Annotated in this window: 217 protein-coding genes and 5 tRNA genes (1 of these 222 running past the window's edge); 90 read left to right on the top strand and 132 right to left on the bottom strand. The window is 72.0% G+C overall.

What is annotated here, in order from left to right:
* The 4 genes from tatC to NI26_RS08175 all read left to right on the top strand — a co-directional run.
* Window positions 1-22, top strand: the 3' portion of a protein-coding gene (gene tatC, locus NI26_RS08190; protein ID WP_066654351.1) for a twin-arginine translocase subunit TatC. 731 nt of this gene lie to the left of the window's left edge; 22 of the gene's 753 nt are visible here — the last part of the coding sequence; its start codon lies off the left edge, out of view; it ends in the stop codon at window positions 20-22.
* On the top strand, window positions 22-2463 hold the full coding sequence (locus NI26_RS08185) for a DEAD/DEAH box helicase (RefSeq protein WP_066654346.1): 2442 nt from the start codon (window positions 22-24) through the stop codon (window positions 2461-2463). The genes tatC and NI26_RS08185 overlap by 1 nt, the downstream gene beginning before the upstream one ends.
* A gap of 11 nt (window positions 2464-2474) precedes the next feature.
* Window positions 2475-4151 (top strand): apolipoprotein N-acyltransferase, encoded by a 1677-nt coding sequence (lnt, locus tag NI26_RS08180; protein ID WP_235426330.1) that lies wholly within the window; start codon window positions 2475-2477, stop codon window positions 4149-4151.
* Window positions 4152-4255: 104 nt separating this feature from the next.
* The gene (locus NI26_RS08175) at window positions 4256-4606 is read left to right on the top strand and encodes an RNA polymerase-binding protein RbpA (RefSeq protein ID WP_058727838.1); all 351 of its coding nucleotides are present in this window, start codon (window positions 4256-4258) and stop codon (window positions 4604-4606) included.
* Window positions 4607-4675: 69 nt separating this feature from the next.
* On the opposite strand, the gene NI26_RS08170 is transcribed toward NI26_RS08175, so the two are convergent.
* Window positions 4676-5830, bottom strand: a complete 1155-nt coding sequence (locus tag NI26_RS08170; protein ID WP_066654344.1) for an SPFH domain-containing protein — start codon at window positions 5828-5830, stop codon at window positions 4676-4678.
* Window positions 5827-6297: an NfeD family protein gene (locus NI26_RS08165; RefSeq protein ID WP_066654342.1), complete on the bottom strand. Its 471-nt coding sequence runs from the start codon at window positions 6295-6297 to the stop codon at window positions 5827-5829. Before NI26_RS08165 ends, NI26_RS08170 begins: the two co-directional genes overlap by 4 nt.
* 188 nt (window positions 6298-6485) lie before the next feature.
* Here NI26_RS08165 and NI26_RS08160 point away from each other — a divergent pair, with 188 nt between their 5' ends.
* The 4 genes from NI26_RS08160 to NI26_RS16890 all read left to right on the top strand — a co-directional run bounded on the left by NI26_RS08160 (window position 6486) and on the right by NI26_RS16890 (window position 8453).
* Window positions 6486-7247 (top strand): SDR family oxidoreductase, encoded by a 762-nt coding sequence (locus NI26_RS08160; protein ID WP_066654340.1) that lies wholly within the window; start codon window positions 6486-6488, stop codon window positions 7245-7247.
* A gap of 39 nt (window positions 7248-7286) precedes the next feature.
* A complete protein-coding gene (locus NI26_RS08155; protein ID WP_066654338.1) occupies window positions 7287-7742 on the top strand; it encodes an NUDIX hydrolase in 456 nt (151 codons plus the stop codon).
* 115 nt (window positions 7743-7857) lie between these two features.
* Window positions 7858-8169, top strand: a complete 312-nt coding sequence (locus tag NI26_RS08150) for a DUF4190 domain-containing protein (RefSeq protein ID WP_066654336.1) — start codon at window positions 7858-7860, stop codon at window positions 8167-8169.
* A 119-nt stretch (window positions 8170-8288) separates the two neighbouring features.
* Window positions 8289-8453: a hypothetical protein gene (locus NI26_RS16890; protein ID WP_158407754.1), complete on the top strand. Its 165-nt coding sequence runs from the start codon at window positions 8289-8291 to the stop codon at window positions 8451-8453.
* Window positions 8454-8767: 314 nt separating this feature from the next.
* Here the strand turns inward: NI26_RS16890 and NI26_RS08145 are convergent, their stop codons facing one another.
* The 3 genes from NI26_RS08145 to NI26_RS08135 all read right to left on the bottom strand — a co-directional run bounded on the left by NI26_RS08145 (window position 8768) and on the right by NI26_RS08135 (window position 10987).
* Window positions 8768-9136, bottom strand: a complete 369-nt coding sequence (locus NI26_RS08145; RefSeq protein WP_066654334.1) for a cupin domain-containing protein — start codon at window positions 9134-9136, stop codon at window positions 8768-8770.
* Between the two features lie 65 nt (window positions 9137-9201).
* A complete protein-coding gene (locus NI26_RS08140) occupies window positions 9202-10233 on the bottom strand; it encodes an alcohol dehydrogenase catalytic domain-containing protein (RefSeq protein WP_066654332.1) in 1032 nt (343 codons plus the stop codon).
* A gap of 73 nt (window positions 10234-10306) precedes the next feature.
* A complete protein-coding gene (locus NI26_RS08135) occupies window positions 10307-10987 on the bottom strand; it encodes an SDR family NAD(P)-dependent oxidoreductase (RefSeq protein ID WP_066658234.1) in 681 nt (226 codons plus the stop codon).
* A gap of 320 nt (window positions 10988-11307) precedes the next feature.
* On the opposite strand from NI26_RS08135, the gene NI26_RS08130 reads away from it, so the two are divergent.
* Window positions 11308-11829 (top strand): MmyB family transcriptional regulator, encoded by a 522-nt coding sequence (locus NI26_RS08130; protein ID WP_235426329.1) that lies wholly within the window; start codon window positions 11308-11310, stop codon window positions 11827-11829.
* Between the two features lie 45 nt (window positions 11830-11874).
* Here NI26_RS08130 and dhaM read toward each other — a convergent pair whose 3' ends face one another.
* The 3 genes from dhaM to dhaK are packed head-to-tail and all read right to left on the bottom strand — an operon-like array spanning window position 11875 to window position 14250.
* Window positions 11875-12594 carry a dihydroxyacetone kinase phosphoryl donor subunit DhaM gene (gene dhaM / locus NI26_RS08125; RefSeq protein ID WP_066654328.1) on the bottom strand — a complete coding sequence of 240 codons (720 nt, stop codon included), beginning with the start codon at window positions 12592-12594 and terminating at the stop codon, window positions 11875-11877.
* The gene (gene dhaL, locus NI26_RS08120) at window positions 12591-13217 is read right to left on the bottom strand and encodes a dihydroxyacetone kinase subunit DhaL (RefSeq protein ID WP_066654325.1); all 627 of its coding nucleotides are present in this window, start codon (window positions 13215-13217) and stop codon (window positions 12591-12593) included. Before dhaL ends, dhaM begins: the two co-directional genes overlap by 4 nt.
* Before the next feature lie 31 nt (window positions 13218-13248).
* Window positions 13249-14250 (bottom strand): dihydroxyacetone kinase subunit DhaK, encoded by a 1002-nt coding sequence (dhaK, locus tag NI26_RS08115; RefSeq protein WP_066654323.1) that lies wholly within the window; start codon window positions 14248-14250, stop codon window positions 13249-13251.
* Between the two features lie 312 nt (window positions 14251-14562).
* Between dhaK and NI26_RS08110 the strand changes: the two genes are divergently transcribed.
* Window positions 14563-15288, top strand: coding sequence for an MIP/aquaporin family protein (locus NI26_RS08110; protein ID WP_066654321.1), 726 nt, complete (start codon window positions 14563-14565; stop codon window positions 15286-15288).
* 43 nt (window positions 15289-15331) lie between these two features.
* Window positions 15332-16843: a glycerol kinase GlpK gene (gene glpK, locus NI26_RS08105; RefSeq protein ID WP_066654319.1), complete on the top strand. Its 1512-nt coding sequence runs from the start codon at window positions 15332-15334 to the stop codon at window positions 16841-16843.
* A gap of 215 nt (window positions 16844-17058) precedes the next feature.
* Here the strand turns inward: glpK and trpD are convergent, their stop codons facing one another.
* The gene (trpD, locus tag NI26_RS08100; protein WP_066654317.1) at window positions 17059-18114 is read right to left on the bottom strand and encodes an anthranilate phosphoribosyltransferase; all 1056 of its coding nucleotides are present in this window, start codon (window positions 18112-18114) and stop codon (window positions 17059-17061) included.
* 70 nt (window positions 18115-18184) lie between these two features.
* Here trpD and ctaE point away from each other — a divergent pair, with 70 nt between their 5' ends.
* The 5 genes from ctaE to NI26_RS08075 all read left to right on the top strand — a co-directional run bounded on the left by ctaE (window position 18185) and on the right by NI26_RS08075 (window position 23586).
* Window positions 18185-18823: an aa3-type cytochrome oxidase subunit III gene (gene ctaE / locus NI26_RS08095; protein ID WP_058727853.1), complete on the top strand. Its 639-nt coding sequence runs from the start codon at window positions 18185-18187 to the stop codon at window positions 18821-18823.
* Between the two features lie 21 nt (window positions 18824-18844).
* Complete coding sequence (qcrC, locus tag NI26_RS08090; RefSeq protein WP_066654316.1) at window positions 18845-19648, top strand: cytochrome bc1 complex diheme cytochrome c subunit; 804 nt, start codon at window positions 18845-18847, stop codon at window positions 19646-19648.
* Window positions 19649-19681: 33 nt separating this feature from the next.
* Window positions 19682-20749 carry a cytochrome bc1 complex Rieske iron-sulfur subunit gene (qcrA, locus tag NI26_RS08085; protein WP_066654314.1) on the top strand — a complete coding sequence of 356 codons (1068 nt, stop codon included), beginning with the start codon at window positions 19682-19684 and terminating at the stop codon, window positions 20747-20749.
* Window positions 20749-22443, top strand: coding sequence for a cytochrome bc1 complex cytochrome b subunit (gene qcrB / locus NI26_RS08080; RefSeq protein ID WP_066654312.1), 1695 nt, complete (start codon window positions 20749-20751; stop codon window positions 22441-22443). The genes qcrA and qcrB overlap by 1 nt, the downstream gene beginning before the upstream one ends.
* A 183-nt stretch (window positions 22444-22626) precedes the next feature.
* On the top strand, window positions 22627-23586 hold the full coding sequence (locus tag NI26_RS08075) for a phosphodiesterase (protein WP_066654311.1): 960 nt from the start codon (window positions 22627-22629) through the stop codon (window positions 23584-23586).
* Window positions 23587-23790: 204 nt separating this feature from the next.
* Here NI26_RS08075 and NI26_RS08070 read toward each other — a convergent pair whose 3' ends face one another.
* From NI26_RS08070 to NI26_RS08055, 4 genes are all read right to left on the bottom strand, one after another.
* The gene (locus NI26_RS08070; RefSeq protein ID WP_081984855.1) at window positions 23791-25344 is read right to left on the bottom strand and encodes a stealth conserved region 3 domain-containing protein; all 1554 of its coding nucleotides are present in this window, start codon (window positions 25342-25344) and stop codon (window positions 23791-23793) included.
* A gap of 86 nt (window positions 25345-25430) precedes the next feature.
* Window positions 25431-25874, bottom strand: a complete 444-nt coding sequence (locus tag NI26_RS08065; RefSeq protein ID WP_235426328.1) for a DUF6804 family protein — start codon at window positions 25872-25874, stop codon at window positions 25431-25433.
* On the bottom strand, window positions 25874-26458 hold the full coding sequence (locus tag NI26_RS08060) for a GDSL-type esterase/lipase family protein (RefSeq protein ID WP_066654309.1): 585 nt from the start codon (window positions 26456-26458) through the stop codon (window positions 25874-25876). The genes NI26_RS08065 and NI26_RS08060 overlap by 1 nt, the downstream gene beginning before the upstream one ends.
* The gene (locus tag NI26_RS08055) at window positions 26455-27987 is read right to left on the bottom strand and encodes an SDR family oxidoreductase (RefSeq protein ID WP_066654308.1); all 1533 of its coding nucleotides are present in this window, start codon (window positions 27985-27987) and stop codon (window positions 26455-26457) included. The genes NI26_RS08060 and NI26_RS08055 overlap by 4 nt, the downstream gene beginning before the upstream one ends.
* Window positions 27988-28029: 42 nt before the next feature.
* Here NI26_RS08055 and deoC point away from each other — a divergent pair, with 42 nt between their 5' ends.
* From deoC to NI26_RS08040, 3 genes are all read left to right on the top strand, one after another.
* The gene (gene deoC / locus NI26_RS08050) at window positions 28030-28791 is read left to right on the top strand and encodes a deoxyribose-phosphate aldolase (RefSeq protein ID WP_400338111.1); all 762 of its coding nucleotides are present in this window, start codon (window positions 28030-28032) and stop codon (window positions 28789-28791) included.
* A gap of 218 nt (window positions 28792-29009) precedes the next feature.
* Entirely contained in the window at window positions 29010-29969 is a 960-nt protein-coding gene (locus NI26_RS08045; RefSeq protein WP_066654306.1) for an ROK family protein, read from the top strand.
* Window positions 29970-30141: 172 nt separating this feature from the next.
* Entirely contained in the window at window positions 30142-30720 is a 579-nt protein-coding gene (locus NI26_RS08040; protein ID WP_066654304.1) for a type IV toxin-antitoxin system AbiEi family antitoxin, read from the top strand.
* Here NI26_RS08040 and NI26_RS08035 read toward each other — a convergent pair.
* The 14 genes from NI26_RS08035 to NI26_RS07970 form a co-directional block, all read right to left on the bottom strand.
* Entirely contained in the window at window positions 30707-33049 is a 2343-nt protein-coding gene (locus NI26_RS08035; protein WP_235426327.1) for a RelA/SpoT family protein, read from the bottom strand. The two genes, NI26_RS08040 and NI26_RS08035, sit on opposite strands and share 14 nt — an antisense overlap.
* Before the next feature lie 57 nt (window positions 33050-33106).
* A complete protein-coding gene (locus tag NI26_RS08030; RefSeq protein ID WP_081984848.1) occupies window positions 33107-33469 on the bottom strand; it encodes a rhodanese-like domain-containing protein in 363 nt (120 codons plus the stop codon).
* Window positions 33469-34473 carry a protein translocase subunit SecF gene (gene secF / locus NI26_RS08025; protein ID WP_066654302.1) on the bottom strand — a complete coding sequence of 335 codons (1005 nt, stop codon included), beginning with the start codon at window positions 34471-34473 and terminating at the stop codon, window positions 33469-33471. Before secF ends, NI26_RS08030 begins: the two co-directional genes overlap by 1 nt.
* Window positions 34473-36224: a protein translocase subunit SecD gene (secD, locus tag NI26_RS08020; protein ID WP_066654296.1), complete on the bottom strand. Its 1752-nt coding sequence runs from the start codon at window positions 36222-36224 to the stop codon at window positions 34473-34475. The genes secF and secD overlap by 1 nt, the downstream gene beginning before the upstream one ends.
* A 92-nt stretch (window positions 36225-36316) precedes the next feature.
* Window positions 36317-36712 (bottom strand): preprotein translocase subunit YajC, encoded by a 396-nt coding sequence (locus NI26_RS08015; RefSeq protein WP_066654294.1) that lies wholly within the window; start codon window positions 36710-36712, stop codon window positions 36317-36319.
* 168 nt (window positions 36713-36880) lie between these two features.
* On the bottom strand, window positions 36881-37909 hold the full coding sequence (gene ruvB / locus NI26_RS08010) for a Holliday junction branch migration DNA helicase RuvB (RefSeq protein ID WP_066654292.1): 1029 nt from the start codon (window positions 37907-37909) through the stop codon (window positions 36881-36883).
* The gene (ruvA, locus tag NI26_RS08005) at window positions 37906-38526 is read right to left on the bottom strand and encodes a Holliday junction branch migration protein RuvA (protein ID WP_066654290.1); all 621 of its coding nucleotides are present in this window, start codon (window positions 38524-38526) and stop codon (window positions 37906-37908) included. Before ruvA ends, ruvB begins: the two co-directional genes overlap by 4 nt.
* 10 nt (window positions 38527-38536) lie before the next feature.
* Window positions 38537-39178 (bottom strand): crossover junction endodeoxyribonuclease RuvC, encoded by a 642-nt coding sequence (gene ruvC, locus NI26_RS08000; RefSeq protein ID WP_235426326.1) that lies wholly within the window; start codon window positions 39176-39178, stop codon window positions 38537-38539.
* Window positions 39179-39182: 4 nt separating this feature from the next.
* Window positions 39183-39947, bottom strand: a complete 765-nt coding sequence (locus NI26_RS07995; RefSeq protein ID WP_066654289.1) for a YebC/PmpR family DNA-binding transcriptional regulator — start codon at window positions 39945-39947, stop codon at window positions 39183-39185.
* A 163-nt stretch (window positions 39948-40110) separates the two neighbouring features.
* Window positions 40111-40704, bottom strand: a complete 594-nt coding sequence (gene pdxT, locus NI26_RS07990) for a pyridoxal 5'-phosphate synthase glutaminase subunit PdxT (protein ID WP_081984845.1) — start codon at window positions 40702-40704, stop codon at window positions 40111-40113.
* Window positions 40701-41621: a pyridoxal 5'-phosphate synthase lyase subunit PdxS gene (gene pdxS / locus NI26_RS07985; protein ID WP_066654286.1), complete on the bottom strand. Its 921-nt coding sequence runs from the start codon at window positions 41619-41621 to the stop codon at window positions 40701-40703. The genes pdxT and pdxS overlap by 4 nt, the downstream gene beginning before the upstream one ends.
* Before the next feature lie 12 nt (window positions 41622-41633).
* The gene (locus NI26_RS07980; RefSeq protein ID WP_066658213.1) at window positions 41634-42182 is read right to left on the bottom strand and encodes an HIT family protein; all 549 of its coding nucleotides are present in this window, start codon (window positions 42180-42182) and stop codon (window positions 41634-41636) included.
* A 176-nt stretch (window positions 42183-42358) separates the two neighbouring features.
* Window positions 42359-44347, bottom strand: a complete 1989-nt coding sequence (gene thrS / locus NI26_RS07975) for a threonine--tRNA ligase (protein ID WP_066658210.1) — start codon at window positions 44345-44347, stop codon at window positions 42359-42361.
* Between the two features lie 153 nt (window positions 44348-44500).
* Window positions 44501-45043 (bottom strand): adenine phosphoribosyltransferase, encoded by a 543-nt coding sequence (locus NI26_RS07970; protein ID WP_066654284.1) that lies wholly within the window; start codon window positions 45041-45043, stop codon window positions 44501-44503.
* A 166-nt stretch (window positions 45044-45209) separates the two neighbouring features.
* Between NI26_RS07970 and NI26_RS07965 the strand changes: the two genes are divergently transcribed.
* A complete protein-coding gene (locus tag NI26_RS07965) occupies window positions 45210-46220 on the top strand; it encodes a glycoside hydrolase family 6 protein (protein WP_158407753.1) in 1011 nt (336 codons plus the stop codon).
* A gap of 267 nt (window positions 46221-46487) precedes the next feature.
* On the opposite strand, the gene NI26_RS07960 is transcribed toward NI26_RS07965, so the two are convergent.
* The 3 genes from NI26_RS07960 to ybaK form a co-directional block, all read right to left on the bottom strand.
* Entirely contained in the window at window positions 46488-46721 is a 234-nt protein-coding gene (locus NI26_RS07960; RefSeq protein WP_066654281.1) for a hypothetical protein, read from the bottom strand.
* Window positions 46722-47418: 697 nt separating this feature from the next.
* Window positions 47419-50022 (bottom strand): ATP-dependent Clp protease ATP-binding subunit, encoded by a 2604-nt coding sequence (locus NI26_RS07955; RefSeq protein WP_066654279.1) that lies wholly within the window; start codon window positions 50020-50022, stop codon window positions 47419-47421.
* A gap of 95 nt (window positions 50023-50117) precedes the next feature.
* Window positions 50118-50603, bottom strand: a complete 486-nt coding sequence (gene ybaK, locus NI26_RS07950; RefSeq protein WP_066654277.1) for a Cys-tRNA(Pro) deacylase — start codon at window positions 50601-50603, stop codon at window positions 50118-50120.
* Window positions 50604-50670: 67 nt separating this feature from the next.
* On the opposite strand from ybaK, the gene NI26_RS07945 reads away from it, so the two are divergent.
* Both NI26_RS07945 and NI26_RS07940 read left to right on the top strand, forming a co-directional pair.
* Entirely contained in the window at window positions 50671-50973 is a 303-nt protein-coding gene (locus NI26_RS07945; RefSeq protein ID WP_066654275.1) for a hypothetical protein, read from the top strand.
* A 57-nt stretch (window positions 50974-51030) separates the two neighbouring features.
* Window positions 51031-51768, top strand: a complete 738-nt coding sequence (locus tag NI26_RS07940; RefSeq protein WP_066654272.1) for a YidC/Oxa1 family membrane protein insertase — start codon at window positions 51031-51033, stop codon at window positions 51766-51768.
* Between the two features lie 30 nt (window positions 51769-51798).
* On the opposite strand, the gene NI26_RS07935 is transcribed toward NI26_RS07940, so the two are convergent.
* Window positions 51799-52044, bottom strand: coding sequence for a hypothetical protein (locus NI26_RS07935; protein ID WP_066654269.1), 246 nt, complete (start codon window positions 52042-52044; stop codon window positions 51799-51801).
* A 109-nt stretch (window positions 52045-52153) separates the two neighbouring features.
* On the opposite strand from NI26_RS07935, the gene NI26_RS16885 reads away from it, so the two are divergent.
* Window positions 52154-53062: a hypothetical protein gene (locus tag NI26_RS16885; protein ID WP_066654267.1), complete on the top strand. Its 909-nt coding sequence runs from the start codon at window positions 52154-52156 to the stop codon at window positions 53060-53062.
* A 233-nt stretch (window positions 53063-53295) separates the two neighbouring features.
* On the top strand, window positions 53296-54678 hold the full coding sequence (locus tag NI26_RS07925) for an MFS transporter (protein ID WP_066654264.1): 1383 nt from the start codon (window positions 53296-53298) through the stop codon (window positions 54676-54678).
* Between the two features lie 112 nt (window positions 54679-54790).
* Here NI26_RS07925 and NI26_RS07920 read toward each other — a convergent pair whose 3' ends face one another.
* From NI26_RS07920 to NI26_RS07905, 4 genes are all read right to left on the bottom strand, one after another.
* Entirely contained in the window at window positions 54791-57079 is a 2289-nt protein-coding gene (locus NI26_RS07920) for a carboxypeptidase-like regulatory domain-containing protein (protein ID WP_066654260.1), read from the bottom strand.
* A 95-nt stretch (window positions 57080-57174) separates the two neighbouring features.
* Window positions 57175-57645: an NUDIX domain-containing protein gene (locus tag NI26_RS07915; RefSeq protein ID WP_066654258.1), complete on the bottom strand. Its 471-nt coding sequence runs from the start codon at window positions 57643-57645 to the stop codon at window positions 57175-57177.
* A 33-nt stretch (window positions 57646-57678) separates the two neighbouring features.
* Window positions 57679-58716, bottom strand: a complete 1038-nt coding sequence (locus NI26_RS07910) for an SGNH/GDSL hydrolase family protein (RefSeq protein WP_066654256.1) — start codon at window positions 58714-58716, stop codon at window positions 57679-57681.
* Between the two features lie 110 nt (window positions 58717-58826).
* Window positions 58827-60212 (bottom strand): glycosyltransferase family 9 protein, encoded by a 1386-nt coding sequence (locus NI26_RS07905; protein WP_158407752.1) that lies wholly within the window; start codon window positions 60210-60212, stop codon window positions 58827-58829.
* 61 nt (window positions 60213-60273) lie between these two features.
* Here NI26_RS07905 and NI26_RS07900 point away from each other — a divergent pair, with 61 nt between their 5' ends.
* From NI26_RS07900 to NI26_RS07870, 7 genes are all read left to right on the top strand, one after another.
* A complete protein-coding gene (locus NI26_RS07900; RefSeq protein WP_066654254.1) occupies window positions 60274-60825 on the top strand; it encodes a D-glycero-alpha-D-manno-heptose-1,7-bisphosphate 7-phosphatase in 552 nt (183 codons plus the stop codon).
* Window positions 60826-60896: 71 nt separating this feature from the next.
* Window positions 60897-61949: a glycosyltransferase family 9 protein gene (locus tag NI26_RS07895; protein WP_066658207.1), complete on the top strand. Its 1053-nt coding sequence runs from the start codon at window positions 60897-60899 to the stop codon at window positions 61947-61949.
* Between the two features lie 147 nt (window positions 61950-62096).
* Entirely contained in the window at window positions 62097-63098 is a 1002-nt protein-coding gene (locus tag NI26_RS07890) for a glycosyltransferase (protein ID WP_066654252.1), read from the top strand.
* Window positions 63095-64501 carry a glycosyltransferase gene (locus NI26_RS07885; protein WP_081984840.1) on the top strand — a complete coding sequence of 469 codons (1407 nt, stop codon included), beginning with the start codon at window positions 63095-63097 and terminating at the stop codon, window positions 64499-64501. Before NI26_RS07890 ends, NI26_RS07885 begins: the two co-directional genes overlap by 4 nt.
* Window positions 64498-65124: a D-sedoheptulose-7-phosphate isomerase gene (locus tag NI26_RS07880; protein ID WP_066654250.1), complete on the top strand. Its 627-nt coding sequence runs from the start codon at window positions 64498-64500 to the stop codon at window positions 65122-65124. Before NI26_RS07885 ends, NI26_RS07880 begins: the two co-directional genes overlap by 4 nt.
* Window positions 65121-66572 carry a PfkB family carbohydrate kinase gene (locus NI26_RS07875; RefSeq protein WP_066654248.1) on the top strand — a complete coding sequence of 484 codons (1452 nt, stop codon included), beginning with the start codon at window positions 65121-65123 and terminating at the stop codon, window positions 66570-66572. The genes NI26_RS07880 and NI26_RS07875 overlap by 4 nt, the downstream gene beginning before the upstream one ends.
* Window positions 66573-66709: 137 nt before the next feature.
* Window positions 66710-67414, top strand: coding sequence for an SDR family oxidoreductase (locus NI26_RS07870; RefSeq protein ID WP_066654246.1), 705 nt, complete (start codon window positions 66710-66712; stop codon window positions 67412-67414).
* 384 nt (window positions 67415-67798) lie between these two features.
* Here NI26_RS07870 and NI26_RS07865 read toward each other — a convergent pair whose 3' ends face one another.
* On the bottom strand, window positions 67799-68920 hold the full coding sequence (locus NI26_RS07865; protein WP_066658202.1) for a glycosyltransferase family 9 protein: 1122 nt from the start codon (window positions 68918-68920) through the stop codon (window positions 67799-67801).
* 156 nt (window positions 68921-69076) lie between these two features.
* Between NI26_RS07865 and NI26_RS07860 the strand changes: the two genes are divergently transcribed.
* From NI26_RS07860 to NI26_RS07850, 3 genes are read left to right on the top strand one after another with little or no spacing between them, the layout of a single operon-like run.
* Window positions 69077-70498 carry an aldehyde dehydrogenase family protein gene (locus NI26_RS07860; RefSeq protein WP_066658201.1) on the top strand — a complete coding sequence of 474 codons (1422 nt, stop codon included), beginning with the start codon at window positions 69077-69079 and terminating at the stop codon, window positions 70496-70498.
* Window positions 70495-72048 (top strand): D-glycero-beta-D-manno-heptose 1-phosphate adenylyltransferase, encoded by a 1554-nt coding sequence (rfaE2, locus tag NI26_RS07855; RefSeq protein WP_066654244.1) that lies wholly within the window; start codon window positions 70495-70497, stop codon window positions 72046-72048. Before NI26_RS07860 ends, rfaE2 begins: the two co-directional genes overlap by 4 nt.
* Window positions 72045-72935, top strand: coding sequence for a glycosyltransferase family 2 protein (locus tag NI26_RS07850; RefSeq protein ID WP_066654242.1), 891 nt, complete (start codon window positions 72045-72047; stop codon window positions 72933-72935). Before rfaE2 ends, NI26_RS07850 begins: the two co-directional genes overlap by 4 nt.
* 46 nt (window positions 72936-72981) lie before the next feature.
* Here NI26_RS07850 and NI26_RS07845 read toward each other — a convergent pair whose 3' ends face one another.
* Genes NI26_RS07845 through NI26_RS07820 form a run of 6 tightly spaced genes read right to left on the bottom strand, consistent with a single transcriptional unit; the run spans window position 72982 to window position 80980 of the window.
* Complete coding sequence (locus tag NI26_RS07845) at window positions 72982-73638, bottom strand: TetR/AcrR family transcriptional regulator (protein ID WP_066654237.1); 657 nt, start codon at window positions 73636-73638, stop codon at window positions 72982-72984.
* Window positions 73635-75680, bottom strand: a complete 2046-nt coding sequence (locus NI26_RS07840; RefSeq protein ID WP_066654235.1) for a CocE/NonD family hydrolase — start codon at window positions 75678-75680, stop codon at window positions 73635-73637. The genes NI26_RS07845 and NI26_RS07840 overlap by 4 nt, the downstream gene beginning before the upstream one ends.
* The gene (locus tag NI26_RS07835; RefSeq protein ID WP_066654233.1) at window positions 75677-77509 is read right to left on the bottom strand and encodes a dipeptide ABC transporter ATP-binding protein; all 1833 of its coding nucleotides are present in this window, start codon (window positions 77507-77509) and stop codon (window positions 75677-75679) included. Before NI26_RS07835 ends, NI26_RS07840 begins: the two co-directional genes overlap by 4 nt.
* Window positions 77506-78384 carry an ABC transporter permease gene (locus tag NI26_RS07830; protein ID WP_066654231.1) on the bottom strand — a complete coding sequence of 293 codons (879 nt, stop codon included), beginning with the start codon at window positions 78382-78384 and terminating at the stop codon, window positions 77506-77508. The genes NI26_RS07835 and NI26_RS07830 overlap by 4 nt, the downstream gene beginning before the upstream one ends.
* A complete protein-coding gene (locus NI26_RS07825; RefSeq protein WP_066654229.1) occupies window positions 78381-79382 on the bottom strand; it encodes an ABC transporter permease in 1002 nt (333 codons plus the stop codon). Before NI26_RS07825 ends, NI26_RS07830 begins: the two co-directional genes overlap by 4 nt.
* Window positions 79379-80980: an ABC transporter substrate-binding protein gene (locus NI26_RS07820; protein WP_066654227.1), complete on the bottom strand. Its 1602-nt coding sequence runs from the start codon at window positions 80978-80980 to the stop codon at window positions 79379-79381. Before NI26_RS07820 ends, NI26_RS07825 begins: the two co-directional genes overlap by 4 nt.
* Before the next feature lie 249 nt (window positions 80981-81229).
* Between NI26_RS07820 and NI26_RS07815 the strand changes: the two genes are divergently transcribed.
* Together NI26_RS07815 and NI26_RS07810 are read left to right on the top strand one after the other, a co-directional pair.
* Window positions 81230-81823 (top strand): molybdopterin-dependent oxidoreductase, encoded by a 594-nt coding sequence (locus tag NI26_RS07815; protein ID WP_066654225.1) that lies wholly within the window; start codon window positions 81230-81232, stop codon window positions 81821-81823.
* On the top strand, window positions 81820-82617 hold the full coding sequence (locus NI26_RS07810) for an FAD-binding oxidoreductase (RefSeq protein ID WP_235426589.1): 798 nt from the start codon (window positions 81820-81822) through the stop codon (window positions 82615-82617). The genes NI26_RS07815 and NI26_RS07810 overlap by 4 nt, the downstream gene beginning before the upstream one ends.
* Before the next feature lie 84 nt (window positions 82618-82701).
* On the opposite strand, the gene NI26_RS07805 is transcribed toward NI26_RS07810, so the two are convergent.
* Window positions 82702-82773, bottom strand: a tRNA-Gly gene (locus tag NI26_RS07805).
* Between the two features lie 290 nt (window positions 82774-83063).
* Here NI26_RS07805 and NI26_RS07800 point away from each other — a divergent pair.
* Window positions 83064-83270: a hypothetical protein gene (locus NI26_RS07800; protein ID WP_066654223.1), complete on the top strand. Its 207-nt coding sequence runs from the start codon at window positions 83064-83066 to the stop codon at window positions 83268-83270.
* Between the two features lie 58 nt (window positions 83271-83328).
* Here NI26_RS07800 and NI26_RS07795 read toward each other — a convergent pair whose 3' ends face one another.
* The 4 genes from NI26_RS07795 to NI26_RS07780 all read right to left on the bottom strand — a co-directional run bounded on the left by NI26_RS07795 (window position 83329) and on the right by NI26_RS07780 (window position 85253).
* Window positions 83329-83664 carry a hypothetical protein gene (locus NI26_RS07795; RefSeq protein WP_066654221.1) on the bottom strand — a complete coding sequence of 112 codons (336 nt, stop codon included), beginning with the start codon at window positions 83662-83664 and terminating at the stop codon, window positions 83329-83331.
* Complete coding sequence (locus tag NI26_RS07790; RefSeq protein WP_066654219.1) at window positions 83661-84152, bottom strand: hypothetical protein; 492 nt, start codon at window positions 84150-84152, stop codon at window positions 83661-83663. The genes NI26_RS07795 and NI26_RS07790 overlap by 4 nt, the downstream gene beginning before the upstream one ends.
* Window positions 84149-84706, bottom strand: a complete 558-nt coding sequence (locus NI26_RS07785) for a hypothetical protein (RefSeq protein ID WP_066654217.1) — start codon at window positions 84704-84706, stop codon at window positions 84149-84151. Before NI26_RS07785 ends, NI26_RS07790 begins: the two co-directional genes overlap by 4 nt.
* Window positions 84707-84824: 118 nt before the next feature.
* Window positions 84825-85253 carry a winged helix-turn-helix transcriptional regulator gene (locus tag NI26_RS07780; RefSeq protein ID WP_066658199.1) on the bottom strand — a complete coding sequence of 143 codons (429 nt, stop codon included), beginning with the start codon at window positions 85251-85253 and terminating at the stop codon, window positions 84825-84827.
* A gap of 48 nt (window positions 85254-85301) precedes the next feature.
* On the opposite strand from NI26_RS07780, the gene NI26_RS07775 reads away from it, so the two are divergent.
* A complete protein-coding gene (locus NI26_RS07775) occupies window positions 85302-85625 on the top strand; it encodes a hypothetical protein (protein WP_066654215.1) in 324 nt (107 codons plus the stop codon).
* 128 nt (window positions 85626-85753) lie between these two features.
* Here NI26_RS07775 and NI26_RS07770 read toward each other — a convergent pair.
* From NI26_RS07770 to NI26_RS07760, 3 genes are all read right to left on the bottom strand, one after another.
* Window positions 85754-85828, bottom strand: a tRNA-Val gene (locus NI26_RS07770).
* Between the two features lie 45 nt (window positions 85829-85873).
* Window positions 85874-85947 (bottom strand) — tRNA-Cys (locus NI26_RS07765).
* Window positions 85948-86029: 82 nt separating this feature from the next.
* A tRNA-Gly gene (locus NI26_RS07760) sits at window positions 86030-86101 on the bottom strand.
* Window positions 86102-86564: 463 nt separating this feature from the next.
* On the opposite strand from NI26_RS07760, the gene NI26_RS07755 reads away from it, so the two are divergent.
* From NI26_RS07755 to NI26_RS07735, 5 genes are all read left to right on the top strand, one after another.
* Window positions 86565-86637, top strand: a tRNA-Val gene (locus tag NI26_RS07755).
* 110 nt (window positions 86638-86747) lie between these two features.
* Complete coding sequence (locus NI26_RS07750; RefSeq protein WP_066654214.1) at window positions 86748-88262, top strand: DUF3375 family protein; 1515 nt, start codon at window positions 86748-86750, stop codon at window positions 88260-88262.
* Window positions 88259-89029: a DUF4194 domain-containing protein gene (locus tag NI26_RS07745; protein WP_066654213.1), complete on the top strand. Its 771-nt coding sequence runs from the start codon at window positions 88259-88261 to the stop codon at window positions 89027-89029. Before NI26_RS07750 ends, NI26_RS07745 begins: the two co-directional genes overlap by 4 nt.
* Window positions 89026-92391 (top strand): ATP-binding protein, encoded by a 3366-nt coding sequence (locus NI26_RS07740; protein ID WP_066654212.1) that lies wholly within the window; start codon window positions 89026-89028, stop codon window positions 92389-92391. Before NI26_RS07745 ends, NI26_RS07740 begins: the two co-directional genes overlap by 4 nt.
* A 626-nt stretch (window positions 92392-93017) precedes the next feature.
* Window positions 93018-93332, top strand: a complete 315-nt coding sequence (locus NI26_RS07735) for a hypothetical protein (RefSeq protein ID WP_066654210.1) — start codon at window positions 93018-93020, stop codon at window positions 93330-93332.
* Window positions 93333-93514: 182 nt separating this feature from the next.
* On the opposite strand, the gene NI26_RS07730 is transcribed toward NI26_RS07735, so the two are convergent.
* Entirely contained in the window at window positions 93515-94978 is a 1464-nt protein-coding gene (locus NI26_RS07730) for a peptide MFS transporter (RefSeq protein WP_066654209.1), read from the bottom strand.
* Window positions 94979-95187: 209 nt separating this feature from the next.
* Between NI26_RS07730 and NI26_RS07725 the strand changes: the two genes are divergently transcribed.
* The 3 genes from NI26_RS07725 (at window position 95188) to NI26_RS07715 (ending at window position 98510) form a co-directional block, all read left to right on the top strand.
* Complete coding sequence (locus NI26_RS07725; protein WP_066654207.1) at window positions 95188-97287, top strand: acyl-CoA dehydrogenase family protein; 2100 nt, start codon at window positions 95188-95190, stop codon at window positions 97285-97287.
* 84 nt (window positions 97288-97371) lie between these two features.
* The gene (locus NI26_RS07720; protein WP_144411299.1) at window positions 97372-97950 is read left to right on the top strand and encodes a DNA-binding protein; all 579 of its coding nucleotides are present in this window, start codon (window positions 97372-97374) and stop codon (window positions 97948-97950) included.
* The gene (locus tag NI26_RS07715; protein ID WP_066654204.1) at window positions 97947-98510 is read left to right on the top strand and encodes a hypothetical protein; all 564 of its coding nucleotides are present in this window, start codon (window positions 97947-97949) and stop codon (window positions 98508-98510) included. Before NI26_RS07720 ends, NI26_RS07715 begins: the two co-directional genes overlap by 4 nt.
* A 130-nt stretch (window positions 98511-98640) precedes the next feature.
* On the opposite strand, the gene csrA is transcribed toward NI26_RS07715, so the two are convergent.
* From csrA to NI26_RS07650, 13 genes are all read right to left on the bottom strand, one after another.
* Window positions 98641-98916, bottom strand: coding sequence for a carbon storage regulator CsrA (csrA, locus tag NI26_RS07710; RefSeq protein WP_066654202.1), 276 nt, complete (start codon window positions 98914-98916; stop codon window positions 98641-98643).
* 4 nt (window positions 98917-98920) lie between these two features.
* On the bottom strand, window positions 98921-99895 hold the full coding sequence (locus NI26_RS07705; RefSeq protein ID WP_066654200.1) for a hypothetical protein: 975 nt from the start codon (window positions 99893-99895) through the stop codon (window positions 98921-98923).
* Window positions 99870-101924, bottom strand: coding sequence for a flagellar biosynthesis protein FlhA (locus NI26_RS07700; protein WP_066654198.1), 2055 nt, complete (start codon window positions 101922-101924; stop codon window positions 99870-99872). Before NI26_RS07700 ends, NI26_RS07705 begins: the two co-directional genes overlap by 26 nt.
* The gene (locus tag NI26_RS07695) at window positions 101921-103111 is read right to left on the bottom strand and encodes an EscU/YscU/HrcU family type III secretion system export apparatus switch protein (protein WP_066654196.1); all 1191 of its coding nucleotides are present in this window, start codon (window positions 103109-103111) and stop codon (window positions 101921-101923) included. Before NI26_RS07695 ends, NI26_RS07700 begins: the two co-directional genes overlap by 4 nt.
* Window positions 103112-103117: 6 nt before the next feature.
* Window positions 103118-103894: a flagellar biosynthetic protein FliR gene (locus NI26_RS07690; protein WP_066654193.1), complete on the bottom strand. Its 777-nt coding sequence runs from the start codon at window positions 103892-103894 to the stop codon at window positions 103118-103120.
* Window positions 103895-103896: 2 nt separating this feature from the next.
* Window positions 103897-104169: a flagellar biosynthetic protein FliQ gene (locus NI26_RS07685; RefSeq protein ID WP_066654192.1), complete on the bottom strand. Its 273-nt coding sequence runs from the start codon at window positions 104167-104169 to the stop codon at window positions 103897-103899.
* Complete coding sequence (fliP, locus tag NI26_RS07680) at window positions 104169-104993, bottom strand: flagellar type III secretion system pore protein FliP (RefSeq protein ID WP_066658197.1); 825 nt, start codon at window positions 104991-104993, stop codon at window positions 104169-104171. Before fliP ends, NI26_RS07685 begins: the two co-directional genes overlap by 1 nt.
* Complete coding sequence (locus NI26_RS07675) at window positions 104990-105595, bottom strand: FliO/MopB family protein (RefSeq protein ID WP_066654191.1); 606 nt, start codon at window positions 105593-105595, stop codon at window positions 104990-104992. Before NI26_RS07675 ends, fliP begins: the two co-directional genes overlap by 4 nt.
* Before the next feature lie 3 nt (window positions 105596-105598).
* Complete coding sequence (fliN, locus tag NI26_RS07670) at window positions 105599-106306, bottom strand: flagellar motor switch protein FliN (RefSeq protein ID WP_066654190.1); 708 nt, start codon at window positions 106304-106306, stop codon at window positions 105599-105601.
* Window positions 106303-107184, bottom strand: coding sequence for a flagellar motor switch protein FliM (locus NI26_RS07665; protein ID WP_066654188.1), 882 nt, complete (start codon window positions 107182-107184; stop codon window positions 106303-106305). The genes fliN and NI26_RS07665 overlap by 4 nt, the downstream gene beginning before the upstream one ends.
* A gap of 153 nt (window positions 107185-107337) precedes the next feature.
* On the bottom strand, window positions 107338-108270 hold the full coding sequence (locus NI26_RS07660; protein WP_066654186.1) for an OmpA/MotB family protein: 933 nt from the start codon (window positions 108268-108270) through the stop codon (window positions 107338-107340).
* A gap of 2 nt (window positions 108271-108272) precedes the next feature.
* Window positions 108273-109088 (bottom strand): motility protein A, encoded by an 816-nt coding sequence (locus NI26_RS07655; RefSeq protein WP_066654185.1) that lies wholly within the window; start codon window positions 109086-109088, stop codon window positions 108273-108275.
* Window positions 109089-109090: 2 nt separating this feature from the next.
* Window positions 109091-109393 carry a flagellar FlbD family protein gene (locus NI26_RS07650; protein WP_066654183.1) on the bottom strand — a complete coding sequence of 101 codons (303 nt, stop codon included), beginning with the start codon at window positions 109391-109393 and terminating at the stop codon, window positions 109091-109093.
* A gap of 115 nt (window positions 109394-109508) precedes the next feature.
* On the opposite strand from NI26_RS07650, the gene NI26_RS07645 reads away from it, so the two are divergent.
* From NI26_RS07645 to NI26_RS07635, 3 genes are all read left to right on the top strand, one after another.
* The gene (locus NI26_RS07645; RefSeq protein ID WP_144411298.1) at window positions 109509-110738 is read left to right on the top strand and encodes a hypothetical protein; all 1230 of its coding nucleotides are present in this window, start codon (window positions 109509-109511) and stop codon (window positions 110736-110738) included.
* Between the two features lie 92 nt (window positions 110739-110830).
* Window positions 110831-112408, top strand: coding sequence for a helix-turn-helix domain-containing protein (locus NI26_RS07640; RefSeq protein ID WP_235426588.1), 1578 nt, complete (start codon window positions 110831-110833; stop codon window positions 112406-112408).
* 163 nt (window positions 112409-112571) lie between these two features.
* The gene (locus NI26_RS07635) at window positions 112572-113693 is read left to right on the top strand and encodes a DUF475 domain-containing protein (RefSeq protein WP_066654180.1); all 1122 of its coding nucleotides are present in this window, start codon (window positions 112572-112574) and stop codon (window positions 113691-113693) included.
* 31 nt (window positions 113694-113724) lie between these two features.
* Here NI26_RS07635 and NI26_RS07630 read toward each other — a convergent pair whose 3' ends face one another.
* A complete protein-coding gene (locus NI26_RS07630) occupies window positions 113725-114459 on the bottom strand; it encodes a hypothetical protein (protein ID WP_066654178.1) in 735 nt (244 codons plus the stop codon).
* A complete protein-coding gene (locus NI26_RS07625; RefSeq protein ID WP_144411297.1) occupies window positions 114450-116402 on the bottom strand; it encodes a hypothetical protein in 1953 nt (650 codons plus the stop codon). Before NI26_RS07625 ends, NI26_RS07630 begins: the two co-directional genes overlap by 10 nt.
* 107 nt (window positions 116403-116509) lie before the next feature.
* On the opposite strand from NI26_RS07625, the gene NI26_RS07620 reads away from it, so the two are divergent.
* A complete protein-coding gene (locus tag NI26_RS07620) occupies window positions 116510-118090 on the top strand; it encodes a Na+/H+ antiporter (RefSeq protein WP_066654174.1) in 1581 nt (526 codons plus the stop codon).
* Here NI26_RS07620 and NI26_RS07615 read toward each other — a convergent pair.
* The 6 genes from NI26_RS07615 to NI26_RS07590 all read right to left on the bottom strand — a co-directional run bounded on the left by NI26_RS07615 (window position 118045) and on the right by NI26_RS07590 (window position 123758).
* Window positions 118045-118875, bottom strand: coding sequence for an FAD:protein FMN transferase (locus NI26_RS07615; RefSeq protein ID WP_066654172.1), 831 nt, complete (start codon window positions 118873-118875; stop codon window positions 118045-118047). The genes NI26_RS07620 and NI26_RS07615 overlap by 46 nt on opposite strands.
* Window positions 118872-119372 (bottom strand): FMN-binding protein, encoded by a 501-nt coding sequence (locus NI26_RS07610; protein WP_066654170.1) that lies wholly within the window; start codon window positions 119370-119372, stop codon window positions 118872-118874. The genes NI26_RS07615 and NI26_RS07610 overlap by 4 nt, the downstream gene beginning before the upstream one ends.
* Window positions 119369-120823 (bottom strand): ferredoxin reductase family protein, encoded by a 1455-nt coding sequence (locus NI26_RS07605; RefSeq protein ID WP_066654168.1) that lies wholly within the window; start codon window positions 120821-120823, stop codon window positions 119369-119371. The genes NI26_RS07610 and NI26_RS07605 overlap by 4 nt, the downstream gene beginning before the upstream one ends.
* A 125-nt stretch (window positions 120824-120948) precedes the next feature.
* On the bottom strand, window positions 120949-122307 hold the full coding sequence (locus NI26_RS07600; protein ID WP_066654166.1) for a sensor histidine kinase: 1359 nt from the start codon (window positions 122305-122307) through the stop codon (window positions 120949-120951).
* A complete protein-coding gene (locus NI26_RS07595) occupies window positions 122304-123011 on the bottom strand; it encodes a response regulator transcription factor (RefSeq protein ID WP_066654164.1) in 708 nt (235 codons plus the stop codon). Before NI26_RS07595 ends, NI26_RS07600 begins: the two co-directional genes overlap by 4 nt.
* Before the next feature lie 15 nt (window positions 123012-123026).
* A complete protein-coding gene (locus tag NI26_RS07590; protein ID WP_066654162.1) occupies window positions 123027-123758 on the bottom strand; it encodes a FadR/GntR family transcriptional regulator in 732 nt (243 codons plus the stop codon).
* Between the two features lie 84 nt (window positions 123759-123842).
* On the opposite strand from NI26_RS07590, the gene NI26_RS07585 reads away from it, so the two are divergent.
* The 3 genes from NI26_RS07585 to NI26_RS07575 all read left to right on the top strand — a co-directional run bounded on the left by NI26_RS07585 (window position 123843) and on the right by NI26_RS07575 (window position 127290).
* Complete coding sequence (locus tag NI26_RS07585; protein ID WP_235426587.1) at window positions 123843-124757, top strand: proline iminopeptidase-family hydrolase; 915 nt, start codon at window positions 123843-123845, stop codon at window positions 124755-124757.
* Window positions 124758-124912: 155 nt separating this feature from the next.
* Entirely contained in the window at window positions 124913-126361 is a 1449-nt protein-coding gene (locus NI26_RS07580; protein WP_066654158.1) for an APC family permease, read from the top strand.
* A complete protein-coding gene (locus NI26_RS07575; protein WP_066654155.1) occupies window positions 126358-127290 on the top strand; it encodes an acetamidase/formamidase family protein in 933 nt (310 codons plus the stop codon). The genes NI26_RS07580 and NI26_RS07575 overlap by 4 nt, the downstream gene beginning before the upstream one ends.
* A 192-nt stretch (window positions 127291-127482) precedes the next feature.
* On the opposite strand, the gene NI26_RS07570 is transcribed toward NI26_RS07575, so the two are convergent.
* Window positions 127483-128052: a DUF6611 family protein gene (locus NI26_RS07570; RefSeq protein WP_066654152.1), complete on the bottom strand. Its 570-nt coding sequence runs from the start codon at window positions 128050-128052 to the stop codon at window positions 127483-127485.
* 140 nt (window positions 128053-128192) lie between these two features.
* On the opposite strand from NI26_RS07570, the gene NI26_RS07565 reads away from it, so the two are divergent.
* Window positions 128193-128942 carry an inositol monophosphatase family protein gene (locus NI26_RS07565; protein WP_066654151.1) on the top strand — a complete coding sequence of 250 codons (750 nt, stop codon included), beginning with the start codon at window positions 128193-128195 and terminating at the stop codon, window positions 128940-128942.
* Between the two features lie 117 nt (window positions 128943-129059).
* Here the strand turns inward: NI26_RS07565 and NI26_RS07560 are convergent, their stop codons facing one another.
* The 4 genes from NI26_RS07560 to NI26_RS07545 all read right to left on the bottom strand — a co-directional run bounded on the left by NI26_RS07560 (window position 129060) and on the right by NI26_RS07545 (window position 134995).
* Window positions 129060-130490 carry a UDP-glucose dehydrogenase family protein gene (locus tag NI26_RS07560; protein WP_200884143.1) on the bottom strand — a complete coding sequence of 477 codons (1431 nt, stop codon included), beginning with the start codon at window positions 130488-130490 and terminating at the stop codon, window positions 129060-129062.
* A gap of 63 nt (window positions 130491-130553) precedes the next feature.
* Window positions 130554-131723: a right-handed parallel beta-helix repeat-containing protein gene (locus NI26_RS07555; RefSeq protein WP_066654146.1), complete on the bottom strand. Its 1170-nt coding sequence runs from the start codon at window positions 131721-131723 to the stop codon at window positions 130554-130556.
* A 3-nt stretch (window positions 131724-131726) separates the two neighbouring features.
* Complete coding sequence (locus tag NI26_RS07550) at window positions 131727-133640, bottom strand: right-handed parallel beta-helix repeat-containing protein (RefSeq protein ID WP_066654144.1); 1914 nt, start codon at window positions 133638-133640, stop codon at window positions 131727-131729.
* On the bottom strand, window positions 133637-134995 hold the full coding sequence (locus tag NI26_RS07545; RefSeq protein WP_081984838.1) for a glycosyltransferase: 1359 nt from the start codon (window positions 134993-134995) through the stop codon (window positions 133637-133639). The genes NI26_RS07550 and NI26_RS07545 overlap by 4 nt, the downstream gene beginning before the upstream one ends.
* Window positions 134996-135300: 305 nt before the next feature.
* Between NI26_RS07545 and NI26_RS07540 the strand changes: the two genes are divergently transcribed.
* On the top strand, window positions 135301-136530 hold the full coding sequence (locus NI26_RS07540; RefSeq protein WP_066658183.1) for an MFS transporter: 1230 nt from the start codon (window positions 135301-135303) through the stop codon (window positions 136528-136530).
* An 84-nt stretch (window positions 136531-136614) separates the two neighbouring features.
* Here the strand turns inward: NI26_RS07540 and NI26_RS17275 are convergent, their stop codons facing one another.
* The 10 genes from NI26_RS17275 to melA all read right to left on the bottom strand — a co-directional run bounded on the left by NI26_RS17275 (window position 136615) and on the right by melA (window position 145165).
* Window positions 136615-136737, bottom strand: coding sequence for a hypothetical protein (locus NI26_RS17275; protein ID WP_268746773.1), 123 nt, complete (start codon window positions 136735-136737; stop codon window positions 136615-136617).
* 55 nt (window positions 136738-136792) lie between these two features.
* Window positions 136793-137554 carry a hypothetical protein gene (locus NI26_RS07535; RefSeq protein WP_066654143.1) on the bottom strand — a complete coding sequence of 254 codons (762 nt, stop codon included), beginning with the start codon at window positions 137552-137554 and terminating at the stop codon, window positions 136793-136795.
* Complete coding sequence (locus NI26_RS07530) at window positions 137551-138477, bottom strand: ABC transporter ATP-binding protein (protein ID WP_066654142.1); 927 nt, start codon at window positions 138475-138477, stop codon at window positions 137551-137553. Before NI26_RS07530 ends, NI26_RS07535 begins: the two co-directional genes overlap by 4 nt.
* On the bottom strand, window positions 138474-138707 hold the full coding sequence (locus NI26_RS07525) for a PLDc N-terminal domain-containing protein (RefSeq protein ID WP_144411295.1): 234 nt from the start codon (window positions 138705-138707) through the stop codon (window positions 138474-138476). Before NI26_RS07525 ends, NI26_RS07530 begins: the two co-directional genes overlap by 4 nt.
* Window positions 138704-139315 (bottom strand): helix-turn-helix domain-containing protein, encoded by a 612-nt coding sequence (locus NI26_RS07520; protein WP_081984835.1) that lies wholly within the window; start codon window positions 139313-139315, stop codon window positions 138704-138706. The genes NI26_RS07525 and NI26_RS07520 overlap by 4 nt, the downstream gene beginning before the upstream one ends.
* 92 nt (window positions 139316-139407) lie before the next feature.
* Window positions 139408-140289 (bottom strand): helix-turn-helix domain-containing protein, encoded by an 882-nt coding sequence (locus NI26_RS07515; protein WP_066654141.1) that lies wholly within the window; start codon window positions 140287-140289, stop codon window positions 139408-139410.
* A 147-nt stretch (window positions 140290-140436) separates the two neighbouring features.
* On the bottom strand, window positions 140437-141321 hold the full coding sequence (locus tag NI26_RS07510) for a carbohydrate ABC transporter permease (RefSeq protein ID WP_235426586.1): 885 nt from the start codon (window positions 141319-141321) through the stop codon (window positions 140437-140439).
* Window positions 141321-142277 (bottom strand): carbohydrate ABC transporter permease, encoded by a 957-nt coding sequence (locus NI26_RS07505; protein ID WP_081984831.1) that lies wholly within the window; start codon window positions 142275-142277, stop codon window positions 141321-141323. The genes NI26_RS07510 and NI26_RS07505 overlap by 1 nt, the downstream gene beginning before the upstream one ends.
* Window positions 142261-143565, bottom strand: coding sequence for an ABC transporter substrate-binding protein (locus NI26_RS07500; protein ID WP_235426583.1), 1305 nt, complete (start codon window positions 143563-143565; stop codon window positions 142261-142263). The genes NI26_RS07505 and NI26_RS07500 overlap by 17 nt, the downstream gene beginning before the upstream one ends.
* Before the next feature lie 169 nt (window positions 143566-143734).
* Complete coding sequence (melA, locus tag NI26_RS07495; protein ID WP_066654137.1) at window positions 143735-145165, bottom strand: alpha-galactosidase; 1431 nt, start codon at window positions 145163-145165, stop codon at window positions 143735-143737.
* Window positions 145166-145323: 158 nt separating this feature from the next.
* Here melA and NI26_RS07490 point away from each other — a divergent pair, with 158 nt between their 5' ends.
* Window positions 145324-146163, top strand: a complete 840-nt coding sequence (locus NI26_RS07490; protein ID WP_066654136.1) for a helix-turn-helix domain-containing protein — start codon at window positions 145324-145326, stop codon at window positions 146161-146163.
* A 123-nt stretch (window positions 146164-146286) separates the two neighbouring features.
* On the opposite strand, the gene NI26_RS07485 is transcribed toward NI26_RS07490, so the two are convergent.
* Window positions 146287-147309, bottom strand: a complete 1023-nt coding sequence (locus NI26_RS07485; RefSeq protein WP_066654135.1) for an App1 family protein — start codon at window positions 147307-147309, stop codon at window positions 146287-146289.
* A 104-nt stretch (window positions 147310-147413) separates the two neighbouring features.
* Here NI26_RS07485 and NI26_RS07480 point away from each other — a divergent pair, with 104 nt between their 5' ends.
* Window positions 147414-147956 (top strand): AAA family ATPase, encoded by a 543-nt coding sequence (locus tag NI26_RS07480; RefSeq protein ID WP_066654134.1) that lies wholly within the window; start codon window positions 147414-147416, stop codon window positions 147954-147956.
* A gap of 251 nt (window positions 147957-148207) precedes the next feature.
* Here NI26_RS07480 and NI26_RS07475 read toward each other — a convergent pair whose 3' ends face one another.
* The 3 genes from NI26_RS07475 to NI26_RS07465 all read right to left on the bottom strand — a co-directional run bounded on the left by NI26_RS07475 (window position 148208) and on the right by NI26_RS07465 (window position 150705).
* Window positions 148208-148696: a GNAT family N-acetyltransferase gene (locus NI26_RS07475; RefSeq protein WP_144411294.1), complete on the bottom strand. Its 489-nt coding sequence runs from the start codon at window positions 148694-148696 to the stop codon at window positions 148208-148210.
* Between the two features lie 135 nt (window positions 148697-148831).
* Entirely contained in the window at window positions 148832-149035 is a 204-nt protein-coding gene (locus NI26_RS07470; protein WP_066654131.1) for a LacI family DNA-binding transcriptional regulator, read from the bottom strand.
* 149 nt (window positions 149036-149184) lie between these two features.
* Window positions 149185-150705, bottom strand: a complete 1521-nt coding sequence (locus NI26_RS07465) for a SulP family inorganic anion transporter (protein ID WP_066654130.1) — start codon at window positions 150703-150705, stop codon at window positions 149185-149187.
* 187 nt (window positions 150706-150892) lie between these two features.
* Between NI26_RS07465 and NI26_RS07460 the strand changes: the two genes are divergently transcribed.
* Window positions 150893-151273 (top strand): MerR family transcriptional regulator, encoded by a 381-nt coding sequence (locus tag NI26_RS07460; RefSeq protein WP_066658171.1) that lies wholly within the window; start codon window positions 150893-150895, stop codon window positions 151271-151273.
* A 49-nt stretch (window positions 151274-151322) separates the two neighbouring features.
* Here NI26_RS07460 and NI26_RS07455 read toward each other — a convergent pair whose 3' ends face one another.
* Window positions 151323-152471 carry an MFS transporter gene (locus NI26_RS07455; protein WP_066658168.1) on the bottom strand — a complete coding sequence of 383 codons (1149 nt, stop codon included), beginning with the start codon at window positions 152469-152471 and terminating at the stop codon, window positions 151323-151325.
* 290 nt (window positions 152472-152761) lie between these two features.
* Between NI26_RS07455 and NI26_RS07450 the strand changes: the two genes are divergently transcribed.
* Window positions 152762-153151 carry a MerR family transcriptional regulator gene (locus tag NI26_RS07450; RefSeq protein WP_066654129.1) on the top strand — a complete coding sequence of 130 codons (390 nt, stop codon included), beginning with the start codon at window positions 152762-152764 and terminating at the stop codon, window positions 153149-153151.
* A 336-nt stretch (window positions 153152-153487) separates the two neighbouring features.
* Window positions 153488-154540 carry a BLUF domain-containing protein gene (locus tag NI26_RS07445; protein ID WP_066654124.1) on the top strand — a complete coding sequence of 351 codons (1053 nt, stop codon included), beginning with the start codon at window positions 153488-153490 and terminating at the stop codon, window positions 154538-154540.
* Between the two features lie 106 nt (window positions 154541-154646).
* On the opposite strand, the gene NI26_RS07440 is transcribed toward NI26_RS07445, so the two are convergent.
* The 3 genes from NI26_RS07440 to NI26_RS16505 form a co-directional block, all read right to left on the bottom strand.
* Window positions 154647-155828 (bottom strand): flagellar hook protein FlgE, encoded by a 1182-nt coding sequence (locus NI26_RS07440; RefSeq protein ID WP_066654122.1) that lies wholly within the window; start codon window positions 155826-155828, stop codon window positions 154647-154649.
* Between the two features lie 89 nt (window positions 155829-155917).
* Window positions 155918-156349 (bottom strand): flagellar hook assembly protein FlgD, encoded by a 432-nt coding sequence (locus NI26_RS07435; RefSeq protein ID WP_066654120.1) that lies wholly within the window; start codon window positions 156347-156349, stop codon window positions 155918-155920.
* Between the two features lie 26 nt (window positions 156350-156375).
* Window positions 156376-156888 carry a flagellar hook-length control protein FliK gene (locus NI26_RS16505; protein ID WP_144411293.1) on the bottom strand — a complete coding sequence of 171 codons (513 nt, stop codon included), beginning with the start codon at window positions 156886-156888 and terminating at the stop codon, window positions 156376-156378.
* Here NI26_RS16505 and NI26_RS16500 point away from each other — a divergent pair.
* Entirely contained in the window at window positions 156887-158236 is a 1350-nt protein-coding gene (locus NI26_RS16500; protein WP_144411292.1) for a hypothetical protein, read from the top strand. The genes NI26_RS16505 and NI26_RS16500 overlap by 2 nt on opposite strands.
* On the opposite strand, the gene NI26_RS07425 is transcribed toward NI26_RS16500, so the two are convergent.
* The 14 genes from NI26_RS07425 to NI26_RS07360 form a co-directional block, all read right to left on the bottom strand.
* Window positions 158181-158909, bottom strand: a complete 729-nt coding sequence (locus NI26_RS07425; RefSeq protein ID WP_066654116.1) for a C40 family peptidase — start codon at window positions 158907-158909, stop codon at window positions 158181-158183. The two genes, NI26_RS16500 and NI26_RS07425, sit on opposite strands and share 56 nt — an antisense overlap.
* Window positions 158906-159337: a hypothetical protein gene (locus tag NI26_RS07420; protein ID WP_066654114.1), complete on the bottom strand. Its 432-nt coding sequence runs from the start codon at window positions 159335-159337 to the stop codon at window positions 158906-158908. Before NI26_RS07420 ends, NI26_RS07425 begins: the two co-directional genes overlap by 4 nt.
* The gene (locus NI26_RS07415; RefSeq protein WP_066654112.1) at window positions 159337-160668 is read right to left on the bottom strand and encodes a FliI/YscN family ATPase; all 1332 of its coding nucleotides are present in this window, start codon (window positions 160666-160668) and stop codon (window positions 159337-159339) included. Before NI26_RS07415 ends, NI26_RS07420 begins: the two co-directional genes overlap by 1 nt.
* The gene (locus NI26_RS07410) at window positions 160665-161327 is read right to left on the bottom strand and encodes a FliH/SctL family protein (RefSeq protein WP_144411291.1); all 663 of its coding nucleotides are present in this window, start codon (window positions 161325-161327) and stop codon (window positions 160665-160667) included. Before NI26_RS07410 ends, NI26_RS07415 begins: the two co-directional genes overlap by 4 nt.
* Window positions 161320-162369, bottom strand: coding sequence for a flagellar motor switch protein FliG (gene fliG / locus NI26_RS07405; protein ID WP_081984829.1), 1050 nt, complete (start codon window positions 162367-162369; stop codon window positions 161320-161322). Before fliG ends, NI26_RS07410 begins: the two co-directional genes overlap by 8 nt.
* Window positions 162366-164042: a flagellar basal-body MS-ring/collar protein FliF gene (gene fliF, locus NI26_RS07400; protein ID WP_066654109.1), complete on the bottom strand. Its 1677-nt coding sequence runs from the start codon at window positions 164040-164042 to the stop codon at window positions 162366-162368. The genes fliG and fliF overlap by 4 nt, the downstream gene beginning before the upstream one ends.
* Window positions 164042-164398: a flagellar hook-basal body complex protein FliE gene (gene fliE / locus NI26_RS07395; protein WP_144411290.1), complete on the bottom strand. Its 357-nt coding sequence runs from the start codon at window positions 164396-164398 to the stop codon at window positions 164042-164044. Before fliE ends, fliF begins: the two co-directional genes overlap by 1 nt.
* Window positions 164398-164793 (bottom strand): flagellar basal body rod protein FlgC, encoded by a 396-nt coding sequence (locus NI26_RS07390; RefSeq protein WP_224442989.1) that lies wholly within the window; start codon window positions 164791-164793, stop codon window positions 164398-164400. The genes fliE and NI26_RS07390 overlap by 1 nt, the downstream gene beginning before the upstream one ends.
* Window positions 164790-165134 carry a flagellar basal body rod protein FlgB gene (locus NI26_RS07385; RefSeq protein ID WP_066654107.1) on the bottom strand — a complete coding sequence of 115 codons (345 nt, stop codon included), beginning with the start codon at window positions 165132-165134 and terminating at the stop codon, window positions 164790-164792. The genes NI26_RS07390 and NI26_RS07385 overlap by 4 nt, the downstream gene beginning before the upstream one ends.
* A gap of 339 nt (window positions 165135-165473) precedes the next feature.
* Window positions 165474-165815, bottom strand: a complete 342-nt coding sequence (locus NI26_RS07380; RefSeq protein ID WP_066654105.1) for a hypothetical protein — start codon at window positions 165813-165815, stop codon at window positions 165474-165476.
* The gene (gene fliS / locus NI26_RS07375; RefSeq protein WP_235426581.1) at window positions 165805-166281 is read right to left on the bottom strand and encodes a flagellar export chaperone FliS; all 477 of its coding nucleotides are present in this window, start codon (window positions 166279-166281) and stop codon (window positions 165805-165807) included. Before fliS ends, NI26_RS07380 begins: the two co-directional genes overlap by 11 nt.
* Before the next feature lie 11 nt (window positions 166282-166292).
* Complete coding sequence (gene fliD / locus NI26_RS07370; protein ID WP_066654104.1) at window positions 166293-167693, bottom strand: flagellar filament capping protein FliD; 1401 nt, start codon at window positions 167691-167693, stop codon at window positions 166293-166295.
* Window positions 167694-167785: 92 nt separating this feature from the next.
* On the bottom strand, window positions 167786-168931 hold the full coding sequence (locus NI26_RS07365) for a flagellin N-terminal helical domain-containing protein (protein ID WP_066654102.1): 1146 nt from the start codon (window positions 168929-168931) through the stop codon (window positions 167786-167788).
* Window positions 168932-169052: 121 nt separating this feature from the next.
* Window positions 169053-169868, bottom strand: a complete 816-nt coding sequence (locus tag NI26_RS07360; protein ID WP_066654100.1) for a sigma-70 family RNA polymerase sigma factor — start codon at window positions 169866-169868, stop codon at window positions 169053-169055.
* A 492-nt stretch (window positions 169869-170360) separates the two neighbouring features.
* Between NI26_RS07360 and NI26_RS07355 the strand changes: the two genes are divergently transcribed.
* From NI26_RS07355 to NI26_RS07330, 6 genes are all read left to right on the top strand, one after another.
* Window positions 170361-170846 (top strand): flagellar protein FlgN, encoded by a 486-nt coding sequence (locus NI26_RS07355; protein WP_066654099.1) that lies wholly within the window; start codon window positions 170361-170363, stop codon window positions 170844-170846.
* A 7-nt stretch (window positions 170847-170853) separates the two neighbouring features.
* Window positions 170854-172269, top strand: coding sequence for a flagellar hook-associated protein FlgK (flgK, locus tag NI26_RS07350; RefSeq protein ID WP_066658155.1), 1416 nt, complete (start codon window positions 170854-170856; stop codon window positions 172267-172269).
* 2 nt (window positions 172270-172271) lie between these two features.
* Complete coding sequence (locus NI26_RS07345; RefSeq protein WP_066654097.1) at window positions 172272-173153, top strand: flagellin N-terminal helical domain-containing protein; 882 nt, start codon at window positions 172272-172274, stop codon at window positions 173151-173153.
* Window positions 173150-173518, top strand: coding sequence for a flagellar assembly protein FliW (gene fliW, locus NI26_RS07340; RefSeq protein ID WP_066654096.1), 369 nt, complete (start codon window positions 173150-173152; stop codon window positions 173516-173518). The genes NI26_RS07345 and fliW overlap by 4 nt, the downstream gene beginning before the upstream one ends.
* A 677-nt stretch (window positions 173519-174195) precedes the next feature.
* Window positions 174196-174735 carry a hypothetical protein gene (locus NI26_RS07335; protein ID WP_066654094.1) on the top strand — a complete coding sequence of 180 codons (540 nt, stop codon included), beginning with the start codon at window positions 174196-174198 and terminating at the stop codon, window positions 174733-174735.
* Window positions 174736-174819: 84 nt separating this feature from the next.
* Window positions 174820-175785, top strand: coding sequence for a hypothetical protein (locus NI26_RS07330; protein ID WP_200884142.1), 966 nt, complete (start codon window positions 174820-174822; stop codon window positions 175783-175785).
* A 189-nt stretch (window positions 175786-175974) separates the two neighbouring features.
* On the opposite strand, the gene NI26_RS07325 is transcribed toward NI26_RS07330, so the two are convergent.
* Window positions 175975-176943: a beta-ketoacyl-ACP synthase 3 gene (locus tag NI26_RS07325; protein WP_066654092.1), complete on the bottom strand. Its 969-nt coding sequence runs from the start codon at window positions 176941-176943 to the stop codon at window positions 175975-175977.
* Window positions 176944-177080: 137 nt separating this feature from the next.
* A complete protein-coding gene (locus NI26_RS07320; RefSeq protein WP_066654090.1) occupies window positions 177081-177473 on the bottom strand; it encodes a ChaB family protein in 393 nt (130 codons plus the stop codon).
* A gap of 129 nt (window positions 177474-177602) precedes the next feature.
* On the opposite strand from NI26_RS07320, the gene NI26_RS07315 reads away from it, so the two are divergent.
* Window positions 177603-178574, top strand: coding sequence for an aldo/keto reductase (locus NI26_RS07315; protein ID WP_066654088.1), 972 nt, complete (start codon window positions 177603-177605; stop codon window positions 178572-178574).
* Window positions 178575-178776: 202 nt separating this feature from the next.
* Here NI26_RS07315 and NI26_RS07310 read toward each other — a convergent pair whose 3' ends face one another.
* Both NI26_RS07310 and zapE read right to left on the bottom strand, forming a co-directional pair.
* A complete protein-coding gene (locus tag NI26_RS07310) occupies window positions 178777-180051 on the bottom strand; it encodes an ammonium transporter (protein ID WP_066654086.1) in 1275 nt (424 codons plus the stop codon).
* Between the two features lie 259 nt (window positions 180052-180310).
* Window positions 180311-181261: a cell division protein ZapE gene (zapE, locus tag NI26_RS07305; RefSeq protein WP_081985283.1), complete on the bottom strand. Its 951-nt coding sequence runs from the start codon at window positions 181259-181261 to the stop codon at window positions 180311-180313.
* 191 nt (window positions 181262-181452) lie between these two features.
* On the opposite strand from zapE, the gene NI26_RS07300 reads away from it, so the two are divergent.
* The 9 genes from NI26_RS07300 to NI26_RS16875 all read left to right on the top strand — a co-directional run bounded on the left by NI26_RS07300 (window position 181453) and on the right by NI26_RS16875 (window position 187323).
* The gene (locus NI26_RS07300) at window positions 181453-182364 is read left to right on the top strand and encodes a sulfurtransferase (RefSeq protein ID WP_066654084.1); all 912 of its coding nucleotides are present in this window, start codon (window positions 181453-181455) and stop codon (window positions 182362-182364) included.
* Window positions 182361-182810 (top strand): SufE family protein, encoded by a 450-nt coding sequence (locus tag NI26_RS07295; protein ID WP_066654083.1) that lies wholly within the window; start codon window positions 182361-182363, stop codon window positions 182808-182810. The genes NI26_RS07300 and NI26_RS07295 overlap by 4 nt, the downstream gene beginning before the upstream one ends.
* A 144-nt stretch (window positions 182811-182954) precedes the next feature.
* Window positions 182955-183689 (top strand): hypothetical protein, encoded by a 735-nt coding sequence (locus tag NI26_RS07290; protein ID WP_066654082.1) that lies wholly within the window; start codon window positions 182955-182957, stop codon window positions 183687-183689.
* A 69-nt stretch (window positions 183690-183758) separates the two neighbouring features.
* Entirely contained in the window at window positions 183759-184280 is a 522-nt protein-coding gene (locus tag NI26_RS07285) for a hypothetical protein (protein WP_066654081.1), read from the top strand.
* Between the two features lie 127 nt (window positions 184281-184407).
* A complete protein-coding gene (locus NI26_RS07280; RefSeq protein ID WP_158407751.1) occupies window positions 184408-184902 on the top strand; it encodes an Imm26 family immunity protein in 495 nt (164 codons plus the stop codon).
* Window positions 184903-184935: 33 nt separating this feature from the next.
* Window positions 184936-185340 carry a hypothetical protein gene (locus tag NI26_RS07275; RefSeq protein ID WP_066654078.1) on the top strand — a complete coding sequence of 135 codons (405 nt, stop codon included), beginning with the start codon at window positions 184936-184938 and terminating at the stop codon, window positions 185338-185340.
* Window positions 185337-186554: a DUF6188 family protein gene (locus NI26_RS07270; RefSeq protein ID WP_066654077.1), complete on the top strand. Its 1218-nt coding sequence runs from the start codon at window positions 185337-185339 to the stop codon at window positions 186552-186554. Before NI26_RS07275 ends, NI26_RS07270 begins: the two co-directional genes overlap by 4 nt.
* Before the next feature lie 151 nt (window positions 186555-186705).
* Window positions 186706-186858: a hypothetical protein gene (locus NI26_RS16880; protein ID WP_158407750.1), complete on the top strand. Its 153-nt coding sequence runs from the start codon at window positions 186706-186708 to the stop codon at window positions 186856-186858.
* Between the two features lie 312 nt (window positions 186859-187170).
* The gene (locus tag NI26_RS16875) at window positions 187171-187323 is read left to right on the top strand and encodes a hypothetical protein (protein ID WP_158407749.1); all 153 of its coding nucleotides are present in this window, start codon (window positions 187171-187173) and stop codon (window positions 187321-187323) included.
* A 65-nt stretch (window positions 187324-187388) separates the two neighbouring features.
* Here NI26_RS16875 and NI26_RS07265 read toward each other — a convergent pair whose 3' ends face one another.
* On the bottom strand, window positions 187389-188612 hold the full coding sequence (locus NI26_RS07265) for an alpha/beta hydrolase family protein (protein WP_081984827.1): 1224 nt from the start codon (window positions 188610-188612) through the stop codon (window positions 187389-187391).
* Window positions 188613-188635: 23 nt separating this feature from the next.
* Between NI26_RS07265 and NI26_RS07260 the strand changes: the two genes are divergently transcribed.
* The 4 genes from NI26_RS07260 (at window position 188636) to NI26_RS07245 (ending at window position 193964) form a co-directional block, all read left to right on the top strand.
* Entirely contained in the window at window positions 188636-189217 is a 582-nt protein-coding gene (locus NI26_RS07260; protein WP_066654075.1) for a DUF3000 domain-containing protein, read from the top strand.
* A 29-nt stretch (window positions 189218-189246) separates the two neighbouring features.
* Complete coding sequence (locus NI26_RS07255; protein ID WP_442854642.1) at window positions 189247-190485, top strand: HRDC domain-containing protein; 1239 nt, start codon at window positions 189247-189249, stop codon at window positions 190483-190485.
* Between the two features lie 126 nt (window positions 190486-190611).
* Entirely contained in the window at window positions 190612-191823 is a 1212-nt protein-coding gene (locus tag NI26_RS07250) for a thiolase family protein (protein WP_081984825.1), read from the top strand.
* 2 nt (window positions 191824-191825) lie between these two features.
* Window positions 191826-193964 (top strand): 3-hydroxyacyl-CoA dehydrogenase NAD-binding domain-containing protein, encoded by a 2139-nt coding sequence (locus NI26_RS07245; RefSeq protein WP_066654073.1) that lies wholly within the window; start codon window positions 191826-191828, stop codon window positions 193962-193964.
* Window positions 193965-194150: 186 nt separating this feature from the next.
* Here the strand turns inward: NI26_RS07245 and dxs are convergent, their stop codons facing one another.
* The 5 genes from dxs to dut all read right to left on the bottom strand — a co-directional run bounded on the left by dxs (window position 194151) and on the right by dut (window position 201408).
* Window positions 194151-196085, bottom strand: a complete 1935-nt coding sequence (dxs, locus tag NI26_RS07240) for a 1-deoxy-D-xylulose-5-phosphate synthase (RefSeq protein ID WP_066654072.1) — start codon at window positions 196083-196085, stop codon at window positions 194151-194153.
* A gap of 187 nt (window positions 196086-196272) precedes the next feature.
* The gene (locus NI26_RS07235) at window positions 196273-199110 is read right to left on the bottom strand and encodes an aconitate hydratase (protein WP_066654071.1); all 2838 of its coding nucleotides are present in this window, start codon (window positions 199108-199110) and stop codon (window positions 196273-196275) included.
* 128 nt (window positions 199111-199238) lie between these two features.
* The gene (locus tag NI26_RS07230) at window positions 199239-199940 is read right to left on the bottom strand and encodes a DUF3159 domain-containing protein (RefSeq protein ID WP_209682836.1); all 702 of its coding nucleotides are present in this window, start codon (window positions 199938-199940) and stop codon (window positions 199239-199241) included.
* Window positions 199941-200194: 254 nt separating this feature from the next.
* A complete protein-coding gene (locus tag NI26_RS07225) occupies window positions 200195-200917 on the bottom strand; it encodes a DUF3710 domain-containing protein (protein WP_235426579.1) in 723 nt (240 codons plus the stop codon).
* The gene (gene dut, locus NI26_RS07220; RefSeq protein ID WP_066654069.1) at window positions 200914-201408 is read right to left on the bottom strand and encodes a dUTP diphosphatase; all 495 of its coding nucleotides are present in this window, start codon (window positions 201406-201408) and stop codon (window positions 200914-200916) included. The genes NI26_RS07225 and dut overlap by 4 nt, the downstream gene beginning before the upstream one ends.
* Window positions 201409-201485: 77 nt before the next feature.
* Between dut and NI26_RS07215 the strand changes: the two genes are divergently transcribed.
* Entirely contained in the window at window positions 201486-201917 is a 432-nt protein-coding gene (locus NI26_RS07215) for a DUF3093 domain-containing protein (protein ID WP_066654067.1), read from the top strand.
* Between the two features lie 274 nt (window positions 201918-202191).
* Here NI26_RS07215 and NI26_RS07210 read toward each other — a convergent pair whose 3' ends face one another.
* On the bottom strand, window positions 202192-202491 hold the full coding sequence (locus NI26_RS07210; RefSeq protein ID WP_066658128.1) for a DUF4193 domain-containing protein: 300 nt from the start codon (window positions 202489-202491) through the stop codon (window positions 202192-202194).
* A 318-nt stretch (window positions 202492-202809) separates the two neighbouring features.
* Between NI26_RS07210 and sepH the strand changes: the two genes are divergently transcribed.
* Window positions 202810-203814, top strand: coding sequence for a septation protein SepH (sepH, locus tag NI26_RS16870; RefSeq protein WP_066654065.1), 1005 nt, complete (start codon window positions 202810-202812; stop codon window positions 203812-203814).
* Between the two features lie 94 nt (window positions 203815-203908).
* Here the strand turns inward: sepH and NI26_RS07200 are convergent, their stop codons facing one another.
* A complete protein-coding gene (locus tag NI26_RS07200; RefSeq protein WP_066654063.1) occupies window positions 203909-205075 on the bottom strand; it encodes an alkaline phosphatase family protein in 1167 nt (388 codons plus the stop codon).
* Between the two features lie 25 nt (window positions 205076-205100).
* On the opposite strand from NI26_RS07200, the gene NI26_RS07195 reads away from it, so the two are divergent.
* Window positions 205101-207587, top strand: coding sequence for a DNA gyrase/topoisomerase IV subunit A (locus NI26_RS07195; RefSeq protein ID WP_066654062.1), 2487 nt, complete (start codon window positions 205101-205103; stop codon window positions 207585-207587).
* Between the two features lie 526 nt (window positions 207588-208113).
* Here the strand turns inward: NI26_RS07195 and NI26_RS07190 are convergent.
* Window positions 208114-210231, bottom strand: a complete 2118-nt coding sequence (locus NI26_RS07190; RefSeq protein ID WP_066654061.1) for a DNA gyrase/topoisomerase IV subunit B — start codon at window positions 210229-210231, stop codon at window positions 208114-208116.
* Window positions 210232-210408: 177 nt separating this feature from the next.
* Between NI26_RS07190 and NI26_RS07185 the strand changes: the two genes are divergently transcribed.
* Window positions 210409-210633: a DUF7455 domain-containing protein gene (locus NI26_RS07185; RefSeq protein ID WP_066654059.1), complete on the top strand. Its 225-nt coding sequence runs from the start codon at window positions 210409-210411 to the stop codon at window positions 210631-210633.
* Window positions 210634-210716: 83 nt separating this feature from the next.
* Here the strand turns inward: NI26_RS07185 and NI26_RS07180 are convergent, their stop codons facing one another.
* From NI26_RS07180 to NI26_RS07160, 5 genes are all read right to left on the bottom strand, one after another.
* Window positions 210717-211490 (bottom strand): type 1 glutamine amidotransferase, encoded by a 774-nt coding sequence (locus NI26_RS07180; RefSeq protein ID WP_066654057.1) that lies wholly within the window; start codon window positions 211488-211490, stop codon window positions 210717-210719.
* The gene (locus tag NI26_RS07175) at window positions 211487-212746 is read right to left on the bottom strand and encodes a MurT ligase domain-containing protein (RefSeq protein ID WP_066654054.1); all 1260 of its coding nucleotides are present in this window, start codon (window positions 212744-212746) and stop codon (window positions 211487-211489) included. Before NI26_RS07175 ends, NI26_RS07180 begins: the two co-directional genes overlap by 4 nt.
* A gap of 4 nt (window positions 212747-212750) precedes the next feature.
* Window positions 212751-214043: an RNA polymerase sigma factor gene (locus NI26_RS07170; RefSeq protein WP_066654052.1), complete on the bottom strand. Its 1293-nt coding sequence runs from the start codon at window positions 214041-214043 to the stop codon at window positions 212751-212753.
* Between the two features lie 192 nt (window positions 214044-214235).
* Window positions 214236-215561 carry an MFS transporter gene (locus NI26_RS07165; RefSeq protein WP_066654049.1) on the bottom strand — a complete coding sequence of 442 codons (1326 nt, stop codon included), beginning with the start codon at window positions 215559-215561 and terminating at the stop codon, window positions 214236-214238.
* 113 nt (window positions 215562-215674) lie between these two features.
* Entirely contained in the window at window positions 215675-216607 is a 933-nt protein-coding gene (locus NI26_RS07160) for a proteasome assembly chaperone family protein (protein WP_066654048.1), read from the bottom strand.
* A 76-nt stretch (window positions 216608-216683) separates the two neighbouring features.
* Between NI26_RS07160 and NI26_RS07155 the strand changes: the two genes are divergently transcribed.
* From NI26_RS07155 to sucB, 3 genes are all read left to right on the top strand, one after another.
* A complete protein-coding gene (locus tag NI26_RS07155; protein ID WP_066654047.1) occupies window positions 216684-218165 on the top strand; it encodes a leucyl aminopeptidase in 1482 nt (493 codons plus the stop codon).
* Window positions 218166-218318: 153 nt separating this feature from the next.
* The gene (lpdA, locus tag NI26_RS07150; RefSeq protein ID WP_066654046.1) at window positions 218319-219692 is read left to right on the top strand and encodes a dihydrolipoyl dehydrogenase; all 1374 of its coding nucleotides are present in this window, start codon (window positions 218319-218321) and stop codon (window positions 219690-219692) included.
* A gap of 73 nt (window positions 219693-219765) precedes the next feature.
* Window positions 219766-221262, top strand: a complete 1497-nt coding sequence (sucB, locus tag NI26_RS07145) for a 2-oxoglutarate dehydrogenase, E2 component, dihydrolipoamide succinyltransferase (protein ID WP_066654044.1) — start codon at window positions 219766-219768, stop codon at window positions 221260-221262.
* Between the two features lie 146 nt (window positions 221263-221408).
* Here sucB and NI26_RS07140 read toward each other — a convergent pair whose 3' ends face one another.
* The gene (locus NI26_RS07140; RefSeq protein ID WP_144411288.1) at window positions 221409-222347 is read right to left on the bottom strand and encodes a hypothetical protein; all 939 of its coding nucleotides are present in this window, start codon (window positions 222345-222347) and stop codon (window positions 221409-221411) included.
* A gap of 127 nt (window positions 222348-222474) precedes the next feature.
* Here NI26_RS07140 and NI26_RS07135 point away from each other — a divergent pair, with 127 nt between their 5' ends.
* Window positions 222475-223188 (top strand): DUF4191 family protein, encoded by a 714-nt coding sequence (locus tag NI26_RS07135; protein WP_058728606.1) that lies wholly within the window; start codon window positions 222475-222477, stop codon window positions 223186-223188.
* 361 nt (window positions 223189-223549) lie between these two features.
* On the opposite strand, the gene NI26_RS07130 is transcribed toward NI26_RS07135, so the two are convergent.
* The gene (locus NI26_RS07130; RefSeq protein ID WP_066654040.1) at window positions 223550-224020 is read right to left on the bottom strand and encodes an RDD family protein; all 471 of its coding nucleotides are present in this window, start codon (window positions 224018-224020) and stop codon (window positions 223550-223552) included.
* Window positions 224021-224161: 141 nt separating this feature from the next.
* On the opposite strand from NI26_RS07130, the gene glnA reads away from it, so the two are divergent.
* Window positions 224162-225586, top strand: a complete 1425-nt coding sequence (gene glnA / locus NI26_RS07125; RefSeq protein WP_066654038.1) for a type I glutamate--ammonia ligase — start codon at window positions 224162-224164, stop codon at window positions 225584-225586.
* Between the two features lie 383 nt (window positions 225587-225969).
* On the opposite strand, the gene NI26_RS07120 is transcribed toward glnA, so the two are convergent.
* Genes NI26_RS07120 through NI26_RS07110 form a run of 3 tightly spaced genes read right to left on the bottom strand, consistent with a single transcriptional unit; the run spans window position 225970 to window position 230577 of the window.
* On the bottom strand, window positions 225970-227394 hold the full coding sequence (locus NI26_RS07120) for a UDP-glucose dehydrogenase family protein (RefSeq protein ID WP_066654036.1): 1425 nt from the start codon (window positions 227392-227394) through the stop codon (window positions 225970-225972).
* A complete protein-coding gene (locus NI26_RS07115; protein ID WP_066654034.1) occupies window positions 227391-228980 on the bottom strand; it encodes a glycoside hydrolase family 26 protein in 1590 nt (529 codons plus the stop codon). The genes NI26_RS07120 and NI26_RS07115 overlap by 4 nt, the downstream gene beginning before the upstream one ends.
* On the bottom strand, window positions 228973-230577 hold the full coding sequence (locus NI26_RS07110) for a glycosyltransferase family 2 protein (protein ID WP_066654032.1): 1605 nt from the start codon (window positions 230575-230577) through the stop codon (window positions 228973-228975). Before NI26_RS07110 ends, NI26_RS07115 begins: the two co-directional genes overlap by 8 nt.
* Window positions 230578-230686 lie beyond the last annotated feature (109 nt).

Here is a 230686-nt window from a genome sequence, read left to right as displayed (position 1 = left end):
CGACGAGGAGTACGCACGCTGATGACCGCCGGACCCACTGCCGCCGAGCGCTACCAGGCGGCGAAGGTCCGGAACCGCTCGCGCAACCTCGAGCTGTTCCGTTCCGACCTGCGCTTCGACCTCGACCCGTTCCAGGTCGCCGGCTGCGACGCACTCGACCAGGGCCGGAGCGTCCTCGTCGCCGCACCGACCGGTGCCGGCAAGACGATCGTCGCCGAGTTCGCGATCTGGCTCGCCATGCGGCAGCCGACCGCGAAGGTCTTCTACACGACGCCGATGAAGGCGCTGAGCAACCAGAAGTACAACGAGCTCGTGGCCGACTACGGCGAGTCCGAGGTCGGGCTCCTCACCGGCGACACGAACGTCAACCCGCGGGCCCGTGTCGTCGTGATGACGACCGAGGTGCTCCGCAACATGATCTACGCGGACTCCGACCTGCTCGACGACCTGGCGTGGGTCGTCCTCGACGAGGTCCACTACCTGGCGGACCGGTTCCGGGGAGCGGTGTGGGAAGAGGTGATCCTGCACCTGCCGACCGAGGTCCGGCTCGTCTCCCTCAGCGCGACGGTGTCCAACGCCGAGGAGTTCGGCGACTGGCTGCAGACCGTCCGCGGCGACACCGACGTCATCGTGTCCGAGGACCGGCCGGTCCCGCTCGAGCAGCACGTGCTCGTCGGCTCGAAGATGGTCGACCTGTTCGACTCGAGCGGTGCGGCGGCCACGAACCGGGTGAACCCGGAGCTGCTCCGACTCGTCGGCGGCGCCTCGCGCAGCGAGCGGCACGGCGGCGGCCACCGTGGTCGTCGCGGACGCGGCGGCTACCCCGAGCGCCGGGGCCCTCGTACCGAGAAGATGTACCGCGAGCAGATCGCGAAGGTGCTCGACGAGCGGATGCTCCTGCCGGCGATCTTCTTCGTGTTCAGCCGCAACGGCTGCGACCAGGGCGTCCGTCAGGTCCTCCGGTCCGGCATCTCGCTGACGACCGCCGACGAGCGCAACGAGATCCGCGAGACGGCCGAGTACCACTGCCGGACCCTGCTCGACGAGGACCTCGCGGTGCTCGGCTACTGGGAGTGGCTCGAGGGCCTCGAGCGCGGTGTGGCCGCACACCACGCCGGCCTGCTGCCCGCGTTCAAGGAGGTCGTCGAGGACCTCTTCCAGCGCAAGCTCCTCAAGGTCGTGTTCGCGACCGAGACCCTGGCGCTCGGCGTGAACATGCCGGCCCGCACGGTCGTGCTCGAGAAGCTCGAGAAGTTCAACGGCGAGGCCCGGGTGCCGATCACGCCGGGGGAGTACACGCAGCTCACCGGTCGCGCCGGACGCCGTGGCATCGACGTCGAGGGCCACTCGGTCATCCAGTGGTCGGACGGCCTCGACCCGCAGGCCGTCGCGTCGCTGGCGAGCCGTCGCACCTACCCGCTCAACTCGTCGTTCAAGCCCACGTACAACATGGCCGTGAACCTCATCGAGCAGTTCGGTCGGCAGCGGACGCGCGAGGTCCTCGAGACCTCGTTCGCGCAGTTCCAGGCGGACCGTTCCGTCGTCGACCTCGCACGTAAGGTCCGGTCGCAGCAGGAGTCCCTCGACGGCTACCAGCGCGCGATGCAGTGCCACCTCGGCGACTTCACCGAGTACGCCGCGCTCCGCCGTCGCCTGTCGGACCTCGAGCGCACGAACGTCCCCGGCGGTCGCGAGGCCTCGCACGGCGCCCGGCAGGAGCGCCAGGCGGCGATCACCGAGGTCCGTCGGCAGATGCAGCGCCACCCCTGCCACGCGTGCCCGGACCGCGAGGCGCACGCCCGCTGGGCCGAGCGCTGGTACAAGCTCAAGCGCGCCAACGACAAGCTCGTCCAGCAGATCCGCTCCCGCACGGGCGCCGTCGCGACGACGTTCGACCGGGTCACCGACGTGCTCCTGCAGCTCGGCTACCTGGTCGCCACCGGGGACGACGAAGCGACCGTCGCCGCGGGCGGACGTCGCCTGCAGCGGATCTACGGTGAGCGCGACCTGCTCGTGGCCGAGTGCCTCGAGGCCGGCGTCTGGAAGGAACTGACCCCGGCGCAGCTCGCCGCCATGGCCGCCACCATCGTGTACCAGCCCCGGCGCGAGGACGCCCCGGGGACCGAGCACGCCCTGCCCCGGGGAGCCTTCCGGCCGGCGCTCGACGAGACGCTGACCATCTGGGCGCGGCTCGACGACATCGAGCGCGACGCGCGGCTCGCTGGTTCGCAGCCGCCGACCCCGGCGATGTCGGTCGGCATGTTCCGCTGGGCGTCCGGCTCCGCGCTCGACGACGTGCTCCGGACCCTGGACATGCCCGCGGGCGACTTCGTGCGCTGGTCGAAGCAGGTCATCGACCTGCTGGACCAGGTCAGGAACGCCGGCGACGAGGAGCTCGCCCAGACCGCGCGACGGGCGACGGACGCGGTGCGCCGCGGCATCGTCGCCTACGCGACGGTCTGACGGGAGGCCCGGTGCACGTCCCCGACGCGGCCACGCGCCCGCAGACCGGCGGTTCCACCGCGGGACGCCGCGTCGTCCGCGCCGACTCGCGGGCGTCGACGGTGTCCCGTGTCAGGTCCGGGGTCCTGCAGGACGGGCGGCGCGACGAGTTCGCCGCGCTGCCGCTGCGCCTCGCGTTCCCGCTCGCGGTCGTCGGCGGCCTGCTCTTCGCCCTGTCGTTCCCGTCCCCGGGCTGGTGGTTCCTCGCCTACCCGGCGATGGCCTGCATGCTGCTCGCCGCGATGGGGCAGCGCGCCCGACGTGCAGCCTGGCTCGGGTACGTGGCCGGCGCGGCCTTCTGGCTGCCCGCGATCTCCTGGGCCGGGCGGTACCTCGGGCCGGTCCCGTGGCTGGCGCTCGCGCTGTTCGAGGCCGCGTACTTCGCCCTCGGCAGCGTGGCGATCGCCCTCGCGTACCGCTGGGTCGCGCGCGTCCTGCCGTCGACCGCCTGGCGGGTGTGGGGCCTCCCGGCCGTCGTCGCCGGACTCTGGACCGGACGCGAGTGGTTCTCCGGCAGCTGGCCGTACGAAGGCTTCGCGTGGGGGCGCGTCGGGCTGTCCCAGTCACAGGGACCCTTCACGCACCTCGCGGCGTACGTGGGCGTGCTCGGCGTGACGTTCCTCGTCGTCTACTGCGTCGCGGTCGTGCTGTCGCTCGCGCTCGTCGTGCCTCGCACACCCGGCTCGGGCGTCGCCGCGTCCACGCGCGTCGCCACCGCCGGGCTCCTGGTCGCCGTGGTCCTGGCCGTGCCCGCCTGGCCCACCCGCGTCGACGGCAGCATCCGTGTCGAGGCCGTGCAGGGCAACGGTCCGGCCGGGTACTTCGACCGCGCCCAGCCGGGCGAGGTCCTGGCCGCGCAGGTCGCCGCGACCGACGTCGAGGCGCGCGGTGTCGACCTGGTCGTCTGGCCCGAGGCTGCCGCCGAGGCCGACCCGCGGCGCTTCCCGGCCGTCGCAGGCGCCCTCGACTCCGTGGTCGACACGGTCGGGGCGCCGATGGTCGCCGGGGCGATCACGCAGACACCGTCCGGCGTCCTGCACAACACGTCGTTCGTGTGGACCGCCGACGGCTGGCAGTCGTCCTACGACAAGAAACGTCCGGTCCCCTTCGGCGAGTACGTGCCCGACCGCTGGTTCTTCTCGAAGCTCGCGCCGTCGCTCATCGGGCTGCTGCAGCGCGACTACACGCCGGGCACCAGGCCGAACGTGCTCGACGTCGCCGGCATCAGGGCGGGGATCGCGGTCTGCTTCGACATCGTCGACGACGGACTCACGTCCGACATGGCTCGCGGGGGAGCGCAGGTCATCCTCGCGCAGACGAACAACGCCGACTTCTCCGGGACCGACGAGAACCTGCAGCAGCTCGAGATCGCCCGGCTCCGGGCGGTCGAGACCGGTCGCTCGCTCGTCAACATCTCGACGGTCGGTGCGTCCCAGGTCATCGATCCGTCGGGGCGGACCATCGACCGCGTCCCCGAGTACACGGCGACCTCGATGGTCACGGACGTGCCGCTCGGCACCGGGACGACCCCCGCCACGATCGTCTCCGGGTCGGTCACCCTCCTGGTGTCGCTCGGGGCCCTCCTCGCCCTGCTCGCGTGCGCACCGTGGGGCCGTCGATCGACACGGTCGCTCCGCCGCGATTCCTGAACACCGCCACCTCCCACTGGGAACGCTCTGTGAATGCGCCCAGTCGGGATGCATCCCGCGTGGGACAGTGTTGAGGAGGGCAGACGAGCGAGAGGAGCACACACATGGCTGATCGGAGTCTCCGCGGGATGCGGCTCGGGAGCCAGAGTCTCCAGAGCGAGGAGGGCGTCGAGCTCTCCGACCGGAAGCGCGCGGTCTACCAGACCGAGTCGGGGGAGACGTTCGACGTCGTCTTCTCCGCCGAGGCGGACGTACCGCAGACGTGGTCGGAACCCCGGACGGGGCGCGAAGGACGGCTGCTCGGCGACGACGGGATCCCCGTCGAGGTCGCTGCCGAGGACGTCAAGGCGCCGAGGACCCACTGGGACATGCTGCTCGAGCGTCGCTCGCGCGAGGAACTCGAGGAGCTCCTGGAGGAGCGTCTCGCGTTCCTGCGTGCACGTCGCGGCGCCTGAGCACCACCCCCGACACGACGACGCCCGCCCCGGGAGATCCGGGGCGGGCGTCGTCGTGTGCGGGGAGACCTACGGCTGGCGGTCGTCCCCGAGCGCGGTCTGCGAGGCCTCGTCGGCCGCGGCGAGGCGCGCGTCGACACTGCGGTTCGACTCCTCGAGCCGCTCGTCGAGCGCCGCGTCCGGGACGATGTCGGCCGCGGTGGCGTCCGGTCGGGGGTTCGCCGCCGCCGCGCCGTCCGCGGTCGCGGTGTTCGCCAGGCTCTCGTTCGCGAGCTTCGAGATGCGCGACAGGAAGTCCGTGCCCCCACCGGCCCCCGCGACCGGACCGCTGCCGGTCCGCCCGCCGGTGAAGCCCTTGGCGATGCCGGACAGCGCCTCGGTGAACTCGCTCGGGATCATCCAGAGCTTGTTCGCCGTGCCCTCGGCGATCTTCGGCAGGGTCTGCAGGTACTGGTAGGACAACAGCTTGTCGTCCGGGTCACCGGTGTGGATCGCGTCGAAGACGGTCGCGATGGCCTGCGCCTCACCCTCGGCGCGGAGCACCTGGGCCTTCGCGTCACCCTCGGCGGCGAGGATCGCGGCCTGCCGTTGGCCCTCGGCCTCGAGGATCGCCGACTGCTTGGTGCCCTCGGCCTGCAGGATCGCGGCTCGACGGCTCCGTTCGGCGCGGAGCTGCTGCTCCATGGCGTCCTGGATCGACACGGGCGGCTCGATCGCCTTGAGCTCGACACGACCGACCCGGATGCCCCACTTGCCGGTCGCCTCGTCGAGGACGACCCGGAGCTGGCCGTTGATGTTGTCGCGGCTGGTCAGCGCCTCTTCGAGGTTGAGGCCACCCACGACGTTGCGGAGCGTCGTGGTGGTGAGCTGCTCGACCGCACCCAGGTAGTTCGCGATCTCGTAGGTGGCGGCGCGTGCGTCGGTCACCTGGAAGTAGACGACGGTGTCGATCGAGACCACCAGGTTGTCCTCGGTGATCACCGGCTGCGGCGGGAAGGACACGACCTGCTCGCGCATGTCGATGAGCGGGCGGAGCCGGTCGATGAACGGCACCAGGATGTTGAGTCCGGGGCTGAGCGTCTTGTGGTACTTGCCGAGTCGTTCGACGATCCCGGCCGTCGCCTGGGGCACGATCCGGATCGCGCGGGACAGGACGACGATCACGAAGATCACGACGACGAGGACGAGGACGATCAGGGCGATCGTCCCGGCTGAGATGGTCACGAGGTGGCCCTTTCTCCGAGGCGGACGACCGCGGTCGACCCCTCGATGGACTCGACGACCACGGGGGTGCCGAGCGGTGGTGTGCGGTCGGGGGAGCCTGCGGCGAGCCGGGCGCTCCAGGTCTCGCCGTTCGCGAGACGGACCTGCCCGGGGGACGACGACGTGAAGGCCACCGCGACGGTGCCGCGCAGGCCGATCAGCCCCTCGATGTTGGTGCGGTGCGGGTCGGCGTTCCGGCCGAGCGCCACGAGCAGCCGGGGGCGGACGAGCGAGAGCAGCACGAGTGCGACGACGGCCGCGATGATCGCGGAGAGCCACCACGGCGCGCCGACCAGCGCTGCGATCAGACCCCCGGCCGCGCCCGCGGCGAGCATCAGGAAGATGAAGTCGAGCGTGAAGATCTCGACCACGCCCAGCAGCAGTGTCAGTCCGATCCAGACGACGGTCTGGATCCAGTCGATGTTCACGCGATCTCCCTCCCTTGCATCGCGCGCTCCGGCGTGCAGCGTCGCGACGGCCGGTCCAACTCCGTTCAACATATCAAGTCACGCTCGGGTCCGCGCGGGTGCGGCCGACGCTCGCCCGGCGCGGGCCGCGTGGTTGGTAGGCTCGTCGGCGGCCGACCGGCCACAGCAGCGACCTGGAGAACACGCCCGTGACGAACCCCCTCGCCCCCGGATCCCTCGCCGACAAGCGCGCCCTCGTCACGGGGTCGTCGCGCGGTATCGGCGCCGACACCGTCGGCTACCTGGCCGAGGCCGGCGCGAAGGTCGTCGTGAACTACCGCAACAAGGCCCGGCGCGCCGAGCAGATCGTCGAGAAGGTCGTCGCTGCCGGCGGTTCCGCGATCGCCGTGGCTGCCGACCTGACCGACCACGACTCCGTCCAGGCGATGGTCGACCGCGTCGTGGCCGAGTGGGGCGGGATCGACCTGCTCGTGCTCAACGCCTCCGGCGGCATGGAGGCCGACCTGGGGGAGGACTACGCACTCCGCCTGAACCGCGACGCACAGGTCGACATGCTGCAGACCGCCGTGCCGCACATGCCGGCCGGCTCGCGTGTCGTCTTCGTGACGAGCCACCAGGCCCACTTCGTCGAGACCGCCGAGACGATGGACGAGTACGTCCCCGTCGCCAAGAGCAAGCGCGCCGGCGAACTCGCCCTGCGCGAGCTCATCCCGCAGCTCGAGGCCACCGGCATCGAGTTCGTGACCGTCTCCGGCGACATGATCGAGGGCACCATCACGGCGACGCTGCTCAACCGCCTGAACCCCGGTGCGATCGAGGGTCGGCGCCAGGAGGTCGGGAAGCTCTACAGCGTGTCCGAGTTCGCGGCCGAGATCGCCCTGGCCGCCGTCGAGCCGATCCCGGCCGACCACACGAAGCTCGTCGGTGACACGAGCGGCTTCACGGCCTGACACGGGGCGGGGCACGGCGCGACGGGTAGCCTCGGGCGGATGACAGCGAAGCCCGGCCTCCGTCTGACCTCCCGCATCCTCCTGCTCGACCCGGACGGCCGCGTGTTCCTCATGGACACGCGGTCGCCGTCGTCCGACCACGCGCACCGGTGGATCACCCCCGGTGGCGGCGTGGACCCGGGGGAGTCGCACCGCGACGCCGCCGTCCGCGAGCTCCGTGAGGAGACCGGCGTCGTCGTCGACGATCCGGGCGACCCCGTGTGGAGCTGGGACTTCACGGTCGAGTGGGACCTGGCCGACCACGACCGTGGCCACAGCGAGTTCTACGTCGTCCGGACGCCAGGGTTCGAGCTGTCCGATGCCGAGTGGACCGACGACGAGCGCGTCGACATCCTCGCTTCGCGGTGGTGGACCGCCGAGGAGCTCGACGCCACCGACGAGCCCTTCGAGCCGGTGGAGCTCCCGGACCTGGTCCGGCAGCACCGTGCCGTCTGATCCGGCAGCACCAGGTGCGTACAGCTGATGTGAACGCACTTCGCAGGAAGCGCCTACCGTGTGCGCTGACGGCCGCACGCAACCCGTGCCAGCGGCCCTGACACGAGGAGCTCCCATGTCCACGAACGGTTTCCCGCCGGCACCGAACACGCCCGGCGCGGCACCCGCGACGAACGGCGGCAACGGCCTCGCCATCGGGTCGCTGGTGCTCGGCATCGTCGCCGTCGTCTTCGGCTTCCTGTTCTCGATCATCGGTCTGATCGCCGGCATCGTCGGCCTGATCCTCGGCTTCGTCGCGCGTCGCCGGGGCCTGAACCGCGGCATGGTCCTCGCCGGCATCGTCCTGAGCGTCATCGGCATCGTCATCGCGATCATCTTCATGATCTTCGGCGCCGTGCTGGCGACGCAGATGCTGCAGAACCAGTAGCACCACCGGACGGGAGGCGCGTGGCGGCACCGCCACGCGCCTCCCGTCCGTCTGTCCGGTCACCGTCGACGACCGCACCGCCCGGACCGACACAGGCCGTGCCGAGTAGCGTCCCCGCCATGACGTACAGCCAGCCGGACCCCGCAGAAGAGACCACCCAGGCCGAGCAGCCGGAGCAGCCGGACACCGACCGTTCCGAGGTCGAGGAGGACGGCAGCGAGCAGGCCGCCCTCGAGATCGACGCCGACGACGTGCCCACCGGCGACGAGACGCCCGAGCACTGACGACCCGGCCGTCGCCGCCGACCGCGCAGGTCGGCCGGACCCGCAACGCCACCGCGGATCCGGCCACGATGCGCCGCCGGTCACGACGCCCAGGTCGCACGACATGCCGTTCACGTTGATCGTGAGCGGCATGTCGTGCACCCACGGCGGACAAACGGCGGCGCGTCGTGCGACGAGAACGGTCCGTGGACGCGAGTTCACCGGCTGCATAGCTGTTCAGCGCTGAGCGCCGATAATGCATATTATGTCAACTCAGGTGACTCGAGACGGGCGGACTCCCGTCTGTGCGGCTCCCCTGATCGCCCCGCCCTGCGTCAGGGCGCAGGTCTCGGCGTGACCAGCGGGCAGTCGTCGACCTGCGCCGCGACGAACACGAGCACCAGTTCCTCGTCGGACACGTTCGTCGCCTCGTGGTCGACGAAGGGTGCCTCGACGAGCACCTGACCGGGTTCGTGGTACTGCACGACGTCGGCCGTCCGGTGTCGCAGTCGCCCCCGGGCGACGATCCCCGTCTGCCAGGCGTCGTGCCGGTGCCACCCCGTCGACGCCCCCGGTGGGATCCGCGCCACGAAGGAGCGGACGACTCCGTCCGCCCGGTCGACGCGCGGTGGCACCGTCAGCCGACAGTCGTCGATCACTGCGAGCTCCGCGAGCTCGACGCCCGTTCCGCTTCCCCACGTCATGTCCGCAGTATGTCAGATGACACACCGGCTGTCCGCAGGTCGCGGACGACCGGGACGGCGGCGTCTCAGAACACCGCCACGGTCATCCCCGACCCGGTCGCCGGCCGGTCCATCGCCTCGAGCGCATCGGGCAGGTCGCCGAACCCGATCGTCCGTCCGATCGACTCGGCGGGACGGAGCCGACCGGCGACCACGTCGTCGAGCATCGCGGCGTACTCCCCCACTGCGATCCCGTGACTCCCGAGCAGCTCGAGCTCGTCGGCGATGACCCTGCCCATCGGGATGACCGGCACGGCCTCGTCGTCGAGCAACAGGCCGACCTGCACGTGCCGACCGCGCGGACGGAGCGAGCCCACCGCGGCGAGCGAGGTCGCCCGGCTGCCGTAGGCGTCCACCGACACGTGCGCGCCCCCTCCGGTCACACCGTGCACCGTCGCCGCCACGTCCTCGCCCATCGGCAGCGTGGTCGCGCCGAGTGCCGCCGCCCGCTCGAGCGCTGCCGGCGAGACGTCGACGGCGACCACGCGTGCGCCCGCTGCCACGGCGACCAGCACGGTGGACAGTCCGACACCGCCGCAGCCGAAGACGGCGACCCACTCCCCTGCGGCGACCCGACCCCGTGCGTGCAGCGCGTGGTACGCGGTGCCGAACCGGCAGCCGAGCCCCGCCGCCTCGGCGAAGCCGACCTCGTCGGGCAGCGCCACGAGGTTCACGTCGGCGTGCGGCACCACCACCGCCTCGGCGTACGAGCCCGGCAGCGTGAACCCGGGCTGCTGCTGCCGGGTGCACACCTGCGTGGCCCCGTCGCGGCACTGCTCGCACGTACCGCAGGCGAAGACGAACGGCGCGGTCACCCGGTCGCCGACGGCGAAGCCGGTGACGTCGTCGCCGACGGCCGACACGGTCCCCGAGAACTCGTGGCCCGGCACGTGCGGCAACGACACCGAGTCGTCGTGGCCCTTCCACGCGTGCCAGTCGCTCCGGCACACCCCGGTCGCACGGACGGTGACGACGACGCCGTCGACGGGTGCCTCCGGCGTCGGGAGCTCGACGATGACGGGCATGGAACCGAAGCGGTCGTACCGGACTGCGCGCATGCCGTCATCCTGGCAGACCGACCGACGGCAGGCGCGTGGCGGACCCGCCACGTGCCTCCCGTCCGCCGCCCGGTCAGTACTCGATGCGGCCGGTCCGGTCGTGGAACTCCCCCGTCGGTCCGTCCGGGCCGACCTGCGCGAGCGCCACCGTCGCGTCCGTGCCCTCCGTGACGGTCTGGTGCCCGCCGAAGCCGTTGAACGCGGTCGCGGTGTAGCCGGGGTCGGTCGCGTTCACGCGGAACCCGGGCAGGTTCTTCGCGTACTGCACCGTCGCGGCGATGAGCGCCGCCTTCGACGCCGCGTACGGCACGGCGGGGACCGGGTGCTCGTCGCGACCGGGCGTGATGAGCCAGCGCGCGAAGCCGACGCCGGACGCGACGTTGACGATCACCGGGTTCGACGAGCGACGCAGCAGCGGCAGGGCCGCCTGCGTCACCCGGACGACCCCGACGACGTTCGTGTCGAGCACGTCGGCCATCGCGTCCGCGTCGAGGTCGTCGACGCCGAACGCGGTCCCGAGCACCCCCGCGTTGTTCACGAGCACGTCGAGTTCCGGCAGTGACGCGAGCGCGGCGTCGACGCTCGCCTGCTCGGTGACGTCGAGCGCCACGACGTGCGCGCCGAGGGCGCGCGCCTCGTCCCCGGAGGCGGGGTCACGCATGCCGGCGTACACGGTGTGCCCGGCCTCGACGAGTCGGCGTGCGGTCTCGAGGCCGAGCGAACGGTTGGCCCCGGTGATGAGTGTGGTGGTCATGCCGTCCACGATGCCCGCGTCGCCGTCGGGTTCCCAGGCACCGGTCGACGGTGGGACCGGCAGTACCAGGACCGCCTGCCCGAACCGGGTGATGATGGTCGCATGAGCGAGTTCGCGGAGGTGTTGCGCGCCTGGCGTGACCGGGTGCGTCCGGCCGAGGTCGGACTGCCGGCGGGGCCGGGCCGGCGCACCGCCGGGCTCCACTCGCGACCGCGCTCCGGCTCACCGAGGCCGAACGCGACCACCTGTTCCGGGTCGCGGGCGCCGCGGTGCCCTCGCGGGGCGAGGTCCCCCGCCACGTCCCGCCCGGCGTGCACCGCATGCTCGACCGGCTCGGGGACGTCCCGCTGGCCGTGTTCACGGCGGCGCACGACATCGTGCTGTGGAACGACCTCTGGGCCACGGTCTCCGGCGACCCCGGGCGCTGGACGGGCCTCGAGGCGAACCTCGTGTGGCGGCACTTCACGCAGGGGCACGACGGCGTCGAGTGGGACGACCCCCACCAGGAGGACTTCTCGAGCGACCTGGTCGCCGACCTCCGCTCCGCCCTGGGCCGGTACCCGGCGGATCGGCGTCTCGCGGAGCTGGTGGCACGGCTGCGCCGTGCGTCCCCGGAGTTCGAGCGGCGCTGGCACGGTGGGCGCATCGCCGAGCACCGGACCGGTCGCAAGGTCGTGCACACCCCGGTCGGCCCGGTGGAGATCGACTGCGACGTGCTCAGCGTGCCGGGCAGCGACCTGCGGATCGTGGTCTACACGGCGGTGCCCGGCAGCGAGGACGCCGCGAAGCTGGACCTGCTCCGGGTCACCGGGCTGCAGGAGTTCGTGACACCCGGACGCTGAGCACCTCCGCCGCGCCCGCCCCCTCGGCGCGCGCGGCGGCGCTCGTCACTCGCCGAAGCCGGAGCGGACGAGCGCGACGAGCGTGTCCACGGCCTCCTGCGCGTCGGGTCCGACCGCTTCGATCGTCACGCTCGCACCCTGCGGCAGCGCGAGCGCCATGATCGCGAGGAGGCTCTTCGCGTCGACGCCGTTCACGCGGACACGGGACTCGTGCTTCGCCGCGGTCTTCACGAACTCGGCCGCCGGACGGGCGTGGAGCCCGCTCTCGTTGACCAGCTCGACGGTCTCGGTGACCGCCCCGTCGCTCGGATCCGCGTCGTCGACGGGTGTCGTGCCTCCCGGCCGGTCCCCCGTCGGGTCGGAGGCGCTCTCGTCGTCGTCCGCGGACCGTGCGGCCGATGACGCAGCGGCCAGGACGGCGTCGACGTCGCCGCCGGTCTGCGCGGCGACCGCCGCGGCCACCGTGCCCTCGACCAGCGGGGCCTGCGAGACGTGCACCCGGTCGCGGTCGGCCTCGTCGAGGAAGTCCAGTGCGGTGTCGGTGGTCAGGTAGGCGGAGCCGAGGTCGCAGAGCACGACGACGGCGTCCGCCGGCGCGAGCTCCTGGATGCCGTCGGCGATCGCCTCGAAGGACGTCCCGATGCCGCCGTCGTCCGTGCCGCCGGCGGCCACCATCGGGACGTCCGCGGCCATCTGGCGGGCGAGCTCGACGGTGCCGGTCGCGATCGCCGCGCTGTGCGAGACGACCAGGATCCCGACGGTCACGCGGCGTCCACCGCTGCGCGCAGGATGTACGCCGTCGACTGCGCACCGGGGTCGCGGTGTCCGATCGCCCGCTCCCCGAGGTAGCTGGCGCGGCCCTTGCGGGCGACGAGGGGGTCGGTCGACTCGGCGCCGGTCACGGCGGCGTCGGCGGCGGCCTCGAGCACGCGCTCCGGCCCGTCGCCGGCCGCCGCAGCGGCGGTCGCGGCGTCGACGGCCGCAGACCACGCGTCGACCATCGTCTTGTCGCCGACCTCGGCCTTGCCACGGGAGACGACACCGTCGCGTGCGGCGGTGAGCACGGCCACGAGCGTGTCGGCGTCGAGCTCGGTCGCGTCGCCGGCCGCCTGGGCGGCCTTCAGGTAGGCGGTCCCGAAGAGCGGACCGGCGGCACCGCCCACCGTCGAGATGAGCTTCGTCGCGACGGCCTTGAAGACCGCGCCGGGGGTGTCGAAGGAGCCGCCGTCGACGGTCTCGAGCACGGCGCGGAACCCGCGGTCGAGGTTCTCCCCGTGGTCGCCGTCGCCGATCTCACGGTCGAGCGTGACGAGCTCGGCGCGGTGGTCGTCGATCGTCGCGGCGGTGCGGCGCACCCAGTCGATGGCCCATGCGGTGTCGAGCGCCAATTCGTGTTCCTTCCTGGATGGTGGACGGTGGTCAGCGACCCCAGCGCAGCGCCGGGGTCTCCACCGGGGCGTCCCAGAGTGCCGTGAGCTCCTCGTCGAGCACCGTGACGGTGATCGAGAAGCCCGGCATCTCGAGGGACGTGACGTAGTCGCCGACCACGCTACGCGCGACGTGGTGGCCACGGTCCGTGAGGACCTCGGCGGCGCGCCGGTAGACGATGTAGAGCTCGGACAGCGGGGTCCCGCCCATCCCGTTCACGAGGAGCAGCAGCTGCGAGCCTGCAGGCGCGTCGAGGTCGGCGAGCACCGGTTCGAGCACGCGGTCGACGAGCTGGTCGGCCGGAGCCATCGGGATGCGCTCGCGGCCGGGCTCGCCGTGGATGCCGATCCCGAGCTCGACCTCGTCGTCCGCGAGCGTGAAGGACGGCTCCCCCGCGTGCGGGACGGTGCCGGAGCCCAGGGCCAGGCCCATCGACCGAGTGACCTCGTTGACGCGGCGGGCGACCGCCGCGACGGCGTCGAGGTCGTCGCCGCGCTCGGCTGCGGCGCCGGCGCACTTCTCGACCACGACGGTGCCGGCCACGCCGCGGCGTCCTGCCGTGTAGAGCGAGTCCTGCACGGCGACGTCGTCGTCGACGACGACGGACTCGACGCGGATGTCCTCCAGCTCGGCCAGCTCCGCCGCGGTCTCGAAGTTGAGGACGTCGCCGGTGTAGTTCTTCACGATGTGGAGCACGCCCGCTCCCCCGTCCACCGCCTTCGTCGCGGCGACGATGGGGTCCGGGGTCGGACTGGTGAAGACCGGCCCCGGCACGGCTGCGTCGAGCATGCCGTGGCCGATGAACCCGGCGTGGAGCGGCTCGTGCCCGCTGCCGCCGCCGCTCACGATGCCGACCTTGCCGCGGACGGGGGCGTCGGCGCGGTGCAGGTGGATCGGGTCCTCGACCAGGACGACGTGCCCCTCGTGCGCCCGGGCGAACCCACGGACGGTCTCGGTCACGACGTCGTGCGGATCGTTGATGAGCTTCTTCATGACGGACCTCCACGAGGACGGGGGTCGACCGCGGGCGGATCCACACCGCCGTCGTCGACCGGAGTGCGTTCACCCTACAGCGACCGCCCGTTCGTCTCCGGTGCACGTTCGTGCAGGACCATGCTCGCGGGGCCCCGGTGCGGGATGCCGGACCGCACACCGCTCGTGCACGTTCGTGCAGTTTCGCGAACTCGACTCGTTGCGCGATCGCGTCGCGACGATCCGGCTCACTATGCTCGGCCCCAATCACTCGACGGGGAGTGCCGGACGCAGCAGCCACCGGACCCCCACCACTCGCACTGGAGGTCACCGATGGACGGCATCGGCGTCAATTTCATGTCAGAGCTCGTCGGCACGGCGTTGCTCATCATCCTCGGTGGCGGTGTCGTCGCCGCCGTGTCCCTCACGAAGTCCAAGGGCTTCGGCGCCGGCTTCCTCATGGTCACGATCGGTTGGGGCTTCGCGGTCTTCGCCGGCGTCACTGTGTCGTACAGCTCCGGTGGTCAGCTCAACCCCGCCGTGAGCCTCGGCCTCGCCCTGCTGGGCAAGATCACCGTCGGCGAGATGTTCCTCTACTGGATCGCCCAGCTCATCGGCGCGATCATCGGTGCCGTCATCGTGTGGCTCGCCTACAAGCAGCACTTCGACGAGGAGCCCGACGCCGCCGCCAAGCTCGGCGTGTTCTCCACCGGCCCAGCCATCCGCAGCTACGGCTGGAACGTCGTCACCGAGATCATCGGCACCTTCGTGCTCGTCTTCGTCGTGCTCGCCTTCACCAACGGTCAGACGCCGGCCGCGCTCGGCGCGGTCCCGGTCGCCTTCCTCGTGATCGCGATCGGCGTCTCCCTCGGTGGCCCCACCGGCTACGCGATCAACCCCGCCCGTGACCTCGGCCCGCGCATCGCCCACGCGATCCTGCCGATCAAGGGCAAGGGCTCGAGCGACTGGTCCTACGCCTGGGTCCCGGTCGTCGGCCCGCTCGTCGGTGGTGCCCTCGCCGCCGGTGCCTCGACCTTCCTGCTCCCCGTCGTCTCCTGACGACCACCCGTCCACCACACCGAACGCAACCCAAGGAGAACCCATGGCCGACTACATCGTCGCCATCGACCAGGGCACGACCTCGACGCGCGCCATCGTCTTCGACCACTCCGGCTCGATCAAGTCGGTCGGCCAGAAGGAGCACGAGCAGATCTTCCCGCGTGCCGGTTGGGTCGAGCACGACCCGGCGGAGATCTGGGACAACACCCGTGAGGTCATCGGCCAGGCCCTGTCCCGCGCCGACATCACCCGCCACGACGTCGCGGCGGTCGGCATCACCAACCAGCGCGAGACCGCCGTGGTCTGGGACAAGAACACCGGCAAGGCCGTCTACAACGCCATCGTCTGGCAGGACACCCGCACGCAGTCGATCGTCGACGAGCTCGCCGACGGTGACACCGACCGCTACAAGGCGATCGTCGGCCTGCCCCTCGCCACGTACTTCGCCGGCACCAAGATCGCCTGGATCCTCGACAACGTCGAGGGTGCGCGCGAGAAGGCCGAGGCGGGCGACCTGCTCTTCGGCACCACCGACACCTGGGTCCTCTGGAACCTGACGGGTGGCACCGACGGCGGCGTCCACAAGACCGACGTCACGAACGCGTCCCGCACGCTGTTCATGGACCTCGAGACGCTCCAGTGGCGCGACGACATCCTGGCCGACTTCGGGGTGCCGAAGTCGATGCTCCCGGAGATCGTCAGCTCCTCCGAGGTCTACGGCCACGTCGAGTCCTCGAGCCTGCTGCGCGAGGTCCCGATCGCCGGCATCCTCGGCGACCAGCAGGCCGCGACCTTCGGTCAGGCCGCGTTCGACCAGGGCGAGTCGAAGAACACCTACGGCACCGGAAACTTCCTCATCTTCAACACGGGCACGGAGATCGTCCGGTCGGAGAACGGGCTGCTCACCACGGTCGGCTACAAGCTCGGCGACCAGGAGACGCACTACGCCCTCGAGGGGTCGATCGCCGTCACGGGCTCGCTCATCCAGTGGCTCCGCGACAACCTCGGCATCATCGGCAGCGCCCCGGAGGTCGAGGCCCTCGCCAAGACCGTCGAGGACAACGGCGGCGTGTACTTCGTCCCGGCGTTCTCGGGCCTGTTCGCGCCGTACTGGCGACCGGATGCCCGCGGTGCCCTGGTCGGCCTGACCCGCTACGTCAACAAGGGGCACATCGCCCGTGCCGCCCTCGAGGCGACGGCGCTGCAGACCCGCGAGGTCCTCGACGCCGTCAACGCGGACTCCGGCGTGGACCTGACCGAGCTCAAGGTCGACGGTGGCATGACGGCCAACGACGCGCTCATGCAGTTCCAGGCGGACATCCTCAACGTGCCGGTCGTCCGTCCGGTCGTCGCGGAGACCACCGCCCTCGGAGCCGCGTACGCCGCCGGTCTGGCCGTCGGGTTCTGGGCGAACCTCGACGAGCTCCGCGCCAACTGGCAGGAGGACCGGCGCTGGGAACCGCAGCTCGACGACGCCGAGCGCGACCGCCAGCTCCGCCTGTGGAAGAAGGCCGTCACGAAGACCTTCGACTGGGTCGACGAGGACGTGCGCTGACGCGCTGACGAGGTGACCGCCTGGAGGCGCGGTGCCGGTCCGACGGGCCGGTGCCGCGCCTCCAGGCCGTTGCGGTGGTGCGTCCGGAGCGGGACCCTCGTGTCCGTCTGCTCGCCACGGGACGCCGCCCGCACGACGAGACGCCCCCGGATCCGGGGGCGTCTCGTCGTCTCCGGTGCGGCTCGCGCCGACGCCGGCGTCCCGCGCGGGGCTGCTCAGGCCGCCGGCGCGGCGCCGACCCAGTCGGCGAGCTTCCGCGCGGCGGCGCCGGAGTCGACGGCCTCGGCTGCGACGGCGAGCTGCTCGCGGAAGCGCTGCAGGATCGGTCGGTCCGCCTGCTCGGGGTCCTCGGCGAGGCGGAAGGACACCAGGCCGGCGGCGGCGTTGAGCAGCACGATGTCGCGGACCGGACCGGTCTCCCCCGCGAGCACGCGGTGCACGACGGCGGCGTTGTGCTCCGGGTCGCCGCCGAGCAGGTCCTCGGTGCGCGCGCGGGCGATCCCGAGGTCGCGCGGGTCGAGGTCGTGCTCGGTGACGCGGCCGCCCGTGACCTCCCAGATGTGGGAGTGGCCCGTCGTGGTCAGCTCGTCGAGGCCGTCGTCGCCGCGGAACACGAGCGCCGTCGCGCCACGGGTCTGGAAGACGCCCGTGATGATCGGGACGAGCTCGAGCTGTGCGACGCCCACGGCGTTCGCCTCGCACCGTGCCGGGTTCACCAGCGGGCCGAGGAAGTTGAAGACCGTCGGCACCCCGATCTCGCGCCGCACCGGTGCCGCGTGCGCGAAGCCGGGGTGGAACGCGCTCGCGAACGCGAACGTCAGACCGACACGCCGGAAGGTGTCCGCGACACGCGCGGCGTCCATCGTGAGGTCGAGTCCGAGCGCGGCGAGCACGTCGCTCGAGCCGGACTTCGACGAGCTCGCGCGGTTGCCGTGCTTGACGACCGGCACGCCCGCGGCCGCGATGACGATCGCGGCCATCGTCGAGACGTTGACGGTGCCGACGACGTCGCCGCCGGTGCCCACGATGTCGAGCGCCATCGGGTCGACGTCCAGCGGGACGGCGGCGTCGAGGATGGCGTCGCGGAAGCCCACGACCTCGTCGACGGTCTCCCCCTTGGCGCGGAGCGCGACCGCGAAGGCCGCGATCTGTGCGGCGGTCGCACGTCCCTGGACGATCTCCTCCATGGCCCACGTGGACTGCCTGATCGAGAGGTCCTCGTGCGCCATGAGCGCGCTGATCACTGCAGGCCAGGAGAGTGCGTGGGACATGGCTCGATCGTACTGAGTTCGAACGACCCGCCAGTGTCCTGCGAAAACACTGTCAGTGGTTTCGGCCATAATGGAGGACGTGACTAGCACCCCTCTCTCCAGATCCGCCAGCGGTCCGGTCCTGAACAGGCCGAACGCCGTTGCCGTGGGGACGATCGTGTGGCTGGGCAGCGAGGTCATGTTCTTCGCCGGCCTGTTCGCGATCTACTTCACCCTGCGCAGCACCTCGCCCGAGCTCTGGGCGACCGAGACCGCCAAGCTCGAGGTGCCGTTCGCCTCGGTGAACACGATCATCCTGGTGCTGTCCAGCTTCGCCTGCCAGTTCGCGGTGTTCGCCGCGGAGCGCTTCCAGGTGCACCGCACGAGCTGGAACCCGAAGGACTGGGGCATGACGGAGTGGTTCTTCGTCACGTACTGCATGGGCGCGATCTTCGTCTGCGGCCAGATCTTCGAGTACGCGAACCTCTGGCACGAGGGCGTGACGCTCTCGTCGAGCGCCTACGGCTCCGCGTTCTACATGACCACCGGCTTCCACGGCCTGCACGTCACGGGTGGTCTCATCGCCTTCCTCCTGACCCTCGGCCGCGGCTTCGCCGCCAAGAACTTCGGGCACAAGGAGGCGACCACCGCGATCGTCGTGTCGTACTACTGGCACTTCGTCGACGTGGTCTGGATCGGCCTCTTCGCTGTCATCTACCTTCTCAAGTAGGAACTGGACACCCCCCACCGCATGTTCACCAGAAGCAAGTCCAAGAAGGGCCGCCGTTCCCCGATGGCGACCGTCTCGCTCATCGTCGTCGGTCTCATGACCACCGGCGGTGCGTACGCGCTGTTCAGCTCGACGGCCAACGCCGACGACAGCACCACCTCCGCGGTGTCCAGCCAGTCCAAGGTCAACGAGGGCGAGAAGCTCTTCGCCTCGAACTGCGCCACCTGCCACGGTCTCGACGCGCAGGGCACCGGCGAGGGTCCGTCCCTCATCGGTGTCGGCGCCGCGTCGGTCGACTTCCAGGTCGGGACCGGTCGCATGCCGATGGCCGCGCAGGGCCCCCAGGCCGAGGAGAAGCCCGCCCAGTTCACGGACGAGCAGATCGACGCCATGGGCGCCTACGTCGCGTCGCTCGGCCCCGGCCCGTCGATCCCCTCCTCCGAGCTCACGAACGGTGGCGGCGACGCTGCCGAGGGTGCCGAGCTCTTCCGCATCAACTGCGCGATGTGCCACAACGTGGCCGGTGCCGGTGGTGCGCTGACCGAGGGCAAGTACGCCCCGAACCTGCAGTCGGTCTCCGGCAAGCACATCTACGAGGCCATGGTCACGGGCCCGCAGAACATGCCGGTCTTCAACGACCTCAACCTGACGCCGGAGCAGAAGGCCGACATCATCACGTACCTCAAGTACGTGCAGGACAACAAGTCGCCGGGCGGGTTCGCCCTCGGCTCCCTCGGCCCGGTGGCAGAGGGTCTGTTCATCTGGATCTTCGGACTCGGCGCGGTCGTCGCGATGACCGTCTGGCTGACCGCGAAGTCCAACTGATCGTCCGTGTCGAACGACACTGAAGGGAACACCATGGCAGAGCACGACGACGAGGCAGTGAACTCGTCCTCGGCTGTCGAGAAGCACGGCGCGACCAGCACGTCGGCCGGGATCGCGGTCGTCCCCGCGGACCCGTTCGAGAACCCGGGTGAGCCGCCGCACCGCGCGCGCCGCACCGATGTCGACCCGAAGAAGCAGCGTCTGGCCGAGCGTCAGGTCGCCACGTTCTTCTACCTGTCCATCGTGGGCAGCGTCCTCGCGATCGCCGCGTACATCGCCTTCCCGATCGACCCCGAGGACTTCGGCACGGTCCGTGCCGGCAACCTCTGGCTCGGTCTGGCGATCGCCCTGGCCCTGCTCGCGCTGGGCCTCGGCGCCGTCTACTGGTCGAAGTCGCTCGTCGTGGACCGCGAGATCACGGAACTGCGTCACAGCACCCGTGGCACCGACGCGACCCGTGCCAAGGCGGTCGAGGCGTTCCAGCTCGCCGACAAGGAGTCCGGGTTCAGCCGTCGCAAGCTGATCCGCAACTCGATGATCGGTGCCCTGGTGGCCTTCCCGCTGCCCGGTGTCGTCCTCGTCCGTGACTTCGCCCCGGCGGAGGACCCGAACGAGCTCCTGCGCCACACCTTCTGGAAGTCCGGCATGCGCCTGACGAAGGACCCGACGGGTCTGCCGATCAAGGCGTCGGACGTCACCATCGGTTCGGTCTTCCACGTCATCCCGGACGGCATGCTCGACTCCGAGCACATGCTCGAGGAGAAGGCCAAGGCCTCCGTCCTCCTCATGCGTCTCGACCCGAAGGACCTCAACCCCTCCGCGGGGCACGAGGACTGGGGCTACGACGGCATCGTCGCCTACTCCAAGATCTGCACCCACGTCGGGTGCCCGGTCGCGCTCTACGAGCAGCAGACGCACCACCTGCTGTGCCCGTGCCACCAGTCGACGTTCGACGTCTCGAACAACTGCGAGGTCATCTTCGGCCCGGCTGCACGTCCCCTCCCCCAACTTCCGATCGCGATCGACGACGACGGCTACCTGGTCGCACAGAGCGACTTCCACGAGCCGGTCGGACCGTCCTTCTGGGAGCGTGAACGCTGATGACCAGCACCACCACCACGAGCGCGCCGGCCACGGCCACACGGCCCGAGCCGACGCGCGGGTCCCGACTCATCGGGGCCACCGCCAACTACATCGACGAGCGCACGAGCATCTCGGGCCTGGTGAAGGAGGTCGGGCGCAAGATCTTCCCCGACCACTGGAGCTTCATGCTCGGCGAGGTCGCGCTGTACAGCTTCGTCGTCGTCCTGCTGTCGGGGACCTTCCTGACGTTCTTCTTCCAGGCGTCGATGACCGAGGTCGTCTACAACGGCTCGTACGTCCCGCTCAAGGGCGTCGAGATGTCGACCGCGCTGCAGTCCACCCTGAACATCTCGTTCGACATCCGCGGTGGTCTGTTCGTCCGACAGATCCACCACTGGGCCGCCCTGCTGTTCGTCGCCTCGGTGATGCTGCACATGGCCCGCGTGTTCTTCACCGGTGCCTTCCGCAAGCCGCGTGAGCTCAACTGGGTCTTCGGCTTCGTGCTCTGGGTCCTGGCCATGGCCGAGGGCTTCACCGGCTACTCGCTCCCCGACGACCTGCTCTCCGGCAACGGCCTGCGCATCATCGTCGGCATGATCGAGGGCGTCCCGGTGATCGGCGTGTGGATCGCCTACCTGCTGTTCGGTGGCGAGTTCCCGGGCACCGACATCGTCGGCCGCCTCTACACGCTGCACATCCTGCTGCTCCCGGCGATCCTCGTCGCGGTGCTCGGTGTCCACCTCGTGCTCGTCGTCATCAACAAGCACACGCAGTTCGCGGGCCCCGGCAAGACCAACGAGAACGTCGTCGGCGTCCCGATCCTCCCGGCGTTCGCCGCGAAGGCCGGTGGCTTCTTCTTCATCGTCGCGGGCATCCTCGCCCTCATCGCGTCGCTGTTCACGATCAACCCGATCTGGAACTACGGCCCGTACGACCCCTCCCCCGTGTCCGCCGGTACCCAGCCCGACTGGTACATCGGCTTCGCGGACGGTGCGCTCCGTCTGGTGCCGCCGCACTGGGAGGTCGTGTGGTTCGGCTACACGGTGTCGTTCAACATCCTCGTCCCGATCGCCGTCCTCATGGCGCTCATCATCGCGATGTTCGCCTACCCGTTCCTCGAGGCGTGGGTCACGGGCGACAAGCGTGAGCACCACCTGGCCGACCGTCCGCGCAACGCTCCGACCCGTACCGCCTTCGGTGCCGCGGGCATCACGCTCTACGCGTCGCTCTGGGCCGCTGCCTCGTCGGACATCATCGCGACGCACTTCATGGTGTCGATCGAGCACGTGATCCACGTCATCCAGGCCACGACGGTCCTCGGTCCGTTCGTCGCCTTCTGGATCACGAAGCGGGTCTGCCTGGCGCTGCAGAAGAAGGACCGCGAGATCGTCCTGCACGGCTACGAGTCGGGTCGCATCGTCCGGCTCCCGCACGGCGAGTACATCGAGGTGCACGAGCAGCTCGACGAGTACGAGCGCTGGAAGCTCCTGCAGTTCAACGAGTACAAGCCGCTCATGGTCCGTCCGGACGCCAAGGGTCGGATCACCGGTGTGCAGAAGGTCCGTGCGAACCTGTCCCGCTTCTTCTTCGAGGACCGCATCGCGCCGGTCACGAAGGCCGAGCTCGAGGCAGCGCACGCCGCGCACCACGGCCCGGAGCTGGAGGGCGACCACCAGGCCCAGGCTCCCGCGCTGGGCGCAGGCAACCACTAGGTTCCTCGGCAAGAACGAACGAGCCCCTCGACCACACCGTGGTCGGGGGGCTCGTTCGTTCGCCTGTTCTGGTGCAGACTCGCCACTCCCGGTTCACCGTGCATTCAGAGTGGCGTGCTGGACTCGTCATCGACGGTGTGGCAACGTGTTGCACCACGCATCCGCCAACGGAACGAGAGACCGATGGACAGCCGGACGGCCGAACACCCCAGGCCGAACCACTTCCTCCTCCACCTCAGCGACACCCACCTCGTGGCGGGTGACGGCGCGCTCTACGGCGACGTCGACTCCGCAGCACGGCTCTCGGCGATCGTCGCCGACATCGAGGCCTCCGGCACCCACCCGGAGGCCATCGTCGTCACCGGCGACGTCGCCGACAAGGGCGAAGCCGGTGCCTACGTCCGGATCCGCGACATCGTCGAGCCGGCTGCCCGCCGGATCGGCGCGCAGGTCATCTGGGCCATGGGGAACCACGACGAGCGCGGGGCCTTCCGCCAGGAGCTCTTCGGGCTGCAGCCGACCGATCGTCCGGTCGACTTCGTCTACGACGTGAACGGCCTCCGCGTGATCACCCTCGACACGAGCGTGCCGGGGGCACACCACGGCGAGGTCTCCCCCGCGCAGCTCGACTGGCTCGCCGAGGTGCTGTCCGAGGCGGCGCCGCACGGCACGATCCTCGCCATGCACCACCCGCCCGTGCCGAGCGTGCAGGACCTCGCCGTCCTCGTCGAACTGCGCGACCAGGCGGCCCTCGCGGAGGTGGTCGAGGGGTCGGACGTCATCTCGATCATCGCCGGACACCTGCACTACTCGACGAGCGCCGTGTTCGCGGGCGTGCCCGTGTCCGTCGCGAGTGCCACCTGCTACACGCAGGACCTCACCGAGTACCAGGGCGGCACCCGGGGGCAGGACGGCGCGCAGTCGTTCAACCTCGTCCACGTGTACGGGAACAACGTCGTGCACTCGGTGGTGCCGATCGGCCACTACTCCACGGTCGGCGAACCGGTGTCGTCGGAGCAGACGGAGGCACGCCTCGCGGCGGCCGGCATCACCATCGCACCGGCCGTCGAGCCGGCGCCCGTCACCTCGAGCATCCCGGTGTTCACCCTCGACACGGTGCCCACCTCCCCCGTCCGCCGCTGAGGCCACTCCTGCCCGCCGAGCGGGCACGACATGCCGCGCGCCGGTCGTCCTGCGGGCACGGCTCGTCGCGCCCGCGCGCTGAGCGCGACAGGAATGGCCCGCTCGATCGGAGGCGCCAGGGCTGGCCCGCCCGCCGCACCGACAGTGCCGTCATCGGCCCGTTCGCCGCGACGAGGGAGACCGGGCCGGACGGTCCGCTGGGGGCTACTGCGCGTCCTGCTCCCACGGCGCCGGGAACGGGAAGTACTTCTCCAGGAAGTCCGTCACGCGCCGGGTGCGCTCGTCGTCGGAGACCTCCGGGAAGCTCCCGTCGTTCAGGCAGAAGAAGTCGACGTTCCGCTTCTTGAGCAGGTCCTCCAGCGCCTTCAGCCCGGACTGCATGGTCGTGTCGACGTAGCGCACCGGAGCGTTCTCCTGCACGATCGCCCGACCGGTGAGCAGCGCGTAGTAGTGGTACAGGGAGTTCGTCACGGAGATGTTCTCGGCCGCGCGGAACCGCGATGCCATCGTCGCGCGGAACTCGTCTGCGAACTCGTGCTCCATCTCGGTCATGATCGAGGCGCGCAGCGGTGTGGGCGCGTGCTCGAGGTGCCGTGTGGTCACCGCGCCGAAGCGCTGCTGCAGCAGGCGACGGTTGACGCGGGCGGAGTTCTCGAACCCGCTCCGTGCCGGGTTGTTCGTCCCGAGCCCGATGCGGGTGGTCGCGAGGATGAACTTCGACACCGACCCCGGGCTGAAGAACACCGAGGGCTCGACCATCCGCCCGAAGAACATGTCGTCGTTCGAGTAGATGAAGTGCTCGCTGATGCCCGGGATGTGGTGCAGCTGCGACTCGACGGCCTGCGAGTTGTGCGTCGGGAGCACCGAGGGGTCTGCGAAGAACTCCTCGCTCCGGACGATCCGGACCTTCGGGTGGTCGGCGAGCCACGCGGGCGCCGGCGAGTCCGTGGCGATGTAGATCTGGCGGATCCACGGCGCGAAGGTGTGGACGGAGCGCAGCGCGTACTTCAGCTCGTCGATCTGTCGGAAGCGCGCCGGAGCGTCGTCGCCCTCCCCCAGCACGGCGTTCGCCTGCGCGGCCTGACGTGCCCGCTGGTACTCGATCGCGTTGCCGTCGACCCACGAGAAGACGATGTCGATCGGGAACCGGATGTCCGACACGTGGTCGTCGAACATGTGCTCGACGGTGCGCCAGGTGCGGCCGTAGCGTTCGATGTCGACGAGCTCGAACTCCTCGACGGGGAGACTGCGGCGCATCAGGGCGTTCTCGACGGGGGCGAGCACCTCGGTGTCGGTCACGCGCCAGAACTCGAGCTGCACGCTCGTCTCGGCGCCGTAGCGGAGGCGTCCCATCGGCTCGAGCCGGGGTCGGAAGAGCCGGAGCACCGGCTCGTCCACCGATCCGAGACCATCGTCGAGCACGAGCACGGCGGGCTGTCCCGGCGGCTTCGCGTAGAACGGCTCGTTGACCGCGGCGGCCATGATCGCGCTCTCGGCACGCTGCCGGTCGCGCTCGTCGACCGCGACGACCGGACGTCGGTCGTTGCCGCGGATGAGCAGGTGGTCGACGTCGCCGGCGGTGAGCGCGTCGTCGAGGAACAACAGGTCCTCGATCATCGACTGCTGGGGCGTCAGGTGCCCGTTGACCAGGGTCAGGCGTCCCTTGCGGACGACGACGTCAGGTCGGTCGAGACCGCCGGAGGACGGTCGAGGGTTCAGCAGAGGACTCTCGGTCGCCGGCTCGGTCTCGTGGCTCATCCATGCCCTTCGCATCGCGTCAGCCGGGCCCTGTGCCCGGCTCCTGCGATCCTACCGTCCGGCGGGCGCGCGCGAGCGCCGCGCGGTCACGGTCGGGAGGCGCGCCCCGAGTCCGTCTCGCGCGGCACCTTGACGGCGATGCCGGTCAGGATGAAGGCCGCGGCAGCGACGAGCTGGAGGCCCGCCCAGACCTGGCCGGGGATCGGCACGATCACGACGGGGTTCCAACACACCGCGATCGCGGCCGTGAGCGCGACGGCCCACCAGGAGCGGCCCCGGACGGCGAAGACGAGCACGATCAGCGCGAGCACCGTCACGCCCCACCGGACGAAGACGAAGCCCGAGGAGTCGAGGACCGCGACGAAGGCGATGAGGACGACCGCGGCGAGCAGCGACGGCGCGAGTGCCGGGCGCGTGAAGGGCGGCATCCCGTCGGCCGACGCCGCGGTGGTCGCCGGGCGCTCGTCGGGGCGGTGCGTCGGCACCCCCTGCAGCGACGAGCCTGCGGGGGGCCGACCCTTCCGTGCCATCAGGCGCCGGCCTCCTCGAGGTCGATCGCCTGGATCGGACGGGACATCGGCGGCAGCCCGCGGACGCGCTCGAGCGCCGGGACGAGCTCGTCGACGACCGCGCGGTAGCCGTCGGCGGTGAGGTGCAGGCCGTCCTCGGTGTAGCGGTCGGCGAGGTGGTCGTCCTCCGCGAGGGCCGGCCAGAGGTCGAGGTACTGGGCGTGGCAGGTGGCGACGAACTGACGGAGGTGCCGGTTCGCCTCCTCGATCTTGGCGCACCAGTCGGCCTGGCGGGGCAGGATCGACACGAGCAGCAGACGGACGCCGGGGAGCTCGCGGCGGAGCGTCACCAGGATCGACTCGACGCCGCGGACGACGTGCTCGACGCTCGACCGGTGGTTCCCGAAGTCGTTCGTCCCGATGAGCAGCACGATCACCTCGGGCTGCTCGACGATCACGGCGTCGAGTCGCGCGAGCACCCCGTCGGTGGTGTCGCCGCCGACGCCCTGGTTGCTCGTGCGCTCGCCCGGGAGCCACTGGTCCCAGGAACCCTGCTCGGTGATGCTGTCGCCCAGGAACAGGACGGTGGGGTGTTCGGTGGTCATGCTGCCTCCTCGTGTACCGGTTCCTGCGGCCCATTCTGCTGGGTCCAGTTCCGCCCCGTCGACTCCGTGTGCTGCGACTCGCGCTCGGCCGCCGCCGTGATGCGTTCGACCATGCCGGGGAAGATGATGCCGTGGAAGGGCAGGATGCCGTACCAGTACAGGCGTCCGGGCAGCCCCTGGGGGAAGTAGATCGCCCGCTGGTGGTAGTCGCTGCCGCCGTCGTCGCTCGGGGTGACCCGCATCTCGAGCCAGGCGCGTCCCGGCGACTTGAACTCGGCGCGGAGCCGCAGGTAGCGCCCGCGTTCGAGCCGCTCCACCCGCCACCAGTCGAGTGCATCGCCCTGCTCCAGGCGGTGGGGGTCGCGTCGACCGCGGTTCAGGCCGACCCCGCCGGCGACCTTGTCCATCCAGCCGCGCGCCACCCACGCCAGGGGGAAGGAGTACCAGCCGTTCTCGCCGCCGATCGACTCCACGACGCCCCAGACGTCGTCCGCGCTCGCGCTCGAGTGCCGCTTCCGGTCGTCGACGTAGACGGTGTGCCCGGCCCACTCCGGATCGCTCGGCAGCGGGTCCGCCGGGGTCGAGGAGAGCGTGGCGCTGCGCCAGCTCGTCTGCACCTCGCCCTTCCGCATCTTCGTCAGGGCCAGCCGGACGGCACGGCGGTAGGAGGTGAGTCCGCCCTCCGGACGCGGGACGTACCGGTCGATGTCGTGCTCGCGTTGCACGCACTCGAACTGGAGCGACTCGATGATCGGTGTCGCGAGCTTCCGCGGGATCGGCGTCACGATGTTGAACCAGTGTGCGGAGAGACCCGGGGTCAGCACGGGCAGCACGGTGAAGCGCCGCTGCGGCAGCTTCGCCTCGACCGCGTAGCCGTTCAGCATCTGCCCGTACTTGAGGACGTCGGGACCACCGATGTCGAACGTCCGGTTGACGTCGGCGGGGATGCCGAGCGCCTCGACGAGGTAGTAGAGGACGTCACGGACGGCGATCGGCTGGATGCGGTTGCGGACCCAGCGGGGTGCCGGCATCCAGGGCAGGACGTCCGTCACGTGGCGGATCATCTCGAACGAGGTGCTCCCCGAGCCGATCACGACACCGGCCTGGTAGGCGATCGTCGGCACGCCCGAGGCCAGGAGCACGTCCCCGACCTCCTTCCGGCTCCGGAGGTGCTTCGACAGCTCGCCGTCGGGGTGCAGTCCGCCCAGGTAGACGAAGCGGCGCACACCGGCGTCGTGGGCCTCGCGCGCCATCGTCTCGGCGGCGTCCCGTTCGGCCTGCTCGAAGTCGCCGTCGGCACCCATCGCGTGCGCGAGGTAGTAGACGGCCTCGACGCCCTGGACGGCGGACCGGACTGCCTCGGCGTCCTGCAGGTCGCCCTCGGCGACCTGGACGTCGTCGTGCCAGGGCACGTCCTGGAGCTTCCGCGGCGTGCGGACGAAGACACGGACGTCGTGCCCGGCCTCGAGGAGGCGGGGGACGAGTCGTCCGCCGATGTACCCGGTCGCACCGGTGACGAGGACCTGCATGGAGGGCACGGTACGCGCGTCGCCTCCGGGTAGGCTTTCCGGGTGGACAACGCAGCGATCCCCGCACACCAGGACCGGGCCGACCAGCACGAGCTCGGCGCCGACGCCGTGCGCGCCCTCATCGACCACGCGATCCTGAAGCCCGAGCTCACCCGCGCCGACGTCGATGCGCAGCTCGACGAGGCCGCGGCGCACCGGGTCTTCAGCGTCTGCGTCCGTCCGAGCGACGTCGCGCACGCCGTGGAGCGCCTGCAGGGCACCGGGGTGGGCGTCGGCACCGTGATCGGGTTCCCGCACGGCACCACGACCACCGCCGCGAAGGTCGCCGAGTCGCTGCAGGCCCTGGCCGACGGCGCCTTCGAGCTCGACATGGTGCAGAACGTCGGCGCAGCGCGCTCCGGTGACTGGGACCGGGTCGAGCAGGACGTCCGTGCGGTCGTCGACGCCGCCGGGGACACCGTGGTGAAGGTCATCCTCGAGACCGCGTTCCTGACCGACGACGAGATCGTCGCCGCATCGCGAGCGGCCCAGCGCGCCGGCGCGGCCTTCGTGAAGACGTCGACCGGGTTCGCCGGCGGCGGCGCGACGGCCGAGCACATCCGACTGATGCGGGACACCGTCGGTCCCGACACGGGTGTCAAGGCATCCGGCGGCGTCCGCGGTCTCGACACGCTGCTCGAGATGGTCCGCGCGGGTGCCGACCGCATCGGCACGAGCGCCTCGGCACGCATCCTCGACGAGGTCGCACACCGTGCGTCCACCGGAACCGCGTCGGCACTCGGCGACGACACCTCCTCCTACTGACGTCTCGGCCGCCCGCGCACGCGAGCGGCCCCACCCGGGCCCGGACGGACCGACCCGGTCCCTTCGGACCCACCCGGTCCGTCCGGACCCACCCGGTCCGTCCGGACGTCCGGACCAGCAACGACCGACCCGACCACACCGCCGGGGCCGGCTCGCAGCGACGCGAGGTCACGTCGTCACGGTGAGCCGGGCCTCCAGACCGCCGCATCGGAGCGCGCATGTCCAGCACCGCACCCCTGTCCCCCTCGTCCGCGATCGCGCTGGCCGTCGATCTCGGCGGCACCAAGGTCGAGGCGGCCCTCGTCACCGACCAGGGCGTCGTCCTGCCCGGCACCCGGCACCGGCAGCCCACCGGACCGCTGCGGAGTGCGGACGAGCTGCAGGCGGCGGTCGACCAGGTCGTGACGGCGACCCTCGCGACGCTGCCGGCGGACGCCCGGCTCGTCGGCGTCGGGGTCGGCGCGGCCGGTCCGGTCGACGAGGAGCACGGCCTCGTCTCGCCCCTCAACATGCCGGTGTGGCGCGGGTGGCCGCTCCGCGACCGGGTCGCGGCCCTGGTCCCCGAGGGGGTGCCGGTGACGCTCCGGATGGACGGGCTCGCGATCACCCTGGCCGAGCACTGGGTCGGTGCGGCGCAGGGCTCGGACCACGTCATGGGGATGATCGTGTCGACGGGCGTCGGCGGCGGACTCATCCTGCACGGGCGCACGGTGAGCGGACCCACCGGCAACGCCGGACACATCGGCCACGTCGAGTGCGGCGGCTTCGACGACCCGTGCGCCTGCGGCGGTACCGGCTGCCTCGAGGCGGTCGCCAGCGGGCCGAAGACCGTCGCCTGGGCGCAGCGACAGGGCTTCGCCGGGAGCACCGGCGAGGAGCTCTCCGCCGCGTACGCGGCCGGCGACGAGATCGCGGTGGCGGCGGTCCGGCGGAGCGGGCGGGCGCTCGGACAGGCCGTCGCGGCGGCGACCAGCCTGGTGGACCTCGAGGTCGTGGCGATCGGCGGCGGCTTCTCGCACGTGACGCCGGACCTGTTCGAGTACGCCCGCGAGGCGGTGGCCGAGCGGGTCGAGTTCGGCTTCGTGACGAAGGTCCGGATCGTGCCGACCGCGCTGTCCCAGGACGGGCCGCTCATCGGGGCGGCAGCGCTCGTCCACCGCGCAGACGTGCTGCGCTGACGCGACGCGGGCACCAGGGCACCCGGACACACGTGCCCGTTCACGGGCGCGCGCTCGTACTGGGCGCGGGGCCGCGGTCGCGGTCTCGATCACGGCTACGCACGCAGCGCCGAGGCCGACGTCCTCTCCACAGGGCCGACCGCGGTGGTCGTCCGTCCGGCAGGATGAGCGGGTGCCGACGCCCCGCCTGCTGACCAGCGACGACTGGCCGGAGACGGAGCTCCGCGCTGCGGTGCTCGCCGGCGAGCTCGTCCCCGTCGGGTGGTGCTGGGCCTCCCCCGCGGAACCGCAGACGCCCGCCCTCCGCGCCGCCGCGCACGCGTGGCGCGTGCCCGACGAGCGTGTGGTGGCGAGCGGGCGGTCCGCTGCCTGGATCTGGGGTGCGACGTCGCGCCCACCCTCGCCGGTCGAGGTGAGTGTCCCGCCGACCGTCCGCATCCGTGTCGATCCCGACGTGCGGCTGCGCGAGGTCCGGCTCCCCGCCGAGGACACCGTGCTGGTGGGCCCGATCCGGGTGACCTCGCCGGAGCGCACCGCGGTGGACCTGCTCCGCGCGCCCGGCGCGTTCGACGCGTCCGCGCACGATGCCCTGCGCGGCCTCGTGGCGATCGGGGTGGTGCGGGTCGGCGAGGTCCGGCGCCGCCTGGCAGCGCTCGGGACGATCCCCATGGTGCGGCAGGCGGCCCGGCGTCTCGACCAGGCGATCGCCGCGACACCCGATCAGGCGCCGGCCGGGGTCAGCCCGCGCTGACCCGGTACACGTCGTAGACCGCGTCGATCCGCCGCACGGCGTTCAGCACCCGGTCGAGGTGCGTCGTGTCGCCCATCTCGAACACGAACCGGCTGAGCGCCAGGCGGTCCGAGGACGTCGACACCGTCGCGGACAGGATGTTCACGTGGTGGTCGGTCAGGACGCGCGTGACGTCGCTGAGCAGCCCGGAGCGGTCGAGCGCCTCGATCTGGATCTGCACGAGGAACACCGACTTCGACGACGGGGCCCACTCGACCTCGATCATCCGGTCCGGCTCGTTCATCAGTGACTTCACGTTCGTGCACGACGCCTGGTGCACGGAGACGCCCTGACCGCGGGTGATGAAGCCCACGATCTGGTCGCCGGGCACCGGCGTGCAGCACTTCGCGAGCTTCACCAGGATGTCGGGCGCGCCGCGGACGAGCACACCGCTGTCGCTGTTCCGGAGCTGGCGGCTCGTGACCTGTCGCGGGAAGGCGAGCTCGGGCTCGTCCGTCTCGGCCTCGGTCTGCACGTTGCCGAGCACCTTCTCGATGACGGACTGCGTGGACACGTGGCCCTCGCCCACCGCCGCGTAGAGCGCGGAGACGTCGTCGTACCGCATCGACGAGGCGACCTCGGCGATGGAGTCCTGGCTCATGATGCGCTGCAGCGGGAGGTTCTGCTTGCGCATCGCCCGGGCGATCGCGTCACGGCCCTGCTCGATGGCCTCTTCGCGGCGTTCCTTGGTGAACCACTGCTTGATCTTGTTGCGGGCACGGGGGCTGCGGACGAACGTCAGCCAGTCCTGGCTCGGGCCGGAGTCCGGGTTCTTCGAGGTGAAGATCTCGACGACGTCACCGCTCGACAGCGTGCTCTCGAGCGGGACGAGGCGCCCGTTCACCTTGGCACCCATCGTGCGGTGCCCGATCTCGGTGTGGACCGCGTAGGCGAAGTCGACCGGGGTCGCACCGGCGGGCAGGCCGATGACCTTGCCCTGCGGGGTGAAGACGTACGTCTCCTTGGCGCCGATCTCGTAGCGGAGCGAGTCGAGGAACTCGCCCGGATCGCTCGTCTCGGCCTGCCAGTCGGTGATGTGGGCGAGCCACGCCATGTCCTGGTCGTCGGTGGTCGAGGAGGCGTCGACGTCCCGTCCCTGGGCACGCTGCTTGTACTTCCAGTGCGCCGCGACACCGAACTCGGCACGCTGGTGCATCTCGTGCGTGCGGATCTGGATCTCCACGGCACGGCCCTGCGGTCCGAGCACCGTCGTGTGCAGGGACTGGTACAGGTTGAACTTCGGCGTCGCGATGTAGTCCTTGAAGCGACCGGGCAGCGGGGTCCACCGGGCGTGCACGGAGCCGAGCATCGCGTAGCAGTCGCGGACGGTCGGCACGAGCACGCGGATGCCGACCAGGTCGTAGATCTCGTCGAACTCGCGCCCGCGCACGATCATCTTCTGGTAGATCGAGTAGTACTGCTTCGGCCTGCCCATGACCTCGCCGCGGACCTTCGCGGCCTTCAGGTCCTTCTTGAGCGTGCCGATCACGTTCTGCACGAACTGCTCGCGCTTCGGCTGCCGTTCCTTGACCAGGCTGTCGATCTCGACGTACAGCTTCGGGTGCAGGACCGCGAACGACAGGTCCTCGAGCTCCAGCTTGATCATCTGGATGCCGAGCCGGTGCGCCAGGGGCGCGTAGATCTCGAGCGTCTCCTTGGCCTTGCGCGACGCGGACGCGGACTCCACGAAACCCCAGGTGCGCGCGTTGTGCAGGCGGTCGGCGAGCTTGATGACGAGGACGCGGATGTCCTTCGACATCGCGATGACCATCTTGCGGACGGTCTCGGCCTGCGCGCTGTCGCCGTACTTGACCTTGTCGAGCTTGGTGACACCGTCGACGAGCATCGCGATCTCGTCGCCGAAGTCCGCGCGCAGCTGGTCGAGCTGGTAGTCGGTGTCCTCGACCGTGTCGTGCAGGAGCGCCGCGGCGATCGTGATCGTGCCGATCCCGAGGTCGGCGAGGATCTGCGCGACCGCGACCGGGTGGGTGATGTACGGCTCGCCGGACTTCCGCTTCTGGCCGTCGTGGGCGCGTTCGGCCACCGAGTACGCCCGCTCGATGAGCGTGACGTCGGCCTTCGGGTGGTGCGACCGGACGGTACGGATGAGCGTGTCGACCGCCCCTGCGGGCTGCGCCCGCGAGAAGAGGCGCGGCAGCAGCGACCGCAGGGAACCGAGGTTGCCGGTGGTCGTCGCGTTCAGCGGACTGGAGGGCCGCGGCGCGGACCCGGGACGGCTCGCGCCGGGCGTGGACGCACCCTGCGACGAGGACTCACGGGTGTCCGTCATGATGCGCCTCCTGCGACCGGTGTCCGGGTACGGTCTGGCAAGCCTACGCGCGTCCGGTCAGTGCTCGTGACGCGGTTCGCCCTGGGCGTCGCCGAACGATCCGGCGCGCACGACCGGCTCGCCCGCCTGCTCCCAGGCGACCATGCCGCCGGTCAGGTTCACCGCCGGCACCCCGGACTGCTCGAGGGCGGCGACGACCCGCGCGGAGCGGGCGCCGGAGTGGCAGACGACGATGGCGGGCTGGTCACCCCCGTCGATCTCCTGCCAGCGGGCCACGAGCTCGGACATCGGGACGAGCGTCGCCTCCGGGGCGTGCACCTCGTCCCACTCCCCCTGCTCGCGCACGTCGAACAACCGCGCGCCCCCGTCGAGCCGGCGTCGGGCTTCGGCCACGTCGACGTCGTGCACCTCGACCGCCATCAGGCGACCTCGGCCGCGGCGTCGACCTCGCGCTGGCGCTTCTCGGCCGCCCGCGTCTTCTTCGCGTCGGCCTCCTTGACCTTGGGCTCGTTCTCGCGGAGGTGGGCGTACATCGGCGACGCGATGAAGATCGTCGAGTAGGTGCCGACGATGATGCCGATGAACAGTGCCAGCGAGATGTCCCGCAGGGTGCCGGCGCCGAGCACGTACGACCCGATGAAGAGGATCGCGGCGACCGGCAGCAGCGCCACGACCGAGGTGTTGATCGACCGGACGAGCGTCTGGTTCACGGCGAGGTTCACCGACTGCACGAAGGTGCGGTGCGACTCCTGCGACGTGTTCTCGCGCACCTTGTCGAACACCACGACGGTGTCGTACAGGGAGTACCCGAGGATGGTCAGGAAGCCGATGACGGCAGCGGGGGTGACCTCGAGCCCGACGATGCCGTAGACGCCGGCGGTGATGAGCAGGTCGTGCAGCAGCGCGACCATGGCGGACACGGACATCTTCCACGTGCGGAAGTAGACGGCCATCACCACGGCCGCCAGCGCGAGGAAGATGACGAGACCGCGGATCGCCTGCGCGAGCACGTCGGCTCCCCAGGTCGCGCCGATGTACGTCGAGGCGACCTGGTCGTCCGACACGCCGTAGGCCTCGGCCAGGGCGTCCTGCACCTCGCTGGTCTCGCGGTCCGTCAACTGCTCGGTCTGGACGCGGATGCCGTCCTGGCCGACCTGGGAGACGCGCGGCACGCCCTCGGGGACGATCGACTCGACCGTTCGGGTGGCGACCGACTGGTCGAGGTCCTTCGCGTTCGAGATCGTGAACTCGGACCCGCCGGTGAACTCGATGCCGAGGTGGTAGCCGCCGCGGAGCCACGGCACCGCCAGCGACACGACGATCGCGATGAGGGCGATCAGGTACCAGGTCTTGCGGCGCCCGACGATGTCGTACGAACGCTTGCCCGTGTAGAGGTCGCTGCCGAACTGGCTGAAGCTGGCCATCAGTCGTCCTTCCCGTCCGGCGTGGAGCCGTTGTCGCCGGAGGCCTGCTGGGCCTTCCGCTCTGCGATCGTCTGGCGGCGCTGGGCCTCGCCCGCGCTGCGCTGGCGCTTGCCGTCCACGACCGGGGCGCGGAACTGCGCCCGACCGCGGTAGACGGCGCCGAGGGCGGACGGGTCGAGTCCGCTGAACTTGTGTCCCTCGCCGAAGAACCGGCTGCGCGCGATGAGCTGCATCATCGGGTGGGTGAAGAGGACCACGACGACGACGTCGATCAGGGTCGTGAGGAGCAGCGTGAACGCGAAGCCCTTCACGTCGCTGACGGCCAGGATGTAGAGCACGACCGCAGCGAGGAAGTTGATCGAGTCCGATGCCAGGATCGTGCGGAGCGCGCGCTTCCAGCCCGACTCGACGGCGCTCTCGAGACCACGGCCGTCGCGGAGCTCGTCACGGATGCGCTCGAAGTACACGATGAACGAGTCCGCCGTGATGCCGATGGCCACGATGAGACCGGCCACGCCGGCGAGTGACAGTCGGTAGTCGACACGCCACGACATGATCGCGATCACGAGGTAGGTCAGCACCGCCGCGACGCCGAGCGAGAGCACGGTGACGAACGCGAGCGCCCGGTACTGGATGATCGAGTAGATCACGACCAGGATCAGACCGATCAGGCCGGCGACGAGACCGCCGACGAGCTGTGCGGTACCGAGCGTCGCCGAGATGTTCTCGTTCGACTGCACCTGGAAGTTGATGGGCAGGGCGCCGTACTTCAGCTGGTCGGCCAGGGTCTTGGACGACTCGGCGGTGAAGTTGCCGGTGATCTGCGCCTTGCCGTTCGTGATGGCCGCGTTCGAGGCGGGCGCCGTGATCACGGTGCCGTCGAGCACGATCGCGAACTGGTTCTGCGGCGCGGGGAGCTTGACGAGGCGGCTCGTGACGTCGCGGAAGTCATCCGAGCTCTTGCCCGAGAACGTCAGGTTGACTGCCCACTGCCCGGTGGTCGCGCCCTGGGAGTCGGTGGCGAGACCCGAGGTCGCGTTGCTGATGCCGGAACCGGAGACCTCGACGGGGCCGAGGATGTACTTCGCGGCGCCGTCCTGGTCGCACGTGACGAGCGGCTCGTCGTCGGGCGCCGCCGTGACGTCGTCCGGGGCAGCGCAGTTGTAGTTCGTGTACAGGTCCTGCAGCGCCGGAGTGACCTGGGACAGGTCGCTGCCGTTGGTCGGCTTCGCGCTCGGGGTCGCGTCGAGCGATGCCGGCGGCGAGTACGGCGTCGGCGAGGCGGTCCCGCCGTCACTGCCGCCGACCGCCGTGTTCGTGGCCGCCTCGGTGTAGAGCACCGGTCGGAAGGTCAGCTTCGCCGCTGCCTCGATCCGGTCGATCGTCGCCTTGTCGGGCTTGCCGGGGATCGACACGACGATGTTGTTCGTGCCCTGCGTGTTGATCTGGGACTCGGAGACGCCGGTCGCGTTGATGCGCTGGCGGATGATGTTGACCGCCTGGTTCAACTGCTGCGAGGTGACGGAACCGCCCTCGGTGTTCTGCGCCGCGAGGGTCAGCTGCGTGCCGCCCTGCAGGTCGAGCGCCAACTCGGGGACCCAGCTCGCGCCGGCGAACCACTCGTCGGTGTCGTCCTTGCTGTTGGCGGCGAGCACCGACGCGGCGGTGTTCAGGCCGGCCAGGGCAGCCATGATGATCACCAACCAGGTGAGCGAGCGCAGCGCCTTCTTGACGGGTGTCGATCGTGCCACCGGTCGTCTCGTCTTTCTGTTCAGGACCGACGACCTCACGGCCGGCGGCAGGGGTGTGGCCGCCGGGTCGGTGGACCCGGCGGCCGAGGGCGTCAGTCTTCGGTCTTGCGCTTCGTCGGGTCCGACTCGTCGACACGCTCGCCGTAGACGGGCTCGCCGTTGAGGTCGGCGATCGGCTTCGGCGCCGCAGCGTCGTCCTCGGGCACGACGGTGGTCTCGACGTCGGACGCGTCCTCGTCGACCACGCGCGACAGGGTCTGGCGGTGCACCGTCACGATGGTGCCGGGGGCGACCTCGACGTCCGCCGTGACCTTGTCGTCGTCGACGGACACGAGCGTGCCGTAGAGGCCGAACGAGAGCATGACACGGGAGCCCGGGACCATCTTCGTCTGGAGCTCCGCCTGCTGCTTCTTGCGCTTGCGGCTGCTGTAGAACATGAACGCGGCGAACGCCACGATGATGACGATGAGGAAGAGTGATTGGTCCATGGGGGCGGTGCCTTCTCTGGTTGCTCGGATCCAGCCGGAGCGGTCGCTGCTCGGCTTCGGGCCGTAGCAGTCTAGGGCACGGGCGTGTCCGCGATCGGGCAACCGCCTGAGTCCGTGCGGGCCGACCACGACACTCGGGCGACCGGGATCAGAATATCGTATACCTGATCAGTCGTCGAACAGGCCGGGCTGCGCGCCGACTCCGTCGCCCGGGGACATCCCGAAGTGACGCCAGGCCTGCGGGGTCGCGATCCGCCCGCGGGGCGTCCGGGTCACGAGTCCGACGCGGACCAGGAAGGGCTCGACCACCGACTCGATCGTCTCGGACTCCTCGCCCACGGAGACGGCGAGGGTGTTCAGGCCCACGGGGCCACCGTCGAACCGCGTGAGCATCGTCTCGACGACGGCGCGGTCGAGCCGGTCGAGCCCGAGCTCGTCGACGTCGTACAGGTCGAGCGCCCCCTGCACGGCGGCCATCCCGTCCGAGGTGCCGTGCACGAGGGCGTAGTCGCGCACCCGGCGCAGCAGGCGGTTCGCGATGCGCGGGGTGCCGCGGGAGCGACCGGCGATCTCGCGCAGGGCGGACCGGTCGATGCGCAGGTCGAGCAGGTGCGCCGCGCGGATCAGCACCTGTTCGAGTTCGTCCTTCTCGTAGAACTCGAGGTGCGCGGTGAAGCCGAAGCGGTCGCGGAGCGGGTTCGGCAGCAGCCCGGCGCGCGTGGTCGCACCGACGAGGGTGAACGGCGCGAGGTCGAGCGGGATGCTCGTCGCGCCGGCACCCTTGCCGACCATCACGTCGATCCGGAAGTCCTCCATCGCGAGGTAGAGCATCTCCTCCGCCGAGCGCGCCATCCGGTGGATCTCGTCGATGAAGAGCACTTCGCCGGGGACGAGGGAGGACAGCACCGCGGCGAGGTCGCCGGCGTGCTGGATCGCGGGGCCGCTCGACATCCGCAGCGGCCGACCGGACTCGTGCGCGACGATCATCGCGAGGGTCGTCTTGCCGAGCCCGGGCGGACCGGCCATGAGGATGTGGTCGGGGGTGCGTTCCTGCATGGCCGCCGCCTTGAGCAGGAGGTCGAGCTGGCCGCGGACCTTGCGCTGCCCGACGAACTCGTCGAGCGACTTCGGTCGGAGCGCGCCCTCGAAGGCGAGCTCCTCCTGCGACTCGGCTCCCGCCGAGGTGATCCCGCTCACCGGCCGGCCCCCGCGGGACGCAGGGTGCCGAGCGCGGCGCGGAGCAGGGCCTGCGTGCCCATCGCAGCGGCACCCGGGTCGCTCGCCACGACGGCGTCGACGGCGGACTGTGCCGCGTCCTCGCGCCAGCCGAGTCCGACGAGCGCCGACACGACGTCGAGCGCGGCCGGGTGCGCGCTGCCACCCGCGACCGTCGCGGACGCAGGCGCCTGCTCGAAGGCCACGAGCTTGCCGGAGAGGGCGACCGTGATGAGCTTCGCGGTCTTCGGGCCGATGCCGGACACCTTGCGGAACGCCGCGTCGTCCTCGCTCGCGACGGCGTTGGCGACCTGTGCCGGGTCCATGTGGGCGAGGACGCCGAGCGCCGACTTCGGCCCGACGCCGGAGACGCTGCGGAGCAGGTCGAACACCTGGAGCGCGTCGGTCGACTCGAAGCCGAAGAGCAGGTGCTCGTCCTCGCGCACGATCATCGCCGTGCGCAGGAACACCTCGGAGCCGTGGCGCATCGTCAGTGCGTGCGCCGGGGTGACCGTGACGGCGTACCCCACTCCCCCGACCTCGACCACGACGGCCGATCCGGAGACGTCGATGCAGGTTCCCCGGAGGCTCGCGATCATGCCCACGAGCCTAGGGCCGCCCACCGACGGCGCCGGCCCGCCGCGCGGCGGCACCCGGACGCGATGCCGCGGCAGCGGCACGCGCGAGCGGCGTGTCCGCGACCCCGGCCTGCGCGTCCCGCCAGGCGCGCTGTGCCGGGGTGAGCGTCGACGGGCCGGGACCGACCCGGTCGGGTGATCCGAGCCTCCAGGCATGGCAGACCGCCAGGGCGAGCGCGTCCGCGGCGTCGGCGGGCTTCGGGGCCTCGTCGAGCCCCAGCACCCGCGCGATCATCGTCTGCACCTGGCGCTTGTCGGCGTTCCCGTAGCCGGTGACCGCCGCCTTGACCTCCGACGGCGTGTGCAGCCCGACGGGCAGCCCACGGGCGGCGGCGGCGTGCAGCGCCAGCCCCGCCGCCTGCGCGGTGCCCATGACGGTCCGGACGTTCGCCTGTGCGAAGACACGCTCGACCGCCACCGCGTCGGGGCGGTGGTCGTCGATCTCGGCAGCGATGCCGTCGGCGATGCGCAGGAGCCGCTGCTCCAACGCCATGTCCGCGGGCGTGCGCACGACCGTCACGTGGACGAGTCGTGCGCGCCGGTTCGGTGCGACCTCGACGACGCCGACGCCGCACCGGGTGAGCCCGGGGTCCACCCCGAGCACACGGAGCACCGGACTAGTCCTCGTCCTCGTCGAGCTCGGCCTGGACGTCCGCGGGGATGTCGAAGTTGGCGTAGACGTTCTGCACGTCGTCGCTGTCCTCGAGCGCGTCGATCAGCTTGAAGACCTTGCGGGCGGTGTCGGCGTCGACCGGGACCTTCACCCCGGGGACGAACTCGGCATCGGCCGAGTCGTAGTCGATGCCGGCGTCCTGCAGCGCCGTGCGCGCCGCGACGAGGTCGCTCGCCTCGGTGATGACCTCGAAGCCGCCGCCCTGGTCGACCACGTCCTCGACACCCGCGTCGAGGACGGCCGTCATGACGGTGTCCTCGTCGAGACCGTCGGTCTTCGTGACCGAGATGACGCCCTTGCGCGAGAAGTTGTAGGCGACGCTGCCCGGGTCGGCCATGGTGCCGCCGTTCCGGGACATCGCCGTCCGGACCTCGGCCGCAGCGCGGTTCTTGTTGTCGGTGAGGCACTCGACGAGCATCGCGACACCGTTCGGGCCGTAGCCCTCGTACATGATCGTCGTGTACTCGATCGACTCACCGGTCAGGCCGGCGCCGCGCTTGATCGCGCGGTCGATGTTGTCGTTCGGGACCGAGGTCTTCTTGGCCTTCTGGACGGCGTCGACCAGGGTCGGGTTGCCCGACAGGTCCGCGCCGCCCATCTTCGCGGCGACCTCGATGTTCTTGATGAGCTTGGCGAACGACTTCGCACGGCGCTGGTCGATGACCGCCTTCTTGTGCTTCGTCGTTGCCCACTTGGAATGCCCGGACACGGTGCTCCTTGCGTCTAGCGGAAGATCCGGACCAGTCTACCGGCCGGGAGGCGCGGATCACCGCCGCCCCGCCCCCTTGCGCGAAACGCAACGTCGGTGACACCGCGCAGTGCGATGCCGCTGCGAGGAACCGCCGACGTTGCGTCTTGCGGGTCGGGAGGACCTAGGCGCTGCGGACGATGTCGAGGAAGCGGCGGTGGAAGCGGTCCTCGCCGGCGACCTCGGGGTGGAACGCGCTCGCGAGCACGGCGTCCTGCTGCACGGCGACGACCTGCCCGTCGGCGAGGGCACCGAGTACCTGGACGCTGGCGCCGTGCTCCTCGACCACGGGGGCGCGGATGAACACCGCGTGCACGGGGGCCTCGCCGAGTGCCGGCATCGGGATGTCGGTCTCGAAGGAGTCGTTCTGGCTGCCGAAGGCGTTGCGGCGCACGGTCGTGTCGAGCACGGCGAGCGTCTGCTGCCCCGGGATGCCCGCGGCGATCCGGGAGGACAGCATGATCATCCCGGCACAGGTGCCGTAGGCGGGGAGTCCCCCGCGGATCGCTGCGCTCAGTGGCTCGGCGACGCCGAACGTCCGGGACAGCTTGTCCATGACGCTCGACTCACCGCCGGGGATCACGACGCCGTCGAGCGCCTCGATCTCCTCGGGCCGACGGAGCGGCACCACGTCGGCGCCGAGCTCCGTCAGCGAGGCGATGTGCTCGCGGAAGTCACCCTGCAGCGCGAGGACCCCGATGCGGGGTCGGGCGCTCACCAGCCGCGCTCGGCGAGGCGGTGCGGAGCGGGGACGTCGGCGACGTTGATGCCGACCATGGCCTCGCCCAGACCGCGGGACACCTCGGCGATGACCTTCGGGTCGTCGTGGAAGGTCACGGCCTTGACGATCGCCGCGGCGCGCTTCGCCGGGTCGCCCGACTTGAAGATGCCGGACCCGACGAACACACCGTCCGCACCGAGCTGCATCATCATCGCGGCGTCGGCCGGGGTCGCGACACCACCGGCGGTGAAGAGCACGACGGGGAGCTTGCCGGTCTGCGCGACCTCCTTCACCACGTCGAACGGGGCCTGGAGCTCCTTCGCGGCGACGTAGAGCTCGTCCTCCTTGAGGTGGCGGAGCGCAGCGATCTCCTTCGAGATGGTGCGGATGTGCTTCGTGGCCTCGGACACGTCACCCGTGCCGGCCTCGCCCTTGGAGCGGATCATCGCCGCGCCCTCGGTGATGCGGCGGAGTGCCTCGCCCAGGTTCGTGGCGCCGCAGACGAAGGGCGTCGTGAACTTCCACTTGTCGATGTGGTTGACGTAGTCGGCGGGCGACAGCACCTCGGACTCGTCGATGTAGTCGACGCCGAGCTCCTGCAGCACCTGCGCCTCGACGAAGTGGCCGATGCGGGCCTTCGCCATGACGGGGATCGAGACGGCGGCGATGATCTCCTCGATCATCGACGGGTCGGACATGCGGGCCACGCCGCCCTGCGCGCGGATGTCGGCGGGGACGCGCTCGAGGGCCATGACGGCGGTCGCGCCGGCTTCTTCCGCGATGCGGGCCTGCTCGGCGTCGATGACGTCCATGATCACGCCGCCCTTGAGCATCTCGGCCAGGCCGCGCTTGACGCGGTCGGAGCCGGTGATCGAGGTGCCGTTGGTGCCCGAGGTGCTGGTGCTGTCGCTCATGATGCCGACAGTCTAGTCCGCAGCGGGCCAGCCGTCGGCGACGAGCCGGCGGGTGTCACCGAGCATCTGGGACATGGACTTCGTCCGGGCGATGATCGGGAAGAAGTTCGAGTCCGACGCCCACCGCGGCACGATGTGCTGGTGCAGGTGCGCGGCCACACCGGCGCCCGCGATCTCGCCCTGGTTCATGCCGATGTTGAAGCCGTCGCAGTGCGACACCGCACGCAGTACGCGCATCGCGGTCTGGGTCAGCTCGGCGATCTCCCGGATCTCCTCCACGGTCGCCTCGTCGTACAGCGGGACGTGGCGGTAGGGGCAGACGAGCAGGTGCCCGTTGTTGTACGGGAACAGGTTGAGCAGCACGTAGGCGTGCTCACCGCGGGCGACGATCAGGGCGTCCTCGTCGGACTTCCGCGGCGCCTCGCAGAACGGGCAGTCGTCCTCGTGCCCGCGGCCCCGACCTTCCCGCCCGGCGTCGATGTAGGCCATGCGGTGCGGGTTCCACAGGCGCTGGAAGGCGTCCGGCACCGCCGCACCCGTGGCCGCGTCGCGGATCACCAGCGGGTCGTCCGCGCTGCCGGTGCCCGCGGCACCGCCCGTGTCGACGACCGGCGTACCGGGGTCGGCCGGGATCGCGGAGCCGGCCGGCCTCCCGGAGTCGGCCGGGGCCCCGGAGCCGGCCACGTCGACGACGTGACCGGTCCCGGGGACGGACTCCGTGCCTCCCGTGCGGTCCATCAGACCTGTGCGCGGTCGCGGATCGCAGTGAGGATGCGGTCGACCGCCTCGTCGACCGGCACGCCGTTGTCCTGGCGACCGTCGCGGAAGCGGAACGAGACCGCCCCGGCGTCGCGGTCGTCGCCACCGGCGATCAGCTGGAAGGGCACCTTCGCCTTGGTGTGCGTGCGGATCTTCTTCTGCATCCGGTCGTCCGAGTGGTCGACCTCGGCGCGGACGCCGTGCGCACGGAGCTTCGCGACGACCTCGTCGAGGTAGTCGCCGTACTCCGCGGCGACCGGGATCGCGACGACCTGCACCGGGGACAGCCACGCCGGGAACGCACCCGCGTAGTGCTCGGTGAGGACGCCGAAGAAGCGCTCGATCGAGCCGAACAGGGCGCGGTGGATCATCACGGGACGCTGCCGCGAGCCGTCCGGGGCCGTGTACTCGAGCTCGAAGCGCTCGGGCAGGTTGAAGTCGAGCTGCACGGTCGACATCTGCCACGTGCGACCGATCGCGTCGCGAGCCTGGACGGAGATCTTCGGACCGTAGAACGCCGCACCGGCGGGGTCCGGGACGAGTTCGAGACCGGACTCCTCGGCGACCTCGCGCAGGGTGTTCGTGGCGATCTCCCACACCTCGTCGTCGCCGACGTACTTCTCCGGGTCCTTCGTGGAGAGCTCGAGGTAGAAGTCGTCCAGCCCGTAGTCGCGGAGGAGCGAGAGCACGAACTCGAGCGTCGTGGTCAACTCCTCCTTCATCTTCTCCTGCGTGGTGAAGATGTGGGCGTCGTCCTGGGTCATGCCGCGCACGCGGGTCAGGCCGTGGATGACGCCGGACTTCTCGTTGCGGTAGACCGTGCCGAACTCGAACATCCGGAGCGGCAGGTCGCGGTAGGAGCGGGCCTGCGAGCGGTACGCCAGGATGTGCATCGGGCAGTTCATCGGCTTGAGGTAGTAGTCCGCACCCTGTCGGGTGACGTTGCCGTCCTCGTCGCGGGCCTCGTCCATGTGCATGGCCGGGAACATGCCGTCCTTGTACCACCCGAGGTGGCCGGACTGCTCGAACAGGTCGCCCTTCGTGATGTGCGGCGTGTAGACGAAGGAGTACCCCTCCTGCTCGTGCCGGCGGCGCGAGTAGTCCTCCATCTCGCGGCGGATGATGCCGCCCTTCGGGTGGAAGATCGCCAGGCCCGAGCCGATCTCGTCCGGGAACGAGAACAGGTCCAGCTCCGCGCCGAGCTTGCGGTGGTCGCGCTTCGCGGCCTCCTCGAGTCGGACGAGGTACGCCTTGAGCTGGTCCTTGTCCGGCCAGGCGGTGCCGTAGATGCGCTGCAGCTGCGGGTTCTTCTCCGAGCCGCGCCAGTACGCCGCCGCGACGCGCATGAGCTTCGCCGCGTTGCCGATCCACCGGGTGTGCGGGACGTGCGGGCCACGGCAGAGGTCCTGCCAGACGACCTCGCCCGACTTCGGGTCGACGTTCTCGTAGACCGTGAGCTCGCCGGCCCCGACCTCGACGCTCTCGCCGGAGTCGCCCTCGGCCGCGGCGCCCTTGAGGCCGATGAGCTCCTGCTTGAAGGGCTCCCCCGTCATCAGTTCGCGGGCCTCGTCGTCGGTGACGACCTTGCGCCGGAAGCGCTGGGCCTGCTTGACGATGCGGTCCATGCCCTTCTCGATGGCCTTGAGGTCCTCGGGGGTGAAGGGCTCGGCGACGTCGAAGTCGTAGTAGAAGCCGTCGGTGACGGGCGGGCCGATGCCGAGCTTCGCGTCCGGGTTGATCTGCTGCACTGCTTGCGCGAGCACGTGTGCGGCGCTGTGCCGGAGGATGTCGAGGCCGTCCTGCTCGTCGAGCGTCACCGGTTCGACGGTCTCCCCCGCCTCCACGTCGGCCGCGAGGTCCTTGAGCACCCCGCCGACGCGGATCGCGACGACACCGCGGACGCCGTCGAAGAGCTCGGTGCCCGTCGTGGCCGTCGTCGCGGTGCGGGGCTCGGGTGCCTGGGGCAGGTCTGCGGGCTCTGGTGCGACTGCGTCGGTCACGATCGTGGTGCTCCTCGGTTGGTTCAGGGGTGGGTCAAGACTAGTGCGCGGCCGCAGCGGTCCAGGCGCGGCCGCGGCGGTCCAGGCGCGTCCGCGGCGGTCCAGGCCGGCGGCAGCGGTTCAGGCGGGGACGCGGCCGAGCGTCGTGACGGGCAGGCGCGGCTCGAGGCGCTCCCGACCGGAGAGCCCGTCGAGCTCGAGCAGCGACGCGAAGCCGATCGCCTCGTACCCGGCACGCTCGAGGAGCGTGATCGTCGCCGCAGCGGTGCCCCCGGTCGCGAGGACGTCGTCGACGACGAGCACGCGCGTGCCCTGCGGGAGCTGGCCCGGCCGGAGCTCGAGCTCTGCCTCGCCGTACTCGAGCGCGTACTGCTCGCTCAGGACCTCGCCGGGCAGCTTGCCGGCCTTGCGGACCGTCAGCACGCCGACCTGGTGCTGGGCCGCGATGCCCCCGGCCAGGGCGAAGCCGCGGGCCTCGATGCCGGCGACCGCCTGGAACCCCGCACCGATCGCGAACGGCGCCGCGAGGGCCTCGCAGACCCGTCCGAACGCCACGGGGTCGGAGAACACCGGCGTCACGTCGCGGAACAGGATGCCGGGCTTCGGGAAGTCCGGGACGATGGCGGTCAGGCGTTCGACGAGTGCAGCTGCGGTTTCGGTCACCGCACAACGGTACGCGACCGCAGGCGCCGCACGCGCCCGGCCGTCCGTCGCCTGTCCCTCGTTCTGGAGATCGCCCCGACGCCGCCCCGCGGGTTCTGATGGTCTGCGGCAGGTGGAGCGGGACGGCAGGGACGTCCCGGCAGCGGACGGACACAGGACGGGGACCATGTACTCGAGGATCAGGACGATGGTCGCGCTCGCCGTCGTGGCGACGGCGGTGGTCGGGGGCACCGTGACGTTCCCCGCGGCTGCGACGGCGGCGTCCACCGCGCCGCTGCCGCGCGCTGCCCTCCACTCCGCGACGCCCGGGCAGGTCTTCGCCGGTGGGTTGTACCGGCAGCCGGACAGCCAGCCCGCCCAGGCCGCGGCGGCGCTCAGCGCGGCGGGGAGGACGACCGAGGCCGCAGCGGCCCGCACCATCGCGCAGCAGCCGATCGCGATCTGGCTCGGCGAGTGGTACACGGGCGACGCGCTGGACCGGGTGATCGCGCGGAACCTCGCCGCCGCGGAGAAGACGGGCACGACGCCGGTGTTCGTCACGTACGCCGTCCCGAACCGCGACTGCGGCGGGTACTCGGCGGGCGGCCTCTCCCCGTCCCGGTACGCCGCGTGGAACCGTCGCATCGCGGCCGACCTCCAGGGGCACCGGGCCGTCGTGATCGTCGAGCCGGACTCCCTGGCACACCTGAGCACGTGCACCGCCGAGCGAGCCCGACGGCCGGGCCTCATCGCGGCGGCCGTGCGCGTGTACGCCGCCGCGGGGGTCCCCACCTACCTGGACGGCGGGAACGAGGACTGGAACCCCGCGGAGCTCCAGGCGACGTACCTGCGGGAAGCCGGTGTCGCCCAGGCCCGGGGGTTCTTCACGAACGTCGCGAACTTCTACGGCGTCGACGGTGAGCGGGCCTACGCCGAGCGGCTCAGCGCGATGACGGGTGGAGCACGGTACGTCGTCGACGTGTCGAGGAACGGTCGTGGGTGGCTCGGCACCTGGTGCAACCCGACCGGGGCCGGTCTCGGAGGGAAGCCCCACGTCGCAGCGGGCACGACCCGGCTCGACGCCCTGCTCTGGGTGAAGACGCCGGGGGCGAGCGACGGGACCTGCAACGGTGGGCCGGCGGCGGGGACGTGGTTCCCGTCGTACGCGGTCGCAATGGTGGCCAACCGGAAGCGGTAGGCGCGGGGTCGCGGTCCCGCGCGGGGCGGGTGCCGTATGTGCGGCGGGCGCGGCGAGCCCAGCGGACGCGGCGGGCGCCGCGTTCGTCGCGGAGCACAACGGGAAGCACCTCGCGCCATGCGATCGCATGGCGCGAGGTGCTTCTGGTTGTGCGGAGGCCGTGCGCGCGGCGCTGTCGCGGCTGCGGCTGCGGCTGCGCGCCGCCGCGTCGGCGCAACCGGAGCGCCGCCGCGTCGGCGCAGCCGGGCCGCGCCGGGTCGCGGCGCGTCAGCGCCACATGCGCATCGCGGCGCTCCGCACGAGCAGCTCGAGCTCGCGCTCGCGCCGCTCCCGGTCGAGCCGCTGACGGGTGGCGTGGTCGACCGACGGACGCGCGTGGTGCGTCCGACGACTCCAGATGATCAGCGACATGCCGATCCGGAGGGCGATGCGGTCGGCGAGCGTGACCCGGCGGCGCACCGCGCGGGTGTCAGGGGGACGGACGTCGATGTCGTTCGACACGATGGTGCCTTTCGTGGGTGCCCGAGGGCATGACGGAGATCCCGACCGCCGACCGCGTGGATGCGTCGGGAACGGGTTCGCGAAGAACGCCCGGTGAATGCGGGCGAGAATGATCGGCAGGGCGCGCAGGAATGCGCGAGGCTGCATTGTCGGTGAACGATCGGGTCACCGAGTGGAATCGTCGGAGAGACGTCCGACGCTCGCGGTCCGATCTCGATCCACCACGCCGCGCCCCCGGCTGCCGTCAGCAGGACGGGCGTCCGTCAACGGGACGGGCGTCCGTCAGCTGGACGGGCAGCCGTGGCCTGCACGGCGTGTGTGGTGCGGCACAGCGGGGCTGTGCGACGACGATCGGGACCGCACCACCGCGTGCTCAGGGCAGCGACGAGCGGGACCTCGGTCGATCGAGGAGAACGGCTGGAGCGGGGCGTCCCGCGTCAGTGCGAACGGAGCGGGGTGCCGCCGATCCCACGGATTCCACGGAACGGGTTCGTCATGGCGATCATCATTGTCGGCCCCCTCTCGGTCTCGTACAGCCGGTGATGCTCGTGAACACTATCGGCGTCGGGAATGCGAGCGCAACCCCTTTCTCGAACCTTTCCGGAATCGCATCCGAGAACAGACGAGGACGTCGCAGGACGCGGAACGGCCCCGGTACCGCTGGTGTGCCGGGGCCGTTCCGTGTGAGCGGGTCGGATCAGACCGTCGCCGGGGCTGACGCCCGGGCGACGAGCCGGCCGTCCTCGAGGTCGATCCGGACGGTGTCGCCGGCGTGCGCCTGCTCGTCGACCACCAGGGTCGCGATGCGGTCGTCGACCTCGCGCTGGATGAGTCGACGGAGCGGACGGGCGCCGTACTCGGGCTCGTACCCGTGCTCGGCGAGCCAGTCGGTCGCCGCCTCGGACACCGCCAGGGTCATCCCCTGGGTGAGGAGCCGGAGCGCGGTGTCCTGCAGCAGCAGGTCGACGATCGACCGCAGCTGCTCCTGCGACAGCTTGCGGAAGAGCACGATCTCGTCGATGCGGTTGATGAACTCGGGCCGCATCGACTCGCGCAGCCTGCCCATCACACGGGCGCGCAGGTCCTCCTCGGAGTAGCTGCCGTCCGCCGAGGCCGAGAACCCGAGCGCACCGGAGCGCGATGCGAGGAACTCCGAGCCGATGTTCGACGTCATGATGACGACGGTGTTCCGGAAGTCGACCGTCCGTCCCTGTCCGTCGGTGAGGCGGCCGTCGTCGAGCACCTGCAGCAGCAGGTTGAAGACGTCCGGGTGCGCCTTCTCGACCTCGTCGAGCAGGACCACCGAGTACGGGTTGCGACGGACGCGCTCGGTGAGCTGCCCGGCCTCCTCGTGACCGACGTACCCGGGAGGGGCACCGACCAGGCGGGAGACGGTGTGCCGTTCGCCGAACTCGCTCATGTCGAACCGCAGCATGGCGGACTCGTCGCCGAAGAGCGATCCGGCCAGGGCCTTCGCGAGCTCGGTCTTGCCGACGCCCGTCGGGCCGAGGAACAGGAAGCTGCCCACGGGACGACGCGGGTCGCCCATGCCGGTCCGGCTGCGTCGGACGGCGGTCGCGATGGCGCGCACGGCGTCGTCCTGGCCGACGACGCGCTCGTGGAGTTCGTCCTCGAGCGCGGCGAGGCGCGAGCGGTCACCCTGCGAGATCCGGGTCGCCGGGATGCCGGTGGCACGCGACACGACCTCGGCGACGTCTGCCTCGGTGATCACGCGGTCGGCGGTCGACGGCCGGGAGGCACTGCTCGCGTCCCCCTGCGAGGCGGCGGTGATCTGCGCCTCCAGTCCGTCGATCTCGTCGCGCAGGCGCGACGCCTCCTCGTACAGCTCCTCGGCCACCGCGCGGTCCTTGTCGGCCTGCAGCTCCGCGACCTGGTCACGGAGCGCCTCGACGTCGACGTCGCCCGACAGGGCGAGACGGCGTCGTGCCCCGGCCTGGTCGATGAGGTCGATCGCCTTGTCCGGCAGGTGCCGGTCGGTCACGTACCGGTGCGAGAGCTCCACCGCGGCGCGCAGGGCGTCGTCGGTGTAGGTCACGTCGTGGTGCTCGGCGTAGCGCGGGGCGAGGCCGCCGAGGATCGCGACGGCGTCCTCGATGCTCGGCTCCCCCACCCGGACCGGCTGGAAGCGCCGCTCGAGCGCGGCGTCCTTCTCGATGCGGCGGTACTCGCGCAGCGTCGTCGCGCCGACCAGGTGCAGGTCGCCGCGGGCCAGGCGGGGCTTGAGGATGTTGCCGGCGTCCATCGAGCCGCCCTCGCCACCGCCCCCGGCGCCGACGACGGTGTGCAGTTCGTCGATGAAGACGATCAGCTCGTCCGCGTGCGCCGCGATCTCGTCCATCGCCGTCGTCAGGCGCTCCTCGAAGTCGCCGCGGTACCGGGTGCCGGAGAGCATGCCGGCGAGGTCGAGCGCGACCACCCGCTTGCCCCGGAGCAGCGCGGGCACGTCGCCGTCGGTGATCCGCTGCGCGAGCCCCTCGACGATCGCGGTCTTGCCGACGCCGGGCTCACCGATGAGGACGGGGTTGTTCTTCGTGCGGCGGAGCAGGATCTCGACGGTCTGCTCGATCTCGTCGGCGCGGCCGATCACCGGGTCGATGCGTCCGTCGCGGGCGCGTTCGGTGAGGTCGGTGCCGAACCGGTCGAGCGTCGGGGTGTCGCTCGTCGTGCCGTTCGTGGGGTCGGCGGTGGTCTCGGTGGCTCCGGGCATCGGGCGTCCCTCTCGTGCTGCTGCCGCGGCCTGCTGGGCGTGCTCCTGCAGGTGCTGCGGGGTGACACCGGCGCTCGCGAGCAGCTGCCCGGTGACGGTGTCCTGGTCGGTGACGAGCGCGAAGAAGACGTGCTCGGGGTCGGTGTAGGTGCTGCCGAAGGCCTTGGCGGCCTGGGTCGCCTCGAGCAGGATCCGCTGTGCGGTCCCGGTCAGGGCGGGCTGCCCGGTGCGCTCGGGACGCGGGTCCGTCGGCGCGGGGAGGCGTTGCTCGACCTCGGCGGCGAACTGCTCCGGGTCGACACCGGCGGTGCGCAGGACCGCGGTGAAGGGCTCGGTGCGCACGAGCACGTGCAGGACGTGCAGCGCGTCGATCTCGTGCTGGCCCTGTGCGACGGCGTACTCGGCGGTGTGCTGGAGCACCTCGTGGGTACGTCGGCTGAGGAGCCGCGTGATGTCGACCGGGCGTCCCAGCGGGACGGATCGCTGGGCACCGGACTGCTGGGCCGCGATGAGCCGCGCGATGAACGCGTCGAACGCGTCGTCGCCACCGGTCGGGCCGAACGTTGCTGGCAAAGGGACCTCCTGGGAACTTGAGTGCCTTCGACTCAATGCAACGCTGGAGGACCCGCTCCATTCCCGGCGGGTGAAGAAACTTGCGTCAGACCGACTCAGGTCCTCGCGATGGCCGCCGTGGAGGCGCCGGTGACGCGGACCAGGTCGGCCGGCGCGACCTCGATGTCGAACCCGCGGCGCCCGCCGGAGACGAAGATGCTCGGGTGCTCGAGCGCGGTCTCGTCGACGACCGTCCGCAGGCTGGTCTTCTGTCCGACCGGACTGATCCCGCCCACCACGTACCCGGTCCGCTTCTCGGCGAGGGCAGGTTGGGCGAGCGTCGCCTTCTTGCCGCCGAGGGCAGCTGCGATGGCCTTGAGGTCCAGGCGGTTCGCGACCGGCACGACCGCCACGGCCAGCTGCCCGTCCACCGAGACGACGAGCGTCTTGAACACCTGGTCCTCACGGAGCCCCAGTGCCGCGGCGGCCTCCTCACCGAAGTTGGTCGCGGTCTCGTGGTGCTCGTAGACGTGCGGCGTGAACGGGATCCCCGCCCGCTCCAGGGCGAGGGTCGCTGGGGTGCTCGGCGATCCTGCGGTCATGCCTGCGATCCTGCCCGTCCGGGACTGCCGGTCCTCGACGGCACGCGGGGGTTACGCTGAACGGACCATGACCGTCGTCGAACTCCTGCTGCGCGCCCTCGCGGTGCTGCAGATCGGCGATGCCGGCCTGCTCGGTCCGTCGGGTTCCCCGGCGCCCCTGCTCGCCGTCGCCGCACTCGGCCTCGCCGCCGTCGCCGTCACGGTGCTCGTCGTCCGGCTGCTCGCGACGTCGCTCGGTGTCGATCCGGGTGCCGAGGGCTCCGAGCGGACGGGCGCAGCGGTGGAGCGGGCGACCCGCATCGCGTGGAGCCACCCCGACGCCGACGGCCAGGTGCGGTCGCGAGCACCGGGAGCGCCGACACCGGCCTGACCGCCCGCGGGTGGTCGGGTCACGTCGTCACGGACCCCTCCACTCGAACGGAACGTCATGGACATCACCACCCTGCCCGTCGTCGGCGACCTGCTGCGCGCCGGCGTCGACCTGCTCACCGCGCTCACCGCAGCCCTGTCCCCCGTCGCCGGTGGCGCCGCAGCGGCGCTCGCCGTCGTGGCGCTCACCCTGGGCGTGCGCATCGTGCTCGTCCCGCTCGCCGTCCTGCAGGTGCGGGCCGAGCGCGACCGGCGTCGACTCGCCCCGCAGCTCGCCGCCCTCCGCAGGCGCCACGGTGCGGACACGCGACGCCTCCAGGAGGCCGTGCAGCGCCTGTACACCTCCGAGCGCGTCTCCCCGCTGGCCGGGTGCCTCCCGGTGCTCGCGCAGGCTCCGGTCCTCTCGCTCGTGTACGCGCTCTTCACGCACGCGTCGATCGCCGGCGCCGCGAACGCCCTGCTCGACGCGACACTGGTCGGGATCCCGCTCGGGCACACGCTCCTGGTGGCGCTCGCGTCGCCGCTGTGGAGCCACGCCTGGGTGGTACTCGTGCTGCTCGTCGTGATGGCGGTGGTGGTCGAGGCGTCGCGCCGGGCCACCGTGCACTGGAACCCGACGGCGGAGCCGGCCGCCGGTACGCCCGGGGCCGGTCCGGCCGCTGCCCTGGCGCGCTGGGCGCCCTTCGCGTCGGTCGTCCTCGCCGCGGTCGTCCCGCTCGCCGCGACGCTCTACGTCGTCACGAGCGCCGTCTGGACCCTCGGGGAACGCGCGGTGCTGCGCCGGATCGTCCGCTGAGCCGGGCAGGGGGGCGCGGGGCGGCCGGTCTCAGCCGCCCTGGCCCTCCTGCTGGGGCCCCTGGTCGACGGGGTCGTACTCGGTGCCACGGCCCTGCTCCTCGTCGGGGGTGGGGACGTGCCGCTCGGTCCCGCTGCCGCCGGGGCTCGTCGCCACGTAGTCGGCCTCGCCGGACTGGGTGTCGTGGCTCAGGGGCTCGAGCGTCTCGGGCTCGGCGTCGTGCCGGGTCTGGTCGTGGCCGGAGGCGTCGTGCCCGGTTCCTGCGTCGGTGCTCATGCCACCCGTCTACGCCTCGGGGACTGGACACCTCCCGCTCGGGGGGCGGACGTGCCGTCGTCCGGGTGGGAGCATGTGGGTGTCCGGTGCGTCCGGACCGGGAGTGCGCATGGCCGACGAGGACGTCACGGCGGAACGGGCACGACTCGAGGCCCTCGCGTGGGGAGCCGGGGTCGCGGCCGAGGACGCTGCGCGCGCCCGGCTCGAGCTCCGCGGGCTGCGGGACGGCAGCACCGTCGCGGGCGCGACGCCGCCGGCCGGGACGACGACCGACGACGGACGTCCGGCGGACCGCACGACGAGCGAGGCCGGACGGTCGTCCGTCGCTGCGTCGACCGCTGACCGACCGACACCGGCGGCGGGGCCGATCCGGACCGGGCCCGGCTCGGCCGGTGCGTCGGCGCCCGCCGACCCGGTCGGGCCGGAGGGCGAGCAGGAACGGACCACGGGACCGGGTGCCGCCCGCGCCGGGGGCGGGGCGGACCTCCAGGCCGGGAGTCCCACGTGGCGGACGCGGGTGAGCGGACTGCTCTGGACCGCGCGGCCGCGCGCCTGGATCGCGCTCGGCGCGGCAGCGGTCGTCGGCCTGGCGTTCGCGGCGGGCACGCTGGTGGGCACGACCGACGGGCAGCTGGCCGCCGCGCCCAGCACGACACCGACACCCGGCGCGATCACCCTCGAGGAGCTGCTGGACATCCCGCAGACCTCCGCGGACCAGCTGCCGGGCCCGGTCGAGGCGCCCGTGAGCCTCCGCACGACCCGGCTCGTGTTCACGAACCGGGCCCTGGACGGCAGCGCCTTCGAGACTCCGTGGAACGTGTGGGCCGGGGTCGGGACCGACCGCGAGACCATCTGCCTGGTGGCGACCGCGAACCGGCTCGAGTCGACCACCGCCTGCTACCCGCGTGAGGACGCCCTGCACGGGAACGTCTCGCTCTCCGCCCAGTCGATGAGCGGCACGCTCACCGTCACCCTGCGCGGCGGCGGTGTGCAGGGCACGGTGACGAACGAGAACTGATCGGGAATGCTCGTCCGAGCATCTCGTTGGAGCGCTACAAGATTCTTCGGCGACCCCCTCGCGCGATCCGGATGCTCCGTGCAACACTGGATGTGCGCACTCGCCGTGGAGTCGTCACAACCCGACCGGGTCGTTCGACCCGGACCACACCCACCGCGAGCGCGCACCGCGCACCGCCGTCACGACGGCCGGTCCGACGCGCGCTCCGGCGTTCCCCGGAGGAGGTCAGCAGCGTGTCCACCAACACCACCACCTCGGCCGTGTCGACGAGCACGCGGCCGATCACCGTCACCAACCGGTCGATCGTCGGCATCGCCGTGCTCGGGCTCGCCACCTTCTTCGCGATCACCACGGAGCTCATGCCGGTCGGGCTGCTCGGCACGATGAGCCGCGACCTCGGCGTCAGCGAGTCGACGATGGGCTTCGTCGTCACCGTCTACGCCGCAGCCGTGGCGATCCTCGCCCTCCCGCTGACGTCGCTCACCGCGCGGCTCCCCCGCAAGGCGGTCCTGGTGTCGACCCTGGTCGGCTACGCCGTCTCGAACGTGCTGGTCGCGGTCGCGCCGAGCTTCGCCGTCGTCTGCGCGGGTCGCGTCGTCGGCGGCGTCGCACACGCGCTCTTCTTCTCGGTCGCGTCGGCCTACGCGACGCGGATCGTGCCCCCGCGGCTGGCCGGACGCGCGATCGCCTTCGTCTACTCCGGCAGCTCGCTCGGCTTCGTCCTCGGCGTGCCGCTGGCCACCTGGGTCGCGCAGACGATCGGGTGGCGCCCCGCCGTCGGCTCCGTCGCGCTCGCCGCAGCCGTCCTCGCGCTGGTCGCGGTCGCGTTCCTGCCGGCGGTCAGCGGGACCGCGTCCCCGCACATCGGTTCACCCCGCGCGTGGGCCCGCACCGGACTGCTCTCCGTCGTCGTCGCCGACCTGCTGCTCTTCGCCGGGCACTACGTCGTCTACACCTACATCGGCCCGTACGCGATCGACGCCGGGCTCGACGCCGGCATGGTGAGCGGTGCGCTCCTGGTGCTCGGCGGGACCGGCATCGTGGGCCTCTGGCTCGCCGGCACCTTCGTCGACCGGGCACCGCGGCAGACGTTGATCGCCGCCGTCGCCGTGATGGCCGCCGCCTTCGCCGTGCTGCCGTTCGTGCACGGCTCGCTGTTCGGCACCATGGTGGTCGCCGGGGTCTGGATGGCGGCGAACGGCACGACCGGCACCCTCTTCATGGCCGCGGCGATCCGCACCGGCGGCGTCTCCCCCGACATCGCCGGCGCCCTCGTCAACGGCGCGTCGAACATCGGCATCGCGGGCGGGGCAGCCGTCGGCGGGCAGGCGCTCGGTGCGGTCGGCCTGCAGTACCTGCCGTTCGCCGGCGCCGTCGTGCTGATCGGCTCGCTCGGCGTCGTGCTCGCGGCGCGCCGCGGCTTCCCGGTGCACACGCACGCGCAGGAGCACCTGTCCACGACGTCGGTCGAGGCGATCACGTCCTCACTCGCCGTCGTCACCAGCTCGGTGCCGGTCGTCAGCCGCGCGATCGCCACCATCACCGGGTCGATCGGCGTCGCCACCGGCACGGTGTCGACCGCGACGGGATCCGTGCGGACGCAGCGGCGGCGCTGAGCCCGGGACACGGGAGCGGGGCGGGCCGACCGGTGTCGACCCGCCCCGCTCCCGTCTCCCGGAGCCCGGAGCCCGGAGCCCGGAGCCCGGAGCCCGACGGCCGGGTGCGCGGTCAGTCCTGCGGGACCGACCGTCGACGACGTGCCGCGCGGACCGACAGCAACCCGCCGCCGGTCAGGAGCAGCAGCGCTGCGACGGCGACCGCGGCGGTGACGTCGGCTCCGGTGAAGGCGAGTCCGCCACCGGTCGGGCCGCCACCGTCGCCCGTGCCGGTACCGCCCGCGACGGGTGCCGCGCTCGGGGTCGGGCCGTCGGTCGGCTGCGGCGTCACCGTCGGGGTGGGCTCCGGCGTGACGGCGACCTCGGCGAGGACGAGGCGCACGGGCTCCGGCGTGCCGCCGACCGCGGCGGTCGTGACCACCACCGGGTCCGACTGCTCGGAGCCGGTCCCGGCCGTGATCGTGTACTCGGTCAGCGGGCGGAGCCCCTCGAGCACGAAGGTGCCGTCGTCGCCGGTGGTCGTGCTGACCGGCTCGCCGTCGTCGTCACCGGTCGGCGTCGCCACGACCGGGACGGCCGCGGCGGGGGCGCCGTCCGCGTCGCTGACCGTGCCCGGCTGGTCGACCGTCGGCAGGGGCAGGACGAAGTCGACGGCGTCGGCGGCGGTCCCCGTGGCGGGCGTCGTGACCGTCCGGACGGGGGCCCCCTCGACGCTCACGGCGTACTCCGTCGACGGCGTCAACCCGGCGAGCGAGTACCCGCCGTCCGCGGTCGTCTCGACCGTGACCACGGCACCCGAACCGGCCTCGACCGGCCGTGCGGTGACGGTCGTGTCCACGACGGGCGTGCCGTCCTCGTAGCGGACGGAACCGGCCTGCCCGACCGTGACAGCCACCGGCGTCGTGAACGGGAAGTCCGCTCGGACCGTGCCGTCGGCGGTGACCTCGACCGTCAGCTCGGTCGGCTCAGGAGCACCGGCGACCGCGGCCTCGGTACGGACGGTGTAGGTGCCGGGCCGGAGCGCCAGACCGTACGTGCCGTCGGCGTCCGTCTCGACGGTGGCCACCACGCCACCGCCCTGCAGGACCTCCACGAGCGCGGGTGCGGCGGGGGCGCCGCCGTCGAGCGTCACGCGGCCCGTGATCGTCCCCACGCTGATCGGCAGGACGATCGGGTCGAGCGCAGCCACCGGGGCACCGTCGGCACCGGTCGAGCCCGACACCGGAGGGGCACCGCTCACCGTCGCGACGACCGCGGTGCCGGCCGGCAGGCCGACGGCACGCCAGCGCCCGTCCGCGTCCGTGACGACGGTGGCGAGGGGCAGCCCCGAGGTGTCCGTGACGGTCACCTCGGCGTCGGCGACGGGGCGGCCGTCGGCGTCGACCACCGAGCCGTCGAGGTCGACGGTCCCCGGGACCGTGCTGAGGACGAAGTCGGCGTCCGTGACGTCGGTCCGGAGGTCGACCACCGCGGGAGCGCGGTCGACCGCCGCGTTGTCCGGGGTCGCGATCGACACCCGGTACCCGTCGGCCTGGGTGAGCGCGGGGAAGGCGTACGCACCGTCGGGACCGGTGGTCGTCGTGTACTCGGTGCCGTTCGGAGCGGTCACGGTGACGAGTGTGTCCACCAGTGGTTCGCCGTCGAGTGCCGCAGTGCCGGAGAGGGACGAGGTCCGGTTCGCGAACCAGGTCTGGTAGACGGGGAGGCCACTGCGTTGCTGGTAGGCGATGGTCAGCGTCGCGAGCGACGCCGTCGGTGTGAACCATGCGCTCGCGCCGGCGGTGTCGTTCGCGGCGTCGTTGCCCCGCAGCACCCCCGTGGCCGGGTCCCAGGACGGCAGGTCCTGACCCGCCGCCACGCCTCCGGGATCGCGCGGGCAGCTCCACCCGCCGGGCGAGACGGTCGAGCACGAGTTGTACGAACCCGCGTAGCCGAGCTGGTCCACGGTGGCTGGGGTGCCGTCCGCGAGGGTCGCCGAGATCGTCGCCTGGTCGGCGTCGACGTCGCCCAGGACGAAGGACCAACCGCCGGCCCCTGGCGTCCCACCGTCGAACGTCCAGGTCGTGACGGCAGGGCTCCGCGCGTCGTCCGCCGCCGGCCGCTGGTTGAGGTACGTCGCACCGCGACTGGTGCCGTAGACCGTGCCGGGCGGAGTCGACGCCCCCTGCCACGTCGATGCGCCGGAGACGACCGTGGCCTGCCGGGAGGTGGACGTGAAGGTGGTGTCCGGGAACCCCGGGAGCGCGATCGAGCCGGTGTACGCACGACTCGTGCCGTCCACCGTGACGGTGGCCCAGTTCCCCGTGGTCGCGGCCGTCGCGCTCGTGACGCCGCTCACCGCCAGTCCTGCCCCGAGTGCGACGGCGATGCCGCCGGCGATGACGGTGCGCCATCTGCGCATGTGTGCTCCCCTGTGTCGGCGCCGACGAATACCCGACGCTTGCTCAGGCTATCCGGGCAGCGCGGACGAGGGACAGCCCCGGTGCGGGTCGCGGATCACCGGCCCTCCAGGGCCGCGAGCAGCCGGTCGAGCGCGACGACCTGGCCGGACACGAGCACCCCGCGCGCCTCCTCGATGCCGAACCAGCGGGCGTCGTCGACCTCGGGGACCGCGACGAACCGACCGGAACCGCGCGGGAGCTCGACCTGCACCGTGTTGCTCCGCACCTCGTCGACCTCGAAGTCGTCGGCCCGTGCCGCGAAGACCCGGACGCGCTTCCCGGAGGCCTGGCGGACCTCGCCGAGGTCGAGCACGGGTCCCGTCGGTGCGGGGACCCCGATCTCCTCGGCGAACTCGCGGCGCGCGGTGTCGAGTGCGTCCTCACCGTCCTCGACGAGCCCCTTCGGGATCGACCACGCGCGCGGGCGTCGACGCCAGAACGGTCCGCCCATGTGCGCGACGAAGACCTCCGGGGTGCCGTCCACGGGCGACCGACGGTGCAGCAGGAGTCCGGCGCTGGTGACCACCGATCGACCCTACGACGAGCGGCCGTGCACGGCTCAGTCCGCGAGCCGGCGGAGCTCCGAGGCCACCTGCCCGGTCAACCACGCCACCCCGCGCCCGTTCGGGTGCAGGGCCCCGGGCACCATGTCGATGCGGCTCAGGTCGCCCGCCCCGGAGAGCGAGACGCCCGCGACGTACGGGTCGTCGGTCGCGCAGGCCGAGTGCGCCTGCGACCGGGCGAACACGTCGACGAACGGGACGCCGGCCGCCTCGGCAGCGGACGCCGAGACCTCGTCGAGCGACTCCTGGACCCCGTGCAGGTACCGGACGTCGCCGTCGGTGAACGGGTAGGTGTCCCGCGGGAAGGACCCCACGAGCGAGCCGAGGTCGAGCGCCGAGCGGAAGCACCCCCGCGCCGGCGTGTGGGCCGCGTCCGGGAAGATCGCCGGGTAGCCGAGGAAGACCACGACCGCGTTCGGCGCGGCCCGGCGGACCGCGGCGAGCGTGTCCGCGATCCCGAGCGCGACCCGGGACCGGATGCGCACGTCGAGGTCGTCCACCCCGTCGTGCACGAGGGTGCTGCGGCACGACGGGGCGTCCCGACCGGAGAACACCGGGCCGCGGGAGGACAGCGCCAGGCAGGATGCGGCGGTGCCGAACAGGTCGGCGTCGTTGCCGCCGATCGTCAGCGTGACCAGCCGGGTGTCCTCGGACAGTGCCCGGACCTGGGGCGGCACCCCGCGGAACTGGTACCCCGACACGACGTCACGACTGGTCGCCCCCGCGCACGTCACGTCGGTCAGGTCGAGTCCGAAGCGCGCCGCGAGCCGGTGGGGGTAGTCGCGCGCCGACTGCGCGCAGGCGCTCGTCGGCAGCCGGGTCGGGTCGCCCAGGCCGTAGCCGGCCGAGTAGGAGTCGCCGAGTGCGACGTACTCGCTGCCCGGCGGCAGGTCGGCGAGCGTCTCGGCCGGGTCGTCCGTCACCGGGTACGGCTCCGGGACCGGCCACATCGGCGCCGCGACGGCGCCGTCGGTCGGTGCGACCGCGACCGGGCCCGACGGCGCGACGACGACCGCGGCGAGGACCGCGAGCACGAGGGCGACGGCGGTCGACCGCTTCGAGCGGGTGGTGCGCTGCAGGGGGTCCTCCGGGTGGACGCGACGACGGGACGGGCAAGGCTACCTGCCCGTCCCGGGTGCCGGTGTCAGCGACGACCCAGGCGCCGTTCCCCGTTGCTGCCGGTCTGGTACTGCAGGCCGTAGTGCTCGTACAGCACGGGTTCGGTCGAGGCCTCGAGCTCGCCGTCGGTCGGGATGGTCGGGGCGTCCTTGACGAGCTTCTTCGGGAACGTCACGAGCAGGTGCTTCGGCGCCACCGCCGCACCGACGAGCGGGACGAAGAGCAGCTTCTGGAACCCGGGCAGCCCGGTGGTGACGGCGCCGAAGGCGGGATCGGACGTCGCGGTGTCGTAGTAGATGCTCTCGAGCGTGCCGATCTTGTCCTCGGTCTCGTCGACGACGGGCAGGCCGATCCAGTCACGGATGTTGGCGGCTTCGAACACGGGGCGCTCCCTTCGAGCAGGACAGGTACGCCTCGACGCTACCGACGACCCCTCGGCGGGTTCACGGCGAAGTGACGGGGGCGAGTCGACGGCGGCGAGCACGTCGTCCACGCCGACGGCCAGGAGCGCCGGGTCCGGGTCCTCCGCGAACACGTCCCCGCGGCGCACGGACGCGTCGGTGAGCACGACGTGCGGACCGGAGGCGGGCGGTCCCCAGGCCTCGGGCGGCGCCGGCCCGAACACCACGACGGACGGGATCCCGTAGGCGGAGGCGAGGTGGGCCGCCCCCGTGTCGACGGTCACGACGAGCGATGCCGATGCGATGACGCCGGCGAAGGCCTGCAGCTCCAGCGCGCCCGCGAGGACCGCCTCCGGCGGCAACCCGGCCGACTGCGCGACGGCGGTGGCGCGCTCGACGTCGTCCGCGCCTCCCGTCAGGACCACGTCGAGGCCGCGCTCGCGGAGCCCCCGCACCACGGCTGCGAAGCGGTCGGTCGGCCAGTGCCGCGCACCGTGGAAGGCACCGATGTGCACGACCGCGGCACCCGGCGCGGCGGACGGGGCGGCCGGGCGGGCGATGGCGACCTCGTCGGGGTCGGCGGGGATGCCGTGCCAGGTGAGCAGGTCCGCCCAGCGCTCCCGCTCGTGGACGTCGTCCGGCCACTCCGGGCCCTCGTACCCGTGGGTCGGGTCGGCGTGGCCGATCACCCGCCGGGCACCGAGTGCGGCGACGAGGTCGGACGACTCCGGCCCGGCACCGTGCAGGTTGACCGCGACGTCGACCGCTCCGGCGGAGGCGGCGATCGGGTGGTCGAGCCCGTGCTGCGCGAGGTGCACGTCGACGGGCAGCAGCTCGACGACCGGGGCGAGCCACGCGGTCGTCGCCAGGGTGATCCGGTGGCCGGGGAACGCCCGGCGGAGCGCGTGCAGTGCGGGGACGGCGACGAGCGCGTCCCCGAGCTTGATGGCGCGCAGGACGAGCAGGTCGGGGCGTCCGTCGGACGGGGGCAGGGCGGGGACGGCGGTCACGGTCCGACGGTATCCGGCCGCGCCTGGGCCGGTTCCCGGCCGGCGGACGGTACCAAGGAGCATGGCTCTCGCGAAGGACCGCGCCGTCCGCGGTCTGCTCTTCGACCGTGACGACACCCTCGTCATCGACGTCCCGTACAACGCCGACCCCCACAAGGTCGTCCCCGTGCCCGGCGCCCACCGCGCGGTCGAGCGTGCCCGGACCGCCGGTCTGCGCGTCGGGGTCGTGACGAACCAGTCGGCGATCGCGAAGGGCCTGGCGACCCGCGAGCAGGTCGACGCGACGAACGCCCGCGTGGACGAGCTGGTCGGCCCGTTCGACGTCTGGTGCGTCTGCCCGCACGACGCCGGCGACGGGTGTGCGTGCCGCAAGCCGCGTCCGGGGATGGTGCTCGACGCCGCGCGACGGCTCGGGCTCGACCCGTCCGAGATCGTGGTGGTCGGGGACATCGGCGCCGACGTCGGTGCCGCGGCGGCGGCGGGTGCGCAGGGCGTGCTGGTGCCGACGCCGCGGACGCGCGCCGAAGAGGTCGAGGCGGCGGAGACCGTCGCCGGCTCCCTCGACGACGCCGTCTCCCTCGTGCTGGCCCGGGTCCCGGCGGCCCGGGCGTGAGCCGCGCCGAGCAGCGCGGTCCCGAGGGTGCGGAGTCGACCACGGCCGACGAGCGGACCGGTCCGCGCGTCCTGGTCGTCCGGCTCGACTCGTTCGGCGACGTCCTGGTGGCCGGCCCCGCCGTGCGCGCCGTCGCCGCGGGGGCCGCGCACGTCACGATGCTCTGCGGCCCCCAAGGCTCCCCGGCCGCGGACCTGCTGCCCGGGGTCGACCGGGTGCGGGTCTGGGCAGCGCCCTGGGTGACCGAGACCGCGCGGCCGATCGACGACGCGCTGCTCGGCGAGTTCCGTGCGCTCGTCACCGAGGAACAGCCCGACGAGGCCGTCGTGCTCACCTCGTTCCACCAGTCGCCCCTGCCGGTCGCCCTGCTGCTCCGCCTGGCCGGGGTGCCCCGGGTCTCCGGTGCGTCGGTCGACCACCCCGGGTCGCTGCTCGACGTGCGGCTCCGCCCGGGCGAGGACCTGCCGGAGGACCTCCCGGAGCCGGAGCGCGCCCTCCGCATCGCCGAGGCCGCCGGGTTCGCCCTGCCGGCGGATGACGACGGGAGGCTCGTGGTGCGGATCGACGCCGTCGCACCACCCGAGGTGGCCGCCCTGGACCGCTACGTGGTCGTCCACCCCGGCGCGAGCGTCCCGGCGCGCTCCTGGCCGGAGGAGCACCACCGTGCCCTCGTCGCGGCCTACGCCGAGCGCGGGGTCCCCGTGGTCGTCACGGGCAGCCCCGGCGAGCGGGCGCTCACGACCGCCGTCGCGGGCGACACCGCGGTCGACCTCGGCGGTCGGACGTCGCCCGCCGAGCTCGCCGCGGTCCTCGCCGGCGCCGAGGTCGTCGTCGTCGGCAACACCGGCCCGGCACACCTCGCCGCCGCGGTGGGGGCGCGCATCGTCAGCCTGTTCTCGCCGGTGGTGCCGGCGGTGAAGTGGGCCCCGTACGCACCCGAGGTGGAACTGCTCGGCGACCGGACCGCCGCCTGCCGCCTGAGCCGTGCGCGGGAGTGCCCGGTCCCGGGCCACCCGTGCCTGTCCGGAGTGCGCGTGCAGGACGTCCTCGACGCACACGGACGCCTGCTGGCGCGCGGCACCGGGTCCGGCGCCGTCGCGGACGGCAGTGCGCTCAGCGGATGAAGCAGGAGAAGCTGCGAGGAGGACCAGCAGTGCTCCCGTAGCGTGCGCCACTGCTCCTCCTGCTCCTCTTCCCGGCACCCGCGCAGCGCGCGCGAGCGCCGGCGGGGCAGCTGTCCGGAGGGGCACCGAACCGTCGAAAGGCCCTGCATGCGGATCCTCGTGTGGCACGTGCACGGCGGCTGGATGGACGCCTTCGTCCGCGGCCCCCACGAGTACCTCATCCCCACCACACCGGCCCGCGACGGCTGGGGGCTCGGGCGGGGCGGCCGCGACTGGCCGGCGAACGCGATCGAGATCGACCCGGCCGACGTCGCCGACGCCGAGGTCGACGTGGTCGTCCTGCAGCGCACCGAGGAGCTCGAGGAGGCCCGTCGCCTGCTCCGCGGCCGCGAGGTCCCCGTGGTCTTCGTCGAGCACAACGCCCCGCGCGTCGACGTCCCGAGCAGCCTGCACCCGATGCGCGACCGCGACGACCTGGTGATCGCGCACGTCACGCACTGGAACGCCCTCATGTGGGACTGCGGCACGACCCGCACGACGGTGGTCGAGCACGGCGTCGTCGACCCGGGCCCGCTCTACACCGGCGCACTCGAGCGCTTCGGTGTCGTCATCAACGAACCGGTCCGCCGCGGCCGTGTGGTCGGCACGGACCTGCTCCCCCGCTTCGCCGAGGTCGCACCCGTCGACCTCTGGGGCATGGGCACCGACCGGCTCCCTGAACTCGGGTTCGGCGACCGCGTGGTCGCCCTCGGTGACGTCCCTGCAGATCCCATGCACGCAGCCCTCGCGCAACGACGCGCGTACGTGCACCCGAACCGCTGGACGTCGCTCGGCCTGTCGCTGATCGAGTCGATGCACATGGCGATGCCGGTCCTCGTGCTCGCGACGACCGACGCACCACGGACCGTGCCCGCCGAGGCCGGCGCGATCGCGACCGACGTCGACGAGCTGGTCCGTGCCTCCAGGACGCTCCTGGAGGACCCCGAGGAGGCCCGTCGCCGCGGTGCCGTCGCCCGAGAGGCCGCGCTCGAGCGGCACGCGCTCGGCCGGTACCTGGCGGACTGGGACGACCTCCTCGACGACGCCGTCGCGCGTGGTGCGCGGCGCGGACGCGCGGCGGACGCCGCGCTGGAAGGGAGCCTCCGATGAAGATCGCGATGGTGTCCGAGCACGCGAGCCCGCTCGCGGTGCTCGGCGGAGTCGACGCCGGTGGACAGAACGTGCACGTCGCCGAGCTGTCCGCGGCCCTCGCGGACCGCGGCCACCAGGTGACCGTGTACACGCGGCGCGACGACGCCGACCAGCCCGTCCGCGTGCTGCTGCGCCCGGGCGTCGAGGTCGTGCAGGTCGACGCCGGGCCCGCCCGCCACGTCCCGAAGGACGACCTGTTCCCGTTCATGGACACGTTCGCCTCGGTGCTCGCGGCGGAGTGGTTCGTCGACCGCCCCGACGTGGTGCACGGGCACTTCTGGATGTCCGGGTACGCCGCGCTCGAGGCCGTCAAGCAGGTCCACGCCCGCACCGGTGGCGTCCGGATCCCGGTCGTGCAGACCTTCCACGCGCTGGGCGTCGTGAAGCGTCGCCACCAGGGCACCGCCGACACGAGTCCCGCGGAGCGCGAGTGGATCGAGCCCGCCGTGGGCCGGAGCGTCGACCAGGTCGTCGCGACGTGCTCCGACGAGGCCTTCGAGCTCAAGACCCTCGGCGTGCCGCTGCACGCCATCTCCGTGGTGCCGTGCGGTGTGGACACCGAGCTCTTCCGGCCGGACGGCCCCGTCGAGGAGCGTGGGCGCCCCTTCCGGGTGCTCACCGCGTCGCGCCTGGTGCGCCGGAAGGGTGTCGGCACGACCATCGCCGCGCTCGCGAAGCTGCTCGACGAGGGCCGCGAGGCCGAGCTCGTGGTGGTCGGCGGAGCCGGCACGGCCGGAGCCGACCTCGCCGACGACCCGGAGTACCAGCGCCTCGACGCCCTGGCCCGGTCGCTCGGGGTGCGCGAGCACGTGAGCTTCCGCGGCCAGCTCGGGCAGCACGACATGCCCGCCGTCTACCGCAGCGCCGACGTCGTCGTGTGCGCCCCCTGGTACGAGCCCTTCGGCATCGTGCCGCTCGAGGCCATGGCGTGCGGTCGTCCCGTCGTCGCGTCGAGCGTCGGCGGACTCATCGACACCGTCGTGGAGGACGCCACCGGCCTGCACGTCCCGCCCCGCGACGAGGAGGCCGTGGCCGCCGCCGTGGGCGCGCTGCTCGACGACCGCGAGCGGCGCGACGCGTACGGACGCGCGGGTCGCGAGCGCGCCGAGTCCCGGTACACCTGGCACAAGGTCGCCGCCGAGAGCGAGCGCGTGTACGAGCGCCTCGTCGCCGGCGCCGCGAACGGCCTCGCCACGCCCGCCGTCGCGGCCACCGGGACCGACACGGCACCCGTGTCGAACGACCCCGTCGGGATCACCCCCGCCACGACCATCCCGGGCGCCCGTCCCGGACGCGCCGGACGGACCGCCCGCCCGACGCCCGCGGTGCTGCCGCACCCGACGGAGAGGACCGCACGATGACCATCGAGCAGCAGACCGGCACGCGTGAGCCGGAGACCGAGAGCGCCAGCGTCCGGACCGTCGTCGACCACATCGCCGCCTCGGTGCCCGTGATCGCCTCGCTCGTCGACCACAAGGACCACATCGCGGCGTGGGCGGACGACATCGCCGCACGGCTCGTCGCCGGCCGTCGGCTGCTCGCCGCGGGCAACGGCGGCTCGGCGGCGGAGGCCCAGCACCTCACCTCCGAGCTGACCGGCCGCTTCGACGGGGACCGTCCGGCGTACTCGGCGATCTCCCTGCACGCCGAGAGCTCCGCCGTCACCGCGATCGGGAACGACTACGGCTACGACCAGGTCTTCGCCCGCCAGGTGACGGCGCACGCGCGCGCCGGTGACGTCGTCGTGCTGCTGAGCACGAGCGGCAAGAGCCCGAACCTGCTCCGCGCGGCCGAGGCCGCTCGGGCCGTCGGTGCACGCTCGATCGCGATGACCGGCCCCGGGCCGAACCCGCTCGCCGACGCGGTCGACGACGCGATCCGCATCGAGGGCCCCTCGGCCAACGTGCAGGAGGCGCAGCTCGTCCTCGTGCACGCCCTCTGCCGTGCGATGGAGCCGGCCCTCCGCCGCGGCGGCCGCCGGTGAGCGGCACGGAGCGCACCGCCAGCGCGACGCCGGGCTCCGGCGACGGCACCCGGCGTCGCATCGTCGTCGTCGGCGACACCCTGCTCGACGTCGACGTCTCGGGCACGAGCGAACGGCTCAGCCCGGACGCCCCCGTCCCGGTCGTCGACGTCCGGACCGACGACCGTCGTGCCGGTGGCGCCGGCCTGGTCGCCTCGATGCTCGTACGCGACGGCCACGACGTGACGCTCGTCACCGTGCTGAGCGACGACGATCGTGCCGACGAGATCCGCGCCCTGCTGCCCGACGTGCACGTCGTCGCCGGTCCGTCCGGTGCGCCGACCCCGGTGAAGACCCGCGTCCGCGTGGTCGACCACGCGCTCGTCCGCATCGACGAGGGGTGCGCCACCCCGCCCGTCCCCGGCACGACCGCCGAGATGACCGCGGCGCTCGAGGGCGCCGACGCGATCGTCGTCGCCGACTACGGCCGTGGCGTCGCGGCCGCCGACGGGCTCCGTACCGCCCTCGCCGCCGCGGCCCGCACGACGCCCGTGGTCTGGGACCCGCACCCGAAGGGTGCCTCCCCCGTCGCGGGCACCGCGGTCGTGACCCCGAACACCAGCGAGGCCCGGCGGTTCACCGACCTGTCCGGCGAGGGCGTGCCCTTCGCCACGGACGCCGCGGCCGAGCTCGTCCGGACCTGGGACGTCGACGCCGTCGCCGTCACGATGGGCGACCGCGGCGCCCTCGTCGCGTCGCGCCGCAGCGGGGACGGCACCCGGCCGGCCGCGCTGGACAGCCGGTTCGTCCCGGCCCCGTCGGTCACCGCCGGCGACCCGTGCGGCGCCGGTGACCGCCTCGCCGCGGGCGTCGCCATCGCCCTCGCCGAGGGTGCTGACGTCGCGGAGGCCGTCGCCGCGGGCGTGCTCGCTGCCTCGGAGTACCTCGCGGCCGGCGGCGTGACCGCGCTGTTCGCCGACGACGGCCCGGCCCCGGTGCCCGTCCCCGGCGTGGACCGCGACGCGCTGCGCGTCGTGCACGACGTCCGCAGCGCCGGCGGGACCGTCGTCGCCACCGGCGGCTGCTTTGACCTGCTCCACGCCGGGCACGCCCGCACGCTCTCCGCAGCGCGGGCGCTCGGCGACTGCCTGGTGGTCTGCCTCAACTCGGACGACTCGGTGCGCGCCCTCAAGGGGCCGGAGCGCCCGATCATGACGCAGGACGACCGGGTCGAGCTGCTGCTCGCGCTCGACTGCGTCGACGCCGTGGTCGTCTTCGACGAGCACACCCCGGACGAGGCCCTCCGCCGCTTCCGCCCGGACGTCTGGGCGAAGGGCGGCGACTACGCCGCGAGCGAGCTCCCCGAGGCGGCGACGCTCGCCGAGTGGGGCGGTCGGGTCGTCACCGTCCCGTTCCACCCCGGTCGGTCCACCACGCGGCTCGCCGCGGCACTCGCCGCGGTCGGCTGAGGACCCACCCCGACCACACGTCGGACGGGAGGCACGGCGCACCGCCGCCACGGGCCTCCCGTCCGTCACCGGTCACCACACACGTCCCGTCGGCACCGCCGACGGACCGGCACCACGCCACTCCCGGAAGGAAGTCCATGCCCGTCCCCACCACCCCCATCGGTCGCGTCCTCGTCACCGGCGGCGCCTCCGGTCTCGGCGCGGCCGTCGTCGCCGCGGTCGTCGAGGCCGGCGGCACCCCCATCGTCCTCGACCTGCGCGTCGACGGCGTCCCGGAGGGCACCGACGCCGTCGCCGTGGACGTCACGGACACCGAGGCGACCGAGCGCGCCGTCCGCGAGGCCGCGGAGCGCCACGGCGGACTCGACGCCGTCGTCACCGCCGCGGGCATCGACAAGCCGGCGCCGATCGGCGGCATCTCGTCGGGCGACTGGGAGCGCATCGTCGGGGTCAACCTGCTCGGCACCGCCGCCGTGGTGCGCGCCGCGCTGCCCGCCCTCGAGGCGACGCACGGCCGCGTCGTGACGATCTCGTCGTCGCTCGCGCTCAAGGGCGTCGGCGACGGCACGGCCTACTCGGCGTCGAAGTTCGGCGTGCGCGGCTTCTCGCAGGCGCTGGCCGCCGAGACCGCCGGGCGCATCGGTGTGACGAACATCATCCCCGCCGGCATGCGCACCGCGTTCTTCGAGGGCCGGACCGAGCAGTACAAGCCGGGCCCGGACGCGCAGCTCATCGAGCCGGAGTACGTGGCGAACTCGATCCTGTTCGCGCTGTCGCAGCCGGCCGGCTGCGAGATCCGCGAGCTGTCGATCATGCCCGCGACGGAGCCCAGCTGGCCGTAGGCCCCGCTGACGACGCAACGGGAGGCGCGGTGCCGGTCGGTACCGCGCCTCCCGTCGCGTCCGTGGCCGGCCCGGCCCGCTCCATCGGTCGCCTCCGTCCGCCGAGCGGGCCAGATCTGTCACGCTCGGCAGCGCGAGCCGACCGATTCCGCCCGCACGACGGCACGCTTGCGGCGTGTCCTGCCCGGTCGGGGTCGTCCCCGTCGGCCCGGACTCGATCCCGTCCGCTCGCTCCCGCCCTGTCGAGCGGGCCCGATCCGTCACGCTCGGCACCGCCCGGCGACGGATCGCGCCCGCTCGGCGCAGTGCGCGTGGCACGTCCCGCCCGATCGCTCGGTTCCCGACGGGGTCGGAGCCGGCGTCCGGGTGCACACCTGCGCCGGCTCAGACGACCGGTGCGGCCGTTCGCTCCCGGGGTCGCACGGTCGCGAGGAGGTCCTCGACGTCGGTGAGCACGGCCTCGGGCTGCACCTCGTCGACGTACGACGGGTCGTGCTCGCAGCGCTCCGCGGTCCACCCGACCTGGGTCACGTCGATGCCGCACACCGGGCAGCGCGTGACGAAGGACATGTGCACCCGGTGCCGTCCGCGGTCGATCGGGCCCGCGTTCACCACGTTGCCGAACCAGAACACGCCGACCGTGGGGGTGCCGACCGCGACGGCGAGGTGCCGCGGGCCGGAGTCGTCGCCGACCATGACGTCAGCGGCCGCGAGCACCGCGGGGAGCTCCGCGAGCGGCAGGGCGTCGGTCAGGTCGTGGAGACGGTCGTGCAGGGCCACCGGCACGGCACCGCGGATGGCCTGCGCCGCCGGCACGTCCGTCGCGTCGCCGACGAGCACGACGTCGTCGCCGGCGTCGAGCCGCGCGGACACCACGGCTGCGAACCGCTCGGGGCTCCACCGGCGCCGCGGGTCCGTCGCGCCGGGGTGCACGGCCACCAGGTGGCCGGCGACGCCGAGGCGGTCGCGCACGGCACGGCGCTCCTCGGCGCTCACGTGCACGCGCGGGTCCAGGGTGACCGGGGCGGCACCGGCGAGCGAGACGACCTCGAGCCCGCGGAGCACCTCGTGCTGGTAGTAGACGTAGCGGACCCACCGCTCCAGGACCTCGGCGTCCTCGGTCGCGGTGCCGACGGTGTGCAGTGCGGCGAGGCGCAGCAGGAACGGGTTCGAGTTCCGACCGCCGCCGTGCAGCTGGACGGCGAGGTCGAACCGGCCGCGGAGCCGCGACTCGAAGTCGTGCAGCGCCGGCGCACCCTCCCCGGCGTCGCGCACCCCGGGCGACACCGGGAGTTCCTCGAACGCGTGCACCGCGTCGGTCCGTCCGCGCAGGACCGCCGGGGCCAGCGGGCTCCCGAGCAGCGTGATGCGGGCGTCGGGGTACGCGGCGTGCAGCGCCTCGATCGCGGGGACCGCGAAGAGCAGGTCCCCCAGGCCACCGCCGCGGAGCACCGCGATCTCCCGGACGTCGTCGAAGCGTTCTCCACCGTTGCCGATCAGTTGCACCACACCCGTCTACCGGAACCGAGCCGAGAGCGCTGCCGGGCCGACGCCGTCCCCGACCCGACCGGTGCGCTCTCCGGACCGAGCACCCGAAACCGGCACCCCGCACAGGTCCCCGGGAGCAGCGTGGAACCGTACGCCCGTCTCCGGAAGGACACCATGACCCTCGCCACCCCGTCAGCGACCGCGACCGACACCGACCACATGGTCGTCACCGACCCCGTCGACGGGTCGATCGCCACGACGACCCCGCGCTCCACGAGCGAGGACGTCGCGAACGCTGTCGCGCGCGCACGGGCGGCCGCACCCGCGTGGGCGCGCACCGCACCGGCGGAGCGCGGAGCCCTGCTGCACGCAGCAGCAGCGCACCTCCGTGACCACTCCCAGGAGCTCGCCGACCTGAACACCCGCGAGACCGGGAAGGTGCCCGGCGACGCGATGGGCGGCGTGCAGGCCGGCATCGGGACGCTCGTGCAGTACGCCGAGCTCGGCCCGGTCCACCGCGGCGAGGCGCTCCGCGGGCAGTTCGGTGCGGCCGACTGGTCGGTCCCCCACCCCCGCGGCGTGGTGCTCGCCCTGACGCCGTGGAACGACCCGGTGGCCGTGGCGCTCGGGATCCTCGGTGCCGCGCTCGTCACCGGGAACACCGTGGTGCACAAGGGCAGCGAGCGGTGCCCCGGCACGATCGCCCGGCTGAACACGCTGCTGGCCGAGGTCCTGCCGGAGGGCGTCCTGGTGGGCGTCGACGGTGACGCCTCGACCGGCGAGGCGCTGCTCGAGCAGGACGGCATCGACGTGTACGCCCACGTCGGCTCCACCGCCACCGGCGACCGCCTCTCCGAGGTCGCCGCGAGCACGCGCGCGCACGTCATCCGCGAGAACGGCGGCAACGACGCGGTCGTCGTGGACGCCGACGTGGACCCCGCGTGGGCCGCCGCACAGGTCGCGCTCGGCGCCTTCGCGAACACGGGTCAGATCTGCACGAGCGTCGAGCGCGTCTACGTGCACCGCGACGTCGCCGAGGAGTTCACCGCGGCGCTCGTCGCCGAGGCGGAGCGACGGACGGCGTCGCCCGCCGCCGAGTTCGGTCCGCTCGTCGACGACCGGCTCCGCGGCACGGTGCAGGCGCACGTCGACGACGCCGTGCAGCGCGGCGCCACCGTGCGCACGGGCGGGACGACGCCCGGCGGTGTCGGCACGTTCTACCCGGCCACCGTCCTGACCGACTGCACCGACGACATGGTCGTGATGACCGAGGAGACCTTCGGTCCCCTCGCACCGGTCCGCGTCGTCGAGTCGTTCGACGAGGGCCTGCGCCTCGCCGCGGCCGACCGGTACGGCCTCGCCGCGACGGTGCTCACCGGCGACACCGGTCACGCCCTCCGCGCCGCAGCCGAGCTCCCCGTCGGCACCGTCAAGGTGAACGCGGTGTTCGGCGGCGCACCGGGCGGCAGCGCCCAGCCGCGCGGGGCCTCGGGCGCCGGCTTCGGCTACGGCCCGCACCTGCTCGACGAGATGACGACCACCACCGTCGTGCACCTCGAGTCCGCCCCCGCACGCACCACCGGAGGAACCCGATGACCGCCGACGTCCGTCTCGTCCGCGACCTGGTCGCCTCGGTCGACGACCGCGAACCGCTCGTCGTCGTCATCGGCGACTGCATCCTCGACCGCTGGACCGTCGGGGAGGCCGAGCGCGTCTCCCGCGAGGCCCCGGCGCCCGTGGTCCGTGTGACCGAGACGGTCGCCGTCCCGGGCGGCGCCGCGAACACGGCGGTGAACGCCCGCGCCCTCGGCGCCCGTGTCCGCATGGTCGGACTCATCGGTGACGACGAGTCCGGACGCGTCCTCCGCGACCGGCTCGAGACCGCCGGCGTCGACACGACCCACCTGGTCGAGGTCGCCGGTGCCCGCACCACCACGAAGTCGCGGGTGGTCGGCGGCGACCGCGTGGTCGTCCGCGTCGACGAGATCGCGGCGACGCCGGACGCGCACGCCGGTGCCCGCCTCGGCGCGGCCGTCGCCCGCGCCGTCCGGGGCGCCGACGCCGCCGTGGTGTGCGACTACGGCCTCGGTGTGCAACCCGAGGACGTCGTGCCCGTCCTCGACCGCGACCGCCCCGGTGCCGTCGTCGTCGATGCCCACGACCTGACGCGGTGGGCCGACCTGCACCCCGACCTGGTCACCCCGAACGCCGGCGAGACCGCCGGCCTGCTCGGTCGCGACCTCGGAGCCGGCTCGGCCCGGGTGCCGGTCGTCGTGGACGCCCGGCAGGAGGTCCTCGCCCGCAGCGGCGCCCGTGCGGCGGTCGTCACCCTCGACCGCGACGGCACCGTCCTGCTCGAGCCCGGCGCGGACCAGGCCTTCCGAACCCGCGCGACGCCGGCGTCCGAGCAGCAGGCATCCGGCGCGGGCGACACGTTCTGTGCCGCCGCCACGGTCGCCCTGGCCGTGCGTGCTCCGCTCCGTGACGCGATCGCGGTGGCGCAGGCCGCCGCCGACGTCGTGGTCCGCGAGGCGGGCACCTCGGTCTGCACCGCCGCGGCCCTGATCGACTCCGTGACGGCCCCCGCCGCGACCGTGGTCGACCACGACGACCTCGCCCTGGCCGTCGACGCCGCCCGTGCCGCCGGCCGTCGCGTGGTCTTCACGAACGGCTGCTTCGACGTCGTGCACCGCGGGCACACCACCTACCTCCGGCAGGCCCGCGAGCTCGGCGACCTGCTCGTGGTCGCCCTCAACGACGACGACTCGGTCCGCCGGCTGAAGGGTCCGGAGCGTCCGATCAACACCGCCGAGGACCGGGCGGGCGTGCTCGCAGCCCTCGCCTGCGTCGACCTCGTGACCGTCTTCGCGACGGACACCCCGATCCCGCTCATCGAGCGCCTGCGCCCCGAGGTCTACGTCAAGGGCGGCGACTACTCCCCCGAGATGCTCGAGGAGACGGGGGTCGTCCGGGCGTACGGCGGTGAGGTCGTGATGGTCGACTACGTGCCGGAGCACTCGACGACCGCGGTCGTGCGGCGCATCCGCGAGGCCACCGCCGCCGCGGCCGCAGCCGCCGGCACGGCTCCGGCGACCGACACCGCGGACTCCACGGCACCCGCCGTCGAGCCCGACCCGGCACCGTGACCGCCGCCCGCTGGTCCGGTGCCTGGGCACGCCCCCGGACGGACGACCGCGGTCCGGCCGAGGTCGACGTCCTGGTGCCGACCGTCGGGCGGCCGGCCGAGCTCGCGACGACGCTCGCCGGGCTCGCGGCACAGACCGACGTCGACCTGCGCCTGGTCCTCAGCGACCAGTCAGCGGGCCAGGACGCCGCCTCCGAACCGGCGGTGGCCGCGATGCTCCGCGTCCTGGAGGCACAGGGCCGTCCCGTCACGCTCCTCGCCCACCCGGAACGGCGTGGTCTGGCGGAACACCGCCAGCACCTCCTCGACCACGCGACCGCTCCCGCGGTGCTCTACCTCGACGACGACGTCTGGCTCGAACCGGGCACCGTCCGCCGGATGCTCGACGCGCTCCGCGACCTGGGGTGCGGCTTCGTCGGCAGCGCCGTCCAGGGCCTGTCGTACCTGGAGGACCGTCGACCGCACGAGACCGCCGTGTTCGAACCGTGGGACGGCCCGGTCGTGCCCGAGGTCGTTCGCCGCGGGACGCCCGGCTTCGACCGGCTGTCGCTGCACAACGCCGCGAACCTGGCACACGTCGCAGCGGAGCTCGACGTCGAGACCGGAGGGTGGGTGCCCTACCGGGTCGCCTGGGTCGGCGCGTGCGTCGTCTACGACCGTGACGCCCTCGAACAGGTGGGGGGCTTCCGGTTCTGGGACGCCCTGCCCCCGCAGCACTCCGGCGAGGACGTCGTCGCGCAGTGGCGGGTGATGGAGCGCTTCGGCGGCGCGGGCATCCTGCCGTCCGGCGCCGTGCACCTCGAGAGCCCGACCACCGTGACCGACCGCCGGGTCGACGCTCCCGACGTCCTGTTCGACGACCACGAGACGAGCGCGCACCGGCGCTGACGTGCTCCGGCGCTGCCCCGCTCCGGCGGAGCAGGACCGGGGCACGTCAGCCCTCGTCGGGGGTCCCCTGCCCCGCGCCCGCGATCGTCGCCGCGTCGATCCCCAGCTCCTGGGACAGGAACCGCCACATCCACGCGAGTGCGACCGCGTTGGTGAGGGTCGGGACGCCCTGCGCGATCTGCGTCGCGACACCGTCGCTGTAGGCCGCGAGTCGCAGCGCCACGACCTCCGGGCCGTCCTCGGTGTGGAACACGCCGTCGGCGAGCCCGCGCTCGACCACACGGACGAGGCACGCCTCCCACACGCGGATCCGTTCGGCGTACTCCGCTGCGACCTCCGGCCGTCGGGCGACGGCGGTCCAGTAGTCCGACCAGATGCGCCAGTGCTGCCGGACCTGCTCGGTGTCGCCGAACAGTGGTCCGACGAGCATCCGGAGTCCGACCACGGGGTCCGGCTCGGCGTCCACCGCGGCGACGATCGCACCGTAGAAGCGCTCCGTCTCGAGCACGACGACCTCGTTGAGGATCTCCGCGACGCTGCCGAAGTGGTAGGTCACCGTGCCGACCGACACGTCCGCCGCCGCCGCGATGTCGCGGAGGCCCGTCGCGCCGACGCCGCGCTGCACGATGACCGCGCGCGCCGCGTCGACGATCATCGCCCGGCGCACCTCCGGACGCTGCCGGACGCGGGAGGCCCCGGTCACGCCGACGTCCTCGGGACCTCGTCGGTGAAGGTGTGCTCGGCGACGAGCACCTCGGGCGCTCCGGTCGCGCCGTCGCGGGCCCAGGCGCGCACGGTGTTCACCAGCTGGAAGGCGTCGGCCGTCGCGGTCACGTCCGACGTCGTCTCGACCCGTGCCGCCCACTCCGGCTGGTCGAGCCCGATAGCCCAGCGCGAGGTGGCACGAGCGCTCGTCGGGTCGTCCTGTCGGATCCGGTACGTCTCGCGCGCGTCCTCGGTGAAGACGAGCCCGTCCGGGTAGACGCGGCCGCCGCCGTACCCCGGGTCGACGTCGAGGGTCCACTCCCCCGTCTCCACGTCGTGCGTGACGGTCCGCTGCGGCAGCGGGTCGACGGGCGAGGTCCGCTCGATCGCGAGTGGGGTCGACCGGATCGGCTCCTCGAACCGCACACCGTCGTCCGTCGCCCTCGTCCACGTGGGCAGGGTGACGGACGACGCCGCCGGGTCGAGCGTCACGGTCGCCGCGGCACCGTGCGGCCAGACCCAGGGCCAGTACGACGAGGACACCGCGAGCCGCACCCGGTGGCCCGCGGCGAAGCGGTGTCCGGTCGAGACGAGCCGGACGTCCAGCTCGGTCGGCACGCCGGGCTCGAGCGGGTCGGCACGGTCGGCTCCGGCCCGCTTCGCGGCGTTGCACACGCCGCGGGTCACGAGTGTGGAGGACCCGTCCGGCGCGACGTCGCACAGCCGGACCGTGAGCGTCGCCCGCGGGAGGTCGCTCGTCACGGTGAGGCGCACCGTGACGTTGCCGAGGACGTCGAACGCCTCGTCGACGGGCAGGTCGAAGCACACCGAGCGGCCGTCCTCGGCGCGCTGGTCCGGCGGCAGGTCGGTGGCGTTGCCGAACGGGAAGAACCGACCGGCGTCGACCCCGGTGTGCTGCGGCGACCGCACGACCACCGGGCCGTCCCCACCACCGCGCAGCAGGTCGAGGGGGACCGTGCGGTCGGCGGAGGCGGTCGACGGCCAGGCCTCGGCGGCGACCCACCGGCCCCGGCGCTCGGCGTAGTGGGTGGCGGGGGCCTCGCCCTCGTTGATCCAGGCGCGGAGGGCCGGGTCGTCCTCGACCCCGGTGTCGACGTCCTGCAACCACCGGTCCCACCACCGGAGCGTCTCCTGCAGGAACCCGATGGACGGCCCCGGCGCGAGACCGCGGTCCGGGTACTGGTGCGACCACGGACCGACGATGCCCTTCACCGGTGCGTCGACGTGCTCCACCAGGCGGAGCACGGCGTCCCGGTAGGGGTCCGCCCACCCGCCGACCGCGAGCACCGCTGCCCGGATCGCCGAGTGGTCCTCACCCGCGCTGCCGTGCCGCCAGTAGTCGTCGCGCTCCTGGTGCGACAGCCACACGGGGGTCATCGGCCGGTTCCGGTCCAGCCGTGCCCGCCACCGGTCGACCCAGTCCGGCCCGACGACCTCGGGACGCGGCGGTCGCGAGTTGAAGGCGAACATGGTGGCGCCCCAGGCCGTCATGTCGATGCCGAGGACCGCACCGCCGACGTAGTGCACGTCGTTGTCGTACCGGTCGTCGGTCGAGCACACCGTGACGATCGCCCGCAGGGCCGCCGGGGCCCGTGCGGCGAGCTGCAGCGCGTTGAAGCCACCCCACGAGATGCCGAACATCCCGACCGCACCCGAGGACCACGGCTGCGCGGCGAGCCACGCGATGACCGCCTCGCCGTCACGGAGCTCCTGCTCGCTGTACTCGTCGTCGAAGAAGCCGTCCGACGACCCCGTGCCGCGGATGTCGACCCGGACCGACGCGTACCCGTGCTGCGCGTACCAGGGGTGCCGTTCGGAGTCGCGGGGGGCGGTCCAGTCGTCGAGCCGGTACGGCAGGTACTCCAGGAGCACCGGCAGCGGTCCGTCGGGGTCGGCGGGAGCCCAGGTGCGCGCGTGCAGCCGGACGCCGTCGGGCATCGGGATCCACTCGTCCCGGACCGTGACGCCCTCGGGCAGCCGCGGGTCGGGACCGATCGCGGTCAGGTGCGGGGTGCTCATGCGTCCTCCCAGTTCCTCGTGCGGTGTCCGTCGCCGTGGTCCGTCCAGCCCGGGGCGTCCCGCCAGCGCTGCACGCCGTCGCCGACGTCGGGGAGCTCGGTCTGCCCCGGTTCGAGCGTCGCCCGCAGCAGGGTGCGCGTGTACGGGTGGTTCGTCCCGGTGAAGACGCGCTCGGTCGGACCGACCTCGACGATGCGCCCGCCGGTCATCACCGCCACCCGGTCGGCGACGCCCCGCACGACGGCGAGGTCGTGGCTGATGAACAGGCAGCTCAGCCCGCGCTCGCGGCGGAGGTCGTCGAGCAGCGCGAGGATGCCGGCCTGGACCTGCACGTCCAGCGCCGTGGTGATCTCGTCGGCGATCACGAGCCGGGGCTCGGCTGCCAGAGCGCGGGCGATGCCCACGCGCTGCCGTTGTCCGCCGGACAGCTGCGCCGGCAGCCGGTCGGCGTACTCCGGGCCGAGTCCGACCTGCGTGAGGAGTTCGCCGACGCGCGCCCGCGAGGAGCTCCCGGTGAACAGCCGGAGCGGCCGACCGACGGCGGCACCGACGGTGCGACGGGGGTTGAGCGAGGTGTCGGCGTTCTGGAACACGAGCTGCACGGCACGTCGGAGCTCCTGCGACCGCGCCGCGACCTGTTCGCGGAGGTCACCGCGCACCGTGCCGTCGTCGTAGGTGAACGAGCCCGACTCGGCGGGCACGAGGCCGGCGAGGGTCGTCGCGAGCGTGGACTTCCCGCTGCCCGACTCCCCCACGACCGCGAGGGTCTCGCGCGGCGCGATGGCGAACGAGACACCGTCGACGGCGGCCGGCAGGCCGCGTCGGTACCGGACCACCAGGTCCTGGGCGTCGACGACGGGGCGCTCGACCGCCGGCTCGACCGGCGACCCGGGAGGCGCGCTGCCGGTCGCGGTGTCGGCGACCGTCCCGGGGACGCGCGCGTCGCGCCGGGGGCGGTCCGCGCCTCCCGTCCGGCGCTGCTCCGGCCGTCGCTGCTCCGGCCGTCGGCCGTCCGGTACCGCGGCGAGCAACGCGCGGGTGTACTCGTGCTGCGGCGCGGCGAAGAGCGCCGCCGTCGCGGCGTGCTCGACGACCTCACCGGCGCGCATGACGGCGATCTCGTCCGCCATCGCGGACACCACCCCGAGGTCGTGGCTCACGAGCAGCACGGCCATGCCGAGCTCGCGGCCCAGATCGGCGACGAGGTCGAGGACGGCCGCCTGCGTGACCACGTCCAGCGCGGTCGTCGGTTCGTCGAGCACCAGGACGCGCGGGCGCGCGGCGACCGCCATGGCGATGGCGACGCGCTGCTGCTGCCCACCGGAGAGCTGGTGCGGGAAGCGCCGGACGATGGTGTCGGGGTCGGGGAGCCGGACGAGCCGCAGGAGCTCCACGACGCGGTCGGGCCCGTCGGGCTCGCCGTGTGCGCGCAGGGCCTCGCGGACCTGTTCCCCGACGCGCATCGACGGGGTGAGCGCCTGCCCGGCGTTCTGCGCCACCACCGAGGCCGTCCCGCCCCGCAGCGCCCGACGCCCCGCGGCCGAGAGGGCGAAGACGTCCTGACCGTCGACGAGGACGCGGCCGTCGGTGATGCGCGACCCGGCGCGCAGGTGTGCGAGCAGGGTGCGGGCCACGGTGGACTTGCCGCTGCCCGACTCACCGACGAGGCCGAGCGTGCGACCAGCGGCGACGCTGAAGGACACGCCGCGTACGACGGGCACCGTGCGACGCCCGGCGGCGTAGGACACGGCGAGGTCCTCGACGCGCACGAGCGGCCGCTGCTCGGGCTCCCCCGCCTGCGGGCGGTGGACGGTCTGCTGGTCGGTCATGCGCCCGCTCCCTGCTGTGCGCGGTCGACGCCGAGCGACTTGGCCAGCCCGTCGGCGGCGAGGTTGAGGCCGACGACGAGCGTCGCCAGCGCCACGATCGGCGCGAGGGTGCCGAGCGGCACCACGGTCAGCGCCGTCCGGTTCTCCTGCACCATGAGCCCCCAGTCGGGCGTCGGTGGGTTCGCCCCGAAGCCGAGGAAGGACAGCGACGCGACGAGCAGGACGATCCAGGACGCCCGCATGGCGAACTCGACGAGGACGACGTCGAGCACGTTCGGCAGGATCTCACGGAACACGATCGACACGGCGCGCTCGCCGCGGGCGCGGGCCGCGGTGACGTAGTCCTGCGTGATCACCGTCCGCGCGGCACCACGGACGACGCGGGTGACGGCGGGTGCGTAGACGACGGTCACCGCGAGCACGATGACCCAGAGTCCGGCGTCGAAGACGGTCACGACGACGAGGAGCGCGAGGATCGAGGGCACGCTGAGCAGCGCGTCGACCACGCGCATGACGACCTCGTCGAACCAGTTGTCCGCGTACGCCGTGACGCAGCCGAGGACGCTACCGACGGCGACGGCGATGGTGGTGGCGAGGAAGGTCACGAGCAGCGCGTACCGGCCGCCGTTGAGCGTGCGCGACAGCAGGTCGCGTCCGTACTGGTCCGTGCCGAGCCAGTGGGCCCAGCTCGGGCCGGCGAGCACGTCCGCGGCGTCCGTCGCGACGGGGTCGTGTCCGGCGATGACGGGCGCGAGCACCGCCAGCACGAGGTGCACGGCGATGAACGCGAGGCCGACGCCGAGTGCCGTCGAGCTGCGGAACGGCGCGACGGCCGCGCCGAGGACGCTGCGGGAGCGTGGGGCGACGGCGGTCATGCGTGGGCCTTCCGTGTGCTGCGGACCGGGCGGGTCCGGGTGCGGCGCTGCCGCGTGCGGAGCTTCGGGTCGAGTGCGAGGGCGACGAGGTCGGCCGCGAGGTTGCAGACGACGTAGACGAGGGCGCTCAGCAGCGCGATCGCCTCGATGGTCGGCAGGTCGCGGTTCGAGACCGACTCGAGCATGAGCTTGCCCATGCCCGGGTAGTTGAAGACGTTCTCCACGACCACCACCCCGCCGAGCAGCCAGGCGACGTTGAGCGCGATGACGTTGAGCGTCGGCAGCAGCGCGCTCGGCAGTGCGTGCTTCCACACCACCCTGCGCATCGTCAGGCCCTTGAGCTCGGCGGTGGTCACGAACTCGGACGCCATCACGTCGATGGTCGACGAGCGCGCGGTGCGGAGGATGTACGCCGCCATCGCGAGCGTCAGCACGACGATCGGCAGCCAGACGGTCGGCAGGAGTTCCGCGACGGTGGCGTCGCTCCCGCGGAGCACGACGGCCGGGAACACCGGCAGGCCGATCGCGAACAGCAGCACCAGGACGGTCGCGACCATGAACTCGGGGACGCTCATCACGAGGAGGCTGACGGTCGAGACGATCCGGTCGGTCGCACGACCGCGGCGGACACCCGCGAGCACGCCGAGCGCGAGCGACAGCGTCACGCCGACCAGCATCGCCGGGAGGGCGATGAGCATGCTGTTCCGGAACGCCGTGAGGAGCGTCGGCGCCACCGGCTCGCCGCTGACGAGCGACGTGCCGAAGTCGCCGTGTGCGGCGCCGGCGAGCCACTGCAGGTACCGGAGCCAGACGTTCTCGTCGAGTCCGAGGGTCGCCCGGAGCTGCTGGACCGCCTCGGGCGTCGCGTTCTGCCCGAGCAGCTGCTGCGCGACGTCGCCGGGCAGCGCCTGCACCGCGAGGAACACGAACAGTGATGCGAGGACCACCGTGAGCACGGCGATGCCGAGTCGACGGAGGGCGGGGACGAGGACGTTCATCGGCGCAGTCCGATCCGGAGCCAGTCGAACTCGAAGCCGTACTCCGAGTAGTTGACGACGTCGCGGGACAGCCCGACCAGGCGGTCCCCGAACATCGGGGTCATGTCGGCGCCGTCCTCGACGACGAGCCGCTGGGCGTCCTGGTAGAGCGTCCGGCGCTTCGCGTCGTCCATCTCGGCGCGGGCGTCGTCGAGGAGCGTGTCGAAGGTCGGGTTCGACCAGGCGCTCTCGTTGTAGGAGGATCCGGTGCGGAAGATCTGGTTGAGCAGCTGGTCGATCGGTCGCCCGGTGAACCAGTAGCTCACCATGAGCGGCTTCTGCATCCAGATCTGGGTGTAGTAGGAGTCGGCGCTCGCGTTCCGGATCGTCAGCCGGATGCCCGCGTCGGCGACCGCGTCGCGGTAGGCCACCGCCATCGGGGTGAAGACCGACTCGTAGGACGACGTGTAGATGGACGTGCGGAGCCCCTCGGCACCGGCGGCCCGGAGCAGTGCGCGCGCCTTGTCCGGGTCGTGTTCGCGGTGCTCGTCGACGAAGGCGGCGAGCTGCGGCGGCACCGGGTTGTCCCAGCCGGGCGCCCCCGTGCCCTGCAGGGCCGTGTCGACGATCGTCCGCGGGTCGTACGCGAGCTTCATCGCCTGTCGGACCCTCGGGTCGGCGAACTCGTCGCTCGTCGCGAGCATCGGGATCGTGTACCACTGCGCGTTCGTGGAGCGGGCGATCGTCGCTCGGTCCGAGGCCGCGACGACCCGGGCGGTGGCGAAGTCGAGGTTCGTCTGCGAGATGAGGTCGACCTGGCCCGCGAGCAGGGCGTTGACGCGCGCGGTGGTGTCCTGGACGGAGAAGAAGTCGATGCCGTCGAGCGTCGGGCGGCCCGCGAAGTGGTCCTCGAACGCCTCGACGCTCCCGGCACCGGCGGGCGTGAAGGAGGAGAGGCGGAAGGGACCGGTGCCGATGCCCGTCCGGCCGATGTCCGCGACGGCGCCCGCCGGCACGATGTAGCACTGGTAAGCGGTGAGCAGCGACGGGAACTCGGCGTTCGGCTTCGTGAGCGCGAAGCGGAGCGTGTGCGGGTCGACCGCGGTCATCGACGAGGCGTCCATGACCTCACCGAGGACCCCGGCCTGCGGCGACGCGGTCGCCTCGTCGAGGATGTGCCGGATGCTCGCGATCGCGTCGTCCGCGGTGAACCGTGCGCCGTCGTGGAAGCGCACGCCACGCCGGAGACGGAACGTCCACTCGGTGCCGTCGGCGTTCGCGGACCACTCCTCGGCGAGGTCGGGTACGGTCGTCCCCTGCTCGTCGAGCCTGACCAGCCGGTTGTACAGGGCACCGAGGTACTCGTAGGCGGACAGCGAGCTGGCCGAGTCGAGTGTCTCCGCGGCGGAGGCAGCGGGGCGTGCCACCCGGAGCCGTCCCCCCGCTCGGGTCGCGCCGGTCGCGGCGGCCTCGGGCAGCGCCGCGGTGCCGGCTGCCGCGCCGGAGCTGCACCCGGTGAGCGTGAGCAGGCCGAGCCCGGCCAGCCCGGCGGCACCGGTCAGCAGTGTGCGCCGGCTGGGACCGCGGACGTCGCGGTCGTCGTGGACGATGGGTTGCATTCGGGGTGACCCCTCCTGGTAATCGTTCCGGTGAACGATAGAGGGAGCCAGCTCGGAGCGCGAGCCCCGCTCCTCGGCCCGACGGCCGCTCGGCGCCCCCTCGATGCCCGTGGGCGCACCGATCCGAGGGCATCGGTACGCTGGTGACGACGCGCTCCAGTGTTTACCGATCCGTTACACGGCGGGTCCGCGGGAGCGCCGGACCGAGCGGGACGGCGGGGAGCCGCCGCACCGAGACGAGGAGCTTCCATGGCGACGTTCACCCGGGGCTTCGGCGGCCGCCGCGACGACCGCGACGACCCGCGCATCCCGCCCGGACAGACCCTCGTGCGCGACTGGCCGGTGCTCTCCGCCGGGGCCACCCCCGACATCGAGCCGGCCGACTGGAGCTTCTCCATCCGCACCGAGACGGGGCTCCGCACCTGGACCTGGGACGAGGTGCACGCCCTCGGCGTCGAGGACGTCACCGTCGACATCCACTGCGTCACCCACTGGACGAAGCTCGACATGCCCTGGCGTGGCGTCTCCCTCGACCGCCTGTTCGCGGACGTCGAGACCTCGCTCGACTTCTGCACGGTGCACAGCTTCGGGGGCTACACGACGAACGTGCCACGCGCCGAGCTGCTCGGTGGACGGTCGTGGATCGCCTTCGAGGCCGACGGCGCGCCCCTCACCCCCGAGCACGGTGGCCCGGCCCGCCTGCTCGTGCCCCACCTGTACTTCTGGAAGAGCGCGAAGTGGGTGCGCGGCATCGTCATGCAGGCCGAGGACGAGCCGGGCTTCTGGGAGAACGCCGGCTACAACATGCACGGCGACCCCTGGAAGGAGGAGCGGTACTGGTGAGCGGTCCCTCCCCCGTCGACGGCCTGGAGGCGCGGACCGCCCCGAGCGCGTCGGCCCCCGCCCGCAGACGGCCGGCCTGGCACGCCGCCACCGTCGCCTCCGTCGCACCGGAGACCCCGGTCGCGCGCCGCATCGTCCTCGACGTCCCGACCTGGCCGGGCAACGACCCGGGGCAGCACCTCGACCTGCGCCTCACCGCCGAGGACGGCTACCAGGCGTCGCGGTCCTACTCGATCGCCTCGTCCGGTGCGGGCACCCGGGTGACGCTCGCGGTCGACCGGGTCGAGGGCGGCGAGGTCTCCCCGTTCCTGGTCGACGCGATCGAGGTCGGCGACGCCCTCGACGTGCACGGGCCCCTCGGCGGGTGGTTCGTGTGGCGGCCCGGTGCGTCGACGAGGCCCGTGCAGCTGATCGCCGGCGGGTCGGGCATCGTCCCGCTGCTCCCGATGGTCACCGCGCACGCCGAGGCCGCCGACCGGACGCCGTTCCGGCTGCTGTACGCCACCCGCACGCCGGAGGACGTGTTCTTCCGCGAGGAGCTCGCGGACGCCCTGCGCGCGGCCGCGCCGCTCGAGGTCACGCACGTGTACAGCCGACGCGCTCCGGAGGGGTCCGACGAACCCGTGGGGCGTCTCACACAGGAGCGACTCGATCGGGCCGTCCTGCCGCCCGGGTCCGGAGCGCTCGTCTACGTCTGCGGGTCGACCCCGTTCGTCGAGCAGGTGCTGCGGTGGCTCGGCGAGCTCGGCCACGACCTGTCCGACGTCCGAGCAGAGCGCTTCGGCGGCGCGTGACAGTCCTGGTCGTCCCGGTTCTCCGAGGAGACCGGGCCTGAGACGACGAAGGCCCTGGTCGGTGACCAGGGCCTTCGTGTTCCGAGCGGATGACGAGATTCGAACTCGCGACCCTCACCTTGGCAAGGTGATGCGCTACCACTGCGCCACATCCGCGTACACGCACACTCTACCCCGAACCGTTCCCGCGACCGTGATCCACGGCGCAGCCGGGCGCGTCGCACGCACCGTCGATCGCCGTCGGGTGCGGGATTGCGGGAAACCGCAAGCCTCGGACGCCGACCCATCCGAGCCGCCGTCGGCTCCGGATGCTTCCTCGGTGCCCCGAGTCCGTCCGGGCGGGGCGCCGGGGCCACCCACCCCTCGTCCGGCCGATCGCGGCGACCCGAACCCTGCGAGCGGCCGGACGGTCCCGGACTCCCAGGCCGACCGGGTTCACTCGGGGCATGAGCTACGTGCACGACAACCCCGGTGGCACCGAGGCACACGGTGTGGACCTGATCGACGGCGACTCGCCGGCCGTCCGCATCCTCGTGCACGGCAACCTGCCGACGACCATCGAGCACGAGGGTCGCACCTGGCTCGCCACGGGCGACGCGCACGACGACGGCGACCCGTCCGCTCCCCCGATCGCGATCTACCGGCCGGTCTGACGAGCACCGTCCGCGCCCGTCGTCGGGCTGGCGTGTCCTGTCAGGCGGGCGTCTTCCGTCAGCCCGGCGCTGTCGCAGCTGCCTGGCTCAGCAGGGCGACCACCGTCAGGTACAGCCCGGAGGAGAGGACCGCCCCGGGCAGCAGGGCGACGACGGCGACCGGGATCGCCCACAGCTGGTGCGCCCCGGGGTTCCCGTCAGGTGGCGTGCTCGCCATGGCGGCGAACGAGGACGCGGAGACGAGCACCGCGAACGCCGCCGTCATGCAGACGATCGGCCACGACCGGTAGCCGCCGGAGAACATCGGGACGAGGAGCGGCAGGAAGAACATCGCCGGAGCAGCGGTGAAGCCGATGCGGGAGACGATCCGGTAGGTCCGCCGGTCATCGGTCACGATCTCCCCGCTCCCCGGAGTTCCGCGACGCTCCCGTCGAAGCAGGTCGACTCCGCGGTCACGCTGTAGCGCTGGGGGAAGGCGTCGAACCCGATCGACGTCACGGGCCCTCCGGCACCGCGGACGCCGAGCAGGGGGTCCGCCGATCCGCTCGCGAAGCGCTCGGTGGTGATCTCGAGTTCGTTCCACTCCTGCTCGACCCGTTCGACGTCAGCGGCCGGGTCCACTCCGTCCGGAGCCGTCCGCTCGACGACGTAGCTCCAGCGAGCTCCGGGCGCAGCGCCGGCACGTTCGCAGTGCTCCGCCGCCGGGCCGCTGTACACGCTCCAGTCCCCGCCGATCGACTCCGTGGTGTGCTCGACCACGTCGACGATCGACCGCTTCGCGTGGGACGCATCCGTCCCGGATCCGCCGGGGTCGGCGCTGCACGCCGTGAGGACCGCTGCGGTCACGACGAGCACGGCGATCCAGCTCGTCCCGCGACTCACCGTTCGTCCCCGAACTCGTCGTCCCGCAGCTCCGAGGCGTTCCCGGGCGCGCACACGCTGACCCCGGACATGCTGTACCGATCCGGCCCCGCATCGAGACCGATGGAGGTCACCGAACCGCTGGTCCCGCGGATGCCGACCCGCGTGCCTGCACCACCCGTGTCCGTGTCGACCACGTCCGTGCCCGCGTCCTCCCAGACCGCACGCACGGCTTCGACGTCACGCTGCCGCCCGGTGGTGGAGCCGGCTCGTTCCACGATGTAGACGTACCGGACGCGATCCCCGACGTCCTGTCCGCACGGTTCGACCGCCGGGCCACGGTAGACCGTCCAGTCGCCACCGACCGCGGACGTCGACCGCTCGACGAGATCGACGATCGACCGCTTCGCGGTCGCCGCATCCACCTCGGAGCCGCGCGGTGCCGTGCTCGCGCAGCCGGTGAGCACGAGCAGGACGAGTGCCGTGGTCGGACCGAGCAGCGCTGTGCAGTGTGTCCTCGACCCGGATCTCGTCGTCGTGCCGGCCGCCGCCTCGTCGCGCCGGATCTCCCCCATGTGCTCCCCCTCGTGCGCCCACTGTACGCAGGTCGGCCCGGAGCGCCCGGGCAGGACCGTCGTCACCGTCGGCGGTGCGGCGCTGCGCAACTGGGCGCTCGACCTCGGTGCCGTACGGTCATCCGGCCGGGTGCGTGTCCGCGTCGACGGACCGTGCCCGGCCGACGCCGATCCGCTCGTGCAGCGCCCGGTTCGCGGCGACGGCGGCGTGGTTCTCCGCAGCCCACTGCGCCAGCTGCATCACCGCGACCTGCAACGACCGACCCAGGTCGGTCACGCCGTAGTCCACCCGGGGCGGCATCTCCGCGTGGGCCTGCCGGACCACGAGTCCGTCGCGCTCGAGTGCCTTGAGTGTCACGGTCAGCATCCGCTGCGAGATGCCGGGGATGCTCGCCAGCAGGTCCGAGTAGCGCAGGGTCCGGTCGCCGAGCGTGGTCATCACGAGCACGGTCCACTTGTCACCGGTGCGGTCCAGGACCTCTCGGATGAAGCTGCTGTCCTCCGGCCACGCCACGCACGGACCGGCGAGCACCCGTTCCACGGTCACGGCATCCTCCTCGTCACCGACACCGTACAAGGTGGTCCGGGCACCTTCGTGCGAGCGGAGGACGACGACGACGAGGCCGCCGTCCTCGGGGTCGCAGGAGGTGCCGACGACGCTGCGCTCGGTTCGACGGCGGTGCGGAAGCGCTTCGAACAGGACCTCGCCGCGCTCCGGGCAGCCGACGAATTCGTGCTCGTGCTCCCTGCGGGCGCTGCCGCGCACGTCGAAGCAGGCATCGCCTCCGGACTCGGCAAGCGGTGCTGGGCCGTCGGCCCCGTCGATCGGTCCGAGACCCTCCGCCCGATCTCCGCGGCGATGCCGTCGGACGCCGCGGGGCTCGTCGATCGGCTCAGGGCACTGCACATCGTCCAGTAGTCGTTCCCGACCGGCCGACGACGGCCACCACCTCGGCGACGGCCACGGGCGATGGAGGGGTGTCGTCGCGGATCCCGTGTTCCGACCGCAGGAACGAGAAAACCCCCGCCGGAGCGGGGGTTCTCAGATGGTGGGCGATACTGGGATCGAACCAGTGACCTCTTCCGTGTCAGGGAAGCGCGCTACCGCTGCGCCAATCGCCCAGAGATCTGCTGACCAGGGTCGTGCAGGATCTTGGAGGGTGTTGCTGGAGGTGGGGACGGGATTCGAACCCGCGTGGACGGCTTTGCAGGCCGCTGCCTAGCCTCTCGGCCACCCCACCATCGAGGTTCACGTCTCCGTGAGTACCCGAACGGTGGGATACCCTCTGGTGAGTCGTGGTCGTCCGGGGACTCCCACACTCGAGCGGATGACGAGATTCGAACTCGCGACCCTCACCTTGGCAAGGTGATGCGCTACCACTGCGCCACATCCGCATTTCGGCGACCCGAGGGCCGCTCCTGTCTCTCCGCTGTCGCGGCGACGAGAAGAACTCTATACGAACCGGACGCCTTCCGCCAAAATCCTCCTCGTTCACCGGGCGTGTCCCCCGCGTTCATGCGGATCGCGGGGCTTTCGAGTGCCCGTTCTTTCCCATGACGGCCGCGGTGCTCTGTGGAAACGGGCGTACCTGGTCGTCGCGGAGCACCAGGTACGCCTGTTCTCACCGGGTACGCCCGTTCTCACCCGGCGCCAGCACGCATCAGCACGAGCACCACACACTCGCACCACGCACCACGCACCACGCACCACGCACCACGCACCACGCACCACGCACCACGCACGAGCGAGACGCACCAGGCACCAGGCACCGAGGGCACCCGCGCCACACCCGGGTGACGCGCCGTGTTCGGTGCAGGCCCGAACGTCCGCTACTATCGACTGGCACGCAAGTGCAGGGGGCGATTGGCGCAGTTGGTAGCGCGCTTCGTTCACACCGAAGAGGTCATCAGTTCGAGTCTGGTATCGCCCACGTGCCCATTCAGGGCCTGAAGAACACCCGAGCAGAGCCCGGCGCACACGCGTCGGGCTCTTCTCGTTCCTCGGCCCGGACCGTCACGACACACCAGCGAGCAAGGACCCATGACCGACGTCGACCTCGAGTTCTCCCGCGTGCGCGCGGTGCTCGACCGCCCGACCCTCCGGCTGATGTCCCGCCCGACGAGCGCCGCCGTCATCGCGGTGTTCCGCACGGTGTTCGACCGCGACGTGCAGTACGTCCCGGCCGACCGCATGCACCTGCAGGTCGAGGAACACGTCGCCCGTCTGCAGTCCACCGGTGCCCGCGTCCCCGCGAGCGAACACGGGGAGAACGAGACCGACGCCCGCCCGAACGGCCGCGCGCTCTGTCGCGACTGGGTGGCGGCGCAGTGGCTGGTCCGCTCGAACTCCCCCGACGGCGACGAGCAGTACTCGCTGACGAGCCACGCCCTCGAGGCGCTGAACCTCGTCGACGCCCTGAGCGCCGACCGGGCGCTCATCAGCGAGAGCCGCCTGGCGATGATCGTCGAGGCCGTGCACCGCTGGGCGGCCAGCGCGGAGCCGGACCCGGACGTGCAGGTCCGTCGCATCGACGCCCAGATCGCGGAGCTGCAGGCCGAACGCGAGCGGATCGCCCGCGGCGAGGTCACCGAGGTCGACGACGCCCGGATGCACGACGGCTACACGAACGTGGCCGACCTCATCCGGCAGCTGCCCAGCGACTTCAAGCGCGTCGAGGAGGCGGTCGCGACGATGCACCGCTCGATCGTCGAGGACTTCCGGCAGGAGGTCCGTCCGATCGGCGAGATCCTCGACGACTACCTGGCCCGGACGGACGACCTCATGCAGGCGACTCCCGAGGGTCGGGCGTTCGAGGGCGCGTTCGAGCTGCTGCGCGACGACGCCCTGCTGCTCCGGCTCCGGGACGACATCGCGACGATCCTCGCGCACCCCTTCGCCGAGTCCCTCGGAGCGGGCGAGCGCCGGGCGTTCCGCAACACGGTCAGCATCCTGCGCCAGGGCATCGAGGACGTGCTCGCCCAGCGACGCCAGCTCACCGCGACGCTCCGCGACCAGATCGTCGCCCACGACGTCGTCCGCGACCGTGAGCTCGACGCGGTGCTCCGCTCGGTGAACCGCGGGCTCGCCGCGTGGATCGACTCGGGGTCCGCCCGCGACCGCGTCCCGCTCGGACTGCTCCCCGCGACCGCCGAGGTCGGCACCCTGCGCGAGCGCTTCTACGACCCCGACAACGAGGCGGTGCCACCGCCGATCGAGGAGCCCGACGACGACGTCTTCGAGGAACTCGACGTGGAGTCGCTGCGCCGCCACGGCGGACCGCTGCTCGCCGAGCTCCGCGCAGCGCTCCGCAGCGCCCCGGACAGCGTCTCGGCCTTCCACGCGCTGCCGCCCGAGCAGCGCCGCCCGGTCGAGCTCTTCGGCCTCGCGCACCTGCTCACCGGCAACGACGACTTCGAGACCGCCACCCACCTGGTCCCGCACCGCACGGTGCGACCGGACGGCGAGACGGTCACCTTCCACATGCCCTCGGCGTCCCTGACCGGCGCAGGGGCGGACGACCAGCACGACGACGACAACGGCCTGGAGGCACGGTGAGCGACACCACGACGGCTCCCGTCGACGAGACGGACCCCGAGGGCTCCGACCCCGTCCTCGACGAGCGTCACGACGAGGACGAGGAACGCGACGAGTCGAGCTTCGCCCTCTTCGAGGGCGACGAGGGCCGGCTCGACGAGCCGCAGCGCCGCGCCCTGGTCGCGCTGCTCCGCCACACCTACGTGAGCGCGCGGACGCACGCCGACGAGTGGCGCGCGATCACCGACGGTGAGCACCAGCTCCGGTCGCGGCTGAACGACCTCTTCCTCGAACTGCACGTCGACCGCGACCGCGAGGTCGCCTGGAAGCGCCAGGCACGGTCCGAGAGCCAGCGCCGGGCCTTCCCGACGCTGCTGCGTGACGTGCCGTGGACGCGTGAGGAGACGATCGTCCTCGTCTACCTGCGCATGCGCCTCCGCGCGGACGCCCGGCCGGGCCTCGACCAGGTCGTGGTCGACCGGTCCGAGATCATCGGGCACGTGTCCGGCTTCCTGCCTGCGACCACCGACCGCACCCGCGACGAGTCCCGCGTCGCGAAGGCCGTCGAGCGACTCGTGACCGCACGCATCCTCATCCGCACGACCGACCCCGACCGCTTCCGCGTGGCCAGTGTCGTCGAGGTCCTGCTCCCCCTGGAGCAGCTCCGCGAACTGGACCGGTGGCTCCGCGACGCGACCACCGACGGCGGTGCGCCGACGGACGGAGCCGTGACGGGCCTCCCGGCCGAGCCGACCGACCCCGACGACGAAGGCGAGACGGACGCATGACCGACACCGCGATCGACACCGGCGCCCTGCCGGCGCTCTTCGACACCGTCGCGCAGTGGCGGGCGGAGTCGATGCAGGTCGTCAACTGGGGCGGCTTCCACGGCCACCGTCAGGTCGAGCTGTCCGGGACCGCGACGCTGATCTCGGGCGCCTCCGGCACCGGCAAGTCGACCCTGATGGACGCCTACCTGGCCGTCATGATGCCGTCCGACGTGCCGTTCAACGGCGCCTCGAACGACGCGACCACCGGGCGTGCGCGGAGCGCCGACCAGCGGAACCTGCTCACGTACCTGCGCGGCAAGGTGGACACCCGCCGCGACCCGGAGACGGGCGCCCTGCGCGACGTGAACCTGCGCGGCGACGACCAGACCACCTGGGGCGCCGTCGCCGTGACCTTCCGGAACGACGACGAGCGGCGCTTCACGGTGCTGCGCGCGTACCTCGTGCCGAAGCGGGCGCGGGGCGTCGGCGACATCCAGATGACCATGGCGACGGTCGACGACACGTTCGACCTCCGCCGGCTCGAGGACTTCGTGCCGTCGCGCTTCCACCACCTCGAGCTGACCGGACGTGTGCCGGGGCTCGTCGTGCGGGACACCTACCAGGAGCTCGCGTACACGCTCCAGACCCGGCTCGGGATCGGCGACTCCGGTGGTGGCAACCGGGCCATGCGCCTGCTCGCGCGGATCCAGGCCGGGCAGCACCTGCCGACGGTCGACGCGCTCTACAAGTCGCTCGTGCTCGAGACCCCGGGGACGTACGAGGCGGCCGACCGCGCCCTCGCGCACTTCTCCGCGCTCGACGAGGCGTACGAGGCGATGGACACCGAGGAGCGCAAGGTCCGCATCCTCTCCCCCATCGTCGAGCTGCACGACGAGATCGCCCGGTCGAGAGCCGCGGCGGACGCCCTGGACGGCATCGCCACCGGCGCCGAGGTCTCGCCGTTCGCGCACTGGACGGCATCGCGGAAGCGTGCCCTGCTCGACGCCGAGGTCGAACGCAACGCACGCGAGCGCACCGCAGCCCGGGCCGACGTCGCTGCGACCGAGGCCCGGCACGCCGCCGTCGAGGTCGAGCTCCGCGAGGCGGAGGGACGCCTCCGTGACCAGGGCGGCAACGCCCTCGCGCAGCTCGAGGACCGCATCGACCGCCGGACCCGGGAGCGCGACGCGGTCGCCCGGGCGCGCGCGACCTTCGACGAGCGCACCACCGCGCTCGGGCTGACGCTCACCTCCGAGCGCACGTTCACCGAGGCGCAGGCGGCGTCGCACGCGTTCCTCGGGTCGTACGCGACGGCACGCGCCGAGCTCGACGACCGTCGGGACGCCCTGACGCGCGAGGAGTACCCGCTCCTCGACCGCGAGCGGACCCTGCGCCAGGAGCGCCGCTCCCTCGAGCACCGGCAGGGCGCGATGCCGCTGCCGATGCACGAGGCGCGGTTGGCGATGGCCCGGGCCGCCGGCATCTCCCCCGACGCGCTGCCGTTCGTCGCCGAGCTGCTCGACGTGCTCCCGGCCGAGGAGCACTGGCGGACGGCCATCGAGTCCGTGCTGGCACCCGTCGCGCGCACGCTGCTCGTCGACGAGGACCAGCTGTCGTCCTTCAGCGAGGCGATCGACGCGCTCCAGCTCCCGGTCCGCGTGCAGTTCGAGGGCGTGCCCACCGGCCCGCACCTCGACCTCGACGGCGACCCGGCGATGGTCTCCGGCAAGCTGACCATCAAGGACTCCCCGTTCAGCACCTGGGTCCGCGAACGCATCGAGTCCGACCGCATCGACGCACGGTGCGTCGACTCCGCCGCCGAGCTCGGTGGTGGCGGCCGCCGCGTGACCCCGTCCGGTCAGCTCCGGGACGGCCGTCGCGGCGCGCACGGCGACCGACGCCAGTCGAACGTCATCGGCTTCACGAACGAGGCCCGGATGGCCTCCGTCGAGCGGGAGCTCGCCGCGATCGCGCAGGACCTCGCGACGCTCGAGGCCCGACGCACCGACGTCGCGCAGGACATCGCGACCCTCGACGCCCTGCGCGCCGCACACCAGCAGGTCGTCGACACCACCTGGGACGGCATCGACGTCGCCGGGCTCGACGAGTCCCTGGCGCGGCTCGACGCCGAGCGGCAGGCGCTGCTCGCCGCCGACGACGGACTCCGGACCCTGCGCGAGTCGGTGGCCCGGCTCCGTCGCGCCCTGGACGAAGCCGCCGACCGTCGAGCCGGTGCACGGCTCTCCGTCACGCGGCTCGAGGAACGCCACGCGGTGCTCGTCGACGGCCAGGACGCCGCGGCCGAGATCCTCGCCCGCTTCGAGGACACCCCGGAGTCGCTGCCGGACGACGAGCAGTCCCGGCTGCTCGCCGAGACGTTCGAGGAGGTCGGCGCCCCGGACGGCATCGACGGGTTCGACGACGCCGCGCGCCGACTGCGACGCCGGCTCGAGGAACGGCTCGCCCAGGCGCTCGACGGCGCCGCCGCCGCCTCGACCGCGCTCACGCTGACGTTCCAGCGGTACCAGGACGCCTGGCCCGACCCGAACCTCGGCACCGGTGTCGCGTCGTACCCCGACTACCACGCGATCCTCGACCAGATCCTCGCGACCGGGTTGCACGCGCGCCGCAGCGAGTGGCGTCGGCGGCTGTCGCAGTGGAGCGGCGAGGACCTCGTCCCGCTCGCCGGTGCCTTCGACCGCGCGGTCGTCGAGATCGAGGAACGGCTCGAACCGGTCAACGAGATCCTGCGCGAGCTGCCGTTCGGTGCGAACAGGGACCGCCTGAAGATCCAGATCCGCCGGGTCACCCGCGAGGACGTCACCGCCTTCCGACGGGAGCTCCGCGCGCTGTCGGCGTCGGTCGACACCGAGCTGACCGACGACGTGCTCGAGACCCGCTTCCGCCGCCTGCGTCGGTTCATGGCGGTCATCCGCCCCGACCCGGCCGCAGCACGTGGACGGACGACCCAGCGCGACGCCGTGCTCGACGTCCGCCGGCACATGGAGATCACGGCCGTGCGGTACGACCCCGAGGGCAACGACCTCGGCGTGTACTCCTCGCTCGGGGACAAGTCGGGTGGCGAGACGCAGGAGCTGGTGGCGTTCATCGTGGGTGCGGCGCTGCGCTACCAGCTCGGCGACGAGACCCGGCCGCGGCCCCGGTTCGCGCCGGTGTTCCTCGACGAGGCGTTCATCAAGGCGGACTCGGAGTTCGCCGGGCGTGCCGTGACGGCGTGGCTCCGGCTCGGGTTCCAGCTCGTGGTGAGCGCGCCGCTCGACAAGGTCACCGCACTCGAGCCGTCGATGGAGCGCCTGCTGTCGATGCGGAAGCACCCCGACACGGGCCACTCGTCCGTCACGGAGATCGCCCGGGCGTAGGCGCCGCGGCGCTGCGGCGCTGCGGCCGGTCGGCGGCCGGTCGGCCGGCGCGGCAGGCGGGTACTCGGAGGCAGGTCCTGGTCGCACGACCTGCCGCTCACCTCCCGACGCGACGGCAGGTCCTGCCACCGGAGCGGGAGCGGACGGCACGTCGTGCGACCGCGGTGGGCGCCGACGACGGGTGCGGGTCGGGGCGGTGACCAGGGCTCCATCCGCGAGCGGGCGAGATCTGTCACAGTCGAATCCGGCGGGCGACGGATCAAGCCCGCTCGGCGGCCTGCGCGCGGCGTGTCCTGCCCACTCGTCGGACGGGAGGCGCGGCGCGGCGCCGCCGTGCGCCTCCCGTCCGACGCCGCCGGCGCGGACCCCGCCGCACCGCCGCCGCCCCGCCGTCTGCCCGCCACCGGCCCGCCGCCGGCCTGTGCGAGCGGGCGCGAGCGGGCGCGAGCGGGCGGGATCTGCCTCGGTCGGGGCCGACGGCCGACAGGTACCGCCCGCTCGGCGGCCTGCGGGCGGCGTGTCCTGCCCGATCGGGCGGAGGGCGGAGGGCGGAGGGCAGAAGGCGGGGGGCGGAGTGCGGGACCGGCGTCCGCCGATCGCCGTGCGGGGCGCGGTACGGTGGCCGGGTGTTCGGACGTCGCGCTCGCAGCCCCCGCCCCGACGACGGAGCGCGCCCGGGCGACCCCGGCGGCCTCGGCATCGGCATCGGAGCCCTCGTGCAGGTGGTCGACCTCGAGCGCGGGGGCGAGGAGTGGGAGGGCGAGCCGATCGGGGTGATCGTCGCTCCGGGAGGGGTGCAGCTCGGTGGGACGCAGCGCACCTGGACCATCGCGTTCGACGAACCCGCGTACACGAAGGACGGCCGCGGCCCGTTCGAGCGCGCGACCGTCCTGGGTCGTCAGTTGGTGCCGGTCATGCCGGACACCGCGGACGGGGTCTAGTACTCCTCGTTGCCGCTCTTCAGCATGGCGGCGACGGCCATGCACATGCCCACGCCACCGAGCACGCCGATGCCGATGATGACGCCTGCGATGAGTTCGAGCATTGGTGACTCCTTGGGTTGCGGGGCCGGTGTGGCGGTGGCCGTCGTGGCCGTGTCCAGGCTACCGGATGCGGCTCGGGGCTAGCGGATGCCGCGCATGAGGCGCAGGACGGGCTTCGCGCAGACGAGCAGCACGACCCCGACCGCCACGGCGACCAGGCCGAGGACGGTGAAGTACGGGACCTCGTTCGTCGGCGAGTAGTACTGCGAGAGCACCCCGGTGGCCGCCGTGCCGAGGGACACCGAGAGGAAGAAGAGCGCGACCATCTGGGTCTGGAACTTCGGCGGCGCGAGCTTCGTCGCGACGGACTGCCCGACCGGGGAGAGCAGGAGCTCGGCGATCGTGAAGACGAGCAGGATGCCCACGAGCGCGATCAGCGGTGTGCCGTTCTCGCCCGTGCCCGAGAACGGCAGGAAGAGCAGGAACGCGATGCCCATGATCCCGGTGCCGAGCGCGAACTTCGTCGGGGTGGAGGGCTGGCGGTCACCGAGCTTCGTCCAGATCGCGGCGGCGACACCGGACAGCACGATGATGAACACGGGGTTGATCGACTGGACCCACGACACGGGCATCACCCAGTCGCCGAGCGATCGGTCCAGGCGCTGGTCCGAGTACTGGGTCACGACCGTGAACTGCTGCTGGTAGAGCGACCAGAAGACGGCGCTCGCGATGAAGAGCGGGATGAAGGCGAACACCCGGGAACGCTCCTCGGCGGTGATCCCGCTGGTCAGGATCACCACGAAGTACGCGATGGTGGCCACGATGACGATCACGACGACGACCGTCGGCAGGTTCGTCACCGTGAGCAGTCCGGTGAGCACCGAGGCCACGACGACCGCGAGCGCGACGACGACGAGCACGGCGACGAGCGGCAGGCGGCGACGCTCGACCGGGTTGGTGACGTGCCGGACCGAGTCGGGGAGCTTCCGACGGCGGATGCCGTACTGCACGAGCCCGGCGGCCATGCCGACCGCGGCGAGTCCGAAGCCGTAGTGGAACCCGAGCGAGGACTGCAGCAGCCCGGTCAGCAGCGGACCGAAGAACGCCCCGAGGTTCACCCCGAGGTAGTAGAGCGAGAACCCGGCGTCACGTCGAGGGTCGTCGCGGCCGTACAGCCCGCCGACGATCGTCGTGGCGGTGGCCTTGAGCCCGCCGGAGCCGAGGGCGATGAGCACGAGGCCGACCCCGACGCCGGCGACCCCCGGGATCAGCGCGAGCCCGATGTGGCCGAGCATGACGACGACCGCGCTGGTGAAGAGGGTGCGGTCGGCGCCGATGAGCCGGTCCGCCACCCAGGCGCCGATGATCGTGAACAGGTAGACGGCGCCGCCGTACGCGCCCATGATCCCGTTGGCGATGCCCTCGTCGATGCCGAGGCCGCCGCGCGTGACGGTGTAGTACATGTAGATCAGGACGATGCCCTGCATGCCGTAGAACGAGAACCGCTCCCAGAGCTCCACCGCGAAGGGCGTGGACAGCTCGAAGGGCTGCCCGAAGAAGGTGCGTTGCTGCGCCGGAGCGCTGGGTGGGGTGGTGCGAGACATCCGTCCACTGTGCCCCCGGGCACCCCGCTCGTCCGAATCGGAGCGGGGCGCGTACAAACTTCCGCGGGCGGGCCTTGGAGGATTCCCACCACCCGTGTCCGGCCCCGCGGTCTGCCGTTGTGCGCCCGCACGGCGTTCGAGCAACACTCGGCCGAGGTGCCTAACGTGTGGAGTGCAACACGGACAGAGCAGTTCAGGAAGGCTCCCCCATGGTCGACACCGCCCCCGCACGCCCCACCTCGACGACCGAGGCCCCGAACGCCGACGCCACGGGCGACCCGGCGGCCGGCACGCCGACGGGCGGGACGGACACCGACGTCCGCATCGACACCACGTTGCTCGGGGAGCTCCTGCTCGGCCGCTGGGCCGAGGACCGGCGCATCTCACGGCGCCTGTCCCGCGACCCCGGGCTGCACAAGATCGAGGGGCAGCCGATCGCACAGCACCGGGCCCGCGTCCTCGAGCAGCTCCGGGTACTCGTCGACGCCGGTGCGATCCAGCGTCCGTACCCGACCGAGTTCGGCGGCCAGGAGAACCACGGCGGGAACCTCGCGGCGTTCGAGGAGCTCACGACGGCGGACCCGTCCCTGCAGATCAAGGCCGGCGTGCAGTGGGGCCTGTTCGGGTCCGCGGTGCACCACCTCGGCACCGAGCGCAACCACCGCGAGTTCCTGCCGGGGATCATCCGCTTCGACGTGCCCGGCTGCTTCGCGATGACCGAGACCGGGCACGGCTCGGACGTGCAGAGCATCGCGACGACGGCGACCTACGACCCGGACACGCAGGAGTTCGTCGTGCACACGCCGTTCCGGGGCGCCTGGAAGGACTACATCGGGAACGCGGCGCTGCACGGGCGGGCGGCCGTGGTGTTCGCGAAGCTCGTGACGCAGGGCGTCGACCACGGTGTGCACGCGTTCTACGTACCGCTGCGCGACGGCGACGGTGCGTTCCTGCCCGGCGTTGGTGGCGAGGACGACGGCGTCAAGGGCGGCCTGAACGGCATCGACAACGGGCGGCTCTGGTTCGACCACGTCCGGGTGCCCCGCACGAACCTGCTCAACCGGTACGGCGACGTGGCCGAGGACGGCACGTACACCTCCCCAATCGCGTCGCCGGGTCGACGGTTCTTCACCATGCTCGGCACCCTCGTGCAGGGTCGGGTCTCGCTCGACGGCGCCGCCGTGGTCGCACAGAAGGTCGGCCTGCAGATCGCGCTGACCTACGCCGCCGAACGCCGGCAGTTCCCGACGGGCGGCGGCGACGAGGGCGTGCTGCTCGACTACGGCCGTCACCAGCGCCGACTGATCCCCCGGCTCGCGACGGTCTTCGCCCAGTCGTTCGCGCACGAGAAGCTGCTGCAGACCTTCGACGACGTCTTCAGCGGGCGCGAGGACACCCCGCAGCGCCGCGAGGACCTCGAGACGCAGGCGGCGGCCTTCAAGGCGATGTCCACCTGGTCGGCGCTCGACACGCTGCAGGAGTGCCGCGAGGCCTGCGGCGGCGCCGGGTTCCTCGCCGAGAACCGGCTGACGAGCCTCCGCGCGGACCTCGACGTCTACGTCACCTTCGAGGGTGACAACACGATCCTGCTGCAGCTCGTGGGCAAGCGCCTGCTCACCGACTTCCGCGCGAAGGCGCCGCGCGACGCCGCCTCGACCGCCCGGTTCGTCGCTGCGCAGGCAGCGTCGAAGCTGGCCGACGCGTCCGGCATCCGTCGACTCGGGCAGACGGTCGTCGACCGGGGATCGCTCGCGGCGAGCGTCACGGACCTGCAGGACCCGCGCACCCAGCGCGCGCTGCTGGCCGGTCGTGTCGACACGATGGTGTCCGAGATCGGGGTGCGCCTCGCCTCGGCCGGCAAGGACCGGGCACGGGCCGCGAAGCTCCTCAACCGCTCGCAGCACGAGCTCATCGAGGCCGCGAAGGCGCACGCCGAGCTCATGCAGTGGGATGCGTTCACCGATGCCATCGAGGCCGTGGCGCCCGGTGACACCCGCCGCGTGCTCGTCTGGCTCCGCGACCTCTTCGCCCTCGGGCTCGTCGAGCAGCACCTCGACTGGCACCTGGTGCACGGACGCCTGTCGGCGCAGCGTGCCCGGGCGGTGTCGGCGTACGTCGACCGGCTCGTGGCCCGGCTCCGCCCGGTCGTCCCGCAGCTCGTCGAGTCGTTCGGCTACGACCCCGAGCTCGTCCGCGCGCCGATCGCCCTGGGCGAGGAGCGCGCGCGGCAGGAGGAGGCGGCAGCGTGGTTCGCCGCCGAGGCCGCTGCGGGACGGCTGCCGGAGCAGGAGAAGAAGCCGCGTCCGTGATCAACCCTGCAGGGTTGATATCGGAAGAATCAACCTTGTAGGGTTGACGGCGGAGGTGCGATGTACGCGGTGACGGTGGACCAGGTGGGCAGTCGTTCGGACGACGACCGGGTCGAGCAGGCCATCGACGTCGTCCGGACCGCGTCCGAGGGGCACGTGGTGCTCCCGCCGGAGCGGACCGCCGGCGACGAGTTCCAGTTCCTGCTCGACGACGCGGAGACCCTGCTCGACGTGGTGTTCGCCCTCGCCCGGACGGACGGCTGGAGCATCGGCATCGGCATCGGTGACGTCGAGGAACCGGTGCCGAGCTCGACCCGGGCCGCGCGCGGCGACGCCTTCGTGCAGGCACGCGCCGCGGTCGACCGCGCGAAGGACGTCCCCGAGCACCTCGCCCTCGAGGTCGCCCCGGGTCGCCGGCTCGGTACCGCGGACGTCGAACCCCTCGTCGCCCAGACCGTCCGGGCCCGTCGCCGCCGGTCGCGGGAGGGCTGGGAGCTCGCGGACCTCCTCCGCGCCGGCCACTCGCGCACCGAGGCCGCCGAGGTGCTCGGCGTGACCCCGCAGGCGGTGGCGAAGCGCTGGCTGGCGGCCGACCTGCGCTCCGACGACGCCGTGCACGCGGCACTCGCGCGGCTCCTCACCGAAGCGGACACCCCGGCATGACGGTCTGGCTGGTCGGTGCGGTCGTGCTGCTCGCGGTGGCCGCGCTCAGCGCCGTGCACCGCGTCCCGCCGCTCGCCCGCGCGGTGCCGGCGGTCGTGGTCGTCGCGGTCGTCCTCGCCGCCGAGCTCCTCGACCTGGCACCCGCCGCACCGACGACCGCGCTCCGCGTGCTCGGCACCACCGCGGTCGTCGCCGTCGGCGTCCTCGCCGGGAGTGCCGTCACGGGGACCGTGCTCGGCTTCGCCATGCGCGAGGGCGTCGAGCGGGGTCGGCACGGCGGCATCCTGGTCTCGCGCGCCGACGAACCCGCCGTCGAGCGTCGACGCCCGGAGGTGCTCCGGGGCGGGGCGGCGATCGGGTTCCTCGAACGGTTCGCGGTGATCGGCGCGGTGCTGGTGGGCCGGCTCGAGATCGTCGCGGCGGTCGTCGCGGTGAAGGGCCTGGGTCGCTTCTCGGAGCTCGACTCCGCCGAGGCGCGAGAGCGGTTCATCGTCGGGACGCTCACGAGTACGTGCTGGGCCGGACTCGCCGCCTGGACCGCGATCGGCCTGCCGGGCTGACCGCACAGCCACACGGCCGCACAGACGCACAGCCACACGGCCGCACAGACGCACCGCCGCACAGCCACAGAGCCGCACGAGCGTGCGCACGAGCCGGCGGACACCGCCCGCCCGGACGCCACCGCGGCACTCAGCCCTGGTCCGACGCCCGTCCCCGGTCGCCGAGCGCAGCGCGCAGTCGCGCCTCGGCGTCGTCGGCGCCCTCGGCACCGGACGCAGCGGCCGCCGCAGCCGCCTCCGCGTTCGCCTCGATCACGGCGCGCACGACCTCCTCGCGCTGGATCTTGACCCCGCGCGGTGCGTCGATGCCGATCCGGACGCCGTCGCCGCGGCTGTCGAGGACCGTGATGACGACGTCGTCACCGACGAGGATCCGCTCGCCGACCTTCCGCGTGAGTACCAGCACCCCGTCAGCCTAGCGACACCACCGGCAGGCCCAGCTGGTGGACGGACTCCGGCGTGGCGGTCTCCCCCGCACCGATGGCCACCACACCCGCGACGGGTACCCGCCCGGCGACCGCGGCCACGACGGCCCGAGCATCCTCGGTCTTCCGACCGACGTCGACCACGACCCACACCTGGTCGGCGGCGAGTCCCTCGATCGTCGCCGCGTCGTCCCACGCGGAGACGCCCAGCAGCGCGTGGCCGTTCCGCACGCCCTCGGCGCGCGCGAGGATCCCCGCCCGACGGTCGGCCGCGTCGGTCGGGCGCAGTGCGTACCGTCCGGCGAACACCCCCGCCGCCGCGTCGACGTCGGTGGCACGTCCGACGAGCAGCACGAGGTCGCCGTCGGCCGACCGCACGGCCGGCACCGGCAGCACCGGACCGACGGACGCCGGGGCGGACACCGCGGTGACCGGCGGGACGACGGGAGCCGGTCCCGCGACCGGCAGCGGGCCTCCCGGGCGACCGTGGTCCTCGTCCGTGCCCGGCACGGCCGGCGACGGGCCGTCCTGGAGGCGCGGCGCGGCCGGGTCGACCCGACCCACGTCCGTCCCGGGGCGGCCGGGACGCGGGGCGGCCGCGGCGATCCCGTCGGCCGCGAAGCCGTCGAGCACCGAGGCGAACGCGTCCGCCCGTGTCGACGCGGTGCCGTCGCCTGCGGCGATGCGGGCCTCGGCAGCCTCGGCGTCGGCGAGGAGCGCGGCGATCCCGATGCGGGTGGCCGGGCCGTCGGCGATCGCCACCCGGGCGGTCGGCGGGTCGAGCGGGTCCGGCACCTCGACGACGGCCTCGACGTGGGTGCGGCGGAAGAGCCCACCGATGCCGGGCGTGGACACGCGTTCGGCCGAGACGATCCGGGCTCCCGCACCGAACTCGGTGCGGAGGGCGTCGCGGACCGCCTCGAGCGTCGGGCCGCTACGCAGCGATCGGGTCGGCGGCACGGACCACTCCCACGGTCTCGATGGTGGAGCCCGCGGCGGTGGCCTCCTGGTAGGACAGCACGGGCAGGCCGTTCGCCTGCGCGGACACCATGCGGTGCACGGCCGGTCGGAGCTGCGGGGCGCAGACGAGCACGGCGGACAGGCCCTGCTCCTCGACGCTGCGCACGGCGTCGCGCAGGGACCCGAGGACCTGCTCGATGCGGTGGGCGTCGAGCACGATCTGGGTGCCCTGCTCGGACGGGCGGAGCCCCTCGAGCATCGACTGCTCGAGCAGCGGGTCGATCATGATGACGCGGAGCGTGCCGGCCTCGGCGTGGCGGGCGGGCAGGGCTGGGCCGAGGGCTGCGCGGGCGGCCTCGACCAGGCCCTCGGGGTCGGTCGACACCTTCGCGCGGAGCGTCAGCGCCTCGCAGATGCGGCCGAGGTCGTTGATCGGCACGCGCTCGGCGAGCAGGCCCTGGAGCACGCGCTGCACCTCGGCCAGGGACAGCATGCCGGGCACGAGCTCCTCGACCGCCGCGGGGTTCACCTGCTTGACACCCTCGGTGAGCACCTTGACGTCCTCGCGGGTGAGCAGCCGGGCCGCGTTGTCGCCGATCACGGCCTGCAGGTGCGTGACGAGCACGGAGACCCGGTCGATGACGGTCGCGCCGGTCATCTCGGCCGCGTGCCGGAGCTCGGCGGGGACCCACTTGCCGGCCAGACCGAACACCGGCTCGACCGTCGTGGTGCCCGGGAGCCCGTCGAGCTGGTCGCCGAGTGCGAGCACGCTGCGGGACGGGGCGGTCCCGCGACCGGCCTCGACCCCGGCGATGCGGATCGCGTAGGTCGACGGGGGCAGCTCGATGCTGTCCCGGGTGCGGACGGGCGGCACGACGATGCCCATGTCGACGGCGATCTTCCGACGGAGCGCGCGCACGCGACCGAGCAGGTCGTCGGACGACCCGGACACCATGTCGACCAGGTCCGGTGCGAGCAGGATCTCGAGGGCGTGGACACGCATCTGCTCGAGCAGGTCCTCGGGGCTGTCCGCCGAGGGGGCCGCGGCCTCGAGTGCCTGCTGCTGCTCGGCCGCTGCCGCCTGCTGCGCCGCCTGCCGCGAGAGCCGCCAGCCGGCGAACAGCAGCCCGGCGCCGATGAGCAGGAACGGCACGATGGGCATGCCGGGGATGAACCCCATCGCGATCGCAGCGACCCCGGCGATCACCAGCGCGTTCCGCGACTGCGTCAGCTGCGTCGTCGCCGACGCGCCGATCTCGGTCTCCGCACCCGACCGGGTCACGATCATGCCGGTCGACACGGCCATGAGCAGTGCGGGGATCTGCGAGACCAGGCCGTCGCCGATGGTCAGGATGCCGTACTTCGACAGCGCGTCGGTGACGGAGAGCCCGTTCTGCAGCATGCCGATCGCGACGCCACCGAGCATGTTGATGACGAGGATCAGGATGCCGGCGATCGCGTCGCCCTTGACGAACTTCGACGCGCCGTCCATCGCCCCGTAGAAGTCGGCCTCGGCGGAGACCGCCGCACGGCGTTCCTTCGCCTCGGCATCGGTGATGAGTCCGGCGTTCAGGTCGGCGTCGATCGCCATCTGCTTGCCGGGCATCGCGTCGAGGGTGAAGCGGGCGCCGACCTCGGCGACGCGCTCGGCACCCTTCGTCACGACGACGAACTGGATGACGACGAGGATGAGGAAGACGACGGCGCCGATGATGATCGAGCCGGACACCGCGACGTGCCCGAAGGCCTGGATGACGTCGCCCGCGAAGCCCTCGCCGAGCACCAGTCGCGTCGAGGCGACGTTGAGGCCGAGGCGGAACAGCGTCGCGACGAGGAGCAGCGACGGGAACACCGAGAAGTCGAGCGGCTTCTTCACGAACAGCGTCGTGAGCAGGATCACCAGCGCCAGCAGGATGTTCAGGATGATGAGCACGTCGAGCAGGAACGACGGCACCGGCAGGATCAGCAGCAGGACGATGCCGACGATGAAGACCGGGACGGCGAGCTTGGGCAGGTCCTTGCGGTTCATGCGGGTGCCCCTTCGGTGGTGGACGGACGAGTGCGGAGGCGCCGTGGTCGGGCGTCGCCGGTGAGCGTGGTGGGGTCGAGGACGGTCGCGACCTCGTCGGCCGTGGTCGGCGTCGGCGCGGCGTGCGTCCCGGCGGCGGCGCCGCGGGCCTTGAGCGCCATGACGAACGAGAGCACCCGGGCGACCGGCGTGTAGAGGTCGACCGGGACCTCCTGCCCGAGCTCGCACGCCGCGTGCAGCGCCCGGGTGAGCGGGACGTCGCGGACGATCGGCACGCGCGACTCCTCGGCGGTCGACCGGATGACGTCGGCGACCGGCCCGGCACCCTTCGCGACGACACGGGGTGCGGACTTCCCGGGCTCGTAGCGGAGCGCGACCGCGTAGTGCGTGGGGTTGGTCATGACGACGTCGGCGTCCCCGACCGCGGCGATCATCCGGTTCCGGCTCATCGCGAGCTGTCGGGACCGGCGCTGGCCCTTCACGAGCGGGTCGCCGTCGGTGCGCTTCGACTCGTCCTTGACCTCCTGCTTGGTCATCATCGTGCGCTTGCGGTTGCGGCGCACGACGACCAGCACGTCGACCGCGGCGAGCACCAGACCCGCGGCGACGGCGGCGCGGAGCAGGGTCCCGGTGCCCTCCTCCGCCGCGTCGAGCACGGACGACAGCGGCAGCGAACCGCTCGTCATGAGGACGGGGACGAGCGACTGCACGGCGAACCACAGGACGAGCCCGACGACGGCGGTCTTCAGCAGTGCCTTCACGCCGTTCCAGAGCGCCTGGACGCCGAAGACCCGCTTGAACCCGGCGACCGGGTCGAAGTGGTCCGGCTGCGGGGCCATCCGCCGGAAGTGCACGCCGCCCTGCGCGACGGAGACCGCCGCGACGGCGACCGCGACGACGGCGAGCATCGGGCCGACGGTGCCGGCCACGGAGCCGAGCGCCTCGGACAGTGCCTGCCGGACCGCGGGGACGGTCGGGTCCGCGATGACGCGCTGCACGGCGTGGAGCTGCTGCTCCCCCGCACCCGCGGCGTTGCCGATCGCGGCGGGCATGACCAGCGCGGCCGTCGCGATGCCGACCCAGGCGCCGAGGTCCTGCGAGCGGCCGAGCTGCCCCTTGCGGTGCACCTCCTGCATCCGCTTCTGGGTGGCCTTCTCGGAGCGTTCGCCGCTCCCTCCGTCGGACACGTCGCCTCACCCCCGCCCGGTGATCGCGGCGACGGCGTCGCCGGTCAGGGACGACACGACGGCCGGCAGCGCCATGAAGAGCGCACCGGCGAACACGACGGTCAGCCCGATCTTGATCGGGAAGCCCATCTGGAACGCGTTGAGCGCCGGGGCGACGCGCGTGAGCAGCCCGAGGCCGACGTCGGCCAGGAACAGGACGACGACGAGCGGCCCCGCGATCTGCAGTGCGGCGAGGAACATCTGCCCGGCCGCCGCGACGAGCACCGAGGCGAAGCCGCCGACGGCGAAGGTGCCCGGCGAACCGTCGGCGGTGACGAGCGGCACCGCGTCGAACGACCGCACGAGCCCCGCGACGATGAGCTGGTACCCGCCGCTGGCGAAGAGCAGCGCGAGCGACGCCATCTGGAACAGCCGGGTGAACTGCGCGCCGTTGACCTGGGACTGCGGGTCGTACGCCTGGGCGAGGGTGAAGCCGCCGAACAGGTCGATGAGACTGCCGGCGGACTGCACCGCGGCGAACACGAGGTACACGAGGAAGCCGAGGCCCAGCCCGACGACCAGCTGGGTGAGCAGGGCGAGCAGGAACCCACCGGTGTCGAGCGCGGTGTACCCGAGGCCGACCCGCGGTGCGACACCGATCGCCAGACCGAGCCCGAGGATCACCTTCACCGTGCCGGGGAACGCCTTGTAGGCGAACGGCGGCGCGATCACGAGGAAGGCGACGAGCCGGACCCCGGCGAGCATGGTGGCTTCGAGCCGGTCGGCGTCGATGGCGAGGTCCACGGCTACGTCCCGAGGAGCTTCGGGATCATGTCGAACGCGACGTGGGTGAACGCGACCATCTCGGCGATCATCCAGTTGCCGCAGACGACGAGCGCGATCGCGACGGCGACCGCCTTCGGCACGAACGAGAGCGTGACCTCCTGGATCTGCGTCACCGACTGGAAGAGCGAGATCGCGAAGCCGACCACGAGCGAGGTCACGAGCACGGGGGCCGCGAGCTTGCCGGCCACCAGGAGTGCCTGGAGGGTCAGGTCGATGACCGCCTGCTGGTTCATCAGCGCACCACCTGGTAGCTCTCGATGAGGGACGTGATGATGAGCCCCCAGCCGTCGACGAGGACGAACAGCAGGATCTTGAAGGGCAGCGAGATCATCACCGGCGGCAGCATCATCATGCCCATCGACATGAGCGCGGCGGAGACGACGAGGTCGATGACCAGGAACGGGATGAAGATGACGAAGCCGATGATGAAGGCGCTCCGGAGCTCCGAGATGACGAACGCCGGGATCACGGTCGTCATGGGCACGGCGTCGAGGTCCGTCGGGTTCGCCTGACCGGCGGCGCGCGTGATGAGCGCGACGTCCTCCTCGCGCGTCTGGTGCAGCATGAACGTCCGCAGTGGCTTCGTGCCCACCTCGACCGCCTTCGCGAAGTCGATGTGGCCGGCGAGGTAGGGCTGCAGGGCGTCGTCGTTGATGTGCCCGAGCACCGGGGCCATCACGAACAGGGACAGGAAGAGCGCGAGCCCGGCGATGACCTGGTTCGGCGGGATCCCCTGCAGCCCGAGGGCGTTCCGGGTCATGGCGAGCACCACGAAGATCTTCGTGAACGACGTCATCATGAGCAGCAGGGCCGGCGCGACGCTGAGCAGCGTGATGCCGAGGAGCGTGACGATCGCCGAGGACGGCGCACCGTCGGGCCCGTTCACGCTGACGCTGAAGTCACCGCTCGCGGGTGCCGTCGGGGCCGCCGGCGCGGTCGGCTCGGTGACGCCGACGGCGTGCGCGCCGGTCGTGGTCAGGAGGACGAGACCGGCGACCGTCGCCAGTCCCAGGACGACGAGGGTGGCGGTGCGGCCGGTCCGGAGCGCGGCCGTCACCCGGCCCGCCGGCTTCGGAGCGCGGCGGCGGCCTGCCGCCACGTGTCCGCGGAGAGCACGGAGCCCTGGAGCTGCTGCGCGGTCGGCACGACGGTCCGGGACGGACGACGCGCGGGACCGCGTGGACGCATCGGGAGCACGGGCGCGGCGTCGGCCGGGAGGCCCGTGGCGGCGTGGTCCTGTCGCTCGAGTTCCGCACGGAACGCGTCGGCGGACGGGGCCGCCACCGTGGTCGGCCCGGCGGAGGTCGGCTCGGCGGGCTCGGGTGCCGACGCGACGGCGCGCGGGGCCGTCGGCAGTGCGACCGGCCCGGCGACGACGGTGAGCTCCGGCGCGGGGGTCGGACCACTCCGGAGCAGCGAGACGCTCTGCTCGGACACGCCGAGCACGAGACGCTCCCCCTCGACGTCGACGACGACGACGCTCGCCTTGCCGCCGATGCCCTGGCGACCGACGACCTCGACCGCGGCGGACCGGCGTCCCCGGGCCTTCACCGCGGCTCCGAGACCGCCCTTCGTCGCACGGCGGTGCAGCACCCACATCAGCGCGAGCACGACGCCGAGCGACACGGCGACCCGGAGTGCCATCCAGAGGGTGTCCACGGATCAGACCGCTTCGGCGACGTCGAGGATCCTGGTGATGCGGACGGCGTAGTCCTGGTCGACGACGACGACCTCGCCGTGGGCGATCAACCGGCCGTTGAGCAGCACGTCAGCGGGGGCACCGGCGCTGCGGTCGAGCTCGACCACGGCGCCGGGTTCCATGCCGAGCACGTCGCGCACCGACATCCGGGTCCGACCGATCTCGACGGTCAGCGTCATCTCGACGTTGTTGATGCGACCGAGGTTCCCGGCGGGGACGGCGCCGGCGGCGAGCGGTGCCGAGACCGTGCCGTTCTCACGGACGCGCAGCGCGAACCAGCCGCCGGGGACCCCGCCCGCGGTGAGCTCGAAGACGACCGTCTCCGGGTCGGCGAACAGCGAGGCCGCCGACTCGCGACGGGCGTCCCCGAGCACACCGACGCCGAGCACGGAGGCAGCGGCCTCGAGCGACGGGCGGAGCACGTCGGTGACGTCGACCAGGCCGGCGTCGGCGCCGCCCGCGGCGACGACCGCGCCGAGGTCGGTGAGGACCAGCGCGAGGTCCGCGGAGAGTCCGCCGACGAAGGACGCGACCACACCGTCGACGGCGGCCTCGAGGACGACCGGGGTCGCGCCTCCCGGCAGGGGCACGGCGGTCAGGGGTGCCGCCGTCGGGAGCTGCGCCGCGAGCGACTCGGCCGCGGTGGCGTGGAGGGTGGTGGTGGCGCTCATGCGTGCTGCTCCGGATCGGTGGTGGTGACGACGATGCCGGCCAGGCGCGAGCCGTTGGCGCCGACGGCGGCGGTACCGACGGGTTCGCCGTCGACCGCGATGGTCAGGGGGCGGTGCTGCGGGTGCGGCAGCGGCAGGACGTCGCCGACGGCCAGCCGGAGCACCTGCGTGGGCAGCACGGCGGCGGGCGCGAAGTGCAGGCTGACGCCGACCGGGACGTTCGCGAGCTGCGCGTCGAGCAGGGCGCGGGCGTCGGCGGCCGAGACGCTCGTGGTGTCCTCGCCGAGCTGCGGCAGCACGGCCTCCGCCGGCAGGGCGAGCGTGCCGGGTGCGACGCGGTCGCCGACCCGGATCGAGAACGCGGCGACGATCATCAGGTCGCCCTTCTGCGCGGCCTGGGCGAACTGGCTGTTGAACTGGAAGCCGCCGGTGGTGACCTCGTGCGCGAGGAGCCCGCCGAACGAGTAGCGGAGGTCGTCGAGGGCGTCCTCGACGATCTTCCGCACCAGGGCCTGCTCGATCGGCGTGAAGGTGCGCTCCGGTGTCGGCAGCGGCTTCGATGCGCCGAGGGCGTGCGACACCCACGTCAGGGCCGCGTCGAGCGGGACCTGCAGCACGCCCTTCGGCGCGGTGTCGGCGATCGGCAGCAGCACCATGCCGGTGAGGGCGGGCAGGGACGCGGCGTACTCGTCGTACGTCGTCATCGAGACCTGCTCGCAGGTCACCTGGCTGACGGCACGCACCTTCGCGGTGAGCTGCGTGCCCCACTGCCGCGCGAACGTCTCGAAGGCGAGCTCGAGCACCCGTGCGTGCTCGCGGGCGAGCGTCGACGGGCGCGCGAAGTCGTACACCTCGGGCGCTGGCAGGGTGTCGGTCACGGGTGCGTCTGTCGACCGGCGACGGGCAGGCGTCAGCGCTGTGCCCCGTTCTGGGGCGGCGGCGGACCCGGCGTCGGGGCGACCCGTGGCCGCTCGTCGGCGCTCGTCCTGCGGTCCGGTCCGCGCTGGGGTGCGGGCCCTGCCCGCCGGGGTCTACCCCTGTCGCGCTCCGTCCTGCGCCGTGGCGAGGGCGGGCATCAGCTCGCTGACGTCCTGGTCCTGGTTCGACAGCACGACGATGTCGACCCGGCGGTTGAGGGTGTTGTCCGCGTCGCTCGCGCCCTTCGCGAGCGGGCGGCTCGACCCGAAGCCGACGCTCTGCACGTGGTCCGCCGGCATCCCGCCCCGTTCGACCAGGTCGCGGAGCACCCCGGTCGCGCGTGCGGCGCTGAGCTCCCAGTTCGTCGCGTACGGGGCGGTCGAGTTCCGCTGGTCGGCGTGGCCCTCGACGCTGACGTCGTGTCCGCTGGTCTTCAGGACCGGCGCGATCGCGTCCATGATGCGGCGGGCCTGGTCGGACAGGTCGGCGCTGTTCGTCGCGAAGTAGGTCTCGCTCCCGACGAGCCGGACCGTCAGGCCGCGGTCGTCGACGGCGAACTGCACCTTCGACGACTCCCCCGCCTGCTCGAGGTTGCCCTGGATGGCCGCCTCGATCGCCTTGAGGTCGTCGAGCTCCCGCTGGGCCGCCGCCAGGTCGGCCTTCGACGCGACCGGCGGCACCGCGGTCGACGCCGGGTCGACGTTCGTGTCGTCGGCGCCGGACGCGGCGGTCGAGTGGTCGGCGTCGGACTTGTCCGTCGCGTACCCCTTGCCGTCCTTCGTCACCTGGGACTTCGACACGATCGTGCCCGAGGCGGTGTCGACCTTGCCGGACTTCACCTCGCCGAACCCCGTCGCGAGCGAGTTCTTCAGCGCGATGTACTTCTCCTGGTCGACCGACGACATGGCGAAGAGCACGAGGAACATGCACATGAGCACCGTGATCATGTCCATGTACGACGCCATCCAGCGCTCGTCCGGGTGCTCGGCCTCGTCGTGGCCGCCCTTCTTCCGGCCGCGCCCGCGCCCGCGAGGGTTCGCGCTCACGGTCAGGCCGCCAGCTGCTGGTCGTCGGCGGTGGCCTTCGCGGTCTTCCCGTCCTTGCCGCCGGCACCGCGCGCAGCGGGCGGGACCATCGCGGTGAGGCGCTCACCGAGCAGTCGGGGTTGGCTGCCGGCCTGGACGGCGAGCAGACCCTCCATCAGCAGGGTCTGCCGGTCGGCCTCGAGCTGCGCGAGCTTCCGGAGCTTGCCGCCGAAGGGCAGCCAGAGGAAGTTCGCGGTGAGCAGGCCCCAGAGCGTCGCGACGAACGCGCTCGCGATGAGCGGGCCGAGCTCGTCGGGCTTGCCGAGGTTCGCCAGCACGTGGGTCAGGGACACGACGGTGCCGATGATGCCGACGGTCGGGGCGAAGCCGCCCAGGCCCATGAAGAACGCGCTGGCGCTCCGCATCGGTGCGGCGTTCGACTCGATCTCGTCCTCGAGCAGGATCCGGAGCTCGTCGCCGTCGGTGCCGTCCGCGATGTTCTGCAGGGCCTTCTTCATGAACGGGTCGTCGTGCTTGTCGGCCTCCTGCTCGAGCGCGAGCAGGCCGTTGGCGCGGGCCGTCTCGGCCAACCCGACCACGTCGTCGATGACCGTCTGCGGTGGGGTGACCTTGCCGGTGAACGCCTTCGGGACGGTCTTGAACGCGGCGAGGGCGTCCTTCATGGTGGTGCTCGCGACGCCGCAGCCGATGGTGGCGACGAAGACGAGGAGCATCGGCGCGGGCAGGAAGAGTCCCGCCATCTCGACGTGCTCCATCTGCGCCATCCCGAACAGGGCGCCGAAGGCGAGCAGGATGCCGACGATCGTTGCGATGTCCACGGTCAGCGCCCCCCGTCCTGGCTCCGGACGGCGTCGCGTCGTCCGTTGGTGACGAGCGGCGCGACGGGCGCGAGGACCGGCTGCGGTCCGGTCGCGTCCACCGCGGTGTCCGTGCCGTAGGCCATGCCGACGATCCGCGCGCGGTAGGCGGCGACGAGGCCGATGACGTCGGCCATGGACTCGCGCACGATGTACTTGGCGCCGTCGACCATGATGAGCGTCGTGTCCGGCGTCTCCTGGATGCGCTCCACGAGGTCGGGGTTGACAGCGAAAGCGCTGCCGTTGAGTCGTGTGACGACGATCATGGCCCGTCCTGGTTCTCGATCGTCCCGCCGCCGTCCGTGGGGCGGGATGCAGACCCGTCCGTGGGTGTGCACCGGTCGTTATCGGCGACGATGGCACCCCCGTTAGCCTGGCGTGGTGACCATCGTCGAGGACCTGCTCGCCGGGCCGCGGGGGCGGCGCCTCTGCTGGGAGGTCGTGCTCGGTACCGTCGGCGACCAGCCGGACGACGACACGCTCTTCTGGGCGTCCTACTGGACCTCCGCCCACCGCGGTGACGGCGTCTCGCTGTTCGGACCCGGAGCGTCCGAGCCGCGTCCGGCTCCGTCGGACGACGACGTGGTCACCGCCGTCGAGGCCCTGTTCGACGCTGCCGACCCCGCGTCGGCCACGCTCGACCAGGTGCTCGCGGCCCTCGGACGCGCGGCGGAGTCGGCGATGTGGTGGCAGGAGCCGGACGCCGAGGACGTCCTGCTCCAGACCGTCGTCCCGCGGTCGCTGCACGAGCGGATCGCCACGGCGGTCGCGGCTGCCCCCGGCGTGCAGGCACTGTTCGCCACGGACCAGGATCCGGCCCTGGCTCCTGCTCCGGCTCCGGCTCCGGCTCCGGCTTCGGCTTCGGCTTCGCGACAGTGGACCGTCATCCCGGACACGTCCGGGTACGGCGGCGCCGTTCGCCCTGCCGCAGCAGTGCTCGCCGAGTGGCGGCGCGAGCTGCTGGACGAACGCTCCCACGGCCTGGGCGACCCGGTCACCGCGCCGATCAGCGGGACGTGGTGGACGACCCCTCCCAGCGGGCTCCTCGACACCACCACCGAACGCGACGGCCGCGGGCCACTCGGGTTGTGGGCGGTCGAGGACCACACCGGGTGGGAGCGCGCTGCGGTCGCCCCCGTTGCGGTCGATCCGTCCGCGCGCATCGTGGTGGTCGACGACGCCGAGGACTGGGCCGCGCTCTGCCGTGCGGCACCGATCGACGTCACGGCCACGACCCGTCGCCACGACTGGTACCGGGCGACCGGTCGCGACGGCGCCTGGGTGATGCCGGACTGGGCCGCGATCGCCGAGCGGTACGACGCGGTGCACCTGACCCTGCGGGGGTGGCTGCGCGCCTCCGGAACCGCGATCCCGGTCGACGCGGACTCGGCCGACGGCACCGCGGACTCGGCCGACGGCACCGCGGACTCGGCCGACGGCACCCTGGACTCGGCAGAGGGCACCCTGCACTCGGCTGACGGCACCCCGGCGAGCGTCATCGCCGGGTGGACCCCCGACACGACGGTCTGGCTGCGCGACCCCCGACCCGCGCTCGGCCCCTCGACGATGTGGCGGTGGAGCGGCGAAGACCGCGGCTGGTTGCCGGCCTGAACTCTCATGGACGAGTTATTCCCGATCCGATCCTGGATGATCGCCGGGCGATGTCCCCTGTTTTATCTCATGAGCGTGTTACCGTGGCGACCATGTCCGACACCACCACCGTCGTCACGCCCGCCGAGCCGACCGGCACCGCGCCCGCCGCTCCGCTGCGCGAGGTCGGCGCCCTCATCCGGGGCGCCCGCAAGGGCCGCAGCATGACCCAGACCCAGCTCGCCGAACGCGTCGGCACGAGCCAGAGCGCGATCAACCGCATCGAGCAGGGCGGACAGAACCTGTCGCTCGAGATGCTCACGCGCATCAGCGACGCGCTCGACCAGCAGATCGTCTCGATCGGCGGCGCCCCGCAGCGCGCCCACCTCCGGGTGCAGGGCGGTCGGAAGCTCAGCGGCTCCATCGCCGTGAACTCGAGCAAGAACGCCGCCGTCGCACTGCTCTGCGCGTCGCTGCTCAACCGCGGGGTCACCCGGCTGCACAAGGTGGCCCGCATCGTCGAGGTCGACCGCATCATCGACGTGCTCCGCAGCCTCGGGGCCACCGTCACGTGGTCGGAGGACGGCGAGGTCCTCGAGATCGTCGCCCCGTCGGACCTGCGACTGGACGCGATCGACGCCGACGCCGCCCGGCGCACCCGGAGCGTGCTCATGTTCCTCGGCCCGCTCAGCGGTCGCTACGGCTCGTTCCGTCTGCCCTACGCCGGCGGCTGCGACCTCGGCACCCGCACGGTCGAACCGCACCTCATCGCCCTGCGGCCGTTCGGCGTCGACGTCGAGGCGACCTCCGGCTGGTACGAGGTCGACGTGGCGAACACCGAGGTGCCGACGAAGTCGGTCGTGCTGACCGAGCGCGGTGACACCGTCACGGAGAACGCGATCCTCGCCGCGGCCGCCCGCGACGGCGTCACCACGATCCGCAACGCCAGCCCCAACTACATGGTGCAGGACCTCTGCTTCTTCCTCGAACTGCTCGGCGTGCAGGTCGAGGGCATCGGTTCGACGACGCTCCGCATCACCGGGAAGAGCCGTATCGACGAGGTCGTGGACTACTGGCCGAGCGAGGACCCGGTCGAGGCGATGAGCCTCCTGACCGCGGGGATCGTCACCGCGTCCACCCTCACGGTGACCCGAGCGCCGATCGAGTTCCTCGAGATCGAGCTCGCGACCCTCGCCGAGATGGGCCTGCGGTTCGACGTCAGCGAGGAGTACGCCGCCGCCAACGGTCGCACGCGCCTGGTCGACATCACGGTGCACCCGTCCGAGCTGCACGCGCCGATCGACAAGATCCACGCGATGCCGTTCCCGGGCCTCAACATCGACAACCTGCCGTTCTTCGTCGTCATCGCGGCGATGGCCGAGGGCACGACGCTCGTGCACGACTGGGTGTACGAGGGCCGGGCGATCCACCTGCTCGACCTCACCCGCCTCGGCGCGAGCGTCACCCTGCGCGACCCGCACCGCCTCGACGTGACCGGCCCGACGCACTTCTCCGGCGCCGAGGTCAGCTGCCCGCCCGCCCTGCGGCCCGCGGTCGTCATCCTGCTGGCGATGCTCGCCGCGAAGGGCGAGAGCGTCCTGCGCAACGTCGGCATCATCGCCCGCGGCTACGAGCAGCTGCAGGAACGCCTCAACTCGCTCGGCGCGTCCATCGAGACGTTCCACGACTGACCCTCAGCACCGCCCGGGCGACCTCTCCGGTCACCGCACCCGACGGCCCGTCCCCGCAAGTGGGGACGGGCCGTCACCCGTTCCGGAGAACGCACCGGTGCCTCCGACGCGTCTGCCAGACGGGACGGATGCGCGATCCAGCCGACAGGTGCTGCATGGGGACATGGCCACGAGATCGCTCCTGACCGTCCCCCTCGTCCTCACCGTGGCGGCCGCCGCCGCCGCGTGGGTCACCCTCGGCCCGGCAGCCGCCCTGGCCTTCGCCGCACTCGCCCTGCTCGAGATCGCGATGGCCGCGGACTCGTCGGTCCCGATGGCGGGCATCGCCGGTCGGCTGCACTCCCCCGCACGACGGCTCTTCCTGTCGCTCGGCATCGTCGCCGGAGTGCTCGCGATGCGCCTGCTCCTGCCACCCGCGGCCGTCGCCGTCGGCGGAGCGGCGGACCCCGCGTCCGCCGTCGACGAGGCCGTCTTCGCCCCCGGGTCCTTCTCGGAGCACCTCGCCGAGGTCCGTCCCGCACTGGCTTCCTTCGGCGCGGCCTTCATCTGGTTGGTCTTCGCCGAGTACCTGTTCAACACCGACCGCCTGTCACGGCGGTCCTGGCTGGGCGGTCTGGAGGCACGGCTCGCCCGGGTCGCGCGGCCGCGCGTCTGGTCCGTGGTCACCGCTGCGACCTGCGTGCTCGTCACGACCGTCCTGGTCGGACGCCACGACGCGTGGGCCCCTGACACGGTGCTGCCGGTCGCCGTCTGCGGCGCGGCCGGCGTCGGCGCGTACCTCGTGTCGAAGCGGATCGCCCGGTGGGCGCTGCGGGGCGTGGACGGCACGGACACCGGAGCGGTCGGGACGAGCGGCGCGTGGCGGGTCCACGCCTACGCCTCGACGGTGGTCTTCGAACGCGGGCTCGTCGTCTTCATGCTGTTCGAGATCCTCGACGGCGTGTACAGCCTGTCGGGGTCGGGCGTGCTCGGCGTGGACGGACTCGGTGCGCTCGAGAAGGCCGCACTCGCGGTCGCAGCCATCGCCGTCGGCGCGGTGTTCCTCGCCCGGACGACGTCGCGCCTGGACCAGGCGGCGACGCTCAAGCGCCTCCGGTACCTGAAGGCCGGGGCCGCGTACGTCCTCGGGGTCCTCGCGGTGCTGCTCTGGACGAGCCTGCTCGTGCCGGTCCCCGGGGTGGTCGTCGCCTGGTTCGGCACCGTCGTCATCGGTCTCGCGCTGGCCAGCTCGCTGCCGTGGCGGGCATGGGCGCGACGGTTCCGGCGGCGGACCCTGGCGGGCTGACGCGATCGCGGTCCGTGCCGCCCCTCGCCGTTCAGGGGATCGGCACCGGCTCCCAGGAGACGAAGAGCTGCATCCGGAACGTCGGCGTCGTGTCCGACGGACGGAACCGCGAGCTGAGCGCCGCGGACATCCCGTCCGGCACGGGCACGTCGGTGCTCGCGCCCAGCCGCCCGCTCGTCTCCGTCCCGTCGATCGAGGGGACCGACTCGACCTTCTCCTGCAGCTCGTCCGCTCCGTTCGTCGGGAGGTCGGCCGACTCGAGCGCGTCCCGGTAGGCCGCGACCCCTGCGGCCGCACCGGAGGTCGTCGGTCCCTCGACCTGCAGGACGAACGACCGACCTGCCGGGGTGATGACCTCGCCGGAGGAGTCGGTGAGCCCGTCCGGGTAGTCGTCGACGGTGACGATCACCTCGCCGACCGGCAGGTCGACGACCCGGTCGCCCGGGAGGACGAAGCGTGCCGGTCGATCATCGGTGGAGCTGTAGGCGGCGACCGCGTTCCGGACCGGCGACTCGCCGTCGGTGTCGACGCCGAACGCCTCGACGCTCGGCGTGCCGGTGAGGTCCCAGACCTCCACGCCGTCCTCGAGGCGCATGGCGGTCGGGGTGGGGCCGTTGTGCTGCACGTCGGTCTCGCTTCGGTCGGGACGGGTGGAGGGGTCGGACTGGGCCCCCGGTGGCGGGCCGGCGCAGCCCGACAGCAGGGCGACGACCGCGGTGGCGACGACCGCTGCCGCGATCCCTGGGCGACGAGCGTTCAGTGCCATGCGAGCTCCGAGTCGTGGAGGTTGTCGAGGAGTTCCGGGATGCGGTTGTCGAGCCGACGTTGCTGGATCCGATCGGGGACCGACCCACCCACGAGTTCGCGGGCACGGTCGGGGTCGTCCTGGACGAGCTGCTGCCACGCGGGCAGTGTGTCTCCCTCGATGTAGTCCCACCGGGTATCGAACTCCGAGATGTTCCCCTGGGGGATGTACCAGTGGTCCACCCAGCCCTGTGTGCCGGGGCTGAAGGGGTTCACGTCGACCGGTACGTCGATGCCGCCCTCGAACTGGCCGAGCGTCTTGGTTCCGGGGATGGACGCGTCGCCGACGATCCCCAACATCGTCGTGAGGGCCTCACCGGTCGGCTCTCGGTCGTGCATCTGCTGGTAGGCGCCCTGGATGGTGTCGCGCTGCTCGCGGAGCAGCAGGGTCTCGTTGCCCTGTGCGATGCGGTCCTGGTCCCCCGTGCGCCTGCCGGCGTCGATGTCCTGCCAGGCGGAGTACGTCTGCCGCTCCGACAGCGCGGCGTCGACCGGGTCGTCGTTCGCACCGCGGAGGAGCCCCGCGGCACGGAGCTCGTCGATGCTCGTCATGCCGCCGTCGAGGTAGGCCTCGTGCATCGTCGAAGCGTCCAGGAAGATGTCCTTCTGCATGCCGAGGAACGTGCGTTCGTAGAAGGCGATCTCGTCGTCGCCCATCCCGGCCAGCTGGTCGATGAGCGGTCGGATCGACGGAGGCGCCAGCGGACGTGCCGTCTGGATGTGGTCGCGGAACGAGTGCAGGTCGAGGAAGCCCGCCGCGAAGTCCGGGCCGACCATGTTCGCCATGCCGGCCCACGTGAAGGCGGGATCGTCGAGGTACAGGCTCGCGTAGTACTCGTACGAGCCGGCGACCTGCGGCATCAGTGCCGGAGCTCCACGGTCCAGCTGCCACGTCGCCATGTCGATGCCGACCTTCTCGGCCGCACGGGTCACGTACATGCGTTGCAGCACGTCGGCGTACCGGGTCGGCGGCAGGTCGGCGGCGCGGGCCGCTCCGACGATCGCCGACAGCACCGTCGACGACGTCCCCCACGCGGGTGGATCCGCGACGAGCCGGTCGAGGACGTCCGGGTTCGCCGCCAGCCATGCCGCTCCGACCTCCGGATCCATGTGCGACAGGACCTCGAGGGGGTCGACACCCTCGGCGGAGAGGGCGGCGGCGACGACGAGGTCGAGGACCCGGTCGGTGAGGGTGCCGTTGCCCGCCTGCTCGAAGGCGCCAGCGACGTGCTCGATCCATCCTGCGTCCGCGTCGTTCTCGTCCACGAGGCGCCGAGCGCCGTCGACGAACCCCGGGCCGCCGGTCGGCACCCACGAACACGAGGCAACGAAGTGCGACCACGCGGTCCCGACCCGGTCCACCTCGGCGCGGAGCGCGGTGTCGGCCGCTCGGGCGTGCGTCACGAAGCTCCGGAGGTCGGTCGGGTCGGCGCTGCTCGTCGCGGATCCGGAGCCGGTCGAGGTCCTGATGCGCTGCGTGGGCGAGAACGCGACGGCGACCGTCGGGGGCTGCACGGGCGGCGCGGTCGGCCGCGGGTCGAAGAGCCCCTCCACCCCCGAGGCGATCCACTGCACCGCGTCGTCGTCCCGTCGTTCAGCGCGGTCCGCCTCACGCGCGTCCCAGGCCGCGACGTCGGCGAGCCGAGCGCGCTCCTCGGCGGCCAGCTGCGCGGCGAGCCGGACCTGCCGCGCCAGGTCGTCGAGCACCGACGCCAAGCGGGCTCGATCCTGGGCCTCGGTCGCGCACGCCTGTTGGAAGAGGCGTGCGTACGCGCCCCGGAACTCCTGCGACGCCGACTCTGCCGAGCTGCGTCTCCCTGCCCCCTGCTCAGCGAGGACCCGGTCTGCGTGTGATGCTGCCGTCACGAGTCCCTGCGCGGCGCCGTCGTCGAACTGTACCCCCATACAGGTGGAGCATAGCCGCCCTCCACCATCCGTGCCGGACCGATCGGGAAGGACGTGCAGCACGTTCGGCGTTGACTGACGCGTCGCAACGAATCCTGAGGAGACACGTGCTCGGTCCAGAACTGGTGGTGGCCCTCGGGCTCGCCATCGCCGTGACGGCTGCCGTCGCGGACCGCATCAGGATCGCGCCGCCCGTGCTCCTGCTCGTCATCGGCGCGCTGCTCGCCTTCGTCCCCACCTTCGGTCGGGTCGAACTGCCCGCCGAGGCCGTGCTGCTGCTGTTCCTCCCCGCACTGCTCTACTGGGAGAGCCTCACCACGTCGCTCCGGGAGATCCGCAAGAACCTGCGCGGCATCGTGTTGATGGGCACGCTGCTCGTCGTCGTGACCGCCGGCGTCGTGGCGACGCTCCTGCACCTGCTGGGCATGCCCTGGGGGCCGGCCTGGGTGCTCGGCGCAGCGGTTGCCCCGACCGACGCCACGGCCGTGGGTGTGCTCACGAAGATGCTGCCCCGCCGGAACGTCACGGTCCTCCGCGCGGAGAGCCTGGTGAACGACGGCACCACCCTGGTCGTGTACGGCATCGCGGTCGCCGTGACCGTCGGGACGCAGGAGCTCACGTTCTGGAACGTCTCCGGCATGCTCGTCCTGTCGTACGTCGGCGGGGTCGCGGCCGGACTCCTCGCCGCGTGGCTCGGCTCGCTCGTGCTCCGACGGGTCGACACGGTCGTGCTCGAGAACCTCGTCACGCTGCTCGTGCCGTTCGCGGCGTTCCTCGGCGCCGAGGCCGTCGGCGCGTCCGGGGTGCTCGCCGTCGTCGCCGCGGGCATCGTCGTGAGCCAGGTCGCTCCGAAGCTCGACCGGGCGGAGACCCGCCAGCAGGTCCGCGCCTTCTGGTCGTTCCTCACGTACCTGCTCAACGGTGCGCTGTTCGTGCTCGTCGGCATCGAGGCCATGGTCGCTGCCCGTGCCCTCGACGCCCGTGAGCTGTGGAGCGGCGTCGGTCTCGTGCTCGCGGTCTCCGTCGTGCTCGTGCTCGTGCGGTTCGCCTTCGAGGGCACGATCGGAGGAACCGTCTGGCTCGTCACCCGGCGGTTCGGCGGCGAACCGCGGGAGGGTCGACGCGACCGACTGGTGAGCGGCTTCGCCGGGTTCCGCGGTGCGGTCTCCCTGGCGATGGCGGTGGCGGTGCCGCGCACGCTCGAGTCCGGGGGCGCCTTCCCCGACCGCGACCTCATCGTGTTCGTCACCGCCGGCGTCGTCGTCGTGACCATCGTCGGCCAGGCACTCGTGCTCCCCGCCGTCCTGCGGCGCGCGGCGCTCCCCGAGGACGAGTCCGTCGGCGAGGAACGCCGCTACGCCGAGCGCACGGCGGTCGAGGAAGCGCTCGACGCGCTCCCCCGCCTGGCGCGCAGGGCAGGTGCCGACCGGGCGACGATCGACCGCGTCCGACGCGACCTGGAGGCCCACCTCGACGTGATCCAGGCTCGGGAGGAGGACGACGAGGACCACCCGACGCTGCAGCGACACGACGCGACGGTCGCGCTCGAGCTCGCCCTGGTCCGGCACAAGGCCGCCACCCTGCTGCGGCTGCGGGACGACGACGAGATCGACGACCTGGTGCTCCGGCAGGTGCGCGCGGGCTACGACGCCGAGGAGGCGCGGCTCGAGGGATCGACGCCGACCTGAGCCCGCCCCGTGGGCGGTTGCTCGAGCGGCCCCGCCACGGGCACAGCGCCCGGCCCGAGCGCTGACGACACCCAGGGAGCCGCACCGGGCGTCGCCCAGACGATGCCGTCGGCAGTGAAGGCGAGCACGTCGACGTCCCCGTCGGCGGTCAGTCGCCGGAGGTCGTCCTCGTCCCCGGCGACGACGGCCGTTGCGAGGACGTCCGCCGTCAGGACGTCGTCGGCGACGACGGTCGCCTGCACGAACACGGGCGCGCTCCGTCGCCAGATGTGCTCCCCGCGCTCCGCGGTCCCCGAGGTCGCGACCGCACGTCGGCTGCGGCCGAGCCGCACGACCCCGACGACGGTGTCCCGACGTCCGGGATCGACGACACCGACCGACCACGGCTCGTCGGGTCGGTGGGTGCCGCGGACGAGTACGTCGCCGCCGGCGCTGAGCATCCAGGCGTCCGTGCCGGTGTCGAGGACCTCCCCGGCGTCACGGATCGCGAGTGCCTTGACGACGCCGGACAGGTCGATCACCCCGTCCGGACGGTGGGGCGTGAAGGCACCACCGGTCCGGTCCCGCCACGACAGGGCGAGCGCGTAGACGTCCCGGACCGCGGTCGGCGCATCGGACAGCCGGAGCGACCCGGCGGCGATGCGGCTCAGCACCGAAGCGGGGTCCCAGAGGCTGTAGCGGTGGTCGTACCCGGCGAACACGGCGCGGACCGCGGACGCGGCCTCCGGAGTGGCACCGCGGAGGCTCACGACGGTCCCCATCGTCTCGAACGTCAGGACGCTCACAGGCCGGCCTGGTCGATCGCGGACTGCAACGACGTGGTGTAGCCCCCGCTCGTGAACGTCGCGCCGCTCACCGCCTGGATCTGCGCCGACTGGGTCTGCAGGGCCTCCTGCCGGAGGATCGGGGCGGCCTGCTGGCTGATCGCGACGGAGCGGCCGTCCCGGTCGGTCAGGTGCAGGGGGGTCACGTCGGTGATCTTCCCGTCGGCGACGGTGATCTGCACCTGGACCTCGCCGTACTGCGTCTGCGCCGCGGCACCGGTGAAGGTCCCGGAGTCGGACGCGCCGGACGAGCCGGATGCAGACGAGCCGGACGCCGACGAGCCGGTACCGGACGGTCCCGGCGACGCCGACGAGCCGGAGGTCCCGCCCGAGCCGGCGCTCCCCGACGTCGTGCCCTGCGCCGGTGTCGTCACGGCCGGCTGTCCGCCGAGCTGCCACCCGATGGCGAGCACCGCCACCGAGGACAGGACGCCGCCGACGACCACCCGGGCCCTCACGACCCGAACCGTTCCTGGTGGATCTGGTGCTCCGGGACGCCGGCGAGCCGGGCCTCCCGCACCACCAGGTCGGACCACGCCTGCGGCCCGCAGACGTAGAGGTCGGACTCGAGCAACCGCGGGAACGCCGACCGCAGGCTGACCCCACGACGGAGGTCGTCCTCCGTCATCCAGCTCTCCTGCGACCTCGCGCGGTGCCCGACCACGGCGAAGAGGGTGCTCCCGGTCGCCGCAGCGAGCTCCGCGGTCTCCTGCCACAGGTACTGCTGCTCGGCGTCGGTCCCCCGCAGGAGCACCGTGGCCTCGCCGGGACGCAGGTCGGTGTCCTCGAGCAGCGCGCGGACCGGCGTGATCCCGATGCCCGATGCGACGAGGGCGAGGTACGGGGCCGTGCGGGCCCGGGTCGTGAACAGGCCGTAGGGGCCCTCGAGGGACACCGCGGTACCCGGCCGGATCCGCCCGAGGCGCGCGGACCCCGCTCCGAGGTCGCGCACGGTGATCCGGGCACGCTCTCGTCCGGGCACGGCCGAGAACGACACCGGGTGGGCGTGCCACCAGGTCCGCGCGGACCAGAACCGCCAGACGCCGTACTGGCCGCCGCGGGCACCCAGCCGGTCGAGGTCGCGGCCCGCCAGGTGGATCGACACGACTCCGGGAGCGATCGGCTCCACCGCCACCACCCGGATGCGGTGCCGCAGGCTCACGACCACCGGTCGGACGAAGCGGTGGACGACGACGAGACCGAGCGCGACGGCGTACGCGGCGATCCAGTACGCCCGCTGCCAGGTGCCCTGCCCGAGCACGCTGCCGACGCTGAGCATGTGCGGCAACGCGACGAGGACGGCGGCGTAGCTGAGCAGGTGGACGACGTGCCACGCCTCGTACGGCAGTCGACGCCGGACCGCGACGAGGGACGACACCACGACCGCGACGAACAGCCCCAGGGCGAGGTACGCGAGCGGCATGTCCGGCGTGGAGAAGAGCGAGACGGTCTCGGCGATCGGGCCGGTACCCGACGACGCGCCGTAGCCCAGCGTCAGCAGCACGCCGTGTGCCAGCAGCAGGTACAGCACGGGCTCGCCGAGCGACCGGTGCACCGCGATCGCCTTGTCCTGGCCGAACACGCGGTCGATCAGCGGCACACGCGCGGCGAGCACGAGCATCACGAGCACCAGGTCGGTCGCGACCAGACCGGCGACGATCCCGGTGTCGGTGAGCACGCCGCCGACGCCCGAGACCGAGTGCGATCCCGGCGAGGCCAGCCAGAGCGCGACGGCGACGGCGGCGGACGCCCACGCGAGGACACCGAGCAGGTCGGTGACCGCAGCACGGCCGCGACCGGATCGGCGACGGCGCCGGGCGGCGACCTCGAGGGGCTCCGCGGGCGGTGCCGGGAAGTGCCGCGGCGGAGCCGCCGCGGCACGTCGGGTGGGGCGAGCGGTGTCGATCATCGTCTCGTTCCTCTCCAGCAGGTGATCGGGTGACGTTCAGCATCGACACCGGTCCCATGAAGCAGCCCGGAACGACGGCCCTGCTTCGTTCGAGACCTCGAACGAAGCAGGGCCGTCCCCGGGCCTCAGCGCGCGGGCAGTCGCACCACCGCGACGGCGCCGCCGCCGGGTGCGTTCGCAAGCGTGGCCTCCCCGCCCGCCCGCTCGGCGAGCCCTCGGACGAGCGCCAGGCCCAGTCCGCTGCCACCGAGGACGGCCCGCCGTGCGTCGTCGGCACGGGTGAAGCGGTCGAACGCACGCGGGAGGAAGTCCTCCGGCACACCGGGACCGTCGTCACGGACGACCAGCTGCAGTGCGCGGTCCTCCTGCCGGACCAACGTGATGCCGACCTCGACGTCCGGAGCGCCCGCGGCGATCGCGTTCGCGACGAGGTTGTCGACGACCCGTCCGAACGCCGCGGGGGTGATGCCGTACCGTTCGGCACCGTCGGGCACGTCCACGGTGAAGTCGACCCCGCTGGTCCCCCCGAGCGCCCGAGCCCGGTCGACACTGCCCATCAGCTCCGTCACGAGCTCCGCTGCGGTGGTCGACGGCGTGGCCTGCGTCTCGTCGAGCCGGCTCAGCTCGAGCATGGTGTCGGCGAGTGCGGTGAGACGCGCGGCGTCGGACTCGGCGGCCGCCAGCTCCCGCTCGAGCGCGGCGGCGTCACCGGACGACCGGTGCGCGAGCTCGAGTCGTGCCGTCAGTGCCGCGAGCGGCGTCCGGAGTTCGTGGCTGGCGTCGGACACCATCCGTCGTTCGCGGACCGCGTTCTCGCGTTGCCGGTCGATGAAGGCGTTGAGGGTCCTCGCGAGGTCGGCGAGCTCGTCCTCCGACGGGCCGACGGGCAGGTGCCCGGTCGCGTCCCCGCCGCTGAGCGCCTCGGCGGTCCGACGCATCCGCGCGACGGGTCGGAGCGCGACGGTCGAGAGCAGCCAGGCGGCGAGGCCCGATGCGACGAGCGCGAGCAGGGTCCCCACGACGAGCGAGCGGTCGACGCGTTCGACCGTCTCGTGCCCGGCACGGCCGTCCTGCGCAGCCCACACGACGAACCGTCCGTCGGCGCTCGCGACCGGTGTGCCGACGAGCGTCGCGCTGCGGTGCCCGTCGCCGAGCCGGAGCGTCGTGGTCGATCGTGGGACGCCGTCCGGGAGCGACCGGCGGAGGTCGTCCGGCAGCGTGTCGACGATCCACTCGCCGGTCGAGGAGCGGATCCCCACGAGGACGCCGTCGGCCGGTCGGTCGGGCGCCTCACCCGGGTTGTCCCGGAGGTCGGCGACGAACGGCGCCGCGTCGCCGACGGCGAGGGACCGGTCGGTCTCCAGCGTGGCCTGCCGCACCTCGGCGTGCAGCACGAGCGCGACCAGGGAGAGCACGACCGCGCCGACGAGCACACTCCCGATCGTGATGCGCGCGCGGACGGACAGCCGCCGCAGGAGCCTCACGGACGGGACACGACGTCGAGCGCGTAGCCGACGCCCCGCACGGTCCGGATGGCCACGTCGGCGCCCGAGGCGTGCAGCTTCTTCCGCACGTAGCTGACGTACTGGTCGACGATCGTGGGGTCGAAGTGCTCGGCGCTCCCCCACACCTCACGCAGCACCTCCGCCCGGGACCGGGTCTCCGGCGCCCCCTGCACCAGGTACCGCAACAGCGAGAACTCCTTCACGCTGAGGGGCAGGTCCCGGCCCGCCACGGTCGCCCGGACGGTCACGGTGTCGAGTCGGACGGCGCCGGCCTGCACGACGGTCACGGCACCGGCGGACCTGCGGCGGAGCTGCGCCCGGATCCGGGCGTTGAGCTCGGCGATCGCGAAGGGCTTCGTGAGGTAGTCGTCCGCGCCGGCGTCGAGCCCGAAGACCCGGTCGTCGACGGCATCCCGCGCGGTGACGAGGATCACCGGGAAGTCCTGGCCCGTCTCGCGCAACCGACGACACACCTCGAATCCGGTCATCTCGGGGAGCATGACGTCGATCGCCGCCGCGTCGAACGACCGCGCGGCCGCAGCCACGAGCGCGGCGACGCCGTCGGTGACCACCGTGACCGCGTGCCCCTCGCCGACCAGTCCACGCTCGACGAGCGCGCCCATCGCCGGGTCGTCCTCGACCACCAGGATCTCCGCCACGTGCACCTCCGTTGCGACGATCATGCACGACGGACGCCGTCAGGAGGTCGGGACCTGGCCTGCCCGGAGCATCGCCCGCTCGAGCAGTTCGAGATCGATGCCGACGTGCCGACGTGCGAGCACCCCCGCGTCGACCGACTGCCCGGCGCAGACGGCGTCGACGAGCCCCTCGTGCTCGAGCAGGGCACGGTGCTCCATCTCGGCCATGCCCTCGGCGGTGCCCCAGAGGTGTGCGGGCGCCGCGATCGACACCTGCGACTCGAGGTCGGCGAGCGCCGCTGCGAGCACGGCGTTGCCGGCGGCGTCGATGATCGCTCGGTGCAGCACCGCGTCCGCCTGCTGCTTCTCGAGCCCGGACGCGGCGGCGCGGAAGTCCTCGAGCCGGGTGCGCAGCGTCGTCCGGCCGTCGTCGGTGATCCGCTCGGCCGCTGCGGTGGCGAGTGCGCCGTGCAGCAGGGCGATCGCGTCGGTGGTGTCGCGGATGCCGGCCCAGCGTGCGAGCAGCGTCCGGGCGACGGCGTCGGAGGACGAGTCCGGCCACTGCGAACGGACGAAGGTCCCGCCGCCCCGTCCTCGACGTGTCTCGAGCAGGCCGCGGTCGACCAGTCGCGCGAGGGCCGCGCGCACGGTGACGCGTCCGACACCGAGGAGCACGGCGAGCTCACGCTCGGGCGGCAGCCGGGAGGCGGGCAGGTACTCTCCGACGGCCACGGCGGTGACGAGCCGGTCCTCGACCTCGTCGACACGGGTCTCCGTCGCGCGATCTGGCACTCGGCCCCCTCCTTGCGTTTCGTCCACGTTAAAGGACAAGAAAAGGTATTGCAGAGAACCTTTGCCCGGTCCATGCTGTGCGTCATGTCCCGCATCACCGAAGGCACGATGCCGTTCCAGGACGGCGAGACCTGGTATCGCGTCACCGAACCCGACGCCCCGACCCCCGGTGCGCTCCCGCTCGTGGTCCTGCACGGCGGCCCCGGCATGGCGCACGACTACCTCCGGAACCTCGCGGCACTGGCCGACGAGACCGGTCGCACCGTCGTGCACCACGACCAGTTCGGCTGCGGCCGCAGCTCCCACCGACCCGACGCCCCGACGGAGTACTGGACCCCGCAGCTCTTCGTGGACGAGTACGCGGCCCTCGTGGACCACCTCGGTCTCGGCGACCACCACGTGCTCGGCCAGTCGTGGGGCGGCATGCTCGGCTCCGAGATCGCGGTCCGGCAGCCCGAGGGCCTCCGCTCCCTGGCGATCTGCAACTCCCCCGCGTCGATGCAGCTCTGGGTCGAGGGCGCCGCCGAGCTCCGCGCGCAGCTGCCCGAGGACGTGCAGGACGCCCTCACGCGGCACGAGCAGGCCGGCACCGTCGACGACCCCGAGTACCTCGCTGCCACGCAGGTGTTCTACCAGCGCCACGTGTGCCGCGTCGTCCCCATGCCACAGGACTTCGTCGACTCCGAGACCCAGATGGAGCAGGAGCCGACGGTGTACCACACCATGAACGGGCCGAACGAGTTCCACGTCGTCGGCACGATGCGCGACTGGACCGTCGTCGACCGGCTCGACCGCGTGGCGGTCCCGACCCTCGTCGTCGCGGGCGAGCACGACGAGGCGACGCCCGCCACGTGGCAGCCCTTCGTCGAGCGCATCGCCGACGTCCGCCAGCACGTCTTCCCCGGTGCGAGCCACTGCTCGCACCTGGAGCAGCCCGAGGAGTTCCGCCGCGTGGTCGCGGCGTTCCTCGCCGAGCACGACGACCAGCCCACCGGCTGAGGCGACCAGCCAGCCGGCCGGGAGGCGCGCACCTCACCCCGCCACGCGCCTCCCGGCCGACACCCCACCGGACCCGACCGGCGTGCCCACCCAGCCACACGCCCGGCGTCCGTCATCCCCCCCTCCCACGCACCGTCTCCCCGAACGGAACCACGATGTCGCAGCAGCACAGCGAGCTCTCTGCACAGCAGCAGCTCGAGGCCTACGGCTACAAGCAGGAGCTCAAGCGCTCCGTCTCCACCACCGACCTGCTCGTCTACGGGCTCGTCTTCATGGTGCCGATCGCCCCGTGGGCGATCTTCGGCACCGTCTACAACGCCTCGAGCGGCATGGTGCCGCTCGTCTACCTGGTCGGCCTCGTCGCGATGATCTTCACCGCGCTCGCGTACGCGCAGATGGCGAAGTCGATCCCCCTCGCGGGCAGCGTGTTCTCGTACGTCGGTCGCGGCATCCACCCCACCGCCGGGTTCTTCGCGGGCTGGGCGATCCTGCTCGACTACCTGCTCGTCCCGACGCTGCTCTACGTGTTCGCGGCCGAGAGCATGGTCGGCATCTTCCCCGGCACGCCACGCTGGCTCTGGGCGCTCGTGTTCGTCGCGATCAACACCGTGATCAACCTGCTCGGTGTCTCGTCCCTCAAGCTCGCGAACCGCATCTTCCTGCTCATCGAGCTCGTCTTCGTGGCGATCTTCGTCGTCATCGCGATCGTCGCGTTGACCGGCGGGACCGTGCCCGGCGCCTCGTTCAGCACCGACCAGGTGTGGGACCCGTCGAAGGTGTCCGCACCGCTCATCGCGAGCGCCCTGTCGATCGCCGTGCTGAGCTTCCTCGGCTTCGACGGCATCTCGACGCTGTCCGAGGAGTCGACCGGTCGCCGCGGTGGCGCCGGACTCGCGATGGTCCTGGCACTCGTCATCGTCGCGTTCCTGTTCGTGCTGCAGACGTGGCTCGCGTCGGCGCTGGCGGGCGGTCGTGCCTCGTTCCCGGAGGGCGAGGCCGGGAACGCGTTCTTCACCATCGTCGAGCAGGCCTCCTCGAGCGGGTGGGCCACCGCGTTCTTCGCCGTCAACGTGCTCGCCGTCGGTATCGCGAACGCCATGGCCGCCCAGGCCGCGACGAGTCGCCTGCTCTTCTCGATGAGCCGCGACCGGCAGCTGCCCGCGTTCCTGCACAAGCTGAACGGCAGGCTCGTCCCGCAGAACGCGATCATCGTCGTCTCCGTGCTCTCCGCGATCCTCGTGCTGTTCTTCGTCGGGCAGATCGACACCATCTCGTCGCTCGTGAACTTCGGCGCGCTGTTCGGCTTCATGCTCCTGCACGTGTCGGTCTTCGTGCACCACGTCGTGAAGGGGAGGTCCCGCAACTGGCTGCTGCACCTCGTCGTGCCGCTCATCGGCTTCCTGATCATCGGCTACGTCCTGCTCAACGCCGCCGTCGAGGCGAAGGTCGGCGGCATCGTCTGGCTCGTCGTCGGCGCCGCGGTGTTCCTCTACTACCGCCGGACCGGCCGCTCGACCGAGGTCGGGTCGGAAGAGCCCGGCACACTGGGCGAGGGGTCCGTCGGCGGCCTCGACACCACCACCACGGAGAAGGGCCACCGATGACCACCCCCGACCACTTCCTGCCGAACAGCCTGGGTCGTCCCGGGTTCGCCGCCGACCGGGAGCCCGTGCTCCGGATCACCCCGGGCACCGGCGAGACGATCGGCTTCGAGACCACGGACGCCGTCTACGCCGAACTCGACGAGCACCACGACCTGGCGCAGCTGCAGGCACCGATCAACCCGGTCACCGGCCCCGTCTGGGTCGAGGGTGCCGAGCCCGGTGACGTGCTCGCGGTGCACATCCACGACATCCAGCTCACCACCCACGGGTGGTCGGTGTCGCTGCCGGGATCGGGCGCGCTCCAGCACGTCATGCCCGAGGGCGTCTTCGCCCGTCGCTGCCCGATCGAGGACGGCGTGGTGCACGTCACCGACCGGCACGCCTTCCCGGTCCGACCGATGATCGGCTGCATCGGCGTCGCACCGGCATCGGGGACGAACTCGACGATCATGCCGGCGTACGCCGAGGGCGGGAACATGGACGTCACCGAGGCGCGTCCCGGCTCGACCGTGTACCTGCCGGTCCGGGTGCCCGGTGCCCTGCTGTCGATCGGGGACATCCACGCGATCATGGCCGAGGGCGAGTCGTCCTTCGTCGCGATCGAGGCGCAGGGCACCGCGATCGTCTCCGTCGACCTCGTACAGGGCGGTCGGCCGATCCGTGCGCCGCGCATCGAGACCGCCGACGAGTGGCTCTTCGTCGGGCTCGGCGACCCCGTGCAGGAGAGTGTCCGACGCGGCTACGAGGACGCGTTCGCGTTCCTCGTCGAGGACCACGGGTGGACGGCCGAGGACGCCTACGCGGTGCTCAGCGCGGTCGGCGACTCGAAGCTCGGCGGGCCGACCGGTTCCGGCGACCCGGACCCGCTGCACCCGTTCGCAGCGGTCGGGGCGGTGACCCTGCACCGGGTGCCGAAGGCGGTCCTGTAGCGGACGACGGACGGGAGGCGCAGGGCGGGGCCGCCACGGGCCTCCCGTCCGGTGGTCCCCGCGGCATGAGCGTGCCCGGTCGTGCGGACCGGCCCGTGGGCCGACCGCGTGCTCAGTCGTAGCCGAGCACGACCGACGGATCGTCGACCTCGGCATCCGGCGGCGCCGACGCCGTCGGCTCGGGCACGCCGTTCACCGGTGGGTCCCACGCCGCTGGGCGACCTCGCCGGACCGCGGTCGGCCTGCGGCCCGCGCCGCGGGCTCGGGCATCGCCCGCCACACCTGTCCCCAGACCTGCTCGTACTCGACGCGGGACACCTGCCCGCGACGGACGGCGTCCTCGACCAGGCAGAGCAGGTCGAGCGAGGCCTCGAGGAGCCGGACGTCGCCGTGCACCTCCGGCTGACCGTTGCCGTGGAACACCGTGATCGTCAAGCGTCTGACCCCGGGACGCAACCGCCGTGTCGCCCGGACGAGCAGGACGGGACCGGCGGCGTAGAGCAGGACGGCGACGACGAGGCCGACCGCCGGCACGCGGTGCAGCGCCACGACGAGTGCGACCGCTACGAGTGCGCCGGCCGCACCCCAGACCTGGAGCGCTCGGAGCAGCAGGAGCTCGCCCGCGGTGGTCCCCGGGGCGTGCACCTCGAGCGTGCGCCCGCTCCACAGTGCGCGGGAGACGGGCTGCACGGTGCACCGGCCCCACGGGTGCCACCCGGTGCGCCGTGTCGGGAGCGGTCGTCGGTCTCGGTTCGTGTCCACGACGACCAGCCTGTGGCGGACTGTTCGGGGCCGAGCCGGTCCTGACGGCGTCCTGACGGCTCGGACCGGATCCCGTACGACGTCCTGACGCTGCGACGTCGGGCCTGCGTCGTCCGTCCTCCGCCCGCTACCGTTGCCGGATGGACGACCACGCCCTCGCCGCTGCCCTCGTGACCGACGCCGCCCGGCTCGCGGCCGACATGCGTCGGGACGGGACCGACGCGGAGCGGAAGACCTCGGCCGCCGACCTCGTCACCGCCGCCGACCGCGCCGCCGAGGACCTCGTCCGTCGGATGCTGCTCGAGCACCGCCCGGACGACGGGGTGCTCGGCGAGGAGGGCACCCGGTCCGAGGCGACCCACGGACGCCGGTGGACCGTCGACCCGATCGACGGGACGTTCAACTACGTCGCCGGCCTGCCCGCGTGGTGCAGCGCGGTGTCGCTCGAGGTCGACGGCGTGCTCCGGGTCGGTGCGGTCCGCCGTCCGCTCGCCGACGAGACGTGGGTGGCGTCGGACGGGGTGACGACCCGTGACGGCGAGGCCGTGCCGCCGGTGCAGGACGTGACCCTCGCCGCGACGAGCGTGGCGACCTTCCTCAACAGCTCGCACCTGCGCGCCGCCGAGGCGGCGCCCATGACGGCGCTCCTGGCAGCGGCGGCAACGGTCCGGATCAGCGGGTCGGGGTCCTGCGACCTGGTGGACGTCGCAGCGGGCCGCATCGGCCTCTGGGTGCAGACCGACTGCGCCGACTGGGACTGGCTCCCGGGGCGGGCGCTCGTCGAGGGCGCCGGTGGCGCGGCCACCGTCGTCCGGGCCCACGGGCACGACTGGCACCTCGCCGGAGCCCCGACCGCGGTGCGCGAGGCCGCCGAGCTGCTCGGCGCCTGAGCAGCACCCTGCGCGGAGGGGCGGCACTGCCCGAAGCCGCCTCCTCCGCACCGCCCGGTGCACGTCGTCGTGAACCGGGCGCGTCCTCGGTGGTACCCCCACCGAGACGTCCGGCCGTCAGGCCGTGGCCTGCAGGCGGTCCTGCTCGTCGACCGCGATCTCCACCGTGCCGGACGCGGACGGTCGGCCGAGCGCACGGTGCTCCCAGCCGGCCGCGCGGTACGCGTCCGCGTCGAGCGCGTGCCGGCCGTCGACGATGCGTCGGTGGTGGACGAGCGCGCCGAGGTCGTGCGGGTCCACCGTGCGGAACTGCTCCCACTCGGTCAGCAGCACGACCACGTCCGCATCGATCACCGCCGCGGTGAGCGACGGCGCGTACCGCAGGGTCGGGTAGGCGCGCGCGGCGTTCTCCATCGCCTCGGGGTCGTACACGGTGACGACGGCACCCGCCTCGTCGAGCATCCGTGCGACGTCGAGCGCCGGCGCATCGCGGATGTCGTCGGAGTTCGGCTTGAACGCCGCGCCGAGCGCCGCGATCCGCTTGCCCGCCAGGTCCCCCTCGGCCATCTCCGTGACCAGGTCGACGGTCCGCTGGCGGCGGCGCAGGTTGATCGCGTCGACCTCGTCGAGGAAGCGGACCGCCTGGCCGACACCGAGCTCCTGCGCCCGGGCCGAGAACGCGCGGATGTCCTTCGGCAGGCACCCGCCACCGAAGCCGAGGCCGGGCTTGAGGAAGCGGCCGCCGATGCGGGTGTCGTGGGACAGGGCGCTCGCCAGGACGCTGACGTCCGCACCGGCCGCCTCGCAGACCTCCGCCATCGCGTTGATGAAGGAGATCTTCGTCGCGAGGAACGAGTTGGCGGCCACCTTGACGAGTTCCGCCGTCGGCAGGTCGGCCACGACCAGCGGCGTCCCCTCGTCGAGGACCGGGCGGAAGGCTGCACGCAGCTGCGCCTCGGCCCACGCCGTCTGCACGCCGAAGACGAGCCGGTCGGGGTGCAGCGTGTCCTGCACGGCGTAGCCCTCGCGGAGGAACTCCGGGTTCCAGGCGACCTCGACCTCGGTCCCGGCGGGGGCGACCTCCGCGACGAGCGCGGCGAGCCGTTCGGCGGTCCCGACCGGCACGGTCGACTTCCCGACGACGAGCGCGCGGCGGTCGATGTGCATCGCGAGCTCGCGGAAGGCGGAGTCGACGTACGTCATGTCGGCGGCGTGCGACCCCCGCTGCTGGGGCGTGCCCACGCAGACGAAGTGGACGTCGCCGAACTCGGCGGCCTCGCGCAGTGACGAGGTGAACCGCAGCCGACCGGACGCCAGGGCCTGCGCGAGCTGCTCGGGCAGGCCGGGCTCGTGGAAGGGCACCCGGCCGGACATCAGCGCCTCGACCTTGGCGGGGTCGACGTCGACGCCGAGGACCTCGTACCCGAGGACGGCCATCGAGACGGCGTGGGTGGCGCCGAGGTACCCCGTGCCGATGACGGTCAGGCGGGGCTGGTGGGCGACCGGCGGCATCGCGGTGTCGGGGATGGGTGTGACGGAAGCAGACATGGGAAGGGCTCGCTCTCGGGTCGCGAAGGGTGGGTGGTGACGGACCGCGGTGGCCGTCGGGTGTCAGTCGGTGCAGGCCGTGGTGCTGAACTCGTTCGAGCCGACCACGGTGTTGTCGCAGGAGACGGTGTTGCCCTCGACGGGTCGGAGGGCGAACGCGACGCCGTCGGTGTTGCCGAGGTCGACGCGGTTGTCGGTGAAGGTGTTGTCGGTCCCCCAGCCGGACAGCAGTTCGTGGGTCTGGAAGCCGTCGAGCGGTGAGCGGACGCCCCGGTTCCCGGTGACGGTCCACCCGTTCCCCTTGACGTCCACCCACGAGTCGGCGTGGTTCTCGCCCTGCATCCCGACACCGTCGAAGGAGTTGTCGGAGAGGGTGCCTCCGGTCGTCCCCTCCTTGATGTCGACGTTCTCGGCAGCGGTGTCGGCGATGGTGTTGCCCGTGACGACGTTTCGGTCGCTGCGGTCCTCACGGCAGTCCGAGACCTTGCACCAGTTGCTCTTCGAGGAGCCGATGTAGATGCCCTCGCCGAACTGCGGCTTCCGGAGACCGGTCCTGCTGACGCTGTTGCCGCGGACGGTGTTGTCGCTGCTGTCGGCGCGCAGGTGGATCCCCTCGTCACCGATGTCGGTGACCGTGAGGCCGTCGACCGTCGAGTGCTGGACGTCGTCGAACATGACGCCCTTCTGCCCGTTGCGGACCGTGAACCCCTCGAGCCGCCAGTAGGACGCGCCGTCGAGGTGCAGGACGTACCCGCCCTCCACGTCGCCGCCGTCGAGCACGGCGTCACGCGGGCCGCACAGCGTCACGGGTGCGTCCGACGTCCCGGCCGCGGAGGCCTCGAACCGGCCGGTGTACGTGCCGGACGCGAGCCGGATCACGGCCCCTGCTCGAGCGTCGTCGAGTGCCTTCTCCAGGGCCTTCGCCGTGCTGACCGTCGTCGTCGCGGCGGCGTCGCACCGGGCCGTGTCGACCGGGGAGGCCTGTCCCGTCCCGGCGTCGGGCGATCCAGTCGCGGTCGCGTCGGGCGTCGCACGGGTGTCCGGGACACCGTTCGGCGTCGCGGCCGGGGTCTGCTCGACGCTCGGCGTCGGCCGGGGGCGAGCGGCCTGCTCGTCCCCCCGGTCCGCACCGCTCGTGGCGGCCCACACACCGCCGACCACCAGCGCTCCGACCGCCAGGCCCGCTGCGCCGACGACGAGGTGTGACCGCAGGCGACGGGGTCGTCGCGTCACCGGTCAGCTCCCCGAGGGTGCGACCGCACCCGGCTCGGCAGCGTGCGTGCCGCGGCCCGCCACGGGCGGGAGACCGAGCGAGGCCGGGTCCACCGCGCCGCGGGTGTAGCTGGACAGCGGTGCCTGCTTCGCGTACGGCAGCTCGCGCTGTCCCCGACGTCGACGTCGTGTCCCGCCGATCGCCGCGACCAGCACCACCGTCAGTAGCAGGAGCCACAGCACCGTCAACGGTTGGAACACCGCGCGCAGGGTGACGAGGAACGGTTTCGTCGACTGCCACTCGACGGTCGTGTTGCCCTGCTGGGCGGCTCCGTCGGACCGGGCGAGGTCGATCGCGCTCGGCCCGCGACCGTCCACCGTGTTGTTCTCGACGGCCGTGCCACCCACCGCCCCGACCATCGTGACCCCGTGCACGCGGGCATCGTCGATCGCGTTGTTCGTCACCGACGAGGTCGCGCTGTCCCGGACGTACACGCCGATGTCCGCGCCGTCGACCGAGTTCTCGGAGACCTCGGTGCGACTGGGCCCGTCGAGGACGGCGATGCCGTTCTGCGACGAGTCCTTGACCACGTTGTTGCGGACGACCACGTCGTCGGCGTCGTGCCGGACGACGATGCCCATCTCGTTGCGTGCGACCGTCGACCCGCTGATCCGGACGTTCTTCCCGCCGATCACCTCGATGCCGTAGCGCCCGTTGCCGGAGCTGTTGCTGTCCGAGAGCGCGTTGTTGCCGTAGGTCGTCGTCGGCATGCCGGCCGCGTTCGGCCCCGCCGCGAGCCCGCTGCCGTTCAGCGTGATCCCGTTGCGACCGTTGTCCGAGGCGGTCACCTGGCTGAGGACGATGCCGGTCGACGCCCGCGTCATCTTCACCCCGTCCACCGCGTTGTCCGTCGACCGGACCGATGTGAACGTCGAGTTCGTGACGTAGCGGTGCAGCACGAGGCCGTCGATGAGCGAGTGCTCCACCGTGGCGTCCGACATCGTCACGCCGTCCGCGCTCGTCAGGAAGAGGCCGTAGGCGTTCCCGGCGAAGGTGACGTGCTGCACGAGGGCGGACACGTAGCTGTAGCCGCCGGCGCTCGCCGTGGCGCTGCCGCTCTTCGGCAGCTCGCCGGTCGGCAGGATGGCGTTGCCGAAGACGTCCTTCGTGGTCCGTTCGGTCTTGCCCTGCTGGTCGCCGGAGGCCTGGTCCAGGGTGGAGAGGTTCGTCCCGGTCAGGGAGACCCCGCCGGTCGTTCCGCTCCAGAACCCCAGGTGCGAGAACGCCGCGTACTGCAGGGTCGCGGTCCCGCCCTGCACCCGGACGTACGCCCGTCCGTCCGAGGTCTGCTGGTCGACCCGCCCTGCCTGCGGGTCCCAGGCGTCGATCGTGACCGGAGCCTTCGCCGAACCGACGACCTGCAGGCTGCCGGCCTGGGTGACGATCGACACGAAGCCCTCGTGGTTGCTCGCGAGGTGGATGCGCAGGCCGTCGGGGCTCGCGAGTCGCAGGGTCGCGCCGTTCTCGACGACGATGTTCTCGCTGAGCAACCAGGAGCCGTCCGGCTGCTTGACGAACGTGGACGGTGCGAGCCGTGCGAGGTCGTCGACGGTGTACGCCGCACCACGGGCGACGAGGACGAGTGTGTACGACGAGCCCGTGGCGAGCCGGTACGGCTGCGAGACCGCGAGGCCGCTCCACCGCGCCGCCGAGGCCAGTGCACGGACGTTGTAGATGCGGTCGTTCTCGGCCGTCACCAGCCGGGCCTCCTTGTCCGGGTCGCCCCCGTAGGGTCGTCCCGTCACCGGGGCCGCGGCCGCGGACGTCGTCGCCGCGACGGCGGCGGTGGGCACGCCGAGGACACCCGTGAGCAGGAGCCCGGCACCGACGAGCAGCCCCGCGGCGAGCCGCGGCGTCGTCTTCGTCAGCGCGCTCATGCCGCGACCGCCTGGTCGTCGGAGGTCGCCGCGACGGCACCCTGCGGCAGGACGACACCGGGTGAGGCCACCCGGCGACCGGTCGTCGTCTCCGGCTGGAGGGTCCGAGCCTGCTGCCCGTCACCCCCGACCTGGTCGGCGTGCCGGGTGAGCCACCCCTGCTTGTTCATGGTGACGAACGAGTACACCTTGATCGGCAGGGCGACCGCGATCACGACGAGGGCGAGCATCGGCAGCACGAGCAGGTCGAGCGGGTGGCGCTTGAGGTTCGAGACCCCGCGCACCGCACGGCCGAAGAGCAGCCAGCCGATGGTGAACAGGACGCCGACGGTGCTGAGCTCCAGGCGGCTGAACAGCAGGTACCACATCGTGATGCCCATCGTCACCGGGGTCAGGATGATCTGCAGCACCGTGATCTTCGTCACGAAGGGCACCCGCCAGACCCACCCCTTGGCGATCGCCGTCAGGTACGTGCGGTAGGAGTTGCGGCTCCAGCGGATGCGCTGCTTGAAGAACGCCTTGCCGCTCGCCGGGAACATCGACAGCGCCTTCGCCGACGACTGGTGCACGGTCTTGTAGCCCGACGCGATGACGAGCCACGTCAGACGGCCGTCGTCCCCGGCGATGCACCGGCGGCCGAGGAAGAACTCGTTCTCGAGGTTGTCGAGCACCGGCAGGACGGCGGAGCGGCGGTACGCGGCGGTGCGCCCGGAGAGGATCGGCACGGCGCCGGCGGCACCCATCGCGGGGACGTAGTTGAAGTACCGCAGGTTGACCAGCCAGTCCGCGATGATGCGCCAGATGCTGGAGTTCCGCTGGTACACGTTCTGCTGCGTGCCGACGCCGCCGACGCGCTCGTCGACGAATGGCATCTGCACCGCCTCGAGGAGACCGGGCTCCCACGAGGTGTCCGAGTCGACGAGGACCAGGACGTCGTACTTCGCGCGACGGATGCCCTCGCCGAGCGCGCTGCGCTTGCCGACGTGGTGGAAGAGCACCGGCTTGACGGTGGGGTCGCCCACCGCCACGATCCGGCGGTACGCCTCGGTGTCCGCGACGTCGAGCACGATGATGATCTCGTCCGGGTGCTGCTCCCGCCAGGAGTCCAGGCAGCGGAGCAGGATGTCGGGGTCCTCGTGGAAGGACGGCACCACGACCGAGGTCGTCGTGCGGAAGCCGTTCTCGACCGGACGGGCCCGTGCCGAGAGCACGACCCGGTAGAGCCAGAGCGCCCAGACGATGATGCCGGCGATGCCGATCGGGAAGTACTTGAGCGCTTCGTGGCCGAAGGCGGCGAGGTTGTCGAGCACGACCTGGGTCGAGGTCTGCGACGCGAAGAGGACGAGCGGGTGCATGAGGTCGGGTCCTTCGTGCGGTGTTCGGTTTCGGGTACGGAACACGACACTCGGCAGCACCGCACGACGACGCACCGCGCAGGGTGACGCGGAGAGAGGCCTGGGTCAGCGGTGCAGAGAGGGTCGGGACAGCGCCGGATCCCCCCGTCGCTGCGAACCGCCAGGCCGGTCTGGGGAGCGTTGTCCCGCCTCCGACGCTGAGCGTTGGCCTGAACGTACTCTCGGGTGTGTCGCACCACAAGCACAGGAGACCGCAATGCGGGTTTGCGCGAATCCGAAGCACGGTGTTCCGCAACACTGGTGCGGTGACGACTGCGCTCCAGCCGCCCGCCCGCGGCCTCGCCCCGCTGTACCTCGCCGGCTTCACCACGGCCTTCGGCGCCCACGGTGTCGCGAGCGTGCTCGGCGCCGAGACCGACGACCTCGGGCTGTCGCTCGTCACCCTCGGTGCCGTGCTCGCCCTCTACGACGTCGCCGAGGTCGTGCTCAAGCCGCTGTTGGGCGCCCTCAGCGACCGCATCGGCGCCAAGCCCGTGATCGTCGGCGGCCTGACCGGCTTCGCGGTCGCCTCGCTGCTCGCGGTCGCCGTCCCCTCGGTCCTGGTCCTTGCGCTGGCTCGGCTCGGCCAGGGGGCCGCCGCGTCGGCGTTCTCCCCCGCGTCGTCCGCCGCGGTCGCACGGCTGGCCGGACGCCAGCGGCTCGGCCGGTACTTCGGCCGCTACGGCGCGTGGAAGAGCCTCGGCTACGTGCTCGGCCCGGTGCTCGGCATCGTGCTCGTCGAGGGCATCGGCCTGCGCGCGCTGTACGTGGCGCTGACGGTCCTGGCGATCGTCGCAGCCACGTGGGTCGCGGTCGCGATGCCGGTCCTGCCCGTGCACGCGCGGCGCCGCACGACGCTCGCCGACCTGGTCCGGCAGACCACGGACCGGTCGTTCCTCGTCCCGACGCTCCTGCTCGCGACGACGACCGGCGTGCTCGGGGTCGTGGTCGGGTTCCTCCCACTCGTGGCGGTCCGGCTCGACCTGCCCGCCCTCGTCGGCGCGGTCGCCATCGCCGTGGTCGCCCTCGTGTCCACCGTGCTGCAACCGCTCACCGGGCGGCTGCGCGACCAGGGTCGCCTCGACGCCCGAGCCGGGTGCACGGGTGGACTGCTGCTCGCTGCCGCCGGACTCGCGGTCCTCGCAGCCCTGCCCGGCCCGGTCACGCTGTTCGTCGCGGCCGCGGCGGTCGGCGGCATGCTCGGCACGGTCACGCCGCTCGCGTTCGCGCACCTGGCCGCGTCCACCCCCGACGACCGGATGGGCCGGACGATGGGCAACGCGGAACTCGGGCGTGAGGTCGGCGACGCCGGTGGGCCGCTGCTCGTCGGCGCCGTGGCGACGGCGTGGGGCCTGCCCGCGGCCATCGCGGTCGCGGCGGTCGCGACCGCCGCGGTCGGCTTGGTCGGGTGGCGCGCGCTGCGCTCGGACGCCGCCGGTGTGCCGGTCACGACGGGGACCGACGCCGACGTGGCAGGGCCGCCGACCGGCTCCTGACGCGACACGGGACCGGACGGGAGGCCCGCAGCCGGCCCGCCACGCGCCTCCCGTCCGTCTCGACCGGGCCGGGCGCCGTCGGGGTCAGGACCAGACGGGACCGAACCAGAGCAGGACCGGGGCCAGGACGAGCAGGACCGCGCAGAGGGCGGGGACCGCGGACCCGCGGCCGTCCGCGCGTGTCCTCCGGCTCGAGATGCGCTGCACGCCACCACGGTACTGCGGTGATCGGGCTCTGCTACTTGTCCGCCGGCACCGGCTGTCAGGCGTCGCGGCGGATGGACCGCTGTGCCGTGACCCTCGCCGCGACGAGGAGGCACGCGGCCGTCGTGCCGATCGTCGTCAGGTACGGGACCACGAGGGCTCCGGACGAGGCCGTGGCAGCCGCGAGCAGCGCGGTCGGCGCCCAGGCGACGGCGCCCGGCAGGCTGTTGAGGAGCGGGAGCACCAGCATGAGCAGGGTCGTCGTCGCCAACGCCGCAGCGGTGCGTCGGAGCGTCGCCATCAGCACGTGCCCGATCGCCATCGCCATCACCAGGTAGGCGGACGTCGCGGCGCCGAGACGCACGATCTCCTGGGACTCGACCGGCGCGATGACCACGGCCGTCGACACCGCTGCGGCCGTCAGCGCCGCGAGGTGACACACGACGACCACGACCCAGCCGACGAGCACGCGCGGGAGCACGAGCGCCGCCAGGCTGACGGAGCGCGTGCGGTAGAAGACCGAGGAGCCCGGACGCGCGTCCCATCCGAGCGCGGTGACCGCGACCGCCGCGGCGAGGACGAGGCCGAGCTGCATGGCGCTCTGCACGTAGAGCGCGAGCGCGTCACCCGGGGTTGCCGTCGCCGCGTGCACGGTGAGTTGCTCGGTGCTGGCCGCGCTCCGGAGGAGGTCCGGCAGCAGCAGTGCCAGCGCCGGACTCGACACACCGAAGAACGCGAACACCGCGACGAGACCGGTGAGCAGCCCCGTCCTGGTGAGGCGCTTGAACTCCACGTGGGCGGACGTCAGGACGAGGTTCACGGGCGCTGCTCCTGACGGATGATGCGGGCGAAGGACGCGTCGAGGTCGCGGTCGCGCAGGGTGACCTCGAGGACCGGTGTGTCGAGGGCGACGAGTGCGGGGACCAGCAACGTCGCCGCACTGTCGAACCCCTGGAACCGCAGGCTGGCGGCCTGAGCGGACGGGAAGTCGAACCGTGCGCCCGGGACGAGCGCGGCGAGCTCCGCGACGCTGCGCTCCGGCGGGTGCGCGAGTCGCACCGACCACACGGGTTCGAGTGCGTGGCCGAGGACGTCGTCGGTCGTTCCCTGCAGGACGACCCGTCCCTCGTGCAGCACCACGACGTGGTCGGCAAGCTGCTCGACCTCGCTCAGCAGGTGGCTCGACAGCACGATGCACCGGCGCTCCCGCTCAGCGCGGACGAGGTCGCGGACGTCGGCCCTGCCGACCGGGTCGAGGGCGCTGTTCGGTTCGTCGAGGACGAGGACGTCCGGGTCCGTCACGAGGGCTGCCGCGAGGCCGAGGCGCTGCAGCATCCCGCGCGAGAAGTCCGCCACCCGTCGGTGCGCCACCGTGAGGAGGCCGCAGGTGTCGAGCGCCTCGAGTGCAACGTCACCGGTTGGTGAACTCCGGCCGGACCCTCGCCGCCGTCCGCGCGCTGCTGCGAGGGACACCCGCACGACCTCGGCCGCCGTGAGGAAGGACTCGAACTGCGGGACGTCGGGGCAGTACGCGACCGTGGTGTCCGGCGACGCCCGGACCACGGAACCGGTCTCGGGGTCCGCCAGGCCCGCGAGGAGCCCGAACAGCACGGTCTTCCCGGCGCCGTTGGGTCCGATCACGGCGGTGACCGACCGCTCCTGCGCGACGAAGGACACGTCGCGCACCCCCGCGTCGCCGCGGAAGGTGCGGGTCACCGCGTCGACGGTGAGGGCCGCGGTCACCGGGCGTCTCCGTCGACGAGCGCCGGTCCCCGACCGCGCCCGAGGACGAGGTAGAGCACCGCCCCGGCCGGGACGGCCAGCACGATGACGACAGCCCAGACGGTCTTGGGCAGGTACTGCGCGGGCTTCCGCACGAGGCTGACGAGGGACCATCCGACCAGTGCCACCACGAGGGCGGCGACCGGGGCGAGCGGTGCGAGCAGCGCGGGGTCGATCGGCAGACCGTTCACCGCTCGTCCTCGCGCTCGGACACCGCGGCGTCGGGCCGGTCGGCCGTGTCGTCGGCGTCGACGTCGGTGTCGGCGTCGACGTCGACGTCACGCGGCATCAGGATCGTGGTGAGCGTGCGCCGCCGGCGGCCCGAGGTGGCCTCGTTGGCCATCAGCCCACCGAGCAGCCCCACGAGCGCCTGGCCGAACGCGTCGACCTCGGCGTCGTCTGCCCAGAACGATGCCTGCCCGAAGCTCACCCGGTCGTCCGCGAGGTCTGGCTGCCCGACCGCGAGGTACTGACCGAAGTCCCTGATCACACCGGACACGAAGACCGTGAAGACCTGTTCGAGCTGGTCACGGCTGAGCGCTCGGAGGTCTTCCGCCGTGGGGTTGCTGATGCCCGGTGCGAGTCGGTACGACCGCTCGGTCGCGCCACGGACGCGGCGTTCGTCGAGGACCTCGAGCAACCCAGCCCGCTCGAGCGCGTTGACGTGACGGTAGAGCGTCGCGATGGGGACGTCGGGGAGCCGCTCGTGCAGACGGTGGGGACTCAGCCCCGGCGTGCCCAGCAGGACCTGGGCGATCCGCAGCCGGACCGGGTGCAGGAGGATTTCGGAGGAGTGCATACCCGAACAATATCAGTATCGATACTGAAAAGGGTTGCATGGTTGCCGACCGGGCATCGAGGACGGCGCCGGAGGAGACCGACGGCTCCGACTCAGGCGTCGTCCGACGGGAACGCGAGCTGCAGGGCCAGCTCCGCCGCCCGGAGTCGAGCCGGCGAGAGGTCCCACGGCATGCGCGCGATCACCGCCGCTGCCCCCGTGCCCCGGCCTCCTGCTGCGGTCGGCGTGTCGACGTCCCCGGGGTCCTGACGGTTCCAGGCATCGAAGACCGCCTCGTCCTCCTGCAGCTGCCCGGACTCTTCGACGGCCCGCATCAGCGCGCTCTCGAAGGCGTGCCGTTCGGCGGCGACCTGGGCCACCCTCGGATCGTCCACCGCGACGCTGTCGTCGAGCGCCTCCTCGGCTGCGTCGACGCGGTCGGATGCTGCGCGCAGCGCCGGGTCCCGAGCGAGGGCGACGAACCGGCCGGCCTGCGCGAAGGCGCCGAGCGGGCCGAGGATGCGTTCGGTGACGAGCAGCGTGTCGAGGTCGTCCGACCGCAGGGAACCATCCGGCGCATCCTCGAGCCGGTGCGCGACGATGTCGTGGAGCAGGCCGAGGCGGCTCCCGCGAGCGCGCATCCGACGGACCGCGGCACGCTTGCGTCGGAGCTCGGCCTCCTGTTCTGCCAGCCGGTCCTCGAGGCGCCCGAGGACGTCGGCCACCGTCCCGTCGTCGTCGAGGGTGCTCGGAGCCGCGCCGTCGAAGGCGTCGCGGACGTCCTCGAGCGCGACGCCCGCCTCGGCCATCCGGCGGATCCAGAGCAGCCGTGTGATGTCCGCTGGGCCGTAGCGGCGCCGGCCGTCGCTCCCCCGCTCCTGCTCGGGGAGCAGGCCGAGCTGGTGGTAGTGCCGGATCGCACGCGGCGTGGTGCCGACGAACGCCGCGGCGTCGCCGATCGGGACGTGGCGGGGTGGGACGGGGAACGCGTGCACGGCAGGCCTCTCGGCTCGGGACAGGACGTGCTCCCGAGCAGACCACATGACGCTGCGGCAGGAGCAAGGGGACGGCGTGTCGGACGGGGAGGCGCGTGGCGTGTCCGCCACACGCCTCCCGTCCGACTCGGTCGTACCGGCACCCCCTCACTTGATGCCGGTGGACGCGATGCCCTGCACGAACTGCCGCTGGAAGGCCAGGAAGACCACGAGCAGCGGCAGCACCGTGACGGTCGCGATCGCCATCACCGCGCCCCACGGCGAGCTGAACGCCGGGTTGTTCGTCAGCGTGGACAGTGCCACCGGCACGGTCAGGTTCTCGTTCCCCTGCAGCACGACGAGCGGCCAGAGGAAGTCGTTCCAGCGCGTCATGAACCCCAGGATGACGAGGACGCCGACGAGGGGCCCGCACGACGGCAGCACGACCCGGAAGAACGTCTGGAACTCCCCTGCCCCGTCGAGCCGGGCGGCCTCCATCAGCGCGTCGGGGACGCCGAGCATGAACTGCCGGGCGATGAAGATCCCGACCACGTCGAACACCGTCGGCAGGATCACCGCCCACGGGGAGTCGACCAGCCCCATCTTCGCGACGACGAGGAAGCTCGGCACGATGGTCACCTGGATCGGGATCATGATCGTGACGAGGAACGCGGCGTAGAGCAGTCCGCGCCCGCGGAACCGGAACTTCGCGAGCGCGTACCCGGCCATCAGCGACACGCCGACGCTCAGCGCGGTGCCGAGGCTGGTGATGAGCGCCGAGTTGCCCAACCACCGCCACACCGGCTGGGTGCTGAACACCTGAGCGTAGTTGTCGAAGGACGGGTCCGCGGGGAACAGGTAGAAGGAGCCGCTCTGCGACTGGCCGCCGGGCGTGAGCGCCGACACGATCATCCAGTAGAGCGGGAACACCATGATGACCGCCAGGGCGGTCAGGACGGCGACGAGCAGCCACCGGCGGGGGCGGTTCCGAACGCGCAGGCGGGTCGGTGCGGAGCGGGGCGCGGTACGGCCACGGGTCTCGAGGACGGCCATCAGAGCATCTCCTCCGCCTTGCGGTTGGCTCGCTGCCGGAGCAGCGTGAACACGAGCAGGATCGCGACCAGCACCAGTCCGAGGGCTGCCGCGTAGCCCATCCGGGCGTCGATGAACGCCGACCGGAACACGTACTGGATGAGCACGGTGGTGGAGAAGCCCGGACCGCCGCCGGTCATCACGTAGATGACGTCGAACGCCTGCAGCGAGAACACCACGTTGAGGATCGTGAGGATCGACGTGGTCGGTCGGAGGAGCGGCCACGTGATCGTCCGGAACCGGGCCCAGCGGGACGCCCCGTCGATCGCCGCGGCCTCCTTGAGCTCGGCGGGGACGGACTGCAGCGCACCGAGGTAGATCACCATGCAGAACCCGATGCGGGTCCACACCACGACGATCACCAGCGTGGCCATCGCCCATCCGGGAGCGGTCAACCACGGCGACCGTCCCAGCCCGAGGGCTTCGAGCAGGTTGTTCACCACGCCGTAGTCGCCGTTGAAGATCCACGACATGACGACGCCGACGACCACGCCCGCGGCGACCATCGGGACGAAGAACAGCGCACGGAAGACCCCGCGACCCGGCAGCGGTCGGTTGAGCGCCACGGCGAGCGCGAGTCCGATCGCCATCGACGTCGGGACGGTCCCGATCGTGAACACGAGCGTGTTCCGCAGCGCGGTCACGATCAACGGGTCCGAGCCCATGGAGACGAAGTTGCCGCCCCCGATCCACTCCCCGTCGCCGATCGAGGTGCTGCTGTCGCGCAGGCTCAGCAGGACCGCGATGACGATCGGGACGAGCGAGAACGCCAGGAAGAGCAGTCCCGCGGGACCGACGAAGACGTACGGGACGAAGCGGCCCCGTCGCGACCGGGTGGGCCGTCCGGCGCGGAGCCCGCCGGTCGGCGGCCTGGTCGTCGCCGGGTGCACCGGCGCGGTCTCAGTTCGCAGTGACACTGCGCATCGCCCCCATCATCTGGTCTGCTGCGTCCTCCGGGCTGAGCTGCCCGAGGAGACACAGGTCGAGGTAGTCGGCGAAGACCGCGTTGAGCGATGCGAAGTACTGCCCGCTCTCGGCCTTCACCATCGACAGGGGGATCGTCGCGCCCTGGTCGATGAACTGCTGCATGGTGTCGGAGTGGGTCGCGTACCCGATGTCGGCGGCGTCGAGGGACTTCCGAGCCGGCAGCCAGTTGCCGTCGTGGCAGAAGCGTTCGACGTTCGCCCGGCTCGTGATCATCACGACGAGTTCCGCTGCGAGCTCCGGGTACCGGCTCGACTTGGTGACCGCCAGGGCGTTCCCGCCCAGGTCGCTCGCCTCGCCGGTGTTGCGCACCATCGGCGCGGTGCCCCAGTCGTCGGGCATCTCCTCGTCGAGCTGTGCCATCGGCTCGGGGTTGTTGAGCATCATCCCGATCTGCCCCGTCATGAAGAGGTTCCGGGCGACGTCGCCGCCGCCGGTCTTGCTGAGGTTGCCCGTGGTGGCGAGGCCCTCGGCGTACCACTTCCGTCCGAACTCGAGGGCACCGATCGCCTCGGGGGTGTCCATCGACGGGGTCGCTCCGTCCTCGCCGAGGAAGGCGCCGCTGTTCTGGTACACGAAGGGCAGCCACCGGTACGCGGTCTCCGGTCCGCTCCAGCCGTAGCCGAAGGCGTACTTCCCGGTGACCTGCTTGACCTCGCGGGCGACGTCGAGGAACTCGTCCCACGTCCAGGCGTCCGCGACGGCGGTCGGCGGCGTGACGCCGATGCGTTCCATGACGGTGCGGTTGTAGTAGGTGATGAAGTTGTCGGTGTGCTGGAACACCCCGTACACGCCGTCGTTCCGAGCGCCGATCGCCCAGAACGGGTCCGTGTAGTCGGCCCGGTAGTCGGCGGGAACCTGCCCGCTGATGTCGACCAGGCTGCCGTTGGCGGCGTACCGACCGATCTGCTGCGGGGTGATCCGGATGATGTCCGGGGCGAGGTCGGCGGCGAGGCGGGTGATGAACCACTGGTGGAACTGGCCCGTCGTGACCTCGACGGCGACGCTCGTGCCGGGGTGCGTGGCGACGAACTCGTCGGCGATCGCCTGGTAGCTGGTGATGTCGGTCGGGATGTTCCAGGTCGACAGGCGGATGTGCTTGGTGCCGCCGTGCGCGGCGGTCCCCTGCCCCGCGCAGGCCGCGAGTGCGCCGGCCATGGAGATGCCGGCGAGCGCGAGGAACCCCCGTCTGGCCAGCTGGGGGGATGGTCGGGTCGGCATGGTCCTCTCCTTCGAGGTCGTGGTGCCGTGTGCGTTCGGACGGGAGGCGCGGCCTGCGCGGGCGCGTCGTCGCGCCCCGCGTGGAGGGGTCGCGACCGGTGCGGCGGTCGCGACCCGACGGGTGGCCGCGCCGGCGCGGGGACGGTGGCCCCGCGCCGGGCGTGCGGGGTCAGACGAGCGCGGGACGAGCCTCCCGGTCGGCTCCCGCGGGCGCACCGGGGGTGACCGCCGACGCCGGACGCAGGGACTCGGGCAGCAGCGCGGCGTGCGCGTGCAGGAGTTCGTCGGTCATCGCGGCGATCCGGTCGAGGGTCAGGTGCGCTGCGGTCAACGGGTCGAGCGCGACCGCGTGGTGCACGTGTGCCACGTCCCCCGTGAGTGCGGCGCGCACGGCGAGCGTCTGCACGTTGGTGTTCGTGCGGTTGAGCGCGGCGAGCTGGGGCGGGAGTTCGCCGAACGACGTCGGCTGCACGCCCTTGCCGTCGACCAGGCACGCGACCTCGACGCAGGCGTCGGACGGCAGGTTCTGGATGACGCCCGTGCTGTTCGGCACGTTGCCGTACACGACCGCGGGGACGCCGGTGACGATCGCGTTGACGATGGACGCGCCGTACTCCACGCTCGGCGACAGGTCGGCCTTGAGCTTCTCGAGCTGGGCGTCCACGTCGCCCTGTTCGTCGTGCGCGAGGCAGATCTCGTAGTAGTCCCAGCGCTCCGGGATGTACTCGAGCACGGTCTCCGGGTCCTTCCGGAAGTACGGGACGTACTCGCTCGCGTGGTGGCTGGACTCGGTCTCGAAGTACCCGAAGGACCGCATCAGCTCGGTGCGGACCTGTTCGTTCCCACCCTCGTAGTTGCTCGCGGCGACGGCGGCCTCGCTGTGGTCACCGTCGTCGTCGTGCAGGTCGGACGCCGCGGTCCCCCGCCGGTGCTTCGCGGACATGACCTCGCGGAGGCGCGGGTACAGGTCCTCGCCGCCCCGGCGTCGGAACTCGAGGATCCAGGCCTGGTGGTTGATGCCGGCGCTGACGAACTCGACCTCGTCGTACGGCACGTCGAGGGTCCGGGCGAGCATCCGCGTCGTCCCCTGCACGCTGTGGCACAGCCCGACGGTGCGCAGGCCCTTCGCGTTGAGGAACGCCGTCGCCATCGCCATCGGGTTGGCGTAGTTGATGAACTGGGCGTCCGGGCAGAGCTCGAGGGCGTCACGGGCGATGTCCTCGTAGGCGCGGACGGACCGGAGGAACCGGAAGACGCCGCCGGGGCCGACGGTGTCGCCGACCGCCTGGTCGATGCCGTACCTCCGCGGGATCTCGACGTCCCACCGGTACGACTCGACCCCGCCGACCTGGAACGTGATGATGACGACGTCCGCGCCGTCGAGGGCTTCGCGCCGGTCGGTGGTCTCGAGGACCTCGACCCCGAGCCCGTGGTGGGCCACGAGTTCGCGCGCGGCCGTCGCGGTGCGGGCGACCCTGCCCGCGTCGAGGTCCATGAGGTGCAGGGTCGCGTCCTGCAGTGCGGGGAAGCTCACGAGGTCGCCGATGAGGCGGAAGGGGAAGACGAAGCCGCCGGCGCCGATGATGGTGATCTTGGTCATGTCGTCACGCTAGGAAGCGAGGCTCCCCCGGGTCCTCCGGCTTCGGACGGGAGGGTTCCAGGATCCTCGGACGGGCTGCTCCCCGACGGGTGCCCGCCCGGCCGAGCGGGCGGTGCCGGCCCTGCCGGTCGGGCGGTGCGCTGTCGTAGGCTCGCGGTGTGCTCGACGTGGAGACGGTGGAAGCGGCGTACTGGAGCCATCGCGGCCCGGCGCCGCTCATGGCGTCGTCGCACCGGCACGACGACCTCGAGATCAACCTCGTCCTCGAGGGGCGGCTGGACTACCGGTTCGGCGGTGCGCCCGTGAGCGTCCACGCCGGGCAGATCGCACTCTTCTGGGGGTGGACACCCCACCAGCTCGTCGGCGACGCGACCGGGACCGGGCAGTTCCGCTGGGTGCACATCCCGCTCGGCGAGGTCCTGGCGTGGGGGCTGCCCGACCACGACCTGGGCGCCATGCTCCTCAACCGGCCCGTCGTCGTGCCCACGGCTGCCGCCGGTCGGGACGTCGAGTCGATGCTGGGGTCGTGGCAGCGGGACTTCGCGGACGACGGCGCCGAGGTGATCGCGAACCTCGAGGCCCAGGCGCTCGTCCGGCGGCTCCTCCGCCACCACCGTGACGCCCTCGCCCTGCGCGCCGAGGACGGACACGGCACAGCGGACGCGATGCACCGGGTGATCGACATGGTGCGGTTCGTCGTCGACCGGTTCCGGGACCCGATCGACGTCGCCGACGTCGCTGCCGCGGCGCACCTGCACCCGCACTACGCGATGACGGTGTTCCGTCAGGACGTCGGCGCGACGATCCTCGAGTACCTGACGCGCTGCCGGGTCGCCGAGTCGCAGCGGTTGCTCGCGACCACCTCGTTGACGATCTCGGAGATCGCGCACGCGGCGGGCTTCGGGTCGCAGTCGAGCTTCTACGCGCACTTCACCCGGGCCTGCGGGACGGCACCGGGCACGTACCGGGCCCAACTCCGCGAGGGCCCGAGGCACTGACGGTCGCGCTGGCCCGTCAGGTCGGGCGGTCGTGTTGCGTCCCTGACGACCTCGGTCCGCGACTGCTCGGGGGTCAGGAGTCGCAGGAGCCGGGTGGAGTCGTCCACGTCGCCGTCCTGCCGGTCACTGCTCGAGCGCTCGGCGCAGCAACGGCAGCAGCGCGTTCCCGTCGCGGCCCCGGACGACGGGCACGCCGTGCACCAGCGTCACCTGCTCACGCCCCGACGTGGACTCCTGCACCTCACGGATGGCGATCGCTGCGACCGCGTCGTGGTGGTCGCGGGCGAAGGCCGAGTAGAGCTCGGGGTCGTGTTCGCCGTCGTCGCCGATGAGCACCCAGGAGACGTCGGGCAGGTCCTCGCGCAGCCGGAGGAGGGAGGACCGCTTGTGTTCCTTCCCGTCCCGGAACCAGTGCGTCGGCGTGATCCCCCAGTCCGTCATGAGCAGCGTGCCGGCCGGGAACCCGTTGCGCTGCAGGAACCGCGAGGCGATCCCCGCGAAGTTCCACGGACCGTTGCTGACGTAGACGACCGTCGGCTGACCTTGACCACGGACGACGTCCTGCACGAGCTCGGCCATGCCGGGGACGGCCTTCCGCGTCGCACTCCTGCCGAAGAACGTCCGTCGGGCGGCTGCGAGCGGGTTCGACATGCCCGTGACCCACACGGTGTCGTCGATGTCGCAGACGACGCCCCGGTGTGACCCGCCTGCGACGGCCTGGATCGGCACACGGGTCGGCGCTCGCCCCGGCAGCCGCAGGACGGCGTCCTCGGGAGCAGACCCCGACGAGTGCTCGAGCGCCACGCTCACGTCCACGAGCCCTTGCTCGTCGCTGATCGCCGTCGTGGTCGTGCCGCCGAGCTCGACCTCGACCTCGACGTCGGGGCGCTCCACCGTCAGCAGCCGACGCCATGCGGCGATCCCACGTCGGGCGGCCGGGTCGACCGATGCCGGCGCGAGCACCACCCGGGCCAGGACACGGCCCTGCTGCGCGTCGGCGTAGCCGGAGTACGGCAGCAGGGCCGGGCGCCAGCCGAGCTGCGTCAGTCCGCGAGCGAGCCACTTGCGGGCACCGGTCACGACGACGTACGTGACGGTGAGGAGCTTCGGACGCGAGGTCCCCGGGCTGCGGAGCGACGATGACACCCGTCCACCGTACGGGGGCAGGGTCGACCAGGGACTGCCCGACGGGTGATCACCGACGATCCAGGGCAGCCGGACCGTCGACGTGCCCGTGGAAGACTCGCGACATGGACCTCGACGACCTCGGCCAGCGGATCTGCATCCTGGGGCCGTCGAACAGCGGCAAGTCGACCCTCGCGGCGGCCGTCGGCCGAGTCCGTTCCCTTCCGGTGATCCATCTGGACCAGTACCGGCACCTGCCCGGGACACAGTGGGTCGAGCGCCCGGACGACGAGTTCGAGCTGATGCACGACGAGGTGGTCCGCACCGATCGGTGGGTCATCGACGGCAACTACTCCCGCTGGCTCCCCGAGCGGCTCCGGCGGGCGACGGGCCTGGTGGTCCTGGATGCCTCGCCGGCAGCGAGCGTCGTCCGGTACGTCCGCCGGACGCTCTTCGAACCCGACCGCGCCGGGAGCCTGGAGGGCACTCGCGACCGTCTCCGCATGGAGATGATCCGGTTCATGCTCGGACCCGCCAGGACGAACCGGCTCCGGTACCGACACGCCTTCGACGAGTTCGGACGACCGAAGGTCCTCCTGCCGGACCGTGCGGCCCTCGAGGACTTCTCCCGTCGCAACGACCTGGCCCGGCGCAGCCCCGACGGCTGAACCGTCCGCTGGGCGGTCGGCTACCGAAGCGGCTCGGACGATGGCGAGGTGGCGCGCAGGACGAGGCGTACCGCCTGTACCGCCTCAGCGGGCACGAGGTGCACGTCGTCGAGCGACGTCGCGGCGATCCAGGTCGGGGCGTACTCGTTGCGCTCCGAGGCACGCAGTAGCTCCGCCCGTCCTTGCGTCGCTCGATCACGAGCACCCGCTCGTCGCGGACGACGACTGCCACTGATCGGATGCGCACGACCTCACCTCACCACGTTCTGCTGCTCGTCCGTCTCCTGGAGCGGGTACGCCATGGTGCCTCGGCTTCGACCTCGACCTCGACCTCGGAAGCCGACAGCTCGCCAGAACGCGACCGCACCGCGGTCCTCGGGTGACGGGTCGACCACGAAGTGGGTCCTGCCGCTCGCCCGGATCCGCTCGAGCAGGGCCTCGACCACCTGTCGACCGACACCCGCACCACGCTCCGCGGGCAGCAGGATGAGGTCCGTACCGGCGCCCGATCCATCCGCGTACAACTGCGTGAAGCCGACCACTCGGTCGTCGACCTCGACGAGGAAGCACTCGACGTCCGGGAGACGAGCGCCCACGTACTTCTCCCGGAGCTGCGAGTCGGACCGGAACCCAGGCCCGCCCCATCCCTCGAACGCCGGATCGCGGAACAGTGCCCGCACCTCGAGGAGGTCGTCAGGCGTGGTGGGCCGGAGGATCAGCGCTCGCTCACTCCCTCGCATCGAGCGAGCCTCCCACCGCACGTCTCGCAGGTCAACGAGCAACGCGTCGATCCGGACGACACCGTGCTGAGCCACGAACGGCCCCTGACGGCGAGCTGCCGGAGGGGCCGTGGGCGTCAGGGCGACCGTCGTCAGTCAGTCGGTCGTCCGTCGCCGCGGGCGGCGGGCGAGTGCTGCGGCTTGGTCATCGCGGGTGTAGTCGAGCGCCTGGATCGCGTGTTCGACGCGCGAGCGGGTCGTGGGTCGGACGTTGGTGGCACCGTTGAGGACGCGGGACACGGTCTGGTGTGACACGTGCGCAGCGGCGGCGACGTCGTGGATGGTGGGTGGTTTCGGCACAGCTGGCTCCCGTCGACGTGAGGTGCGGGCACCGTCCGTGGACGACGTGACGGTGCCCGCCGCGAAGCCGGTGGATCAGGAACCGGCCTCACTGCTCCGCCCGTTCACTCGGTGTCCCGGGTCGGGGCCGGGCGGAGGTCGGAGCGGCCTCAGTGGCCGGCGCCGAGGTTCCCGGCGAGGCGGCCGTGGAAGGCCCGGCTGGCGTCGTTCATGCCGCGGATCTCGACCCGCTTGCCGTGCTGGTGGTACTTCGTCTCGATCGAGTCGAGCGCGGCGACGGTGGAGGCGTCCCACACGTGCGACCTGGTCATGTCGATGATCACGAGCTCGGGGTCGTCCGAGTAGTCGAACTGGGTGGTGAGGTCGTTGGAGGAGGCGAAGAACAGCTCACCCTCGACGGTGTACAGCGCGTGTTGTTCACCGGTCGGGAGCGTCTCGATGCTCCGCGAGACGTTGGTGAAGTGGGAGACGCGGCGGGCGAAGACGACCATCGCGGCGATCACACCGAGGATCACACCGATGGCGAGGTTGTCGGTGGCGACGACGATCACGACGGTGAGGACCATGACGATCGTCTCGCCGACCGGCATCCGCTTGAGCGTGGAGGGCTTGATGCTGTGCCAGTCGAAGGTCCCGACCGACACCATCACCATGACGGCGACGAGGGCTGCCATCGGGATGATCGCGACGACGTCGCCGAGCCCGACGACGAGGACCAGCAGGAACACGCCGGACAGGAACGTCGAGATGCGGGTCCGAGCGCCGGAGGCCTTGACGTTGATCATCGTCTGGCCGATCATCGCGCAGCCGCCCATGCCGCCGAAGAGGCCCGAGGCGATGTTCGCGACGCCCTGCCCGAGGGCTTCGCGGGTCTTGCGGGAACCGGTGTCGGTGACCTCGTCGACGAGCTTCGCGGTCATCAGCGACTCGAGCAGCCCGACGAGCGCCATGGCGAGGGCGTACGGGGCGATGATCGTGAGCGTCTCGAGGTTCACCGGGACGTTCGGGATGAACAGGCTCGGGAGGCTGTCGGGCAGCTTGCCCTCGTCGCCGACGGTCGGGACGGCGATCGACGCGAACACGGTCACCAGGGTCAGGACGACGATCGCGACCAGGGGTGCAGGGATCGCCTTCGTGAGGCGTGGCAGTAGGACGATGATCGCGATGCCAGCGGCGGCGATCGGCCAGACGAGCCAGGAGACGCCGATGATGTTCGGCAGCTGCGCGGTGAAGATCAGGATCGCGAGCGCGTTGACGAAGCCGACCATCACGGACCGGGGCACGAACCGCATGAGCTTCGCCGCGCCCAGCCCGCCGAGGACGAGCTGGAAGATCCCGCCGAGGAGGACGGTGGCGATGAGGTAGTCGAGACCGTGTTCCTCGACGACGGGCGCGACGACGAGGGCGATGGCTCCGGTGGCGCCGGTGATCATCGCGGCGCGGCCGCCGACGAAGGAGATGACGACAGCCATCACGAATGCCGAGAACAGGCCGACGCGGGGGTCGACCCCGGCGATGATCGAGAACGAGATCGCCTCGGGGATCAGGGCGAGGGCGACGACGAGGCCGGCCAGGACCTCACGGAGCAGGATCTTCGGGTTCCGCAGTGCGGACAGGACGGTGGGGCTGTGGTGCACCTGGACGGGCACCGACTGCGTGACGGTGGTCACGGGTCTCCTTCGGATGGGGGTGCGGGCGCTGCGCCCGCGAGAGCTGTCGTGGGGCGCGTCATCGCGCACGGCCGGCGGCGGCAGAGCGTCCAGCCGGGCCCAACCCTTCCGTTGCGGGAAGGTTGGTATGGTCCGACTCTAACGCAACGGAAGGGTTGTTGCGCAAGTGGAGGGTGACGACGTGACGATGTCGAACGAGTACCTGATGCACATCGGCGAGGTCGCCGAGCGCACCGGGTTGAGTGTGAAGACGATCCGCGACTACGACGCCGCCGAGGTGCTGCACCCGTCCGGCCGCACCGGAGGCGGGTTCCGCCTGTACTCCGAGGACGACGTCGCCCGACTCCTGATGGTGCGGCGGATGAAACCGCTCGGGTTCTCCCTCGGGGAGGCCGGGATCCTGGTGGACGCGGTGAAGATGCTCGACGAAGCGCAGCCCGACGTGGACCTGACCGCGGTCCGTTCGCGGGTCGCTGCGTTCATCCGGGACGCTGAGACACGACGAGGGCGCCTCCAGGAGCAGCTGCACATGGTCGACGAGTTCCTCGACGAACTCCGCGCGCACTGATCCGGGCGCGGGCGCGGGCGGCCGCTGGTACTCGCGTGCCGCTGGCCGATCAGCTGTGCAGTGCCGGGTGACGTGGGGCGCGGGCGAAGACGGAGACGACGGCGACGACTGCCGGCAGGATCGCGGCGACCAGCACCGGGGTGGTGTAGTCGCCGGCGACGTCGTGGCCGAGCGCGAGCAGCAGCGGCCCGAACGCGGTCGAGGCGAGGTTCGTCCCGGTCGCGACGCCGCGGATCACGCCGATGTTCGCCGTTCCGTAGTACCGGACGTACGCGGCGGCTTCGATGCCACGCAGGGCTCCGCCGGCGGCGCCGAGGACGAGCCCGTAGAGGACAGCGGTCCACCCGGTGTGCACGATCGGGAGCAGCAGGAGTGCGCCGGTGAGGGTCGTCATCGCGATGGTGACGCCGAACTTCGGCGGGATGCGGTCCGACAGCGCGCCCGTGAGCAGGGTCGCGGCGATGCCGGTGACGGTCTGCGGGAGGAAGTTCGCGGCCGCTTCCCCCGGGGTGAGGCCCTGCTCGCCGAGGACGGCGACCTGGTGGAAGGCCAGCGCGGTGCTGAGCATCCCGGACACCGCGAGCCCGGCAGCGATGGTCCAGAACATGCCCGTGGCGGCCGCTTTCCGGAGCGTCCACACCGGCCCGCCACCGGCAGCTTCCGCGGACTTCCTGCCCTGGGCAGTGGCGGTACGTCGCGGAAGGAGCAATCCGATCGGGATCACGACCGCGGCGACGACGACCGCCTCCACCCGCCACGCGACGTGGATGTCGGTGCCCGCGATCAGGGTCTCGACGAACACCGGCACCAGGGAGATCCCCCCGGAGCCGATCCCTGACGCGATCCCGAGCGCGAGGCCCCGTCGGTCGGCGATGCTGCGGGCGACGAGCGTCGTCGCGGCGAGCGAGAGCGCGCCCTGCCCGGCCATGCGCACACCGACGAACCCAGCCGTCAGGCCGACGATCCCCGCGACGAAGCTCAACGCGGCGAGGAACACGGCGAACGCGACCCCGATGATGATCGTCATCCGCCGGACGCCCCACCGGTCCAACGCTCGACCCGTCAACGGCAGGACGCACGCACCCAGCAGGGTGCCGATGAGGTAACTCGTCGACACCTCCGTCCGTGAGATGCCCAGCTCCCGGATCAGCGGGTCCGTGAACACCGACAGGCCCGCCGTCTGCCCCGGCGCACTCATGACCGACAGGGCACCGCCCGCAGCGATCACCGCGACCCACGGCAACCAGCCACGTACACCCCTCGCCGTCCGGCCGGGCGGCGTCGCTGTCGGATCCGCCGGTGGGACGGCACCCGGGGTGGGCAGGGTGATGTCAGATGTGCTCGGGGAGGACGTGATGCCACGCTCGCTTTCACTGGGGACTCCTGAACCCTACCGCCACGGAAGGGTTGTCGATACCTGGTACAGGAGCCGGGGACACGACGGCGCTACGCTCGCCAGAGCCCAGCAGGACCACGAAGGAGAAGCCGATGACGGAGCGAGCCGCACCGACGACGATGCACATCGGCGAGCTCGCCGACCGCACGGGCCTGTCGAACCGGACGATCCGCCACTACGACGAGGTCGGTCTCCTGCACCCGTCCGGCCGGACCGAGGGCGGCTTCCGGCTCTACACCGACACCGACCTCGCCCGGCTGCTCATCATCCGCCGCATGAAGCCCCTCGGCTTCTCCCTCGAACAGATGGCCGAACTGCTCGCCGTCGTCGACGCCCTCGAGGTCGCCGGTGACGGACCCGGGCAGGCGCGTCTCCGTGGGCAGCTCGACGAGTACATCCGCGACACCGAGCAGCGGCGCGCGAAGCTCGAACAGCACCTCGGCATGGCCGACGAGTTCCTCGGGATCCTCCGCGATCGGTGAACGCCGGAGCACCTGCGAGGCGATCGGTCGACGAGGGATGCGCTCCGGGGACGGTCGTTCTCCCCGCGTTGTGGGTCTCGAGAGCCTGCTCACGGCCTGGTTCGATGATCCCCGTACCGGACTCGTGATCCGGACGGTGTCGTGTCTGGCTGCATTCGGGTTGCAGCCAGGCACCACTTCCCGTGTCCCGCCCGTCTCCGGCCGGTCCGCGACTCCTGCACGGGGGTTCCACGGGATGAGCACTGTCCGCGGCCGGTCGGGGGGTTGCGGAGCAGTAGACAGAGCAGTTCACTCGAGAGCGCACCGTGTTCCACTACGGCAGGGAGACCAGCACTGATGCGTTCGATCGTGTACACCAGCACACAGACCCGTCCGATCACGGACACCGAGCTCGCGCAGATCCTCGCGGTCGGGCGGGAGAAGAACACGGCCCTCGGGGTGACGGGCATCCTGGCGCACAAGGGTGACAACTGCCTCGGGATCATCGAGGGCGACGACGAGAGCGTTGCTGTCCGCTTCGAACAGGTCCGCCGTGACCCTCGGCACACGAACGTGCGGGTCCTGGCGGACGAGCCCGTCGCCCAGCGGTCGTTCCCGGACTGGTCGATGGCGTTCCAGCCGCTCGATCCGCTGATGCAGGAGGTCCCGGGCTTCAGTGACCTGTTCGGCCCCAGCCAGCCAGCAGACCCCATGTTCGGCCTGACCCGGGCGCGAGGGCTGTTGGAGTGGTTCCGGAAGCACCCGCTGGCACCGTTGACGAGCCGGACGGCCGAAGCGGACGAAGTACCACGCACACGCGCGATCGGCGGGGCGATCGCCGCGCTCCACGACGGCGGCATCTCCCGGTTCACCCTCGACGTCGTCGCCGAGCGTGCGGGGATGGACGCCGACGAGGTCCGTGCGGCGTTCCCGACGGAGCGGGCGCTGCTGGCCGCGACCGTCGAACGGTGGACGCAGACGATCGCGGCGCCGCTCGTGCCGTTGATGGCGGAGAAGGGCACCGTCCCGTTCCTGCACGCCCTGCTCGCTGCACATGCGGAGCAGCCGGCACTGATGGAACTCCTCGCGGCGAGTCTCGCGTCCGCCGCTGACCCGACGGTGGAGGGTGCCGACTACCACCGATCCACCTACCGGCGGTTCCGGCAGTCGATCCGTGACGGACTCGCAGCGGACGTCCGCGACGGACGGGAGCCGGCGACCATGGACCCGGTCCGGGGCGCGCAGCAGTTGCTGGCGCTGTACGACGGGCTCCGCCTGCAGGCGCTGCTCACCACGGACACGGACCTCGTCGACGCGTTCGACCGTGCGGCGACGCGGATGCGTCGCGGGTGGTCGGAGCAGTACGAACAGCCGTCGTACTGGGACACGCCCGGCGCCGGGACCCGCTAGCGCCTGCGGGACCGCCCCTCGAGCCGTGGTTCGCCACGGCCCGAGGGGCGGCGCCACACCGAGCAGGAGCAGGGACGGAGCGGCCGCGACCGACCGCCCCGCTCCCCTACCGCTTCAGGTTCGTCAGCTCCTGCAGCACCTCGTCCGAGGTCGTGATGATCCGCGCGTTCGCCTGGAAGCCGCGCTGCGCCACGATCAGGTTCGTGAACTCCTGCGACAGGTCCACGTTCGACATCTCGAGGGTGCCCGAGGCGAGCTGACCCACACCCGGGTCGCCGGGAGCGCCGACGGTGGCCTGGCCGGAGTTCGCGGTCGCGCGGTACCCGGATGCGCCGGTCTTCTCGAGGCCGGCCGGGTTCGCGAAGGTGGCGAGGGCGATGCGGCCGATCGCCAGCGAGGACCCGTTGGAGAACGACCCGACGACGGTGCCGTCCTTCGAGATCGAGTACCCCTGCAGGGAGCCGGCCGCGCTGCCGTTCTGCTCCGAGATCGACGCGGTGTCGAGCGACGCGTAGCCGGTCGTCTTCGAGACGTCGACGGTGATCCCGCCGACGGTGACGGGGCCACCGCTGGCGAGCGACCCGTCGGTGTTGAACGTCAGCGTCGTCGCCGGGCCGGGCGTCCCGCCGTCGATGCGGCCCTGGACGCTCCACTGCGTCGCCGAGGTCTTCGTGTAGGTCAGCGTGAGGGAGCGCTTCTCGCCGTCCGGGCCGTAGACGGTGGCCTCGCGGACCTTCTGGGCGTCGACGGCGGTCTCGGACGGCAGGTTGCCCGTGACCCCGGCCGTCGTGGTCCGCACCGCGGGTGCTGCGGCGTCGATGGGCAGCCGGATGTCGGTCAGGCCGCCACCCTCGTTGACGACACCGTTCGTGGCCGAGTAGCCCTGCACGATCTTGCCGTCGGCGGTGACGAGGCGGCCGTCGGCGTCGAAGTCGAACGCGCCGGCGCGGGAGTAGACGGTGTCGTTGCCGAGGCGGGTGACGAAGAACCCGTCGCCGGAGATCATCAGGTCGGTGGCCTTGCCGGTGGCCTGTGCGGAGCCCTGGGCGAAGTTGGTGGAGACGCCGGCGACCTGCACGCCGAGGCCGATCTGCGCGGGGTTGGTGCCGCCGAGGCCGGTCTGCGGTCCTCCGGCACCCTGGGTCATCTGCGACAGGGTGTCCTGGAAGACGGTGGTCGACGACTTGAAGCCGACGGTGTTGACGTTGGCGATGTTGTTGCCGGTGACGTCGAGCATCTGCTGGTGCGAACGGAGACCGGAGATGCCGGAGTAGAGGGAGCGGAGCATGGTGCGACCTTTCGTGGAAGGAAGACTCGTGGAGGGAAGACTCGTGGAGGGAGGACGAACAGGAGGGGGACGAGGAGCGCGGCCGCGGGTCAGGCGGCCTTGATACCGGAGATCACGTCGAGGTCGACCTCCTTCCCGTTCACGGTCACGGTCGGCACGCTGTTCGCGTACGACACGGCGGTGGCGGTGCCCGAGACCGCGGTCCCGGTGCTCGCGTCGGTGTAGCTGACCTGCTTCCCGACGAGGTTCGCGGCGGCGATCCGCATCTGCAGCGAGAAGTTCTCGTTCGCCGTCCTGGTCTGGTTGGTGATCTGCTCCATCGTCGCGAGCTGCGTCTGCTGGCTGATCATCTGGTTGGTGTCCATCGGCGAGGACGGGTCCTGGTTCCGGAGCTGCGTGACGAGCAGCTTCATGAACACCTCCGAGTCCATCGTCTGGGACTTCTTCGCACCGGCGGTCTGGGCGATCGCCGCTGCCTGCGTGGCAGCGTCCACCGAGCCGGTGATGCCGTCGAGGGGCATGGTGTGGTCTCCTTCTCGTGTCCGCGTCAGGCGAGGACGTCGAGTCCGACGGATCGGACGGTGGTGGGCCGGGTGGTGACCGGCGCGGTCGGGGTGGGGCGGGCCTCCAGGCCGACTCCCGGGCGCAGCACCGTCGGTGCCGGCCGGTCGTCGCGACCGGGCTGCGCGCCCGGGTGGTTCTGGGAGGACAGGTCGAGGGTCGTGGTGGTCCCGCTGCCGGCAGCGTCACGGCGGAGGTCGGGCAGCACCTGCCGGACCGCGTCGCGGCCGGCGTCCGACGCGGCGAAGAGCTCGACGTGCATCCCGTGCGCGGTCACGTGCGCGCGGACCGTGACGGGACCGAGCGCGTCGGGCGTGACCTGCACCGTGACGACGTGGTCGCCGGGACCGGCCTGCGCGAGCGTGAACACCGGGCGCGCGAGCTGCTGTGCGAGGGGCGCCGGGGCGTTCGCCGTCGCCGCGCCCGGCGCGGTGGGGAGCCCGGTCGTCGCGGGTGCGGGGACCGCGAAGGGCGTCTCGCCACTGCGCGGGGCGGTCATGGCCTGGAGGCTCGGATCACCCTGGCCGCCCGTCCGCCGGTCCGACCCGTGGTCGCTCCGGGACCCGGTGGCCGGTCCGGTCTGCACGATCGGGGCGGCGGTGGTCGCCGTGCTCACCGTGCTCGCCGTGCCGGTGTCGGCAGGGCGAGCGGTCGGGGGCGCGGACGACCCGCTGGTCGCTGCCGTGGGGCCGGCGGCCGCGGCCGCGGCGTCCGTCGTCGAGAGCGGACTGCTCGGCGTCGTGGTGGTCAGGGTCGTGGTGGCCCCGGTCGCGGTGGCCCCGGTCGCGGTGGTCCCGGTCGTGGTGGTCCCCGCCGCGCTGGTTCCAGTCGTCGTGCTCGCGGACGCGGTCACAACAACGGCTGTCGCGGCTCCGGGCGCGGCGGAGCTCGACGCCCCGTCCACCGCGACGGGTCCGAGGACCGACGGGGCCGCGGCGGTCGAGCCGGTCGCCGTCGAGGTGGCGGTCGTCGAGGGCGCACCGGGTGCACCGGTCGTCGACCGCGTGGTCGCGAGGACGGGCGTCGTGACCGCGGACACGTCGGACACGTCACCCTCGAGCGGCGCCGCAGCGGGACGGACCACGGTGGGCTGTACCGCACCGGGCCGGGGAGCGCCGGACGTTCCTGCAGGTCGAGCGGTCGTGGACGGCACGGCGCCGACCTGCGGTCCGGTGGACCGCGCAACGGCGGGTCCGGAGCCGGCAACCGGTGCCGGCGTAGCGATCCCGGCCGACGCTGCGCGGTCCGCGGTGCCGGCAGGACCGGCGGTCCCGCGCGTCTCCGTGGCTCCGAGCGGGTCGGACGCTCCGGTCGGTCGTGCATTGCCGGCCGAGGGCTCGGCACCGTCCGTCCCCGCGGTCCCGACCTGGGGCGACACCGCATCGTCCGGCACGGCGGCGGCGCTGGCCGACGGGACCGCGACGAGGGCGGTGGGCACCGGCACGATGCCGAGCAGCGACGGATCGGTGGCGGGGGCAGCGGTCGTCGTGTCCGCGGTGGTCGTGACTGCGGCGGTCGAAGCCGCGGCGGTCGAGGCCGCGGCGGTCGAGGCCGCGGCGGTCAAGGCCGCGGCGGTCGAGCCCGGAGCGCTGGTCGCGGCGGCCGTCCCGGACGGCGCACCGGTGACGCCCGCGGGCCCCACCGACGCGCCGCCCGACGTGCTCGACGCGGCCGGCGCGAGCACCGCGGCGAGGGCGGCGCCGAACGGCAGCGCCGAGGTCGTCGACCCGGCGGTCGCAGCGCTCCCCGGTGCGGCGGGGGCCGGGGAGAGGGTCGTCGTGCTCACGGTGCTCATGCAGCACTCCCCCGCATCGCCGACAGGAGTGCCGCGGTCTGCAGGTCGGTGACCGACTGCGCCGCACCCGCTGCGGAGACCGAGCGGGTCGCCGCAGGAGCCGCGGCCTCGCTCGGCACGATGCGGCGGATCGTCGCGATGTCGGAGTCCTTGTACCAGTTGTCCACGATCCGGACGTCCTTGCCGGGTCGGGGTGCGTGCAGCACCTTGCCGTCACCGACGTAGATCACGATGTGCTGCTCGCCCTTCGGGATGATGAGGTCGCCCGGCTTCGCGTCCTTGAGCGACCCGACGGGCACCCCCATGTCCGCCTGGTCGGGCACCACGCGCGGCATGGTCACCCCGAGGTCCTTGAACACCGTCTGCACGAGCCCGGAGCAGTCCATGCCGGACCGGGTCGTCCCGCCGAACACGTAGGGCACGCCGAGGTACTTCTTCGCGTCCTCGACCACGTCGGACCCCGTGGCGCCGCTGCCGGTCGCCAGGGTGCCGCGGCCCGCGTCGACCGAGGTGGCCGGCGTGCGGGACGCCCCGTCGGCAGCAGCGGTGCCGGCGGCGCCGGCGCTCGTCGACGTCCCGGTCGCGGTCGCCAGGGCGTCGGCGAACGCGCGGGTCGTGGCCTCGTTCGAGGCGGAGCCGCCCGCGGAGGCGGTGGTACCGCCGCGCAGGGCGTCGATCTGGGTGCGGATCTCGGCGATCCGGGAGAGCACGGCGTCGACGCTCATCGGACACCACCTTCCGTGCGGCGTCGTGCCGCGATCTCGTCGAGGGCGTCCTGCTCGGCGCGCAGGTCGGCGGCGGCCTGCTCGTGGTCGTGGTGGCCCTCGAGCTTCTCGAGGCCGAGCGCGGCACGGCGGGCGGCGGAGTACGCGGTCCGGGCGGCATCGGCATCGGCACGACGGGTGCGTGCGACGGCGTCGAGCTCCTCGAGCATCCCGCGGGTCGAGGCCCGCGCGGCCGCGAGCGCGCTCAGCGTCGCGGCGTCCGTGACGAGCTGCTCCTGCTCGCGGTCCGCCAGGTTCCGCCGCGCGGCGATGCGGGCGTCGGCGGCGTCGCGGACACGGTCGTTCGCGGCGGCCAGGGCGGCGGCGGCGCGGTCCTGCTCGGCGTGCCGCAGACGCAGCAGGCCGGCGAGGGGGAAGCGTCGGGCCATCAGGCGGACACCCCCAGTCGGGCGACGAGGGCGTCGAGGGCTCGCCAGGACGTCCCGGCGTCGGCGCGGTCGTCCATCCCCTGTCGGAGGAACGCGTCGATCGCGTCCTGGTGGGTGACCGCTGCGTCGACGAGCGGGTTCGTGCCGGGCTGGTAGGCGCCGACGTCGAGCAGGTCCTGCGCGTTCCGGCGGGCCGCCATCACCTTCCGGAGCGCGGTGGCCGCAGCACGCTGCCACGGCTCGGTGACCTTCGAGGCGACGCGGGACACCGAGCCGAGCGCGTCGACGGAGGGGAAGTGCCCGGTCACGGCGAGCTTCCGGTCGAGCACGACGTGCCCGTCGAGGATGCTCCTGGCGCTGTCCGCGATCGGCTCGTTGTGGTCGTCGCCGTCCACGAGCACGGTGTAGAGCCCGGTGATGCTGCCGACCCGGTCGGTGCCCGCGCGCTCGAGGAGCCCGGCGAGCACCGAGAAGGTCGACGGCGGGTAGCCCCGGGTCGCGGGCGGTTCGCCCACGGACAGTCCGATCTCGCGCTGCGCCATCGCGACGCGGGTGAGCGAGTCCATCATGAGCACGACGTCCTGCCCGGCGTCGCGGAACGACTCCGCGATCCGGGTGGCGACGAACGCCGCGCGCAGGCGCATCAGGGCCGGCTCGTCGGACGTCGAGACCACGACGATCGAGCGGGCGAGGCCCTCGGGCCCGAGGTCGTCCTCGAGGAACTCCCGAACTTCGCGGCCGCGCTCCCCCACCAGGGCGATGACGTTGACGGCTGCGTCGCTCCCGCGCGCGATCATCGACAGCAGCGAGGACTTGCCGACGCCGGAGCCGGCGAACAGGCCCATGCGCTGTCCACGACCCACGGTCGTCAGGGTGTCGAGCACGCGGACGCCGAGCTGCATCGGCGCGTCGATCCGCGTTCGCGCCATGGCGTTCGGCGTCGCGTGGTCGAGCGGCACCCAGCCGTCGGTGTCGAGCGGACCACGGTCGTCGATCGGCCGCCCGAGCCCGTCGAGCACCCGGCCGAACAGCCCTGCACCGGTCGGCACCAGCACGGGACGACCGGTCGGGCGGACGGGGGTGCCCGCGGTCACCGCGACGAGGCGTCCGAGCGGCATGCAGCGCACACCCGTGGGATCGGTGGCGACGACCTCGACGGGGGTCTGCGGACTGCCCTCGGTGCCGACGGTCAGGACGTCGCCGATCCGGGCCTCGACCCCGGCGACGGTCAGCCCGAGGCCCACCGCGCTCGTGACGAGGCCCACGCGCTGCGGCGCGGCGAGGGCGATCGCCTCGTCGAGCCCACGGGGACGGAGGAGGGTCGCGGTCACCGGGACGCCTCCGGCCGGTCGGCGGAGCGGCCCAGCGCCGCGCGCGCACGGTCGAGCGCTGCGCCGATGCGGAGGTCGAGCAGCCCGTCCGGCAGGTCCACGACGGCGTCGCCGTCGAGCAGCGCCACGTCCGGCACGACCGGGACCGGCAGCGCGAGGTCGGCGACGCGGGCTGCGTCGGCGGGGCTGAGCCGGACGGCCACCGCGACGGTGGCGTCGACCGAGGCGAGCGCCCGACGGACGGTCGCCTCCGCACCGGTGGTGGGGCGTGCCTCCTGGCCGTCGCCCTCGCCGGTCGCGTCGTCCTGGCGCCCGGAACGCACCACGTGTCCGACGACGGCCTCGGCCAGGTCGAGCGCAGCGTCGACCAGGGACTCCTCGGCGTCGGCCAGCACCGGCACGACCTGGGAGAGCATCGCGTTCGTGGCCGCGTCGAGCACCTGGACACGGCGGACGGTCTCGGCCTGGAGCGCCGCAAGTCGCGTTGCGTGCTCGGCCTCGAGCCGGGCGTGCAGCGCAGCGGTCTCGGCCTGGGCGGCACGGAGGCCCGCGGCGTAGCCCGCGGCGTGGCCGCGCACGTCGGCGGCCGCTGCGAGGTCGCGGGTCGTCGCGCTCCCGAGCACGGGGAACGCGACGCGCTGCACGGTGGTGTCAGTCAACGAGCTCGTCCTCCTCGGCGCGGTGGACGGTGATCGTGCCCTCGGCCTCCAGCTCGCGGACGGAGCGGACCACCTCGGCGCGCGCCTCCTCGACCTGCGAGACGCGCACGGGGCCCATGGCCTGCAGCTCGTCGTCCAGCAGCTCGCGGTTGCGCTCGGACACGTTCGCGCGGATCGTCTCGACGACCGGCGTCGGCGCACCCTTCATGGCGGTCGCGAGGAGCTTCGAGTCGATGCCGCGGAGCACCTGCTGGATGTCGCGCGACTCGAGCTTGACGATGTCCTCGAACGTGAGCATCCGCGAGCGGATGTCCTCCGCGAGCTCCGGGTCGCGCGCCTCGAGGCCGTCGAGCACGGCCTTCTCGGTGGCGACGTCCGAGCGGTTGATGATCTCGACCAGGGGCGCGATGCCGCCGACGACCTCGACGCTCTCGCGCGGCGAGACCACGGCACCGGCGCGCTGGCGGAGGACGCCGGCGACGATCCCGACGGCCTCGGGGGTCGCCGTGCCCATCGTCGCGAAGGCCTGGGCGACGTCGGTGCGGACACGGTCGTCGACCCCGGCGAGCACCGCGCTCGCCTGCCCGGGCTGCAGGTGCGCGAGCACGAGGGCGATGGTCTGGGGCAGCTCGCCCTCGAGCAGGCTGACGACCTGGCCGGGTTCGGCGTCGTCGAGGAACTCGAACGACTGCCCGGCGAGGTTCGAGGCCAGCCGGTCCATCACGCCCGCGGCGCGTTCGGACCCGAACGACGCCTCGAGCAGCCCGAGCGCGGCGTCCTTGCCGCCGCGCTTCTGCACGCGGCCGCGCTGCGTGATGCGGTGGAACTCGCTCATCGTGCGGTCCACGACGGAGTCGTCCACGCGGCGCATCCGGACGATCTCGGCGCTGATCTCCTCGGCCTCGAGCTCGGTGAACTGCTTCATCACCTCGGCCGCGCGCTCGGTCTCCATCTGCATGAGGATGAGCGCGACCTTCTGCGCGCCGGTCAGGGCGCGGTCGGTGGTGCCCCCGCCGGCGGGGACCGGGACGAGCGCGCTCACACCGGCGACCGGTCGTCGAGGAGCCCGCGGAGCAGGTCGGCGGTGCGCTTCGGGTCGCGCTCGGCCAGCGCGGAGATCTCCTGCCGGCGACGCTCGGCGCTGATCTCGTCCGTCGTCAGCACCTCGGTCGGGGCGTCGTCGTGGGGCAGCGTCTGCAGCGCGACCGTCTGCGGCTCGACGGCCGGGATCGCCAGGTCGTCGGTACCGAGGGGCAGTTCGAACGTCTCACCGGCGAAGGCGTCGAGCTCACCGACGTCGACGGCCTCGCGCGACTGACGGCGGGCACGGCGGGCCAGCACGATCGCGAGCACGATCGCGGCGGCGAGGACGGCGACGACGATGCCGGCGGTGCGGATGGCCGACCACATGGCCTGCTGCTGCTCGGCCTGCTGCTGCTCCTCGAGGGCCTTGGCGGCGTCCTTCGCCGCGGAGTCGTCGAAGTCCATCATCGCGACGCGGACCTGGTCGCCCCGGGCGTTGTCGGCTCCGGCGGCGGCGGACACCAGGTCGTTGATGCTCTGCAGGTTCGCGTTCTGCACCGAGTCGGCGCGCGAGTTCAGGGCGACCGAGATGGTCTGCCGCTCGACACCACCGGCGGGGATCTGCGTCGTCTCGGTGGTCTTGTCGACGGCGTTGTTCTTCGTCGCCGACTCGTTCTTGTAGCCGTCGTCACCGGCGGCCGTGCCGTTCGTGGTGGTGCCGCCGGCGGTCCCGTTCGGCACCGCGATGTTGTCCGGACCGAGGACGCCGGTCGCACCGGCGCCCGCACCGGACCCGGAGCCGTACTCCTCCGTCGAGCTGGACTCGTTGAGGGCGACTGCACCGCCCTTCGGCTGTGCGAAGCTCTCCGACGTCCGGGTGCCCGACTGCTGGTTCATCGTCGCCGAGACCACGACGCTCGCGTTGCCCGGTCCGAGCGTGGTGTCGAGCAGGTCCTGGATCTTCTTCCGGGTGGCCGCGTCGTAGTCGGCGGCCTGGTCGGCGCCGCTGCCGGTCGCTCCGGTACCGACCGCGGAGAGGGTCTGGCCCTTCTGGTCCACGACGGAGACGTCGGTGGGCTGCATCCCCTCGACCGCGGCGCTCGTCAGGTGCACGATCGACTGCACCTGGTCCGTGGTGAGCTGCGCGCCGTTCTCGGTCGCGACGAACACCGACGCCGTCGGGTCCTTCTCCTCGGACACGAAGACGGTCTTCTCGGGGATGGCGAGCTGCACGGTGGCGGCCTTCACGCCGTCCATCGACGAGATCGTCTTCGCCAGCTCGCCCTCGATCGCCCGCTTGTAGGTGACGTCCTGCTGGAACTCCGAGCTCGTCACGCCCATCTTGTCGAGGAGCGAGTAGCCGCCCTCGTTCGACGACGGCAGGTTGTTCGACGCCGCCTTGAGCCGCTCCGAGTACACCTTGTCCTGCGGAACGAGGATCGTCGCGCCGCCGTCGGTCAGCTGGTACGGCACACCGTCGGTCGTCAGCTGGTCGGTGATCGAGCTCGCGTCGGCTGCGGCCAGTCCGGTGAAGAGCGGCGCGTAGGACGCCTTGCCGAGCCAGCTGGCGAGGGCGATCCCACCGAGCACGAGTGCGGCGACGCCGATCAGCGCGATGGTGCGCTGCGCGGCGGAGAAGCCCTTCACGTAGGCGACGAGCCGCCCCCACGTGTTCTGCATCGCGGCGGGCATCAGGCCTGCATCCGCATGATCTCGTTGAACGCGTCGACGCCCTTGTTGCGGACGGCGGTGACGAGCTCGAGGGTGACCTGGGCACGGGTGGACGCGATGGTGGCGTCGTGGATGTCGTCGAGGTTGCCCGTGACGGCCTTGAGCGCCAGGGTCTTCGAGTCGCTCTGCAGCTGCTGGAGCCCGTCGACCGCGTTGCCGAGGCTCGCGGCGAAGCCGTCGCCGCCGGTGGTCGGCTGGACCGCGCCGGCGCCCGCGGCACCGCCGAGCGCTCCGGCACCGGTCGCAGCGTCCGTGGCGCCGGCGAACGCACGGGTCATCGCGTTGGTGGTCACACCGTTCAGTGCGTCGATGGGCATCAGTTCTTCCCGATCTGCAGTGCCGCCTCGTAGGCGGTCTTGGCACGGTCGACCACGGCGGCGTTCGCCTGGTACCCGCGCTGGGCCATGATGAGGTCCGCCATCTGCGTGCCGAGGTCGATGTCCGGCATGCGGACGTAGCCCTCCGCGTTCGCGAGCGGGTTGTCCGGGTCGTAGGTCACGCGTCCGGCGGCGCTGCCGAACGCCGCGCCCTTGACGTAGGCGCCCGACGTGCCGGCGCCCTCCTGGACCTCGACGTAGCGGGCCTGGAACGCGGAGTCGTCCATCGAGCGGACCGTGTTGACGTTGGCGATGTTGTCCGAGATCGCGTCGAGCCACTTCCGGTGCACGGTCATGCCGGTGCTCGCGATGCCGATCGCGTCGAAGGTCGTCACGAGTTCGTCCGCATCGCGGCGCGGAGGGCCGTCGCCTCGCCGCCGACCGCCTGGGTGGCGAACTGGTAGCGCAGGACCGTGTCCACGTTCGACAGGGTCTCCTGGTCGAGGTTGACGTTGTTGCCGATCTCGTTCGTCGGCTCGAGGCTGCGCGCGGTGGTCGCGGTCGCGTGCCCGTCACCGTGCACGATCGACTGCGCGAGGGCGTCCTCGAAGCGCACCTTCTCGGCGTGGTAGTTCGGCGTGTTGATGTTCGCGACGTTGTTCGCGATGGTGCGCTGTCGCAGCGACAGCCCGTCGAGCGCGCTCTGCAGCGCGACGCTCGTCACGGAATCGAACACGGGTGGCCCGTCCCCTCGGTGTGCGACGTCGTGCGACGTCGCCGATTGGCGGTGGCCGATCCGTGGCCGAACGAGTGAGCGATCCGTGCTCGTGAGGCGCTGTCGGCGGCGGCGCTGGGGACGTTAGGGCTCGCCCCGAACGGGGGGCGGGGGCTGGCTGCGGCGGCGGGGCTCGTTGAACACTCGTCGCGTGCTCCGCTGTGGTGCGACGAAGCCGCTGTCGTCCGACGACGCATCTGTCGTCCCGGCCGGAGGTGCGCGACGGCCCACGACCGACACGACGGAACCGCTGTCGTGCGACGACGCATCTGTCGTCGTGCTCGCTCGAGCAGGCGCGCCTCAGGCGGAGGCGTCCAGGTACACGGAGCCGCGCGGCTCGTCCGTCGCCGCGACCTGACGGAGCGCGCCGAGGTGCTCCAGGGTCTGCCGCCGCTCGGTCTCGAGCGTCGACATCCGGTCGCGCTGCGCGGCCAGCAGCCGGGAGGCACGACCCACCAGCGCGCGCGGCACCGGTCCGAGCGTGGTCGGGACGACCCACGGGGTCGCGTCGAGGACGATCGCTGCGGTGCCGTCCGTGGTCGCGTCGATCGTGGTCAGCTCGTGCTCGAGGGCGTCGAGCACCGCGGCCCACGCACCGTCGGCGGTCTCAGCGGCGGGGGTGGGGTGCGGGTCAGGCGACACCGAGCGCTCCCCCGGTGCCGACCTGCGGCGCCTGGGTCGTCGGGAGGGCCGCGGCGGCCTCGTGCCACGACTGGCGCAGCGGCTCCAGGATCCGGATGCAGTCGCGCGTCGCCTGCACGTCGCGGTGCACGTTCGCGGTGATCAACGACGTCGACGCGTAGTTGTAGATCGCGAGGAGCCCCTCGCCGCCGTCCCACACGTCGATGCGGAGCGTGGACGACAGCTCGCCGACGATGGCCTGGGCGTGCAGCAGCTGCTCGCGCGCGGCCTCCCAGTCCGACGTCGTCTGCGCGGCCTCGGCGCGGTGCAGGTCGAGCAGCAGCCGGTCGTAGAGCATCGTGACGAGCTGTGCGGGTGTCGCCGAGAGCACGGCCTCGTTCGTGTACTGCGCTCGGCGCTGGTCGGTCACCGTGCGGGGCTGTGCTGCCTGACGGAAGGCGGCGGACTGCAGGTCGAAGGCGTTCATGGTCGTTCCCGTCACTTCGACGTCGACGCCAGCTGGCTGGAGAGCCACGCCGACTGGGACTGGAGCTTGCTGAGGCTGGTCTCGAGGGCGGAGTACTGCGCCTGCAGCGTCGCCCGTCGTGCGGTGAGCCGGTCCGACCAGTTGTCGATCTGCGTCGTCAGGTCCTTCGCGACCGACTGCTGCCCGGTGATCGAGGTCGTGATCGACCCCGTGTACTTGTCCGACGCGGCCGTCGCCGCGGCGCCGACGTTCGTCGCGACGCCGGACAGCATGGCCTGGGTGCCCTGCGGGTCGTCCGCCAGGGCCTTCTGGAAGACCGCGGCGTCGAAGCTGAAGGTACCGTCCTTCTGGATGACGATGCCGATGGACGACGGCGACTTCCCGTTGACCGGCGTCGACATCGTCGTGGTGAGGCGCTGCACCGCGTCGCGGGTCGTGCCGTCTCCGGTGAGCACGCCGGCCTTCGTCGACGTGGTGCCGGTGGTCGGACTCGTGGTGCTCGTCACCGCCGTGTTCGTGGCGTAGTACGAGGTGATCGCGTTGAGCGCGTCGACGAGTCCGGACGCGACGGCCTGGGCCTTCGTGGTGTCCTGCGCGACCGTGACGGTCACCGGGTCGGTCGTGGTCTGCGTGACCGTGACGTCGAGCCCCGGCAGCAGGTCGTCGAACGTGTTCGTGGCGCTCGTGACCGTCTGCGCGGCGGCGGTCCCCGCCCAGAGTGTGACGCTGGCGTCCTTGCCCTGCGTGACGACCGCCGCGCCGGGCTGGGTGAAGACGTTCGTCGCGGTCCCCGCCGTCACGTCGTCGGAGGTGCCGCGGTACAGCGCGAAGGACGCCGCTGCGCCGGTCTTCGTCGCGGTGAGCTGCAGGCGGTAGAGCTTCGTGCCGTCGGTGTCGGTCCCGGCGGCGACCTTCGTCGCGGTCACACCGGCGCCGGCCTTGTTGATGGCGCTGACCGCGTCGTCGAGCGAACCCGAGGCCGGTGTGACGGTGGTCTTCTTCCCGTCGGCACCGACGAGCGTGAGCGGCTCGGCTGCGGACGCCCAGGTCGACATCGCGGCGGTGACGCCGACGTGCGCAGCCGCCGTCGACCCGACCTGGAAGCTGACGGATCCGGCGGAGGCCGTGGCGTCGGTCGCGACGGTCACGCCGGTGGACGAGCTCTTCGCGGCGTACACGTCGAGCGACGTGGCCTTGGCGGCGTCGCCGGCCTTCGTCGCGAGGGTCTGCACGAGCGAGTTGATCGTCTGCAACGAGGAGACGAACGAGTTGGTGTCGGTGAGCTTGTTCTTGAGCAGGGTCTGCGGGACCTGCTCGATGGTCATCAGCGAGTTGATCAGGTCGGAGGTCTTGAGACCGCTGACCAGACCGTCGATCGCGAGACTGTTGCCCGAGACGGACGACGTCGACATCGCGGGGCTCCCTGTCGTCGGGGGTGGTCGTGGGTGTGGTGACGCCGCCGTCCGGAGGACTCCAAATCCTCCGGACGACGGCGTCGGTGGTGCTAGCGGAGGAGCGAGAGCACGCCCTGCGTGCTCTGGTTCGCCTGCGCGAGCATCGAGGTGCCGGCCTGGCTCAGGATGTTGTCGCGGGTGTACTTGACCATCTCCTGCGCCATGTCGACGTCGGTGATGCGCGAACCAGCAGCGGTCAGGTTCTCCTTGGCCACGTTCGTCACGTTGATGGCGTGGTCGAAGCGGTTCTGGACCGCACCGAGCTCCGAACGAGCCGACGAAACCGACGCGATCGCGACGTCGAGCGCCTTGATGGAGTCCTGCGCCTCGGCGTTCGAGCCGAACTTGAGCGCACCGCTGGTCACGTCCTTCAACGTGACGTCCTCAGCAGTGACCTTGCCTCCGTCTGCTGCCGTCAGGGTGAAGCCAGTGGTCTTGCCAGCGGCGTCCGTGGTGGCGGTAGCGGTGAAGCCCGAGTCGGCAAGCTTGGTGTTGAGCTTCGTGACGTAATCGGCGGCGTCGGTGGCGTCGTCCACCGTCACGTCGACGGCCGACCCCTTGTCGCTCGACAGCTTGAGCTCAGTCGGGGCCGTCGGAGCAGTCGCGTCGAACGACTTGTCGTCGAACTCGAAGGCCTGCGTCGTCGTCCCGTCCTTCAGGGTCGTCGCCAGCTTGCTGATGTTCGCGCCCGCCAGGTCGACCGTGATCTTGCTGCTCGCGTCACCGTTCGCGCCGACCTGGAAGGTGAGCTTGCCGTCGCCAGCAGTCCCCGCCTTGCCGTCGAGCAGCTTGATGCCGTTGAAGTTGGTCGAGTCGGAGATACGGCTGAGCTCCTGCTGGAGCTGACCGACCTCAGTCTTGATGGCTTCACGCGACGTCGGGTTGTTCGAGTCGTTACCCGCCTGCACGGCCAGGTCGCGCATGCGCTGGAGGATCGAGTGGGTCTCGGTGAGGCCACCTTCAGCGGTCTGCACGACGGAGATGCCGTCCTGCGCGTTGCGGGCGGCGACCGTGAGGCCACCGACCTGCGACTTGAGTCCCTCGGAGATCGTCAGACCGGCAGCGTCGTCGGCAGCACGGTTGATGCGGAGACCCGTCGAGAGCTTCTCGAGGGACTTCGACAGGTCGTTCTGCGTCGCGTTGAGGTTCCGGTACGTGTTGAGTGCCGAGAGGTTGGTGTTGATGGACATACCCATGGTGGTTTCCTCCGTGAATCCTTGGGTGGTGGTGTCTGCCCGTCCATGGGCTGACATCCGTGACTCTCGGCAGGTTCGCCGAGGTCGTTAGGTGTCGGCGAGGAAATCTCCTCGCCGAAGATCAGCTGGCTGCGACGACCGTCGGCGCCGACGCGTCCTGCACGGCGCGGGCGACCCCGGCGGCGGCGTTCGCCGCGACCCGCGCCAGGTACGCACTGCGCCGCGCGGCGGTCGTGCGCGACACCGGCTCGACCGCGGTGCCGTCGCCGTAGTGCTCGGCGAGCCCGTCCCGCAGCAGCCGCATCGCCTCGGACCGCTGCTGCGACACCGCGGAGTGCGTGATCCCGAGCTCGGCCGCGACCTCGGTGACCGAGCGGTCGCCGAAGTAGACGTTCTCGACGACGTACCGCATGCGCTCGGGCAGGGCGGCGACGGCGGCGCGCAGGTAGCGGCGCTTCTCGGCCTCGAGCAGGTCCTCACCGGGAAGCGGGTCCTCGGACGCGATGACGTCGTGCACGGTCTCGTCGATCGTGCCGACCGTCCGGGCGGCGTCGGACATGGCATCGGCGGCCGTCTGGCGGTCGACGCCCATCGCGTCGGCGATCTCCTGCACGCCGACCGAGCGACCGAGCCGGGCGGACAGTGCCTCCTGCGTCGCGAGGGTCTCGCGGATGCGCTTCCGGGTGCCGCGCGACGCCCAGTCGGACGAGCGCATGTCGTCGGCGAGCGCACCGGTGATCCGGGTGCGGGCGTAGGCGCCGAAGGGCACGCCGAGCTCCGGGTCGAAGGCCTCGGCGGCGGCGACGAGTGCGAGCGAGCCCACGGCAGCCAGGTCGTCTCGGTCGAGGTGGGTGGCCCGCGCACGGACGTCCGACACGATGTAGCCGACGAGCGGCAGGTGCTCCACGATCATCGCGTTGCGTGCGTTCCGGTCCATTGGCTTCCCCTGGTCGACGTGCTGACTGACCCGTCCGTGGGCGCGACGGACACCGGCCCTCGGGAGGCCGGTGCGGTCGACGAAGAACCACCCGGTTCCCTCCGGGCGGTGCACCCGCGCCCCTGCGACGCGGTGCGGGAGTGTCCCCCGCGGTGCGCTTCGAATGTATCGGCTGGGAAGTGACCGGTGCAGGCTGTGAACGTCCCCAGTGCGGGGGGACGCGGGGTTCCGGGGGTCCGCACTTCGGCGGACAAACCGGCACGAACCGCCGGTTCTGTCCCCCGGTCTGGGTGACGGTGCGTCCCCCGGGAGCGCACGGCCGGGAGGCGCGGCACCGCTCCGCCGAGCAGCGCCGGCCCGTCTCGTGCCCGCGTCCACCGCCGCGGTCCGCTTACGACGGACCGCTCGGCGTCGATAGTCCCCGCTGTCCACCGGAAGGCGGACCGGCACGACCCGCTGGTCGCCGACACCGATCCCGAACCGGGAGGAGCCATGAGCGTGAACGACCTGTCCGCCGTCCTCTGGCGCGAGCGCGAACTGCTCGAACTGCTCACGTTCAAGCTCGAGGAGGAGCAGCTCCTGCTCGCCGCCGGGCGCTCCCGCTGGGTGTCGCACGCCAGCCGCGAGGTCGAGCAGGTCCTCGAACGGCTCCGCAGCACCGGGCTCGAGCGCGCCGCGTCGAGTGCCGCCGTCGCCGAGGAGTGGGGTGTCGACCCCGACGCTCCCCTGCGCGACGTGGTCGCCGCCGCGCCGAACGGACCCTGGGGCGAGATCCTCGCGACGCACCTCGCCGCGATGGTCGAGCTGACGACGCACATCGGCGCGCTCCGCGACGAGAACGACCGCTTCCTCCGGACGGCTGCCCAGGCCACCGAGGAGACCCTCGCCGGCTCGGTCGGCGACGCGTCCACGTACGACGCCTCGGGCAGCTCCGGCTCCCGTCCCGACGGCGCACGCCTGTTCGAGGGGACCCTGTAGCACCGTGGTGAGCACCTTCGGATCCCTCGCGACCGCCTACTCCGGCCTGACCGCGGCACGCGCCGGCATCGACGTCACCGGGCAGAACATCGCCAACGCCGGCACCGCCGGGTACACGCGCCAGCGCGTCACGCAGTCGTCGGTCCCCGCCGTGCAGACCGGCTTCGTGCACGGCACCGCTGCCCTCGCCGGGCAGGGCGTCTCCGTCGACGGCATCGCACGCCTCGGCTCCCTGACGCTCGACGCCGGCCTCCGGGCGGCGACCGGCTCGTCGTCCTGGGCACAGACCCGCGCGACCGGGCTCTCGGCGATCGAGGACGGCCTGCACGAGCCCGGGAAGAACGGCCTGTCGGCACAGCTCGACGTCTTCTGGTCCGCGTGGGGCGACCTCGCCGCGCACCCCGACGACGCGGGCGCCGCCTCGTCCGTGATCGCCGCCGCGACCACCGTCGCGACCGCCCTCGCCACCGGCTCGAAGGCGCTCGACACGCAGTGGACGACGGTCCGTTCGACGGCCGCGACCCAGGTCGACCAGCTCAACGACGCGGCGGAGCAGGTCGCCGGGCTGAACGTGCAGATCCGGTCGGCCCTCGCCGCCGGTGGCAGCGCGAACGAGCTGCAGGACCAGCGCGACCGGCTCACGCAGCAGATCGCGGGACTCGCCGGTGGCACGGTACGGACGAACACCGACGGCACCATCGACGTCCTCCTCGGCGGCAACCCGCTCGTGCAGGGCGACACCGTCCGCACCGTCGCGCTCGAGGGCGGCGCGCGTCTGGGCGACGGCGCTGCCGTGTCCCTCCGCTGGACCTCGGGCAGTGCCGGCTCGGTGACGCTCGACGGCGGCTCGATCGGAGGCGCGCTCGCACTCCTCGCCCCCGCTGCCGGCGGCACGGGCGGCGCCATCGCCGAGGCGTCAGCCGCGTACGACCGGGTCGCGACCCGACTCGCCGAGACCGTGAACACCGAGCACGCGAAGGGCACCACGCCCTCGGGTGCCACCGGAGCGCCGTTCTTCGCCCTCGCCGCGGGCACCCCGGCCGCGCAGGGCCTCTCGGTCGTCCCGACCGACGGCGACGGGCTGGCGACGCGGAACGCGGCGGGACAACTCGACGACTCGTTCGCCGACACGCTCTCGCGACTCGGCACGGTCGCCGGGGGTGCGGACAGCACCTGGGCGAGCTTCGTGGCGGGGGTGGGCAGCGCCTCCCGGACGGCCTCGTCGGAGGCGACGCTCACCGGACTCGCGCTCACCAGCGCACGCACGCAGCAGCAGTCCGGCGCCGGCGTGGACCTCGACGAGGAGAACGTCAACCTGCTCAGCTACCAGCACGCCTACCAGGGCGCAGCGCGCGTCCTCACCGCGGTCGACGAGATGCTCGACACGCTCATCAACCGCGTCGGACTCGTCGGGAGAGGCTGACCGTGATCACCCGTGTGACCACCCAGATGTCGATCACTGCCGCGACGGAGCGGCTGCAGGCGAACGCCGCCCGCGTCGCCGACGCCACGCAGCGCGCCACCACGCTGCAGGCGATCGCGAAGCCGTCGGACGACCCGGTCGGCACCGGCTCGTCGATGCAGGTGCGGAAGGAGCAGGCCGCCGCCGCGCAGTACACGCGCAACGCGAACGACGCGGTGGGCTGGCTCGCGACGACCGACAGCGCCCTGTCCGGCGCCCACGCGGTGCTGACGACGGTGCGGGACCTGACTGTGCAGGCCGCGAACTCCGGTGTGATGGACGACACCGCCCGCGACGCGTTCATCACGCAGTTCCGGGCGCTCAAGGCCGACCTCGAGTCCGCCGCCAACACGACCTACGGCACGCGGTCGGTCTTCGCCGGCTCCTCGACCGAGGCGACCGCCTACACGAGCGCCGACGGCTTCGCCGCTGCGACCACCGCGGTGTCCCGACGCGTCGGCGACGCCCAGACCGTGCGGGTCGACACCCCGGGGGCCGCGGCGTTCGGCTCCGGCGCGACGTCGGCCTTCGCGGTGATCGACGGCATCGTCGCCGACCTGCAGAACGGTGTGAACGTGAACCCGAAGCTCAACGACGTCGACGCGGCGTTCGGCACCCTCCGTGCGGCGCAGGCCGACGTGGGTGTGCGGCACGCGGCGGCACTGGGGGCGCAGGACGCGCTGAAGACCTCGTCCGTCGCGCTGGAGACCCGTCGCGCCGGCATCGAGGACCTCGACCTCGCCGGTGCGGTCCTCGACCTGCAGGTGCAGCAGACCACCTACCAGGCAGCCCTCGCCGTCACCGCGAAGGTCCTGCAGCCGACCCTGATGGACTACCTCCGATGAGCATCGACCTGACCTTCCCCACGCCCCCGTTCGGGCTGTCGCCGGCACCCGTGTTCACCCTGGAGCCCGTCGAAGGTGCCGAGGGGCTCTTCGCCCTGCACGGCGACGACGCGCGGCTGTTCCTGCTCGACGCCGCGGTGCACCTGCCCGACTACGCGCCCGAGCTCACCGACGAGCAGGCGGCCCTGATCGGCCTGACCGACCCCGCCGACGCGATGCTCCTCGTGGTCGCCAACCCGGGGGCGTCCGGCACGACGGTGAACCTGCTCGCCCCGGTCGTCGTGCACGCGCGCACGGCCGTCGGCGCCCAGTTCATCCTCGAGGACCAGGACCTGCCGCTGCGTGCGCAGCTCGCGCGGCGGTAGCGCGGCGGCCCTGGCGCACGCTGCGGGCGCGGGGAGCGGGGCTCGCTGGCTGGCGCTGTCGTACGACTCACCCGCTGTCGTACGACAACGGATTCGTCGTACTTCTCGCGAGACCGCGGCCCCTCGCGGCTGACACGACAGATCCGCTGTCGTACGACATCAACGTTGTCGCACTCCTCGCCACCGTCACTCCTCCACAGCCGGGAGGTCCGGCTCACCATCCCCAGTTCAGCTCTCCCCCGCCGGTCTCGCCGGTCCACGGCGCGACGCTTACGGACATGCACGAACGAGTCCTCGCCGTCCCGCTGATCCGGACGAGTCGCTTCCCCTCCGCAGAGCGCCGCGCACTGCAACGTCGAGCACAGCGCGGCGAGCTCCGGCCTATCCGGCCCGGTGTCCTGGTCGATCCAGCAGCGATCACCGACCTCCTGCCAGAGGAACACCACCTCTTGCTGGTGCGCGCCACCGCACACCGCATCCAGCCCCCGAGACTGCTGGCACATCGCAGCGCTGCACTCGCGTACGGGCTCCCCCTCGTCGGTGCCCCACCGGACCGCGTGGAACTGCGGGATCCACGGCGTTCTCGCGCGGAGACCACGACCTACCAGCGGCTTCGGCCGCTGGTCGCGCGTGCTCCTCGCGGAAAGTGGGACGGCACTCCGCCGTACAGCCCGTCGATGTTCGCTGGCGTCGCCGTCGAACCGCTCGTCGACGTCCTGCTGGACATCGCCGCGACCGAACCGCTCTGCACAGCGCTCCCGATCATCGACGCCGCGTTGCACGGCCGTCGGGTGCTCTCGTCGATGCTCTCGGAGACAGCAGGGGCGTCCGCCACTGCGCGCGACAAGGCGGCGGCGGCGCTCGGGATGGGGTCGGCGCTGTCCGACTCCCCGGCGGAGTCGGTGTGCCGGGTGCGCTTCCGACTGCTCGGGACGCCGGAGCCCGTCCAGCAGCACGTCTTCAGCCGCGCGGGAGACCGGACGGCAGTCGTCGACTTCTGGTTCCCGGACCAGGGCGTCGTCGTCGAGGTCGACGGGCGGGCGAAGTACGGCGACGGTGCGGACGCCGCCGCCGCACACTGGCAGGAGAAGCAGCGCGAGGACTTCATCCGGTCGTTCCCCGAGGTCCGCACGGTCGTCCGGGTCGTCTGGGCCGACCTGATGGAACCCGAGCGCTTGCGCGCGAAGCTCCTCCGAGCGGGTGTGCCGTGCCGGTGACGGCGACCTGCACGACCACCGAGCCGGCGCGCGCGGCATGCTGCGAGTGCGGAGCTCCCACCGCGTCGGCGTACGTTCTGCGTCATGGCCCGACAGCACAACGACGGGGCGATCGTGCCGATGCCGCCCGCCCCGGTCCAGTCCGACACCCGCGACGACCGCACCCCCACACCCGAGAACCCCACGGGGTGGACCAAGATGCTCGACCGCGTCATCGCCGTGCAGCGTCCCGTGGTGGTCGCGCACGTCAACGCCGTGCGGCGTCGCCACCCGGATGCGAGCCCCGCCGAGGTCATCCAGATCCTCGAGCGGCAGTACCTCACGGCGGTGACCACGGGCGGCGCTGCCGTGGGAGCGAGTGCGGTGATCCCCGGGGTCGGCATGGCAGCGGCGCTCGGCCTCAGCGGTGCCGAGACGGTCGGCTTCCTCGAGGCCACGGCACTCTTCGCGCAGTCGGTGACCGAGGTGCACGGCATCGCCCTCGAGGACCCGGAACGCTCGCGCACCCTCGTGATGGCCCTCATCCTCGGCGCTCCGGGGACGCAACTCGTCAAGCAGCTCGCCGGTCAGGCCACCGGGGGCCAGGCACGCTCGGCGTTCTGGGGCGAGATGGTGACCGCCTCCCTGCCGAAGCAGGTGGTGAGCGGCATCGGTGGCAAGGTCCGCGACCAGTTCATCAAGCGCTTCGCAGCGCGGCAGGGCGCCTCGGTCCTCGGCCGTGCGCTGCCGTTCGGCATCGGCGCGGCCGTCGGCGGCCTGGGCAACCACGCACTCGGCAAGAAGGTCGTCCAGGCGTCCCGCGAGGGCTTCGGACTGCCACCGCGGCACTTCCCCGTCGTCCTCGAGACGAGGCCGACGAAGCCGACGAAGGAGCGCGGCCGTGGGGCGAAGGACCGAGCGGCCGGCGACGGACGAACGGACGAGAAGGAACGTCGAGCGCTGCCGTGGCGCCGGAAGGAGCGAGACGACGAGGACCTCTGGGCGGACACGCCGCACCGTGACCCCCAGCACGACCGCGAGGTACCCGACGGGCGCGGCGAGCGCGGCTGACGTCGCACGGCTGACGGACGGGAGGCGCGGTGCCAGCGTGCACCGCGCCTCCCGTCCGTGCGCAGTCCGCGTCCGTCGACGGTCAGCGCCGTCGACAGGCTCCGTCCAACAACTGCCGATGCCCGACGTCCGGCGTCCGTCGACTGATGACGCCCGTCGACGGGCCGCCTCGGTCAGCGCGTCACCGGGTCACGAGCGCCGCTTCGGCGTCCGCACCACCTGCCCGGCGTGCGCGAAGCCCCCGCCGAAGCCGAACAGCAGCGCCAGGGTGTCCTCCGGCAGCTCCCCGCGGTGCCACGCCTTCGACAGCCCGAGCGGCACGCTCGCGGCCGAGGTGTTGCCGGACTCGACCACGTCCCGCACGACGTACTTGTCCCCGCCGCCGAGTGCCTCGGCCAGGGGCTCGATGATGCGGAGGTTCGCCTGGTGGAAGGCGAGGACGCCGATGTCGTCGAGCGTCACTCCGGCTGCGTCGACGACCGCGCGGGCGTGTCCCTCGGCCTCCGTGATCGCCCACCGGTAGATCGACCGACCCTGCTGCGTGAAGTACTCGGGGTCGCGCGTGACCAGCACGGCCTCGTTGAGGTGCGGCACGCTCCCCCACGACACGGGTCCGATCTCCGCGGTGTCGGCAGCACCGATCACCACGGCTCCGGCACCGTCGCCGACGAGCACGCAGGTCGAGCGGTCCGTCCAGTCGGCGATGCTGGAAAGGGTCTCGGACCCGATCACGAGGGCGGTGTCCGAGGCGCCGACGCGGATCGACTGGTCGGCGAGGGCCATCGCGTACTCGAAGCCGCTGCACGCCGTGTTGATGTCGATGGGTGCCGGACCGTTCGCCATCCCGAGCGCCGCGGCGACCCGTCCGGCCGTGTACGGCGACCGCTCGCGGTGCGTGGTCGAGGCGACGATCACGAGCCCGATGTCGGAGGGCTCGAGGCCGGCGTCGGCGATGGCCATCCGGCCGGCCTCGATCGCCATCGACACGACGCTGTCGTCGGGGCCCGCGATCCGGCGGGTCCTGATGCCGGTGCGGGTGGTGATCCACTCGTCGTTCGTGTCGACCATCGTCGACAGTTCGTCGTTGGTGAGGACCCGGTCGGGTTGGTGGTGGCCGAAGCCGAGGATCCGGCTGCCACGGAGTGCTGGCGTGTTCACCCGCGGCACGCTACTCCCCTCGGTGCACGGCACATGCCGGGCGGAGCATGCACGAACGAGTCGACAGCCGGTCCGGACGCCGCGCAACCGCGGCCGTCGCCGGCGCGGTCACCCCCACGCAGCCGTGGCCGGCCCGGTCACCGCCGCGCCGCTGCCGTCGCTCGGCCGTTCGCCCGCTTGATCGCCTGGACGAGTTCGTCCTTGTCCATCGTCGAGCGGCCGCTGACGTCGAGGCGCTTCGCGACCTCCATCAGGTGCGCCTTCGAGGCGTTCGCGTCGACGCCGCCCTGGGTCTCCCCGGAGCCGCGCGTGCCCTCCGCGCCGGAGTCCGACGGACCGGAGGAGTCCTTCTCCTCCCAGTGGTCGCCGACCTTCTCGTACTCGTGCTTGACGGCGGCGTAGGCGGTGCGGTGTGCGCGCTCTCCCGGACCGTACGTCTCGTTCGCCGATTCGAGCGTCTCGGCGAAGATGTCCTGCGCGTGCTCCGGCGACCGCTGCAGGGTGCTGGGGATCTCGTCCTTCGCGGGCATGGTGCGTCCTTCCGTGTGGGGTCCGTCGGCCGCACTCCGTGGAGGACGGTTCGTCCCGTTCTACGCCGGGCGCATGACCGGCACCCGCAGGGCCTGGTTCGCACACCCGCACCCGCGTAGACCGGAGGCATGGACTACACACACCTCGGACGGACAGGGCTGTCGGTGTCACGAGCGGTGCTCGGCACGATGAACTTCGGACCGGAGACCAGCGAGGACGACTCGCACGCGATCATGGACCGGGCGCACGAACTCGGCGTGAACTTCTTCGACACCGCCAACGGCTACGGCGGCTCGGTGGGCAAGGGTGCCACCGAGGAGATCATCGGCCGTTGGTTCGCGAAGGGCGGCGGTCGACGCGAGAAGACCGTGCTCGCGACGAAGGTGTACGGCGAGATGACCGACTGGCCGAACGGCGGCAAGCTGAGCGCGCTGAACATCCGGCAGTCGCTCGACGCGAGCCTCCGTCGGCTGCAGACCGACCACGTCGACCTGTACCAGTTCCACCACGTCGACCGGGCGACCCCGTGGGACGAGATCTGGCAGGCGATCGACGTCGCCGTGCAGCAGGGCAAGGTGCTCTACGTCGGCTCGTCGAACTTCGCCGGGTGGCACATCGCGCAGGCGCAGGAGGCAGCCGTACGCCGGGGCAGCCTCGGCCTGGTGAGCGAGCAGTCGATCTACAACCTCGTCGTGCGCGACGTCGAGCGCGAGGTCCTGCCCGCCGCCCGTGAGTACGGCCTCGGGGTCATCCCGTGGTCGCCGTTGCAGGGCGGACTGCTCGGCGGGGTCATCGAGAAGACCGAGAACGGCTCCCGGCGCCTGTCCGGCCGCAGCGCGGAGTACGTCGAGGGACACCGCGACCAGCTCACCGCCTACGAGTCGCTCGCGAAGGAGCTCGGTCACACCCCGGGCGAGCTGGCCCTGGCGTGGCTGCTGCACCAGCCCGGTGTGACGGCGCCGATCACCGGCCCGCGCACGATGGAGCAGTGGGAGTCCGCGGTGCGCGCCGTCGACATCCGACTCGACCAGCGCGCCCTCGACCGGCTCGACGAGATCTTCCCGGGCCACGACACCTCGCCGGAGGACTACGCCTGGTGACCTGACAGCGCGGCGCACCACGCGCCGTGGTCGCGACCACCGGACGGGAGGCGCGGTGCGGGTCCGCCCCGCACCGCGCCTCCCGTCCGTGGCAGGCGCCACGCGCCGTGGTCGCGACCACTGTGACCGGCACCGCACACGACGACGGGCCCCGCGCCTGCTGTGTGCGCGGGGCCCGTCATCCGTGCGGGTGGTGCGGTGTCTAGCGGACCGAGACCGGGGTCTCGTCGCGCTCCTCGTAGAGGACGTAGCCCTCTTCACCGTGGACCGCGGTGTCGATGCCGGCGACCTCGTCCTCGGTCTTCACGCGGAAGCCGATCGTCTTCTCGATGGCGAAGCCGATCACGAAGGCCAGGACGAACGAGTAGACCAGGACGGCTGCGGCGGCGACGGCCTGCTTGCCGAGCTGCTCGAAGGAGCCCGAGTAGATGAGACCGGTGTCGTCGGCGAAGAAGCCGAGGTAGAGCGTGCCGAAGATGCCGCCGACGAGGTGGACGCCCACGACGTCGAGCGAGTCGTCGAAGCCGAGCTTGTACTTGAGGTCGATCGCGAAGCAGCAGACCACACCGGCGAGGAAGCCGAGCAGGATGCCCCAGCCCGGGGTGAGCGCGGCGCAGGCCGGGGTGATCGCGACGAGACCGGCGACGGCACCCGAGGCGGCACCGACGGAGGTGGCCTTGCCGTCCTTGAGCTTCTCGATGAGGAGCCACCCGAGGATCGCGGCGGCCGGAGCGGCGAGCGTGTTCACCCAGGCGAGGGCGGCGATGCCGTCAGCGGCGCCCTCCGAGCCGGCGTTGAAGCCGAACCAGCCGAACCAGAGGATGGCCGCACCGAGGAGCACGAAGGGCGGGTTGTGCGGCTTGTGCGCGCCCTTGGCGAAGCCGACGCGCTTGCCGAGCACGAGCGCCAGGGCGAGACCCGCGGCGCCGGCGTTGATGTGCACCGCGGTGCCACCGGCGAAGTCGATGACGCCCCACGTGGCGAACATGCCCGAGGTGAGGTTGAAGACCCAGGAGGCGACCGGGAAGTAGACGACGGTGACCCAGACGCCGGCGAAGATCATCCACGCGCCGAACTTCGCGCGGTCGGCGATCGCACCGGAGATCAGGGCGACGGTGATGATCGCGAACGTGGCCTGGAAGCCGACGAACGCCATCGACGGGTACGCGGCGTCGATCGTCGAGGCCTTGGCCTCCTCGAACGCCTGGCCGAGGCCGATCTGGTTCCAGTCGATGCTGAAGAACCCGACGATGCCCGCGACGTTCGTGCCCTCGCCGTGGTTCGCGAAGGCGATCGCGTAGCCGTAGAGCACCCAGAGGACGCCGACCAGGGCGATCGCTCCGAAGGACATCATCATCATGCTGATGACGGACTTGGCCTTCACCAGGCCGCCGTAGAAGAAGGCCAGGCCGGGTGTCATGAACAACACCAGCGCCGCCATGATCAACACGAATGCCGTGTTGCCCTGATCAAGCATCTGTTCACCTCTCGCGATTGCAGTGCGGCTCTCGGGACCGCCCTCGGGTGCTGACGAGTCTGGCGAGGCGACGTTTCGCGAGGGAGCACGATGTGTTTCGCGGGTGTAACGCGTGGGGCTCCCGTGTGAACGGTGTGTTTCCGGACACCGGATGACGGGTCCGACACCGCTGACGGGACGCCGCGAGGGCCGGACGGACGCGCGCGTCGGACGGGAGGCCCGTGGCGGTGTCGCCACGGGCCTCCCGTCCGACGGTGGCTCAGTCGGCCGCGCGGGACAGCGCGACCACGCGCGACGCGGCCCGCAGGTACTTCTTGCGGTAGCCGCCGTCGAGCATCGCCTGCGGGTACACCTGGTCGAGCGGCGTACCGGACGCGACGATCCGCACCTGCGCGTCGTAGAGGCGGTCGACGAGCGCCACCCAGCGCAGTGCGTCCGTCTGGTCGGTGAACGCCTGCACGTCGGTCAGCCCGACGGCGTCGAGCCCGTCCACCAGCGCGACGTACTTCGACGGGTGCACGGTCGCCAGGTGGTCCACGACCGCACGGAAGTCGTCGAGCGTCGTCGCACCACCGGGCAGTGCACCGACGACGTCCCCGACCACCCGCGCCGACTCGTCCACGGCCCGACGGCGGTAGTCGAGCCCGTCGATCCGCATCGTCTCGAACCGGTCGGACATCGCCTGGATCTCGCGCAGGAAGTCCTGCGCGGCGAACCGGCCCTCGCCAAGCGCACCGGGCGGGGTGTTCGACGTCGCCGCGAAACGCGTGCCCGACTCGGACAGCTCCTTGATGAGTCGGGTCATCACCATCGTGTCGCCCGGGTCGTCGAGCTCGAACTCGTCGATGCACACCAGGGACGTCCCACGGAGCAGGTCGACCGTGCCCTGGAACCCGAGCGCGCCGACGAGCGCGGTGTACTCGATGAACGTACCGAACGTCTTCCGCGACGGCTCCGCGTGGTAGGCCGCGGCGAGCAGGTGCGTCTTGCCGACACCGAACCCGCCGTCGAGGTACACGCCGGAGCGCGCCGGCTGGACCGGCTCGCGGCGGCGGCCGAACAGTCCGCGCCGCGCTGGCTCCGGCCGCGTCGCGACGAAGGCCTCGACCGCGTCGCGCACCGCCGCCTGCGACGGGTACTCGGGGTCCGGCCGGTAGCTGGCGAACGACGCGTCGGCGAACTGCGGCGGCGGGACGAGCGCGGCGGCCATCTGCTGCGGCGTCACCTGCGGATCACGGTCGACGAGGTGTGCAGGCAAGTGTGGCCCCTCCGGGAAGCATGTCGTGCGGTGTCACGTTGCAGGTGGCGGTCGGTACGTCCGCGTACCGTTGCCCGCGGGCACCGAGGACCGATCCTATGCCTCGCCCGCCCCGCTCGTCCCGCAGCCTGGAGGTACCCCCGATGACCGCACCGGTCGACCCGTCCGAGAAGTTCGCCGCCTACGCCCACCCCGAGCGCCTGGTGTCGACCGAGTGGCTCCAGGAGCAGCTCGACGCCGGTGCCGGGTCCCCCGACCTCGTGGTCGTCGAGTCCGACGAGGACGTCCTGCTCTACGAGACGGGCCACGTCCCCGGCGCGGTGAAGATCGACTGGCACACCGACCTCAACGACCCCGTCCAGCGCGACTACATCGACGGCGAGGCCTTCGCCCGGCTCGTCGGCGGCAAGGGCATCGGCCGCGACACCACCGTCGTCATCTACGGCGACAAGAACAACTGGTGGGCCGCGTACGCCCTCTGGGTGTTCACGCTGTTCGGCCACGAGGACGTCCGGCTGCTCGACGGTGGCCGGGCGAAGTGGATCGCCGAGGACCGCGCGGTCACGACCGACCGTACCGAGGTCACCCCGGTCGAGTACCCCGTCGTGGAGCGCCGCGACGAACAGGTCCGCGCCTTCAAGGAGGACGTGCTCGAGCACCTCGGCAAGCCGCTCATCGACGTGCGCAGCGCCCCCGAGTACTCCGGCGAGCGCACCACGGCCCCGGACTACCCGGAGGAGGGCGCCCTGCGCGCCGGACACGTCCCGACCGCCGTGAACATCCCCTGGGCCACCGCGGCCGCTCCCGACGGCACGTTCAAGAGCCGGCAGGAACTGGACGCCGTCTACCGCGACGGCGCCGGCATCGGGGGCGCCGACGAGGTCATCGCCTACTGCCGCATCGGCGAGCGCTCGAGCCACACCTGGTTCGTGCTGCAGCACCTGCTCGGCTACGACAACGTCCGCAACTACGACGGTTCGTGGACCGAGTGGGGCAGCGCCGTGCGCGTCCCGATCGCCACGGGCACCGAGCCGGGTACCGTTCCCACCCGATGAGCACCGAACTCCCCCGTCCCCTCGCCGAGATCCGCGACGACTTCCTCGAACTCTCGCAGCAGGACCGCCTCCAGCTGCTCCTCGAGTTCTCCGACGAGCTCCCCGCGCTGCCCGAGCGGCTGCAGGGGCACGAGGACGAGCTCGAGCGGGTCGAGGAGTGCCAGTCCCCCGTCTTCATCACCGTCACCGTGGGTGCCGAAGGTGATGCGCCGGACGTGGTCCGGATGCACGCGGCGGCGCCCCGTGAGGCACCGACCACCCGTGGCTTCGCGTCGATCCTGGCGCAGGGACTGTCCGGGTTGTCCGCACCCGAGGTCCTGGCGGTTCCGGTGGACTACCCGCTGACGCTCGGGCTCACCGAGGCGGTCAGCCCGCTGCGGATCCGGGGCATGGTGGGCATGCTCGGTCGGGTGCAGCGGCAGGTGCAGGCGGCCGTCGCCGCCTGAGACCGAGCTGACCGACGGACGGGAGGCGCGTGGCGGGTCCGCCACGCGCCTCCCGTCCGTTCGATGGTCGCGTACGACATTTCTTCCGATGGTCATCCGCGCTCCTCCCGTGCCAAGATCGAGGTGTCATCGGGGGGAGACGACATGGCGAAGGTCCACGGCAACGATCCAACGGGGTACTCGTACGGCGACGCCGACGCACTGACGACCGCGGCGCGCAACCTGGCGTCCGCGATCAACGGACAGACTGCGACGCGTGCCGCTGCGGTGACGAGCGCGGGACGCGAGTTCCGCGGGTACTTCTCGCAGGTGTTCGCCGACAACGCCGGCATCGCCTCCCGCAGCGCGAGCAAGCTCTCGGACGCGCTGTCGTCCCTGGTCGGCTTCGTCGACGAGCTGCGCGAGGCGGCGAAGCAGGAGGACCGACGACGGGCCGACGCCAAGGCGTGGGAGGCACGGAAGCGCGAGCGCGAGGAGAACTTCTTCGTCGGTGCCGCGCACGAGGTGTCGACGTGGTTCGGCGCCGAGGACGACCCGAAGCCCCCGGAACCCGAGCCGGAGCCCCAGCTCCAGGCCGATGCGGTCTCGGTCCGCAGTCGCACGATCCCGGCGGGCGGTGGCGGCAGCGGGGGCACGTCGTCGGCGGTGCCGGCCGATCTCCGATCGTTCGCCTCGAGCACCCGTGGTGCCGACGACTCCCTGTCCGGCGCGGTGTCGTCGTTCCGCAACGCCCTGGCCGACTACGAGTCGGGGTGCAACACGTGCTGGGGCACGCTGCACGCACAGTCCCTCGTGACGGCGGTGCAGGACTGGCTCACGGACAACGGACACGACGCCTCGTGGGCGTCTCGGCGGTCCGACCAACAAGGGCAATCCTGATGGGTTGCTCGAGAACAAACGACACCAGATGCGCGAGGCGCGCTACCAAGCAGCAGGAGGGGATCCGTATTGAGTGCTTCGAAGGACGTCCTGGAGGTCAGGGTCAGCGACGTCTTCAGTGTGAAGATTGACGACGATCGCGCCTATGTCGGTCAAGTTCTGCATGTCGGCGAGGGTGCGGTCTTCGTCGTTGTCTTCGACCACCTCGTTCGGCATCCGGTCGCGATCCCCGATGCGCTCGCCGCGCTGATGCACCCGCCGATCGTGGCCAGTTGGACCCACGACGCGCGATTCCGGCCGGGAATGTGGGAAGTGGTCACCCAGGCGCAGACCGACAATCGGCGGTATCTGCCCGCTTCCACCTGGGGGCTGCCAGAAACCGGGGGCGTCCGACTTACGAGCTTCGATGAGACGAGGACCCGCGCGGCGACCGCCGAAGAAGCCGCTACCATCCCTCCGAGAACGACGCGATCGCCCATGCTCATCGAGAAGTTCCTGATGATGGCTGCCGGTGTGGCACCCAGAAATCCCGCTCTCGAGAAGGTGCGCTGGGTGCCGATGCCATCATCGTCGGAACTCTTCCCGGACTGAGTTCGGCTTGTACCGGGGCCAGCGTCAACGTCTCGCGATCGCCTCGCCAATGGTACTGGAGAGGGCTTTCGAGGCTCACCACAGCATCGGTCGCTTGATGTTGAACAATGCGAGGAGCGTCTCCGACGTGTCCATCGGCGACGTGTTCACGATTCCCGTCGACGACCAGCGCCGCTCGGCCGGCCAGGTCGTAAGCGAGTACATATCTGCTCTCTACGTCATCATCCTCGACCGAATCTTCGGAACTGACGAGGACCCGTCGCTCAGACTCGACGATCTGACGGGGTCGGAACCGCTGTTTTCCCGGCTGATCTTCGACTCCCGATTTCGACCAGGAATGTGGGAGATGATCGGACACGCTGCCGCCGACTCTGAGCGGTATCTGCCTGCCTTCACCTACGGGGCTGCCGAACTCGATGGCGTCAAGATCACGAATTTCAGCGGCTCCGAGGTTCGGCATGCGACAGAATCCGAGTCGAAGGAGATTCCCCGTCGCGCGATCGACTCGCCGCTGATCTTGGAGAAAGCCATCCAGGCACATCACGGCATCCGTCGCTGGCTTCCGGCTTTCGAAGAAGTTCGGCACCGACCGGGGATAGCGTCGGCGAAGCTGTTCGATTGATCGTGTATCTCAGCATCAGACCGGAGTTCTGACATGCAAGAAGTGTTCTTCCTCTCGTCCATGGACAGCCTGCGGTTCTCGTCCGTCTTCCGGTGCGAGGTCGAACGACCGGTCGAGCTCCCGAACGGTCGTCATGCGCTGATGGTCAGCTGCGATCCACCCGTCCACGGTCAGGAGCTCGGTCACCCGCTCGGCATCAGCGAGTTGTTGCTGTGGAGTCGGTTCGAGGACGAAGACCTCTGGACGTTCCCCGCCTTCCCGCACTTCGTGCAGATCTGTCTGCCTGACGTCGACCAGCCTGCCCATGACTCGCCTGCGAGCATCGCCTGGGGTGAGATCTACAAGACTGAGGCGGACGCGCGGATGCACGAGCTGGCCGCTCAACCTTCTGAGCGAGCACGCACGAATCCGGACCGCCCGCGGAAGAGCGAACGATGAGCGAACTGGCCATCGAGGACGTCCCCCTGCTCCTCGTCGGAGAGACGATCGACGCCATCTGGGTCGACCACGCGCTCCGACTCCTGCTCTCGAACGGCGCCACCGTCATCCTCGAGTGTCCGTTCTCCCTTGGTGGGTCACCGGACACCGCAACGATGATCGATCCGGAGGGCGACAAGTCGGGGCTGGTGCCGGCTCTCCGCCTGCACACGCTCGTGGTCACCGAGGCGCACGCCACGGGCTCGACGCTGTCGATGACGTTCTCCGACGGCTCGCGTCTGACCGCCGGACCGCACCCCGAGTTCGAGTCGTGGCACTACATCGGACCGGAGACGCCCCCGACCAGGATCATCATCATGCCGGGCGGGGGCCCTGCCATCTGGCTTCACCACCCAGAGACCGAAAGCGGCCTTCTGTCCTTCCGGACACGGCCGTCGGACGAACACCTGCTCCCCGCGTTCCACGACGTCTTCACATCGCTGACCGTCCCACCGCTCCGGTGGCTCGTCACCGATCTCGACATCGTCGTGCGCTCGGGATCGACGGTGAACGTGCACGAGTGGGACCGTCGTCTCAGAGCAGCACCGCCACCTGGCCTGTGGTTCTCACACGACGAGATGCTGACGCTCGTCCGTGACAACGACCAGCTGATCGACGGCGAGTTCTTCGGCGTCCCGTTCGGCGCCGCGGCTGACCCGGCCCGGGCGGTCCTCCGCATCGACTTCTTCCACAGCGGCGAGGCCTCCGTGGTCCTGGATCCCTCGGTCATCGGCGTCTCGGAAGCGTTCGAGCGGCTGTTCGGTCCGGAGGTCGCGGTACCCTCGATCGGCACTCGAGACGCTGACCTCGCCGCGTACCGCGTCCAGTCGCTCCTGCTCGCGTTCCTCGACACGCTCCCCGCGCCGGGAGCGGCGGAACTCCGACAGCAGGCCGAGGCGGTGCGAGCCGTCCAGGAGACAGCTCCGAGGATCTGGGACGTCGTGCTCGCGGAGACACCCCGAGCCGACTTGCCCGACGGTCGTCTGCCGGGATCGCTGGCCTACCGCACGGACGAGGCACCGCTCGCGGGTGAAGTCCTCGTGTGGATGCTCGACGGCCGGATCGACTCCTTCGAGCTCCCGTGGTTCACGACGGAGATGCCGGCCGAACTCCCCCGGCCGGACCAGCTCATCCGCGCCGCGGACGAGGGCGACGGAGGTCACGGTGTCCGGTAGTCGGCACGGCCACAGCCGACACGCTCCGGCTGCTCCCCGCATCCTCGTGGAGGCATGACGTGACGACCTCCGGCACGAGCGTGCCACTGCTCCGCCTGACCCTCCCCAGACGCCTCGACGTCCCACCCGAGCCCACGAGATCCTGGACGCCGTGCCGGACGACGCGGACGTGCTCGGGTACGACGCCCCTGCCGCCGCGATCGCCCGCGCACTCCGCCGGAGCAGACGAGCGGGGACGCCCCGCGACGATGCCCTCGTGACGCCCCTCGACGAGCTCGGGCACGACCCGGTGCTGGTCCGGTAGGTCGACCTCGGCGACGAGGTCCTCACGGTCCTGCTCCGGGCGTCGGACGGCGCGTTCCTGTCCGCTACGGTCACCGACCGTACCGCCGGGGTCGAGACCATCAGCGCCGCTGAACTCGCGACGCTGCTCGCCGCGACCGCGGCACCCGGCGCGGACCGGGCCCTCGAACTCGTCCGACTCCTCGCGCCCGACGACCGCATCAGACTCGTCGAGCAGGGCGCTCGAACGACCGCGGAGACGTTCGCGACCAAGTACGGTCTGCCCGCCGAGCGGGGGTTCACGGTCCTCGACCTCGAGTCCTTCGTCGCCGCAGTGGCACGCTTCGACGCTGACGACCTCCCCTTCTGCGCTCTCGACGCTCCCGGAGTGGTCGCGACCGTCGCGTTCACACCGGACCGCGCCGCGGTCCTCGCGACGACGATCGCGCGACGTCTGCCGCACGACCAGGACGACGACCGACCCTGACCCAGGACGGCCGGGAGGCACGGTGCCAGCTGGCACCGTGCCTCCCGTCCGACGATCGTTCGCGTCTACCGCGCGCTCGTCGCGTCCGTCGGTTGCACCACCTCGGTGAGCCACGCGAGGATCCGTGCGTCGAACCAGTCGGCGTCGTGGTTCCAGAGCTTCGTGTGCCGCGCGGTCGTCTGCACCTCGAGCCGGACGATGTCCGGCCGGACCCGCGCCAGTTCGTGCGACGCCGATGACGGCACGAACCCGTCGTCGTCGCTGTGCAGGATGAGGATCGGCACGTCGAGCTCGTCAGCTCGGGCGACCATGTCGAGTTCCCGGAGGTCCACCGGGTGGTGCAGCCCGGCGACGTGGTGCAGCACGGGCGTCCGGAGGATGCGCTGGGCGACCTTGCGCACCGGGCGCGGGAGCTTCAGGACACGGCTCTGCGACTCGAGCACCGCGTGCCAGTCGACGACCGGCGACTCGAGCACGATCCCGTCGACGAGCCCGGCGAACCGCGACCGCACGAGGGTCTGCAGGACGACCGCACCGCCCATCGACCATCCCATGAGCACGACGCTCCGGGCCTGCTGCGCGGTGAGCCAGCGGAGCACGCCGTCGACGTCCTCCCACTCGGTGCTGCCGAGGCCGTAGCGTCCGTCCTCGCTGCGCGGGGCGACGCCGTCGTTCCGCCACGAGGCGAGGACGACCGAGTAGCCGGCGGCGCGGAAGACCGGGACGGCGCGGATGGTCTCGGCGCGGGTGACCCCGCGACCGTGCACGAGCACGGCCCAGGGCGCGTCGGGGTCGTCGGCGCGGACGACCCACGCCGGCGCGGCGCCGTTCGGTGTCGGGATGTCGACGTCCTCGACGGGCACGTCGAGCTCGCCTGGCGTGAGGTAGAACCACCCGCCCCAGCGCCCGCGCCGAGCCGCGGTCGGGTCGCCGGCGTCGATCGCGATGATGCGACGCGTGACCGTGGTGTCGGTGGTGCCGAGCACCTCACCGACGCGCAGGTGCCCGGTACCGCCGCCGAACCACAGGCTGTAGCGCCCCTGCAGCTCGGTGTCGGCGGTCCGTTCGAGCGTCACGGTCATCCGACCGGTGTCGACCGCGTGGATCGGGACACGCTCGACGCGCTTCCGGTCGGGCGTGACGACCGCTCGGGCGACGGCGGCGACGAAGCCGCCGATGACCGCGGTGGTGACCGCAGCGGCCGCGATGCCCGCGCCGAGCGCGACGACCCCGGCCGATCGTGCGGTCTCCTGGGTCACGTCCTCGGCGGGTCGCGCTGATCGGGACATGGTCCGGAGCCTAGTCTGCAAGCGTGTCCGAATCCCGAGAGCCCGAGGCCTTCGAACGCCTGCGCGCGTTCGTCGCACCGGGCCGGACCCGCACCGAGACGACCGTCACCGAGATCCCCTCGCCGTCACGCATCGCACCGCACTCGATCGCCCTCGCGGCGGACGTGTCGGGCGCCGTGCACGGCATCGACTCCGACCTCGGGACCGGCCGCTTCATCGCCCTGTACGACCCCGCAGAACCGGAGGGCTGGGGCGGCGCGTTCCGCGTCGTGACCTTCGCCCAGGCACCGCTCGAACCGGAGATCGGCGTCGACGAGTTCGTCGCCGACGTGACGTGGAGCTGGCTCGTCGACGCGCTCGCTGCCCACGGTGCGACGTACGACCGGGCGTCGGGCACGGCGACCAAGATCATCTCGCGCGGCTACGGCGACCTCGCGGCCCAGGGCGACGGCGCACAGCTCGAGCTCCGGGCCTCGTGGACGCCCCGCGACGAGGACCTGACCGCGCACGTCGAGGCCTGGGAGGAGATCGTCGCGATGCTCGCGGGGCTCCCTCCGGCGTCCGACGGCGTGACCCTGCTGGCTCCGAGGAGGACCACGAAGTGACCGACCCCGCCAGCCAGGCCCGCGACGCCGTGTCGGGCGCCTCGGCCGACCCCGCGTTCGAGGACGCGCACGCCACCGTGCGCGTGATCGAGGACCGCGACGAGTACCTGCAGGCGGTCGACGCGATCGCCGCCGGACACGGCCCGGTCGCGGTCGACGCGGAGCGTGCGAGCGGCTACCGGTACTCGCAGCGCGCCTACCTCATCCAGGTCTTCCGCCGCGGTGCGGGCGCCTTCCTGTTCGACCCGATCGCGATCGGTGACTTCGCGGAACTGCAGGCCGCGATCGTCGACGAGGAGTGGCTGTTCCACGCCGCCTCGCAGGACCTGCCCTGCCTGCAGGAGGTCGGCCTCGTCCCGACCCGCATCTTCGACACCGAGCTCGGTGCCCGCATCGCCGGGTTCCCCCGTGTCGGTCTCGGCGCGGTGGTCGAGCAGCTCCTCGGCATCACGCTCGCCAAGGCCCACTCCGCCGCCGACTGGTCGACGCGTCCGCTCCCCCAGGCCTGGCTCGTCTACGCCGCGCTCGACGTCGAGCTGCTCCCCGACCTACGCGACGCCCTCGCCGCGGTGCTCGACGCCGCCGGCAAGTCGCGGATCGCCGCCGAGGAGTTCGCCGCCGTCCTGACCCGCGCCCCGAAGCCCCCGAAGGCCGAGCCGTGGCGTCGCCTGTCCGGCATGCACGCGCTCCGCGGCGCCCGGGCCCTCGCGATCGCCCGGTCGCTCTGGACCGCACGCGACGCCTACGCCCGCCAGGTCGACACCGCCCCGGGTCGCATCGTGCCCGACTCGGCCATCGTCGCCGCAGCGGCGGCGAACCCGACCTCGAAGGCCGAGCTGGGTGCCGTGAAGGCCTTCACCGGCCGAGCGAGCCGGTCGGAACTCGACCGCTGGTGGGCCGCCGTCGAGGAGGGGCGCACGACCGAGGACCTGCCGAAGCTCCGCGGCACCGGCGAGGCCACGCTCCCGCCGCCCCGCGCGTGGGCGGACCGCAACCCCGAGGCCGACCGCCGCTACAAGGCCGCTCGCGCCGCCGTCGTCGCGCGTGCCGAGGAGCTCGACGTCCCCGTCGAGAACCTGCTCACCCCGGAGACCCTCCGGGTGGTGTCCTGGGAACCGCCGACACCGATCGCGACCGAGACCGTCGGAGCCGCCCTTGCCGGGCACGACGCCCGCCCGTGGCAGGTCGAGGAGACGGCGTCGATCATCGCGCACGCCTTTGTCGACGCCGCACAGCAGCCTGCTGCCGAGAGCAACACCGGCTCGTAGGAACACCCCAACCGGCATGCGCTCGCCCAGGCGGCGGGCATAGCGTCGGTACCGTCGCCGGGCTCGGCCCGGCCGGTCGGGGCGGAACGTGCCCCGACTCGATCGAAGAGGATCTGGAGGCCCGGATTGGCCAGAGCAGCAGACGTCGTGTTCGTGGACGGTGTGCGCACACCGTTCGGACGAGCCGGTGAGAAGGGGGTGTTCTGGAAGACCCGCGCCGACGACCTCGCGGTCCACGCGATGCGCGGTCTGCTCGACCGGAACAGCCAGCTCGACGGCGCGGCGGTCGACGACGTCGCCGTGGCCGCCACCACCCAGCAGGGCGACCAGGGCCTGACCCTCGGCCGCACGGTCGGCATGCTCGCCGGGCTGCCGAAGTCGGTCCCGGGCTACGCCATCGACCGCATGTGCGCCGGTGCCATGACGAGCGTCACCACGCTCGCCGGCGCGATCGCCTTCGGCGCCGCCGACGTCGCCATCGCCGGCGGCGTCGAGCACATGGGCCGCCACCCGATGGGCTTCGGCGCCGACGTGAACCCGCGCTTCGTCGCGGAGCGCATGGTCGCGACCGACGCGCTGGTCATGGGCAGCACCGCCGAGCGACTGCACGACCGCTTCCCCGCCATCACGAAGGACCGCACGGACGCCTTCGCGGTCCAGTCGCAGCAGCGCTACGCCGCCGCGTGGGCTGCCGGCAAGCTGCAGCCCGACGTGGTCCCGGTCGAGGTGAACACCGGCGAGGGCTGGGACATCGTCACGGCGGACGAGCCGCCGCGTCCCGGCACCACCCTGGAGGCCCTGGCTGCGCTGCGCACACCGTTCCGGCCCCACGGACGGGTCACCGCCGGCAACGCGGCCGGTCTCAACGACGGTGCCACCATGAGCCTCCTCGCCTCCGAGGACGGCGCGAAGCAGCACGGCCTGCCGACGAAGATGCGCATGGTCTCGTTCGCCTTCGCGGGCGTCGAGCCGGAGGTGATGGGCGTCGGACCCGTCCCCGCGACCGACAAGGCGCTGCGCAAGGCGGGGCTGACGATCGACGACATCGGCCTCTTCGAGATCAACGAGGCGTTCGCCGTCCAGGTGCTCGCCTTCCTCGACAACTACGGCATCGCCCAGGACTCCGCGAACGTCAATGCCTGGGGCGGCGCGATCGCCGTCGGGCACCCGCTCGCGTCGAGCGGCGTCCGGCTCATGAACCAGCTCGCGGCCCAGTTCGCCGAGCGGCCGGACGTCCGGTACGGCATCACGACGATGTGCATCGGCCTCGGCCAGGGCGGCACCGTCATCTGGGAGAACCCGAACTTCAGCAAGAGCGCGGCACGGAAGGCGGCCTGACGATGACCACCACCCCGATCGACCAGCTGACCGAGCTCAGCGCCGACGAGGTCGTCACCCACTCGTACGTCAAGCACGTGCCGCTGCCGTCCGGTGGCACGCTCGCCCTCGTCACGCTCGACAACGGCAAGGACTACAAGCGCCCGTCGACCCTCGGCCCGCGCACCATGCGCGAGCTGTCCGACGTGCTCGACACGCTGCGCGCAGCGGCCTCCGCCGGGAGCATCCAGGCGGTCGCGATCACCGGCAAGGAGTACTGCTTCGCCGCCGGCGCCGACCTGTCGCAGGCGGCAGCGCTCCCCTCGCGCGAGGTCGCCCACGAGCTCGGCGCCCTGGGACACGCGACGCTCCGCAAGCTCTCCGACCTCGGTGTGCCGTCGTTCGCCTTCGTGAACGGCATCGCGCTCGGTGGTGGGCTCGAGATCGCCCTGCACTGCACCTACCGCGTGTTCTCCTCGGCGGCGCAGGGCATCGGGCTGCCCGAGGTCTTCCTCGGCATCATCCCCGGCTGGGGTGGGGCCACGCTGCTCCCCCGCCTGATCGGTCCCGAGAAGGCGCTCCGCGTCATCGTGGAGAACCCGCTCAAGAACAACCGGCTCATGGACGGCAAGGCCGCCGTCGAGCTCGGCATCGGCGACGCGCTCATCCCCTCCGTGACCTTCCTGCCGTCCGCGGTCGCGTGGGCCGACGGGGTCGTCAGCGGCCGCACGAAGGTCAAGCGCGCGAACGAGCCCGGCATGCTCGAGAAGGCCGCCTGGGGCACCGTGGTCAAGGTGGCGCGACAGCAGGTGGCCTCGAAGATCGGAACCGTCCCGAAGTCGCCCTTCCGTGCGCTCGACCTCGTCGCCGCAGCGAAGTCGGGCTCGCTCGACGACCGGTTCGCCGACGAGGACGACGCCCTCGCCGACCTGCTCGCCGGTGACCAGTTCGCCGCGTCGATGTACGCGTTCGACCTCGTGCAGAAGCGCGCGAAGAAGCCCGTCGGCGCTCCCGAGGGCGTCGAGGCGAAGAAGATCACGAAGGTCGGCGTCCTCGGCGCCGGGCTGATGGCGTCGCAGTTCGCGCTGCTGTTCGCCCGCCGTCTCGGCGTCCCGGTCGTCATCACCGACGTCGACCAGGCCCGTGTGGACGCCGGGGTCGCGCGCATCGCCGGTGAGGTCGAGAAGCTCCGCGAGAAGGGCCGCATCTCCCCCGACGACGCGAACCGCATCACGGCGCTCGTCAGCGGGTCGGTGTCGTACGACGCGTTCGCCGACGCCGACTGGGTGATCGAGGCCGTCTTCGAGGAGATGTCGGTCAAGCAGGACGTCTTCCGGAAGATCGAGCAGGTCATCGCGCCCGACGCGATCCTGGCGACGAACACCTCGTCGTTGTCGGTCGACGAGATGGCGTCGGTGCTCGAGCACCCGGAGCGCCTCGTCGGCTTCCACTTCTTCAACCCGGTGGCCGTGATGCCGCTGCTCGAGGTGGTGCGGGCCGACGAGACCTCGGACGAAGCGCTCGTCACCGCACTCACGGTCGCGAAGACCCTGAAGAAGACCGCGATCATCACCGCCGACCAGCCGGGCTTCGTCGTCAACCGCGTGCTCGCTCGGGTGCTCGGCGAGGCGATGCGCGGCGTCGAGGAGGGCACGCCCTTCGAGATCGTCGCCGAGGGTGCTGCGCCGCTCGGCCTGCCGATGTCGCCGTTCGAGCTGCTCGAGCTCGTCGGCCTGCCCGTCGGTGCGCACGTGCTCGACTCGCACCACGCGGCGTGGCCGGAGCGCTTCTACCCCGGTGACGGCCTGAAGCGGATCGCGGAGCACGGCACGATCCTGACCCGCGACAAGAAGGGCACCGCCACCGGGTACGACCCCGCCGCCGTGAAGCTCGTCGCACCGTCGAAGAAGGACGCGAAGCCGGTCGACGCGGCGACGATGCAGCAGCGGTTCGAGGACGCCCTGGCGGACGAGGTGCACCGCATGCTCGAGGACCACGTCGTCGAGCACGTCGAGGAGATCGACCTCGGTCTGATCCTCGGCGCCGGCTACCCGTTCCAGGCCGGTGGCATCAGCCCCTACCTCGACCGCTCCGGCGCCTCGGAGCGCGTCTTCGGCGGCACGTTCCACACCCCGGCGATCGTCGGCCCCGCCTCGCGCTAGCCGACTCGAACCACTCCGCACAACCGGAAGCACCTCGCGCCACGGGAACCCGTGGCGCGAGGTGCTTCCGGTTGTGCTGTGGCACGCCGAACCACGCGCCGGCAGGCCGGCACCGAACCACGCGCCGGCACGCCGAACGGTGCCGCGACTCGCGCCGGTGCCGCGCCGACCGACGCCGCACCAACCTCAGTGGTCGGCCGACTCCCGAGTCCGCGCCGGCTTCGCCTGGGGCAGCTTCGTGCCGACCACCTGGTCGATGACGTCCCGCGCGATCGCCTGCGCCGTGAGCCCCACGTCCGACAGGATCTGCGACCGCGAGGCGTGGTCGATGAACTCGTCCGGCAGCCCGAGCTCGTTCACCCCGGTGTCGACCCCGGCGGCACGCAGGTCCTGCCGCAGCCGGGTCCCGACTCCACCGACGCGGACGCCGTCCTCGATCGTGATGACGAGCCGGTGGTCGCGCGAGAGGTCGATGAGCGAGGTCGGGATCGGCACGACCCACCGGGGGTCGACGACCGTGACGCCGATGCCCTGCGATCCGAGCAGCCCGGCGGCTTCGAGGGCGACCGGCACCATCGAGCCGACGGCGACGAACAGGACGTCGGGTTCCTGCCCCTCGGACGGGTCCCGCAGGACGTCCACGCCGTCGTGCAGCCGACGGATCGCCGGGACGTCCGGTCCGACGGATCCCTTCGACCAGCGCAGCACCGTCGGGGCGTCGTCCACGGCGACGGCCTCGCGGAACTCCTCGCGCAGCGTCGCGGCATCGCGCGGTGCGGCGATGCGGATCCCGGGGACGACCTGCAGCAGCGCGAGGTCCCACATCCCGTGGTGCGACGGCCCGTCCGGCCCGGTGATGCCCGCGCGGTCGAGGACGAACGTCACGCCGGCACGATGGAGCGCCACGTCCATGAGCACCTGGTCGAACGCCCGGTTGAGGAAGGTCGCGTAGAGCGCCACGACGGGGTGCAGCCCGCCGTAGGCGAGCCCCGCCGCGGTCGTCACGGCGTGCTGCTCCGCGATGCCGACGTCGATCACCCGGTCGGGGTGCTGCTCCTGGAAGCGGTGGAGCCCGGTCGGTCGCAGCATGGCCGCGGTGATCGCGACGATCCGCTCGTCGGCCGCACCGACCGACGCCAGCTCCGAGGCGAACACCGACGTCCACGAGGGCCCGGACGACACGTCGAGCGACTCCCCCGTCTCGGGGTCGATGTGCCCGACGGCGTGGAACTGGTCCGCCTGGTCGCGGAGCGCCGGCTCGAAGCCGTGGCCCTTCTCCGTGATGGCGTGCACGATGGTCGGCGCACCGTAGGCCTTCGCCTGCCGGAGCGCCGCCTCGACGGCCCGCTGGTCATGACCGTTGACCGGCCCGATGTACTTGATGTCGAGGTTCGAGTAGAGCGCCTCGTTGTTGGTGAACCGCGCCAGGAACCCGTGGAGTCCGCCACGGACCCCCCGGTAGAACGCACGACCCGGCGCACCGAACCGCGAGGCGACGGCCTGCGACTTCTCGAACAGCGCCCGGTACTCACGGCGGGTGCGGACCGAGCTGAGGAAGCGCGCCATGCCCCCGATCGTCGGCGCGTAGGACCGACCGTTGTCGTTGACCACGATCACCAGGCGGCGGTCGTTGCTGTCCGAGATGTTGTTGAGCGCCTCCCACGTCATCCCGCCCGTGAGCGCGCCGTCCCCGACGACGGCGACCACGGTGCGGTCGTCCTGCCCGGTCTGCCGGAAGGCGCGGGAGATCCCGTCAGCCCAGGACAGCGACGAGGACGCGTGCGAGGACTCGACGATGTCGTGCTCCGACTCGCTCCGCTGCGGGTAGCCGGCCAGCCCGCCGCGCTCGCGCAGCTTCGAGAAGTCCTGGCGCCCGGTGACGAGCTTGTGCACGTACGACTGGTGCCCCGTGTCGAAGACGAACGGGTCGTGCGGCGAGTCGAACACGCGGTGCATCGCGAGCGTCAGCTCGACGACCCCGAGGTTCGGTCCGAGGTGCCCGCCGGTCTTCGCGACCTCGGCGACGAGGAACCGTCGGATCTCGGCGGCGAGCTCCGTCATCTGTGCGTCGGACAGACGCCTGAGGTCGCGCGGCGACGTGATGCTGCTCAGCAGGCTCACGGGCGCTCCTTTCGTGGGGCAGGTCCCCACACTATCCGCGCGACCGGGACACGGACGGGAGGCGCGTGGCGGCCCCGCCACGCGCCTCCCGTCCGTCCGGTCGCACTCCGCAGAGCGCAACGAAGGCGGTCCCGCACAGCGCTGTGACGCTGCGCGGAACCGCCTTGGTTGCGTTTCGTGGAAGGGATCAGACGAGCGAACGGAGCACGTACTGCAGGATGCCGCCGTTGCGGTAGTAGTCCGCCTCACCGGGGGTGTCGATGCGGACGACCGCGTCGAACTCGACCGTCTGCTTGCCGGCCGGCGAGTGCTCGCTCGGCTCCGCGGTGACGTGCACGGTCTTCGGCGTGCGGCCCTCGTTCAGCTCGGTGAGCCCCGAGATCGAGACGACCTCGGTGCCGTCGAGACCGAGCGACTCGACCGTCTCACCCGCCGGGAACTGCAGCGGGACGACACCCATGCCGATGAGGTTCGAGCGGTGGATGCGCTCGAAGCTCTCGGTGATGACCGCCTTGACGCCGAGCAGGTTCGTGCCCTTCGCCGCCCAGTCGCGCGACGAGCCGGAGCCGTACTCCTTGCCGCCGAAGATGACGAGGGGGATGCCCTGCTCCTGGTAGTGCTGCGAGGCGTCGTAGATGAACGACTGCTCGCCGTCGGGCGTCGTGAAGTCGCGGGTGTAGCCGCCCTCGACGCCGTCCAGCAGCTGGTTCCGCAGGCGGATGTTCGCGAACGTGCCGCGGATCATCACCTCGTGGTTGCCGCGACGCGAGCCGTAGGAGTTGAAGTCCTTGCGGTCGACGCCGTGCTCGTCGAGGTACCGACCGGCCGGGCTGTCGGCCTTGATCGAACCGGCCGGGGAGATGTGGTCGGTCGTGACCGAGTCACCGAGCTTCGCGAGCACGCGAGCACCGGAGATGTCGGAGACCGCGTCGGGCTGCATCGTCATGCCCTCGAAGTACGGGGGCTTCCGGACGTAGGTCGACTCGGTGTCCCACTCGAACGTGTCGCCCGTCGGGGTCGGCAGGTTCTTCCAGCGGTCGTCGCCCTCGAACACGGAACCGTACTCGTGGGTGAACATCTCGGTGTCGATGGACGTGTCGATCACGTCCTGCACCTCGGCCGCGTCGGGCCAGATGTCCTGCAGGTAGACGTCGTTGCCGTCCTGGTCGGTGCCGAGGGCGTCCTTGTCGAAGTCGAAGTGCATCGACCCGGCCAGGGCGTACGCGATGACCAGCGGCGGCGAGGCCAGGTAGTTCATCTTCACGTCGGGGTTGATCCGGCCCTCGAAGTTGCGGTTGCCCGAGAGCACCGCGGTGACGGCGAGGTCGTTGTCCTGCACGGCCTGCGAGATCTCCTCGGGCAGCGGGCCCGAGTTGCCGATGCAGGTGGTGCAGCCGTAGCCGACCGTGTAGAAGCCGAGGTCCTCGAGGTAGCTGGTGAGCCCGGCCTTCTCGTAGTAGTCGGTGACGACCTTCGAGCCCGGCGCGAGGGTGGTCTTCACCCACGGCTTGGCCTTGAGGCCCTTCTTCGCGGCGTTCCGCGCGAGGATGCCGGCGGCCATCATCACCGACGGGTTCGACGTGTTCGTGCACGAGGTGATCGCGGCGATCGCGACGGCACCGTGGTCGATGGTGAACGTGTCGCCGTCGGCCACGGAGACCGACGTCGGCTTCGACACCGTGCCGGGCGCGCTCGAGGCGTGCACGGGGACCTCGGACGCGGGGGCGTCCTGCAGGTCGTCGACGGCGTGCTCGTCACCGGGCGCGGCGGCGACCGGGTCGGACGCCGGGAAGGTGTCCGCCACGGCCTTGTCCTCGTGCGTGTGGTCGATGCTCGCGTAGTTGGCGAGGTCGACCTCGAACTGGTCCTTGGCCTTCGACAGCTCGATGCGGTCCTGCGGGCGCTTCGGGCCGGAGATCGACGGGACGACCGTCGAGAGGTCGAGCTCCATGTACTCGGAGTACGCGGGCTCCACCGACGGGTCGTGCCACAGGCCCTGGGCCTTGGAGTACGCCTCGACCAGGGCGATCTGGTCCTCGGACCGGCCGGTCAGGCGCAGGTAGTCGAGCGTGACGGAGTCGACGGGGAAGATCGCGGCGGTGGAGCCGAACTCCGGCGACATGTTGCCGATGGTCGCGCGGTTCGCGAGCGGGACCTCGGAGACGCCCTCGCCGTAGAACTCGACGAACTTGCCCACGACGCCGTGCTTGCGGAGCTCCTGGGTGATGGTCAGCACCACGTCCGTCGCGGTGACGCCGGCGGGGATCGAACCGGACAGCTTGAAGCCGACGACCTTCGGGATGAGCATCGACACGGGCTGGCCGAGCATCGCGGCCTCGGCCTCGATGCCGCCGACGCCCCAGCCGAGCACGCCGAGGCCGTTCACCATGGTGGTGTGCGAGTCGGTGCCGACGAGGGTGTCCGGGTACGCGTAGAGCTCGCCGTCGAACTCGCGGGTGTACGTGACCTTCGCCAGGTACTCGATGTTGACCTGGTGCACGATGCCGGTGCCCGGCGGGACGACCTTGAAGTCCTCGAACGCGGTCTGGCCCCAGCGGAGGAACTGGTAGCGCTCCCCGTTGCGCTCGTACTCGAGGTCGGTGTTGCGCTGGAGGGCGTCCTCGCGGCCGAACAGGTCGGCGACGACGGAGTGGTCGATGACCATCTCGGCCGGCGAGAGCGGGTTGATCTTGTTCGGGTCGCCGCCGATCTGCGCCATCGCCTCGCGCATGGTGGCGAGGTCGACGATGCACGGGACGCCCGTGAAGTCCTGCATGACCACGCGGGCCGGCGAGAACTGGATCTCGGTGTCCGGCTCGGCCTCGGGCTTCCAGGAGCCGAGCGCGCGGATCTGCTCCTCGGTGACGTTCGCGCCGTCCTCGGTGCGGAGCAGGTTCTCGAGCAGCACCTTCAGGCTGTACGGGAGCTTCTCGTGCCCCGGCACCGTGTCGATCCGGTGGAACGCGTAGTCGACACCCCCAACCGAGAGCGTGTCCTTCGAGCCGAAGCTGTTGACTGCAGCCACTGTGCCGCCTCCCTACTGATCGGTGTGCCCTCATCATCGCGGGCGTCGGAACGTCCCACCAGCAAGGCAAACCTAATCCCGACGGTGCTGGCGCGCCCCCGGGAAACTGTCTCGATGTCGAGACAACTCTACACCGCGGCGGTGTCCTCCCGACGCACGAACACCGTGCGGACGAGCAACCACGTGACCCACAGCACGGCCGCGTAGAGCGGGACGCCGAGCACGAGCTTCACCGCGGCGAGGAGCTCGACCTGCGCGGTCAGGTACAGCGGTACCTCGACGGCCAGCCGGAGCGCGAAGAGCCCGACCCAGATCCACGTCGCCACCGTGAGCACCCGGCGCTTGGTGGGGTCGGCACGCCAGTCGACGTGGGAGCCGTCCTCGTCCGGCGGGAGCAGGAAGCCGACCACGACGCCGATCAGCGGCCACCGGATCGCCAGGGTGACGAGCAGCCCGACGAGCCACACCGAGTTGATGACGATGCCGGGGATGAAGTTCGTCTCGGCCCGGCCGGTGACCAGCGCCAGGACCGCCGAGACGACCACGCCGGCGATGCCCGCGAAGGACATCACGAGCGACTGCCGCTGCGCCAGACGGACCACCACGAACACGAGCCCGACGAGCACCGGGATCACGACGCTCGGCACGAGCTCCTTCGTGATCGCGTAGACGACGAGGAACGCGAAACCGGGCAGCACCGACTCGGCGAGCCCGCGCACGCCGCCGACCGCACCGAGCAGCGCACGGCCGGAGGGCGCCTCGCCCGGCGCGACCCGGGCGATGCCGGCGTTCTGCACCGCCGCGCGGAACTGCGCTGAGAACGACGGCACGGCGTCCTCGTCCACGGAGTCGTCACCAGCCGTCCGGGCCGGGGCCGTCCGTCCAGCCGGTCCGGACGCGGTCGGACCCGCGCCCGCACCGGGCGTCGGCGGGCCCGCGACCGGGCCGGCCGGCACCGCACCCGCGGCCGTCCCGTCGACCGGAGCCGCGCCCTGGTCGCTCGCGTCCGCGGGACGGGGGGTCTCGTCGTGGTCCGGCACCGTGCCTCCAGGCCGTGTCGTGGGTCGTTCGTCGCGGACGGTCGTCAGACGGCGGTCTGCGTCGACTTGGGCATGTGCAGCGGGATGAGGTCGCGCGGCGGCATCGGCGTCGTGCCACGCACGACGACCACGCTGCGGAAGAGCTCCTCGATCTCCGCGGCGTCGTCCGGCTGTTCCGCGGCCTTGCCGGCGATCACGCCGCGCAGGAACCAGCGGGGGCCGTCGACACCGACGAAGCGTGCGGCGCGTGCACCGTCGGTCGCGCCGGAGCCGTCGACGACGACCGGCACGAGGGCGCGGAGCTCGGGACCGAAGGGGCCGTCGACCTCGTCCACGCGGCCGCCCTGCCGCTCGATCTGGTCGGCGATCTGCGCGCGGATCTCGTGCCACAGCCCGGTGGACCGGGGCGCGGCGAAGGGCTGGACCTGGAGCGTGGACTCGTCGTAGTCGAGCCCGACCGCGACGACGCGCTGCGAACCCTCCTCGACCTCGAGGCGCAGGTGCAGGCCCTCACGCGGGAGGACCTTCACGCCGCCCAGGTCGACGTACGGGCGGACCAGGTTCGCCTCGGTCTCGTCGTGCGGGCCGTTGTCGGCACGGTCGGCCGGAGCCGACTTGTCGGTCGGTGCGACCGCGTCCACCTCGTCGAGGTCGGCGTCGGCATCGGTCGCGATGTCGACCTCCGGCGTCGTCCCCGCGATCACGGCGTCGTCGGCGACGGCGTCCGCCACCTCGACCTCGTCACGCTTGCGTCGACCGAACTTCATGCGCCCGTTCCTTCCTGGAAGTCGTCGGCGGCACCGTACAGTGCGCCGCTGCGGTGGTCACCGTAGCCCGAGGAGCCGAAGCCGCCCTCGCCGCGGACACTGTCCGGCAGCTCCTCGACGCGGGTGTAGGTGACCCGCGGCACCGGCATGACGACCACCTGCGCGATGCGGTCCCCCACGTGCACCTCGTACGGCTCGGACGCATCGGTGTTGAGCAGGGCGACCCTGACCTCGCCCCGGTAGCCGGAGTCGACGGTGCCGGGGGCGTTCACGATCGTGATGCCGTGCTTCGCCGCGAGGCCGCTCCGGGGCACCACGAAGGCGACGTGGCCGTCCGGCAGTGCGATCCGGAGCCCGGTGCCGACGAGACGGCGCTCCCCCGGCTGCAGCACGAAGGCCTCGGTCGAGACGAGGTCGGCTCCGGCATCACCGGGGTGGGCGTGGACGGGGGCGTTCTCCCCGGTCCAGAGCACGTCGACTGGTTCGGTCACGAGACGAGGGTAGTGCACGAGCGTGGTCGTTCCGTGACCGTTCCGTGACCTGCCCCGACTCGTGGTGGGATGGAGGGGTGACCGTGTACCGCGAACGACTCTGGGCCCCGCCCGCCCTCTACCTGGCGACGGCGCTCGTCATCCCCGCGAGCCTGCTCGTGTTCCTGCCGATCAGCGTCCTGGCCGGCGTCCTCGTGGCGATCGGCATGTACCTCGGCGTGGTCGTGCTGCTCTGGGCGCTCGCCCCGACGATCGAGGTCACCGACACCGAGTTCCGCGCCGGCCGTGCACACCTGCCGCGGACGCTCGTCGGCGAGGCCACCGCACACACCGGCGCCGAGGCCACGACCCAGCGCGGTCCGGCGCTCGACGCCCGCGCGTGGACGCTCTTCCGCGGGTACGTGCGCGGGGTCGTGCGCGTCGAGGTGACGGACCCGGCGGACCCGACGCCCTACTGGCTGGTCAGCGCGCGCAACCCGCAGGCCGTGGTCGACGCCCTGCGCTCCTGACGCTCCGGGCGCGCGGGCCGGGAGGCTCGCGCCGCCCCCGCCCCGCCCGTTCCTTCCCACAACGGGTGCAGGAGGAAGCGCCTCCGGGCACACCTGGTCGTTCCGGAAGACCAGGTACGCCCGATCCCCCCAGGTACGCCCGATCCCCCCAGGTACGCCCGCTTCCGCCAGGCACGCCCGCCCCCGCCGGGCACGCCCGCTCCCGCCCCGCGCCGCAACGCGGAACGGCCCGCCACCCACGAAGGGTGACGGGCCGTCCCGGTGGAGCTGCGACTCAGAGCGCCGCGCACTCCGCGCACACGGGGCCGAGCTTCGACTCGTGGTCGAGCTGCGAACGGTGCTTCACGAGGAAGCACTCGACGCAGGTGAACTCGTCCACCTGCGGCGGCAGCACGACGACGTCGAGGTCGACGTCGCTGAGGTCCTGTCCAGCGAGCTCGAAGCTGCCGGGGTTGTCCGAATCATCGTCGACGACCCCCGACATCTTGTCGGGAACGCGCTCCTTGAGGGCCTCGATCGACTCCGAGTCAGAGGATTCGTCGGTCTTCCTGGGGGCGTCGTAATCGGTGGCCATGCCCATCCGTTTCTCGTGTCGAGAGGTCGTCGCCGGTGATCGGCGGCGACAGTTTGCACCACGACCCGCGAGAGCGCAAACCGAACGCCGTGCGGGATCGTCAGGCCGTGCAACCCACCGTGGTGGTCGGACATTCCCGGCGGCCGGGAGCGGACGAGGACGGTGCGCGGGGCCGGCAGCGGACGAGGACCGTCCGCGGGCGAGCGGGAGTCCGCGGCACGCCCGTGCGCCTCCGCGGCAACGGGGATGCACCGCTGCATACTCCTGGGGTACGAGCACGACCGTACGCAACGCTCGGGAGGCGCAACCATGCAAGACGTGAGAGTCATCGGAGTCGAGTCCGGGGCACTCCTGCTCGCGACCGACGGCGGCACCGAGTACCGGTTGCCGGTCACCGCGTCGCTGACGAGCCAGGTCCGCCAGGCCAACCCCGACGCCGGCCCCCAGAAGCGCGTGTCGCCGAAGGACGTGCAGGCCCGCATCCGTGGTGGCGCCGACGCGGCCGACGTCGCAGCGGCGCTCGACGTCGACGTCGAGTACGTCCGGCGGTTCGAGGGTCCGGTGCTCGCCGAGCGCTCCTTCGTCCTCGACGCCGCACGACGTGTCCCGGTCACCCCGACCGACGCCGAGGCGCCCGACACCTTCGGCGAGGCCATCGAGGCCAAGCTCGAGGCCGGCGACGCGACCGGCGTCGCGTGGGCGTCGTGGAAGAACGCCGAGCAGGGGTGGCAGGTCCGGGTCCGCTACACCGCGTCCGAGGTCGAGCACGACGCGCAGTGGTCCTTCGACCCCAAGACGTCGACGCTCACGCCCGACAACGGCGACGCCCACCGTCTCTCCGACACCGACGACGAGGGCATCGCTCCGCGCCTGCGTGCGGTGGAGAACGACCACCACGACGCCGACGGCACGCGCTTCGACTCCGGTGCCTTCCGCGTCGAGCAGGCCGAGGACGCGCCGGCCCCCGAGGCCCAGGAGCGTCCGCTCCGTGCGCCGCTCCCCCGCATCGGGGCCGCGCCCGTCGAGGAACGCTCGCCCGGCAACGAGACCGCCGACCTGCTCGAGGCACTCCGCCGTCGGCGCGGTGAGCGCGAGGCGGCATCCTTCACCGAACAGCAGGACGAGCCCCGCGGGACCTCCATCAGCGTCGTGGACGTCCCCCTCCAGGGCTGGGACTCGCCGGCCTCCGCCCCCGAGCGTGACGACCGTCCGGCATCGGCTCCCGAGACCGACGGCCGCTCCGAGCGCAAGAAGCGCAACCGCCGGTCGATGCCGAGCTGGGACGAGATCGTCTTCGGCACCCGCCCGGAGGACCCCGCCTGATCCAGCCTCCTCGGTCCGGTCCGTCCGGCCTGGAGGCCCGGTGCAGCCCCGCCACGCTCGTCGCGTCGCGGGGCTGCTCGCGTTCCCGCCCGGGTCAGCCCGCGAAGGCGCCCGCCAGCCGCAGGGGCACGAAGACCTCGTCGTCCGTCATGGCACCGTGCTGCCCGATCATCCGCTTCGGCTCCTTGCGCGGGTCGAGGTCGCGGTCGTCGTTGAAGGCCCACGACCCCCTCGCGACCACGACGACGTCCCCGATGCGCGGGAGCACGCGGTCGTCCACGGCACCGAACCACCCGGCGGCCACGGCCTCGTCGCGGCTGGCGACGTACGCCTTCTTGCCGTAGCGGGTGCGCCAGGCCTCGACCAGCGCCGGGACGTCGGTACCGGGGCGCACGGCCAGCTGTCGGCAGCGGGGGTCCCCGGCGATCCCCACGACGTCCACGAGGAGCGCGGGGTCCATCGCGATGTTCGCCTCGGCCGGCACGTCGAGCACGCCGTGGTCGGCCGTCACGAGGATGCCCACGTCGGCGGCGCCGCGGGTCGCGAGCCGGGCGAGCTCGCCGTCGAGTGACTCGAGCGCCGCGGTCCAGCGGTCGGACTCCCACCCGTGCTTGTGCCCGATCGAGTCGAGCTCCGGCACGTAGAGGTAGACGAGCGATCGGCCGGACGCCGTCGCCGCCAGTGCGGCGTCGACCCGCTGCGCGATGCTGTCGGCTGCGGTGTACCGGGCACCGCCGAGCACGTTCGCGGTCATCCCCGAGGACTCGTAGCGGGCCGGACCGACCACCACGGGCTCGATGCCGAGCGCGCTGGCCTCGGTGAAGACGGTGTCGGCGAGCAGCCAGCCCGTCGGCACCTCGGAGTCCCAGCCGGACAGCAGGTTGACCACCCGCTCGCCCTCGGGCTCCCACCCGCTGTAGCCGACCACGCCGTGCGTGCCGGGCGAGCGGCCGGTCGTCAGGGTGCTGAGCGCCGCGGCGGTCGTCGTCGGGAACCCGCTGCGCAGGCGCTTGAGGGTGCCGCCGCCGGTGGCGGCGGTGAGCCAGCGGGCGTGCCCGGCGCGGGCCGACAGGGCGGACGACCCGAGGCCGTCGACCAGCACGACGACGACCGAGCGGGCAGGACGGAGGGTGATCCGTGCCTCCCGGCCGGTGGTGCGCAACCACGTGTTGTCGGCGGCGCCGAGCGCGACGAGGCAACTCGGCAGCACGTCGGCGAGGTTCGCGGTGGTGTCTGGGGCGCTCGGTACGCTGGGGGGCACCCCACGATCCTCCCAGAAAGGTCCCATGGCACGCACGGAAGCAGTCGGTCTGCCCGACGGTGAGCGCATCGAGGACGTCGACGTCTCCGAGGAGATGCAGGGTTCGTTCCTCGAGTACGCGTACTCCGTCATCTACTCGCGAGCCCTGCCGGACGCGCGCGACGGCCTCAAGCCGGTGCAGCGACGCATCCTCTACCAGATGGCGGAGATGGGGCTCCGACCGGACCGTGGGCACGTGAAGAGCGCCCGCGTCACCGGCGAGGTGATGGGCAAGCTGCACCCGCACGGCGACGGCGCGATCTACGACGCCCTCGTGCGCCTGGCGCAGCCGTTCACGATGCGTGTGCCGCTGGTCGACGGGCACGGCAACTTCGGGTCGCTCGACGACGGCCCCGCGGCCGCCCGGTACACCGAAGCCCGTCTGGCCGAGCCGTCGATGGCGATGACCGAGGGCCTGGGCGAGGACGTCGTCGACTTCGTCCCGAACTACGACAACCAGATCATGCAGCCGGGCGTGCTGCCGGCGGCGTTCCCGAACCTGCTCGTCAACGGCGCCTCGGGCATCGCGGTCGGCATGGCGACGAACATGGCGCCGCACAACCTGGGCGAGGTGGTCGAGGCCGCGAAGCACCTGCTCCTGAACCCGACGGCGACCCTCGAGGAACTGATGGAGTTCGTGCCGGGCCCGGACCTGCCGTCCGGTGGCACGATCGTCGGGCTCTCCGGGGTGCGCGACGCCTACGCGACGGGCCGCGGCTCGTTCCGCACCCGGGCGAAGGTGTCCGTCGAGAACCTCACGCCGCGCAAGGTCGGCCTCGTCGTCACGGAGCTGCCGTACCTGGTCGGCCCCGAACGCGTGATCGAGAAGATCAAGGACGGCGTCCAGGCGAAGAAGCTCGTCGGCATCTCCGACGTCAACGACCTGACGGACCGGAACCACGGGCTGCGGCTGGTCATCGGCATCAAGTCCGGCTTCAACCCGACGGCCGTGCTCGAGCAGCTCTACAAGCACACCCCGCTCGAGGACGGCTTCGGCATCAACAACGTCGCGCTCGTGCAGGGGTCACCGCGCACGCTCGGCCTGCGCGAACTGCTCGACGTCTACGTGCAGCACCGGCTCGACGTGGTCACCCGGCGCTCCCGGTACCGGCTCGCCCGTCGGAAGGAACGGCTGCACCTCGTCGAGGGTCTGCTCATCGCGATCCTCGACATCGACGAGGTCATCGAGGTCATCCGCTCGTCCGACGACTCCGAGGCCGCACGGACGAAGCTGCAGGACGTCTTCGACCTGTCCGAGGTGCAGGCCGAGTACATCCTCGAGCTGCGTCTGCGGCGCCTGACGAAGTTCTCGCGCCTCGAGCTCGAGGGCGAGCGCGACCAGCTCCTCGCCGACATCGCCGCGCTCGAGGAACTGCTGGCGTCCGACGCCCGGCTCCGTGCCCAGGTGGCGGTCGAGCTGACCGAGGTCTCCGACCGGTTCGCCACGCCGCGCCGCACCCTGCTCACCGAGGCCGATGCCCCGGTGCGCGGTGGCCGCAAGGCCGCGGTCGACCCCGAGTCGCTGCAGATCGCCGACGCTCCGTGCCGTGTGCTGCTCTCGACCACCGGTCGACTCGTGCGGGTGGACATCCCCTCCTCGGACCTCGGGATCGTGCGGGTGCCGAAGCGGTCGAAGCACGACGCGGTCCGCTCGACCGTCGTCTCCACCGTCCGTGGGCAGGTCGGTGCGCTGACCTCGACCGGCCGCGTGCTGCGGTTCTCCCCCGTCGACGTCCCCGCGGTGCCGCCGGCGTCCGTCCGGCTCGACGCCGGCGTGCGGGTGTCCGACTACCTCGGGATCGCTCGCACCGAGTCCGTCGTCGCACTCGTCGACCTGTCCGCAGAGGCGGGCGACTCGCTCGCCATCGGCACCGCGCAGGGCGTCGTGAAACGCGTCGCGACCGGCGCCTGGCCGGACAAGGACGAGTTCGTCGCCATCGGGCTGAAGCCGAAGGACACCGTCGTCGGGGCCGCGCAGGCGCCGGAGTCGGACGACCTCGTGTTCATCACGTCGAACGCGCAGCTGCTGCGGTTCCCGGCCTCGGGCGTCCGACCACAGGGGCTGCCCGCGGGCGGCGTCGCCGGGGTCTCCCTGGCTTCCGGTGCGTCGGTGATCTGGTTCGGGTCCGTCGCGCTGTCCGAGGACGCAGTGGTCGCCACCGTATCGACGGCGTCGGGGGCGCTGCCCGGAACGGACCCCGGACGGGCGAAGGTCTCGGCGTTCTCGGAGTTCCCCGCGAAGGGCCGTGCGACGCAGGGTGTGCGGGCGCACGCGTTCCTCAAGGGCGAGGACGGGCTGACCGTGGCGTGGGCCGGCATCGCGCCGCCGCACGCCGTGGGGTCGGACGGAGCCGCGCGGACCCTGCCCGACTGGCTGTCGAAGCGCGACGGGTCGGGAGCGCCGCTCGAGGCCGTGATCGGCTCGATCGGCGGCAGCGCAGCAGCCCTGGACGGTACCGCGGGCGAGGCGTAGGCGGGGTCCCGCCCGCCGCTGCGCGCGAGTGTGCGGCCGCCGTGTTCCCGCCCTGGTCGCACGACTTGCCGTCCCGTGCCGCTGGTGCCGACGTGTCGTGCGACCGGAACGTCAGCACGCGGCGTGTCACGCGCCCGCAGGGTCGACCCGTCGGCCGGGAGGCGCGGTGGCAGTCAGCGCGTCGCCTCCCGCCCGCCAGCTGGTCCCTCGAGACGCCCGGGATGCCGCGAGACGCCGTGGGATCCACGAGACGGGGCCGAGTTCGCGAGACGCCGCCGGATCCGGCGGCGTCTCGGCACGACGACGGCGTCTCGTCCGGCCGGCGGTGTCTCGGCCAGACAGCAGAGGGCGAGAACCGTCGGCCAGCGCGAGTCTCGGGCCGTGCGCCGCCGCCAGGCGCCGCTTCGCGCTGCGGCCGTGCGCCGCCGCTGAGCGCCACTTCGCGCTGCGGCGGTGCGCCGCCGCTGAGCGCCGCTTCGCGCTGCCGCTGGGCGCCGCGCTCCGCGTCGCCGCCGGGCCGCCGCCCCTACGCGTCGATGCGGTCGCGGTCGAGGCCCTCGCCGGCCAGGATGAACTCCTTGCGCGGCGCGACGTCGTTGCCCATCAGCAGCTCGAACACCTTCGCGGCGCTCTCGGCATCGGTCACGTTCACCCGACGGAGCGTGCGGTGCGCCCGGTCCATCGTCGTCTCGGCGAGCTGGTCGGCGTCCATCTCCCCCAGGCCCTTGTACCGCTGGATCGGCTCCTGGTACTTCTTGCCCTGCTTCGCGAGCTTCTTCAGCACCGCCTGCAGCTCGGCCTCGGAGTAGGTGTAGAGCGTGTCGTTCGGCTTGCCGCGGTTCACCACGACGACCCGGTGCAGCGGCGGCACGGCGGCGAACACCCGGCCCTGCTCGATCATCGGCCGCATGTACCGGAAGAACAGCGTCAGCAGGAGCGTGCGGATGTGGGCACCGTCGACGTCGGCGTCCGACATGATGATGATCTTGCCGTAGCGGGCCTGGTCGATCTCGAACGAGCGGCCGGAGCCGGCGCCGATGACCTGGATGATCGAGGCGCACTCGGTGTTGGACAGCATGTCCGACACCGAGGCCTTCTGCACGTTGAGGATCTTGCCGCGGATGGGCAGCAGCGCCTGGTACTCGCTGTTGCGGGCGAGCTTGGCGGTGCCGAGCGCGGAGTCGCCCTCGACGATGAAGAGCTCCGTACCCTCGGCGTCCTGCTTGCGGCAGTCGGCGAGCTTGGTCGGCAACGAGGAGTTCTCCAGCGCGTTCTTGCGCCGCTGCGTCTCCTTGTGCGCCCGCGCCGAGATGCGGGTCTTCATCTCGGCGACGACCTTCTCGAGCAGGGTCGCGGCCTGCGCCTTCTCGGTGCGCTGTGTCGAGGTGAGGACGTCGGTGAGCTGCTTCGCCACGACCTGGTCGACGATCTTCCGGACCGCGGGGGTGCCGAGGACCTCCTTCGTCTGCCCCTCGAACTGCGGCTCGGGCAGGCGGACGGTCAGCACGGCGGTGAGGCCTGCGAGCACGTCGTCCTTCTCGAGCTTGTCCTGCCCGACCTTGAGCTTGCGGGCGTTCGCCTCGACCTGCGTGCGCACGGCCTTGACGACGCCCGACTCGAAGCCGGTCAGGTGCGTGCCGCCCTTCGGCGTCGCGATGATGTTGACGAAGCTCCGCTCGACGGTCTCGTACCCGCTGCCCCACCGCATCGCGATGTCGACCTCGCAGGTCCGCTCGACCGAGGTGGACACCATGTGGCCCTTGTCGTCGAGCATCGGAACGGTCTCCGTGAAGGTCCCGGTGCCCTGGATGCGCCAGACGTCGGTGACCGCGGAGTCGACCGCCAGGTGCTCGACGAACTCGCTGATGCCGCCCTCGTACCGGAAGCGCTCGATGACCGGACCGGGCGCGACCGTCGTCCCGGTCGCCTCGGCACGCTGGGCGGCAGCCTCGATGGACGCGGCCCGTTCGTCGGTGATCGTGATGCCGAGCCCGGGCACCAGGAAGGCGGTCTGGCGGGCGCGGTTGACCAGGTCGCCCGTGCTGAAACGGGCGTCCGTGGTGAAGATCTGTCGGTCCGCCCAGTACCGGATGCGGGACCCGGTGACCCCCTTCTTCACCTTGCCGACGACACGGAGCTCACTGCCCGAGGTGAACGGGGTGAAGGGCGCATCCGGCCCGTCACCGGCGAAGGTGCCGGGCTCGCCCCGGTGGAAGGACATCGCGTAGGTCTTGCCACCGCGGTCGACCTCGACGTCGAGGCGCTCCGACAGCGCGTTCACGACCGAGGCACCCACGCCGTGCAGGCCACCGGAGGCCGCGTACGATCCGGACCCGAACTTGCCGCCGGCGTGCAGCTTCGTGAACACGACCTCGACCCCGGTCAGGCCGGTCTTCGGTTCCACGTCCACAGGGATGCCGCGGGCGGTGTCGCGGACCTCGACGGAGCCGTCGGCGTGCAGCACGACCCCGATCTCGTCGCCGTGACCCGCGAGCGCTTCGTCGACGGAGTTGTCGATGATCTCCCACAGGCAGTGCATGAGCCCGCGCGAGTCCGTCGAGCCGATGTACATGCCCGGACGCTTCCGAACCGCCTCGAGCCCTTCGAGGACGGAGAGGTGTCGTGCAGAGTAGTCGGAGCTCACATCCCGATGGTACCGAGGGGCACCGACAGCCAGACCGCCGGACAGCGGCGCGGCTCGGACTGGGGACAACCGCTCCGCGCTCAGCGAAACAGGCGGTCCGGGATGCACGGCTCCCAGCCACCACGTGTTCAAATGGTGGTCCACCCGCACCACCTGCGATCCGTGAGGAGCACAGCAATGACCCAGACCGTGCAGGACCTCTCCATCGACGAAGCCAGCAGCCACCAGCTCACCGCCGCTGACCGCTGCGACAGCTGCGGAGCGCAGGCGTACATCCGCGCCACCATGGCCAGCGGCGAGCTCTACTTCTGCGCCCACCACGGCGCCGAGTTCAAGGAGAAGCTCGCAGCCACCGCGCTCGAGTGGCACGACGAGAGCAGCCGACTCCACGAGTCGAAGTAGTCGTCACCAGACGGACGAACGGGAGGCGCGGTGCCAGCTGGCACCGCGCCTCCCGTTCGTCGTCGTGACGACCGCCAGGTCGACTAGGCGATCCGCTTGAAGGCCTTGTCGACGTAGCGGTCGACGGTCGCGCGCGCTTCGCGCGCGTACCGGTCGACGGTCGCCGTCCGCTCCGGGTCCGGCGCGTACTCGCGCCCGAGGCGCTTGGTCGCCGCAGCGAGCACCGCATCGGTCAGCTGCGGGTTGAGCGGCAGGATCGGCCCCTGGGTGTGCGTGCCGAAGGACGAACCCGTGATCGCCCCCTCGACGGCGGACCCGGCCTGGTTGCCGCCACCGGACACGACGTCGGCGAAGGGCTCGACGCCCGGAGCCAGTTCGATCCGGGTCGCGTGGTCCTCGAAGCCGGCGAGACGCTTCGGTGCGCCGGGCAGCAGGGGGTACCGCGTGTCGAGCACGAAGTAGTTCACCCGACGCTCGGCACCGCGGACGGCCCGCGCGTCGAACACGCCGAAGCCCGCGACGGGTGATCCCTCGGTGGGGACGACCTCGTTGGTCGCGAGGTCGAAGCCCCCGCCGACGGCCACGACGGGCACGCCGGCAGCGGCGAACTCGCGGAGGGACGCCCCGACACGCGTGACGTCGGCCCCGAGCGAGCGCATGGCGCTGAGCGGCCCGTTGCCCACGACGACGACGTCGGCCGCAGCAGGGAGCTGGTCGCCCGGCGCGTACGTGACGACCTCCGTGGCGATGCCGGCGGCCTCGGCACGGCGGGTGAGGGCCACGACGTTGCCGCGGTCGCCCGAGACCCCCATCTGACGCGGGTAGACGTGCAGGATGGTCAGCCGGTCGGCCGTCATGCGGTCTTCTCCATGTCGCCGTGGCCGAGGGCCTTGCGGGCGATCATCATGATCTCGTAGTTGACGATGAAGTTCTTCGTCCCCGACGTCGTCGAGCCGAGCTGCTCCATGTGCCGGATGGCAGCCTCGACGTCGGGCTCGACACGACCGATGCGGACACCGGCGTGCTCGAGCGCGATGGCGATCTGCCACGCCTTGTCCCCGGACACGACGTCCACGTGGTCGAGCTTCGAGAAGTCGATGTCGTAGATCCAGGAGATGTCCGGGGTGCCCTCGTCGATCGCCATGAGGACCTGCTCCGGGCGGTCCGGCAGGGCGTCGAGGTTGAGCTGCAGGCTCGCCGCGTTCTTGAACATCGTGAACTCGGCGGACTCGCCAGCGATCGGCAGCCGTTCGCCTCGCCCGTACGCGGGCTTCATCGTGCCGAAGGCCCTCGTGACGGCGTCGGCCCGGAACTGCGCACCCAGTGCGGCGCTCGCGGTCGCGGTCGCGGCCGCCGCGTCCACCGCGTAGTGCAGGCCCCGTGCCGGCAGCCGGACGGGGATGTCGGTGCCGTCGAACCGGATCGTCGCTCCGTCGCCGGTGTTGGCGACGACCTCGGACTCGGCAGGGTTCGGCTCGCCGGCGGTCCGGTCGAAGTCGTCGGCGTTCTGCAGCCCGTTCGGGGCCGCAGCGACGACCTCGGCGCTCGCGCCGAAGCGGAGCACGCGCTGGCCCGAGCGGCCCGCGTACGCGTCGAGGAACTGGTCGTCCCGGTTCGTGATGACGTTCCCCGTGGACAACGCCGCCGTGTCGAGCATCATCGTCGCGACGCGCTCGGTCTCGAAGAACCGGTAGAGCTGGTCGACCTGCACGTTGAGCATCGTCACCGTCGACGGGGACAGGATGCCGGCGAGCTCGACCGCGAAGGCCTCGTCCACCTCGAGGATGCCGATGTCCGCCTTGAGCCTGCCGGTCAGCGACACCTCGGACAACAGCGCCGAGGCGATGCCCTGCGGCAGGTTCGCACCGGACGGGTTCGTGAAGACGCGGAGGCCGTGTGCCCGGACGATGTCCGAGATCATGTGCGTCGTCGTCGACTTGCCGTTGGAGCCGAGCACGAAGACGACGCCGTTCGGGAACTGCTTCGTCACGTGCTGGAGGAAGTCCGGCACCAGCTTGAGGACGATGTAGCCCGGGTAGGCGGACCCGCCGCCCCGCGCACGTGCGAGGGCGCGGAGGACCCGCCCGACCAGGATCGGGATGAGGAAGCGCATCGGCCTACTCGAGGTAGTCGCGGAGCGACTGCGACCGGGACGGGTGGCGGAGCTTCGCCATCGTCTTGGACTCGATCTGTCGGATCCGCTCGCGCGTCACGCCGAAGGTGTCCCCGATCTGGTCGAGGGTCTTCGGCTGACCGTCACCGAGGCCGAAGCGCATGCGGATCACGCCCGCCTCGCGCTCGGACAGGGAGTCGAGCAGGCTCTCGAGCTGCTTCTGCAGCATCGTGAAGCCCACGGCGTCGGCCGGCACGACCGCCTCGGTGTCCTCGATCAGGTCGCCGAACTCCGAGTCGCCGTCCTCACCCAGCGGGGTGTGGAGCGAGATCGGCTCGCGACCGTACTTCTGCACCTCGACGACCTTCTCCGGGGTCATGTCGAGCTCGCGGGCGAGCTCTTCCGGAGTGGGCTCGCGACCGAGGTCCTGCAGCATCTGGCGCTGCACACGGGCCAGCTTGTTGATGACCTCGACCATGTGCACCGGGATGCGGATGGTGCGGGCCTGGTCGGCCATCGCGCGGGTGATCGCCTGACGGATCCACCAGGTGGCGTACGTCGAGAACTTGAAGCCCTTGGTGTAGTCGAACTTCTCGACCGCACGGATCAGACCGAGGTTGCCCTCCTGGATGAGGTCCAGGAACTGCATGCCGCGGCCCGTGTAGCGCTTGGCCAGCGAGACGACGAGGCGCAGGTTCGCGCCGAGCAGGTGGGACTTCGCGCGCTGCCCGTCACGGGCGACCCAGCGGAGCTCGCGCTCCTCCGGCTTGGAGAGACCGGTCGAGTGCTGCAGCTTGTCCTCGGCGAACAGGCCGGCCTCGATCCGCATCGCGAGCTCGACCTCCTGCTCGGCGTTGAGGAGCGCGACCTTGCCGATCTGCTTCAGGTAGTCCTTGACCGGGTCGGCGGTGGCGCCGGTGATCGTGGTCGAGTAGACCGGTGCCTCGTCGTCGTCGGACTGCGAGATGACGAGCGCGCCCGCGGCGACCGCTGCTGCGGCGTCCGGCTTGGCGTCCTTCTCCTCGGTCTCGGTGTCCTCGGCGTCGTCCGTCGCGTCGACGGCGTCGTCCGCGGGCTCGACGGCCTCGTCGTCCTCGTCCTCGTCGTCGTCCTTCTTCTTCGCGCGCGTGGCCGTCTTCTTCGGCGCTGCCTTCGCAGCGGGCTTCTTCGCGGCGGTGGTCTTGGTGGCGCGCTTCTTCGGCGCAGCCTTCCCCTCGGCCGCGTCGGCGTCGTCCGCCGCGACGGCCTCGGGCTCGGTGTCCTTCGTGGGATCGATCGTCGTGCTCCGGGCAGCCATGCGATCACCTCTCTCGTCGTGCCACGTTCGTGGGGTCGTGGCTTCCCTCGCCGCCCAGGGCCTGGGCCGCAGTCCCCCGCGTCGTCAGGTCCTACCGTTCCGGGCAGCATGAGGACCCATGTCAAGTCCCCCGACCCCCGCGGCGCAGCGAGGCGACGCGGTCGTGAGGGGCCCGAACGGGTCCGTCCTCCATTATTGCACGGCCTGCTTCCGCAGGCGCGCAACCAGTGCAACCCAGAGCGGCCCCACCCGTATTCCGTCCTGCGCGTGCATCTGCCGCCGGGTCCGTCGGCGCGCGAGCAGCAGCATCACGACGCCGAACCCGACCACCACGTACTGGACGGTGAGCGCGATGCGGAAGTTGTCCCAGGCGAACACCGTGCGCCCCGTCGCGCCCGACACGACGTCGAGCAGCGTCCCGATGAGGAACATCATGACGAAGGCCGCCAGGAACCCGCCGACGTTCACGACGCCGTTCGCCGAGCCGAGCGACCCGACCGGGTTGAAGCTGCGCGCGAAGTCGAAACCGATGAGGGATCCCGGGCCGCCGACCCCCATCGCGACCACGAGCAGGACGAGCAGCCACGTCGGCGGGTGCCCGGGCCAGAGCAGCACCGCCGTCCACACCACCCCGAGCGCCAGGACGATGCCGAGCACCAGGTTCGACCGCCGGAGCGGGAACCGGGCGCAGAGCACGCCGAGCACCGGTCCCACGACGAAGCCGGTGACGACGACGACGGTGAGGAAGCCGGCCGCCTCGGACGGGCTGTACCCGAGGCCGCGCAGCATCGGGACGCCCCACAGCAACGAGAAGACCGTGCCGGACGACTGCGTGACGTAGTGGGACCAGAAGCCGAGCTGCGTGCCCGGCCGCCGCAGCGCGTGCCCGAAGGTGTGGAAGGCGCCGCGCCACGAGTGCGGCAGGGGCAGTGGGATCGTGTCGGTCCGCACCGCGACGGGGCCGTTGCGGACGAAGACGACCGCCAGCACGAGACCGACCAGGCTCGCGGCCGCGGCGACCCCGAACGCCGGGGTCCACCCGGCGGTGTGCAGGAGCACGGCGAACGGGAAGGCCGACAGGACCTGTCCGACCTGACCGAGGTTGCCCGTCCACTGGGAGATCTGCGGCAGGATGCGGCCCGTGAACCACATCGGGACGAGACGGATCACCGAGATGAAGGTCATCGCGTCGCCGGCCCCGACGAGCACCCGGCCCGCGATGGCCGGGCCGATCGTCGGCGAGAACGCGACGACGACCTGGCCGACCACGAGCAGCGCGGCGCCCAGCAGCACGAGCCTGCGCGGCCCCACCCGGTCGAGCGCGATCCCCACCGGGATCTGCAGCCCGGCGTAGACGGCGATCTGCACGACGGCGAGCGTGGACAGGACCGCGGCCGAGACCGCGAAGCGGTCCTGCGCGTCGACGCCGGAGACCCCGAGCGACGACCGCTGCACCACGGCGAGGACGTAGGCGAGCACCGCGACGCCCCAGACGAGGAAGGCACGGCGGGAGTTCACCCGACAAGGCTACCGACGCGCGGCCCGCGCCCGACACTCGCTGTGGAGGACGGGAGGCGCGGTGCGGGCCGTGGAGGAGCCTCCAGGCCGCGAGCGGCGCAGCCCGCTCCCCGTCAGTCGGTCGACGCGTCGCCGTCGGACCGCCGGTCGGCCAGGAAGCGCTCGAGCTCGGCCGCGATCGCGTCGGCGGTCGGGACCTCGCCGTCCTCGTTCGTCAGGGGCGACGCGACCGGGTTGCCCTCCATGTAGGTGTCGTGCCGTTCCTCGAGCACACCGACCAGGCGCTGGAGCTCGGGGTTGCCCGCGACCTGCTCCTCGACGCGTGTGCGGAACTCGCGGTCGGACGCACGCAGCGCGTCGGTCGGGAAGATCAGACCGGTGGCCGCCGCGATGCTCGACAGTGCGGTGACCGCCGCGTCGGGGAACTCGGTGTCGCCGAGGTAGTGCGGGACCAGCAGGACGAGCCCGGTGACCGATGCACCCAGCTGCGTCAGCCGGTGCTCGACCAGGTGCAGGACGTTCGCGGGCGCCTGCGTCTCCGGCTTCCACACGCTCAGCTGCTCGACCAGGTCCGCGCGGGTCCCCGACACCGTCAGACTGATCGGACGGGTGTGGGGGACGGGCATGGGGATGGACTGGACCCACGTCGTGTCCGCGACCTGCAGGCGGTCGGCGAGGCCGGTGACGGCGTCGACGAACCGGTTCCACTGGAAGTCCGGCTCGTACCCGGTGAGGAACAGGAACGGCTGCCCGAGCTCGTCGCGCACCAGGTGCAGCGCCAGGCGCGGCGGTTCGACGGCCGTGATGTGGTCGTGCTCGAAGGTGATGACCGGCCGGCGGGCGCGCCAGTCGAGCAGGACGTCCGGGTCGAACTCCGCGACGAGCTCGTGGTCGAGTCCGTCGAGGATCGACGTGGCCACCTGCGCGACGGCGGACCCCGCGTCGACGAAGCCGGTCAGGCCCGCGACCAGGTGCAGCCCGGCCGGGACGGTCGGCGCGCCGTCGGGAGCGGAGTACAGGTCCTCGGGGTGGTTCACCGTCCCCATGCTAGGCGGCACCCCCGACCCGACCCCTGCGTCGGCCCGACGCTCTCGGCGAACACGTGCTGGCTAGGCTGGGCGCATGGTCCGACCGACGCTCTCCACCACCACCTCGACCCCCTCCGACGTCGACGCCGACGTCCTCGTGCTCGGCGTCCGCTCGGGCACCGACGGCGGTGCCCCCACGATCGCTCAGAGCGCTGCCGGCGCCCTGGACGCGCTCGCCGACCTCGACCTGGGCTCCGTCGGTGTGACGGGTGCGAAGGACCAGCTGGTCCGCCTCCCCGGTACCGGCGTCGCCGCGGCCGGGATCGCACTCGTCGGCCTCGGTGCCACGGTCGACGCGGCGTCCGTCCGCGCGGCCGCCGGCAGCGCGGTCCGCCAGCTCCCCCAGGCGGCGTCGATCGCGCTGGCGCTGCCGACCGACTCGGCCGAGCTCGTCGACGCCGCGCTCGAGGGTGCGGCGCTCGGCTCCTACGCCTTCACCCGGCACAAGGGCACCGGTACGACGGCTCCGGCCCGGGGCGACCAGCGCATCGCGGTCGTCGCGCCGGCCGACACCGCCGCCGACGCCACCGTCCGGCCCGCGATCGTCGCCGACGCGGCAGCACTCGTCCGTGACCTCGTGAACACCGCCGCCGGCGACCTCGGCCCGGCGGACGTCGCCGACGTCGCCGTCGCGCAGGCCGAGGGCCTCCCCCTCACCGTCGAGGTCCTCGACGAGCAGCAGCTCGAGGAGCAGGGCTTCGGGGGCATCCTCGGGGTCGGCCGCGGCTCCGAGCGTCCCCCGCGCCTGGTCGTCGTCCGCTACGAGCCGTCGTCGGCGTCCAAGCACCTCGCACTGGTCGGCAAGGGCATCACCTTCGACTCCGGCGGCCTCTCGCTGAAGCCCGCCGCGTCGATGCTCGGCATGAAGACCGACATGACCGGCGCCGCCACCGTGCTCGCCGCGACGATCGCCGCCGCGCGCCTCGGCCTCGACACGAAGGTCACCGCCTGGCTGTGCCTCGCCGAGAACATGCCGTCCGGCTCCGCGACGCGCCCCGGCGACGTGCTCACCCTGAAGAACGGGAAGACCGTCGAGGTCACGAACACCGACGCCGAGGGCCGACTCGTCCTCGGCGACGGCATGGTCGCCGCCTCGCTCGAGCAGCCCGACGCCCTCGTCGACGTCGCGACGCTCACCGGCGCACAGGTCGTCGCCCTCGGCGACCGGACCACCGGCCTGATGGGCAGCGACGACCTGGTCGCACGGGTCCGCGCGGTCGCCGACGCCGTCGCCGAGCCGATCTGGCCGATGCCCCTGCCCGAGGAGCTCGACGCGCGACTCGCCAGCGACGTCGCCGACATGGTCAACGCGACCGTGGGCAACCCGGCCGGTGGGATGCTCCTCGCCGGCAAGTTCCTCGAGCGGTTCGTGGGCGACGGCGTGCCGTGGGCGCACCTCGACATCGCGGGCCCCTCGGAGCACAAGGGCGGCGGGTACGGCTGGCTCGGCAAGGGCGCGACCGGCGTCATGGTCCGGACGCTCATCGGGCTCGCAGAAGAGCTCCAGTCCAGGTAGTAGGTTGGTGTCCGGCGGGCTGCGCACCGACGCGCGTCCGCCGGAACCAGCGGGACGGGACCGGAACCATGCGGTCCGACCGTCGGACGCCGCCGCCGCGGTGTCCAGTGGGGTCCGACCGGGATCCCGACACGCACGAGGGAGTTGCACCAGGTGACGGAACAGACTTACGACGTCGTGGTCCTCGGTGGCGGCAGTGGTGGCTACGCCGCTGCGCTCCGGGCCGCCGAGCTCGGCATGAGCGTCGCGCTCATCGAGGGAGACAAGCTCGGGGGGACCTGCCTGCACCGCGGCTGCATCCCGACCAAGGCGCTGCTGCACGCCGCCGAGGTCGCCGACGCCACCCGCGACGCGGAGAAGTACGGCGTCATCGCCGAGTTCGCGGGTGTCGAGGTGCCGAAGGTCATCGACTACCAGCAGGGCGTCATCAACTCGAAGTACAAGGGCCTGCAGGGCCTGGTCAAGGCGCGCGGCATCACCGTCGTCGAGGGCTGGGGCCGTCTGACCTCGCAGAACACCGTGCAGGTCGGCGACCAGACCGTCACCGGCAAGAACGTCGTGCTCGCCACGGGTTCGTACTCGAAGTCCCTGCCGGGCCTCGAGATCGGCGGTCGCGTGATCACGTCCGAGACCGCGCTCAAGATGGACTACGTCCCGAACAAGGTCGTCATCCTCGGTGGTGGCGTCATCGGCGTCGAGTTCGCCAGCGTGTGGAAGTCGTTCGGCGCCGACGTCACGATCGTCGAGGGCCTGCCCCACCTCATCCCCGCCGAGGACGAGTCGATGTCCAAGCAGCTCGAGCGCGCCTTCCGCAAGCGCGGCATCGAGTTCTCGCTCGGCGTGCGCTTCGACCACGTCGACCAGCACGAGAACGGCGTCGTCGTGACGCTCGAGGACGGCAAGACCTACGAGGGCGACGTGCTCCTCGTCGCGGTCGGCCGTGGCCCGCTCACGCAGAACATGGGCTTCGACGAGGTCGGCGTCGCGATGGACCGCGGGTTCGTCACGACCGACGAGCGCCTCGCCACCAACCTGCCGAACGTCTACGCCGTCGGCGACATCGTCCCCGGCCTGCAGCTCGCGCACCGCGGCTTCCAGCAGGGGATCTTCGTGGCCGAGGAGATCGCGGGCCTGAAGCCCGTCGTCATCTCCGACACGAACATCCCGAAGGTGACCTACTCCGACCCCGAGGTCGCCTCGGTCGGACTCTCCCAGGCCAAGGCCGAGGAGGAGTACGGCAAGGACAAGGTCGACTTCTACGAGTACAACCTCGCGGGCAACGGCCGCAGCCACATCATCGGGACCTCCGGCGCCGTCAAGGTCGTCCGGGTCGTCGACGGTCCGGTCGTCGGTGTCTCGATGATCGGCGCGCGCGTCGGCGAGCTCATCGGTGAGGCCCAGCTCGCGGTGAACTGGGAGGCGCACCCGGAGGACGTCGCACCGCTCGTCCACGCCCACCCGACGCAGAACGAGGCCCTGGGCGAGGCCTTCCTCCACCTCGCGGGCAAGCCGCTGCACGCGCTGTGACGACCACGTCCACCGTGCACACCGAGACAATGACAACCACCACCACAGCAACCCGCGAACAGGAGCCCACCCGATGAGCGAATCCGTCAACCTCCCGGCGCTCGGCGAGAGCGTCACCGAGGGCACGGTCACCCGATGGCTGAAGAACGTCGGTGACCGCGTCGAGGTCGACGAGCCGCTGCTCGAGGTCTCGACCGACAAGGTCGACACCGAGATCCCGTCGCCGATCGCCGGCGTCGTCGAGGAGATCCTCGTCCAGGAGGACGAGACCGTCGAGGTCGGCACCGCGCTGGTGAAGATCGGCGACGGGTCCGGATCGGACTCCGGTTCGTCGGACGACCAGGGTGCGGACCAGGACGCCGCAGCCGCCGAGGAGAGCGAGCCCGAGACGGCTCCGAGCACCGAGCAGGGCGAGGAGCAGAAGGCTCCGGAGCCGCAGCAGGCCGAGCCGGCGCCCGGTGGCCAGACGCAGCCCGCCGCCCCGCAGGCACCGTCGGCTCCGCCCGTCCCGCAGGCCGCTCCGGTCCCGCCGCCCGCCGCCGTGCCGGCAGCGGTCCCCGCGCCCGCCGCAGCTCCGGCTCCGGCCGCTGCTCCGGCGCCGGCCGCATCCGGCTCGACCGCGTCGGCATCGGTGCCGAACCCGAACCAGGACGCGTCGGCCTCCGGCTACGTCACCCCGCTGGTGCGCAAGCTCGCCAACGAGCAGGGCGTCGACCTGTCGACGGTCTCCGGCTCCGGGGTCGGTGGCCGCATCCGCAAGGAGGACGTGCTCGCCGCCGCCGCGAAGGCGTCGTCCGCCGGTTCGTCGGCTCCGGCCGCCGCGGCGTCCGGCCCGTTCGTGGCCGAGACCTCGCCGCTCCGCGGCACGCGCGAGAAGATGACGCGCCTCCGCAAGGTGGTCGCCGAGCGCGCCGTGCAGTCGATGACCTCGACCGCACAGCTCACCAGCGTCGTCGAGGTCGACGTCACGAAGGTCGCGCAGTTCCGCGACGCGAACAAGGCCGAGTTCCTCGAGAAGACCGGTTCGAAGCTCAGCTTCATGCCGTTCTTCGCCCTCGCGGCGTCCGAGGCGCTCAAGGCCCACCCGAAGATCAACTCCACGGTCGAGGGCGACGAGATCGTCTACCCGGACCACGAGAACGTGTCGATCGCGGTGGACACCGAGCGCGGCCTGCTCACCCCGGTGATCAAGGACGCGTCGGGGCTCTCGCTCGCCGACTTCTCGAAGGCGATCGCGGACCTGGCCGAGCGCACGCGCAACAACCAGCTCAAGCCGGACGAGCTCGCAGGTGGCACCTTCACGCTGACCAACACCGGTTCGCGCGGCGCGCTGTTCGACACCCCCGTGGTGTTCCTGCCGCAGTCCGCGATCCTCGGCACGGGCATCGTCACCAAGCGTCCGGCGGTCGTGAAGGTCGACGGGCAGGAGGCGATCGCCGTCCGTTCGTTCGTCTACCTCGCACTGTCGTACGACCACCGGATCATCGACGGCGCCGACGCGTCGCGGTACCTCGTCGCGGTGAAGAACCGCCTCGAGGAGGGCAACTTCGGCCCGAACCTCGGCTACTGAGTCGTCGCTCCGATCCGCACCGGACGGCCCCGGTCCCCTGGTGGGACCGGGGCCGTCCGGCGTTCCACCGGGAGCGGCGGAGCCGGCCCGGTGCGTCGCGGGCCGGGGCGGTCCGGCGATCCTGCGGCCGCGGACGCGGGGCACGGTCAGCGCAGACCGGTCGCTGCGGTCACGAGACCACCCGCGACCACCGTGCCGACGAGGACGTGCCGGACCGGCACTCGGCGCTCCCGTCCCAGGGGGATCCCCCGCTCGACCAGGTCACGCACCACCCGGGCGACCGAGCCGATCGCGTCCGTGGTGTCGTCCGGCAGACGCCCGACGCCGACGGGCTCCTCGTCGGGGAAGGCCAGGCCCGGTCTGCTCCAGCGCACGGGTCGGGGTGGCGCGACTCCGACGACGATGTCGAGCGCGTCCGAGATCGTCCGAGCGTCCCCGTCCCGCGCGGCGTCGAGGACCGGGTCGAGCGTGCTGCGGGCGGGAGACCGCGCGTCGACACGGTCCCACACGGAACGGGCGGCGGTCACGAGCTGGCGGGCGCCGTCGAGGTCACGGGGAGACGGGAGCGGGTGCGCCGGCGGCGTGCACGCGACCCGCGAGGAGGCTGCCGCTGCCTCGGCCCGAGCGACCGGCGTCGACCGGGACAGGGCTCTGGTGGCAGGAGCCGTCGCCCGGGCGTCCGCACCGGGATCGGCCGACGTGCGTGTCGTGCAGGCGACCGACGCCCCGGGAGGACGGTCTTCGACGACGATTGCTCCCGCTTCGTCGACGCGCACGGCGCCGAAGGGGACGGCGCCGAGCACGACCGCACCCGATCGTGCCCGCGCAGCGAGTTCGAGCAGGGGCACCGTCAGGGTGACCGCCACGCCCTCGGTCGGCGTCCCGAGTGCCTCCAGTGCGTCCTCGAGCGCGCGGGTCGACGGGTCGAGGACCTCGGCGGCGAGGTGGCCCTGCGGGCACCTGCCGACCCGGGTCACCGGAACGAGGTGCGGGCCGGCGCCGGCGGCGCGGTCGGCGACCCACCCCGAGAAGTCGGCGGGGTCCTGTGCACCGCACCACCGTCTGCTGCCCGCTGTCGTCGTCATGGTGACGAGCTTCACGGACGCCGGACGGGCCCCCCGGCCGGCGTGCGGTACCTGTGGACGGCGACGTTCGCCCACAGCCTGGGCACCAGCGGTCTGCGAGCGATGGTCGAGGCCGTATCCTGGTCGCATGGCACGCAGCACTCCCCAAGCAACGACGGCGAAGGAGCCGGGTCGTCTCAAGCAGATGTACCAGGTCTTCACCATGACCCGTCGGGCCGACCCGAAGTCCGTCTGGTGGTTCCTGCTGGCGTTCGTCGGCCCCGTCGTCGCGGGTGTCCTGCTCGCGCTGCTCCTGCCGGGCCAGAACTGGCTCGCGATCACGCTGTGGATCGTGGCCGGCGTGCTGCTCGGTGTGCTGCTCTTCCTCATCGTCCTCGGTCGGCTGGCGGAGCGTGCCGCCTACTCGCAGATCGCCGGGCAGCCGGGCGCCGTCGGCGCCGTGCTCTCGAACTCGCTCCGCCGCCAGTGGCGATCGAGCGAGATGCCCGTCGCCGTGCACGGCCGGTCCCAGGCCGCCGTCTACCGCGCGGTCGGCACCCCGGGTGTGGTCCTCATCACCGAGGGGCAGCGGGGCAACCTCAAGCGCCAGGTGGACGAGGAGCGCCGCAAGGTCCAGCGGATCGTCCCGAACGTCCCCGTGCACGTGGTCCACGTCGACGACGACGAGGACGGCGTGACGCTGCACAAGCTCCCGCGGGCGATGAACAAGTACAAGAAGGCGCTCAACCGCAACGAGGTCCTGGCGGTCGCGAACCGTCTGGACTCCCTCACGCACAGCCCGGCGGCCGCGATCCCCAAGGGCATGGACCCGATGCGTGCGCGCGCCGGGCGTCCGCGCTGATCGTCTCCCCCGCGCTCCGAGCGACGACGCCCCCGACCGTGCCAGGTCGGGGGCGTCGCTGCGTGCGAGGCGCGTGCTCCTCGTGACTGTGGTCTCGTCGGAGCGCCGAGCTTGCCGGTGGTGCTGACAGGCAGAACGACACCGCCGCTGTCGTACGACAGCGATCTCGTCGTTCTCCCCCCGCCGCCGGGCGACCGCGGGCTGAACGACACCGCCGCTGTCGTGCGACAACGATCTCGTCGCTCCGCCCGTACCCGCCGGACCCGCGGGCAGAACGACACCGCCGCTGTCGTACGACGTCGACGATGTCGTTGCGCGTCGTTCGCACGCCACCGGCTCCGCGCGCGTCCGGCCGCGCCGGTCAGCGCCGGACGAGCACCGTCCCCGCGATGCGGTCGTGCGCACCACGGCTGTCACGGTCGATGATGAGCGCCGGGACGACCAGGCAGAGCAGCACGGTACGGACGACCGGTCGCCACACCCCGACGTAGCCGCCGCGGATCGGGACGACCCGCAGGCCGACGCACACGTGACCGAAGGAGCCCGAGAGCGTGCAGATGAACAGGACCTGCAGCACCGCGAAGATCGCGAGCTGGATCCACGTGTGCGCGATGTCGCCGGATCCCTCGAGCGGCGACCACACGCCGGTGACGTACGCCACGAGGTCGGCCAGGATGCCGTCGATGAGCAGCCCGACGACCCGGCGACCGATGCGGCCGACGCTGCGCGGCCCGTCCTCGGGGAGCCCGAGGTCCTTGCCCGGCCACCCGTCCGGGTGCTCCCCACCGGGGTGTGCGGACGACGCCGAGGGCGGGGTGGTGCTGCGGGCCATGCTCCAAGGGTAGGCGACTCCGTGCCCGTAACACGCACGAAACAATGCAGTCATGTCCGGGAAACCCGGTGTCAATAGCCTCGTCGGAGGGTGCACCCGCGGCACCTCCGACATCACCTACCCCCCAGGAGATCGACACACATGTTCACCGATTCCTCCGAGGTGCTCGCCTTCATCAAGGACACGGACGTCAAGTTCCTCGACATCCGCTTCACGGACCTGCCCGGTGTCCAGCAGCACTTCAACATCCCGGCGTCGACGGTCGACGAGGACTTCTTCTCGGTCGGACAGCTCTTCGACGGCTCCTCGATCCGCGGCTTCGCGTCGATCCACGAGTCGGACATGCAGCTCATCCCGGACGTGACGACGGCGTACATCGACCAGTTCCGCGCCGAGCGCACGCTGATCATGATCTTCGACATCTACAACCCGCGGAACGGCGAGATCTACGGCCGCGACCCGCGCCAGGTGGCGAAGAAGGCCGAGAAGTACCTCGCATCGACGGGCATCGCGGACACCGCGTTCTTCGCGCCCGAGGCCGAGTTCTACATCTTCGACGACGTCCGCTACTCGGTGACCCAGAACAAGTCGTTCTACTCGGTCGACTCGGAAGAGGGCGCCTGGAACACCGGCCGCGAGGAAGAGGGCGGCAACCTCGCCAACAAGACCCCCTACAAGGGCGGGTACTTCCCGGTCTCCCCCGTCGACAAGACGGCCGACCTGCGCGACGACATCACGCTCAAGCTGATCGAGGCGGGCTTCGAGCTCGAGCGCTCGCACCACGAGGTGGGCACCGGCGGCCAGCAGGAGATCAACTACAAGTTCGACACGATGGTCCACGCCGCGGACGACATCCTGAAGTTCAAGTACATCGTCAAGAACACGGCCGACCAGTGGGGCAAGGTCGCCACGTTCATGCCGAAGCCGCTGTTCGGCGACAACGGCTCGGGCATGCACACCCACCAGTCGCTCTGGAGCGACGGCAAGCCGCTGTTCTACGACGAGAACGGCTACGGCGGCCTCTCGGACGTCGCGCGCTGGTACATCGGTGGCATCCTGAAGCACGCCCCGGCGCTGCTCGCCTTCACGAACCCGTCGATCAACTCCTACCACCGTCTGGTCAAGGGGTTCGAGGCTCCGGTCAACCTGGTCTACTCGGCCGGCAACCGCTCCGCCGCGATCCGCATCCCGATCACGGGCACGAACCCGAAGGCGAAGCGCATCGAGTTCCGCGCGCCGGACGCCTCGGGCAACCCGTACCTCGCCTTCGCGGCGCAGCTGATGGCCGGCCTCGACGGCATCCAGAACCGCATCGAGCCGCACGAGCCGGTGGACAAGGACCTCTACGAGCTCCCGCCGGAGGAGGCCAAGGGCATCCCGCAGGTGCCGGGCTCCCTCGATGAGGCGCTCGAGGCGCTCGAGGCGGACCACGAGTTCCTCACGAAGGGCAACGTCTTCACCGAGGACCTCATCCAGACGTGGATCGACTACAAGCGTGAGAACGAGATCCTCCCGCTCGCGCAGCGTCCGCACCCGTTCGAGTACGAGCTGTACTTCGGCGTCTGATCCTCGCTGACACCACGAAGGCCCCGCTCCGGTTCCGGTGCGGGGCCTTCTGCGTGCGGGGCGCGTCGTGCCGTCGTGGTGACCGCCTGGAGGCCCGGTGCCGGTCCGGCGGACCGACACCGGGCCTCCAGACAGTCGCCTGCTGTGCGCCCGTTCCTTCCCATGACGCGCGCGATGGCGGGCGGGAACGGGCGTACCTGGTCGGAACGAACCACCTGGTACGCCCGGAAGGACCAGCCACGCCCGGAAGGACCTGGTACGCCCGGAAGGACCAGGCGCGCCCGGAAGGAGCAGGTACGCCCGGAAGGACCAGGTACGCCCGGACGCACAGGAGCGGGGTCCCTGCCGCCCCCGGCACGGACCCCGCTCCTGCACGGTGACGACTAGCGCGCTGCGGCCAGCACGTCGTTCGACCCCGCCGCCACGCTCACGGCCGAGCTCGCGACCGGTGTGGGCCGCCCCAGGGAGCGGACGGACCACCCGGCCTCGACCCAGTCGGCGACCGGGAGGCAGTTGCGGGCGTCGATGACGGTGCGACGGCCGACGATGCCGCCGAGCGACGCCGGCGACGCCTGCACGATCTCGTCCCACTCCGTCAGGACGAGCACCACGTCCGCACCCTCGACCGCGTCCTCCTTCGTCGCCGCGTAGGACAGCGTCGGGAAGGAGCGACGAGCGGTCTCGTTCGCCTCCGGGTCCCACAGCGTGACCTGCGCGCCGCGGAGGTGCAGCGCCGCAGCGACGTTGAGCGCCGGCGAGTCCCGGACGTCGTCGGTGAGGGGCTTGAACGCGGCTCCGACCACGGCCACGCGGCGGTTCAGCACGGAACCCCCGAGCGCCTCGATCGTCATGTCGATGACCCGTTCGCGCTGCCCCATGTTGATCTCGTCGACCTGCTGCATCAGTCCGACGACCCGACCGGCGCCGATCTCGTTCGCACGGTGCATGAGCGCACGGATGTCCTTCGGCAGGCAGCCGCCGCCGAAGCCGAGCCCGGCGTTCAGGAACTTGCGCCCGATGCGGACGTCGTGCCCGAGAGCGTCGGCGAGCGTGGTGACGTCGGCACCGGTGATGGCGCACATCTCGGAGATCGCGTTGATGAAGGAGATCTTCGTCGCGAGGAACGCGTTCGCGCTGACCTTCACGAGCTCGGCGGTCGCGAGGTCCGTCGTGATGACCGGCGTGCCCTCGGCGATCGGTGCCGCGTAGACCTCGCGGATCACCGCGTCCGCCGCCGCCGACGCGCCGCCCCAGACCAGACGGTCGGGGTGCAAGGTGTCGTCGACGGCCTTGCCCTCGCGGAGGAACTCCGGGTTCCAGACGAGCTCCGCCTGGATGCCGGACGGGCTGAACTCGCGGACGATCCCGCGCAGTCGCTCCGCCGTCCCGACGGGCACCGTGGACTTGCCGACGATGAGCCCCGGGTGGGTGAGGTGCTCCGCGACACCGCGGGTGGCGGCCTCGACGTAGGTCAGGTTCGCAGCGTGCGACCCGGCCTTCTGCGGCGTCCCGACGCAGACGAAGTGGACGTCCGCGGCGGCGACGGCCTCGGCCAGGTCGGCGGTGAACCGGAGCTTCCCGGTGGCGACGTGCTTCGTGATGAGCTCGGGCAGGCCGGGCTCGTAGAACGGCACCTCGCCGGCGGACAGGGCGGCGAGCTTCGCGGGGTCGACGTCCACGCCGATGGTCTCGAAGCCCATCTCGGCCATGGCGGCCGCGTGGGTGGCGCCGAGGTATCCGGTGCCGATGACACTGATGACGGGAGCCGGCCGCACGTCGGCGGCGTCGGTCTTCTTCTGAGCGGTCACTGCTTGACCTCCTGCAGGTCGTAGTCGGTGTCGGTGCGGGCGATGCCCTCGGCGAAGGTCGCCAGGCTGTCGGCGCGGGAGTCGAGGCGCCAGTCGTTCGTGGTGCGGGCGCCGTCGACGATGGTGGTGGCCACCTGGCTGAAGTACGCGAAGCCGATGACGTCGCGGTTGGCGGGGTCGGCGAGGGCGTCGAAGAGCGAGTCGATCCACTGCGACTTCTGGCTGTCCGAGACGCTGCCGCCGGTCTCGGTGGCGCCGATCTCGTTGAGCAGGACGTGCTTGCCCGGCGCGACCTGCCGGAGCTGCGCGAGGGTCGCTCCGAAGGTGTTCTGGAACGTGGGCTGCTCGGTGGCCGTGCGGTAGTAGCCGCTCATGCCGACCCAGTCGACGTAGTCGGCGCCCGGGTAGTACTGCCGCATGTAGTCGAGCGTCTGGTACTTCGGGTTGCCGAGCTTGTCGATGCGCGACGGCGACCAGTTCCAGATGACGTAGTCGTTCGCTCCGTTGGCCTGGAAGACGTCGTGCACGTGCTGCCACATGGCGACGTACGACCCCGGCGCGTTCTGCTGCTTCGACCCCTCGGACCAGTTGTACCACTGGCCGTTCATCTCGTGGTCGAGGCGGATGACGACGGGCATCCCGTTCGCCTTCAGCGCCCTTGCGTAGGACGCGAGGTAGTCGTCGAACTTCCCGGAGACGATGTCCTGGTTCGTGTAGCCCTCGACGTACGGCTGGTCGTTCCCGGTCTTCGCGGGCACGGTCTCCCACGTCATCATCGGCAGGCGGCCGTTCGCCCACGACCGCTGGACGGCGCTGGCATTGAAGTCCTGGTCGAACCCCTGGAAGTAGCCCACCATGTTCGTGGCCCGGCCGACCTCCTGCGAGACGCGGTCGTACTCGGCCCAGTTGAAGGGCGACTGCGTCGTGTAGAGCCCGTACCAGCGGGACTGCTGACCGAGGATCTGCGCCTTGGTCGGGGTCGTGATCGGTTCGGACGCGACCGGGTCCTTCGACGGGCCCGCGGTCCCGCCGCTCCCGCCCGTCCCGTCGGAGGCGCCCGAGCCCGAGCCCGAGCCCGCGCCCGAGCCGGAGCCGGAGCCCCCGCCCGAGCCGGCGCCGGAGTCGGAGGCGCCGGCGGCGGTCCCCGCAGCGCTCCCGCTCGGACCGGACCCACCCGAGGAACCCGCCGGGCCCGACCCGCCGGCGGACGCCTTGCCGCTGCTCGTCGCAGCGCCGAGGTCGGACTGCAGCGAGGCGATCTGCGCCTTCAGGCGGGTGATCTCCTCGGCCCGCGACCCGGCCTGCGCTCCCGAGGAGTCGAGCTTGCCCTCGAGCTTCCAGATGGTCTGCTGCGCCGCGTCGAGCTTCGCGCTGAGTTCGGCGGCTGTGGGCTGCTTCGCCTTCGGCGGGGTGACGCCGAGGGCGGTCTGCACCGCGCTCGACACCGGGCCGGCCGGCGACACCCACACGGTCCAGGTGATCAGGCCGAGCACCAGGACGATCGCGACCGTGCCGATCGCGGTGCGACGGGCGTGCTTGCTCGACTGGGCCCACCACGTGCTGGTGGAACGGATGAGGTCAGACAATGAGGAACGCCTCCAGTGCGAGGATCGCGCACCCGATGAGGTACGGGATCGCGGCGTACGGGTTGCGACGGCGGGCCTTCGCCGACGCCGGACGGACAGGCGCGGCGGGGGCCGCAACGGCCGCCGCCGCCGATCGCCGGGTGGCGAGGACCGTCGCGGTCGAGTTGGTCGTGGCGTCGGCGCCGAAGAGCTCGTCGAACGCGCGGTCGGCCGCGGCCTGGTCGCCGACGTCGACCCGGGACCGGGCGACGTCGGTGCGGTCCGCCGGTGGCAGCCCGGCGTCGACCGGGCTGACCGGCGTGCCGGTGGCGGTCGGCTGGACGGCGGCCGCCGGGTCCTCCTCCATCGGACCACCGGCGTACGCCCCGGCGCGGGTCCCCCACCCGGACGCGTGCGCCAGGCGGAAGAAGCCGATGAGCCGGATCGGCATGAGGAAGAACGTCGACACGATGATGAACATCGGCAGCCGGAAGAAGTCGCTCGGCTTCTCGGCGAGGTGGCGCATCTGGCGGACCGCCATGCTCAGCACGCTGGAGACGACCATGAGCCCAGCGACGTAGACGAAGCCCGTCGAGAAGCCGTACTGCTGCAGGATGCCCTGGTACAGGTTCTCGCCCTGCCCGGTCACCGCGCGGTAGATCCAGCCGGCGATCACGCCGAAGAGCATGAACGGCAGGATGATGTCGGTGAGGAAGAACACCGCCAGGATCGGCGCGTGACCGAGCATCCACGGGAGCATGCGCAGCGTGTTGTACTGCGAGCCGCGGGCCCAGCGCAGTTGCTGCTTGAACAGCTTCTTCACCTGCAGCGGTGCGTCCGTGTAGACCAGCGACGTGTACTGGTAGACGGTCCGGTAGCCCTCCTTGAGGGTCAGGTTCGTCAGGGTGCGGTCGTCGGACACCTCGAGGAAGACACCCATGAACTCCTCGTGCATGAACCGGTCCATGACACGGGCGAGGATGTTCCGGCGGAAGGCTATGGTGCGCCCGGGCAGGCACCCGATCTGGCCGAGCACGCTCTGCGCCGGCATCGAGTAGAGCGCCCGCGAGTTCTCGAGCCAGTCGGCCCACCGGGTGATCCACGAGCGCGTCGGCTCGAGGATGCGCTGGCGGGTGGTGACCCCGCCGACGGACTCGTCGGCGAAGGGCTTGAGCAGCTCGGAGAGCGTCCCCGGGGTCCACACCGTGTCCGAGTCGACGAGCACGGTGATGTCGCCCGTCGACATCTCGGTGCCGACCTTGACGGCGTTGCGCTTGCCCGGGATCGGCGTGTGGGTCCAGCGGACGAGCGGGGCGAACTCGTCGCAGACCTGCTCCAGCGCCTCGTTCCTCGCGCCGTTGATGACGACGATGATCTCGCCCGGCCCCTGCTCGACCATGCGGCCGATCACGTCACGGAAGAGGTCGATCGGCTCGTCGACGACGGGGACGACCACGCTGGTCGTCCCGACGAAGGTGCCGGTGTAGGGGCGGTAGCGGGCGGACAGGACGACCTTGAGCAGCCAGAGCAACCAGATCACCGCGGAGTACACGGCGAACAGGTAGAACTCGGGGTGCCCTTCGACCATCTGCCGGATCTGCAGAATGAAGGTGAACATCGATCCCTGCTTCAACGTTCGAGGTGGGGATTCCGCTTCATCGAGGAACCGTGGGCGGTTCGGGTGAGCCCATTGAGGCAGAAGCTGGGTGCCACCGCAACGCGACCCC

Source organism: Curtobacterium sp. MR_MD2014 (assembly GCF_000772085.1).
Lineage (GTDB): Bacteria > Actinomycetota > Actinomycetes > Actinomycetales > Microbacteriaceae > Curtobacterium.
This window is presented reverse-complemented; position numbering and strand designations above follow the sequence as displayed.

Coding starts and splice junctions, on each gene's coding strand:
- NI26_RS08185 (WP_066654346.1), top strand. CDS start 22: ATGACCGCCGGACCCACTGCCGCCGAGCGCTACCAGGCGGCGAAGGTC.
- NI26_RS08175 (WP_058727838.1), top strand. CDS start 4,256: ATGGCTGATCGGAGTCTCCGCGGGATGCGGCTCGGGAGCCAGAGTCTC.
- NI26_RS08155 (WP_066654338.1), top strand. CDS start 7,287: ATGACAGCGAAGCCCGGCCTCCGTCTGACCTCCCGCATCCTCCTGCTC.
- NI26_RS08150 (WP_066654336.1), top strand. CDS start 7,858: ATGTCCACGAACGGTTTCCCGCCGGCACCGAACACGCCCGGCGCGGCA.
- NI26_RS16890 (WP_158407754.1), top strand. CDS start 8,289: ATGACGTACAGCCAGCCGGACCCCGCAGAAGAGACCACCCAGGCCGAG.
- NI26_RS08145 (WP_066654334.1), bottom strand. CDS start 9,136: ATGACGTGGGGAAGCGGAACGGGCGTCGAGCTCGCGGAGCTCGCAGTG.
- NI26_RS08140 (WP_066654332.1), bottom strand. CDS start 10,233: ATGCGCGCAGTCCGGTACGACCGCTTCGGTTCCATGCCCGTCATCGTC.
- NI26_RS08135 (WP_066658234.1), bottom strand. CDS start 10,987: ATGACCACCACACTCATCACCGGGGCCAACCGTTCGCTCGGCCTCGAG.
- NI26_RS08130 (WP_235426329.1), top strand. CDS start 11,308: ATGCTCGACCGGCTCGGGGACGTCCCGCTGGCCGTGTTCACGGCGGCG.
- dhaK (WP_066654323.1), bottom strand. CDS start 14,250: ATGAAGAAGCTCATCAACGATCCGCACGACGTCGTGACCGAGACCGTC.
- NI26_RS08110 (WP_066654321.1), top strand. CDS start 14,563: ATGGACGGCATCGGCGTCAATTTCATGTCAGAGCTCGTCGGCACGGCG.
- glpK (WP_066654319.1), top strand. CDS start 15,332: ATGGCCGACTACATCGTCGCCATCGACCAGGGCACGACCTCGACGCGC.
- trpD (WP_066654317.1), bottom strand. CDS start 18,114: ATGTCCCACGCACTCTCCTGGCCTGCAGTGATCAGCGCGCTCATGGCG.
- ctaE (WP_058727853.1), top strand. CDS start 18,185: ATGGAGGACGTGACTAGCACCCCTCTCTCCAGATCCGCCAGCGGTCCG.
- qcrC (WP_066654316.1), top strand. CDS start 18,845: ATGTTCACCAGAAGCAAGTCCAAGAAGGGCCGCCGTTCCCCGATGGCG.
- qcrA (WP_066654314.1), top strand. CDS start 19,682: ATGGCAGAGCACGACGACGAGGCAGTGAACTCGTCCTCGGCTGTCGAG.
- qcrB (WP_066654312.1), top strand. CDS start 20,749: ATGACCAGCACCACCACCACGAGCGCGCCGGCCACGGCCACACGGCCC.
- NI26_RS08075 (WP_066654311.1), top strand. CDS start 22,627: ATGGACAGCCGGACGGCCGAACACCCCAGGCCGAACCACTTCCTCCTC.
- NI26_RS08070 (WP_081984855.1), bottom strand. CDS start 25,344: ATGAGCCACGAGACCGAGCCGGCGACCGAGAGTCCTCTGCTGAACCCT.
- NI26_RS08065 (WP_235426328.1), bottom strand. CDS start 25,874: ATGGCACGGAAGGGTCGGCCCCCCGCAGGCTCGTCGCTGCAGGGGGTG.
- NI26_RS08060 (WP_066654309.1), bottom strand. CDS start 26,458: ATGACCACCGAACACCCCACCGTCCTGTTCCTGGGCGACAGCATCACC.
- NI26_RS08055 (WP_066654308.1), bottom strand. CDS start 27,987: ATGCAGGTCCTCGTCACCGGTGCGACCGGGTACATCGGCGGACGACTC.
- NI26_RS08045 (WP_066654306.1), top strand. CDS start 29,010: ATGTCCAGCACCGCACCCCTGTCCCCCTCGTCCGCGATCGCGCTGGCC.
- NI26_RS08035 (WP_235426327.1), bottom strand. CDS start 33,049: ATGACGGACACCCGTGAGTCCTCGTCGCAGGGTGCGTCCACGCCCGGC.
- NI26_RS08030 (WP_081984848.1), bottom strand. CDS start 33,469: ATGGCGGTCGAGGTGCACGACGTCGACGTGGCCGAAGCCCGACGCCGG.
- secF (WP_066654302.1), bottom strand. CDS start 34,473: ATGGCCAGCTTCAGCCAGTTCGGCAGCGACCTCTACACGGGCAAGCGT.
- NI26_RS08015 (WP_066654294.1), bottom strand. CDS start 36,712: ATGGACCAATCACTCTTCCTCATCGTCATCATCGTGGCGTTCGCCGCG.
- ruvA (WP_066654290.1), bottom strand. CDS start 38,526: ATGATCGCGAGCCTCCGGGGAACCTGCATCGACGTCTCCGGATCGGCC.
- pdxS (WP_066654286.1), bottom strand. CDS start 41,621: ATGAGCGACAGCACCAGCACCTCGGGCACCAACGGCACCTCGATCACC.
- NI26_RS07965 (WP_158407753.1), top strand. CDS start 45,210: ATGTACTCGAGGATCAGGACGATGGTCGCGCTCGCCGTCGTGGCGACG.
- ybaK (WP_066654277.1), bottom strand. CDS start 50,603: ATGACCGCAGGATCGCCGAGCACCCCAGCGACCCTCGCCCTGGAGCGG.
- NI26_RS07945 (WP_066654275.1), top strand. CDS start 50,671: ATGACCGTCGTCGAACTCCTGCTGCGCGCCCTCGCGGTGCTGCAGATC.
- NI26_RS07940 (WP_066654272.1), top strand. CDS start 51,031: ATGGACATCACCACCCTGCCCGTCGTCGGCGACCTGCTGCGCGCCGGC.
- NI26_RS07935 (WP_066654269.1), bottom strand. CDS start 52,044: ATGAGCACCGACGCAGGAACCGGGCACGACGCCTCCGGCCACGACCAG.
- NI26_RS16885 (WP_066654267.1), top strand. CDS start 52,154: ATGGCCGACGAGGACGTCACGGCGGAACGGGCACGACTCGAGGCCCTC.
- NI26_RS07920 (WP_066654260.1), bottom strand. CDS start 57,079: ATGCGCAGATGGCGCACCGTCATCGCCGGCGGCATCGCCGTCGCACTC.
- NI26_RS07900 (WP_066654254.1), top strand. CDS start 60,274: ATGGCTCTCGCGAAGGACCGCGCCGTCCGCGGTCTGCTCTTCGACCGT.
- NI26_RS07890 (WP_066654252.1), top strand. CDS start 62,097: ATGCGGATCCTCGTGTGGCACGTGCACGGCGGCTGGATGGACGCCTTC.
- NI26_RS07885 (WP_081984840.1), top strand. CDS start 63,095: ATGAAGATCGCGATGGTGTCCGAGCACGCGAGCCCGCTCGCGGTGCTC.
- NI26_RS07880 (WP_066654250.1), top strand. CDS start 64,498: ATGACCATCGAGCAGCAGACCGGCACGCGTGAGCCGGAGACCGAGAGC.
- NI26_RS07870 (WP_066654246.1), top strand. CDS start 66,710: ATGCCCGTCCCCACCACCCCCATCGGTCGCGTCCTCGTCACCGGCGGC.
- NI26_RS07860 (WP_066658201.1), top strand. CDS start 69,077: ATGACCCTCGCCACCCCGTCAGCGACCGCGACCGACACCGACCACATG.
- rfaE2 (WP_066654244.1), top strand. CDS start 70,495: ATGACCGCCGACGTCCGTCTCGTCCGCGACCTGGTCGCCTCGGTCGAC.
- NI26_RS07840 (WP_066654235.1), bottom strand. CDS start 75,680: ATGAGCACCCCGCACCTGACCGCGATCGGTCCCGACCCGCGGCTGCCC.
- NI26_RS07835 (WP_066654233.1), bottom strand. CDS start 77,509: ATGACCGACCAGCAGACCGTCCACCGCCCGCAGGCGGGGGAGCCCGAG.
- NI26_RS07830 (WP_066654231.1), bottom strand. CDS start 78,384: ATGACCGCCGTCGCCCCACGCTCCCGCAGCGTCCTCGGCGCGGCCGTC.
- NI26_RS07825 (WP_066654229.1), bottom strand. CDS start 79,382: ATGAACGTCCTCGTCCCCGCCCTCCGTCGACTCGGCATCGCCGTGCTC.
- NI26_RS07820 (WP_066654227.1), bottom strand. CDS start 80,980: ATGCAACCCATCGTCCACGACGACCGCGACGTCCGCGGTCCCAGCCGG.
- NI26_RS07815 (WP_066654225.1), top strand. CDS start 81,230: ATGGCGACGTTCACCCGGGGCTTCGGCGGCCGCCGCGACGACCGCGAC.
- NI26_RS07800 (WP_066654223.1), top strand. CDS start 83,064: ATGAGCTACGTGCACGACAACCCCGGTGGCACCGAGGCACACGGTGTG.
- NI26_RS07785 (WP_066654217.1), bottom strand. CDS start 84,706: ATGGGGGAGATCCGGCGCGACGAGGCGGCGGCCGGCACGACGACGAGA.
- NI26_RS07750 (WP_066654214.1), top strand. CDS start 86,748: ATGACCGACGTCGACCTCGAGTTCTCCCGCGTGCGCGCGGTGCTCGAC.
- NI26_RS07740 (WP_066654212.1), top strand. CDS start 89,026: ATGACCGACACCGCGATCGACACCGGCGCCCTGCCGGCGCTCTTCGAC.
- NI26_RS07730 (WP_066654209.1), bottom strand. CDS start 94,978: ATGTCTCGCACCACCCCACCCAGCGCTCCGGCGCAGCAACGCACCTTC.
- NI26_RS07725 (WP_066654207.1), top strand. CDS start 95,188: ATGGTCGACACCGCCCCCGCACGCCCCACCTCGACGACCGAGGCCCCG.
- NI26_RS07715 (WP_066654204.1), top strand. CDS start 97,947: ATGACGGTCTGGCTGGTCGGTGCGGTCGTGCTGCTCGCGGTGGCCGCG.
- NI26_RS07700 (WP_066654198.1), bottom strand. CDS start 101,924: ATGAACCGCAAGGACCTGCCCAAGCTCGCCGTCCCGGTCTTCATCGTC.
- NI26_RS07685 (WP_066654192.1), bottom strand. CDS start 104,169: ATGAACCAGCAGGCGGTCATCGACCTGACCCTCCAGGCACTCCTGGTG.
- fliN (WP_066654190.1), bottom strand. CDS start 106,306: ATGAGCGCCACCACCACCCTCCACGCCACCGCGGCCGAGTCGCTCGCG.
- NI26_RS07650 (WP_066654183.1), bottom strand. CDS start 109,393: ATGATCGTCGTCACACGACTCAACGGCAGCGCTTTCGCTGTCAACCCC.
- NI26_RS07640 (WP_235426588.1), top strand. CDS start 110,831: ATGTCCGACACCACCACCGTCGTCACGCCCGCCGAGCCGACCGGCACC.
- NI26_RS07635 (WP_066654180.1), top strand. CDS start 112,572: ATGGCCACGAGATCGCTCCTGACCGTCCCCCTCGTCCTCACCGTGGCG.
- NI26_RS07630 (WP_066654178.1), bottom strand. CDS start 114,459: ATGGCACTGAACGCTCGTCGCCCAGGGATCGCGGCAGCGGTCGTCGCC.
- NI26_RS07625 (WP_144411297.1), bottom strand. CDS start 116,402: ATGGGGGTACAGTTCGACGACGGCGCCGCGCAGGGACTCGTGACGGCA.
- NI26_RS07605 (WP_066654168.1), bottom strand. CDS start 120,823: ATGATCGACACCGCTCGCCCCACCCGACGTGCCGCGGCGGCTCCGCCG.
- NI26_RS07595 (WP_066654164.1), bottom strand. CDS start 123,011: ATGATCGTCGCAACGGAGGTGCACGTGGCGGAGATCCTGGTGGTCGAG.
- NI26_RS07585 (WP_235426587.1), top strand. CDS start 123,843: ATGTCCCGCATCACCGAAGGCACGATGCCGTTCCAGGACGGCGAGACC.
- NI26_RS07580 (WP_066654158.1), top strand. CDS start 124,913: ATGTCGCAGCAGCACAGCGAGCTCTCTGCACAGCAGCAGCTCGAGGCC.
- NI26_RS07575 (WP_066654155.1), top strand. CDS start 126,358: ATGACCACCCCCGACCACTTCCTGCCGAACAGCCTGGGTCGTCCCGGG.
- NI26_RS07565 (WP_066654151.1), top strand. CDS start 128,193: ATGGACGACCACGCCCTCGCCGCTGCCCTCGTGACCGACGCCGCCCGG.
- NI26_RS07560 (WP_200884143.1), bottom strand. CDS start 130,490: ATGTCTGCTTCCGTCACACCCATCCCCGACACCGCGATGCCGCCGGTC.
- NI26_RS07550 (WP_066654144.1), bottom strand. CDS start 133,640: ATGAGCGCGCTGACGAAGACGACGCCGCGGCTCGCCGCGGGGCTGCTC.
- NI26_RS07545 (WP_081984838.1), bottom strand. CDS start 134,995: ATGCACCCGCTCGTCCTCTTCGCGTCGCAGACCTCGACCCAGGTCGTG.
- NI26_RS07520 (WP_081984835.1), bottom strand. CDS start 139,315: ATGCACTCCTCCGAAATCCTCCTGCACCCGGTCCGGCTGCGGATCGCC.
- NI26_RS07510 (WP_235426586.1), bottom strand. CDS start 141,321: ATGGCCGTCCTCGAGACCCGTGGCCGTACCGCGCCCCGCTCCGCACCG.
- NI26_RS07500 (WP_235426583.1), bottom strand. CDS start 143,565: ATGCCGACCCGACCATCCCCCCAGCTGGCCAGACGGGGGTTCCTCGCG.
- melA (WP_066654137.1), bottom strand. CDS start 145,165: ATGACCAAGATCACCATCATCGGCGCCGGCGGCTTCGTCTTCCCCTTC.
- NI26_RS07480 (WP_066654134.1), top strand. CDS start 147,414: ATGGACCTCGACGACCTCGGCCAGCGGATCTGCATCCTGGGGCCGTCG.
- NI26_RS07475 (WP_144411294.1), bottom strand. CDS start 148,696: ATGCGAGGGAGTGAGCGAGCGCTGATCCTCCGGCCCACCACGCCTGAC.
- NI26_RS07460 (WP_066658171.1), top strand. CDS start 150,893: ATGTCGAACGAGTACCTGATGCACATCGGCGAGGTCGCCGAGCGCACC.
- NI26_RS07455 (WP_066658168.1), bottom strand. CDS start 152,471: ATGAGTGCGCCGGGGCAGACGGCGGGCCTGTCGGTGTTCACGGACCCG.
- NI26_RS07450 (WP_066654129.1), top strand. CDS start 152,762: ATGACGGAGCGAGCCGCACCGACGACGATGCACATCGGCGAGCTCGCC.
- NI26_RS07445 (WP_066654124.1), top strand. CDS start 153,488: ATGCGTTCGATCGTGTACACCAGCACACAGACCCGTCCGATCACGGAC.
- NI26_RS07440 (WP_066654122.1), bottom strand. CDS start 155,828: ATGCTCCGCTCCCTCTACTCCGGCATCTCCGGTCTCCGTTCGCACCAG.
- NI26_RS07435 (WP_066654120.1), bottom strand. CDS start 156,349: ATGCCCCTCGACGGCATCACCGGCTCGGTGGACGCTGCCACGCAGGCA.
- NI26_RS16500 (WP_144411292.1), top strand. CDS start 156,887: ATGGCCTGGAGGCTCGGATCACCCTGGCCGCCCGTCCGCCGGTCCGAC.
- NI26_RS16505 (WP_144411293.1), bottom strand. CDS start 156,888: ATGACCGCCCCGCGCAGTGGCGAGACGCCCTTCGCGGTCCCCGCACCC.
- NI26_RS07425 (WP_066654116.1), bottom strand. CDS start 158,909: ATGAGCGTCGACGCCGTGCTCTCCCGGATCGCCGAGATCCGCACCCAG.
- NI26_RS07420 (WP_066654114.1), bottom strand. CDS start 159,337: ATGGCCCGACGCTTCCCCCTCGCCGGCCTGCTGCGTCTGCGGCACGCC.
- fliF (WP_066654109.1), bottom strand. CDS start 164,042: ATGCCCGCCGCGATGCAGAACACGTGGGGGCGGCTCGTCGCCTACGTG.
- fliE (WP_144411290.1), bottom strand. CDS start 164,398: ATGCCCATCGACGCACTGAACGGTGTGACCACCAACGCGATGACCCGT.
- fliS (WP_235426581.1), bottom strand. CDS start 166,281: ATGAACGCCTTCGACCTGCAGTCCGCCGCCTTCCGTCAGGCAGCACAG.
- fliD (WP_066654104.1), bottom strand. CDS start 167,693: ATGTCGACGTCGTCCGTCTCGGGCAACAGTCTCGCGATCGACGGTCTG.
- NI26_RS07365 (WP_066654102.1), bottom strand. CDS start 168,931: ATGGGTATGTCCATCAACACCAACCTCTCGGCACTCAACACGTACCGG.
- NI26_RS07360 (WP_066654100.1), bottom strand. CDS start 169,868: ATGGACCGGAACGCACGCAACGCGATGATCGTGGAGCACCTGCCGCTC.
- NI26_RS07355 (WP_066654099.1), top strand. CDS start 170,361: ATGAGCGTGAACGACCTGTCCGCCGTCCTCTGGCGCGAGCGCGAACTG.
- fliW (WP_066654096.1), top strand. CDS start 173,150: ATGAGCATCGACCTGACCTTCCCCACGCCCCCGTTCGGGCTGTCGCCG.
- NI26_RS07335 (WP_066654094.1), top strand. CDS start 174,196: ATGTTCGCTGGCGTCGCCGTCGAACCGCTCGTCGACGTCCTGCTGGAC.
- NI26_RS07330 (WP_200884142.1), top strand. CDS start 174,820: ATGGCCCGACAGCACAACGACGGGGCGATCGTGCCGATGCCGCCCGCC.
- NI26_RS07320 (WP_066654090.1), bottom strand. CDS start 177,473: ATGCCCGCGAAGGACGAGATCCCCAGCACCCTGCAGCGGTCGCCGGAG.
- NI26_RS07315 (WP_066654088.1), top strand. CDS start 177,603: ATGGACTACACACACCTCGGACGGACAGGGCTGTCGGTGTCACGAGCG.
- NI26_RS07310 (WP_066654086.1), bottom strand. CDS start 180,051: ATGCTTGATCAGGGCAACACGGCATTCGTGTTGATCATGGCGGCGCTG.
- zapE (WP_081985283.1), bottom strand. CDS start 181,261: ATGGCCGCCGCGCTCGTCCCGCCGCCGCAGTTCGCCGACGCGTCGTTC.
- NI26_RS07300 (WP_066654084.1), top strand. CDS start 181,453: ATGACCGCACCGGTCGACCCGTCCGAGAAGTTCGCCGCCTACGCCCAC.
- NI26_RS07295 (WP_066654083.1), top strand. CDS start 182,361: ATGAGCACCGAACTCCCCCGTCCCCTCGCCGAGATCCGCGACGACTTC.
- NI26_RS07290 (WP_066654082.1), top strand. CDS start 182,955: ATGGCGAAGGTCCACGGCAACGATCCAACGGGGTACTCGTACGGCGAC.
- NI26_RS07275 (WP_066654078.1), top strand. CDS start 184,936: ATGCAAGAAGTGTTCTTCCTCTCGTCCATGGACAGCCTGCGGTTCTCG.
- NI26_RS07270 (WP_066654077.1), top strand. CDS start 185,337: ATGAGCGAACTGGCCATCGAGGACGTCCCCCTGCTCCTCGTCGGAGAG.
- NI26_RS07265 (WP_081984827.1), bottom strand. CDS start 188,612: ATGTCCCGATCAGCGCGACCCGCCGAGGACGTGACCCAGGAGACCGCA.
- NI26_RS07245 (WP_066654073.1), top strand. CDS start 191,826: ATGACCACCACCCCGATCGACCAGCTGACCGAGCTCAGCGCCGACGAG.
- NI26_RS07225 (WP_235426579.1), bottom strand. CDS start 200,917: ATGAAGTTCGGTCGACGCAAGCGTGACGAGGTCGAGGTGGCGGACGCC.
- NI26_RS07210 (WP_066658128.1), bottom strand. CDS start 202,491: ATGGCCACCGATTACGACGCCCCCAGGAAGACCGACGAATCCTCTGAC.
- NI26_RS07195 (WP_066654062.1), top strand. CDS start 205,101: ATGGCACGCACGGAAGCAGTCGGTCTGCCCGACGGTGAGCGCATCGAG.
- NI26_RS07185 (WP_066654059.1), top strand. CDS start 210,409: ATGACCCAGACCGTGCAGGACCTCTCCATCGACGAAGCCAGCAGCCAC.
- NI26_RS07180 (WP_066654057.1), bottom strand. CDS start 211,490: ATGACGGCCGACCGGCTGACCATCCTGCACGTCTACCCGCGTCAGATG.
- NI26_RS07175 (WP_066654054.1), bottom strand. CDS start 212,746: ATGCGCTTCCTCATCCCGATCCTGGTCGGGCGGGTCCTCCGCGCCCTC.
- NI26_RS07170 (WP_066654052.1), bottom strand. CDS start 214,043: ATGGCTGCCCGGAGCACGACGATCGATCCCACGAAGGACACCGAGCCC.
- NI26_RS07160 (WP_066654048.1), bottom strand. CDS start 216,607: ATGGGGACGGTGAACCACCCCGAGGACCTGTACTCCGCTCCCGACGGC.
- NI26_RS07155 (WP_066654047.1), top strand. CDS start 216,684: ATGGTCCGACCGACGCTCTCCACCACCACCTCGACCCCCTCCGACGTC.
- sucB (WP_066654044.1), top strand. CDS start 219,766: ATGAGCGAATCCGTCAACCTCCCGGCGCTCGGCGAGAGCGTCACCGAG.
- NI26_RS07140 (WP_144411288.1), bottom strand. CDS start 222,347: ATGACGACGACAGCGGGCAGCAGACGGTGGTGCGGTGCACAGGACCCC.
- NI26_RS07135 (WP_058728606.1), top strand. CDS start 222,475: ATGGCACGCAGCACTCCCCAAGCAACGACGGCGAAGGAGCCGGGTCGT.
- NI26_RS07130 (WP_066654040.1), bottom strand. CDS start 224,020: ATGGCCCGCAGCACCACCCCGCCCTCGGCGTCGTCCGCACACCCCGGT.
- glnA (WP_066654038.1), top strand. CDS start 224,162: ATGTTCACCGATTCCTCCGAGGTGCTCGCCTTCATCAAGGACACGGAC.
- NI26_RS07110 (WP_066654032.1), bottom strand. CDS start 230,577: ATGTTCACCTTCATTCTGCAGATCCGGCAGATGGTCGAAGGGCACCCC.